Origin of the sequence: Pseudarthrobacter sp. J1763, from assembly GCF_050490295.1 — a bacterium.
GTDB lineage: Bacteria > Actinomycetota > Actinomycetes > Actinomycetales > Micrococcaceae > JBNPEO01.
Window position 1 is genome coordinate 1 of sequence record NZ_JBNPEN010000004.1, and the last position, 226172, is coordinate 226172.

A 226172-nucleotide genomic window follows, 5' to 3' on the forward strand; every position below is an offset into this window, starting at 1 on the left:
TGGGACAATTCCGTGGCCGAGTCTGTCTTTTCGTCACTGAAGAACGAGTTCTACCACCACTACAGCTTCCCCACCCGGCAAGACGCACGGCGGGCAACGATGCGTTACATCGAGGTCTTCTACAATCGGCACAGACCCCACACCCACAATGACGGCTTGCCACCAGCTGCGGCCATGGCCAAATTCATGACCCAAAACCAGCAGCTACCCGCTGCTGCCTAACCAAAAAGAAACTAACGAACTGTCCCGGATCCTTGACACACCTCAGTCCCGAGGGCGCGGATCAAGACGCCGATGCTTAGCTGGGCGGTCATACAGTCCATGTGCGCGGATGAAGAGGGTCACATGCCAAGGCCACCGCCGTGGTGAATCGTCGAAGGTAGGCATCATTTCGCTGCCTTGACTGACGTAATGGAATTCCTAGAGAAACCATTACGCCTATGCATAATGATTACCCAAGGGATACCATTTAGTCATGGCCGAAGATTGGATGACCACTGAAGAAGCTGGGGAGTTGCTTGGCGTCACCCGCCCCATGGTCCGCAAACTTTTAAAGGACGGGACCCTTCTACCCGCCGGGACTGCTGGCCGGGCCCTCTTGGTTGACCGAGCGTCTGTCCTGCGTCATAGCAACAGGCGCAAACTGAGCGGTCGAAGCTGGAATGCAGAAACGGCATGGGCTGCCCTGGACCTCATCACCGGCGGAACACCACGCTGGATCGACGCGACTGCTCGATTCCGCCTCAAGAAACGACTCATGACCATGGCGCCCACGGAACTGGCTGCGGCGGTCTCCACCAAGGACGAGGTCAAGCGTTACCGTCTGGCGCCGGCCGGTGTTGTACGTGCAGCGGACTATGTCCTCCCCACAGGAACTACCGCGCTCAAAAATGGAGAACTGGCGGAGCGCTTCGGTCTCGCAGAAGTACGCACCGACGTCCTGGAGGGCTATCTAGACAAGAACACGGCACCGCTGATCGTCGATGGGTTATCGCTTGTTGAAGACCCTAAAGGAAAGGTCGTCTTGCGAATTGTCGGCGAGAAGCACAACCTCAAAACTCCCCGCACCCCGGATGTTGTCGTAGCCGTTGACTTGATGGAGTCCTCGAATTCCAGGGAGCGGGCCGCCGGTGAACACATGCTCGCAAGGATCCTCGAACAATGGAAAGCTGGCCGTAATGTCTGAGCGAGAAGTTTTGAACGTCGCTATGCCAGTCGGTGGATGGCCATCTCCTTGGCCGCAGTGTTTCGAGTTGGCAGCAGCAATCCGGTCAGAACAATGGACCCTAGTTGGCGGACTTATGGTCACCAAAATTGCTGGCAGGGAGCCGTTCCAAATCGAGGGTGGCACCCAAGCGCTTCGACGCACCGTAAATGCGCTGCTCACTTCGGCCCCGGGAGAAACAACGAAACTCAGCGTCCCCAACCTTCATGGTGCCCTCGTCCTCAAAGGTGCTGCCTACATGACCGATTCCAGGGATAAGGGTAGGCATCTTGAAGACGCGGCCGTTCTGTGCGCTTGTATCCAGGACCCATACGCAATCGTTGCTGAACTTGGTGGCAGTGATCGTCAACGGTTCGCCGCGCTATACCGGGCGCTTGAGGCACCTACCCACCAGGCCTGGACGCAGCTCGAAGACGAGAACCGTATTGCCGCCCATGACGTCCTTCGGATCTTGGCCAGCGGAAAGACCCCGACTGCCCTTCCTCCCATTGGTCATCTGGGAGAATTTTCCTGACAACCGAGGGTCGGATGCTCTTTGAGGCCCTCGCGTAGGCGGCCAAAGCCGGGCGACATTTGCGCCACGTGGCCCTCGCTCTCGGGCCCATCAGATCCACAACCCCCACCCAGCCGTGCAAGACTAAAACCATGTTGCTTGCCTTCTCCGTAGCCCCCTCCGGCTCACCCCAAGATTCCGCCCGCACCGAGTCCGCCGACGCCTCGGTCCACGACGCCGTGGCCGCCGCCGTCAAGGTAGTCCGCGAGTCCGGCCTGCCTAACCGAACCACCAGCATGTTCACCGAGATCGAGGGCGAATGGGACGAGGTTTTCGCCGTAGTCAAGGCGGCCACCGAGGCCGTTGCCCCCTTCGGTTCGCGTGTTTCCTTGGTGATCAAGGCGGACATCCGCCCCGGCTATTCGGGTGAACTAGACGCAAAGATTGAACGCCTCGAGGCAGCGATCGACGATTCCAAAAACGCCAACAAGCAGCAATAGCCTCTTTCGCCCCACGGGCTCCAGTGCCAGACTGGCACTATGCCTGAGCGTCGCAGATTTGAACACCGGTCCCAGCCCGCATGGGTGGCGATGGAGGACTTCCTCTCAGAAGTGGTGGTGAAGCCCGACGCCGCGCTGAAGCAAGCCGTGCGGTCAGCGCTCGACGCCGGGATGCCCGCCATAGAGGTAGCGCCCACGGCAGGGAAGTTACTGCAGTTACTCGTCCGCATGTCCGGCGCCCGGCGGGTCCTGGAGATCGGCACCCTCGCCGGATTTAGCACCATTTGGATGGCCCGCGGGCTGCCGCAAGACGGCACCCTGGTGACGTTGGAATACTCGCCGGACCATGCCGCCGTCGCACGCAAAAACCTTGACAACGCCGAATTGGGGGACCGGGTGGAAATCCGGGTTGGCGTGGCGCTGAATTCGCTGCCGGAGCTCGAAGGCGGCGAACCGTTCGACTTTGTATTTATTGACGCTGACAAACAAAACAACAGCCACTACCTGGACTGGGCCATCAAACTCGGCCGCCCCGGCACCACCATTGTGCTCGATAACGTGGTGTGGGAGGGCGCGCCGCTGGACACCAGTTTGGACCCGGTCAACGCCCCCGGAATTAGAAGCGCACTGGAGCTCTTGGGCTCGGATCCGCGGCTCGACGCGACTGTTATCCAAACCGTGGGCTCCAAAGGTTGGGACGGGTTCGCACTGGCACTCGTCACCTGAGGCGCATCAAGAAGTACTTAGCCCGTGATTGACTAACTGCATGGAATTTACGCTGCAACAGGCCGTCGCGTCAGACGCCGACGAGCTCGTTGCCATGCACACCGCCGCCCATGAGGAGTGCTACGCCCATGTGCTTCCACCCGAGTTTTTCGCCGAACGCCGCGCCTCACTCCCGGAGCGGATAGAACGACGCCGGGACTTCCTCGCGGGGACAGCGAACTATCACACGGGCCACGGCCGCTCCCTGCCGGGCTTAGATGATCCGCGCATTATCGCGCGCGATGGACAGGGCAAGATTGTGGGTTTTGCCGATGCAGGTCCGGGGCGTGACGCAGATAGGCCAGGGGAGCTGGAGCTCTATTCCATCTACACTCTCGCTAGCGCCTACGGGACGGGTCTTGGCGCCCAACTTCTCAACGCAGCAATTGGGGACGAGCCCGCGTACTTGTGGGTCCTCGAGGACAACCCACGGGCCATGGCATTCTATACCAAGCACGGTTTTGCGCCGGACGGAACCAAACAGGTGCTGCCCGTTGAATGGCGCAGTCTTCCCGAAATTCGTCTTGTTCGGGGTGCTAAGTAATGGCGCGCGGTGAGCGCCGCGGGCGGTTGCGGGTCAACGAATCGGCGGGCGTGATTGAGACCCAAGGTGTGGCGCAAAACGGCCCGGTTGCTGGTGTTTACTACGTGGATACTGGCGACTGCGAACTTGTTCCCGATGACGACAACCCCAACGGGTGGCTCCTGAAAATCAATGGGGTGCAAAGCTCGCACATTGACCTCGCGGACCCGCTCCAGCTCAGTTTTGAGTACATGCGCTGGATCGCAGAGTTGGTTCATCAGCAGTTCCCGCAAGAGCCTGGCGCCCGATTGAGGGCCCTCCATTTGGGTGGTGGAGCATGCTCGCTGGCACGCTATTTCCACTCCGCGTACCCAGACGCGCGCCAAGTGGTGGTGGAGTTGGACGGCAAACTGGCCAACTATGTCCGTGACTGGTTTAAGCTGCCCAAAGCCCCGCTGCTGCGCATTCGCGTGGGCGAGGCGCGCGAGGTCACCGAGACCCTCACCGACGACTCCCGGGACCTGATAATTAGGGACGTTTTCGCTGGCGCTTTCACACCGTACCTGCTCACCACCCGGGAATTTACCGAACACGCAGCACGCGTTTTGGCGCCAGGTGGACTCTACGTGGTCAATAGCGGCGACGCGCCGGACCTGAAAAATGCTCGCCAAGAAGCAGCAACCATCGCGAGCGTTTTCCCACACGCGGCGCTCATCGCAGACCCGCCCATGCTCAAAGGCCGGCGCTACGGAAACATTATTTTCGCCGGCAGCGACCGCCCCATTGAGGACGGTGCCAAGCTGCGGCGCCAACTCCTGGGCGGTGCAGTGCCAGCCCAAATCTGGAATAACGAGCAAGTTCGTGACTTTGCTCGTGGTGCAAAAGTCCGTGTAGATGATGCCCCGGCGGCGCAAAAATAAATGAGGACTAGCTAAATTAAATAAACCGGGTATGGTCCGAGGTATAACTTAGAAAGGTTTCTAAAAATGTCTAAAAATATACCTGCAGGATCTGGTGCTAAAAAAACCGGGAAATCCATCCTCGAAAAACGCGCTGATAAAAAAGCAAAAGCCGCAGCGAGTGACATTCTCTCCGTTAAGCCGCGCAAGAGCCCGCGCTAACCACCACTAGTCCAAACGCTGGCCGGCCAGTTCGTTGTGGTAAGCAGCTGTCTCTTCTCGGAGCGCTGTGGCCACCGCGGCAACGGCTGGCCTGCGCATGGAATCTGGCCGTAACACCATCCAGTACGGAAGCTTTTCGTGGAACTTTTCCGGAAGCAGCCGCACTAGATCGTGGTGCCTATCGGCCATAAAACACGGCAAAAACCCGATCCCAGCGCCAGCCCTGGTGGCCTCAACATGCACAAAAACATTTGTTGACGTCAGGCTGTCCCGCATTTCCGGAACTAAACGCCTGGGTGCGTCAAGATCATCCACCTGCAGCATAGAATCCACAAAATAAACCAATTGGTGCTCAGAAATTTCTTTGATGCTGGCAGGAATTCCATGCTCGGACAAATAATCCCGGGAAGCGTACATACCCAAAACATATTCGCCCAAGCGGATTGCTTCCGCTCGGTGCACTTGCGGTTCACCCACCACCACTTCAATGTCCAGCCCGCTGCGTTGTTGCAGCGCACGCCGGGTCACCGTCACCAGTTCCACTGACAAGCCGGGATGATTGCGGCGCAATCGAGCCACCGCCGGGGCCGCAATGTAGGCACTAAAGCCGTCCGTAGCTGTCATGCGCACCACTCCGGTGACAGGGTCCGCGGTAGTTCCGCCGCCGGCGTCGTCCCCAAGCGAGCGCACGGCGGCTTCCACCTGTTCTGCTACAGCAACGGCCGTAGCCCCGCGCTCGGTCAGCTCCCAACCACCTGCCGCGCGGGCCAGAACGCGGCCACCGAGTGACTTCTCCAAGGCTGCGATTCGCCGGGACACTGTGGTGTGGTTGAGGCCCAGGGTGCGTGCGGCTGTGGTGAACTTTCCGCTCCGGGAAACTTCAAGCAGGACCAAAAGGTCATCGGGATTCGCGTTCATATCTGCAATTTTGCACATAGAGAGTGCTGAATTGACCATTGAACCGCCGTCATTCTGCGGGAATACTCATGGGAGCTATTTGTGTCGCGGCTCACAGTGGGCCCGGACTTGTGTCAATGAGGACACCGAAGGAGTTAAACATGGGCGTCAATCAGCGCTCCAGTGCCGCTACGGCAGGCGCAACGGGACAGGTTCCCGAGTCTGGTCTTAAGAAAGTAGTCGCCGCCTCTATGGTGGGCACCGTTGTGGAATGGTACGAATTTTTCTTGTACGCCACCGCGGCAACCTTGGTTTTTGGAAAGTACTTCTTCCCGGCAACGGGCAACGAGCTGGACGGCATTATCAGCGCCTTCCTCACCTACGCCGTTGGCTTTATTGCCCGACCGCTCGGTGGCATTGTGTTCGGTCAGATCGGTGACCGGCTGGGCCGCAAACCCACCCTTCAGCTGACCATTGTGATTGTTGGTGCAGCAACCTTCCTGATGGGCTGCCTGCCCGGCTTCGCTCAGGCCGGTTACTGGGCTCCGGCCATGCTGGTGGCGCTGCGCTTTATTCAGGGCTTTGCGCTCGGCGGCGAATGGGGCGGTGCGGTTCTTCTGGTAGCCGAGCACAGCCCCAACAAGTCACGCGCGTTCTGGTCCAGCTGGCCTCAGGCTGCTGTTCCCGTAGGCAACCTCCTAGCCACCTTGGTGTTGTTCATTATGTCCACCATGCTGAGCAGCGAGGCCTTCCTCGGCTGGGGATGGCGCGTAGCATTCTGGCTTTCCGCGGTGATCGTTTTTGTGGGTTACTACATCCGCACCCACGTCACCGAGGCACCGATCTTCCTCGAGGCCAAGGCTCAGGTCGAATCGGAAAAGGCGATCAGCTACGGCGTTGGCGAAGTATTGCGTAAGTACCCCAAGGGTGTTTTCCAGGCCATGGGTCTTCGTTTTGCCGAGAACATTATGTATTACCTGGTGGTCAGCTTTGTGGTGGTTTACCTCAAGACCGTCCACAAATATGACACCTCTCAGCTCCTGCTGGCCTTGCTGATTGCCCACGTGATCCACTTCTTGGTGATCCCGCAAGTGGGCCGTCTGGCCGATTCGTGGGGCCGGAAGCCGGTGTACCTGATTGGTGCAGTCACTGGGGCTATTTGGCCGTTTATTGCCTTCCCCATGTTCGACACCAAAAATGCAGTGATCATTGTTCTTGGTGTGACGATTGGCCTAATTTTCCACGCATTTATGTACGCCGGTCAGCCAGCCATCATGTCCGAGCTCTTCCCCACCCGGATGCGTTACTCGGGCGTCTCGCTCGGCTCACAGGTCACCTCCATCTTCGCCGGTTCCTTGGCGCCACTGTTCGCAACCCAGTGGCTCAAGGACACGCACTCCTGGGTGCCCACGGCCATCTACTTGGTGATCGCCTGCATTATTACTGCAGCGGTGGTGCTCACCTTGAAGGAGACACGTGGTGTGTCTCTGCGGGACATTGACGACGCCGATGCGGAACGTCACGGGCTACCGATCCCTTCCAGCGTGGCTGGTGCGGTGGGACGTCACTCATGAGTGAAGGAGCCACTTTGGAAGGGCGCAAAGCTCTAGTTACCGGCGGGGCCAGTGGCATTGGGGCAGCATGTGCCCGTGCCCTGGCCGCGGCGGGAGCCAAGGTTGTTGTTGCCGATTTAGACGAGGCAGCGGCCACGGCCATCGCAGAGGAGATTGGCGGTACCGCTTGGGCTGTGGACTTGTTGGACACAGCCGCGTTGGAAGGGCTGGAGCTGGATTGCGACATCCTGGTCAACAACGCCGGCATCCAAAAAGTGGCACCCATTCAGGACTTTGTTCCAGAGGACTTCCGCAGAATCCACCGGTTGATGCTTGAGGCGCCGTTCCTGCTGATCCGCGCAGCGCTGCCACACATGTATGCCAAGGGATTCGGCCGGATTATCAACGTGTCATCCGTGCACGGGCTGCGTGCTTCCCCGTTCAAAAGTGCGTATGTCTCCGCCAAGCACGGCCTGGAAGGGCTGAGCAAAGCGACGGCACTGGAGGGCGGGGAACATGGGGTCACCTCAAACTGCGTGAACCCCGGGTACGTGCGCACCCCGCTGGTGGAGAAGCAGATTGTGGACCAGGCTGCGGTGCACGGGATTCCCGAGTCTGAAGTCTTGGCTCAAGTGATGCTCACTGAATCGGCCATCAAACGTTTGGTGGAGCCGGAAGAGGTGGCGGCGCTAGTTACCTGGTTGGCGAGTGATACTGCCGCGATGGTGACAGGCGCCAGTTACACGATCGACGGCGGCTGGTCAGCCAAGTAGCTAGCTGGATTTGGGGGAACCAACCGGCTGCAACTAACTGTTGGCGGCGGTGGTGTGGGCTAGTCTTGTGCAGCAATCCATGCGCACAATGAGGGACCATGACAACATCACCGCCACCCAGCACGCTCCCGGGTTCTGCAGCTGGCACCAAAACGGCAAAAACCGTAAAAGCCGCGACGAAAGTCCCAGCTGCCGAGAACACCCTGCGCATCCTCAAATTGTTGGCCTCAAGGCGCGGGCCCATGGCGGCGTCGAGCATTGCCACCACCCTGGGCATTCCGCGCTCAAGCGTCTATCACCTCTTGGCAGTGATGGAGGAAAACGGCTTTGTTCTGCACCTGCATGAGGAGCGGCGCTACGGGCTGGGGATCGGCGCTTTCGAGTTGAGCTCCGCGTATTCGCGTCAAGAGCCGCTCTCACGTTTGGGCCGGCCGCTACTGGCGGGGCTGGTGGATGGGATTGGCGAGAGCGCGCACCTTGCCGTTTTGCACGGACGGGACGTGCTTTACATCGTTGAAGAACGCGCCAAAAACCGGCCTTCGCTAGTGACCGACGTCGGCGTGCGGCTCCCCAGTCACCTCACCGCGAGCGGCCGCGCCATTCTGGCAGCCTTGCCAAAGTCGCAGGTCAGGGCGCTGTACCCAAGCGCTGAAGCGTTTACGGAACGTCACGAAGTTCCTGGCGCCATCACCAAGTACAGCGCGCTTTCCGCGCACCTAGACACTGTCCGGCAACGCGGTTACGCCACCGAACACGGCGAAGTGACACCCGGGTTTGGGTCGATTGCAGCGGTGGTCACCGATCATGTGGGATGGCCGACGGCGGCAGTGGCTGTGACGTTCCTTGAAGAAAAGTTCGCGCCGGAGTTGTGGGAGCCGGTGGCAGCTAAAGTACAAAAGGTCGCCGATGAGCTTTCGGTTCGCCTCTATGGGCGGCGCGCTTAGAGGCCTATTGTGGGGGTATGAGCACACTTTCGGGCCGGGAAAATACTGCACTTTTGGTGATCGACGTCCAGAACGGGGTGATGGACGGCTCCCATGATCGGGATGAGATCATTGGCCGTATTGCGGTGTTGGTGGACCGGGCACGCGAGGCCGGAAATCCTGTGATCTGGGTGCAGCACAGCTCCGAGGAACTGCCGCTGAACAGTCCGCAGTGGGAGTACGTTCCCGAGTTGTCTCGCCGGGATGACGAAGAGCTGGTGCACAAATTGCACGGTGATTCCTTTGAAGCCACCAACCTTGAGGACGTTTTGCGAGCCAAAGGTGTGGGGACTTTGGTGGTTTCCGGTGCGCAAACGGATGCGTGTATTCGATCAACCATTCACGGGGCGTTCACACGCGGCTATGACGTCACGCTGGTCAGTGATGCACACACCACCGAGGATCTCTCTGAATGGGGTGCGCCCAAGCCGGCGGAAGTTATTGCGCACACCAACTTGTACTGGAGTTGGCAGTCTGCGCCGGGCCGGACGGCGATGACCGTCACCGCGGATGAGCTCGAGTTTTAGCGGATCCTGAGAGGTAAGTCTGAAATACCGGACACCATGGCGTAAAACTCACTGTTACCGCAGTCACAGGCACGCTTGACTGGAAGCAACCACATTCCATTCATGCAAGGAGCCCGATCATGGCACCCGCCGATTTCACCACTGGTACCCGTCCGGTCAAGGCACCCCGCGGCACCACACTCACAGCAAAGAGCTGGCAGACCGAAGCGCCGCTGCGCATGCTGATGAACAACCTGGACCCAGAAGTTGCCGAGCGCCCCGAAGAACTTGTGGTCTACGGTGGCACCGGCCGGGCCGTCCGCTCATGGGCCGCCTTTGACGCCATCACTCGCACTCTCGAATCCATGGAAGCTGACGAGACACTTCTGGTTCAGTCCGGCAAACCCGTAGGCGTGTTCCGGACCAACGAATGGGCCCCACGTGTACTGCTGGCCAACTCCAACCTGGTGGGCGACTGGGCCAACTGGCCCGAATTCCGCCGCCTCGAAGCCGAGGGTCTGATGATGTACGGCCAGATGACAGCCGGTTCGTGGATCTACATTGGCACCCAAGGCATTTTGCAGGGCACTTACGAAACCTTTGCCGCCGTCGGACGTAAATTGCGTGAGGCCGGCCGCATCCCCACCCCAGCCGATCCCAACGCTGGTCCCTTGGCCGGAACCCTGACCCTAACCGGCGGTTGTGGCGGAATGGGTGGCGCGCAGCCGCTCGCCGTCAGCCTCAACGACGGCGCGTGCCTGATTGTGGACGTGGATGAATCCCGCCTGCGCCGCCGAGTTGGCAAGCGCTACCTGGATGAGGTTGAGACCGATCTGGACACCGCCATCGCCAAGGTCCAGGCAGCCAAAAACGAGGGCCGCGGCTGGTCCGTTGGCTACGTTGGCAACGCCGCCGAGGTGTTCCCGGAACTGCTCCGCCGCCACAAAGCCGGCGAGATCACCGTGGACATTGTGACCGACCAGACCTCCGCGCACGATCCACTCAGCTACCTCCCTGAGGGCATCACCGTTGACGAATGGCAGTCCGAGGCAGCTGCGGACCCGGAAACGTTCACCAAAAAAGCGCAAAGCTCCATGGCCCGCCACGTTGAAGCGATGGTTGATTTCCAGGACGCTGGCGCCGAAGTCTTTGACTACGGAAACTCCATCCGTGACGAAGCACGCAAGGGCGGCTACGACCGCGCCTTCGAATTCCCAGGCTTTGTCCCGGCCTACATTCGCCCCCTGTTCTGCGAAGGTTTGGGCCCGTTCCGTTGGGTGGCACTCTCCGGAGATCCTGAGGATATCGCAGTCACTGACGCGGCCATCAAAGAGCTCTTCCCGGAGAACAAACACCTCCACAAGTGGCTTGATGCCGCAGCTGAGCGCGTTGAATTTGAGGGCCTACCGGCACGTATTTGCTGGTTGGGATACGGTGAGCGCGCTAAGGCTGGCCTCATGTTCAACCAGTTAGTCAAGGACGGCAAGGTCAAAGCCCCGATTGTGATTGGCCGCGACCACTTGGACTCCGGCTCGGTAGCTTCCCCCTACCGCGAGACCGAGGCTATGACGGACGGTTCAGACGCGATCGCTGACTGGCCCATGCTCAACGCTTTACTGAACACGGCCTCGGGTGCCACCTGGGTTTCGCTGCACCACGGAGGTGGTGTGGGGATTGGCCGGTCCATCCACGCAGGACAGGTCTCGGTAGCAGATGGAACCGACCTTGCAGCCCAAAAACTTGAGCGCCTGCTCACCAATGACCCCGGAATGGGAGTCATCCGCCACGTAGACGCCGGCTATGACCGCGCCGTCGAGGTCGCCAAAGAACGTGGCGTCCGTATCCCCATGATGGAAGGCAACTAGCCATGACTGTTACCAAAAACCAACTCACCGTCACCCTCGGATCGAGCGGAGTCACGGCTGAAGATGTCCTCGCCGTTGCGCGTCACAATGCGCACATCACCATCGCTGACGAGGCTTTGAAGAATGTTGCCCGCGTCCGCGCGCACATCGACTCCCTCGCGCACAGTGACACCCCCGCCTATGGCATTTCCACCGGTTTTGGGGCACTCGCCAACCGGCACATCCCCACCGAGCAGCGCACCCAGCTGCAGAAGTCGCTGATCCGCAGCCACGCAGCGGGTATGGGCCCGGCCGTAGAGCGCGAAGTAGTGCGTGCGCTGATGTTCTTGCGCGCCAAAACTCTCGCATCCGGCCGCACGGGTGTCCGCCCGGTGGTCCTGCAAACCATGATTGACGTCCTGAACGCAGGCATCACCCCGGTAGTCCGTGAGTTCGGCTCGCTCGGTTGCTCCGGTGACCTGGCGCCGCTTTCACACTGCGCCATGGTGGTTATGGGTGAAGGTCAGGCGGAAGGGCCCGACGGCGTCACGTACGGTGGACGCGGCGAGTCACCAGTTGCTGAGCTTCTGGCAGCCCACGGTATTGAGCCGGTGACCCTCGCCGAAAAGGAAGGCCTCGCGCTCATCAACGGCACCGACGGCATGTTGGGAATGTTGTTTATGGCGCTCGCGGACATTCGTGAATTGCTCACCACCGCTGACATCACCGCCGCGTTGAGTGTTGAGGCGCTGCTGGGCACTGATCAGGTGTTTTTGCCTGAGTTGCATGCCGCACTGCGCCCGCACCCGGGCCAGGCCGCAAGTGCCGAGAACATGCTGCGCGTGCTCTCCGATTCGCCAATTGTTGCCTCACACAAGGTGGGGGATTCGCGAGTTCAGGACGCCTACTCGCTGCGTTGCGCCCCCCAAGTTGCTGGCGCCGTGCGGGACACCGTTGCCCACGCCGAGATGGTGGCTACTCGGGAACTGGCCGCAGCAATCGACAACCCTGTGGTCCTTGAAGACGGCCGGGTGTCCTCAAACGGTAATTTCCACGGCGCCCCCGTGGCCTACGTCCTAGACTTCTTGGCCATTGCCGTGGCGGACCTATCCTCAATTGCCGAGCGCCGCACCGACCGCATGCTGGACCCTGCCCGCTCGCATGGACTGCCGGCGTTCTTGGCCGGGGATCCGGGTGTGGACTCGGGCCTGATGATCGCCCAGTACACGCAGGCCGGTTTGGTCTCAGACAACAAGCGCCTCGCCGTTCCCGCGTCGGTGGACTCGATCCCCAGCTCTGCAATGCAAGAGGATCACGTGTCGATGGGTTGGCACGCTGCCCGGAAGCTTCGCCGTGCGGTGGAGAACTTGCGTCGTGTGTTGGCCATTGAGCTGGTGACGTCTACGCGTGCCATCGACATTCGCACGCAATTGTCCGACGGCGAACTCACCCCAGGCCCTGCCGGCGCGGCAGTGCTTGAGGTACTTCGCGCGTCGGTGGACGGGCCGGGCGTGGACAGGTTCCTGTCTCCGGAACTCGAAGCGGCTTACGAACTGTTGCTCACTGGTGAGGTAAAAGCGGCAGCCGAGTCCGCCGTCGGACTTCTGAACTGACCCTTCACCCCTAAACGGACAATTCCCCGCAAAATGATGGGGTGAATTGTCCGTTTAGGGGTGACGCTCTTAACGGATCAGGGTATTGACCAGCCGGGCTGCCACTTTGGCGGTCCGGCTGTCTACATCAAATTCCGGATTCAGCTCGGCCACATCAAAGTGCAGGAGCTTCCCGCTGGCCGCGACCTGCCGGCACACGGCGGAGATAATCGCTAGCGGGACGCCATGAGCGGCCGGCGCGCTCACCGCAGGGGCCACTGCGGCCGGCAAAACGTCCAGGTCAATGGTCAGATAGAGCACGTCAATTCCGGCCAAAAATGCTGCCACAAATTCTTCCGTGGCCGCAGGGCTGCAGTCTTCGTCCAGCAGGAATTTAACGTCTAATTCCTCAGCCGTCTCAAAAAGGGCGCGGGTGTTATTCGGCTCAGAAATACCGACGACGGCGTAGTTGAGTTTGCGTCCCTCGGCGGCTTCCGCGTGGGCCATCTGGAGGAACGGCGTACCCGAGCTGCGGGTCCCACCATGGGCGGGGTCGTAGCTGCGCAGATCAAAGTGCGCGTCAAGGTTCAAAACACCAAGGCGTAGACCATCCTGAACCGCGTGGCTTTGAGCAACGCCAAGGTAGCTGGCAAAAGCGGTCTCATGCCCGCCGCCCAGCACCCCGGTGAGGGCGCCCGCATCAATCAACGGCGTAACGGCCGAGCCAAGGCGCTCCTGACCGGGTTCCAGCTTGTCACCCTCAACGGTGACGTCACCGGCATCGAAAACCATCCGGTCTAAGTGGAAGGCGAGTGGCCCCAACGCGGTGCGAATGGCGGCCGGTCCCTTCGCGGCACCCACGCGGCCCTTGTTCCTGGCCACACCGGCGTCGGACGCAAAGCCCAAGAGCACGGCGGGGCGGCCCGGCGCGTTATCTACTGCAGAAGCCAGCGGCTCAACGGCCTGCCACCAGCGGCGATGCTCGGGGGTGTCGCCGTCGAAGCGGCCAGTCCATGGCTGCGGGGGAGTGTCTACTGTGGGCGCGGAAAGTTCCATACTTCTAGCTCAGCGCAGAGCCCCGTCAAAAGCTAGAGTCTGGGTTCGCTGCCTGTCCGGAATTCCGGACAGGCAGCGAATGACAGTCCGCCGTGATTAGCGCTCCGCGACGAAGCGGCGGCTCACGGCGATGTCCTGATCGCCCAGCCCGGACGCCACGATCTCATCAAACGCCGCGCGCAGGGTGGGCAGCAGGGCCGTGTTGGTGCCCGTGGCCTCGGCAATCTCGGCCGCGGAGGCGAGGTCTTTGACCATGTATTTGGCCATGCCGGACGGCGAATCGTCACCGCTGACCAGTTTGTCCTTGCGGGAGTCCAAGAGGCGCGAGCCCGCGTAGCCGCCAGAGAGCAGGTCCCACATTTTTTCGAGGTCAATCCCGGAGCGGTCGGCCAGAACCGTGGCTTCACCCAGAGCCAGGATCGTTGCCGAGACCACCATTTGATTGCAAGCTTTGGCTACTTGCCCGGCGCCGAGTGGGCCTAGGTGGACCGGGTTTCCGCATGGTGCAAGCAGCGTGGCGGCAAGGTCGGCGTCGTCCTTTTCTCCGCCGACCATCACCGAAAGGGTTCCGGCGTTAGCCCCATCTTCGCCGCCGGAAACTGGACAGTCCACCACACGAACCAAGCCGTTGCTCTCCGTAGCGAGGCGCTCGGCAAGTTCCCGGACGCCAGTGGCGGAGCTTGTGGAGCCGATCATCAACAACAGTCCGGTGTCTCTTACGCCAGCCAATAAGCCCTGTTCTCCGGACAGCACTTCCTCGAGCTGGGGGAGATCTGGCAACATAAGCAGTACTGCGTCAACGTTGGCGGCAAGTTCGCGTGCGGTGTTGACCCAGGTGGCGCCGGAGTTCACGAGTTCCGGCTGCGGGCGTCGTCCGGTGATGGTCAGGGTCCCGTGCTTTGCGAGCAGGTGGTGGGCCATGGGGGCACCCATTGCGCCCAAGCCGATCATTCCAAGTGCTGAATTGGTCATATAACCAGACTAGATCAAAGACAATATTTGGAACAGTGTTCAATATATTGAATTCCGGCTAGGCTTGGAGAAGTTGCTCAACTTCGTTTTGGCTGCAGCGCAACAGCGTGCAGTTCCGAAGGTGGGCCCAAGACAGCCGCAAAGAAGGGGAACCCATGTCTGCCAAAGCACGCGCCGTCGTCGCAGTACCGCTCACCGAAGAGCTCTGCCAAATCATTGAAACTTTGGAACCGCGCCTGGAAGTCATCCGCGATCACAGCCTCTACCACCCTATGCGTGGGGCGGCGGACTGGTCCGGCGATCCTGAACATCACCGGACGCCTCAACAGCAGGAAACCTTCGAGTCCTTGGTTGACTCGGCAGACTTCCTTTTTGGCATCCCCGACGTTGAACCTGCTGCCCTCGCCCGCACCGTTGCTGCGAATCCTAAGCTCCGCTGGGTCCACACCACGGCTGCGGGTGGTGGCGGTCAAGTAAAGGCGGCCGGGCTGGGCGCTGAAGCGCTAGAGCGCGTGGCGTTTACGACGTCGGCCGGTGTCCATGGTGGGACGCTCGCCGAATTCGCCCTTTTCGGCGTCCTCGCTGGCGCTAAGTCTCTGCCACGTCTCCTGGCACAGCAGCGCGCCAAGGAATGGACCGACCGCTGGGAAATGAAACAGCTCGATGAGATGACAGTCCTGGTGGTTGGCCTCGGCGGAATCGGTGCTGAGTGTGCCCGCCGCTTCAAAGCGCTTGGTGCCACGGTGTGGGGAACCACGCGCAGTGGTGAGCCGGTGGAAGGTGTTGACCGGCTGATTCCGGTTGAGGAGCTGGCCACGGCTGCTGCTGAAGCCGATGCGCTGGTGGTGACCCTACCTGGGACCGAGCAGACGCATCACCTGGTGGGCGCAGAGGTGCTTGGCAACATCAAACCAGGCGCGATTGTGGCAAATGTTGGCCGTGGCACGGTGATCGACGAAGAGGCGCTGCTCGTGGCCCTGGACAGCGGCCGGGTGTCCTTTGCCGCTCTTGATGTTTTTGAAGTTGAGCCACTGCCTGCCGAGTCGCCCCTGTGGAGCCGGGATGATGTATTGGTCAGCCCGCACACCGCCGCGCTTAGTTCCAAAGAAGAAGAACGTATTGCTCGGCTCTTCGCTGACAACGCTGGCCGTCTGCTGGATGGCAAACCATTGCGTAATGTGGTCAACACTGTGGAGTTCTACTAAGACCCCGCAGTCAATGAGCATAAAGCGAGGGAGAGCGTCCATGCCTGAGTCCACGGGAGCCGACGTCGAAGAGCGCACCACGCGCGATCCGGCACCGGCAGTGAGCCGAAGCCTCAAAATTTTAGGCATTCTGGCAGCCGCAGCTGGCCCGCTGACACTAACGGAAATTGCGACGGCGTTAGGGCTCGCCAAGTCCTCAACCATGAATCTGTGCCTTGCGCTTGAAGAGGGCAGTATGATCCAGCGGGTGCCTACCGGGTACCAACTGGGCCGCCGGAACGCGGAACTTGGCGGAGCTTACGCGGCGCAGTTCAACCAGATCCGCGAGTTCTACTCGGTGTGCGAGGCTTCACCTGTGCTGCGGCATGAGGTGGTGCAGGTTGCCATGCTGGACGATCACGACGCGCTGTACTTAGCACGTCACGAGGGTTCCCGCACGGTGCGCTTTGGTACGCCGCTAGGCTCCCGCATTCACGCGGCCTTCAGTGCCACGGGCAACGCGCTGCTGATGATGCTTGACGATGCGCAAGTGACTGAAATTATGGCCAACCAGGTTCCGTTCCCGCGCACCTCCCCGCACGGTGTGAAGGACCTGCCGGAGCTGTTGGGGCGGCTTGCTGTGGCGCGCGAACGCGGGTGGACCTTGGATCCTGGCGAAGGCATGCAGGGTCTTGTTGGTGTTGCCGTGCCGCTGGAAGCCTGGGCTCCCGGGGATCCGCAACTGGCGCTGGGCGTGGCCATCCAAGAGGCACGTGCCACCAAGGAACACGTTCACCGCGTTGCTTCGGCGCTGCTCGAGGCGGCGCGCTTGCTGACCAACCCGCTGGGGGCTACCGCGCGCAAGTAGTTCTACTCACAAAGGACGTGATGCCGATTCACCGGCATCGCGTCCTTTCTTGTTGCGTCCGCCCATTTCGCTCCGGCCCAGTAGCGCCGCCGAGTTGGCAGTTAACGCGGATGTTTTCGAGAAACACCCGCGTTAACTGCCAGCTCGGCGGCGGGGGCTCGTATTACCCTTCGCGCCAGAAATAATCTGTTCAAAGTATTGAACAGAGTTCAAAGGGTTGATAGTGTCGCTTCAGAGTCGGAGCAGAGCACTGCGCCGGCAACGCTGTTCCAGCCAATCAAAGGAGATTGCAGTGACCAAGAAGGAACCGGTCCAGAACCCAGGCGCCTCCGACCCGGACTACGCCAAAAATCTGCAGCGCGCCACCCTCGCCTCGAGCATCGGCAGCGCCCTCGAATACTTCGACTTCGCCCTCTATGGGCTCTCTACAGCACTGATTTTTAACCTGCTGTTTTTCCCTCAGGGGGACCCCGCTATGGCAACCGTTGGCGCCTTCGCCACGTACGGCGTCGGATTTTTGGCACGGCCCTTTGGCGGGTTGGTTTTTGGCCGCCTCGGTGACAGGCTCGGCCGCAAATGGGTTCTGGTCATCACTATCCTGCTGATGGGTGGCGCCTCCACCGCGATCGGCTTCCTGCCCACCTACGACGCGGTAGGTCTTTGGGCCCCCGTCCTCTTGGTCACCCTTCGCCTACTCCAGGGCTTCGGTGCAGGTGCTGAGCAGGCCGGTTCCACTGTATTGATGGCCGAATACGCGCCGGTCAAACGCCGCGGATTCTTCGCAGCCCTGCCGTTTATTGGTATCCAGGCCGGCACATTGCTGGCAGGTTTGGTGTTCAGCCTCATCTCCCTGCTCCCCAAGGATCAGCTGCTGAGCTGGGGCTGGCGTGTTCCGTTTATGCTCTCCTTTGTGCTGATCATTGTGGCGCTCGTGATCCGCTCCAAACTCCGTGAAACGCCCACCTTTGTGGCCCTCGAAAAGAGCGAACAGATCCAAGACCGCCCGGTGAAGGAAATCTTCACCAAGGGATTACCGGGCGTTGTTGTTGGCATCGGTCTGCGGATGGCCGAAAACGGCGGCTCCTACATGTTCCAGACTCTCTCACTCGCATTCTTCGTTTCCGTAGTAGGTAAGGACGCGGACAAGGGCTTGCTGGCTTGGGGAGTGAGCCTCGGTTCTCTTATTGGCGTGTTCACGGTGCCACTCGCCGGAGCTATTTCAGACCGCGTAGGCCGCCGCACGGTGTACCGCGCCGGAGCCGTTTTTATGCTCCTGTACTCCTTCCCGGCTTGGTGGCTCTTGTCCTTGGGTAACCACATTGTGGCTGTCATTGTGATTGCAGTGGGCATCGGCATCGCCGTGAACACCATGCTCGGCCCGCAGTGCGCCATGATCCCGGAAATGTTCGGCAACAAGCACCGCTACCTGGGTGTGGCCATGGCCCGCGAAATCTCAGCAGTCCTAGCCGGTGGCCTAGCCGGCGTCCTCGGCTCCTACATCATCGCTGTCAGCCACGGTAACTGGATCCTCTTGGCCGTATACATGGCAACACTCGCCATCATCACCACCTGCTCCACGTTCTTGGTGCCGGAAACATTGCGCCGCGATCTGTGCCGTACCGATGATGCAGTCAAGGTCTCCCGCAATGAAACGGGGGACGGCGTAGAAGCCTCAACCCAACAACTGATCAAGGTCGACGCATGAGCAGTATCCCTGGAATCAACGCCTTCAGCCTGGCCGGCCAGGTTGCACTGGTCACCGGCTCGAGCCAGGGCATTGGACGCACTCTCGCCGAGGGGCTCGCCGCCGCCGGCGCCACAGTGATCGTTCACGGGCGCGACGCCGGCAAGGCAGCTAAGGCGGCTGCTGACATTGAGCAGGCCACCGGTTCGCCCGCGCACAGTGTCACGTTCGATGTCACCGATCCTGCCGCCGTCGACTCCGGTATTGCTGCTATTGAAGCCGAGCACGGTGCCCTGAACATCTTGGTGAACAACGCTGGGATCCAACGCCGGGCCGAGATTGGTGAGTTCACCAACCAGGATTGGGATGACCTTCTGGCCACTAACCTCTCGAGCGCGTTCTACCTTTCCCGGCGCGTCAGCCGCGGAATGGTGGAGCGTGGCAGCGGGAAGATCATCCAGATTGGCAGTGTTCAAAGCCAGCTTGCCAGACCCGGAATCGCGCCGTACTCGGCCACCAAGGGTGCCATCGTGATGCTGACCAAGGGGCTCTGCGCGGATCTGGCCCCGCACGGCATCCAGGCAAATGCTATTGCCCCCGGCTACTTTGCCACCGAGCTGACCAAGGCGTTGGTGGCAGATGAAGAGTTTTCCGAGTGGGTCCGTGGCCGCACACCAGCTGCCCGCTGGGGAGACACCAAGGACTTGGTGGGTGCCTTGGTTTTCTTGGCCAGCTCGGCCAGTGACTTCGTCAACGGGCAAACATTGTTCGTTGACGGGGGCATGACGGCTGTTGTCTAAGTCCGGAATTCAACACGGTGAAGGGAAGCATTCGAGCATGAGTCAGAACCTAGGTGTGGTGGCCCACGCGGCAGGGGATTTGCGGGTTGAGCAGCTGCCCGAGCCCGTCCCCGCGGCGAATGAAGCGGTGGTGAAGATCGCCTTTGGTGGGGTGTGCGGCTCCGACTTGCACTACTGGAAACACGGTGCCGCGGGGGACTCGATACTGCGCGAACCCATGATTCTGGGCCATGAAATCTCCGGTACGGTGCTGCAGGCTGCAACGGATGGATCCGGCCCAGCGGTTGGCACGCGCGTTGCGGCTCACCCACTCACAGCGTGCGGAGACGGGGTCACTCCCTACCCGGAGGACCGCCCCAACTTGGCACCAGCCTCAACGTACTTGGGTTCGGCCATGCACTTGCCGCACACCCAGGGTGCCTTCGCGCAGCGGGTTGCCCTGCCGGCAAGGATGCTCCATGTGGTACCGGAGGGCGTTTCTTTGGAAGCGGCCGCGCTCGCCGAACCGGCCGCCGTCGCGTGGCATGGCCTTGAGCGCGCAGGGGATATTCGTGGCAAGCGCGTTGCAGTCATTGGTGCAGGTCCCATTGGGCAGTTGGTGATCGCCGCTGCACTTCAACACGGTGCTGCTGAGGTTATTGCCACGGATCTTTTTGATGTGCCGCGCGGTATTGCCGAAAAGCTCGGGGCTAGGACTCTAGACGCTCGCGACGGTGACTCGATCGCCGCCCTCTTTGCCGACGTCGTCATTGAATCCAGCGGTACTGTGCCGGGACTGACGGCCGCGATCTCCGCGGCAGTGCGAGGCGGGACTGTGGTGATGTTGGGGTTGCAGCGGGCCGGAAACATTGAGGTCCCCATGGCTACGGCCATTACGCGGGAGCTTACGCTCACTGGCTCGTTCCGGTTTGCGGGGGAGTTCAATGCGGTGCTCGATGCGCTGGGTGACGGTTCGCTTCGCACGGACGGGATCGTCACGCATGTGGTTCCCGCCGCCGATGCTGTGGAGGCGTTCACCGTCGCGGCGGACGCTTCGGTGTCCTCAAAGGTGCTGCTGGCCTTTTAAACGCGTCGAGTTGGCACTTCGCGTGGATGTTTCGGTGAAACACCCACGCGAAGTGCCAACTCGACGGAGGGAAATTAGTTGATGCCCAGCATTTGCTCGATCGGGCCAATTCCAAAGAAGATCAAGAACGCGGCAGCCACGGTCCACATCAATGGGTGAATTTCGCGTGCGCGGCCCTGGAACGTGCGGATCAGCACAAAGGCGATGAAACCGGCACCCAGACCGTTAGCGATCGAGTAGGTGAACGGCATCAGGGTGAAGGTCAGGAACGCCGGAATGGCTATGCCCCAGTCGCTCCAGTCGATGCGTCCCACCTGGGAAACCATCATAAAACCAACGACGACGAGCGCCGGCGCCACAGCCTCGAACGGCACCAAGTTGATCAGCGGGGTAAAGAACATAGCCACAAGGAACAACAGGCCGGTGACCACAGAGGCCAAACCGGTACGTGCACCTTCGCCAATGCCGGCGCCGGATTCGACATAGATCTGGTTGGAGGACACCGAAGCGCCACCACCAACGATTGCGCCCAAAGCGTCAATCTGGAGTACCCGATCAACGTTGGGGATGTTGCCATCCTTATCAATGGTGCCAGCCTCGGTAGCCAGGCCAACCATGGTTCCCATGGCGTCAAAGAAAATCGACAACAGGATCACAAACGCCAGCAGTGCTGCTGCAACAAAACCGAGGTGCTCAAAGGCGCCGAAGGGGTTGGCCTTACCAATCAGACTCAAGTCCGGTGCGGTCCAAGCTGTGAACTTGGGGGCCACTAGGGACCAGCCCTGAGGGTTGGTGGTCTTGCCGTCGAAGCTGGGACCGATGTGCAGGGTGAATTCGAGGATCACGGACAGAACAGTGGAGGCGATGATACCGATCAGGATTGCGCCCTTAACCTTGCGAACCACCAAAGCGATGGTCAGGATTAGGCCAAAGACGAAGACCAACGTGGGCCAGCCCATCAGCTTGCCGTCAAAACCCAAACCAACCGGAACGGTGGTGCCAGCAACGTCAGGGATACGCCGAACAAAGCCAGCGTTCACCAAGCCGATCAAAGCGATAAACAGACCAATGCCCACAACAATTGCGGTCTTGAGTCCCTCAGGTACGGCCTTGAAAACTGCGGTGCGGAAACCGGTCAGAACCAGAATCAGCATGGTCACACCGGAGAGGACAACGAGGCCCATCATGTCCGGCCAGGTCAGGCCGGGGTGGGTTGATACAGTGACCGCTACAAAAGCGTTCACGCCCAAGCCGGTAGCCAAAGCGAAGGGGTGTTTGGCCCATGCGCCCATCAGAATGGTCAAAACACCGGCCACCAGTGCGGTGACAGCCGCTACGGCGGTGAAGCCCAAAACCTGACCGCTCGAGTCTTTGCCCGCGAGGATCAGGGGGTTCAGCACCACGATGTAGCTCATGGCGAAGAACGTTGCGAAACCACCACGGATTTCGCGTGAAAAATTGGAGCCGCGCTCCGAAATCTTGAAGTATCGGTCCAGTGCCGATCCCTGCTTGAGCATGCTTGTGCCTCCGGGAACTAGGGGTGATGAGTCAAATCATATTCGCTTCGGCGCTGGGCTGAGTCCAAAAGAGCTTAGTGTGTAACTAAGGCAACACCCGTAAATACAAGGAGATCTAGCGTGATGAGTGCCCGACGGCTGCCATTTTTACCTTCGAGCAGGGTGGTGATGCGCTGGCTTGGGGCCTTGTTGCTAGTGGCCGGTTTGGGATCCTTGGGTGTTGCTGCTGCCTCGGCCCACGACTCGGTGGTGGGAACATCTCCCAGTAAAGATTCCACCGTGGCCGTGGTTCCTTCCCAGGTCACCGTCACCTATAGCGAAAATCCCCAAGGCATCAATCCCATCGTTCAGGTGAAAGATGCGAGCGGAACCAACTGGTCTGACGGTGCTCCCACAATCGTGGACAACGTGGTCACACAGAAACTCAAGGCCGGTGCCCCCGCCGGTAAGTACACGGTCCTTGCGGACATTGTCAGCTCAGACGCTCACCGGACTCAGGAAAATTTCACGTTCACGGCAAAGGCCGGCTCACCAGCGGCAGATGGTTCAGGTACGACGGCGGCTACCGCACCTAGTGGCGACGGCGCCGTTGCTGGGACTGCTGCACCGGGTTCTCCAGGACCTGAGACAGCCACGGATGACGCCTCCGAACCGTTCCCTTGGAGCATTGTGGCGTTTGCGCTAGTGGCTGTGGGTTTGCTGGTTGCGTTGGCCCTGATGGCTCGCCGCCGTATTGGTGCTGACTCCACAGGATCGGCTGCAAACGCATCTGATGACGAATTAGATGATGACGACGATGACGATTTCGATCAGGAAGACGGCGTCACTCAGGACCGGATCGTTTAGGTCAGTTCGTTGATGTCCATCAGCTAGCTAGGTAAGAGGTAGCTAGGTAAGTGGTAGCTCGGCCAGAGATTGCTAGGCCAGCCGGACGCCGGCGTAGCCGATGGCGCGCTGCCCGGCTGATGGCCGGGAAATAGTTGCCGCCCCGGCGGTTGCCCCAGAGATGACCTGACCTACGAGCTTGGCTTTGCGTAGAACTTCTTTGTGGCCCGGGGTGACAAGTTCGCCGATGCCCACCAGATAGATGCCAAGTTTTCGCATGGCAGCAATAACGTCCCGGGTCAGTGACATGCCCAGCTCGGCAAGCATGCGACGCAGCTGGTTTTGTGCGCAGTAGGTTAGAACAATGCTGTCTGCCAACAGCACGCCGTCTTCGGTATGGATGGCCCATCGCTGCTTGGGAGCAGGGACAATGGCCTCGGCGCCGTTGGTGTTGCTCTTGGCAGGTGCGTTATCAATTGGTCTCAGGTGGATGGCGTGGGTGCCCTTGCGAATATCTAAGCCGTGGCTATTGGCATAATTCCGTAGGTGACGCATGATTTCGGTGCGTTCCCTATGCGAAGCGGCATCAGCGTCGTGAATGCGGGGGAGCTGTCCGGTGGTTACAGGTGGATCCGCGCGCAAAGTATGGCTGGGGAGAGGGATATCAAGGCCATCCACAATAATCGCTGCAATGCCTTGGCGGCTCAGTTCACTGGCCACCGCTAGACCGGGAAGGCCCGAGCCAATGACCACGGTGGTAGTTTCCTCGGCCGCGCCTTCGGGGAAATGTGGTGTGCGCTTCATACCAGCAGGTCTCCTCGGAAAGGTAGCGGACCGCATAAAAATACGGTCCGACGGTGCGGATTATCCCCCGAATGGTGGTAACACTCGGGCAAGATATTCGTTATTAAAAACGTGTCCCGGATCAACAACGTCTCGAACACTACAGAACTTTTCCATGCTTGGATAGAGCCCGCCGAGGACCTGGTAGTCCAAGAAATGGACCTTGCCCCAATGCGGCCTTCCTCCATGCGCTAGGAAGATCTCCTCCGCGGCCCGGAAGTACTCAGTAAATTCGGTCTGAACATAGGCATGAACGGCCACGTAGCCGGTCAGGCGGCCATTGGCAGTGGAAAGTGGAATGGAATCAGCGGCGGCACAGCGAACCTCAACGGGGAATGGCACGTTCAACTTTTTCCGGGCGATCATTGCTTCGAGTTCCCGCACAACCTCCGGAACCTGTTCCAAAGGCAAGGCATATTCCATCTCACGGAACTTGATGGTTCTAGGGGTGGCGAACACCAGATGAGACCGGTCCGAGTACTCGCGGTTTCCCGTCAAATGGGTAACCACGCGGTTGGTGCGTGGCACGGCAGCCGGGAAGCGATGCAAAACCCTGTTGAGACCATCGAACAAAATATTGGACACAACTGTCTCGTCCACAAATTTGCCGATGGGATTAAGCCGTCCTGGGACCGAGGTGTTCTGGTGGTATTCCGGTCCAGTGCCAGCGGGCAACCTAGTGTTGCTTTTGCTCAGCGCGGTGTTGGTATGCGGAAACCAAAAGAATTCAAAGTGATCAACACTTGCTGCTCGCTCAGTGAACGATTCCAGCACACCAGCCAGAGGTTCCCGCCGTTCCTGAGCGTGGAGGATAAAAGCGTCCACACACTGAATGGTGACCTCGACGATGATGCCGATGGCGCCCAAACCCAGCCGTGCAGCAGAGAACACTTCCGGGTTGTTCTCTTCAGAGCAGCTGATGAGAGCTCCCGTGCCCGTGACGATCTTCAACGCCTTGACCTGGGTGGGCAGCACACCAAACTTCAATCCGGTCCCGTGGGTGCCTGTGGAGATGGCTCCGGCGATGGTTTGTTGATCAATGTCGCCCAGATTTTCTAAGGCCAGCCCATACGGCTCCAAAAGTGCTGACGCACGGTGCAGGGTAGTGCCGCCAAGGAACGTGGCTTCTTTGCGCTCGCGGTCTACGTGCAGCAGACCGGAGAGCCCATGAGTGCGGAGTTGAACGCCTGCGCTCAAGGCAATTGAGCTGAAGCTGTGTCCGGAGCCAACGGCTTTGATGGGGGTGCCGTCTTGGACAGCCTGGGTGACTATCGAGGCCACTTCTTCAGCAGTGGTGGGGGTGTGCCAATCGCTAGGTTGGCACCGCTGGGTTCCTGCCCAGTTACTCCACTCAACGCCTAGCTTGTGTGCATTGAACATTTTGAACCCGCTCATCAAAAAATTCTGCCCCTCGATGCAATCTGCTGCGGCTATTACAAGTGACACTCTTTCACGTCGTTAGCACTGTTCCAGCACTGGGTAGTCATAAGTGGACAACTCTTGCAAGATAGCTCCAACTCGTCCTCCACAGGCTTGAATACCGGATGCCAAAGGGCAATAGTTGGGGCAAGAGTTCTTGATAGTGCAGGCACAACCGTAAGGAGGCGGTCCGGTTGGTTCAGGACGGTACAGGGGTCAACGGTACAGAAGTAACGGGCCAAGAAAGCCGGGCCGCAGCAAGGGTCCCCGAGCCAGGCGCCTCTGGCGGCATTGTGGTGGGCGTGGATGGCTCTGAACACGGCCAGTGCGCGCTGATTTGGGCCGCGAAAGAAGCGCAGCGTCGGAACAAGCCGCTGCACATTGTGACCGCATACTCCATTCCAATTTTTGCGGCTTCAGGGCTCGACGGCGGCTACGCCACCATTGACGACGGGGTCATCCGGGATGGCGCTGAAGCAATCTTGAAGCAGGCACTGGCCAAGGTTGCCGAGTACAACATTGACGTTGACGCCACCGTTGAAAATGGCGACGCCTCCGGTGTGCTGCTTGAGCTGAGCGAAGAGGCTGAGCTCTTGGTGGTTGGTACGCGCGGCCGGGGCGGATTTGTGGGCCGCTTGCTGGGCTCCGTGAGTTCCGCCCTGCCGGCACACGCCAAGTGCATCACTGTGACTGTTCCACTTCGTTGCGCTCCGCGCTTGGGTGAGACCACAGAGGATCGCCATGTTCAGGCAGAGATCCGCAAGGATCAGGACATTGCTGTTGCCAACCGCGTAGTGGTGGGCGTTGACGGTTCCGAGCAGGCCCGTGTGGCCGTTCTGGAGGCTGCGGCGCAAGCGGAGCGGATGGGTGCCGAGCTGCAAATCGTCTGTGCCGTGCCGCAGTACAGTGGGACGCTTGCATGGGTCCCGGCAGCACTGGACCGCGAAGCAATTTTCAAGGACATTCAGACGCAACTTGATGCAGGGATCGCCTGGTTGAAGAGCCATTTCCCCAATCTCAAAGCAAGCACACTCTTGAAAGATGGTTCGCCGGTTGAAGTCATGGTCGAGGCCAGTCGCGAGGCTGAACTCGTAGTGCTGGGCACACGTGGCCGCGGCGGATTCGCCGGAATGATGCTGGGCTCCACCTCGGACGGCGTATTGCACCACTCCAAGGGGCCGGTCATGGTTGTTCCGGACCGCGAAGATCCGCGCTTGGCTGACAGGTCCAACTTTGGTCCCATGCTTGGCACCGTCTAAATAGCGCGGCGTCTAGAACACGCGGATTTAGAGCACGTGCTTCTCTGCCATGCCTTGGGAAGATCGCAGGTCTAAGCGGGGACCTTTGTGGTTAGCGCCGTGTTGAGCGGAGCGTTGGGTGGCACGTTTAGTACCGGGCAGCGTAACCGTAGAGCTGCATCCCGGACATCCAGGACAACTGGGTGACGGCGATTCCGTCTTGGTAGTTCAGTGCCTGCACAACTTTGCCGCCACCGATGTAGATGGCCACATGGTAGAAACTTGGTCCTGAGCCGAAGAGGAGCAGGTCGCCGGGCTGAATTTGGCTAATCGGGATGTGGTTCGGTGCAGCCCAGTACTGGTCAGTCGCGGTGCGCGGAGTGTTCACACCTGCTGCTGCGAACGCTGCATGAACCAAGCCTGAGCAGTCGTAACCAACCGGACCATTACCGCCCCACACATAGGGACCGCCAACCTTTGACATCGCAAAGTTGATGGCCGTTTGTGCAGCGGAACTTGCCGGGGCGGGCGCAGGTGCTGGGGCGGGAGCCGGTGCTGCAACAACAGGCGCAGGTGCCGGAGCCGCAACAACGGGTGCGGGAGCCGGAGCGGCAACAACAGGCGCAGGAGCCGGTGCTGCAACAACGGGTGCGGGTGCCGGAGTGATGGGCGTGGGAGCAGCTGGCGCGGCTGGCACCAAGGCTGGTGCCGACGTCGTTGGAGCCTTTGTCACGGGTGCCGCGACTGCTGGTGCTGCCACAACGGGAATTGAGGTGCCGGTGTTCGAGGACCCGCCGCTAGAAGAGCCCGAGGCAGAATTTGTAGAAGGCGCTGCGGGTGCCGGCTGACGTGCTGCTGCAGCGGCAATAGCTGCCAGGCGCTCGGCTTCACGCTGTTGTTCCAGGCCCTGCACGCGCTTGGTTTCTAGCGCAACGGTGGTGTTGCGGAGTGTGGCGAGCTGGCTGATCAAGAGAGTTTTGTCAGCAGTTGCGCTGGCTACTGCTTCAACGCGAGCCTGGTTGGTTTCCTCAGCCGTGGCTTTCGTGGACTCAGCAGTTTTGGCTGCTTCTGCTGCTGCGCGGGAGGTTTCATCTGCCGTCGCTTGGAGCGAATCGGCCACGGACTTGGCGGTCTCGGCGGTGGTGACGGTGCGTGCTTGCGAGGCGGTGATCGCGTCGAGGGTAGCGGCTCGATTGAGCAAGTCAGTGCCGGAGGTGTCCTGCATCAGAGTGCTCAGGCTGGGAGTCAGTCCGCCGTTTTTGTAAATGTTAGCGGCCAAGTTTCCCAGATCTTTATGGCTCTTTTGCGCTGCAGTTTTGGCGGCTTTTGCTTTGCTTTGGGCTAGAGCTGCTGCGTCTTGACGGTCTTTGAGGGCTAGCAGGGCGGTGGTGTAGGCGTCATTGGCCTTCATGCTTTCCACAAAGCTGGCTTGCTGGTCATCGCTGGTCTGTTCAATCAGCTTCTCTACCCGGCTCACGGCCTCCGCGGCGGAGCTCGCGTGGGCTTTGGCGTCGGCAATTTCTTGCGGGGTAGGGATGTCCCGACTGGTGCCAACGTGCGGAGCGAGAGGTGCGGAAACAGTTTGTGGCTGGGCAGATGCGGTGCCAACAAAACCGGTCATCAACAGTGCTGCTGTGCTCAACGCTGCTACGTAGCGTCCACTTCGGTTCAAACTCATCAAAAAAACCTCGTAGGTCTCAGGGCTTGAACGAGTGAGGGTTGGGGTGGTTGGCGCCATTGGCGCGCGGGGAGTGCCCCTCTGCGGATCGTCCAGCTTTACGAGGTTATGTGATCAATTGTCACTTTGGCAACATTCGTCTCATTATCAACATAAACAACAATGGTGTCATTTAGGGGCATTTGTTGCGGCGTGTCGGGACAGTGTGAAGCCGTAAAGGAGACGCAGTGGAGATGCAAAGGACACGCACGACGACGGCTCTCGCCTTATGCGTGCTGGTGATCTTCGTGGGCGGAATGGTCAGCCGGTTCCAGCTGAAAAGTGCAGTGCTCGGTATCAAAATGTGTGCCTAAACAGCCGCTAAGTTGATCCAGAATTCCGTCGGCGCCACGGGCTGTGAGGAGTTCGTCAGCCACCACAACGTGCGCCGAGAATACCGGCACACCTGAGGTGATGGTCCAGATGTGAATGTCGTGAACGTCCACCACACCTTCCACGGCAAGGATGTGTTCGCGGATCATTTGCACGTCCACACCTTTGGGGGTTGCCTCTAAGAGGACGTCTACTACGTCACGCAGCAGGCTCCAGGCTCGGGGCAGGATCATCAGCGCGATCACCACGGAGGCTATGGTGTCCGCCGCGGCGAAGCCGGTGGTCATAATGACGATCGCTGCCACAATCACGGCGATGGATCCCAGGAGATCGCCCAGCACTTCAAGGTAGGCGCCGCGAACGTTGAGGCTTTCCTGTTGCCCGCCACGCAGAATCAGTAGCGACACTAGGTTGGCCACGGCGCCGAGGATGGCCGCGAACAGCATGACGTCGGTATGAACTTCAGGGGTAGTGCCAAAGCGACGGATCGCTTCGATCAGGATCACCACTGAAATCACCAGCAGGATCAACGCGTTAGCCAGAGCAGCCAAGACTTCGGCCCGCGCGAAGCCGTACGTGCGCTGGTCGCTAGCCGGACGAGTAGCAATCCATGCCGCGGTGAGTGCAATAAAAACTCCGGCCGCATCCGAAAGCATGTGCCCGGCGTCTGCAAATAGCGCGAGTGAGCCAGAAATGATGGCGCCCACTACTTGGATCCCCACCACCGCCAGGGTGATGACTAGTACAGCAAGGAGGCGCTTCCGGTGTTTACCGGTTGCGGTGAGTGCGTGCGAATGCCCGTGGTCGTGGCCCATACGTCAAGGCTAATGCTGCTTGCGGCTTGTCAGTGCCACGCCAATCAAACAGACCACACCACCAACCCAGCCCCACGGGCCTGGAACCTCACTGAGCAGGAACCAGGAAATCAGAATCGTTGCCCCGGGGACCAGATAAGTGGTTGCGGCGAGGCCGCCCGCGCTGATCTGCGAGAGTGCGTAGCCCCATGTTGTGAACGCGATGGCGGTGGGGAAAACGCCGAGGTATATCAGCCCGAGTGTTGACGGCAAGGGTGCAGTGCTCAGCTCGCTGATCAGCTGCCCAGAGAATGGCAAGCAGCAAATGGCGCCCACCATAATCCCGAACCAGGTGGCTTGAGGGGCGGTAAAACTTCGCAGGACTGGCTTCTGAATGATGACGCTAACTGAGGCGAGTACAGCGGAAAGGAGGCACAACAGGACTCCGGCAACATCCGCCGTCGTCCGTGTTCCCGAACCTAGTGCGATCATTGCCACCCCGCCGAACGCAACAATCGAGCCGATGATCAGCCAGCGCGGAAAGCCTTCTGAACCTCGTTTTGGCTTTTCGGCGATCAGCACATATAGTTTTATAGTCCACTTCAGCGGGGATCGGGTATGCCCGAAAATCGCGAAAAGTGCGTTCTGGCCCCCATCGTCTAGCGGCCTAGGACACCGCCCTTTCACGGCGGCGGCACGGGTTCGAATCCCGTTGGGGGTACTCAGGGAATGGTCAGAAACCAGTAGAAATACTGGTAGGATTATTGCTTGTGAAATGCGGGGAGCCGCAAAAAACACTGTTGTAAAAAGTATGGCCCTGTAGCGCAGTTGGTTAGCGCGCCGCCCTGTCACGGCGGAGGTCGCGGGTTCGAGTCCCGTCAGGGTCGCTCTGATTGCTAGGAAGTTTCCCGGCGGTCATGGTGACATGTCACCTAGGCTCTGTAGCTCAGTTGGTAGAGCGTTCGACTGAAAATCGAAAGGTCACCGGATCGACGCCGGTCGGAGCCACCAGCTAGAACCCCGCAGTTCCCAGTGTTTACACGGGAGCGGCGGGGTTTTTTCTTTTCCGCTGTCCTCTTTGGCCGTGATGCAGTGGCTATAGTCGTGCCATGGAACAACGCGTATTAGGTACAACAGGCCGCTCCGTTTCTGTGGTTGGACTCGGCACATGGCAACTTGGTGCCGATTGGGGCGAGGTAGATCCCAAGGAAGCAGCGAAGGTGCTGGACGCCGCTGTTGAATCCGGTGTGACGTTTTTTGATACAGCTGATGTCTATGGGGACGGGCAGAGCGAAAAAACCATTGGCGCGTTCTTGGCTGCCAACCCAGAGCTAGACATCACAGTGGCCACCAAAATGGGCCGCCGCCTAGAACAAATTCCTGAGAACTACTCCTTGGAAAACTTCCGGCAATGGGTAGACCGTTCGCGCAAAAACCTCGGGACGGACAGTCTGGACCTAGTCCAGTTGCACTGCCCACCAACCGCCGTCTACAGCCGCCCGGAAGTTTACGATGCTCTAGAAACATTGGTTAGCGAAGGTGCAATCAAAAACTATGGCGTCAGTGTTGAGCGGACTGATGAAGCGCTAGAAGCCATCAAACACGGTGTAGCCACAGTGCAGATTATTCTTAATGCGTTCCGGCTTAAGCCCTTGGATGAGGTCCTCCCTGCAGCCAAAAAAGCTGACGTTGGCATCATTGCCCGGGTTCCATTGGCATCCGGTCTGCTGTCAGGCAAGTACACGGCGGAAACTGTCTTCGCGGAGAACGACCACCGGAACTACAACCGCAATGGTGAAGCTTTTGATGTGGGCGAGACGTTCTCTGGTGTGGACTTTGAACAGGGACTCAAAGCCGTAGAAGCCTTCAAAAACCTTGTTCCAGCCGGCGCAACAACCGCCCAAGCTGCCATTGCATGGATTACCACCCAAGACGGGGTCAGCTCGGTAATCCCAGGGGCTAGGAACCCGGAACAAGCCCGCTCCAACGCAGCAGCCCCGGAAGTCTTGGAGCAACTGGGGGCGGACTTCGAGGCCAACGTTAAGAAGATCTACAGCACCTATTTCCGCGAGTCCATCCATTCACGCTGGTAGAACCACCAAGGAGTTTTGATGAAAGTTGCTGTAACAGGCGGAAGCGGCAAGCTAGGTCGCAGCGTGGTCAAACGCTTGACTGAGGACGGCCACAACGTGACCAACCTGGACCGTGCGGGCGAGCGTGCCGCGGGATTCACACAGGTGGATCTACGCAATTACGGGCAAGTAGTTGACGTCATCCTTGGCTTGGATGACCGGCACCAAGGCTTCGACGCAATCGTGCACCTCGGCGCCATCCCGGCGCCCGGTTTGGCCCCGGACGCTGCCACTTTCGAGAACAACATGCAGTCCACCTATAACGTCTTTCAGGCTGCCCGCAGGGCTGGCATTAAGAAGATTGTTTACGCCTCCAGCGAGACGGTGCTGGGGCTGCCGTTCGACGTCGACCCTCCCTATATTCCGGTAGACGAGGAATACCCTGCCCGCCCGGAAAGCACCTACTCTCTGGTCAAGCACCTCGAAGAGCAGATGGCCATCCAGCTGACGCGCTGGGATCCGGAACTGAGCATCAGTGCGTTGCGATTCTCCAACGTGATGGACCCGGAGGATTACGCGCACTTCCCGGCCTTCGACCAGGACGCAACGCTGCGGAAATGGAACCTCTGGGGCTACATTGACGGACGCGACGGAGCACAGGCTGTGGCGCGGGCGTTGGACTACAAAACGCCCGGCTTTGAAGCTTTTATCGTCGCCAATGAAGACACCGTGATGAGCCGTTCCAGTGCGAGTCTGGCCGCTGAAGTTTTCCCCAACGTCAAGGTGGTCAAAGAACTCGGCGAGCACGAAACCATGCTCTCCATCGACAAAGCCAAGCGGCTCCTGGGGTTCGCGCCTGAGCACTCGTGGCGGTCCCAAAGCTCAAGAGGTTAGTAACATGCCACCCAACTTTTTAGCTAACCCCGGGCGCACAGGCGTTAGGGTGGAAATAACGGAAGGGGAGCACATCATGGACTATCAGGACCAGACTGCGCTGCACGCTGAGACCGGTGCGAATGGACGCACCATCATCTCCGAATCGGCGGTTGCCAAGGTGGCAGGCATTGCTGCACGTGCCGTGCCAGGAGTGCATTCTCTAGGCAGCGGCTCCTCGCGAGCGCTCGGCGCAATCCGTGACGCCGTGGGCAGCTCCGATCACTCGGCTGGGGTTCGCGCCGAGGTGGGCGAAACCCAGGTGGCCGTGGACATTAATCTTGTAGCGATCTACGGCCACCCTCTCCGCCAAGTAGCCAACGAGGTCCGCGCCGCCGTATACAACGCGGTTGAGCAGCTGGTGGGTTTGCAGGTTATTGAAGTGAACATCGAAATTAACGACGTTTACCTCGGCCAGCCCGCCAAACCCGCCACTCCTGCTGGAAGCGGTGCGGGAGCCGCGTCAGTCCAAGCACCCGGTGAACCAATTGGCCGCGAGGTTCTGCGATGAATCTGACGGTCGTTGGAATTGGTGTTGGCGCTTTTGTAGCGTTTATGGCGCTCCAATTTGGCCTCTGGGGTTTCCTGATCGCCATCGTATTTATGGCCGTCGGCGCACTTTTGGGCCGTGCAGCTGAGGGCAAACTGGACCTTCGTAGCGTTTTGGACGCCGTCACAGGCCGCCGCTCGTCCTCATGAGGGCAGACGCAATAAGCGCCGACGCTAGGACTCAGTCCGCTAGCGCCTTGGCTGGCCACACTCGCATCAGCAGCCAAGCGCTGAGCAGTTTAGCGCGTGCCGCGGCAGCCTCGGCCTTGGGCGTGCCGGCAACGGAGGTGCGGGTGACATTAAACGACGACGACGGCCTGCTGGCTTTGGCGATCAGCGCACCCATCAACGTCCCTCCGCTCTCAGCCGTGCTTCGTGATCCGTCCCGAGTGCAGACTGGCGGCGGTTCAGTGCTGGAACGTGCCAGACGCGCCAAAGAGGACATCATTAAGGACGTGACTCGGATGAGTGGCTCGCACGTGAGCCGGGTTGATATTCGCCTCTCTGGTGCACGAATTAAGGATGCAGGGAGGGTTAGATGAGTACCGAAAATGATTCCTTGATGCGCAACATCGTCACCCGCGAGAGCTTCTCCTCCCGGGCCGGTGCAGCAAGCATTGCGGCGGTGCTGGTCATTGTGGTCTGCCTCTACGCACTCTTGGAAACAACCCTCAAAGCTATTGGTCAGCCCGCTTGGTTGGCTGATCCCCAAAAGATTCTGACCCATCTTGCGGCCTTACCTCAAGGCGTTTCCCCGACTTTGCTGGGAGCTGGTGGAGCCGTGATTGCCTTCCTCGGTTTGCTGTTTTTGGGGCAGTCAGTTTTCCCTGGACGCCGGGCCCGCCACGTGATCGCCAATGACCGCACCGGTGTGGTGATCGACGACGAAGTCATCGCCTCGGCTTTGGCTCGCCGCGCGCGTTTGGCTGCGGGAGTCTCTCAGGCCCAAGTTCTGGTTACCGTCTCCCGCGCTCAGGTCCTAGTCAATGTTCGGCCCACTTCTGGTGTCCCGGTTCGTGAAGAGACCATTGCTGCCGCCGTTCAAGAAGAGCTGAACAACATGGCCCCACAACCAATGCCTACAGTCCGTGTTAACCTCGCTTCGACGGGAGTGATTGGCGCATGAATGAAACACCCCGCGTGACCAACCGCGTCCTGCTAGCCATCATCGGACTGCTCCTCCTTGCGGTGGGAGCCACTGGTATCGCACTAGCCGTATCCCCACAGTTTGTTAATTGGTGGACCGCCACGGCGGGTAGCTGGAAGCAATCGCTGGATGACGGCGTGGAACGTACGCTCATTCCCGGCAGCTCCGGAAGCTGGATTTGGGCTGTTGTGGCGGTGATCCTGGTGGTGGTTATTATTCTTGCTGGCAGCTGGCTGGCCCAGCAGGGCAAGGGCCGGGGGGACGAACTGCTCCTAGACGAGGATGGCGGAGAAACTCCCGGCGACGTCCGTATTGGAGGCGGTGTGGCCGAGCAGGCCATGCGAGCTGCGCTCGCCGAACGCACCGACTTGGTGGGTGCGAGTGTCACAACGTACCGGATCAAGGGCACCCCGGCGCTCAAAGTACGGTTGAGTCCGCGCCAAGGCGTTGCGCCCCAGCGTCTGGCGGCAGAAGTGTCCCAGCTGGCTACGGCCCTAGATGCGGTGGTGGGGCATAAGACCCCGGTTTTGATCCACATTGGTTCGGGCACACGAGCCCGCTTCACCCGGGCTGAACGTGTTCGCTAGTCCGTAACACCCCGCCAGCTGCCCAGAAATTGTCCACTCTTTGGCGATTCGCGCCCGTGAGTCTTGCATACGGGCTCCCTGTGCACTTAGCTTGGTGATCAGAGGGGATTTTCCCCTGTACTTCTGTGCGTCCGGGCCGTCGATTGTGGCAAGCGGGACGCCAGTGGAATCACCGGATACAAGGAGATACACCATGAGCGATAACTTGCCTGAAGATGTCAAGGCTGGCGCCGCTGACGCTGCAGAGAACGTCAAGGAGTTTGCAGCAGACGCTGTAGAGAACACCAAAGAGTTCGCTGCTGACGCTGCAGAGAACGTTAAAGAATTCGCCGAAGACGCTGCTGAAAACGTCAAGGAATTCGCTGCTGACGCTCTCGAGAACGCCAAGGGCTTGGGCTCCAAGATCGCCGGTATGTTTAAGGGCGACAAGTAGAACGTAGTTCTATCTAGGGATTAAACAGCTGAGGGCCGGTCGCCAACTTTTGTTGGGTGACCGGCCCTCAGCTGTTGTGTTCTAGCATTCTGCCTTAGCTCTTGGGGAGCAGCCAGACAGCGGCGTTGGGATTGAGCACTGTCCCGCTTACTGCCGCGCTGTCGCTGGGCAAAAACACCGTAAATTCGGCCGGTAGCTCAACCGCGGTTGAGCCCAGATTCGCGAGCACCAAGAGCTTCCCGTTGGTAAAAGAAACCACCCCCGCCGTAGGCGCATGCAAAGGCGACCACACCAAAATGCCCTTACCCAAAGCCCATTCCTGGCGCGCCTTGAGCGCCGCACGGTACATCTCCAGCGTGGAACCTACGACGCCGGACTGCAGCTGCGCGGCGTACTTGCGGAAGGTCTCTGGCTGGGGTAGCCATGGCTCGGCAGGTGCAGCGGACTGGGCGGGTGCCGCCGTCGTAGTTGTAGCGGTTGCAGCACCATCGGTGCCCGGTGTTGGAAGGCTAAAACCGTAGCCGGGTTCATCCGGCGACCAGGGCAGCGGGACGCGGCAACCGTCCCGGCCTGTTTCTTTTCCCTTGGTCCGGAAAAACGAGGGGTCCTGACGGAACTCTGCCGGGAGCGTGGTGTGCTCGGGCAGGCCGAGTTCTTCGCCCTGGTAGATATATGCCGAGCCGGGCAAGGCGAACATCAACAAGCTTGCTGCGCGGCCGCGGTGCAGGCCCAGCGCTTCATCCGGTTGTTCCTCTTGGGCGGAAATACCGCGCGGATACGTGGTGGGGTCCTTCAGGCCAAAGCGGGATGTATGGCGCACCGAATCGTGGTTGGAAAGCACCCACGTGGTGGGTCGTTCAACCGTGGCGCTGGCGGCCAAAGATTCATCGATGCTTTTGCTCAGGCGCAGGGCGTCCCAGCCGGCAGTGAGATAGCCGAAGTTGAAGGCCTGTTGCATTTCGTTATGACGCACGTAGCGCATCAGACGGGCCACAGGCTCTACCCATGCTTCGGCAACAAGCAGGCGGTCGCCGTCGTATTCGGCCAAAACCTTGTGCCACTGGCGGTAGATCTCGTGGACACCGTCCTGATCGAAGTACGGCGGCGCTTCTGGGGATTCCGGTGCTTCTTCTGCCGGGGCTGTTTCAGTTTTGCTGCCTTCCACCATGGCCACTTTGGCAGACCAATTGGGTAACCCGTCTGCCTTGATGAGCCCGTGAGCGACGTCTACGCGGAATCCGTCCACACCCTTGTCCAGCCAGAAGCGCAAAATGGCTTCGAATTCGGTGCGAACCTCGGGGTTGTGCCAATTGAGATCGGGCTGTTGGGAGGCAAAAATGTGGAGGTACCACTCACCGGGGGTACCGTCGGGCTCCACCACACGCGTCCAAGCAGGCCCGCCAAAGATGGACTGCCAATCGTTCGGCGGCAGGGCGCCGTCGCCCTTTACCTTCCCATCCAGGCCAGGGCGGAACATGTAGCGTTCGCGCGCGGGGGAACCGGGCGCGGCAGCGAGTGCCTCCTGGAACCATACGTGCTGGTCAGAGGTGTGGTTCGGGACCAGATCCACGATCACGCGCAGACCCAGTTCGCGGGCGCGGGTGCGCAAAGCGTCGAAGTCGTCGATCGTCCCGAAGAGCGGGTCCACCTGGCGGTAGTCTGCAACGTCATAGCCGGCGTCGGCCTGAGGGGAGCGGTAGAACGGGCTCAACCACACGGCGTCAACACCTAGCTCAGCGAGGTGGTCTAGGCGCGCAGTGATGCCGGGAAGGTCACCCATACCGTCCCCGTTGGCGTCAGAATATGAGCGCGGGTAGACCTGATAAATGACGGCGTCGTACCACCAGGGCTTTGCGGACGCGGATGCTATTGGCATGGCTGACCTTTCTGTCGCTGACCTCGCGCCCAGCCTATCCCGCCAGCCTTAAACGGCCCTTGGAGTTTGCAGTGGGCGCGTCACAAAAGCGCTGAGCTGTTGCACTTAGTTCTGGGCAGGCTTGCTGAAGTCCGGGGCATCACGTTGGTCCTTGGCGAGTTCCGCGTAAACATTGAAGATCTCATTGACGGAGGAGTGTGTGACGGGTTTGGGGCCCTGAGTCACAGCGTCATTTTCGGCTTTGACGATTGCCGCATCAACCGGCGGCTGGTACTTAGCTAGCCACTCTTTGGCTTGTTGGTCGCTGAGCTTGGAATCGCTGTTCACGCCCCCGGCCGGTTCTACAACATCAACACCTAAGGAGTGCCCCAGCGAGGCTGTAATGACCATTCGGAGATGAAGCTCTTGACGCTGAAGATTTGCGTTCGAGGCGGCTTTAGCATCGTCAGCATGGTGGGCCAACAAGGCGCTGATCCAATTGGGCTTACCGTGAACGCCTGCCGAGTTCAGGCCCAACCAGCTCACTTGCTGTTCTGGTGTCCGGGCCACAACAAAGCTCAGCAGCTTGCCCATCGGGATGTAACCCACGGCAGTTTTGACCACTACACCAGTGGCGGTAATTTGTTGGTCCTCAACCTCGGCCTGGTTGATGGGTTTGTCCTGGCTGGCGGCATCAACGATGGTCCACAGCTGAACGCTTCGCTTGGCTGCTTCGATTTTGTCGCTAATGTTCATTGTTGATGACGCGTCTGCTGTAGAAGACGCATATTCGTCAGCAAGGCTTCGCATCAGACGTTCGCCGCGATCATGGTGCATAACGATTTTCACTAACCGGGTGAGCTCCTCACGTTCCACTCGTGGGGTGGTTCGTTGGGTGGCATCGAACATTTGTCCGCTCACTGTTGTTCCGTTGGCGGACTTGTTCAGGGCGCTGAGTGTGGTTGCTGCAAGGCCGGGCACTTCAATGGCTACGGCGTTGGCCATAATTTCCCCTGCCTCGGGGGAATGCCCATCGATGACCGATGGATTGGCCAAAAGCGTCTGGATGATGTGGAAGGACATAACGGCCGTATTTTCACGTATCTGGCCTTTATAGTTATTCGCAGAAACGGCCTGTTCGATCGACTGCCACAAGAGCGCGACCGAGACGAACTCATCTATGTTGCTGAAGTCTTGGGCAAACCAATATTTGATTCGCTCTGCACCGATGTCACCGGATAGAAACTCCAGCGCGAGGTCCTTGGTTGTGGCAACCCGGGTCAACAACGGTGCCATACCTTTAAGGATTTGGGTGTGGAGTGCCGCGCCATCCGTTCCGCTCCGTTGCCGGGCAAATTTGTCCAAGATTTCCGAAGCCACCATGACGGCCGAAGCGCCCATTGGCATGGTGCCAGTAAACAGCGCACCGAGCCCTGCCGGGCTGGCAGTTAGGCTCAGGCGGCCCTTGGATTCGCCGGTGATTGAGGAGAAGTACTTGCGTGCTGTTGCACTATCCCAGCTCTGAGTTCCCACTGCCAGGCCGTTCAACAGTACGGGCACCAAAGCCGAACCAAATTCCGTCCCGGCTTGGGAGTACTGAGCCAAAAGCGTTTTTAGGTCCAAGGTCTTTTTGGCCCCAAGTGACTCATAAAACGCGGACATGGTTTCAGGATCATCCGCATACGGCAAGAGCATGCCAACCAACTGTTCACCATAGGATTCGAAGTCCCCAGGCTGTTTCAGGAAGGCCTGTGCAGCAGTGGCTAAGGTGGTTCCTCTGGCTTGTGGGCTCAAGCCTTCAGGGTCGGCAATCCCAGCGTTAAGGAAAGCCTGACGGCGGCCCACATAAGGGTGGATGGCGTGTTGCACCAGTGCCTGCTCCAAGCGTTCGTCAGCTTCGAACCGGCGTTGGCGCATGACGTCGAGGGAGCGCTCGCATTCCCACAGCTCGGTTTGTTTTTCTTCGTGCAGTGCCAAATCTGCAGATTTTGGTAGCGAAATGGAGTCCAAAAAGGCAATTGGAGGGGTGGCCGGGTTTGCCAGCAGCCAATTATTGGCCCCTTGTCTGTGGTCCAACAAGGTGCGGGATTCCACTTGGATCTTCTTCAATTCCTCGCCATAGCTGCGCAAAGCACTTTGCTGCTGGCTCACGGCCTCGGCAGCGGCACCCAACAACCCAGCCATGCGTTCCATTACTATGGACCATGCCGTGGCAGAGCGCCCCTCCCAGATTGCTTGCACCTCCACAGGGAGTGCCCTGCAATTGCGTTGCGCCTGCTCAAGCGCTCCAACCCGGGCGTGGAGCGAAACCAGTGAACTTTCAATCTCGGCCGGGTTGTGGTCTCCCGGATTCTCAGCGGAAACAAGAACCGGCGCCATTAGGACATTGCCTGAACTTGGCCCAGCCCGCTTCTCGCTGCAGGCAATGAGTAGGAAGCATCCCCAGACGCAGGGCCTTCAGTGGACGCGTAGCTGACCGCCGCTTCCCGGACATCGCGCGCGATCGAGATAAACTCGTCGCCGAAGTTCTTCAGGGTTGTGTCCGTGAGCTCTCCGGAAGTGCGGACGGAATTGGCGATTGAGAGCGACCTTGACTCGTCAAGCGTGAAAGGCAGGAAGCAGCCCAACAACATGGCAATGGACTCGATCTGCCCTGCCTTGGCGCTGAGAGAGCGGTAATCAACCGTGAATGATGTCCCCATAAAAGTTATGGTGCCAGCCGCCGAGCCTGTGGTGAAGTCGAAAATCGTCGCCTGTGGATAACTCGCTGCTATTAGCCCAAGGTTTCACTTTGGTAACTAGTTGTTAACTTGATGCAGGAACCTCTTGCGTTGCAGCTACGTAAGCGCTTACGCTGGCCAATACTAAGGCTCGGTTCAGCGGTCTTGCAGTCTGCACTCAGGAAGTAGTGCAAGGGATCCGCTAGCCAGCACTAATGACAAAGGAGTCAGCCCCGATGAAATTCAGAACCAAACCCACCATGATGCTTCCCCTGGCCGCCGTCGGAGCGCTTGCTTTGGCAGTCAGTGGATGTAGTGGTGATACCACAAGCAGCGGTTCCAGCGCCGGTAGTGATGATTGCTCGGCATACAGCAGCTACGGCAAGCACGACGGAAAAACCGTTTCCGTTTACTCCACCATCGTGGACGTAGAAGCCACCAACCTCGAAGAGTCTTGGTCACAGTTTGAGAAGTGCACCGGAATCACCATCAAGTATGAAGGTTCCAAAGAATTTGAAACCCAGATCGGTGTTCGTGCCAAAGCTGGCACTGCTCCGGACGTTGCAATCTTCCCGCAGCCCGGGTTGATGGCAGATCAAGCCAAGGCCGGCTACCTCAAGCCTGCACCTCAGGCAGTCTCTGACTTGGTAGACAAGAACTGGTCCGCAGACTGGAAGAAGTACGGCACTGTTGACGGAACCTTCTACACCGCACCCATGCTTGCTAACGTCAAGGGCTACGTCTGGTACTCACCCAAGACTTTCAAGGACAACGGCTGGGAAATCCCCAAGACCTGGGATGACATGGTCTCCTTGACCAAAAAGATTGCTGACGAAGGCAAAATGAAGCCTTGGTGCGTTGGCTTCGAGTCCGGTGAAGCAACCGGCTGGCCGGGCACCGACTGGGTTGAGGACGCTGTTCTGCGCGAATCCGGCCCCGAGGTTTACGACCAGTGGGTATCTCACGAGATCCCGTTCAACGACCCCAAGATTGTTTCAGCCTTTGACAAGGTTGGTTCCATCATCCTGGACCCGAAGAACGTTAACGGTGGCTTTGGTGACGTCCGTTCAATCTTGACCACAGGCTTCGCTCAGGCGGGCCAGCCGGTTCTGGATGGCACTTGCGCCATGCACCACCAAGCAAACTTCCAGGCATCCAACTGGCCGGAAGGCACCAAGGTTGCTGAAGACGGCGACGTCTGGGCATTCATGGCACCGCCAATGGACGAGTCCAAGGGCCAAGCCATCACCGGTGGTGGCGAAATGGTTGGCGCGTACAAAGACACTGAAGAAGTTAAGTCCTTCTTGGCTTACATGGCCAGCGCAGACTTCGCTAATAACCGCGTTAAGCTCGGCGGCGTGATCAGCGCAAACAAGGGCTTGGACGCCAACAACGCTCAGACCGCATTGGACAAGGCATCTATCAAGCTGCTCCAGGACCCTAAGACGGTCTTCCGCTTCGACGCATCTGACCTGATGCCCGGTGCAGTTGGTTCCAACTCGTTCTGGAAGGGCATTGTCTCCTGGGTCAATGGCACCCCCACCAGCAAGGTCGTTGACCAGATTGAGTCCAGCTGGCCTAAGAAGTAGCTGTTCGGTCAATTCTTTGAGGCCCGGGGTCTAGTACCCCGGGCCTCGCCCCTACCTCAGGAGCTGTAGTTATGGGCATCGTTTTTGACAAACTTTTCCAAGTCCTTCTGGCGCTGGTGATCTTCGCGGCAGTAATCGTAGTGATCGTTTTAGCCGTTGGTGTGCTTCCCAAACGCATCCGCGAAAAGGGATTTATCGTAGCGTTTTTGGGCCCAGCACTTCTGCTGTTGGCCGTAGGCCTGATCTGGCCAGCCATCCAAACTGCGTACCTCTCTTTGACCAACTCCAGCGGAAAAGTAGTTGGTTTAGACAACTTCGTATGGATTTTCACCCAGCCTGAAGCGCTGGTCACTCTACGCAACACCCTCATCTGGACAGTTATTGTCCCCCTTTTCTCCACCGGAATTGGCCTCGCCTACGCAGTCTTTATTGACAAGGCTCGCGGCGAAAAAATCCTCAAAGCACTCGTCTTTATGCCGATGGCCATCTCCTTCGTGGGCGCCGGTATCATTTGGAAGCTCGTTTACGACTACCGCGGCGAGGGCATTGCTCAGACTGGTCTTTTGAACCAGTTGCGCAGCCTAGTTGGTGCCAAGCCATTGCAGTTCCTGCTGGACGCGCCAGGCAACACCTTTTTCCTCATTGCAGTGATGGTGTGGATCCAGACAGGATTCGCCATGGTGGTACTTTCCGCCGCCATTAAGGGCATCCCCGCGGACCTCGTGGAAGCTTCACGCTTGGACGGCGCCAACGCCCTGCAGCAGTTCCGCAACATCACCATTCCCGGCATTCGTGGGTCCTTGGTGGTGGTGGTCACCACCATCACCATTGGCACGCTGAAAGTGTTCGACATTGTCCGCACCATGACGGCCGGTAACTACGAAACCTCTGTGGTGGCCAACGAGATGTACACCCAGGCGTTCCGTGCCGGAGAACCAGGACGCGGTGCGGCGCTAGCCCTAGTGCTGTTCCTCTTGGTCTTGCCAGTGGTCATTTACAACGCGCGAGTTCTGCGCAAGCAGAGGGAGATCCGATGAGCACCGTCACTGAAGAACCGCAGGTGATGCGCCGTGTGCGCAACCGGCTTACCTCCCGTTGGGCCACCGTTGCTGCAGTACTGATCGCCGCTGTATGGACCATTCCAACCTTCGGGTTGTTCGTTTCATCCTTTAGGCCCGCGGCCATGCAACAAGGCCCGCGCTCTAATGGTTGGTGGAATGCCTTCACCGATTGGCAGTTCACGTTCAAGAACTACGCTGACGTTTTGTCCTCTGCCAGCTCGCAGTCGCCTAACCTGGGTCAGTACTTCTTGAACTCTCTAGCCATTGTTATTCCGGCAACGATTTTCCCGCTGGTGCTCGCTGCAATGGCCGCGTACATGTTCTGCTGGGGCAAGTTCAAGGGCAAGGACACACTGTTCATTTTGGTCTTCGCCTTGCAAATTGTGCCCTTGCAGATGGCTTTGATTCCGTTGCTTCAGCTCTTCACACAAGTGTTGAAGTTGCCGGGTGGGTCATACCTGCAGTTGTGGATTGCGCACACCATCTTTGCCCTTCCACTGGCTACCTTCCTACTTCACAACTTCATCTCAGAGATTCCCGGCGAAGTTATTGAAGCTGCACGTGTTGATGGTGCCGGTCACGCCACGATCTTCTTCCGTGTGATCCTTCCGCTCTCCGTTCCGGCACTTGCATCCTTTGGTATTTTCCAGTTCCTATGGGTCTGGAATGACCTGCTTGTGGCCTTGGTGTTCTCCGGAGGAACCTCAGACGTTGCGCCCATAACGCAGCGTTTGGCTGAGCTTTCCGGTACCCGAGGCAACAAGGATTACCTGCTGCCAGCGGCGGCGTTCACCTCAATCATTGTTCCGCTGTTGGTCTTCTTCGGCTTGCAGCGTTACTTTGTTCGTGGGCTACTGGCAGGTGGCCTCAAGGGGTGATGTGCCATGTCCGGAATTGAGGACGTGGCGCGTGCCTTAGGGGTTTCCACGGCCACGGTATCCCGTTCCATTCGCGGCTTACCTGGGGTTTCTGAAAAAACGCGACGGCGCGTTATGGCGACCGTCGACGAGCTTGGTTACGTCCCGTCGTCGTCCGCTTCAGGGCTGGCGACGGGGCGGACCCGCACCATCGGTGTGCTGGAACCTTTTGTAAACCGCTGGTTTTTTGCCAAAGCGATTGAAGGCGCTGACAAACAGCTCCAAGCCCACGGCTACAACCTGATGCTCTTCAACTTGGGCGGTCAAGGCAGCGACAGGTCTCGGCTATTCAACAAAGCCATGGTTCAGAAGCAGATCGACGCCCTTTTGGTGCTGTGTATGGCGCTAAACCCAGAAGAGCTAGAGCATATGCGCGACATTGACCTGCCCATGGTGGTGGTGGGTGGTTTTGCCGAGCACTGCCCTTACATAGGTATCGACGATTACGCGGCGGCCTCGGTTGCTGTGAATCACTTGGTGGATTTGGGCCACCAGCGAATCGCCTTCCTGCACGGTCAAGATGAGCGAGAGTTCAACTTCACTGTGGCCAGGGCACGCGGTCAGGCCTTTGAAGACGTGATGGTTCGTCACGATTTGGAGATCAGGCCTGAGTGGGACGAAACCGGCGACTACACCATGCAAAGCGGCTGGAAAGCTTTCGAGCGGTTGTGGGCCAGGCCCGGCGAAAAACCCACCGCCATTTTTTGTACCTCGGACGAGATGGCCATGGGAGTGATGTTCGCTGCAGCCCGGGCCGGGATTTTGGTACCTGGCCAGTTGTCGGTGATCGGTATGGACAATCACGAATTCGCTGAAGCTCTGGGCCTGAGCACTGTGGAGCAACGCCCGGAAGTACAAGGCGAGATGGCCACGAAAATGGTCCTTGCAGAGCTGGCTGGCCACACTGGGAGCATCAAAACAGTGATAGCCCCGCACCGGCTTCTAGCAAGAAGTACGACGGCGCCTCCCGGACTTTAGTTCGCAGCGTTACGGTTCGGCTTCGCGCGGGCGGGTGCGGTTAGCTCGCGCGGGCCAGCTGCCGGATGGGGATCCACCGGGAGGCCAAGCGACGGTATGCGGCAGCGGCCCCGGTGACGTCCCCTTCGGCGAGGCATTCGATGCCCAACCGCACGTCCATGGGGGACTCATCGGGGAAGACCCGGTCTGCCACAGAACCGTAATCAAGTTCCACCCGGGCGTTTGGGTCAAACTCTTCGAGCCACAGAATGATGTCTGCGACTTCTTCGAGCATGTCCAAGTCTGGTGCGGCGAGGGCTAGGTTGGCCACCGTGTACCGTGCGCGCTCTAGGGCCTCGCGTAGTTCTGCCTGGACCCGGACTGTGGCAATTTTTCCGTCCACCTCAACTACTTCGGTGGGGTCGGATTCTTGGAACAGTGCGAACCAGCTAAACGGGATGCCCCACGTGGAGGAGCGGGTGTGTACCCGGCCGCTGGAGTCTTCCACCACAAACGCTTCTTGGGTGCGTTCGCGGTGCGTTTCGCGCTGTTCCTCAATCAGCAGCAGTTCAGCCAGACCCGAGTTTGGCCCAACTGCCAAAGCGTCAGCGGCTAAACCGGCCCGAATCATCAGTTGGCTGGGGCAGTAAAGGTTCGTGGCGTCGTCGGGCGTTGAAGTTTTGGCCGCGGCCATGATCCGGAACGTTTCGGTGCGCACAAGCGGGTACGGATTGGCAGCTGGCCGGGTGATGCGTTGGAGCGCTTCAGTCATTTCGCGTTCTTCAACGTCGTCCCGGGTCTCGCCGCGTTCCTGAGCGGCGATAATAAGGCGCTGCTGTGCGGGGCTAAACGCCGAGAGTGGCTCGTAGACGCGCAGCATTGAGGTAAACGGTAGGCCGGATCGACCCCGGTAGATTCCCATTTATGCGCGCCGTGCTGTGGGCAAAAGCATCAGGACGCCAGCTCCACGATCACGGGTGCGTGGTCGGATGCACCTTTACCTTTGCGTTCTTCGCGGTCAATTGCTGCACCCGTGACGCGGGCAGCAAGCGCGGGGGAGGCCATCACAAAGTCAATACGCATACCTTCCTTTTTGGGGAAGCGCAGCTGGGTGTAATCCCAATACGTGTAGACGCCCGGGCCGGGAGTGTGAGGGCGCACCACGTCGCTGAATCCGGCTTCTTCAAAGGCGCGGAAGGCTGCACGCTCGGGTTCGCTCACGTGAGTGAGGCCTTCGGAGACGAAGTAGTCGATGTCCCAGACGTCCTCGTCGGTGGGGGCGATGTTCCAGTCGCCCATCAGCGCCACTTGGGCCTCGGGGTTCTCCGTGATCCAGCCACTGGCCTGGTTCTTCAGGACATCCAGCCAGTTGAGTTTGTACGGCATGTGCTCATCATTGAGGGCACGGCCGTTGGGGACGTAAAGGCTCCAAACGCGGACGCCATTGCATGTCGCAGCGATAGCGCGGGCCTCCTGAACAGGGTCCTTGCCGCCCTTGCCGAACTCGGGCTGACCGGGGAAGGTACGCTCAACGTCGTCGAGCCCCACACGGGAGGCGATCGCCACGCCGTTCCACTGGCTCAGGCCGAAGTGGGCCACCTCGTAGCCCATCCGTTCGAAGAGCTCCCACGGGAAATTCTCGTCCTTGCACTTGGTTTCTTGGATGGCCAGGACGTCACAGTCACTGCGCTGAAGCCAAGCCTCAACACGGTCGGCGCGGGCACGGAGGGAGTTCACGTTCCAAGTTGCAATCTTCACAGTCACTAACCTACCGAACTTGGCTTGGGTGTGTCCCTTTGGTGGCTGAAGGAATGCGGGCCGATCCGCAATGCCGGGCCTTCTGGAATACTCGGCCGGGCTCGCCGGTTGCCCACGAATGTGAGCACACTATTTTCTCCCGTCGTACTGTCCGCCCCCGCTGGCCAACTTGAACTGCGAAACCGGACCATGTTGGCGCCGATGTGTATGTACTCGGTGGAAGCGCACGACGGCGTCCCCACCCCGTGGCATCTGGTTCATCTTGGGGCCCGTGCCGCTGGCGGTTTTGGCATGGTGATCGCCGAGGCCACCGCTGTGGTGCCGGACGGGCGGATCTCGCCAGAGGATTTGGGTCTATGGAATGACGAACAGGTGGCAGCTTTTAAGCCGATTGTTGAGTTCATCAAGAACCAAGGCGCTGCGGTCGGTGTCCAACTGGCACACGCTGGCGGTAAGGCCTCCACGTACGGGAACGTTCCGCGGTTCACCGCCCGCGACTTGAAGGGTTCAATCCCAGTGTCCGACGGCGGATGGGTCACCGTGGCTCCGTCCGTCACCACGGTGCACGGGCTGGCAGAGTCCCACGAACTTACTGAGGCGGAGATCGCCGAGTCTGTACTGGCGTGGGCCGATGCCGCACGGCGTGCCGATGAGGCTGGTTTTGACTTCATCCAGATTCACGCCGCCCACGGATACCTGATTCACCAGTTCCTGTCACCGCTAAGCAACACCCGCACGGACGGTTACGGCGGCTCCTTCGAAGGACGGACGCGGTACCTTCGCGAAGTGGTCGCCGCTGTCCGTGCCGTGTGGCCGGACTCCAAGCCGCTGGGTGTGCGCTTCTCTGGTTCTGATTGGGTTGAGGCTGGCTGGACCATTGAGGAAACCTCGCGTTTGGCTGTTGAACTGAGCTTGCTCGGCGTGAGTGTGTTTGACCTTTCCAGTGGTGGAATTGGCGCATATCACGGCCCCACCGGACCGGGGTATCAAGTGGAGTTGGCCCACGCAGTGAAGAGTGCGCTGGCTGCTGATGCTGCCGAGCGGGGCGTAGAAAATACTTCGTTCGTGTCGGCCGTGGGCATGATCACTACGGCTGAGCAGGCCGAACAGGTCCTGGTTGATGGGCAGGCCGATGGAGTGTCCATAGCCCGGGCCGCCCTGAAGGAACCGAACTGGGCGGCGCTCGCAGCCCGCGAACTCGGCGAATCCGTGGAGGTTACCCCGTTTGCGCCCCAGTACTGGCGCGCGCACTGGTGACGGGGTCCCGGTAGGTTCCAGCCGCCGTCGTACATCCTGCCCATCACCTCTGGAAAATAGTAGGAAGTCCGAGTATATTCGGGACCAGAGAGACCTGGATCACACTGGGTCGCACGCCTTTCGGTTGTATGCAAGGGAGCATTCACATGACCGCAGGAACCCCGCGCCAGCTTTCGCATTACCTTGACGGGAAGCCTCAGGGTGGCACGTTCGGCCGTTTCGGTGACGTCTATAACCCGTGTACGGGGCAGGTTCAGGCTCAGGTTCCGCTGGCTTCCCGCGAAGAGGTGGATGCCGCGGTGGCCAGTGCGGCCAAGGCTCAAAAGGTGTGGGCGGCCATGAACCCACAACGACGCGGCCGGATCCTGCTCAAGTTCGTGGACCTGGTCAACCAGAATATGGACGAGCTCGCCACGCTCCTCTCCAACGAACACGGCAAAACTTTCCCGGACGCCAAGGGTGATATTCAGCGCGGTATTGAAGTGGTGGAGTTCGCCGCCGGCGCCCCGCATTTGCTCAAGGGCGAATTCAGTACCGAGGCAGGCACTGGAATTGACGTCCACTCCCTGCGCCAACCGCTCGGTGTGGTCGCGGGAATTACTCCGTTCAACTTCCCGGCCATGATCCCGCTCTGGAAAGCAGGGCCAGCGCTCGCCGCCGGTAACGCCTTTATCCTCAAACCATCGGAGCGTGACCCATCCGTGCCGCTGCGTCTGGCCGAATTGCTCACCGAAGCTGGCCTGCCGGATGGTGTGTTCAATGTGGTCAACGGTGACAAGGACGCCGTGGACGCACTGCTTGAACACCCCGACGTCCAGGCAATCGGCTTTGTGGGTTCCACTCCGATTGCTCAGTACATTTACGCCACGGCCGCCGCTCACGGTAAGCGCGCACAGTGCTTTGGTGGCGCCAAGAACCACATGGTGATTATGCCCGACGCCGATATGGACTTGGCAGTCGACGCCCTGATCGGTGCCGGCTACGGGTCTGCCGGGGAGCGTTGTATGGCCATCTCGGTCGCCGTCCCCGTAGGCAAAGAAACCGCGGACCGCCTCGTGGCAGCCCTGGCCGAACGGGTCAAGAATCTCAAGGTGGGCCCCAGCCTCGAGGCCTCCTCGGACTTCGGGCCGGTGGTTGCGGCCAGCGCCAAGGAAAGGATCGAAGGCTACATTCAGGCCGGCGTAGACGAAGGCGCAACGCTGATCGCCGACGGCCGAGGCCTAAAAGTTGACGGGCATCCCGACGGTTTCTGGGTGGGCCCCACCCTCTTCGACAACGTCACCAAGGACATGAAGATCTACCGTGAGGAGATCTTCGGCCCGGTCTTGAGCGTGCTGCGCGCGGCTGACTATGAGGAAGCGCTACGGCTCTGCTCCGAGCACGAGTTCGGCAACGGCGTCGCAATTTTCACCCGCGACGGTGACTCCGCCCGCGACTTCTCTACCCGCGTCAACGTGGGCATGGTGGGCGTCAACGTCCCCATCCCCGTGCCGATCGCGTACTACACCTTCGGCGGCTGGAAGGCCTCCGGATTTGGAGACCTCAACCAACACGGCGCTGACGCCTTCCGTTTCTACACCAAGACCAAAACGGTCACCACCCGCTGGACAGCCGGGGTGCGTGAAGGTGCCAGCTTTGTCATGCCGGAAGGAAGCTGATGACCGCTGTGACTAACGAACCCGGGGTCATCGTTGAGCCCGCGGTTATTTCGGAGCAGCGCGGCCAGCTGGGCATTCTGACGCTCAACCGCCCCAAGGCCGTCAACGCACTCAACTCCACCATGGTTGATGCCATGCTGGCCCAGCTTGAGGCGTGGGCCACTGACGATTCCGTCAAAACCGTGCTGGTGCGCGGCGCGGGGGAGCGCGGGCTGTGCGCTGGCGGTGACATTGTGGCGATCTACCAGGACATGTTGGGCAGCGAAGCCGGGAACGCTACCGCCGCGTTTTGGCAGGAGGAGTACCGGCTCAATCTGCTGATTAGCGAGTACCCCAAGCCGTACGTGGCGCTAATGGATGGGCTCGTTTTGGGCGGCGGGGTGGGCATTTCGGCGCACGGCTCGCACCGTGTAGTCACCGAGCGGACCCGCACCGGAATGCCGGAAACCACCATCGGTTTTGTGCCCGACGTCGGAGGGACCCTTTTGCTTTCCAGCTCACCCGGGCAGACGGGCACCCACGCGGCACTCACCGCAGCGCACCTCAACGGTGCCGACGCCATCTACCTGGGGCTTGCAGATCACTTTGTTGAGTCCAAGGATCTTGCCGCGCTCACTGCCGCGCTGGAAAGCGAAGACGCGGATGCCGCCGTCGGGCGTTTTAGTTCTACCGCCCCGGAATCTGCGTTGGAACGGCAGCGTGAGTGGTTGGATGCCTGTTATTCCGCTGGCAGCATCGAAGAAATTCTGGCCGCGCTGCGGGCGGCCGGTGCGGCCGGAAATGCTGACGCGGCTGGGGCAGCGGAGACCATTGCGGCGAAGTCGCCCACGGCCGTGAAGGTGACGCTGGAGTCGTTGCGGCGGGTGACGGGAAAGTCTTTGGCGGATGCGCTTGCACAGGAATTCCGGGTGGGTTTGCGGTGTGTTGAGGGTCCCGATTTTCGTGAAGGAATCCGGGCGCAGGTGGTGGATAAGGACCGTAACCCTCAGTGGAACCCGGCCACCCTCGCCGAGGTTGATGCGGCAACAGTTGAGGGATATTTTGCCCCGTTGGGTCAGCGTGAACTGGTGTTGGAACGCGTAGAAATCAAGGAGTCAGGCCATGAATAGCACTTCAGCTTTGCCGCGTGTGGCGTTTTTGGGGCTCGGGCACATGGGCGGTCCCATGGCTGCGAATCTGGTGGCGGCCGGGTATCAAGTGACCGGCTTTGATCCGGTCCCGGCGGCGCGTGAAGCCGCGGCTGGCAACGGCGTCAGCCTCGCGAATAGTGGGGTTGAGGCCGCCACTGGAGCGGACATTATCCTCACGATGTTCCCCAGTGGTCAGCACGTTCTTGCGGCGTACCGGGGCGACGGCGATGATGCCGGTTTGCTCGAAGTGGCGCCGGCGGGATCGTTCTTTTTGGACTGTTCCACTATCAATGTGGACGAGGCCCGTCTGGCCGCCGAGCTCGCCACAGCGGCGGGGCACCATGCCTTGGACGCGCCCGTTTCCGGCGGTGTGGTGGGTGCCGAGGCTGGCACTCTGACCTTTATGGTGGGTGCCACGGATGCCGACTTTGAGACGGTACGCCCGCTATTGGAGGTTATGGGCAAACGCGTGGTTCACTGCGGCGGATCCGGGCTGGGGCAGGCCGCGAAGGTCTGTAACAACATGATCCTGGGTGTATCGATGATCGCCGTGAGTGAGGCGTTTGTACTGGGTGAAAAGCTCGGGCTCAGCAACCAGGCGCTCTTTGATGTGGCGTCCACGGCGTCTGGCCAGTGCTGGGCATTGACCACCAATTGCCCCGTCCCCGGGCCGGTTCCGGGCAGCCCGGCCAACTGCGACTATCAGCCCGGGTTCGCCGGGGCTTTGATGGCCAAGGACCTAGGTCTTGCGCTCAACGCATTGACGAGCACCGGCGTCGCGGCTCAAATGGGGCCGTTGGCTGCACAAATCTATGCTGACTTCGCGGCGGGTGAGGGAGCGGGCCGGGACTTCTCTGGCATCATCACGGAGATTCGGGACAAATCAGGCCAGTAACGTGATGCGTGGCAGTACTTTTTTCAACCGACTTTGAACCTTCGGTAAGGGGCATGTTTTGACGCAGCAATTTGAGAACATCCTGGTTGAGCAGCACGGACGTGTGCTTTTGGTGACGCTCAACCGGCCTAAGGCGCTCAACGCGCTCAACCATGCCACCATGGGCGAAGTTGTGGCGGCAGTTTCCGCTGCAGACCTTGACCCTGGTGTGGGCGCCGTGGTGCTGACCGGCTCGGAGAAGGCTTTCGCGGCTGGAGCTGACATCAAGGAAATGGCGTCTAAGGGCTACGCCGAGATGTACGCGTCGGACTGGTTCCGTCACTGGGAGGATCTCACGCGTTTGAGGATCCCGGTGGTCGCGGCTGTGTCCGGGTTCGCCCTGGGCGGTGGCTGCGAACTAGCCATGATGTGCGACTTCATCATTGCTGGCGACAACGCCAAGTTCGGGCAGCCGGAGATCAACCTCGGCGTGATCCCGGGTATGGGTGGCTCTCAGCGGCTGACCCGTGCCGTGGGTAAGGCCAAAGCGATGGACATGATCCTGACCGGGCGTTTTATTGGCGCGGAAGAGGCCGAACGTGCCGGTCTTGTGGCACGGGTGGTCCCGGCGTCGGACGTTGTGGCGGAGGCACTCAAGGCGGCCGAAGTGATCGCGAGTAAGTCCAAGCCGGCGGCAATGCTGGCGAAGGAAGCAGTAAACGCGGCATTTGAAACCGGGCTGGCCCAGGGTGTGGTGTTCGAACGGCGCCTCTTCCACTCGCTCTTCGCCACCGAGGATCAAAAAGAAGGCATGGCAGCGTTCACCGAAAAGCGCGACCCCGACTTCAAACACCGCTAACCCTCCATGCCTCTCCCGCCGAATGGGTAGATAACGTCCCTTTGAGAGGGTTCTAAACGACGTTTTCTACCCGTTCGGCGAAGAAGGGCATCGAAGAAGGGTAGCGGGGAGAGGTGAAGGGAGAATGCGGGAGGGGAGTTAACCTTCGAAGTCTCCGGCCTGTTTGCGGAAGTCAGCCAAGATTCTGATCAACGGGCCTAGGTCCTTTTGCGGGAATCCCGAGTCTGCGAACACCTCGGTATTAAGCGTCTCCGTCGCCTTGCGGACCAGCGAACTCCCCGCAGACGTCAGCCGAACCAGTGTGGTCCGTCCATCTGTTGGGTGCGGTTCGCGCGTTACTAGGCCAGCCTGTTCCAAGCGGTCGACGGCGTTCGTCACCGAAGTGGGATGCACCTGCAACAGGGCGCTCGCCTTATTCATGGGCAGCTCGTGTTTGCGCGAAAAGTTGAGCAAGGCCAGCAACTCGTACCGCGCAAAGGTCAACCCAAAGGGCTTCAGTGCCGATTCGGCCCGCGCCATCAGGATCTGTTGGGCCCGCATGATCGCGGTGATCGCCGCCATGGGTTCGGCCACGTTACCCCAGCCGTGCTTGGCCCAGTTCTCTTGGGCATCCGCAATGGGGTCCCGGGGCAGGGGTGCAGCCACGGCTACCCTCGCAGACCGGGGAAGTCGTCTTCCGAATATTCCACGCCAAACCCGGCAGAATCAGCAGCACCAGCGGAACCGTCAAGTGGATGCCGAGCCTGTTCTTGCGCCCGCAGCTCGACCCGCCGGATCTTGCCTGAAACAGTCTTAGGCAATTCGGAGAACTCCAGCCGACGAATCCGCTTAAACGGCGCCAAGTGTTCCCGGCAGTACCGCAAGATGTCCTCGGCCAACTCGGGCCCAGGTTCCCGCCCGCCCGCCAAGACTACATAGGCCTTGGGCACGGAGAGTTTGATGGCGTCCGGTGACGGGACCACGGCGGCCTCGGCCACGGCGGGGTGCTCGATCAACACACTCTCCAGTTCAAAGGGGGAAAGGCGGTAGTCGGAGGACTTAAACACGTCGTCCCCGCGCCCCACATAGGTGATCACACCACGCGAATCCCGGCTCGCCATATCGCCCGTGTGGTAATAACCGCCACGGAAGGCTTCGGCTGTTTTCTGCGGATCTTGGTAGTAGGACTTCATAAGCCCCACGGGCCGGGGATCCAAGCGCAAGCAAATTTCGCCGTCGTCCGCTTCTTCACCCGTGGCGGGGTCTACCAACACCACGTCATAACCGGGAAGTGGCAAGCCCATGGCGCCGATCGTCATGCGCTGACCGGGCGTGTTAGCCACTTGAACCGTGGTCTCGGTCTGGCCAAAACCGTCCCGAATCGTCTGGCCCCAAGCCCTATTCACTTGGTCAATAACCTCGGCATTGAGCGGCTCACCTGCTGAAACAACCTTGGTGGGCGGGTTCTTCAGCTGTGTCAGGTCGGCCTGAATGAGCATGCGCCACACGGTGGGTGGTGCGCAGAAGCTCGTAACACCTTCGGCATCCATCTGGGCCATCAGGACCGAAGCGTCGAAGCGGTTGTAGTTGTAAATAAACACGGTGGCCCCGGCAATCCACGGGGTAAACACATTCGACCACGCGTGCTTGGCCCAACCCGGCGAGGCCACATTCAGGTGCACGTCGCCCGGTTCCAGCCCAATCCAAAACATTGTGGACAGGTGCCCCACGGGATAGGAGGTGTGAGTGTGTTCCACGAGTTTCGCCTTGGACGTGGTGCCCGAGGTGAAATACAGCAGCAATGTCTCGTCAGCCTTTGTTGGTGAGTCGGGTGCAAAAGACTCGGACGCCGCAGCAGAGTCTGCGTAACTAAGTGCAGAGTTACCGCTGATGACGGGCCCGACGCCGGTGCTGCCGCCGTCGTTGATTTCGATCAGGCGGTAGGTGCCTGGCACGTCGGCAAACTTGCCAATGTTTGAACTGCCTACGGCAACCCACGATGCCCCGCCGCGCTCCACGCGATCCCGCAGATCCGCTGGCCCCATAAGCGTGGTGGTGGGGATCATCACGATGCCGAGCTTGATGCCAGCGAGCATAAGTTCCCAGAGCTCCAGCTGGTTCCCCAACATGATGATCATGTGGTCCCCGCGTTGCACACCTTCCCCACGAAGCCAGTTGGCCACTTGGGCGGAACGGCGGCTCAGTTGTGCGAAGCTGCGGCGGGTGGAGCTGCCGTCTTGCTCAACAATGACCAGGGCCTGCTGATCGGCGGTGGCAGGATCGGCGCCAAGGTGATCAAACCAGTCCAACGCGAAATTGAACTCTTCGAAGCGGGGCCATTGGAAACCGTCCCTGGCCGCTTGGTAATTCTCGCGCAGGGAAAGGAGGTGGTCGCGTGCCGCACGGAAGTCGTCGGTGACTGTCATGGGGGCCTCTCAGCTATCGAAACTAGTGATCTGCATCACTTGGCAATATACTAGGACATCCAATGGTTTGAAAGAGCAAAGGAGCTCCGCATGCCACAAGCAGCATTGCCTCCCTATCCTGATGCCGACCTTTTCCACGTTGTGGACATGCTGCCGGTACACGAAAAAGAGCGTTACCAACGCACTCGCGAGTTCTTACAAGAACGCATTCGGGAACAGAGCATCGAGTACTGGAACCGTGACGAATTTGCCTTTGGGCTGCTGGCCGAAATGGCCAAATTTGGGCTCGGCGAACTGCAGCTAGACGGCTCATCGAAGCTGTTTAAGGGTCTGATGTACGTAGAAATTGCCCGTGCAGACGTCTCGCTTTCCGCACTTGCGGGCATTCACAATGAGCTGATTGTGGGCATGATCCACGAGCTTGGATCCGCTGAACAGCAGGAACGCTGGCTCCCTGCCTTGCGCACATTTGATGCGATTGGCGCTTTTGCGCTGACCGAACCGGAGCACGGTTCGGACATTGCTGGCGGGCTCGCCACCACAGCAAGGCGCGACGGCGATAGCTGGGTGATCAACGGCGCTAAACGCTGGATTGGGGCGGCAACGCTCGCGGACTTCGCACTGGTCTGGGCCAGGGACGAGGCCGATGGCGAGGTCAAAGGGTTCATTGTTGAGTCCGATAGGCCCGGCTATAAGGCCACTAAGATCGAGCACAAAATCGGCTTACGCATTATGCAAAATGCGGACATCACCCTTGATGAGGTGCGCATCCCGGCAGGCAATCTACTCCCCGGGGCGACTGACTTTTCCCAAGCCAACTCGCTTCTGCGCGATTCCCGCGCCTGGGTGGGCTGGCAAGCGGCAGGAATCCAGTTGGGGGCCTTTGATATTGCCCGGGCATACTCGCTGGAGCGGCAACAATTCGGCAAGCCGCTGGCCAAGTTCCAGCTGGTACAGCAGCAGCTCGCAGAAATGTTGGGAAATGCGCACTGCTCCCTTGCGCTGATGGTTGAGCTAGCCCGCGTCCAGGAGGCCGGAAAACTGGAGATGGTCCAAGCCGCTCTGGCGAAGTCCACCACCACCAGGCTCGCTAGGCAATCCGTAGCAATGGGGCGGGCTCTCTTGGGCGGCAATGGAGTCACCACGGACTTTGAGATGGCCAAGCTTTTTTGCGACGCCGAGATCCTGTACACCTATGAGGGCAGCTACGAGATCAATTCGTTGATTGTGGCCCGCGCCGTCACCGGAGTGTCCGCGTTCGTCTAAGGCACCCTGCACAGATAATCGAGGGACATACTCCCGGCTAGGACGCGAGGTACCCGCACACATGACTGACTTCCAGCCGGACTTCACACCTGACAACCTCGCAGCTGCTGGTCGTTTGGGGTATGCGGAGGATCGAGGGTACGAGTGGCCCACGGACCCGCGCACCCTCACGGCTCTGGAGCACTGGCGTTCGCTGAAGTTCGGCGTGATTATGCACTGGGGTTTGTACGCGACCATTGGACAGGACGGCAGTTGGTCCTTGTGCCGGGAGAACATTGGCGCCTTTATGGAACCGCCCGCCAGTTGGTCCGGAACTGAGGACGAATACGAGGCCTTCTACAAGGAGCTGCGCAAGAACTTCACGGGTGAGGATTACCGGCCGGAAGAGTGGGCGGCCATGTGTGCCAAGGCCGGGATGAAGTACCTGGTTTTTACCAGCAAGCACCATGACGGATTCGCCATGTATAACACCGCGGAATCGGACTACAAGGTCACGGCCGCGGACGTTCCATTGGGCCGGGACATCCTGCGCGAAACTTTTGACGCGTTCCGTGCCGAGGGGCTTGAAACCGGGGTGTATTTCTCCAAGGCGGACTGGGCCCACCCGGGGTATTGGAAGGCTGGCGGGAACACAGTGAACCGTCTGCACAACTACAACATCGACGAGGACCCGCAAGCGTGGGACGGTTTTGTTCAGTTCACCCAGCGCCAGATCGAGGAACTCCTCACCAATTACGGCGACATCAGCGTCCTGTGGCTAGACGCCGGCTGGGTGAACGAACCGGATGAGCCAATTGGCATTGACCACATTGCCCAGCGGGCACGGGAGCTTCAGCCGGACATTCTGGTGGTGGACCGTGAGGTCCACGGCCCCAACGAGAACTACCGCACCCCCGAACAGGAAATCCCCTCGGAGACCCTGGATTACCCCTGGGAATCGTGCATCACGCTCACCCCGGGGTGGTGCAGCATGCGCCCGGACGATGCCACGCGCCCAGCCCATGAGGTGATCGCCACGCTAGCCAGGATCGTCAGCCGCGGCGGCAACTACCTGCTGGGCATCGGCCCGGACGCAACGGGCGCCATCTCCCGCAACATCGTGACCACCTTGGAGCAGGTGGGTGGGTGGATGGACGTTAACGGCGAGGCGATCTACGGCACCGTTCCGGGCGGAGAAGACGCAGACCTGCTCGACGACGGCGGGTCCGGCTACGAGTGGCACTTCACCCGGACGGATTCCACCATTTTTGCGCTCGCCTTAATTGGCGACGCCGACGGCACCGCCGGTTTTGACCTTAAGGTCAGCACCACAACGCCGGTCCGCAGCGCGCGCGTGCTGGGCACCGACGTCGTGATTCCCGTGGAAAACAACGACGGCGAGATCACGGTTGCGGTTCCGCGCACTACCGCCCGCCTGGCACTAGTGCTCGCCTTGGAACTGGCTACGGAACCAGTAACACTTTGATGGCGCGGCGTTCGTCCATGGCTTTGTAAGCCTCGGCAGCTTCCTCAAGCGGCATCTCCACGTCAAAGACCAAGCCCGGATTGATGGCGCCGGAGAGGACATCCTCGAGTAGTTCGGGGATGTACGTGCGGGCCGGTGCCATTCCGCCAGCTACGTGAATGTTGGAGTCGAAGAGGTAGCGCAAAGGGATCTCGGCGCCGCCGGTGGGAACACCAACAAACCCGAGTGAGCCGCCGGGCCGGACCGAGTGCAGTGCCTGTTCCATGGATTCCTTGGTTCCCACGCATTCCAGCACCGAGTCGGCCAGAACTCCGCCCAAAAGTTCACGAACCTTGGCCACACCTTCTTCGCCGCGTTCGGACACAATGTCCGTGGCGCCGAATTCGGTGGCAACCTTTTGGCGGTCCTCGTGTCGAGACATGGCAATGATTCGGCTGGCGCCCAAACGCTTAGCTGCCAAAACACCGCAAAGGCCCACAGCGCCGTCGCCCACTACCACCACGGTTTTCCCAGCGGTGACGCCGGCGCTCAAGGCGGCGTGGTGGCCCGTGGCCATCACATCCGAGAGGGTCAGCAGTGATTTGCGGAGCGCAGAATCCGGCTCTGTGACGCCGGGAACCTTGACCAGTGTGGAGTCCGCCAAAGGCACACGAACAGCCTGGCCCTGGCCGCCGTCCACTGGCAAGCCGGTGCTGTCCTTGCCGCCCCAACCGGCCAAAAGCTCACAGGCCACCGTCACACCATCAAGGCACGGCGGGCACTTGCCGCAGCTGATCACAAAGGGTGCAATCACAAAATCGCCAGCCGTCAGGGTAGTGACTTCGGTGCCAACACTCTCCACCACACCAATAAATTCGTGGCCAATCGCGGATGGCTTGTGCACGGGTTTTACACCGCGGTACGGCCACAAATCCGAGCCGCACACGCACGCCGCGGTCACTTTAACCACTACATCTGTGGGTTGCTGGACCGTGGGGTAGTCGCGGTCTTCAACCCGAATATCGCCGGGCGCATGGATGATGGTGGCGCGCATAGTGGCTCCTAAATTTTTGGTGACTGCTGGGCTTCGCGGGCGGCGGATTCAATCCGGGCCGCGAGCTCACTGAACTGCTCTTGGTTGTAGAAGGACACGTTGGGATCTCCAGGGCCTTGCCCCACAACCCCATCCATGTTTTCACGAATAATGTCCGCGTGACCAAGGTGCTGGGCAACCTCGGAGAGCATGTGGACCAGAATCTGGCCGAGAGTCACGTTCCGCTTTTCCGGCCCCCACCACGGCACTTCGCCGGGTGCGTCCAACTCGAGTGCGTTGATGGTTTGGTCAGCGTACTCAGCTGCAAAGTGGTGCAGCTCGATGATCTCTTGTGAGGATTGCTCAGCCGGCACCCACATGTCCGCGTCCGGGGCGGCGTCCTCGTTATACCAAGGCAGTTCGCGGCCACTGGGGCGGTTGAAGGTCTCGCCAAAATAGCCCAGCTCAACGCTGGCGACGTGTTTAACCAGGCCCAAAAGGTTAGTCCCCGTGCCGGTCATGGGCCGGCGCATGTGGTACTCGTCAAGGCCGTCCAGTTTGCCGAGTAACTCTGCCCGGCGTTTTTGGAAGTAGCTGTGGAGGGCTACCTTCGTGTCCATCTATTTCCACCACGTATCAAAAATGGTGACCGGGACGGTGCGCTTGTGGCGGGTGCGGAGGTACTTCTGTTCGATGGATTCGGCTACCTCGTCCGGAACCTCGTGGCCCTCAAGGTAGGCGTCAATCTGGTCGTAGCTCAAGCCGAGTTCGTCTTCATCCGTGCGGCCAGGCTTGCCGTCCAACAGATCCGCGGTGGGGACCTTCTTCCACACGCGCTCGGGGGCGCTAAGTTCAGCTAACAACGCCCGGTTCTGACCCTTGTTCAGGCCAAAGAGTGGGAGGATATCTGCGCCGCCGTCGCCGAACTTGGTGAAGAACCCGGTGACTGACTCGGCGCCGTGGTCGGTGCCAATCACCAGGTAGTTGTGTTCGCCAGCCAGAGCGTACTGGGCCACCATTCGGGCGCGCGCTTTGACGTTGCCCTTGTTGAAGTCTGAGATCGGTGCGCCAGTGGTGGCTTTGAACTCTTCTTCAAAACCGTTGACCGCGGGGGCGATATTGAAGGTCCACTCGGTTTTGGCCTTGATGAAGTCCAAAGCAGCCTGGGCGTCTTCTTCATCCTTTTGGACGTTGAACGGCAGACGAACAGCCACAAAGTTGGCGTCGATGCCCTCGGTAGCGAGCTGCTCGACAGCCAGCTGCGCTAGGCGTCCAGCCAAGGAGGAATCAAGGCCACCAGAGATGCCCAGAACAAATCCCTTGGTGCGTGTTGCCTTGAGGTATTCGCACAAGAAGTCCACGCGCGCTCGTACCTCAGCGGCTGGATCGATGGAGGGCTTAACGCCCATTTCTTCAATAATTGTGGCCTGAAGTTCTCGCATGTTCCCAGAGTACTAGTTGCTGTTCCTTATGGTGTTGCCGGGTGGTTCCGTGGCCGTTGTAGGGTCGTGGCTACCCGGGGGAGGCGGGTATGGCTTTGTTGCTGTGGCCGGACGATTCAGGTCGCGACGGCTTCGAAGGATTGGCCGCCCGCTGCCCCGCGATGACCCGACCGCTGATTGAGAGACGCGACTTGAATCGCCGGATAAGGACACGACGGCGCGGTTATCTGCCGGGTTCGACCCGTACGACAGAACTGGAGGCTGTTTTGGCGAAATTGTGGGCCGGTATCGATGCCGGCAAAGCCCATCATCACTGCGTCGTGATCGACGCCGACGGAAACCGTCTGCTCTCGCAGAAAATCCCCAACGACGAACCAGCCCTGCTTGAGCTCCTCGGCGCCGTCCTCAAACTCGGGGACGGGGATGAGGTTATCTGGGCGACGGACCTGAACCATGGCGGGCCGGCGCTGCTGATCGCCCTGCTCGTCGGCCACGGCCAGAACATCCTCTATATCCCGGGCCGGGTCGTCCACCACGCCTCCAAGCTTTACCGCGGAGAGGGCAAAACGGACGCGAAAGACGCCGCCGTCATAGCGGATCAGGCCAGGATGCGCCGCGATCTGCAGCCGCTGCGGGCAGGGGATGAGATCAGTACCGGGCTGCGGATCCTCACTGCCCGGCGGGCCGATAAATCCGCGGACCGGGTCCGGGCGATCAACCGCCTCCAGGCCCAGTTACTCGAATACTTCCCCGCACTGGAGCGTGCCTTTGACTACAGCCGCTCCAAGGCGGCCCTGTTGCTGCTGACCAAACACCGTACCCCGGACGGGATCCGCCGAACCGGCCAGGCGCGGCTGCACGCCTGGCTGAAGAAACACGGCACCCGCTCCTCCGCCGCGGTCGCCCAGACCGCCGTAGAGGCGGCGAAATCCCAGCACACCACCGTCCCGGCCCAACACCTCGGGGAACTAATCGTCGCCGCCCTCGCCCGGGAAATCATCACCCTGGACAAGGAACTGGCCGAACTCGATGCGCTGATCAGTGAGAAGGTCACCGAACACCGGCACACCCGGACCCTGCTCAGCATGCCCGGCTTCGGACCCGTCCTCGCCGCCGAATTCCTCGGCGCCACCGGCGGAGACCTCACCGTCTTTCAAACCGCCGACCGGTTCGCCGGCGTCGCCGGGCTCGCCCCCGCACCCCGGGACTCCGGCAGGATCACCGGCAACCACCACCGGCCCCGCCGCTACGACAGACGGCTGCTGCGCGTCTTCTACCTCTCCGGGCTCTCGGCCCTGAAATCCTGCCCGGCCTCCCGGACCTACTACGACCGCAAACGCACCGAAGGCAAAACCCACATCCAAGCCATGCTTTCCCTGGCCCGTCGCCGACTGAATGTCCTCTGGGCCATGCTGCGCGACGGCACCACCTACACCCCGGTGCCGGCTCAGGCAGCCCGCCTGGCTGCCTGAGCTGCCCAGGTCCCGCGACCCCTGGGGGCCGAATCCGGGTACGTCGCTGGCGGTAGGACCTTGAATTCCGCCGATTTCGTTCCCTCTCAGCAAAGTCAGTGCGGTCGGAGTGGCTGGTCCATCACCGTCACGGCCCGAGGGGCTTGGAATGACAGGAGCCGGATCCAGCCTGGATTCACGTCCCGGAGCTGTATTCGCGAAAGTGCCGCGGCGGTTTCCTGGACAATGATGGCGGCCTCGAGTTCTGCGAGTTTGGCACCGAGGCAGCGGTGGATGCCCGAGCCAAAAACCAGGCCGTATGTGGTGGGTGGTTTGTGCTGGGCCTCTTGCGTTCGGGGCGAGGAACCTCGGGTTTCGGCTGGTCTCGTGACGTGGTTGCCGCTCAGTTCGAGGAGGATTTCGGTGCCTGCGGGGATCGGGGCTCCCTCAAGGTTCGTGGCGTGGGCTGCCACGCGGCGCCAGGTGGGGACTGATGATTCGGTGGCGAGCACGTGTCGGACCGCGCTCCTGGAGCCTTCTTCGGATGCGGCGTCCTTCCAGTCCACTGGGTTGGATCCTTCCAAGAGCCGGAACAGGGTGGTGCTGATCAGCTGGGTGGTTGTTTCCTGTCCTGCAATGAGCAGAAAATAGCCGAGCGAGCAGATTTCGGGGGTTGACAGGCCGTGTTCGGCCAGTGATTTGAAGAGGTTGCGTCCCGGTGCCGTCATGGATTCTGCGACGAGTTTGCGCAGCCAGACGTAGAATTCGGCCGCGCTGTGGGCGAGTTCGAGTTGCCGGGCTTCGTCGGGCCAGCCCCAGAACAGCTCCATGGAGTCAAGACTCCAGCGTTTGAGGTCTGCAAGGTCCCGTACGGGCAGCCCGAGGAGTTCGAGCATGACGATTGCCGGGGGAAACGCCGCCACCGTCTGGACGAGGTCCACCTGGCCGGACCTCACGAGCTGGCCCGCGGCGTTCCTTGCCGCTTCCTGTGCCAGTTCCCGGATCCGCGGCTCCATGGCCGCGACCGTGGCGGGCGTGAAAAACCCTGCCACGATCTTACGGATCCCGGCGTGCGTGTCGGTGTCGTTGCTGGCCAGCACGGGAGGCAACGCAAAGCGAACACGCTGCAGCACGCGCAGGGCAGGCCCAGCCAGGGGCGTGACCGCGACGAGGGCGTTCGCGGGGCTGAAAACATCCGGTCGGTGCAGCACTTCGCGGACCATGTCAGGGTCACGTACCACGAGGTACGGGCAGCGCGGCTGCTCAGGGGTCTGCCACTGTCCCGGGCTTTCTGCCAGCGGCTGCGCGGGTCCCGTGGTCGTTTGGGTCGGGTTCATGCGGGTAGACCGTTCAGCCATGCAACTGCTTCGGTACGGAAAGCGGCCGGGGACAGTTCGGAGGCGTGCCCGGGGAGGGCGCCGAGCAAGGGCACCGACAGCGATCCGAGCACCTGTCGGTTGCTGTGGTGTACGACGTCGGGGTTGCCTGGCCAGCTTCCCAGCACTACGCCGAGGACCTGAAGGTCCCGTGTTTGCAGCGCTTCGAGAGTCAGAGCGGTGTGGTTCAGGGTGCCAAGGTCCGGCCTGGCGACGACCACGAATGCCGCTGCCAGGAGTGAGCCGAGGTCCGCGAGGGTGCAGCCGTCGGAATCCAGCTCCACCAGCAGGCCGCCTGCGCCCTCCACCAGGACGTGGTCGTGGGAGGCGGCGAGCTCGCGGACCCTCCCGGCGTGCGCAGCCACCCGGGGCAGGGGTGTTTTATCGATGGCGGCTGCCGCGACGGGCGCCAATGGCTCCTGGAGAACCACCCCGGTTTCTGCTGTCACGTCGCCAGCGAGCCGGATGATTTCGGCTGTGTCGGAATCGCCGACGGCAGCTCCTGACTGGCAGGGCTTGTAGACCGCGACGCTGCGCCCTTTTTCGTGGAGGGCGGCGGCGAGGGCCGCCGTTGTGATGGTCTTGCCGACGCCGGTGTCCGTTCCGGTGATCATGATGACATCGGGCAGGTTCATGGAAGTTCCTCCAAAATGCTGCGCAGTACGGCGCAGCTGTCTTCGATTTCCTTAGGTGTAAGGGTGGCCCGGGCGGTGAGCCGCAGCCGGGAAATCCCGTCCGGAACGGACGGGGGGCGGAAGCAGCCGATCCGAACGCCGGCGGTGCGCGCGGCCCCGGTGGCTGCCAGGGCCGATTCGGCCGACGGCATGGCGATGGACTGGACCGCCCCCGCCCCGTGCTCGACCTCAGCGCCGCGGGCTGCAAGGGCCGGCCCCAGTCCGGCGGCCAGCGCCGCAGCATTGCTTCGGACGGATCCGGCCCGCCAAGGTTCATCCCGGATGATCCGCACCGCGGCGAGGGCCGCCGCTGCAGAGGCCGGCGCCAGGCCGGTGTCAAAGATGAAGCTTCGGGCCCGGTTGACGAGGTGTTCCCGCAGCAACGCGGATCCCAGGACTGCCCCGCCCTGGCTGCCCAGGGCCTTGGACAGTGTCGCGGTCACGATCACGTTCGGATGCCCGGCAAGGGCCGTCCCGGCCACCGAGCCGCGGCCCTGAAAGTCACCGGCGCCGGTGACACCGAGACTATGGGCCTCGTCGATCAGCAGCACCGCGTCGTGCTGCTCGGCCAGGGCCAGCAGGTCAGCGAGCGGCGCTTCGTCGCCAAGGACGCTGTAGAGGGATTCGACGGCGATGAGGGCGCGTGGTTCGGGCCGGTCCGCGAGCAGCCGGCCGGCGTCCTCCACGCTGTTGTGGGTGAACGATTCGGTGCGGGAGCGGCTGAGCCGGAATCCGTCGATCATCGAGGCGTGGCAGTGTTCATCCGCGACGATCAGGGTCCCGGGGCCACCCAGCGCGGTGATCACGCCGATGTTTGCCAGATAGCCGGAGGAGAACACCAGCGCCGTCTCCATCCCGGCCAGGCGGGCCAGTTCCTGCTCGAGGTCCAGGTGCAGCCGGGTGGTTCCGGCGACCAGCCGCGAGGACGTGGCTCCCGTGCCCCACGATGAAACGGCTGCCGCGGCGGCCTCGGCAAGCCGCGGATCCGTTGCGAGGCCCAGATAGTCGTTGCTGGCCAGCTCGATGAGCTGTTCGTCCGCGTTGCGGGGGAGCGGGCGGCGGACCAAACCACGGCGGTCCCGGACAATGGCTTGTCGCTTGAGCCATTGAGTCATCGAGGTGCTCATGCAGCACCTCCTGACCGGGCCGGGCGGCGTTCGTGGACGTCGGCGACGGCCGCCGTCATGCCCGCGGTGATCTGTTCGATGTCCGCCGCGGTGCTGATGTACGGGGGCATCGTGTAGACGAGGTTCCGGAAGGGGCGCACCCAGACCCCGTGCCGGATGGCCGCGGCGGTGATGGCGGGGACGTCGACGGGGTCGTGGAGCTCAATGACGCCGACGGCCCCGAGGGTGCGGACATCCGCCACGGATTCAAGTCCCCGGGCGGGGGCCAGCCCGGTCTCCAGTCCCGCGCCGATCCGGGCGACGTCGGCCTGCCAGCCGCCGTCGTCGATGATGCTCAGGCTGGCGTTGGCTACCGCACACGCCAGCGGGTTGCCCATGAAGGTCGGGCCGTGCAGGAGTGCCCCTGCCTGCCCGCCGGAAACCGTTGACGCAATCTCGTCCGTGCAGAGCATCGCGGCGAGGGTGAGGTACCCGCCGGTCAGGGCCTTGCCCACGCACATGATGTCCGGGACCACACCGGCATGACCGGCGGCGAACAGCTCGCCGGTGCGGCCGAACCCGGTCGCGATCTCGTCAAAAATGAGCAGCAGCCCGTACCGGTCCGCCACCTGCCGCAACGCGGTGAGGCACTCGGCCGGGTAGGGGTACATGCCACCTGCGCCCTGGAGGACCGGCTCGACGATGATCGCGGCCAGCTCCCCGGAATGCGCAGCCGCGGTGGCCTGGAGTTCGGCTGCCCACGCCTGCACCGTTTCCGGGGTTGCGGACGCCGCGGCCGGGGGGCGGGGAGCAAACACGTTGCCGGCCAGCAGACCGGGGAAAGCGGCGTGCATCCCGTCCACGGGGTCACAAACCCCCATGGCCGCAAAGGTGTCACCGTGATATCCGCCGCGGATGCTCAGGAACCGTTGCCGCTCAGGGTGGCCGGACGCGGTCTGGAATTGCACCGCCAGCTTCAGTGCAACCTCCACCGATACCGAACCCGAGTCCGCGAGGAACACCCGGTCCAACCGTGACCGTCCTGGTGCGGAAGGGGCCATATCCACCAGCCGCTCGGCCAGTTCCACCGCCGGGGCATGGGTGAGTCCGCCGAACATCACATGGCTGAAATCATCGAGTTGCCGCTTCGCGGCCGCGTCCAGTACAGGGTGGCGGTAGCCATGGATCGCCGACCACCAGGAGGACATGGCATCAACGACCTCATGGCGTGTGCCGTCTTCGCTGCGGAGCCGCAACCGCACACCGTCGGCCGCCTCGACCTCCCACAACGGGAGGCTGGGGGACGCGGGGGCGTACGGGTGCCACAGGCGTGCGCGGTCCCGCTGGATCAGGCTCATCGGAGCCGACACCTGTGTCATCGGATGAGCACCCCGTGGCGGGAACATTCTGCGCTCCAGCCGGCCGGCGTGACCTGGACCTTCATCCGTCTCCTGCAGTGGGCGCAGTAGCGTGGCGGTTCCAGCGTCAGTAGTTCGACGCAGCGCTGGTGCTCGTCCGACGCGGGGAGGCCGCCGCCGTCGGGGCCCCCGCAGTGTCCGCAGAATGGGCCGTTGCTCGAGCCGGTCGGGCCCCCGGCAGCCGGGACCGTGTTCATAGTGATTTCTGGAATTCCTTGATGGGCATGTTCAGCTCGACCAGCAGGTTCAGGTCCGCGTCGGCGGGCCGGCCCAGGGTGGTCAGGTAGTTCCCGACGATGACGGCGTTGATGCCGCCGAGCAGGCCATCCCTGGTTCCGAGGTCACCGAGGGTCAGTTCGCGGCCGCCGGCGTAGCGGAGCACGGTCCGGGGCATGGCCAGCCGGAACGCAGCAATGGCGCGGAGGGCGTCTTTGCCGTCCATGATCCCCTGGTTTTCCAGGGGAGTCCCGGGGCGGGGGTTCAGGAAGTTCAGCGGGACCTCGTGGGGTTCGAGGGCGGCGAGCTGGGCAGCAAGTTCGGCACGCTGCTCCAGGGATTCGCCCATGCCGATCAGGGCGCCGCAGCAGAGCTCCATGCCGGCGGCCTTGACCATGTTGCAGGTCTCGAGACGCTCCTCGTAGCTGTGCGTGGTGACCACCTCGGAAAAGTAGCTGCGGGCTGTTTCCAGGTTGTGGTTGTAGCGGTGCACCCCCCAGGCGGCGAGCTGGTCCACCTGGTGCTGGGTGAGCATGCCCAGGGAGCAGGCGATGTTGATGTCCACGGCTTCGTTGATGCGGTCGATCGCGAACTTGATCTGGTTCATCAGTTTGATGTCTGGTCCGCGGACGGCGGCGACGATGCAGAATTCGGTGGCGCCGGTTGCCGCCGTTTCCTTTGCTGCCTTGACGAGTTCGGGAATGTCCAGCCACACGCCCCGGACGGGGGAATCGAAGAGCCCCGACTGGCTGCAGAAGTGGCAGTCCTCCGGGCACCCGCCGGTCTTGATGGAGATGATGCCTTCGACCTCGACGTCCGCACCGCAGTGCCTGAGCCGGACCTCGTGGGCCAGCTGCAGCGCCGCCGGAAGGGCTTCATCGGGCAGGCGGAGCACCTCCAGCAGTTGGCCCTGCGTGAGTCCGCGTCCTTCCTCGAGGACCTGCTGGCGGGCGGTTTCGAGAATCCCGTACAGGGTAGGTGCCGGATCTGCCTGAATCGTCATTGATCGTCCTTTGCGCTGCCTGGTTGCTGGTTTGCCGTAGAACTGAGGCTAGTTTCCTGATGAGGACAGGATTTTGTTGGGTATCTACAAGCGGGCGGTTGAGGCTTTGGCCCGGCCCGCACTTCCACGTGACCTGCACCCCGGTCCCTGGTCCCCGCGCCGAAAGCCCTCAGGCTGCGTGAATCGCTCGACTCCAACCCCCTACGGAGACATCGGACGCTGGGCGGCGGCGGGGAGGAAAACGGCCTCGCTGCGCTCGGGCAGTAGAAGCGTTTTTCTTTTCTTTTTTGCTGCTGTCCGTTGGATCCTACGTGCCCGCTCCACCGGCGCAACCGTCCTGCGGACAGCCGCGCACCGGATGCCTTGGGTCGGCGCTGCGCTTATTTCCTCCCACAATCCATCCGCTGCTTGCCCTTCGGGTTGCCCCGGCTCCATCGGGCACAGCTCCGCGATGCTCCGCCAGCAGGCAAAAAACATGGTGGGGGAGAGGGAAGCCGGTACTTTCGGCACCCGCCCCGCCCGAGCGAAACGGAGAGCTTCATGAGCGCAGAAATCATGACCCGCACGGCCACAGCCGATAGCGCCGAACCGGTCACCGCCCCGGCCCTTCCCGCCGACGACCGGGCAGGAGACGGGTACGACTGGATGGACACCCTCGAGGGCACCGCCTGGTCGGTGCTGCCGAACTGGGGCAGCGAGGGCTGGGACGCCGGTTCCTGGCCCTACATCATCTTCGCCGTCGCCCGCATGCGCGACGTGAGCGGGGAACTGTTCGGCTACGGCACCTGCGTCGAAGGCGACAACGCCACACACTGGTTCCGGTCCCAGGAACGGTGCTTCGAAGCCATCACCGCCGAAGTCTTCTTCCACTGGGCCTCCGGCCAGTCCCACGGCCCGGACCACCTCCCCACCACAGCCGCGGAACTCCCGGACCGGGACCGGAAGCCTTACCCCGGCTGGACGGCCTAGAACTCCTGAGGTGTCTCGGCCGCGGACCGGCCGGGACACCCGAACGGCACGCCAACATCCGTTGACAACATCATTGAGATTCCTCCGTGACCTTTCCTTCAAGCTCGAGTGGCGTGATTCGGAGCGAAGAAGTCCGTTGACAATGGACCCCCGCGGCGATGTAATCGGCATGACACTTTGTGGGCTTAGATCCACTTCGGTGCAGCGGGTAATTCGCCCTCTGTCACCCCGAAAGTCGCCCCTTTCTGCTCTATAGTTACGCCAGCGCTACCCCGGCCGGCCGCCCATTGGGTGACGGCGGCTAGGGGGCCGGAGAGCACGGTTGGGTGGCTGGCAGTGGTGTCGCCCACGGTCAAGCCACCGTCCACTTTCACCACGAGTCCAGCGTCAGTCCCGCGGGCGTGCCAAGCCCCAGTAATATCCGCAAGGAGCCTCGCCAGGACCGGCTGGGGGACGTCCCCAAACGTTGCGCCGTTGTCTAGGTCAATGGCATGGATCCACACTTCGCGGGTACGCATCCAAACAGTTTCCGAGGCCGGCACCGTCCGGCCTTGTGCTGTTTTGACCTCATGGCGCCATGCGTCCTCACGAAGATCCCGCCACTCGACGTTTAAGTGGACGGCCGAGTGGTCGAATAGGTGCCTTAGAGCGATCGGAGGCAGAGTGGCGCCGAAGTCAATCTCATGATTCCTCGCCCCAGGGGAGGAGTACATAGCTGTTTCGACCCCGGTGGCTGCCCACTCTATAAGCCGCGCAATAGCCCGCGCGTTGTAGCCCACATGGGCCACAACGTGGCGTCGCGTCCACCCCGGCAATAGCGAGTCGCCGTCGAGGTCTGAATCGGTGAGTTCGTTGAGTTTTCGTGCGAAGAATGCCGTGCCGCGACGGGCTTGGAGAAGCCCGTCCAGCAGCGCCGCATCCGTCGTCTGATCGTGACGGGCAACCATCAAGCTTCCTTGACCACGCGGTTGGTCAGTTGCCCCAGTCCCTCAATGGTGGTGACCAAGACCTGTCCTTCTTGGAGGTAACGCTTGGGGTCCTGGGCATGGCCCACACCGCCGGGGGTTCCGGTAGCGATCACGTCACCCGGGTTCAGCGTGATGATGGTCGAAATATAGGAGACCAGGAATTCCGGCGTGAACACGAGGTCCGAGGTGGGCGTGGACTGTTGAACCTCCCCGTCCACTGCTGAAGTCATCAGCGGGCCGGGCGTGAATTCATCCTGAGTAACCAGCGCAGGACCGAACGGTGTGGAATTTTCCCAGGTCTTGCCCTGAAGCCATTGGATGGTGCGGAACTGGTAGTCACGCATAGAAACGTCATTCAGCACCGCATAGCCTGCAATGTGCTCTGCCGCTTGCCCTTCAGGGATACGGCGCCCGGTTTTCCCAATAACAACAGCCAATTCGGCTTCCCAGTCCACGGTGTCGGATTCTTGCGGCAGCGCCAAATCATCGTTGGGGCCGATCAAAGACTCCTGATATTTGGCAAACAGTGTGGGATGGGCGGGGACTTCCCGGCCCATTTCTTTGATGTGGTTGCGGTAGTTGTGGCCAACGCAAATGATTTTGCCCGGTGAAGGTACGACGGCGGCAAGATCGGCGCCCTCTGCAGGGTACGTTGCGCCGCTAGCCGCCTGGGCGATGGTCGCCCAATGGGCGTCCTTCAGAAGGGCGCCGACGTCGGAGAACCCGTCGATCTGGGTGAGGGTGTCGCCATCCTGGCGTACCGCCGTCGTGCCGGTACCGTTTTCGAGGCGGAGGGTGAGTAGTCTCATGCGTTTTTGCGTCCTTCGGAGTAGCTGCGGTTGAAGTGCAGGCGTTCAAAAATGGGGGCGTCGCTGAAGCGGAACAAATCAAACTCGGTGTCGGCGTGGAGCGACCAAGAAGCCCAAGAAGGAACCACAAAGAGATCGCCCTTAGCCAGGGTGCGGGTTTCGCCGTTCAGAATGACAGAGCCGGAACCCTCAAAAACTTGCCACACGCTCGAACCGACTTCGTGGAGCGGCTCCGTCTGGGCGCCAGCGCGCAAACGGTGGAACTCGGCGCGGATGGTAGGCATAACGTCCCGGCCGGTGGTGGGGTTGGTGTAGCGGACGGCAGCATGACCTTGGGAAACTGTGGCCGGGTGGCCCTCATCTTCAAGGAGTAGTTGTTCTCTTAGTGCGCGGTCCGTGTATTCCCAGCGGTAGGCCGCGATAGGAGAGCTGGTGGTGTCCTCGAGCCCGGAGAGCGGACGAAGTCCAGGGTGTGCCCAGAGGCGTTCGGAGCGGGAGATGTCGGGCGTGGCCTCGTCAGTGACACGTTCAGTGCCAAATTCGAAGAACCCTGCATCCGCGTAGTGAACGAACGGAATGTCTAGACCGTCGATCCATGCCATGGGTTCGTCAGTGTCATTGTGGTGGCCGTGAAAATTCCAGCCCGGCGTCAGTAAAAAGTCACCACGAGACATACGAACCGGATCGCCATTAACCACTGTCCACACGCCTTCACCCTCAACGACAAAACGGAAAGCGTTCTGTGAATGGCGGTGTTCGGGGGCGGTCTCACGGCCACCGAGGTACTGGATTGCGGCCCAGAGGGTAGGGGTTGCGTAGGGTGTGCCGCCCAGGCCGGGGTTGGCTAGGGCAATAGCGCGGCGCTCACCGCCGCGGCCAACGGGAACCAAATCGCCGGCACGGGCGGCAAGCGGATAGAGGTCGCTCCACCGCCATACGTGAGCCTCGGCCTTAGGGGATGGAACCATCGGCATCAAGTCGGCAATCTCGGTCCACAGTGGGATCAGATTTTCTTTCTCAAAATCCCGGTAAAGCTCCTCCAACGCAGCGGCCTCTTCAGGCGTTGGCTCAGGCGCAGCGTGTTCCGCCGCTACTGATTCGTGGGTCGTGTTCTCGGCGCTGATGGACACGGAAACCTCCTAGAGGGGTGAAGAACTCTTGTTGTGTAGTTCGACCCTACGGAGGACCATATGTGATCTCCACCATATTCTGTCAAGCAGAATTTTCTCGAGTTATTTCACTGATTTCGGAACCTATTCCGGCCCTGCCGGGTTGGCGGCGATGTCGATCTCCAGCTGGCGGCACGTTTCCCGGAGGGCGGTGACCAGTCCGTCGTCGAACAAGCGCCGGAACCTTGTTGCGGGCGTGGCCACACTGAGCGCCCCAACGGCGTTCCCATGCCTATTGTGTAAGACTGCGCCCATGGCGCTGACGCCTTCCTCAGTGCCCTCGAAGTTCGCAGCGAAGCCGTTGTCTCGAATGGTTTCCAGTTCACGCAAAAATGCTGGATATTCGGCGTCGGAAATGTTGTCTCCACCAATCTCGGCGTTGTTGCTTCGAAAGAGTTGCTCGAGCATGGCGGGCTCCAACTCGGCGAGCAACGCCTTGCCGCCTGACGTTTTATTGGCTGGCAGCACAACGCCTTGACGGTCGCCAATCCGCAGCACGTTACCGCCTTCGACGGTCGACAGGAACCGCACTTTGGTACCAACGCGGACCATCAGATTCACCGTTTCGTTGAGTCGCGCTGACAAGAGCTCCATGTGTGGCTGGGCGACACTGCGGAGCAGTCGAGTCCACGCGAGGCCGGCCGGCCCTATGCCCATGGCTGGACCTGGAACGTAGCGCCGATGTTCGTCTTGTACGGCAAATCCCCGGTAGATAAGCATCGCTAATAGCCGGTGGGCCGTAGAGGGTGCGACGCCGAGCTCCGTGGCGGCATCCTTGAGACGCAGCGCGCCACCGTCGCGCAGTAACTGCAGCAACTGCAAAGCGTTGTCCACGGCGTCGATGGAGTAAGTGGGCCGCTTCTGCATCGGCTTCCGCAGAGAGGTTGGTGGCGGCGAGATCGAGTCGAATTTATTCTGCACATCAGAATTGTATTGCAGATCACGTTGCTCCACCACGACAGTAGTGGCATGAATCACATGCAACCTGCTGCAGCGTCGCAGCAGTCTCCACTGCCAAAGCGCAGCCGTGCCGCCGGTGACGAACCCGCCGCACAAAGTTTCTCCAAAGCGTCCGCCATGGCCGTCCTAGTTTGTTGGCTTTTGGTGGTTTTTGATGGATACGACCTCATTGTCTACGGGACAGTCCAGTCGTCCCTTATCAACGGAACAGGATGGGGCCTGACCAAGGCGACCGCTGGAACCGTTGGATCGATGGCGTTCCTTGGCATGATGATCGGTGCAGTATTCGCTGGCCGTATGTCAGATACCTGGGGCCGCCGGCGCACCATCATCGGTTGTGCCATAGTCTTTTCCGTCTTCACTATTCTGTGCGCACTCTCACCTAATGCGATCGTGTTTGGTGGGCTGCGTCTGCTTGCTGGTATTGGCCTTGGCGGGCTGGTTCCCTCGGCCAACGCACTCGTGGCTGAGCTGGTGCCGGCGAAGTGGCGGTCCACTATTGCAACGCTTATGATGTCGGGTGTTCCGATTGGTGGTTCCTTGGCGGCGGTGGTGGGTATTCCGCTGATTCCAGCTTTTGGCTGGCAAGCCATGTTCTTGGTGGCAGTTCTTGCCTTGATGATTGTTATCCCGTTGGGCTTGCGCTATTTGCCTGAAACGTTGGGGCAGCGCGGGAACGGTGTGCACCAAGGCGATGCTGTTTCTTTAGGCGGCGAACCGCGTCAGCGTCCCGGCTTTGGCGCCTTGCTCAGGGCACCGTTTCTGGGGCTCAGTGTGCTTTACGCCGTTGCTACGTTAGCCACTCTCTTTGCTTGGTACGGGCTTGGAACGTGGCTGCCTAACCTGATGCAGCTTGCTGGCTATAACCTCGGTTCGGCTCTTACCTTTGCGCTTGCGCTGAACTTGGGTGCAGTAGCTGGCTCGGTAATTACGGCATGGGCAGGGACCCGCTTTGGACCCATCCCGACGGCTATCGCGGCCGCGGGCGTCGCAGCAGTGGCTCTCGTAGTGCTTGTGTCCGGGCCTTCGGTCGGCGTCGTTTATCTGATGCTCGTGTTGGCAGGCGTCGGAACGCATGGCACACAGTGCCTGATTATTGCGGCAGTTGCTAACCACTACCCGGCGCATTTGCGCGGGACAGCTCTTGGTTGGGCACTCGGCGTCGGGCGCATTGGCGCCGTAGTCGCTCCCCAGGTAGGTGGCCTATTGCTGGCTGCCGGGCTGGGCGTCAACTCAAACTTCTTGGCTTTTGCAGGCGCGGCGGCCGTTGCTGCAGTGCTCCTGGGGGCCATTTCCCTCAAGAACAAATCCACACTCAAAGTCTCTCAAGGAGTCAGCCATGTCTGATGTGAAATCCACTACTGATGTTCTAGTAATTGGCGGAGGAATGGCCGGTTTGGCTGGCGCGCTCGCTCTGCGTGAGAGCGGTGCGAATGTCACCTTGGTTGAACGTGCACCGGAGTTTGGCGAAGTAGGAGCGGGTCTGCAGATGGCGCCCAACGCTTCACGGGTACTCAAGCGTTGGGGCTTGCTGGAGAAGGCGCTTGAGATTGGTGTTCAGCCTAAGCATCTGGTCTTCCGCGACGCCATCACGGGCGAGGAGCTAACTCGGCAGACCCTCGGCGGTGAGTTCGAAGAGCGTTATGGTGCGCCCTATGTGGTGATTCACCGTAGCGACCTCCACCGAGTCTTGTTGGAGGGTTGCCAAGCCGCAGGCGTCACGCTCGTCAACGATGTAACAGTCCAGAGCGTTGAGACGATCAATGGGCGCGGGATTGCGCACACTGTTGCGGGCGTGGATTATGAGGCGGACGTTGTCATTGGTGCGGATGGTTTGAAGTCCACCTTGCGGCCTCTAGTCGCTAACGATGAGCCCGTCTCTTCGGCTTATGTGGCTTACCGTGGCACGGTTCCGATCACGGAGGAAACACCTCAAGCAGATCTTGAAGACGTCATCGTCTATCTTGGGCCGAACTGCCACTTGGTGCAGTACCCGCTTCGGAAGGGCGAGCTGCTGAATACTGTTGCAGTATTCAAATCTCCCTCGTTTGAACGTGGTGAAGAACAGTACGGCGGTGTAGATGAGCTGGAGGCGGCCTACAAGGATTGTGTTCCCGCTGTGCAAGAGGCCTTGAAAAACCTGGGTACCGCGATGCGCTGGCCGATGTATGACCGTGACCCGATCCAAAACTGGGTTGCTGGCCGGATGGTGTTGATGGGCGACGCCGCCCACCCCATGTTGCAGTACCTTGCGCAAGGAGCCTGCCAAGCGCTGGAAGATGCCGCAGTTCTGCAAGATGTCTGTGAAGGAACGGTTTTTACTGACGACGGCGCCAACCCTGAGGCTTGGGACGCGGCGATGCGGGAATTCAACTCGCTCCGCGCCGAGCGGACTGCTCGGGTTCAACGTACGGCTCGCGTCTGGGGTGAGTCTTGGCACGTGTCCGGACTGGCACGTACGCTCCGCAACTTGTTGTTCAAGAGCCGCGCCGACGGCAATTTCCAGTACAACGATTGGTTGTACGGCCAAGATAACGACGGCGTGCCGGCCCGCTCCACTGCGCGGTCGCTCGCGTCCGCGCAGGTTGTCTAAGGGTCAGCTGTTTCAGGGCGCGGGTAACGCAGTGGCGTGGAAGTCTTACGTAGAATAGGAACCATGACTTCCACGGTTGACACTGCAACTGCCCGCGCTCGCCTGCTTGAGCTCATCAAGGAATTGGCGGTGGTGCGTGGCAAGGTGATCCTGTCCAGTGGTGCCGAGGCTGATTACTACATTGATCTGCGCCGCATCACCTTGCACCACGAGGCATCCAAGTTGGTGGGCCAGGTGATGCTGGAGCTCATTGATGCTGCGGGAATCGAATATGAGTGCGCCGGCGGTCTGACCATGGGTGCCGATCCTGTGGGCACCGCCGTCATGCATGCTGCTGTGGATGCGGGCCGGCCCGTAGATGCGTTTGTGGTGCGCAAGGCGCAGAAGTCTTACGGTATGGGCCGTCAGGTTGAAGGCCCCTCGGTTGAGGGCCGCAATGTGGTGGTTCTTGAGGACACATCCACCACAGGCGGCTCCGCGCTGACTGCTGTTGAGGGTGTGCGTAAGGCCGGCGGAAACGTGGTTGCAGTGGCAGTGATTGTGGACCGCGACACTGGCGCCAAGGAAAAAATTGAGGCCGAAACCGGTGTCCCGTACCTCTTCGCTTTTGGCAAGGACGAGCTGGGTCTGAACTAGGTTCCCTTGCCTGAAACCTCCGCGGGGGAGGAGATGAACCGGGGTCAGAACACTACGACGGCGGAGTGGGCCAGCGCGCTTAAAACCGCCACCGGGATGCACCGGTTTTCTCGGCGTGCCTTTGTGATTGGCGCCGGTTCAGCGTCCATATTGGCCGCGGACATGGCCTTCACTCGTGCCGTGGCGGAGCAGCGACGACGGACCCAAATTTTGACCGTGAAGGACAGCTACGCGGAAGCGTATTTCCCGGATGCTGCGTGGATTCTTTTTCCCGGGTTCAAAACGGGTTGGGAGGAATCTCAGGTCATCCTCTTGGCCCTGCGTGATGCTTTGAACCAGCGAGGCCAGCTGGCCGCCGTCGGATACTCAAATTTGGGTTTGCGCGTTGAAGACGTGGTGGCCGCTGTCCTAGATTTTGTGCAGAGTCGCCGGCTGAAAACCCTGTACTTTTATGGCCACAGTTTTGGTGGGATGTTAGCTACCCAAGTGGCGGCGATCCTCCGCAGGCTCTACAACATTCGGGTGCGGCTGATTCTTTTGGATTCGAGCCCTGCGAGCCGTCAAGACGTCTTGGACGGTAGTTGGTTTGACGATGTGGTGTTCCTGTATGAACGCGGTGTGCGGGTTCCGAGCCTGCTGCGTGGAGGCTATGAACTTGGTGAGCGGGTGGCCAACAAGAACGAGCGTAGTTGGAAGCAAGTCTTTGAGCAGTCCATGGCTGAGCTTTCACCGTTGGCGCCGTCGAGTCTTTTGGTTCAAACCGAATCGGCGTACATCTATCACTTTGAAATCGCCGACTATCACGGGCTGATCAGCGACACCAAGATGATCTACATCGGGAGTCCGGCCGACCGAACGGTTGACTATTTTTCAGCACGGGAGCGTTGGCGCAGTAACTACAGGTCCAATATGGTCTCGGCGGATCAGCAGACTAGGGGCGCAGCCCCGGCACACGCGAGCCCGCAGTGGAGTGCACTCGTGTACCGCCCGCTCATCACAGAGCTGCTGGACAAGTATGACCCGCTGCCCTCGATGGAGCGGAATATTGACCCCCGCGATTGGCCTACCCAGCGTTAACCAGTAGCTAAATCTGCTTCATCAGATCGGCCACGGAGTTCAGGACCTGGTTGGGCCGGAACGGGTAGGCTGCGATGTCCTCAGGCTGGGTGATGCCGCTGAGAACCAACACGGTGTGCAGTCCAGCTTCCATGCCAGCGATGATGTCCGTGTCCATGCGGTCACCGATCATGGCCGTGGTCTCCGAGTGTGCATCGATCTGGTTCATGGCTGAGCGAAACATCATGGGGTTCGGTTTGCCCACCACGTAAGGTTCGCGCTCGGTGGCCTTGGTGATCATTGCGGCAATCGCGCCAGTTGCCGGCATGGGGCCGTCCTTGGACGGGCCTGTGGCGTCGGGATTGGTGGAGATAAACCGGGCGCCGTCCAGAATCAACCGGATCGCGGTAGTGATCGCTTCAAAAGAGTAAGTGCGAGTTTCGCCGAGCACCACAAAGTCTGGGTTTTGGTCGGTGAGGATAAAACCGGCCTCGTGGAGCGCCGTCGTAAGTCCTGCCTCACCAATGGTGTAGGCGCGGTTTCCGCTGCCTGAACCGCTCACCTGCTCCTTCAAAAACTGGGCAGTGGCCAGTGCGGAGGTCCAGATGTTCTCTTCTGGCACTTCCAAGCCGGAGGAGCGCAAACGAGCGGCAAGATCACGCGGGGTGTAAATGGAGTTGTTGGTCAGCACCAAAAAGCGCTTCGACGTATCAACCCAGCGCTGAATGAGTTCCGCTGCTCCAGGGATGGCGTGGTTTTCGTGAACCAGCACACCGTCCATATCCGTAAGCCAGCATTCGATTTCTTGGCCACTACGGTACTTGCTGGTCTGGAAAGTGGGGTTCGAGTCGGAGCTGTTCTCAGTCATGCTTACAGTCTTTCATTCTTCGGCGATGGATACAGCTACCCATCGAATTTTGACTCAAGCCGCGAGACCCTGTTTTAGGCTGAGGGAGGCAACTTGGCTGCGAATCCGCGCCGAGCGTCACAATCCAGGGGGAATCCACGTGAGCAACAATTTTGGCCCGCCGCCACCGCCAAACCAACAGCCCGTGCCGTACGACGGCGGGACACCGCCTCAGCCGGTAATGCCGCCTTATGGAGCAGCGCCGCCTTTTAGCGCTCACCCGGATGACGCAGCAGATCAGACAGTGCTGCGTTACCAACCCGAACCGGTGAACCAAGGTGTTCCGGAAGCGGTCTCGCCGCGAACTAGGAGCGGCAAAAACCTCGCGATCATTCTTGGAAGCGCCACGGCCGTGCTGGCACTAGTCATCGTGGCCATTTTTGTGTGGGTAGTGCCGGCGGTGAACGCTCTGTACACGCCAGCACCGGCCAAAACAGTGCCGGTTGCCGAGTCTCCTGCGCCAACCACCACTGCCGCAACCACCAGCGCCACCCCGGAAGCGCAGCCCTCCTCAATCCCGGCCGGGGCAACACCACTTCCGGCGGTTTGGGCCGCTTTGGCTGGCCCTAGCAACGTTCCTGCCGACGGCGACCCCAAGTTTGGAAAGTTTGTCACCGGGGAATCCTCCTTCCAGTATTTGAAAGAGTGGAGCAACGATTCGACCTTTGGTGTGAGCCGGGATCCTCTAACAGGAACCGCCATGCAGCAGCAGGCCTACGGTACGGAAACTAAGGACGCTGACGGCATTTCCACGGCTTTCGCGTTCTTCGCTGAGTCCCAGGAAGGCAAGCACACCGCCGAGGTACCCAAAGTTCAGGCGGCTCTGAAGCAGTTGGAAGCCAAACTTGTTGCGCTCCCAGCCGCTGATCTGCCCAAGACCTTGGTGGGCCACAAATGTGCCAGCGACTTCCGTTCATCCAAGCCTCAACTGCGCGAGTTCCGCCGGGGCATCGGAGTTGTGGTGATGTTCGAATGCAAAACGGGTGCTGGGGACCAGATCCAGGGTGTGAACATTTTTGCCATCACACCCTGGGGGACTCCACAACGTGTGGGCGTTTCAGGGCATAAAGACTATTGGGATGCCCACCCGGGCCTGATGCAGCAATTGGGCAACAGCTACCGCATCAACAAGTGGAAGCAAGGCTAATGTTGAGGGGTGAATGAGTACCCAGAATCCCCGGCCCCCGCTGTCGAACCAATAACAGCGGATTCAACTTCAGAGCACCAAATCCCCGCTCATCAGGTTGGTCTTGGCCCGTGGGAGGGTGAATGGCCGGAAGGTGATCACTGGGATCACGAGCTGCTGGCCAATGGGGACCGCCGGAATGTGGTGGACAAGTACCGTTACTGGTTGCACGAGTCGATCGTTGCTGACTTGGACCAGCACCGTCACAATTTTCATGTGGCCATTGAAAACTGGCAGCACGATCTGAACATTGGCACGGTGGTGCGCACTGCTAACGCTTTTTTGGCCAAAGAAGTACACATTATTGGACGACGCCGGTGGAACCGCCGCGGCGCCATGGTCACCGACCGCTACCAGCATGTTCGTCATCACGCCACGGTTGAAGAGTTTGTTGAGTGGGCACACGGCGAAGGCTTGGCCGTGATTGGCATCGACATTTTTCCGGACTCGGTGCCGTTGGAAACGTACACTTTGCCTCGGGATTGTGTACTGGTCTTTGGCCAAGAGGGCCCTGGTCTGAGCCCGGAAGTTCACGCAGCCGCGGAGGCAACGCTCTCCATTGAGCAGTTTGGTTCTACCCGCTCCATCAATGCAGCCTCGGCCGCGGCCATTGCGATGCACGCCTGGATCCGCCAACACCACTTCGGTCAGAGTATCTAACCCCCCGACCTGTTTCCTCCCGCCCTGTTTCCTCCCGCCCTCGCACCTTCTCCCGCTCCCGTTCTCGAGCGTGCCTGTTTTCTCCCGCCGAGTTGGCACTTCGCGCGGGTGTTTCGCGGAAACATGCGCGCTAAGTGCCAACTCGGCAGGGGAGGAACGCCTCAAGCTGTGGATAACTCTGCGGCGGTGGGCCGAATTGGGCAAGAATTGGCCCATGCGCAAGTCCCAACTTCCCGAACACCTCCAAGGCGTGTCCTTTGCCTTGCGGGCCTCGGACAAGTCGGGCGTGAGTCGCGGCCGAACTCGAGCGAAGGACCTTATGGTGGTCTCGCGCGGAATTCGGCTCCCGACGCAGACGCAGCCCCGTGGTGCAGCAGCCGTTCGTGCCTACACCGAGCTGGACGAGTCCTCAATCCTCAGCCATGTATCAGCTGCTCGTCTCTGGGAAATGCCCCTACCGGCGAGTTTGAGCGGAGATTGGCGCCTCCATATTGCCCGCAGGGCGGTGCACTCTGTTCCGCGCCGAGCCAACACCGTCGGCCACCTTTTAACGCTCGCGGCAGGTGAAGATACAGAGGTCGACGGCGTCCGCCTCACCTCTGCGCCGCGAACCTGGCTGGACATGGCGTCGACGCAAACCACCATGGAAGACCTTGTTGTCATGGGAGATCACTTGGTGTGCAGCCATGGCCCTGAGTTCCCGGCTCCACGTGAGGCGGTGTGTTCTATAGATGACCTTCGGCAGGTTGTGGACGCGCATCCGGGAGCACGTGGAATTCGCAAAGCGCGCGAGGCCCTGAATCTGGTCCGAGTGGGGGCCGACTCCGCTCCTGAGAGCCGGATGCGACTTGCTTTGGTTCAGGCTGGTTTGCCGGAACCGGCTCTAAACCTGGTGGTGTTTGACGATTTTGGCAGGCCGATTGTTTGGCCGGACGCGGCATATCTGGAGCATCGGGTTGCTCTTCAGTACGACGGCGGGCATCACGGTGACGAGGTGCAGTACCTGCGCGACATCCGCAGGGCAGAAGCGTCCGCCGCGCACGGCTGGCTTGAGGTTCGCGTCTCGCAACATGACCTCACGGGTGAGCGGCCCGGCGTCGTACTTAAAGTGCGGCGGGCGCTCGAATCCCGTGCCGAGTTGGCACTTCGCGCGGGTGTTTCGCTCAAACATGCACGCTAAGTGCCAACTCGGCGGGAGGGGAGAGGTGGGAGGCGGGAGGGGCAGACAGAAGTGGTTACTCTCCGGTAACTTGTGACGTGTAACACGCTCAATGATGAGCCTGTACGTCCCTTGGAGGTTCAATGAAGCACCCTTCCACTCGCATCGGCGCAGCCGCTGTACTCATCGCAGCCCTCAGCCTCACGGCCGTTGGCGCGGCCAACGCAACTACCGTTTCCAGCGCGGAGTCCAGCACCGCGGTTGTAGATTCCACGACAACGGATTTCTACTCAACCCCCAGCGTGCTGCCTGCCAACAATGGGGACATTATTCGGACGCAACCATCCGTCTTCTATCTTGACCCGCTCAAAACCATCAAGGCCCAAGCCTCGGTCACCCGCATTATGTACCGAAGCACAGGCAGTCACGGCGAAGCCACTGCTGTCACCGGAACCGTTTTGGTTCCAACGGCCGCATGGCTGGGCAAAGGCCCCCGCCCGCTGGTGAGCTACGCGGCAGGAACCCAAGGACTCAACGATTCATGCGCCCCGTCGCGGCAAATGGCGGTGGGTGGAGAGTATGAAGGAACGTTCATCGCCGGCCTCCTGACGCGCGGATACAGCGTTGTTGTCACCGATTATCAGGGCCTTGGAACCGATGGAATGCACAACTACATGTCCCGCGCGTCACAGGGGCACGCAGTTTTGGATGCTGCGCGCGCGGCCAAACGCTTAGGCAGTGCGAACATTCTTCCCACGGCGCCCGTGGCGATCGCTGGATATTCGCAAGGTGGTGGTGCCTCAGCCTCAGCAGCTGAACTCGCCCCCGAGTACGCTCCAGAAATTAACCTGAAAGGCGCCTACGCCGGTGCCGTGCCAGCAGAGTTGAGTGCTGTAGCAAAGAACCTCGACGGCGGCGCTTACGGAGCGTTTTTGGGTTACGCACTGATTGGGCTCAGCGCCGACTACGGGGTGAATTTCAACAATTACCTCAACCAAGCGGGCAAGGACCGGATGGCAGCCATCGCCACCCAGTGCACCATCGCTGCTGTGGCAAACAATGCCTTTATGAACACAGCCACCATGACGGTTAGTGGGCAAAAGGTCAGCAGCCTGGTGGGGCAAGCGGAATTCAGCAGCATCATCACCGAACAAACTATTGGCAACCGGCGTGTGCCGCGTGTGCCAGTGTTGCTCTCGCACAGCGTGTTGGATGACGTGATCCCGTACAAGGTAGGTGTTGATCTTGCCAAGCGGTGGTGTGCTCAAGGGGCCAACTTGTACTTCGACACCACCGGAGGCCCGACTCACATCGGTGGCTACGTGGCGGCCGCCCCAGCAGCGTTTGCCTTCCTTGAGCAGCGCTTCGCGGGAACCCCGACCGTGAGTAACTGCTGGTTGTACTAGCGGCGACTGTACCTCTCACCCCTGATCGAGTTGGCACTTCACGCCCATCCCAAGCGGGAACGTGGGCGTGAGGTACCAACTCGGCGGAAGGAGGGGGCGTCCAAATGACGGTAACTTTCCGGTGATGTCCGCGGAAATGGCTAGGATGGGTTCTAACCGCACAGGTCTACTCCGCAAGGTCCTCTGGACCTGCTTCGCGAACATTCACAAGGAGTCAGTATGCCCATCGCAACACCGGAAATTTATGCAGAGATGATTGACCGCGCAAAGGCGGGCGGATTCGCTCTCCCGGCCGTGAACGTGACATCTTCTCAGACCCTCAACGCCACCCTGCGTGGTTTTGCCGAAGCCGAATCTGACGGCATCATCCAGGTTTCCACCGGCGGTGGCGCCTACTGGTCCGGTGCGTCTACCAAGGACATGGTTGCCGGTTCTTTGGGCTTCGCTGCTTTCGCTCGCGAAGTTGCTAAGAACTACAACGTCAACGTTGCGCTGCACACTGACCACTGCCCCAAGGACAAGCTGGACGGATTCGTTCTGCCCCTGCTCGCTGCCTCGGAAGAAGCAGTGAAGGCCGGCAAGGACCCCATCTTCAACTCTCACATGTGGGACGGTTCCGCTGAGACTTTGCAGGAGAACCTGCGCATTGGCCGCGAACTCCTGGAGCGCGCTGCTGCTGCCAAGATCATCCTCGAAGTTGAGATTGGTGCTGTTGGTGGCGAGGAAGATGGTGTGGAGAACGCCATCAATGACAAGCTTTACTCCACCGTCGAGGACGCCCTGGCAACTGTTGAAGCACTGGGTTCAGGTGAATTTGGCCGTTACATCACTGCTCTGACCTTCGGCAACGTCCACGGTGTGTACAAGCCCGGTGGCGTGAAGCTGCGCCCGGAGATCCTCAAGGACATCCAGGACCAGATTGGTGCCAAGCTTGGCAAGGATCGCCCCTTTGACCTCGTGTTCCACGGTGGTTCGGGCTCCTCGGAGAAGGAGATCGCTGATGCTGTTTCCTACGGTGTTATCAAGATGAACATCGACACTGACACCCAATACGCCTACACCCGCCCAGTAGTGGATCACATGCTCCGCAACTACGACGGCGTGCTCAAGGTAGACGGCGAAGTCGGCAACAAGAAGCTTTACGATCCCCGCGTTTGGGGCGCTTCGGCTGAGGCTGGCTTGGCTGCACGTGTGGTGGAAGCTGCTGCGCAGCTGGGCTCCACGGGCAAGACCTTCTCCTAATGTCTGACGAATTCCGTAAGCAGCTGATTGGTCCTGAACCCACCCTTCTGCCGGCTGAATCAGAGATCTACCAGCACCTAGCCTTGGGCCAGGAAGCTGTGGATCTGGTGGCTCAGTACCCTACGTCTTCGCTGCTCTGGGCCATTTTGGCTGAGGAAGCATGGGCTGAAGGGCGGACGGTGGATTCTTACGCGTACTCGCGTGTGGGGTACCACCGTGGGCTGGATTCCTTGCGCCGCAATGGTTGGCGTGGAGTGGGTCCGGTTCCGTGGTCACACGAGCCGAACCGCGGCTTCCTGCGCGCACTCTACGCGCTAGGCCGTGCCGCGGCAGCCATTGGCGAAGCTGAGGAACCGGAGCGTATTGAGAAGTTCCTCAACGATTCGGACCCGGCAGCGAAAGCAGCCATCGAGGCGCACTAAGTGATTTAATAACGACGGCGGTACTGGCCCCCAAAGGCCGGGCCGCCGTCGTTATTTCACGAGTTTTTATGGCTGCGAAAGGTTCCTTTTGGCCAAGCTTTATTTCCGTTACGGTGCCATGAACTCCGGCAAGTCCACGGGTTTGCTGCAAGCGGCGTTCAACTATGAAGAGCGCGGCCAGCGCGTCTTGCTCGCCAAGCCCGGAGTGGACACCAAGGGCGAGGACCAGATTGTGTCCCGTCTGGGTGTGACCCGGACAGTGGATTTTGTGATCCCTCAGGGCGCGGATGTGCGGGAACTGTTTGCGGCGAAGGCTGCTGGCGATGATCCGGATGCACTGCTTGAACACGTTGATGCTCCGCGCGTGGCTTGCCTGCTGGTGGATGAGGCTCAATTTTTGGATCCGGAACAAGTGGATGATCTGTTCCGAATTGCCGTGCTGGACGGCGTGCCGGTGTTGGCGTACGGAATCCGCTCAGATTTTTTGACTCGCGCGTTCCCTGGTTCGGCCCGGCTGATGGAAGTTTCGCACTCCCTTGAGGAGCTGAAAACCATCTGCCGCTGTGGCCGGAAGGCGGTATTTAATACGCGCCGGGTGGGGGACCGTTTTGTGTTCGACGGCGATCAGGTCGCCATTGATGGGGCGGAAGTTCGGTACGAGTCGCTGTGCGGGTCCTGTTACTTGCGCGAATCAGGCGGCAAGCTAGGACCCGCCAAAAACGACTAGCGAGTAACGGGGTTCAGTCCCGTGCGGGCCATGGCGTCGGCGTAAACGGAACGCATTTCTTCGAGATACTGCTCCTGACGAGCGGGGGTACCAGCGAAGGAGCGGCCACCCAAAGCACGGACCTTGTATGTTTTCAGGCCGCGGCGCCAGATGAGCTGGTTCTCGGTTTTGAGTAACAAGCCAGCCAGGCGGTTGGCTTCGGTGCCGTGAGCCACAATGACGGAGGCTCGGGGGATCAGGACCAGCAAACGCAGGAGCGGTTTGAGGCCGGCCTGGATTTGTTCGGGAGTGAGCTTGCTCTGAGGTTCGCCCGGTGTAAACCACGGGTGTACGTTCCACGGCATCACGAATTCGGGGCGCAAACCAAGCTGCCACTGCAACCCCAACATGCGGGCCACTGCGGCGTCGTCGCCGGGGGTGATGAACCCACCATCCGGGGTTTCACCGGTGCTGGAGAAAAGGCTGACAATTCGGCACTCATTGACATCGTGAATCGGGTCCACGTAGGACACTTCACTGCCGGGCTTTAGCTCGCGCAAGGAATCGGCGAGCTCGTTGACAACAGCTACATTGGGTTCGTAACGACGGTTCATTAGCTGCTCACGAATGGAGTCAAGGGCCTGGGCTGTCATATTAAGGTAGTGCCTCCAGAGGGGAAATTGGGGCACGAACGAGCTGCCAGATGGCAGGTCCCGGTCCGGGCCCCTGCCTGATCGATCACTCCAGTCTACCAACGCAAAAGGACGCCACGCCCGGGAATGCCGTGAACTCCGCTCTTGAGTGCGGAGATTCACACGATGGAGGATGATTCTTCCCATGGAAAAGAGAGAACCTTCCGCCGCTGCGCTTGAAGCATTTGACGCGATAGTTACCGAGTTAGCGGCCTCGGGGGCGGTTCTGGGCAACACCTTCGGGGCCAAGGCGATCATGCTAAACAAGAAAGCCACCGCATGCCTGAATGGCGATGCAATGTCTTTCAAATTGGGTAGGGATTCGGCCGAACATGCCTCCGCGCTGGCTTTGGAGGGGGCTTTACTGTTTGACCCCTCGGGAATGGGGCGGCCCTTTAAGGACTGGGTTGAGGTTCCGCTGGCGCACAGTGAGCAGTGGGGTGAGCTGGCTCAGTCCGCGATTGAGTTCGCCGCCGGGGCTGCCTAGCTGAGGGCTCCTGCCGGGCACTCGTCGATGCCTTTACTCCGGAGGGCTATAAGAGACGTGGCCTGGACCATCGTTGTACCGGTATCCAACCGAGAAACGAGTATAAATAACCCCGTTCACGAACTGGTCCCGGATCTCTTCGGCAAAATCAGACGCCTCAACCTGGGTTGCGAACGCTCCAAGGACAGTATTGTGCGGTGAATCGTCCTGCAACACAATCCATACACCGCCCACTGCCGCCGGCCTCTCGGTAGTTTTTCGCCTTCTCCACAGCGACATTAATTCTCCTCGGTCTTCATTCCAAAATCTGTAAAAGGCCCAGCCAAATCCGGACAACCCGCTCTATAAGTCCGCGCTTGCAAACGGTCCCGACGGCGTTACGTTGCCACAAGCCATCATTCACCTTGCCAGTTCCTTGCGAAACACCGGCGAGCCAGCTGCCGCCGTCGAACTTTTGGAAAAACACCCCAGCAATACCGTCGCGGAGAAAGCGGTCAAAAAAGTAAACAGTGGGCATCCGGAAGCGTTGCACTACCTTGTAGCGCCGTCGGAGTTTCATCTGGCCCATCGCCATCAGATCCGCGATTCCTGCAAGTAGACGGCATCTGGCGTGTGGAACGACTTTTTGATGCGAGCTTCAGGAATCATTGAACAGCATGCTCTTGGGCTCTTGGGCTCTTGGGCTCTTGGGCTCTTGGGCGGTTGGACGGTTGGACGAAAGATGGACTGTTTCGGCGACGGTTTTCAATAGCCCGAAGGCCGACCTCGGCGGCAAGAGCAGCCGAGTTCCGGATTAGCTTGTCGGATTGTCTACATAGATATTTCTCTTTAACGAAAAACTTACAGATTGAGTAATATTGCTTGACACGCCTGTCGACCCTTCGTAGGGTTACATCGTGCCATTCGGCGCGATGCCGATCAGAAGGGGTTCCCATGAAGAAATTTATTGGCAATTTGAAGGTACGTTTCGCCAAAGATGTCACCACCAGCGGCCGCTGGAACAAATACATCGTCAAGCCATAACCAAAACTAGTGACCTCAGCCCCGTTCGGAGCTCAACTAAAGTCATTCATCCATGAACTCAGGGGTGAAGGGCATTTGCTGCCGACAAAGGCGGGGCGACTGATTGTGGTCGACGCGGGCCTTGCCGCGGAAATTCTTCAGGTGAGGCCCGCGTTCCCAGCCGAGCGCACTGTATTCAAACCAGTTCCCGGCCATGACCTTCCGATTGAGACCATGAAGCGGCTCGCAAGCTTCTATTCGCTTGAACGACTGACTGAATCTTTCGGCAGGGAAGTGATGGAATTACGAAGCCCTCGCCGGGCCTTGTCGAGTGCCGCAACCATGAAGCAGCTGCTTTCGCCCGTGCTGACAGGGATAGAAGTCCGGTATGCAGCCGACATGTCCCTTGACCGGGGGGAAGCCGCGTTTATTCAAAGGCTGCGAACTGCCATCCTGGAAACAACGACGGCGGTTGTGTCTAGTGCCCTTTGGTTTTTGCAGAAGTCCGGAGGATCACTCGCGTCGAGCGACACAGTCGTTCTAGAAACGCTTCGCCTCGTTCCACCGGCATGGCTAATTCCCCGACGCCTTAGCGCAGATCATGTGGGGCTGGTCGATGAGGAACTGATTGGCCAGGAAGTGTTCATTAGCCCCTTGATAATTCACTACAGATCTTCAACGTTTGCCGACCCGGCCGAGTTCAATCCTGGGAATTGGGTTCTGACGAATCGCCGTTCCTGGCCAAGCGACTATTGCCCCTTTGGATTCGGGCGGTCTGGCTGTTGGTTCTGGAGAGAAGTACTCCTGATTGCTTCAACTATGGTCGAGTTCCTACGGCACAACTCTTCGGTGATGCTCCCGCGGTTCAAGAGCGCGGTCATTCCGGTTTCTCCCGTCCTCGCCGTCGCGGGTGTCCGCTTTCTTGGCGCATCAGCTTAGTTGAACGGTTCAATTGAAAGGAGTGCGGTCCTCAATGCGCTATGTGGCATGGTCTGAAATTGACCCATTGCGAGCATTGCAATTCTCGGCAGACGGGTTCAACGAAGCCGTAGGAGGTGGCCCCAACATCGACCAGCAGCTTGCGTCGGTGGATCTCCAAGCAAGCCTGGCTGCAATGGAGGGAAACGAAATCGTGGCAGTCACTCAGTGTGGGCGAGCCACCCAAATGTTCGCCGGAGAAACTCGAACGGTTCTTTGCAACACCGGCACGGCGGTTCGAGATGACTACCGTGGCCAAGGGGTAGGGAAGCGCCTGCTAAGCATCTTGACTTCATCTATGGACGCCCACGACGCGAAGGCAGTGTATGCGTGGGGCAAAAATGCAGGACTTTCAGGGCCGCTGTGGACGGCAGGTCCGAGTCTAATGCACCGTAAAATTGAACCCCGTTTCGAGGATGTCTCAGATTCGCAGCATCGTGTCCGGGAGTCCGATGCGGATCTGTTCTGCGATCTGCAGAATCATTTCGCCGCGCGTGTGCAAGGTGCGTTGATGCTTGATCCATTGACCTATAACTCGCTCTGTTATGCTCCCGGTTCTCGAGTCACTAACTTCTCTCTGGAAGATGAACGCGGCTACGTCGCAGTTGGATGGGGCGTCGAACATGAGGTTCTGAAGCACCTCGTGATCAGCGACGTGTTCATGGCACCTGGCCAGGACATCCAGCAAGTTGTTTCTTCCGTAGCGAAGGAACGCGGCTACGAGAGTGTGAGTGTTTTGGACTCCGGTAACTGGCCACAAGCAGCATTCGCTGGAGAGATAGGAACCTTCGTCTCCACCCTGTACAGCTACGGAACCGTTTCGGATGCAGGCCCGGACAATAATCCAGTTAGAACTCCATTTTATTTCTAAACCTGAGGAACCTCTCCGACTAAGGCGCGGGTTCCTCGACTCCGCGCGTAGTGTCTGTGCCATCGTGGCGAGGTTTCTGTTGAATTAATTCACTCGCTTCCATCACCCAGGGGACCAAAATTGCGACTAACTACCAGCTTCAGATCGTTCTTCTCAGCACGTGCAGCTCGGCGCGCGAGCCGCGCCGAAGACAAGTTTGTGATGCCATCAAACTTCAAGCGTTTGTTCCACTCCACCATCGGCGACGGTATTGGTGACGATCTTGTTCAGAACATCTTGCCGATTGTCGCTGTGGGGTTGCTGGGTGCGAGTGCATTCCAAACGAGCGTCCTCAACGCTTTAGGGCTGGCCGCTTTTCTGCTACTCGGTGTGCCCATCGGCGTGCTCGTGGACCGGTGGTCGAAGCGAAACACTCTTGTGCTGGCCAACGTTGTCCGAGCGGTGGCAGCGGTGTCCGTCCCGGTTGCCGCGTGGGGAAATGTGCTCAGCATCTGGCACCTCTTCATCGTCGCGGCGATCATCAGCACCGCGGACGTGTTTTTCACGACCGCGCAATCAGCCTTTATGCCCACATTTTTAAGTGGGAAAGATCTTGGCTTCGGATACGCGCGGATTCAAGGGATGCAGAGTGGGTTAGCGATCGTCACACCTGGACTATCCGGATTGGCGATCAGGGTCATCTCCGCGCCGGCCATGCTGGTGATAGCAGCGGTTGCTTACCTATTTTCAGCCTTTACCACCTGGCGTTTGCCACACGATCAACCCAGCCGTGACGCCGAGCCAGACAAGTTTTGGTCTGAAGCCCGGGCCGGAATGAGCTTCACACTCAAGCACCACTTGGTGCGCAGTTTGATGGTCTCCATTGCACTCGTTAACGCCGCGAGCATGTTCGGGCTGTCAGCCAAGATCGTCTATTCGCTACAAGTCCTGCACATCTCGATGCCTCAATTCATCTTCCTTGGGAGCTTCTCTGCCCTCGGCGGTCTGATCGCGGCACTAACGGCGGCCAAAGTCACTCGCGCATGCGGCGCGGGAATCACTAAAATCGCAGCCAGCCTCCTGTGCGGCCTCGCCGTCGTCGTACTCCCGTTGACACCACAACTGGGCCTAAGTCCTGTGATCTGGGTGGGAGTTTCCGGCTTCGCGTGGTCCTACTTTGTCATTCTGACCAGCTTGGCTGGAGCGGGAATCATCACGAGGCTTGTACCCACGGAGCTGATGGGCAGGGTAATGTCCACGTTTCGGCTATTCACACTGGGCATCATGCCCATCGCCAGCATCGCCGGTGGTGCCATGGCCGTTTGGACAGGCGTTACCTCTGTGTTGTGGGGTTGGGCCGTCATCGCTGCGGCGTCCGCTCTGCCAATTATTTTCTCCCCCATTCGGAACTGGAAAGAGTTCCCAGAGGAGCTCGACGTCCACGAAAAAGCGTCCCAGCTTGGCCCGGAACAGGAATCTGTTACCTCGACGTAACAGCGAGGTGACGCCCCTGACTCGTGGCCTCGATACGTTCGTTTGGAAATGTCTTGCGCGCTGCTTGGTGCTCAAGCCGATCACCCGGCCGCTGCACGTTCAAGCGGAGTTCCGCAACGAAAGTGGGAAACATGTCAGACGACAATCAGGACATCAGGCCTCCTCACCCCACTGAGGCTGGCCACACCGGAACTGCAACCCTTGAACGGGACGCAAAGCGGGACGCAGGGAAAGGCGCGCAGCCCGACCGTGGCGCCCTGAGCGCCACCAAGGAAAGCCTCGAGGACTACACCCTCCGCTTCGCCCCACGTTCTTACCGCAAGTGGGCACCCGGGATTGTGGCCACCAGCGCACTCGGTGGCATCGCGTACCTAGCCGACTTCTCCATCGGAGCCAACATCGGCATGGCTTACGGCACCACCAACGCCCTGCTGGGAATTCTGGTGGCCGCCGTCATCATCTTTGTCACCGGTTTCCCCTTGGCCTACTACGCGGCCCGCTACAACATTGACTTAGATCTCATCACCCGAGGCTCCGGCTTCGGGTATTACGGTTCGATCGTTTCCAACGTCATTTTTGCCACTTTCACCTTCATCTTCTTCGCACTTGAAGGCTCCATCATGGCCCAGGGCCTCGAGCTAGGACTGGGTGTTCCCAAGGCCCTGGGCTACGCCGTTTCAACGATCATCGTTATCCCGTTGGTGATCTACGGAATGAAGACCTTGTCCAAGCTGCAGGTCTGGACCACCCCACTGTGGCTACTGCTGATGGTTGTCCCGCTGGTCTACTTGATGGTCACCAACCCCGGCTCAGTGGAACAGTTCTTCAACTATGGCGGGACCAGTGGCAACGGTGAAGCCAACAGCGCCTCGATCATGCTCGCCGCAGGTGTGTGCCTGTCCCTAATGGCGCAGATCGCAGAACAAATTGACTACCTGCGCTTTATGCCCCCTAAGACTGCAGCCAACAGCCGTTCATGGTGGCGCGCAGTGATCATCGCCGGACCAGGCTGGGTGATCTTCGGTGCCATCAAACAAGCAATTGGCCTCTTTATTGCCGTCTACCTGATTTCCAAATTGGACCCAGCCGCTTCGGCCACAGCCAACGAACCGGTCCACCAGTTCTTGGGTGTGTACAGCGAAATGATGCCCGCATGGCTGGCCATGACCCTCGCGGTGGTTTTGGTGGTCATCTCACAAATCAAGATCAACGTCACCAACGCCTACTCCGGCTCCCTCGCCTGGACCAACAGCTTTACCCGAGTCACCAAAACCTACCCGGGCCGGATGGTTTTTGTGGTGGTCAACCTAGTGATCGCTTTGGTGCTGATGGAAGCGAACATGTTCAGCTTCCTCAACACCATTCTGGGGTTCTACGCTAACTGCGCCATGGCCTGGGTGGTCACAGTGGCCACTGACATTGCCATCAACAAGTACGTCCTCAAACTCTCGCCCAAACACCCCGAGTTCCGCCGGGGAATGCTCTACGCCGTGAACCCGGTGGGTTTTGTCTCCATGCTCCTCTCAGCCGGAATTTCCATTGCCATCTTCTTTGGCGCCTTCGGTTCAGCGGTACAGCCTTACTCGCCGATCTTCGCAGTGGGAATTGCGCTCATTGCCACCCCGGCCCTAGCCCTCATCACCAAGGGCCGCTACTACCTCCGCCGCACGGATGACGGCATAGACCTGCCAATGCTCGACGCCGATGGGAACCCCAGCGACGTCAAGCTCCTTTGCCACGTGACTGGGATAGAATTCGAGCGCCCGGACATGATGCTCTCCGCCGAACGTGGTCCGGACGGGGAGAAGCAATACATCTCCTCACTGTCCCTGTCCACAGACAAAACGCGGCGCTACGTCCTTCCAGCCCAGAAGTAGGATCCATGCATTTACTTCCCCGCGAGCAAGAGAAGCTCATGATTGTGGTTGCCGCAGATCTGGCCCGCCGGCGCCAAGCCCGCGGTCTGAAGCTGAACTTCCCGGAGTCGGTGGCGATCATCAGTTACGAGCTGATTGAAGGTGCCCGTGACGGCCGGACAGTGGCCGAGCTGATGAGCTGGGGCACCACCATTCTGACCCGCGAGGACGTAATGGAAGGCGTCCCGGAGATGATCCACGACGTCCAGATCGAAGCTACATTCCCGGACGGCACCAAGCTCGTCACCGTCCACGATCCCATTCGATAGGGCTGGCCATGATCCCAGGTGAATACATTCTCAAGTCCCAACCGATCTCAGTGAACGCGGGGCGGCAGGCGCGCGACGTCATCGTTATTAACACCGGTGACCGGCCCGTTCAAGTGGGTTCTCACTTCCACTTTGCCGAGGCGAACGCGGCGTTGTCCTTTGACCGCGAGGCCGCTCACGGCTGCCGGCTGGATATTCCGGCAGGAACTGCGGCACGCTTTGAACCGGGGGACAGCCGAACCGTCAGGCTTATTGAACTCGCCGGCAAGCGGGAAGTTCACGGCCTCAGCAATGCGGTCAACGGCCCGCTCGACGCCGGAACCGTCACCGCACGCCAGGAGGACGCCCAGTGAGTTTTGAGATTCCACGCCAGCAATACGCGGAGCTTTATGGCCCGACGGCGGGCGACTCCATCCGTCTGGCGGACACGGATTTGTTCCTCGAAATTGAGCAGGACCTTACTGTGTACGGCGAGGAAGTGGTGTTCGGCGGTGGGAAGGTCATTCGCGACGGTATGGGTCAAAACGGGCAGGTAACCCGTGATGAAGACGTCCCGGACACCGTGATCACCAACGCAGTGATCCTTGACTACACAGGCATCTACAAAGCGGACGTTGCGCTGCGGGATGGGCACATTTTCAAAATCGGTAAGGCCGGGAACCCACAGATCACTGACGGCGTGGACATTGTCATCGGTGCGAGCACTGAGATCATCGCCGGGGAGCGGAAAATTCTCACCGCCGGTGGCATCGACACGCACATTCACTTCATCTCTCCAGACCAAGTCCCCACTGCGCTGACCAGTGGTGTGACCACCATGGTGGGCGGTGGAACTGGGCCTGCCGAGGGCACCAAAGCCACCACTGTCACACCCGGAAAGTGGCACATTCAGCGAATGCTGCAAGCCGCCGAAGGGTTGCCCATCAACATCGGGCTATTCGGAAAAGGTCATGCCTCCGCGCGGGAGCCGCTTGCCGAGCAAATCCGCGCTGGGGCCATTGGGCTCAAGGTCCACGAGGATTGGGGATCCACCACCTCCTCCATTGACATATCCCTCAAAGTGGCTGACGAGTTTGACGTTCAAGTGGCCATCCATACAGACACTCTCAACGAGTGCGGATTCGTTGAAGACACCATCAACGCCATCAACGGTCGCGTCATCCACACCTTTCACACTGAGGGAGCCGGTGGCGGGCACGCCCCGGACATTATCAAAATCGCCGGGCTGCCCAACGTCCTGCCGGCCTCCACCAACCCCACTTTGCCGTACACGCGCAACACCATCGAAGAGCATCTAGACATGCTGATGGTCTGCCACCACTTGAGCCCCAACATCCCTGAGGACGTGGCGTTTGCGGACTCCCGCATCCGCGCCGAAACCATCGCCGCAGAGGACGTCCTCCAAGATCTGGGTATCTTCTCCATCACCTCCTCAGACTCCCAAGCCATGGGCCGGGTGGGCGAAGTGATCACCCGTACTTGGCAAGTTGCTGACAAGATGAAGAAGCAACGGGGAGTGTTGAAGGACCCGGAAGGCACCCAGCACGGCAGTGAAGGAAGCGACAATTTCCGGCTCAAACGCTACGTAGCGAAGTACACCATCAACGCCGCGCTGGCCCAGGGAATGGCCGATTCCATCGGTTCAGTCGAGGAAGGAAAGTTCGCTGACTTGGTGCTCTGGGACCCAGCCTTCTTTGGAGTGAAACCGGAACTAGTGATCAAGGGTGGTCAGATCGCGTACGCTCTGATGGGCGATGCGAACGCCTCCATCCCCACCCCGCAACCGCGAACCATGCGCCCCATGTTCGCCACCTTTGGCAAGGCGCTTCAAAAGTCCTCCATCACCTTCCTGTCAAAGGCCGCAATCGAGGCTGGAGTGCCTGAGGAACTAGGTCTGGAAAAAGTTATCCGGCCAGTATCCGGCATCCGGTCCCTAAGTAAAGCGGACTTGAAGTACAACAACGCCACCCCGGACATCCAAGTAGACCCGGAAACCTACAAAGTGTCAGTGGACGGTGAGGACGTCACCTGCGAACCCTCCGATGTACTGCCCATGGCGCAGCGGTACTTCCTCTTCTAACCACCACCGGAGTCTGACGTGATCATCGAGAAAATACTGGGCAATGTGCACGATCTGCCGCCCGAACAAGTTGCCAGCTACGCTGGGCTGCACCGCGAAAAGGTGGTGCTTCCCAGCAACCAGCTGGTCAAACGCATTCAACGTGTCACCACCGATCACGGCAAGGAGATTGGTATTCGCTTGCCCTCCGGCTCCGGAGATCTGCGCGATGGCGACATCTTGCACGTCGCCGAGTCCAATCTGATTGTGGTCTCAGTTCTGCCTACCGACGTTCTGGTGATCGCGCCACGGACCATTCACGAAATGGGCGTTGTGGCCCACTCCCTGGGTAACCGGCACCTCCAAGCCCAGTTCTTCGACGCTTCCTCCGAATACGGAGCAGAGGTGATGGTGTGCGCCTACGACCACACTGTGGAGGACTATCTTAAGCACGTTGAGGTGCCTTACAACCGTCAAGAACGCGTGATGCCCGTACCGTTCCGCCATGCAGAACACAGCCACTAGCTATCAGCTGGCGTTCCAGCAGCTGACAGATTCGGCCTTGCCAACGGGGGCGTTTGCGCACTCGCTGGGGTTCGAGGGGTACGTCGAGCGCGAACTAATCAGCGACGAACGCTCCTTTAGGGTGTGGCTTTCCGCCTTTATTTCGCAGCAGCTGAGCTATTCTGACGGCCTGGCTATTCGGTTGTTCTACCAGGGGACGGCGGTGGAAGAGCTGGATACTCTGCTCAGCGCGTCCCTGTTGCCCCGCCAGATTCGCCAAGCCAGTATCAAAATGGGAACCCGTCTGTTGGAGATCGGCGCCGAAGTATTCGCGTCGGCCGAGCTGGCACGGTACCGAAACCTAGTGACCACCGGCCGCGCCGCAGGGCACCAACCCTTGGCGTTCGCCGTCGTCGCCCGTTCCCTCGGTGTCCCACTTGCCGAAGCGCTAGCCGCTTACCTTTTTGCCGCAGTGACGTCGCTGACCCAGAACGCCGTCCGCGCCATTCCGCTGGGGCAAAACGCAGGGCAGCGGCTACTCCGGTCCGCGTCCGACGACGTTGCTACCGCCGTCGAGAAGGTTATGCACCTGACGCTGGACGACTTCGGCGCGGTCAGCCCCGGCCTGGAAATTTCGCAAATGAGGCACGAATTTCAACGTGCTCGAATGTTTATGAGTTAGTAGGAGACCATCATGAGTGAGCCCATCAAAATCGGCATTGGCGGCCCCGTAGGCGCCGGAAAAACCCAGCTTGTGGAGCGCCTCACCCGGCACATGAGCGGGGAAATTTCCATGGCGGCCATTACCAACGACATCTACACCATTGAGGATGCCAAGATTCTGGCCGCCAACGGCATTCTTCCCGAGGACCGAATCATTGGGGTGGAAACCGGCGGCTGCCCGCACACTGCCATCCGCGAGGACACCTCCATGAACACGGCGGCTATCGAAGAACTCAAAGCCCGACACCCGGACCTTCAGGTGATTTTTGTGGAATCCGGCGGGGACAACCTCTCCGCCACGTTTAGCCCCGAACTGGTGGATTTCTCTATCTACATCATTGACGTGGCGCAGGGGGAGAAAATCCCTCGCAAAGCTGGCCAAGGAATGATCAAGTCGGATCTGTTTATCATCAACAAAACGGACCTCGCACCACACGTTGGCGCAGACCTTTCAGTCATGGAACGGGACTCGCGTGAATTCCGTGGAGCTAAGCCGTTCTGCTTCACCAACCTCAAAACTGACGAGGGCCTTGACGCGGTGATCGAATGGGTGCGTCGGGATGTGCTGATGCTTGACCTCGCATCTTGACGGTGGTTGCGCCTCGGGGTGAGCTTGAGCTTGTGATCAGTGAACGGAGCGGGAAATCCGTCGCTTCTCGGCAATTTCACAAGGGTGCGCTTCGGATTTTACGGCCGCATTACTTGGATGGTTCGGGGCAGGTTTGTTATGTGATGGTCAACCCTGGCGGGGCCTATTTGGGGGCTGACCTTTACGTGATTGACGTGGAGGTGGAGGGCGGCGCTGATTTACTGTTGACCACACAATCGGCCACAAAAATTTACCGGACGCCGGATTCCTTTGCCGAGCAGCGAATGCGAATTCAGCTCGGTGAGCGCGCCAAACTGGAGCTGATGCCGGACCAGCTTATTGCGTATCGGGAGGCCAGCTACCGGCAGGATACGCACATTACTGTCCGGCCGTCGTCGTGCCTGGTGATGGCCGAAATCGTCACGCCAGGGTGGTCGCCGGATGGCGCCACGTTCCGTTATGAGGAGCTGCGGCTCCGCACCGAAATCTATGTTGAAACCGAGGCCGGCAGCGATCTTCTGGCCCTCGACAACCTGCTGATCCGGCCCCCATTGGCTGACGTTACAGGCCTTGGATTTATGGAGGGGTTCAGCCATGTGGGCTCGCTGTTAGTGGTGGACTCGCGCGTGGATCAGGCGCTCGCCGATGAGCTGCACACGCTGGCCTCAGCACACCAGGCCCACACCGGCCTTTCCCTGACTCGAACTATTGCCGGCAGCACCGGATTAGTGATGCGTGCGCTCTCCAATAGCACCGAGGAACTTCAGCGATTATTAGGGGATTGCAGCGCTCTTCTTCGCAATCGATGGTCTGGCCAAGGGCCGGTGAACTTGCGGAAATACTGAACGGTACTTGGCGCCCCGCTACTCCAGGCCCATGGCTCGGCGGACTTCTGAGACCACCTCGTGCATGGCTTCTTCGGCCTTGTTGGTGTCCCCGGAGGCGATGGCTGACGCAACGTCCTCGTGCGCTTGGAGCGCCGTCTCACGAGGATGAAACGGCATCAGGCCTTGCCGGGTTCGGCTGGTGAGGACTTCTTCCACCATCTGATCTAGAGCAGCGAACATTTCGTTACCGCTGGCTCGCAGCAACAGCCGGTGAAATGCGACGTCGGCACCCAGAAATGCTTCAAGGTCACCTGCTTCGCCGAGGCGCCGCAGCTCTGCTGCCAGCGCTGAAAGGTCGCCGCGTTGGGAATGTGAGGCGCGGCGTGCGGCGGCTGCCGCGGCAATGGGTTCAACGGCGATCCGCAGCTCTGTCAGTGAGGCGTATTGTGCTTCGCGACGGCTCGATGCGAGCCGCCAGTGTACGAGTTTGGGGTCAAAAACGTTCCACTGCTCAGGGGACTGAACCACAATGCCCACACGCCGGCGAGAGTAGACCAGATTCATCGATTCCAGAACGTGGGTGGTGTCCCGGGCGATGGTGCGGGAAACACCAAATTCTTGCTGAAGATCATCCAGCGTGAGTCGGGTCCCCGGGGCTAGTTGGCCTGAGGCAATGGACTCGCCCAAGGTGTCCAGCATGCGTTGATGAAGGCCGCTGCCCTCTGGTGTTGTCGCCTCTGGTGTTGCCGTCGTCATTGATGCCCCTACCGCCCCTGATTTCCTTCAGTAGTCTAGGCCAAAATCATCAAAAGTATGACTAAAGCCACATAAAGTACTACCAATTCGGCTCTAATGGTGCTATCTTTTTGTTTCGGACCTCTTGCATCCCGCTTCAGGTCTGAGCTTCGTGAGAAGCCAACGACGTCTTCCTGCGGAGGTAGGGCAATGAAGTCATCTGCAATCCATGTGGTCGTTATGGGCGTTGCCGGCGCAGGCAAGTCAACGATCGCTGAAGCGCTTTCCCAAGAATTGGGCTGGGACATGGCCGAGGCCGATCAGTTCCACCCCGCTGAGAACATCAACAAGATGGAATCCGGCACCCCACTGACAGACGAGGACCGCTGGCCGTGGCTGCGTAGCATTCGTGACTGGATGAGCACCGAGGCGAAGGCCGGGAAAAATACCGTCCTGACCTGCTCTGCCTTGAAGCACACCTACCGAGAATTGCTCTCTGAAGCCGAAGGCACAGTGGTGTTTGTTCACCTCGACGGTTCACCAGAGCTGCTGCGCGAACGGATGGGTGGGCGTGAAGGTCACTTTATGCCGCCCACACTTCTGCCAAGCCAATTGGCCACCCTCGAACCGCTCACCGAGGCCGAACTGGCCCAAGGCAGTGTCCGTCTGGACATCTCCCAGAAGCCGGAAGCGATCGTCAGTGCCGTCGTCGAACGTCTGAATCTTTCCGCGGCCTAAAGCCGCTTTGCATCACCCACGAATCTGTTTCAAAGGAGAATCATGACCATCGAAGGATGGACTCAAACCCTGGGCGCTGGACCCTTGATGCTGATCGCTGCGGCGGCCATCATCGTCTTGCTGGTCCTCATCATCCGTTTCCGGGTGCACGCACTACTTGCTCTTATTACCGTCAGCCTTGGCACGGCGTTCGCTACCGGAATCCCAGCGGACAAAGTTGTCAGTGTTCTAGTCAGCGGCTTCGGAACCACACTGGGTACTGTTGCCCTGCTGGTGGGTCTTGGCGTGATGCTGGGCCGGATTGTTGAAACCTCTGGCGGCGCCAAAGTTCTGGCCGACTACCTTATTGGTGTGTTCGGTGAAAAGCGGGCGCCCTTCGCTTTGGGTCTTGCCTCGCTGATCTTCGGCTTCCCCATCTTCTTCGACGCCGGGTTGGTAGTGATGCTCCCCGTGGTCTTCGCTGTGGCTCATCGCCTTGGGGGCGGTGTGCTCCGCTACGGCTTGCCCGCCGTTGGTGCTTTTTCCGTGATGCACGTGTTTTTGCCGCCGCACCCGGGGCCCGTTTCTGCCTCCGCAATTCTGGGCGCCAACGTTGGACTGGTAGTTATTGTGGGCCTGATCGCCGCGATTCCCACCTGGTACCTAACCTGCTACTTGTACGGTCTGTGGACCGGGCGCCGTTTGGTGCTGCCCGTTCCGGAAATTCTGGGACAGGCATCTGAAGAAGCCGAATCCAACCCTCCGCGCTTCAGCACCGTGGTGAGTGTCCTGCTGTTGCCTTTGGTTTTGATCTTCCTCAACACCGGGCTGAACACCTTGGCGTCCTCCCACGTTCTGCCTGATTCGGTCAAAGGCCAGGAATGGTTTCAGATCCTCCGCGCACTAGGTGACACCCCGGTTGCCTTGCTGATCTCGGTTTTTGTCGCTGTGCTGGTTCTTGGTGTTCGCCGCGGTTTGCACGGTGAGCGGCTCGAGCGCCTCTTGGAATCCTCATTGGGCCCGGTCTGCTCGGTTATTTTGATTACCGGTGCCGGTGGAATGTTCGGTGCTGTTCTGCGTACTTCCGGTATTGGCCAGGCTCTGGCTGATGTCCTTGGTGATGCTGGTATTCCGCTGATTTTGGCCGGTTTCCTGATCTCCTCGATCCTGCGTATTGCACAGGGTTCGGCAACCGTTGCATTAACTACCACCGCTGGTTTGATTGCCCCGGCAGTTGCTACCGCCGGATTCGATGGCATGCAGCTGGCCGCCCTGGTTATTGCTGTTGCCGCCGGATCTGTTGTTGCGTCACACGTGAACGACGCCGGCTTCTGGATGGTTGGCCGCTTCTTTGGAATGGACGTCAAAACCACACTGAAGACGTGGACTGTAATGGAAACCCTGATCGGTGTGATGGGCTTCGCCATTGCAGCTTTGGTGTTTGTTCTTGCAGGTCTGGGCGGATAAGCACCTGGCGCGACTGCCTTGAACGGATAGGGCCCGCTAAGGTGATGTGGGCCCTATCCGCTAAACTTGCTAGGTAAGAGCCCCTAGCCTCTTGCATCGGTACACGCAGCAGCGTGAGCGCCGGCGGACATGGGGGCGTTTTTATGTACGGCGCTGATCTGCAGCCAGCTGACTGTGGTTCGGCCCGTGAATCTGGGGGAGGATCCCATGCCAGCTATCGTGATCGTTGGAGCCCAATGGGGCGACGAAGGAAAAGGCAAGGCTACTGACCTGCTCGGCGGCCGTGTTGACTACGTGGTCAAACCAAACGGTGGAAACAACGCCGGGCATACCGTCGTCGTAGGCGGCGAGAAGTACGAGCTCAAGCTCCTTCCTGCCGGTATCCTCAGCCCCAACGCGGTGCCCATCATTGGCAACGGTTGTGTAGTGAACCTCGAGGCGCTCTTTGAAGAAATCGATGGGCTGCAGGCCCGTGGCGCTGACACTTCTAAGCTGCGCGTCTCGGCTAACGCCCACTTGGTTGCTCCGTACCACCAGACGCTGGACAAGGTGACCGAACGCTTCCTCGGCAAGCGCGCCATCGGCACCACGGGCCGTGGCATTGGCCCCGCCTACATGGACAAGGTGGCCCGCTTGGGTATCCGTGTTCAGGACGTTTTTGACGAGTCCATCCTGCGCCAAAAGGTTGAAGGCTCTCTCAAGCAAAAGAACGAACTCCTGGTCAAGGTGTACAACCGCCGGGACATTGATGTCGAAGAGATTGTGGAATACTTCCTCAGCTTCGCGGACCGACTGCGCCCCTTGGTCATTGACAGCACCTATGTACTCAACAAGGCACTGGACGAGGGCAAGGTTGTGTTGATGGAAGGCGGGCAGGCCACATTCCTGGACGTTGACCACGGCACCTACCCGTTCGTCACCTCCTCGAACCCCACCGCCGGTGGCGCGTCGGTTGGCTCGGGCATCGGCCCCACCCGCATCTCCCGCTCGATCGGCATCATCAAGGCTTACACCACTCGTGTTGGCGCCGGCCCGTTCCCCACGGAGCTATTTGACGAGATGGGCTTGTACCTGCAGAAGACCGGTGGCGAATTCGGTGTGAACACCGGCCGCCCGCGCCGCTGTGGTTGGTACGACGCCGTGCTGGCGCGCCACGCGTCGCGCGTGAACGGTTTCACGGACTACTTCGTGACCAAGCTGGACGTGCTCACCGGTATTAAGCAGATCCCCGTGTGCGTGGCCTACGACGTTGACGGTGTGCGCCACGACGAAATGCCGATGACGCAGACCGAGTTCCACCATGCCAAGCCGATCTTTGAATACTTTGATGGCTGGACCGAGGACATTACGGGGGCCCGCACTCTCGAGGATCTACCCGAGAATGCTCGCAACTATGTGCTGGCTCTCGAGAAGCTCTCCGGAACCCGCTTCTCCGCAATCGGTGTGGGACCGGACCGCGACCAGACCATTGTGGTTCACGACCTCATCAACGACTAGCACAGACCCTTATCAAACCTTCTGTAGCCACTTGGCTGCGGAGGGTTTGACGTAGACGTGGTGGAATACTCCCTAGTGGCTCGCTGTTTGACCAGCTATGAAGGCAATTACTTACAGCAAATACGGAAACCCTGACGTTCTTGAACTCACAGAGCAGCCACTTCCCAAAGTTGGGCCTGGAATGGTTCTGGTAAAGGTCAAAGCCGCCTCGGTCAACCCAGTGGACTGGAAGATCATGGCCGGATACCTTGACCCGCTGATGGACATCCAGTTCCCTGCAATCCCCGGCTGGGACGTGGCAGGCGTGGTGGAATCGGTAGGTATTGACGCCCCCAACTTCAAGCCCGGCCAGGAAGTAATCTCCTATGGACGCAAGGACTTTGTCCAAGGCGGTAGCTTTGCCGAATACATTGCCTTGCCCGAGCGGCTCCTTGCCCCCAAGCCCACAACTCTGGACTGGAACGAATCCGCCGGCCTCCCACTTGCAGGGCTAACCGCCTTCCAAGTCCTTCGCCGATTAGGTTTGAAATCCGGAGAAACCTTACTGATTCATGGCGGCGCGGGTGGCGTTGGATCGCTCGGCATCCAAATTGCCAAGGCCATGGGCGCCCACGTGATTGCAACCGCGTCGGAAAAGAACCACGGCTACCTGCGCGAACTCGGTGCCGAGCCTGTCACTTACGGTGAAGGCCTCGCCGAACGTGTGCGTGCACTCAGCCCCAACGGCGCCGACGTTGTTGCGGACTTCGCTGGTGGAAACCTCGAAGCGACGCTCGCCGTGTTGGTCCAGGGTGGACGCCATGCCTCGATTGCCGATGCCGAGGTGGAAGCCCACGGCGGCACCTGGATGTGGGTCAATCCGGTGGGCTCAGATCTGGAGGAACTCGTCACGATGGTTGATGAACTCGGGCTACGCCTAGAAGTAGCCAAGTCCTTCCCGCTCGATCAGGCAGCAGACGCTTTTCGACTGAACATGGACGGTCACACTCGGGGCAAGATCATTCTGACTGTCGACGCCGAATAGGACCGCACCGTAGGACTCCAGTACGCGCGGCGCCGGTAACTGCCCCACGTGGGTGAGGAACCGGCGTCGTGCTGTGCTTGTTGAAGCACTAGCGCCAAAACCGTCAGATCATGGAGGTAGCCTTTCCCTATGGCACATCAAAATGACCCAGCAGTTATCCAACGGCTTATGCGCACCAAGGGGCGTTGGGCAATCGTTGGGTTGAGCAACAACGAATGGCGGGCGGCATACGACGTCTCCTTAACTGTGCGGGACAAGCTGGGCATGGACATCATTCCCATCAACCAGGCAGGCGTAGACGTTCACGGGGAGAAGGGTTACAAAGCCCTCGCTGACATTCCCGCTGACCAGCAACCCATCGACGTCGTTGAGTGTTTTGTGAACTCCCAACGAGTGGGAGCTGTGGTGGACCAAGCAATCGCCGTGGGTGCAAAAGCAGTTTGGTTGCAGCTCGGTGTTATTGATGAGGACGCAGCCCAGCGAGCCAAGGACGCCGGTCTGGACGTAGTGATGGACGAATGCCCGGATAGGGTTATCCACCGCACTGGCCTCTAGGAACAGTCTATGGACGCTGCCGCGCTCCGAGCCTTCTGCCTGACTCTGCCGGGCGCTTTTGAGGACTACCCCTTTGGGCCAGAGACTGCCGTATATAAGGTGGGCGCCGCCGTTGACGGGGACAAGCACCCGCCAAAAGTTTTTGCCCTCAGCGCGTTGCGGGCCTCACCGTTGAGTGTGAGCCTCAAATGCGAACCCGTGCTTGCGCAGCAATTGCGGCAAGCTCATCCGCAGATCACCGGCGCGTTCCACCTGAACAAAAAACACTGGAATGGTGTGATCTTAGACGGTCTCCCGGACGCCATGATTCGGGACATGGTAGAAGATTCTTATGACTTGGTGGTGGCGTCTCTACCACGCCGCCAGCGTGAACAACTCGGCTGGAGCCGTTTGAGCCGTTAGATTGGCATTGACCGGTATTGAATTGACCCACATCTCAACTGACCACGGCCACAAGCTGAGCGGGAGCGATCATGTTGAACCAAAAAACCCTTGACGATCTTTGGAATTTTTCCGATCCGGCCGCCTCCGAGGAACACTTCCGGCAGGCGCTCACAAGCACAGAATACGACGACGGCGAGCGGGCCGAGCTTGCTACGCAGCTAGGGCGCGCCATCGGGTTGCAAGGCCGCTACGAAGAAGCGGACATGTACCTGGACTCAATCGAGGGCGCCGAGGAAGATCCGACGATCGGCGTGCGGATCTTGCTGGAACGGGGCAGGGTTCTGAACTCCTCCGGTCAGGCCGCAATGGCAGTTCCCTTGTTTGAACAGGCTGCCGAACTGGGCGATCACCTCGGCGAAGAATTCTTGGCCGTGGACGCGCTCCATATGCTCGCGATTGCCGATGCCGAGCACTGCGAGTTGTGGACCCGCAGTGCCATTGAGTACGCCTCCACTGTGACTGACCAGCAGACCAAGCGCTGGCTGATTGTTTTGCACAACAACCTTGGCTGGCATCTTAGCGACGGCAAAGAGTTCACCAAGGCGCTCGTGGAATTTCAGCTTGCAGAGCAATGGGCACAACGGCTCGGCACACCCAAACAGCAAGAGCTGGCCGCTGCGGCAGTGGCACAGTGTGCGGAGGCGGTAGATCACGCCTAGACCGCTGGTGGTCTTACCCGGTTTTGGGATGCGTTTGGGCCAACGACTGTTAGGCCAGTAGTGCAGCTACCTCTGCCAACTCTTCGCGAGATGAGACGTCCAATTTGATAAACAAGCGATAGAGGTGCCCTTCTACGGTGCGCAAGGAGACGTTCAGGAGGTCTGCGATATCCCGGTTTCCATGACCGGCGCGGACCAGATCGGTGATTTGTTTCTCGCGTGCAGTAAGTTTCGGGATGTCGGTGTTGGTAAACCACGGAGAATCGACGTCTGGGATTTCGTTGCGCATGGCCACAAGGCGCTGAGTTGCACGGCGAGCCCGTTCTGATCGTTTGGCTGCGTCAAATGCTGAAATGGCCATGGACTGGAGTTCTGCTGCTAGCAAGACGTAGCCACGTTCGTGGGCGTGCACGGCAGCCTCCTCCAAATTCGTGCCGCTTTTGCTGGCAACAGCGGAGGCGAAGGTCCGGAAGAGGCTCGCTCGCCGTCCTTCCATGGATTCAGCTAATTCCACAAAGCGCGGCAGCGATTCCGTGTGACGCAGCCGAATTAGAAGTTCGTGAATGGTTAGTTCAACGCTGCGCAAACCTAGTTCGCGTGACCGTTTGGCCAGTGTTTGTAGTTGTAGCGAGGCATCAAATGTGGATGTCAGAAGGCTCTCCGCGGCCACTGACATCGCTTGGGCTTCGAGTTCGCGCACCACACCAGAGCGACGGTGGTACTGCTCCAGTTCATCAAGGTGGGAGCGTGCAGCTTCATGTTGACCGCTCGCAGCCTGTGAGTAGGCTAGGTGGCTCAGAGCGGTGCCAAGCATCTGCTAGGGATCGTAACCCCTTAAGGAAGCGGCAGCTGCGGTCAGCTCTTCAGCTGCTTCAGCGAGTCGTCCCTCGTGGATAAACGCAATACCAATTCCTAGGTGCTTGAGACCACCGATTGGTAGCTCGATGCTGTAATTTTCGGGTTCTTCCCTATGAAGCAAGTGCCGCGCAGAGGCAAAATCACCCTCATTGAGGAAATTCACGGCTGATCTAGTGAGTATGTAGATCGCAGTGTGGGGACTTACGTGCCTTTGGCGCCCGATCGCCGCTAAAGCCGCTCTGGCCATGCCTGAGGCCGCAAGGACGTCTCCGGTTTCGGAGAGAATTTCGGACAAACTCACGGAGGCCATAGCCTCAGCCACTGGACTAAGGTCGGCCGGGGCAGCCAGAAGCTTCTCGAACGATTCTCTGGCTGCGTCTAGGTGGCCAAGGCTAAGATGAGCCATCGCCAGAACAATGCGCGATGCTTGGGCTATACCTGAGTTTGACTCTGCAGCCTCCGGGAAGCGGTCAAAATACAGGCGTTCTACGCGTTCAAGTTTCTCCTCGCCGTCTTTGGACGGTAATTGGGCGTGCAAGGTAGCGGTCAACGCGCGCAGACCATCAACGGCACTTGTAGCGATCTCAAGGGCGGCTATGCCCAACTGCTCTGCCTGGAGATAATCGTTGTGGTAGACCAACGCCTGTGCCTGTTCGGCGAGGGCCGCAGCCCTCAGCGGACCGTCTACCGCAGCCGTGGCAATGCGTAACGCATCGTCGCTGTACAACTCATGGTTGGCCATTCTGGCGGCGATGATGAGTTTTTGGTCGGATGGGAGTATGCCGCAGTCGAGCCCCCATGTGACGTCGCGAATTTTGCCCTTGAAATCTTTGGTTTTCCATGGATCGTAAACTTGGGCGAGTTCGTGACGGTAGCTCTGCGAGCGTCCAATCGGGACTAGCTGGCGAATCATGCCACTGTGTGCCCTATTCGCCATTTGGACGATGGGTTCCCCCGAAGCATCGATCTTTAATTGCCCAGATTCTTGAAGTGCGTCTAATGCTGCGCTGTTGACCAACTTGTTGAGGTCGCACAAGCGGACGCGGCCAGCAAGGGCAACCAGTTCAATGATTTTGCGTTCAGCCGGATTCATTGCGGCCAGGTCCGCATTAATGATTTCCGTTAGTTCCCCGCCGTAGCGTCCGGTTGGATGATCTAGAACCCACCAGCCGTCGTCACAACGTAGCGATCCCTCCTCAAGCGCGCCGGCAACCAGGCCACTCAGAGCCATTGCGCTTCCACCGGCTCGGCGCAGTAAGTAGTTCCCAGCACCGTGAGAGAGCCGCCCCCCAGTCATGCTCAGAATGAGATCGAAACCCTCATTCTGAGTCAGTGGGCCTACTTGGAAACGAGTGAGCAGACCATCGCGCCATAGCTGGGTCAGAGCTGTTTCTCGACTGAGGTTTCGTTGAGCCATGATCACTTGGCAATTGCCAGCCAGTACGGCCTGGGCGATGACTGCGCTGCTCTCTTGGTCGACGAGAGATGCGTTATCAATGACGATCAGAGTGCGACGGCCTTGGTGGGCTGTTTCCCGGATCCTGCCCATGATCGTGGCTAAGGCTTCGTGGAACGTTATGGCGCTGCCTTCTCCGTGACCAATGATTGCAGCGACGGTCCCAAATGGTAGGGGAGTCAATGATCGGCTGGGGAAGAGCTGAATGACTTCGTACTCGGCAGCCAGAATAGTCCGTAGCGCGTTGAGTACACGAGTCTTTCCAAAGCCGGTGTCGCCAACCAGTAAAGCGCCGTAGGTTTTGCCCGCGCGCACATGGCTGAGAAGTTCACCTACCAAGGCACTTCTAGTCACCGAGACCCCCAAGTCTTCTAGCTATCAACCATAGGGAGTCCGCGACGGAAACGTCAGGAAATAGAACTGGCTATGTGATATCTAGAGGCATTTTACGGCACGCAGATGGGAGGCAGAGCAAACGGTTGACGGTAGGCCTCGTTTGAGTGTCGGTTGAGGTTTTCCTCTGGCAATTGACCGGGGAAAAGACCATGATGACAATCGGCATGTGATGCCCGTTACATGTTGTTAATGAAAGAATGTGATTGAAACTCCCTTGAAATGTTGCGTTTCGAGCATTCTTGGTGTTGTATATCACACAGGCGGTGGCGTCGTTTTGACTCCCCAAATGCGAGGGCGGACCGTTCTTACGCCCCCAAAAGCTCTCATCAGTCATCGGAAGGTAACGATATGAAAATCCAGAGTCAGCCGGTTGCACGGCGTGGATTCCTTCGCGGCGCACTAGCCACCGCAGCTTTGATCCCGGTAGGAGGTGCACTCGCATCTTGCGCTGGTGGAGGAGGCACCACCACAAGCGGCCCTACGGGTGCCGTATCCGATACCAACCCCTTTGGTATGGCAGACAAGTCCACCGTTGATGCAGTCATCTTCAAGGGTGGCTACGGTATTGACTACGTAGACTTTGCAGGCAAGGGCCTCGAGAAGGCTCAGGCCGGTTCCACGGCAAAGATCTCCCCCTCAACGGACATCTCCCAGGAACTGCAGCCGCGTTTTGCCGGTGGAAACCCGCCGGACTTGATCGATAACTCCGGTGCAAAGTCCATTGGGTTCAACACGATCCTGCCGCAGCTCGAAGACTTGACCAGCGTTATTGAGGCCAAGAACCTTGAAGGCACGGTCATCAAGGACACCCTTTACGACGGCGTTTTGGCTCCGGGAACCTTCGACGGCAAGCTCGCTGCCATCAACTACGTGTTGACCGTATACGCAGTGTGGTACTCCTCATCCTTGTTTGAAGCTAACGGTTGGACCCCGCCCAAGACGTGGGACGAGGCCTTCGAGCTCGGCGAAAAGGCTAAGGCCAAGGGCAAGTACTTGTTCGTCTGGGGTAAGGAAGCTGCCACGTACTACCAGGAAATGGCTATTGCCTCCGCTATCAAGGAAGGCGGCGACGAAGTTCGTCTCGCCTTGGACAACTTGAAGGAAGGCTGCTGGTCCCTCCCGGCAGTTCAGTCCGTATTCACAGCACTGGAAAAGCACGTTAAGGCCGGTCACTTCAAGCCCGGTGGCTCGGGTACCGCTTTCACCGCAGCCCAGGCACAGTGGAGCAACGCTCAGGAAGCTCTGCTCTACCCGTCCGGTTCGTGGATTGAAAACGAGATGAAGGACCAGACCAAGGCTGGCTTCAAGATGATGGGTATGCCGGCACCTTCGGTCTCCGCTAACGGCAAGCTTTCTCAGGCTGGTTTGCACTCGACCGCTGGTGAGCCATTCGTGGTTCCGTCCCAGGGTAAGAACGTTGCCGGTGGTAAGGAACTGCTGCGTGTGATGCTCTCCAAGGATGCAGCCACCAACTTCGCCAAGACCAAACTGGCCCCAACCATTGTCAAGGACACCGTTCCGGCTGATGGCTTCGGTTCCACTGCCCTGGTCTCCCAGACCACGCTTCTTGACGAAGCGGGCAAGGACATCTTTACGTGGGGCTTTGTTGACCTTTACGGCACCAACAAGGACCAACTGGTTGTCTGGAACACGTTCCTCGACGGTAAGTCTGACGTTGCTACCTTGACCAAGGCTCTGCAGTCCATCACGGACAAGGTTCGTAACGACAGCTCGGTGACAAAGATTGAAGTGAAGTGACACTACCCGCATTAAAGACGCAGTTGGACGGTGGCAGCACGCCTGCCGCCGTCCGGCCGCGCCGGAAGAAACTCACTTGGGACCGCGTGAGCTTTATGGCCGTCTTCCTTGGCGTGCCGCTAGTGATTTACCTGGTCTTTGTGATCTCTCCGTTCGTTCAGGCTTTCTACTATTCGTTGACAGACTGGTCCGGCTTCTCGCCCAAAAGCAACTTTGTAGGGCTTGAGAACTATCGCCGAATATTCAGCGACGACATCTTTATGAAGGCGCTGGGCAACAACCTTCTCCTGCTTTTGGTTTTGCCAATCGTCACGATCGTTTTGAGCCTCGTTTTCGCCACACTTGTAACAGTGGGCGGCAGCAGCAAAGGGCAAGTCAAAGGCCTCAAAGGATCTAGCTTTTACCGTGTGGTCTCGTTCTTCCCCTACACAATCCCGGCAATCGCCATCGGTATTATGTGGGGCCAGATCTATGATCCCTCAGGCGGTCTCCTTAACGGCATCTTGACCTCCCTGGGCATGGGTGGATTCAAGGACTTTGCCTGGCTGGGTAACCCTGAAACCGCCATGGGTGCCTCCATGTTTGTGATTGTATGGGGATTTGTTGGCTTCTACATGGTGTTGTTTATTGCTGGTATCAAGGGCATCCCCGCTGAGCTATTTGAAGCGGCCCGCATTGATGGTGCAGGGCGGTTCCGCACCGCGGTTTCCATCACCATCCCGATGATCCGAGACAACATCCAGACGGCCTACATATACATGGGCATCTTGGCTTTGGATGCGTTCGTTTACATGGCAGCGTTGTTCCCCAATGCTGGCGGTCCGGATAACACCACCTTGGTGATGGCACAGCAATTGTTCTTCACGGCCTTTAACAAGGGCCAGTTCGGTCTTGCCACTGCCATGGGTGTAGTTCTCGCAATTGCCACCCTGATCTTCTCCGCGATCGTGTTCCTTGTGAACCGGTTGACGGGCGGTACTGAGGACGTGTCTTCATGACAATGACTAAAACTTCTGGACGCCGTAGCGCTCCGGCAAACTTTGAACACCGCAAGGTTGAATCCACCCCGGGGGACAAAGCTGTTGCTTCTGTTTCCCACGTAGTGTTGGTCATTTGGTCAGCGATCGTGATTCTGCCGCTCTTGTGGACCATCATGTCCTCGTTCAAGAGCTCCTCGGAGATCTTTGCCTCACCGTTCTCACTGCCAACAGTGTGGCGGTTCGATAACTACGCGAAGGCGTGGACTGAGGCCGGAATCGGCAGCTACTTCCTGAACTCAGTGATCGTGGTTGGTTCGGCATTGGTTTTGGTGATGCTGCTCGGAGCCATGTGTGCCTACGTTTTGGCTCGCTTTGTGTTCCCGGGCAGCCGCGCCATCTACTACTTGATGCTTGCTGGCCTGACCTTCCCGCCGTTCCTAGCCATGGTGCCGTTGTTCGGTATTTTGCGCAGCATGGGATTGTTGAACAACTTGTTCGGTTTGATCCTCACCTATGTGGGCTTCGCTTTGCCGTTCACCGTGTTTTTCTTGTTCTCCTTCTTCAAGTCCTTGCCGCACGAGATCACCGAAGCAGCATCTTTGGATGGTGCAGGTGACTGGCGGACGTTCTTCCAAATCATGTTGCCCATGGCTAAGCCTGGCTTGGCGTCTGTGGCGATCTTCAATTTCTTGGGTTTGTGGAACCAGTTCCTCATTCCGGTTGCTTTGAACGCCGGTGGCCCCAAGGTGCTTTCGCAAGGCCTCGCGTCCTTCGCAAGCCAGATGGGTTACGCGGTGGACTTTGGTGCGTTGTTCGCGGCAGTGACAGTAACTGTCCTCCCGGTACTGGTTGTTTACGTGATCTTCCAGCGCCAATTGCAGGGTTCCGTATCGCAAGGAACATTGAAGTAGTACTAGCCTTTACAAGGTACGACGGCGGGGTCCCCACTGAGTGGGGACCCCGCCGTCGTACCTTGTTTTCGAGTGGGCAGCCATAGAATTTGTGCATGGGTAATGCAGTATCGCGCGCTGCGAGTTCCGCAGACGACGCAGTCGATGACATCAAAGACAGCAAGGTTGTCAGAGTCCTTGCCCGTTCAGGCTATGCCGCCATTGGACTGGTTCACGTGCTGATTGGTGTCACTGCTTTGCGCTTGGCTTTGGGGGAAAAGGGCGACGCCGATCAGAGCGGTGCGGTAAGTCAGTTGGCTTCAAACCCGTTCTCGCTGGCGTTGCTGTGGGCCGGGTTTATTGTGTGCGCTGTGTTGGCACTGTACTTGGCAAGCGAGGCGTTGATGGGTTGGCGTTTTGGAGCGTCAAAGCACCAAGTCAAGAACAGACTCAAGGCTGGCGGGCAGGCGGTTGTTTTGGCTGCGACGGCCGTAGTTTTTGGCAACTTTGCGCTCGGAAAACACAGCGATAGCGGTCAGAGCTCCCAAAAACTCAGTGCCGATCTGATGAGTAGCACACCCGGCACGGTACTTCTGGCGGCGATTGGGGCCGGCCTCATGGTGGCAGGGGTAGTTTTTGTGGTGATTGGTGTCCGGAGAGGTTTCGAAAAGCATCTGCGTGGGCAACCGAGCGGCACAGCTGGCACAGCATTTATCTGGCTCGGCGTGGCTGGCTACTGCGCCAAGGGGGTGGCGCTCGCCGCAGTTGGGCTGCTGATTGTGGTGGCCACGGTCAAACACGATCCGTCCAAGTCGGGTGGCCTGGATGAGGCGCTCAAAGCATTTTTGGCGCAGAGTTTTGGGGTGTGGATTGTTGCCCTTATCGGCATCGGGTTGATTGCCTACGGGCTTTTCTCCGTGCTGCGCTCCCGTTACCAGCGGCTCTAAACCAGAGCTTAAAGCAAACTCGTGCACGGGAGCTCAACTTTCGCAACCGCCCAAAACAGCATTCCCCGGAAATTAGCGGATCTTCGCCGGACCGGCTGAGCCTTGGCTTGGAAAACTGAGCTGTCGTGCACGCCTTCGGGCGTCACGGCCCATAAAAGTACGACGGCGGGGTCCCCACTCAAGTGGGGACCCCGCCGTCGTTATGTGGCTCAGTTATTTAGCTGAAACTACCCGAAGTACTTCGGCAGTGTGCCTTCGTGGGCTTCGCGCAGTGCGTCGAGGGGGAGTGTGTCCACGCCGCCGATCTCGAGTGCTTTGCCTTCGGCGTCCACCACACCGATGCGGGTGTGGGCGAAGCCGCGGGCCGTGCACATGTCCTTGAAACGGATTTCTTCAGAGCGCGGTACAGACACGATTGCGCGGGCCTGAGACTCGGAGAACAGTGCAGTGAACAGGTCAACGCCGTCGCGCTCCATCACCTCGTCCAAGGAGATCCGGGCGCCTACGCCGTAGCGCAGCGAGGACTCCACCAGAGCAGCCGCGAGGCCGCCCTCAGAGAGGTCGTGTGCGGCGTCGATCATGCCGTCGCGGGAAGCGTTGATCAGCAGTTCACCCAGCAGGCGCTCGGCAGCCAAATCAACCTTGGGAGGTTGGCCGCCCAAGTGTCCGCGCAAGTTGGACCATTCGGAACCGTCTAGCTCGGCGCCCGTGGCGCCCAAAAGGTAAATGGCCTGGCCATCTTCCTTCCAGCCGGAGGGCGTCCGGCGGGCGACGTCGTCGAGCTTGCCCAAAACCGCAACCACCGGCGAGGGGTGAATCGGAGTGGTACCGGTCTGGTTGTAGAGCGAAACGTTGCCGCCGGTGACCGGAATGCCCAACACCATGCACGCGTCCGAAAGACCACGAATAGCCTCGGCGAGCTGCCACATCACGTCCGGGTCCTCAGGAGAGCCGAAGTTCAAGCAGTCGCTCACGGCCATGGGGATAGCACCAGCGGTGGCCACGTTGCGGTACGCCTCGGCCAAGGCCAACTGTGCACCATGGTACGGATCCAAGTACGTGTAACGGCCGTTGGCGTCGGTTGCGAGGGCAACACCCAAACCGGTTTCTTCATCCACACGAACCACACCAGCATCATCCGGGAACGCCATGGCAGTGTTGCCACCCACGTAACGGTCGTACTGGTTGGTGATCCAGGCCTTGGAGCACATGTTCGGCGAGGCAACCAGCTCGGTCACAGCAGCCGCGAGCTCTGACGGTGCTGCCGGGCGGCCGGCATCCTGAACGGAACCGGTGAACGTGTCAGCCTGCAGCGAGTCCTGCCACGAGGGGCGGGCGAACGGGCGATCGTAAACGGGGCCGTCGTGGGCAACGGTGCGCGGGTCAACATCAACAATGACCTCGCCTTCCCACGTGATGATGAGCCGGCCAGTGTCAGTAACTTCACCCAACCACGAGTACTCAACAGCCCACTTGTCCATCACAGCTTCGAACGCTGCAACGTTCTCCGGGGTGACAACAGCCATCATGCGCTCTTGGGACTCTGACATCAGGATTTCGCCCGGGGTCAGGGTGGGGTCACGCAACAGTACGGAGGTCAGCTCAACTTCCATACCGCCGTCGCCGTTGGAAGCTAGTTCCGAGGTGGCACAAGAAATACCTGCGGCGCCCAGGTCCTGAATACCCTCAACCAGGGATCCCTTGAACAGTTCTAGGCAGCATTCGATCAGGACCTTCTCAGCGAAGGGGTCACCCACCTGAACGGCGGGGCGCTTGGAGGGCTTGGTGGAGTCGAAGGACTCAGAGGCCAGCACGGATGCGCCGCCAATGCCGTCGCCGCCGGTGCGTGCACCGAACAGGACCACCTTATTGCCCTTGCCCGAGGCGTTAGCCAGGCGAATGTCCTCGTGACGCATCACGCCAACAGCCAGTGCGTTGACCAGTGGGTTTCCCTGGTAGACGGAGTCAAACACCATTTCGCCACCGATGTTCGGCAGGCCCAAGGAGTTTCCATAGCCACCGATGCCGGCAACAGCACCGTGCATCACGCGGGCAGTGTCCGGGTGATCAATCGCGCCGAAACGCAGTGGATCCATGACGGCTACCGGGCGGGCACCCATGGAAATAATGTCGCGGACAATACCGCCAATGCCCGTGGCAGCACCCTGGTACGGTTCCACGAACGACGGCGAGTTGTGGCTTTCAATCTTGAAGGTCACGGCCCAGCCGTCCCCAAGGTTGGTCACACCGGCGTTTTCACCGATGCCCACGAGCATGTCCTTTTTCATTTCCTCCGTGACCTTGTCGCCGAATTGGCGCAAGTGGTTTTTGGAGGACTTGTAGGAGCAGTGCTCGCTCCACATCACGGAGTACATGGCCAGTTCCGCGCCGGTGGGGCGGCGGCCAAGGACCTTAACGATCTCGTCGAATTCGTTTTGCTTCAGGCCGAGTTCGGCCCAGGGCAGTTCCGTGTTTGGGGTTTCCGCGGCGTTCTCAACGGTGTCGATATTGAACTTTTTCTGGCCAGCAGTAGTGGTCTCGGTGCTCACTTGGTTCCTCCCACGAGCTGGTTCAGTACGGACGTGAAGAAGCCCAAGCCATCAGTCCCGGCGTTGGAATCGTCAGCCGATTCCGGGCCAAAGCCTGGCTCCACGGCGTGCTCGGGGTGCGGCATGAGGCCCACCACGTTGCCCGCGGCGTTGGTGATCCCGGCAATGTCCCGGCGGGAACCGTTCGGGTTGAAACCGACGTAGCGGAATGCGACGCGGCCTTCGGCTTCCAATGCGTCCAAGGTCTTCTCGTCCGCGATGTACTGGCCGTCTTGGTTCTTCAACGGGACAGTAATTTCTTGGCCGGTCTCATAGTCAGAGGTCCACGCGGTGGTGTTGTTCTCCACTCGGAGGATCTGGTTGCGGCAGATGAACTTCAAGTGATCATTTTTGATCATCGATCCCGGGAGTAGGTGGGATTCGGTGAGGATCTGGAAGCCGTTGCAAATACCCAACACGGGCAGTTTGGCGTCCGAGTTGGCGGCGTCCACGATCTTGCCCATCAACGGGGCAAAGCGGGAGATGGCACCGGCGCGGAGGTAGTCTCCGTAGGAGAAACCACCGGGGATTACGACGGCGTCCACGTCACCAAGGGTGGTGTCGGCGTGCCAGAGTGGCACAGCAGTGGCGCCGGCCAAGCGGACAGCACGGGCGGCGTCGCGGTCATCAAGTGTTCCGGGAAAGGTTACGACGCCGATTCGGGCGCCGGCGAGGCGCGAGTCAGCGGCGACGGCGATTGCCTCGCCGATCAAGGGAAGGGTAGTCATGCTTAGGCCTCGACTACCTCGACGTTAACAACGTCCTCGATCACCGGGTTGGACAAGAGAGTCTCTGCGGCTTCGCGGGCCTGGGCCAAGATTTCCTCGGTGACCTCACCATCCACGGTCAGTTCGAAGCGCTTTCCCTGGCGCACGGCGCTGAAGGAAGTGAATCCGAGCCGGGGGAGTGCTCCCACGATCGCCTTACCCTGCGGGTCAAGAATTTCGGGCTTAAGCATGACATCAACAACGATCCGGGGCATCCGGCAACTCCTGTGCGTGAGCGGTGGGTGAACCTTAAAAGGGCTGCCACGGAGAGTTGCCGTCTCACGCGCTTCGAGTACTTCAGGGATTGGGGCCACATGGGGTGGTTTTCAATTCCGGGAAGCAACATAAAGCGGCGCTCCGCGAGCTTGCGCTTCCATTCTACCGGCCCGCGTGAGCGTTGCAGAGCAACGTATGTTGCAGTCTTGTTGTTTGCTAGATTAGCGGCCGGGGCCACGTAATCTGGTGGCATGAAACCCCTCGCAGACGCTGATCGTTGCCCGTGTAATAGCGGCGACATTTTTGCCGAGTGCTGTGGCCGTTTTTTGCATGGAACCCAATCTGCGCCAACGGCTCAAGCGCTGATGCGATCGCGTTATACCGCTTTCGCTTGTGGTCACGTGGAGTACCTGATGAAGTCTTGGCACCCCAGCACCCGTCCGGATGAGCTGGAGCTGGAAGCCGGGATGATCTGGCGCCGCTTAGTGATTGAAGACGCTTCTGCTGGTGGGCCGTTTGATACACAAGGAACTGTGACTTTCAGTGCCTACTACCTCCTTGACGGTCAGAAGGGTGTGCAGCAAGAGTTGAGCCGCTTTGTCCGGGAGGACGGTCAGTGGTTTTATCTCGACGGCGTGGAGCCAAGGCAGTGATCTTCGTTTAGGCTGAGCCCATGGCTGAGAATGGAAAATCCTTTGTATTGCCCGTCGTTATTGCTGCCGTAGCCGCTGGTTTGGGCAGGATGGTGTTGCAGAAGCTCAAGGCAGACCGCAACACCAAGAAAAACTTCGCGAGCCAATTCGCCGACGGCCTACCGGGTGCTGATGCGACCCTCAAGCCGGAGGTCCAAGACCAAATCAGCGAGGCCATGCGCGGCAAATAGGGCCGCCACATCAAACCCTTCCCTGATGACCGCAGTCGGCGGTCATCAGAAAGGACCTAGATGTGAAGTCTTCCTCGATCACTCGTCCCCTCATAAAATCCCTGTGTCGTACAGCTGCAGTCGGCGCCCTTGGGCTAACCATGCTCGTCTCGGCAAGCGCCCTCTCCCTAGCAGCACCGATTCCGTCGACCGACCCTACGGCAGCACCAGGTCAATTCTCTGAACAGAACCTAGGCGCTGACCGCACCTCAGAAAACTTCTATTACCGAATTCCTGCCCTTGCCTACTTGGGAAACAATGTGGTTCTCTCAGCATGGGACGCCCGCCCGGGCAGCAGCGCCGATGCACCCAACCCCAACTCGATTGCGATGCGACGTAGTACCGATGGTGGCCAGACATGGAGCAGCATTTCGTTTATTGCCCGCGGTCATGTTGCCGATGCAAGCGGGCCCAAATATGGCTACAGCGACCCATCATTTGTCTATGACGCTCAGGCCAGCAAAGTCTTCGCGTTTTTTGTTTACTCCAAAGACGCTGGCTTTGCTTCGAGCGAATACGGCAATGACGATGCTGATCGGAACGTCATCTCCTCAGCCGTAGTTGAATCCTCAGACGGTGGTCTCACGTGGAGCGCGCCACGCTTGATCACGAACGTGACCAAGCCTGGAAGCAAAACAAATCCCCAGCCAGGGGACGTTCGGACTAACTTCGCATCCTCCGGCGAAGGCATTCAACTCAAATACGGGCAATATGCAGGCCGCCTTATCCAGCAGTACGCCGGATATGTCCGCCAGAGTAACGGCAGTGAAGTGATTCAGGCCTACAGTGTGTACTCAGATGATCACGGCGCAACCTGGCAGAAAGGCCAGCCGGTGGGCGCGGCGATGGATGAGAACAAGGTTGTTGAGCTCTCCGATGGTCGCGTGATGCTCAACTCCCGCGATAGCTCAAACGGCCACTACCGGAAAGTGGCGATTTCCACGGACGGTGGCCAAAGCTACGGTCCGGTTACTGTGGATACAGAGTTGCCTGATCCAACCAACAACGGTTCCATAACGCGTTTGTTTCCCGCTGCTGCCCAAGGTTCCGCTGACGCCAAAAAGCTGATGTTCACCAACTCGAACTCACAAGTAAACCGAGAGAACGTCTCCGCCAGGGTTTCGTGTGATGACGGTGCCACGTGGCCCGGTGTGCGCAGTATTCACCAGGGCTTCTCCGCTTACTCCACGGCCACACGTTTGGAAGATGGAAAGCTTGGCGTCTTTTACGAGGGTAACTACACGGACAGTATGGTCTTCGCAAAGTTCGACGACGAGTGGCTGAATTACGTTTGTGCGCCATTGAATATCCCGGCCCAGACCGTTGTACCTGGCGTTGCGCAGCAGGTTCCGGTCACTGTCACCAACCAAGAAGCAGTGACGCTCAGCGGTGCGAGCGCCACCATTTACACCCCAGCAGGCTGGAGCGCGACCACGGTCCCGGTCCCGGACTTGGCTCCCGGCGCATCGGTGACGGTCAACGTCACCCTCACCTCGCCGTCGTCCGCTACAGGTAGCACGCAGCTCAACTCAGCGTTTATCACCGCAGAAGGCAAGGTCTCGCAAGGTACGTTCTCCGCCAATGCCCCGGTGAACAATCAAGTGGGGATGACCATTAGCGGATCCGCACCGGCCCGTGACGTTGTGGCAAACCCTTACGTTGCCGGTGAGGTGCTCAGCTACAACTTGACGGTCAAAAATACCTCCAACGTGACGGCCAATGCAGTGCCCACCTCGGGAAGTTTCGATTCAGGTTTCTTGCCACCAACAGCACCGAATTGCCGCTACAACAACCTTGCCGCGGGTGCCAGCTACACGTGTACCACCGCCAAGCACACCGTGACGGCGGCTGAAGTGACTCAGGGCTACTTCAGCCCGACGGCAACCTTTAGCGTGACGTCTAGTGCGCACTCTACACTCACCAAAAACGTCACCTTTACCGGCGCAAACGTTGCACTTCGAGACGGCGTCCTCTCGGCCGCGATCGTGGGCAACCGGACGGATTCGTCTAGAGACCTGAGCGCGAATCCATACACGGCAGGAGAGCAGGTTCCCTACAACTTCACGGTCACCAACACCAGCCCCATTACTGCTGATTTGGTGCCAACGGCAGGTAATTTCAGCCCACTGGTTCCTGAAGGTGCGGGCAATTGCCGCTGGCGTTCACTCGCTGCCGGAGCAAGCTACAACTGTGGCACACCACGGCATACGGTAACCGCAGAAGAAGTAGCTCAAGGCTATTTTGTTCCGTCCTCTACATGGACGGTGGTGGCGACTGGCCAGAGCACCAAAACGATCACCGTTACAGGAGATCCGGTAGTTCTCAGCGTTAAACCAGCTCAGCCCACGAGCGACCCGGTACTTTCTAGTACCAAACTCAAAGAGTCAGCCCCGGTAGATCTGATGGTGAACCCGGCTGGCTACTTGCCCGGGCAGGACGTGACTTTGCAAAATGTCCCAGACGGGCAGTGGTACTTCGTGTACCTCGAGAAAAAGCAGCAGAAATTGGGCTGGTTCTATGCCGAGCCAGGGGCAGCGCTGACTGCCACCTTGCCGGCTGACGCGAAGAGCGGGGCCAATAATGTGGTGGTGCTGGACCAGGCGGGCCAGTTGTTGAGCTGGGATCAAATCAGCATCATTGGCTAGCGGTGGCTCAAACACCGTCACCGTTGTGGAGCTTCATGAACATGAGAGCTCGCGAGCTGTGCATCACAGCTCAACTTTGAAACTCGACCTAGGGAATCTGCCTGCCAGTTCCGTTTTGTTCCGGCAGCTCCCGTTTTCAGGTCCGTGAAAGTTGAGCCCCGGTGCACGAGGTTCGCGGGTTTTGTGGCGGCGGGTGGAATAGAGAGAGCACACACCTTGATGGTGCGGGCGGTGCGGAGTGAAAACTCGGCTCCGCCCGCAGCGTTTTTAAGGACCTCCACCCGCACCACATTTAGGGAGTTCTGTCGAGTCACATGGGCCTAGCTGGAAATAATAAAAACAAATGATTGTGAAGTATGTCATAACGGCCTGTTGCTCTGTACGCTGGGGAAGTGTTGCGTGTGACAAGCGTTACAAACGCTGTCATGTGGCACGTTACCCGGCTGATGTGCCGGGAACACACCCGTGAAAGGTTCAATCACTCGTGAAATCATCAGGAAATAGCTTCCTTCGAAGCGGGGGAATGAGGAAGGTAGCGGCTCTGACCGTTGGTCTTCCTCTTCTGCTCTCGACGGTTGCGCTCACTCCCGCCCAAGCCACTCCCCAGGCCCCAGCAGTCACCGTTGCCCACCAGAAAATCAATCCCGCCGATTACCCGGCTGGCCGATACATTGTTGTTCTCGCTGAAAAGCCGGCCGCAACGTACACCGGTGGCACGGCAGGCTTGCCAGCCACGGCACCCACCAAGGGTAAAAAGCTGGACGCTAAGCGCCCCGAAGTTCAGAAGTACCAAGCTCACTTGGAACAAAAGCAGAACAGTGTTGCCAAAGCTGAGAACATTCAGATCAAGCGCCAATTCACTGCGGCCTTGAATGGTTTCTCCGCGGACCTTACGGCAGACCAGGCAGTAAGCCTCGCCAAGGACCCCACTGTTTTGGTGGTTGCTCCGGACACCGAGCACGCACCGGATTACTCCACCACTGACTTCTTGAAACTCAGCGGAGCACAAGGCACATGGAACACCCAGTATGGTGGTACGGCGAACGCTGGTAAGGGCGTTGTGGTTGGTGTGATTGACTCCGGTTACACTCCCTCCAGCGCCTTCTTTGCTGGTGATGACGTCAAGCCGCTCACCGGTGATGCCAAAGTTGGCGAGCCGTACCGCACAGCAGATGGCAAAATCGCCATGCTGAAAGCCGACGGCGACACTTTCGTGGGCGAATGCCAGACTGGTCAGGACTTTGACGGCTCAGCCTGTAACACCAAGGTGCTCAGTGCCCGCTACTTCGCTGATGATTACGTCAAATACGTTGCACCCGAACACCGCGCACCTGAAGAGCTCCTCTCTCCGGTGGATGTAGGAAGCCACGGCACACACACGGCCAGCACCGCAGCAGGTAACGCCAACGTGCGCGCCAACTTGGGCGCCCGCGATATGGGAATCACCGGTGGTATTGCCCCGGCTGCGAAGCTCTCCGTTTACAAGGTTTGCTGGGAAGACGATGACCCGGCAACGGGTGGTTGCTACAGCTCAGCATCAGTGGCAGCCATCAACCAAGCCATCCTGGATGGTGTTGACGTACTGAACTACTCGATCTCTGGTAGCACCAACACCACCACCGATCCGGTTTCTTTGGCGTTCCTCTCCGCCACCTCCGCCGGTATTTTCGTAGCGGCCTCGGCCGGTAACTCCGGTCCCACGGCGAGCACAGTGAATCACGGGGCACCGTGGCTGACAACGGTGGCTGCAAGTTCCTTCACCTCGGAACTTCAGGGCACCGTTGAATTCGAAGACGGCACTAAGTTCCGTGGTGCTAGCCTCATGGCGCACAACGTCCCGGCGAGCAACCTCGTTTTGGCCGCTAACGCAGCCGCAGCCGGTGCAGCAAGCCCCGCGCTGTGTGGTCCCAACACACTTGACCCGGCCAAAGTCACCGGCAAGATTGTGGTTTGTGATCGTGGCGTAGTGGACCGTGTTGCCAAGAGCGCCGAAGTAAAGCGCACCGGCGGTGTGGGCATGATCTTGGTCAACCTGACCACCTCCTCCGAGGATGTTGACGAACACTCAGTACCCACCGTGCACGTCAACCCGCCGGCCACCGAAGCCATCAAAGCCAAGCTCGCGGCCAACCCCAACATCAAGGCTGCCCTGGTCAACAAGGACACCACCGGTCTTCCTGCAGAACCGCAGCCACAGATTGCTGGATTCTCATCACGCGGACCGCTCTCAGCCTCCAACGGTGATTTGCTCAAGCCCGACGTCGCTGCTCCCGGTGTTGCAGTTCTTGCAGGTGTTTCTCCGATCGGCTCCAACGGTGCCAGCTTCGGCATGATGTCCGGTACGTCCATGGCGTCACCGCACGTTGCCGGCTTTGGTGCTTTGATCCTGTCCAAAAACCCACTCTGGTCCCCGGCCACGGTGAAGTCCGCAATGATGACCACTGCTGGTGATCTAAAGAAGGCTGATGGCACCAAGGATGGCGACTTGTTCGCTACCGGTGCTGGCGAAGTTGATCCTGCCAAGGTGCTCAACCCCGGCTTGGTTTACGACGCTAACGATGAGGACTACCTCAAGTTCATCCAGGGCACCGGCGTGGACTTGGGTATCCCAGGTTTGGGCAGCACCGCAGCTCGTGACATGAACTTGCCGTCCTTTGCACTGGGTAACCTCAACGGCAAAATTGAGGTCACGCGAACCGTGACGGCTCTGACCCCAGGTTTGTACCGCGCCACGGTTAACGTTCCGGGTATCAAGGTGAAGGTCACCCCGTCTGTGCTGAACTTCAATCAAGCTGGCGAGAAGCGCACCTTCAAGGTCAGCTTTGAGAACAACGGTGCAGCCTTTGGCAAGTACGCCATGGGTCAGTTGGTTTGGCAGGGTGCTGGTAAGAACGTGACTAGCCCTATCGCCATCCAGCCTCAGGCAGTCTCGGCTCCTGAGAACGTTTCGTTCTCCTCCACCGGTGGCACTGGTTCCGGCACTATCCCGGTAACTTCTGGTTCCAACTCTCCGATCGCCATCACCTTGGACGGTTTGTCCAAGGCTGACTCCTCGGCCACGGAATTGGTTCCGGGCCCGCTGGCACTTGAGACGAACGCTTCCAACTTTGCTAAGGAAGTTACCGTTCCGGCTGGCTCTCCGTTGGCCAAGTTCTCTGTGTTCTCCTCGGATGACACGGCCGACTTTGATCTGGTGGTTTTTGACCCGTCCGGTCAGCCGCTGCTGGCTCAAACGGCCTCGGCTAGCGAGTCGCTCTCGGTGGCAAACCCCAGGCCGGGAACGTACACCATGTTTGTGAACCTCTATGCAAGCCCCAATGGCCAGCCCACCAAGGCTTCTGTTGATGCTGCAGTATTGGGTGCCAACGTTGGCAACGCAACAGTGACGCCGAACCCGCTCTCGCTCAAAAACGGTAAGAGCAGCAACCTGACCTTGTCGTGGAAGAACTTGGCAGCTGGTTCTTACATTGGGCGGCTCACCTATGCCGGGTCGGCAGTTGAGACCTTTGTGAGTGTTGTGGTGACTCCGGGCGGAACTGCTGTTGTTCCGTCTGATGAAGAGTCAGGCACCACGCCCGCTCAGAAAGACAAAGCAGACAAAGTGAAGAAGGAAAAGAAGAAGCGTCAGTCTGAGGAAGTCAACAACGGACCGAGCCTGCTCAACTAGTAACCGTCTAGTCCCTGCAGTCCCCGCACTCTAGGGCAGAGACAAAGGGTCCAAAGGAACATTGTTCCTTTGGACCCTTTGTGTTCCTTGACAAACTTTGCCAAGTACCGCCGATGCCTTACAGCTAGCTGTTTCCGCCCGACTGCAGCAGCGGGGCAAGAGCCTTCCAACGGGCAATCTCACAACCGTCGGTTCGGGTGAAGGTTGAGTTGACGTCTCGGCCGTTAAAGCTGCCCGTTACGGTGGCTACGGCGGGACCGCCGTACTGCTGCGTGCACAGCTTCGGCGGACCAGGCTGCGGAAAAAAGATCTCATCGCCAAAACGTACGACGGCGTTAAGCGCCGCGGGCGGGTCGCTCACCGTGCACTCCGGTGCCGGAGCGCCGTCGGCCGTTGTGAGAAGCCGGAAAACGTACTCCGGTGCGCCGGGCGCCTCAACGAGGGTCACCGTCAGGTCAATGCTGGGGGATTCGTGTGGCACCGGAACTCCTAGTTGCTGGGGACGGAGCTGCTGGGTTCGAGCCTACGCGCGAAGGGTTCAAGCGCGGCCAAAAGTTTTGCCCGCAGCTGGGCGGATTCCTCGGCGAAGCCACGTTGCAAGGCCACATAGCTGGCTTTTCCTTCCGCCGTTTCAATCCGGATGGGCGGGTAGCCCCAGTCTTGGAGGTCGTAGGGGGAGGCTTGCATGTCCATGGCTCGGATGCGCCAAGAGAGCTCAAAACAATCCATCACCAATTCGCTCGGGAGCAAGGGCGCAAGTTTGTAGGCCCACTTGTACAGGTCCATGTTGGCGTGGAGGCAGCCGGGTTGTTCCATGGTGCGCTGGTTCTCACGGCTGGGTGTGAGCTCGTTGCGGGGGATCGCGTCTGGTGTATAAAAACGGTAGGCGTCAAAGTGTGTGCAACGGATTTTGTTCTCTTTAATCACCTGATCTGTGCCGGTGCTGCCCAGACGAAGGTTGAGGTATTCGTGGCGGAGATCGAACTTGTCTTGCCGGTACACCATGGCCCATTCGTGCAGGCCAAAGCACCCAAATTGGGCCGGCCGTGCAGCGGTACCGGCGAGGATAATCAGCGCAAAGGCCACGGCCTCGCGACGGTCCTTCAGGAACTTGTCCACATCCACAGTGACACCTTCAACAGCCGCACCTTCACTAGCCATCTCGCGGAGTTCCTCTGCTGTGGCTGGGCGGTAATACTTCCACGCTAGACGCTCTTGCGCTTGCGGCCCGGTGAGCACCACACCAGCACCGGGGTGCCACCGCGAGAGTTGGCCCGGTTTCTGTGTGTAATACGTAAAGAGAAAGTCCTCAACAGGGTGCTTTTGCCCGGCGGAACGGCGCGCAAGGTACGGCTTGGCGTACCGGTCCACGCGGTCTTGGTGTGCTTGTTCAGCCGCAAGCCAGTCGTGTGGGGACATTACTTCGCCAGATTTCAAAAGGTTATTCTGCACTACACCGCTCCGCCTCGGCCGAGGAGAGGTTCCATGGCTTTCCACGCAGAAATACCGCAGCCGTCCTTGCGGTTGTAGGACAGATTAACTTCGGTTCCGTTGACAGTGCCTGTGATAGTTGCGGTCTCGGGACCCGAAATATTCTGCGTGCAGGCAACGTTTTTTGACGTGATCCGTGGCACGAAGTAATTGGCATGGTCCTTGACCAAGGTGCACGCGCTCGCAGGGTTGGAAACCGTTGACGGTTTTGAGCTGGACACCGCGCCGGCAGAGCATTCAAGAGTACTAACCACCGCAGTGGCATTAGCTTGGGGCACAAGGGTGATAGTCAATGATGCATCGCCAGGACCACTCGGCGGAGTGGCCACAGCCCCGGTAGGGGGAGTGCTTTGAGAGATTGAACTTCCAGGGGTGGACGGGTTGGAGGTACCACTTGCCGAGCTGGTGGCGCTGGGCGCGGGAGTCGTCGTTGTACTGGCTGTGGGTTGGCTAGTACCGGGAGTTGCGCAAGCGGAAACAGTGGTCAAGAGCAACACTGCAGTGAGCGTCGTTGCGGCGCGCAATTTACGGGTCATGGCTCCGGGCTCCCTTCAGGTGTAGTTCTAGTTTAGTCGCGGTGCCAAAGTAAGCTGGAGGGAGTCAATTACTCGAGGAGAGAAGCGATGGAAAAGGAAAATTTTGCTCGGCGTTTTATGCGCAGCACGGACAAGCTACGCCTCATTTTTGGGCCTGCCAACCGCAGTTCCTTGGACCACGAGATGACTGAGGAAAACAAACGTCTCCTCAAGCAGCGCGAAGCCGAAACCCAGCAGTGGGAAACCATCACACGTCCTGACGGCAGCACTTATGTTGTGCCCAAGAATCCCGGGGACCAATCTCTCCGCTAGCAAACGGTCAGCGAGTGACTCGCAAATGCTAAGTGACCCACAAGGGCTTCGGAGAATCTATTCTCCGAAGCCCTTGTGTTTTTAGAAGTAGGGTTTAGCGTCCAAAGAGTTTGGCAAAGAAGCCCTTATTGGTGGACTTCTCGTTTTCGTGGCCACGGCAGCGCTGAGATGCCGGTACGCCCTTCATCACCTGGTCAACGTGCTGACCGCAGCCCGCCCAGGTTGTTTTGTTGCACTTCTTGCAAGTTACTGCACGGCACATTTGATGGCTCCTTAGATGTCTTTGGGAAGTTCCTTGGTTATTCCAAGGGGACTGGTTTTTTGGTGAAAGGGTTAGAGTGATTGCTGCCAAGCGGACCAGCCGGCATAACTGCCGTCTAGTTCGGTGACGTTGTATCCGGCCCGGCGCAATGCGCTTGCCGCAACGGAATTCCGGACCCCGCTCTGGCAGTACGTGACGATAGTTCCCTCGCGAGGAAGTTCGTCCAAGTGCCACATCACGCGACCACCGCTGAGCTGGTAGGCGCCGGGGATATGGCCAGCGGCGAATTCAGTGCGATTGCGGACGTCCAAAACCACGGCGGAATTGAAACTCCCCAGCTCTTCAGGACGAAGCAGCGGCGGGATGCTTTGCGGCAAGCCCTCAAGGTTTGTCACAAAACCACCAACATTATCGATCCCGACTCGGACTAAGTGATCCCACATTTCCTGAGCCACCGTTTGGCTGGAGGCCAACAGCACTAGCGGGTTTTTATCCGTTTCGGGATTCACTACCCAAGCGCCGAAGCTCGCTGTGGACTTTCCGGCCGGGATGTTCAGGGAATTGGTAACGGTGCCTTTGTGGACCTCGTTGTTAGCGCGAGTGTCCACAAAAATGATGTTCCCCGCGGCAAGATCCGCTGAGACGTCGGCAGCAGAAAGCTCGGGCAGTGGCGCGCGTTCGCCCATAACGGCCGGGCCCTCGCGATTTTCACGTTTCATCCGAGCGAAGTAAGCGTGGGCATCAGGCTGCCCGTCGAGAAGCTCATTGATAAAACCCTGCTCGTCATTGTTCTCGAGGTAAGGGCCCCACCATGCGTAGAGGCGTTCGTATCCAACGGTCGACGACGGGATGGCGCCTAGAGCTTTACCGCAAGCGCTTCCCGCGCCGTGGCCTGGGTGGACCTGGACGTGGTCGGGCAAGGTGAGGAATTTGTCCCGCAGACTAGTAAAAAGCTGCTTGGCACCTTCAAAGCGTGTGTCCACGCCGCCGGCAGCTTCGTCCAAAAGGTCAGGCCGGCCTAGGTCTCCGGAGAAAACAAAGTCTCCCGAGAGCAGGTAGCCGGGGTGATTAGCGAACGCGCCATCGGTGACCAGGAAGGACAAATGCTCAGGGGTGTGGCCGGGGGTGTGTACAGCCTTGATGATGATGTTTCCCAAGGGGATTTCGTCGTCGTTATTGAGGCGTTCGGCCTCGAAGCCGTACTGCCAATCGACGCCACCCTCGCCCGAAACGTAGGCGGTGGCCCCGGTGGCTGCGGCAAGTTCTCGGGTGCCGGAGAGGAAGTCCGCGTGGATGTGCGTTTCAGTCACGGCAGTGATTTTCATACCGTTTTTGGCCGCGAGGTCTTGGTAGACGGCGATGTCGCGGCGGGGGTCCACCACGAGGGCTTCGCCCTTCGCCTGGCAGCCGATGAAGTAGCTCGCTTGGGCGAGGTCTTCGTCGTAGATGCGCTCGAGCAACATATCGCTCTCCTTTGTTTGGTTCCCGGGTTTGGCGGTTGAGATGTGTCCGCCAAGGTGGGGTCTCTACGTCAAATAATAATACCCTAGGGGGTATCGAGCAAATGCAGTTTTGTGACGAAGCGAAGGCGGTCATGGAGTCGCCGATAATACCGGCAGGGGTATAGGCTTAATGTTAGAACACCGCCACTTTGGGAGATCCTATGGAACTTGATGCAACAGACCTGACCCCCGTGATTAACCGCCTCAAGCGCGCTCAAGGGCAGCTTGCTGGGGTGACTCGCATGCTGGAAGAGGGCCGTGACTGCAAGGACATCGTCACTCAGCTCGCCGCTGTATCCAAGGCTCTGGACCGCGCAGGATTTGCGATCATCGCCAGCGGTCTGGAGCAATGCCTGCTCCGCGGCGACGAAAGTATGAACACCAAGGACTTGGAAAAGCTCTTCCTCTCGCTCGCATAGCGCTCGTGGTGAGCGGAAGGCGACCCTTAACTAATCGGGCCCCGAGACAAAGTGTCTCGGGGCCCGAATTCGTTTGGGATGTCAGCTCAGTGAGCCTTAGCGGCCGGTGCCGCCATAAACCGTAGCTTCGGATTCGCCGTCGAGGTCAAATGCCTTGTGGATGGAGCGCACTGCGGCATCAAGGAGGTCGGCCTGGGTTACCACTGAAATGCGAATTTCCGAGGTGGAGATCATGTCGATGTTGATGCCCGAGGTGGACAGCGCCTCAAAGAACTTGGCCGAAACACCAGGGTGGGAACGCATGCCAGCACCGATCAGTGACAACTTGCCGATCTGATCGTTGTAATCGATGCTCTCGAACCCAATTTCCGGCTGGGCCGCGCGCAGAGCGTCTAGGGCGTCGGCACCCTCAACCATGGGCAGAGTGAAGGAAATATCGGTGTGACCTGTGCCCTTGGTGGAGACGTTCTGCACAATCATGTCGATGTTGGAGTGAGCCTTGGCAATGACCTGGAAGATTGCAGCAGCCTTGCCAGGAATGTCCGGAACACCCACAACGGTGACCTTAGCTTCGGAGCGATCATGGGCAACTCCGGAGATGATGGGCTGTTCCAAAGCGACTCCCTCTTCCATGGTGATTTTGTCCTCGGGACTGGGCAGAACCCAAGTTCCCTCAAGTTGGCTAAATGAGGAGCGAACGTGCAGCGGCACACCAAAACGGCGGGCATACTCCACACAACGCAAGTGTAGGATTTTGGCGCCAGAGGCCGCCAATTCGAGCATCTCTTCACTCGAGATGCGCTCAATCTTCTGGGCGCTGGCCACCACGCGCGGATCCGCTGTGTAAACGCCGTCCACATCGGTATAGATCTCACACACGTCTGCATCGAGGGCGGCGGCAAGTGCCACAGCTGTGGTGTCCGATCCGCCGCGACCCAGTGTGGTGATCTCATTCGTGACGCGGCTAACACCTTGGAACCCTGCAACAATCGCCACGTGACCCTTATCCAAAGAGGTACGAACGCGGTGTGGATCAACGTGAATAATGCGTGCTTTACCGTGAATGCCGTCCGTGACCATACCGGCCTGAGAGCCGGTGAACGACTGGGCGGTAGCGCCAAAGTGGTTGATGGCCATGGCGAGCAAAGACATGGAGATACGCTCACCGGCGGAGAGGAGCATGTCCATCTCCCGGGCCGGGGCGTGGTCAGTTACCTGAGCAGCAAGATCAAGCAGTTCATCGGTGGTGTCACCCATAGCCGAAACCACCACAACTACCTCGTGGCCAGCGTTGTGAGCATCAACCACTCGGCGTGCCACTCGCTTGATACCTTCAGCGTCAGCCACCGAAGAACCGCCGAATTTCTGCACAATCAACTGCTTCTCCGGCATTCCTTCAGGCGCGCCGGACTTTGGGCGCAACTGTTGGGAAAGATCGGAACTGGGCAGACTCATGCGTGCACCCTCACTGGTTGGTTGGGGAAAATTCGATAGCCCGGCGGCTTCGCTGACGCGGACGGTTTTTCTGGTGCCAGTTTATCGCCGGGGAGCTGGGGTACGGAATTGTGACCACATGGCAGGACGCATTGGTGACGAGGGCTGTTCTAACGAAGCAAGATCAGCGCCAGAATGGCCATCACTACTGACGCAAGCAAACCCACCACAAGGGCTTTCCAGTTTTGGTAAAACAGCGATTGGACCCTGACTCTGGTCCCCAACGCGAACAATGCCATTGAAAGCAGCACTAGCTGCGCCGTGTCCACGCCATTGGCTAGGGATTGGGGCAATGGTGCAAATGTTTGGATCACCACCGCAGCAAGGAAAGCCGGGACAAACCATGGCATCACCGTGGCGAGTGACCTGTGCGTGCTCGCGCCTCGGTTGGCACGCCATTCGGCCAAGCCCACGAGCGAAATGAGCGGGACGAGCATCAGCACACGGATGAGCTTGATTAGCACCGCAGTCGCCAACGCGGCCGCACCGGCAACATTTGCCGCGGCTACAACCTGTCCGACGTCGTGAACGCTCGCCCCCACCCAGCGTCCGAACCCGGCGCTACTAAGTCCCAGCGGATGCCACAGCAACGGGAGAACGGCCATAGCAGCCGTACCGCAGAGGGTGACAATCGCGATGGGCGGTGCGACGTCGTCGTCGTTGGCTTTGGACACGTGTGCCACGGCGCCGATCGCTGACGCACCGCAGATCGAGAACCCTGCCGCCATAAGTAGCGGCTGTTTGCCGGGGAGCCGGAGCAGCTTGCCGAGTGACCACGTGAGTAGAAACGTCACGCAGAGGATCGAGAGTACGGCCTGCCAGACGGGCCAACCGAGTGCAGCGATGGTGTGCAGGTTCAGTTTAAATCCCAAGAGTACGACGCCGATCCGCATGAAAGTGCTTGCGGCCAGTTCTGTTCCGGGAGCGAGAGTCCGAGTCAGGGCCCGGCGTGTGACTGGGATTTGAGCAAGCAGAATCCCGACGGCGATGACCGCGGTGAGCGCCGGAAGCGCTGGGAAGATTTTGTGCAGCAAGGCGGCGCCGAGCGCGGCGCTTAGTGCAGCCAGGACGCCAGGGGTGACGCTGCGCGCACGGACCCTCATTTGAGGAAAGCTCATATATTGATGCTTCCCGAACTCGTTACTCGCCGGTAGAGGGCCTACCCTTGGGAGGGTACAAGCAATTCTTGTGGGAGGTTTCCGTGTTAGGTCCGCAGGTGCCGAGTCTGGCTGCTCTGGAAACGCTTGTGACAGTGGGTGAATTAGGGAGCCTGTCCCGAGTTGCTGAGCTTTTTGGGGTGTCCCAGCAGGCTGTTTCCTCGCAAGTTCGTTCGATGGAGAAAGTTGTGGGCGCGGAACTGATTGTGCGCTCGCCGCGAGGTTCAGAATTGACCACTTCGGGCGCCATGGTTGCTGCGTGGGCACAGGAAGTGCTCTCTGCCGCGGCCCGGTTGGAAGCCGGGATCGATTCGATCAAGCACCGCGCAGTCCAGCGCCTTGACGTGGCTGCGAGCCTGACGATTGCCGAATATCTTTTGCCTCGCTGGTTGGTAGCCCTTCGCGAGTGGCAAGAAGAACTGGCCGGAGAAGTCACTCAGGTGGGCCTCAAAGCCGTGAATAGTGAGGCTGTTATTTCTTTGGTGCGGGGCGGTGAAGTTCGTTTGGGTTTTCTTGAAACACCGGATCTCCCCACAGATTTGCACACCGAAGTGCTGGGTCACGATTCGCTAGTTATTGCTGTGGCTCCGCGTCATCCGTGGGCTATGCGCAGAACGCCCGTGACGGTTGCTGAATTGGCCCAGACTGGCCTCATCACGCGGGAAGAAGGCTCCGGGACACGCAAGGTCTTGGAGCAGATGTTTGTGAAGGCTGGTTTCTTGGCCGAGGCGGTTGTGCCTCCTCGGCAAGTGCACGCGAGCACTGCAGCCGTGCGGACTGCCATTGCAGCCGGCGTTGCGCCGGGGGTGCTGAGTTCTTTGGCCGTTGAGGACGACCTCACCCTTGGCCGGCTGGTGGTGGTTGAAGTGGCCGGCGTGGACCTCCGGCGCCAGCTCACGGCTGTATGGCGTGGGGGAGCCCGCCCGGTGGAAGCGCCCGTGAGGGATCTGATGCGGTTGGCACGCAGATCCCTTGTGGGGTCCGCCGGTGGAGCGGCTGACTAGCTAACGCCTGCTAATTCAGTGCGTTGCGGCGGCCTTCGAAGGCCCTGCCCAAAGTTACCTCGTCGGCGTATTCGAGGTCTCCGCCCACGGGAAGACCAGAGGCCAAACGCGTAACGGTGATCCCAATGGTTTTGAGCATACGTGCCAAGTACGTCGCCGTGGCTTCGCCTTCGAGATTGGGGTCGGTGGCGATGATGATTTCCTGGATGGAGCTGTCATTGAGCCGGGTCAGAAGTTCACGGATTCGAAGTTGCTCCGGGCCAACCCCGGCGATCGGGTTAATGGCCCCGCCGAGCACGTGATACCTGCCGCGGAAGGAACGGGTACGTTCCACCGCCAGCACATCCTTGGACTCTTCAACCACACAAATGACGCTGGGATCCCGGCGCGGGTCCCGGCAAATGTTGCACAGTTCTTGCTCGGTGACGTTGCCACACACCGTGCAAAACTTCACCCGTTCCTTAACGGTGGTGATCGCCGCAACAAGGCGTTTAGTGTCCTCCGGGTCCGCCTCGAGAATGTGGAACGCCAGGCGCTGCGCTGATTTTGGGCCAACGCCAGGGAGACGTCCAAGCTCGTCAATCAGCTCTTGAACTGCGCCTTCGTACACAATTTCCTCATTCTTCGGGTGGATAGTTCAGCGGGGGAGCTACTAGCGCGGAATAACTGGGCTGCCGTCAAGATTCAGCTGCGCTACAAGGGTTCCGCCCAGAATACGCTCCACAGCGGCCCGGCCAAACAGGCCAGACTCCTCAATAGTGACGTCATCCGCGCTGGTGTATTCGTCTACTAGGCCTTGAGGGGCCGACGCCGTCCGGTTGGGTGCCGCTTGTAGGCGCGCCGCCTGCGCCTCAGGACTGTTGGACAGACGTTGGTAGAGGCTTGGGCGGGGACCCGGGTTACCTGACTCAGGGGTTGGCTCCACAGGCGTTGGCGCCGCCGTGCTTGACGGCGTTGGCGCTGGTGCTGCAGGGGTTGGGTACTGTGCTGTGGCAGGAGCGTAGTTGGTTGTGGCGAGCGGAATTGGTTCCGCGGCGTTTGCTACAGCTTGGGTTCCGACGTTGCTTTCAGTCCCAACTATCCACACGCCGGGCGATTGTTCGCGCGCGCGTTCCCAAGGATCGTCCTTGTTGGGCACGCCTGAGCCGGGGTTGCCCGATTCTTCAAGCTTGGCCTTGGCAGCGGCCAGTTTTGACACGGGCTTGGTGGTTGCCTGCTTAGCCGGTGCAGGTTCAGATGCAGGTTCAGATGCCGGCACCGTTGCTGCCGCTTGGCTGGTGGCGAGTGAGCGCGGAGCCGGGGGAGTCCAGCCCTCGGGCGGAAGATCGTCTTCGTTGGGAGGTTCCTCGTCCGCATACGGAACGTCATCGTAGGGGGTTGATGCCCACGATGCTGCTACCTGCGGTTCATCGTCGTCGGCCGCGGATTCTTCGCGTGACAGGGTGCCATGAGGAGCAGTGGTTTCTGCCGGGCGCTCAACAGCTGCTGCCACTGGCAGCCCCCAATCGTCGAGGACAATCTCGACGGCGGGCGCAGGGTTTGCTGCAGAAAATTCCGGGGAAGGGACTTCTGGAGCAACCGAAGCTGGCTCCACCAGATTCTGTTGAACCGGAGCTGCCGCAACGTTTAGCGGTGCCGCGTCCGCCGGAGCTTCCCGGCTAGCGGGTGCTTTTGGGTTTGGCTCAGAGCTCGATCCGCCGTTGGTAGCCCCGGCGATGGGCGTAATTTGGCAGTCGACTCCAACAACCTGGGAGATGGCTCTTCTCAGGTTCTCTGAATGATCCCCTCGGCTAAAAGCGCCAGCGAGCCCGGAGGTGGTGAACGCTAGCTGCAGCACTTCACCATCGAAGCCACCAACCTGTGCGTTCGGAGCCACCAAGGCCCACGTACTGCGCTTGATCTTGGACAAGGTGTCCAGAACTTCTGGCCAAGCACGACGCATCATCTCAACTTGACCCGAGCCGCCTGCCTGACTGCTGGCAGGAGCCTGAGCGGGTGCTTGAGCAGGTGGCTGAGCGGGTGCCAACTGGGGTTTGTTAGCGGATGCCGCCTGAGCGGAAACCTGAGCAGGAACATGATCCGCGGCCGGGGCAGCCGGCTCTTGAACAACAGGTTTTGCCTCGGCTGCTACTGGTTCTACAACCGCGTGCGCCTGGGCCGACTGCGCAGCTGGAACGTTGGTCTCAGTAGCAGCGTGCGCCTGGACCTCAGCAACTGCGGGACGCTGCACTTCCCGCACTGCCGGGCCCTGACCACCGGACGTTGCTGGCGCTTGTGGTGCCGGAGAAGTGGTGGCGGTTCCGGCGTCGTTCCCGGAAAAAGCCAAACGCCGCTCCAGGCGATCAATCCGCGCAACGGATCCACGTTCACTCTGGTCCGCTCCTGGCAAGAGGATGCGGGCGCAAAGCAGCTCAAGGTGCAAACGCGGTGAGGTGGCGCCGGTCATGTCCGTGAGCGCCGTGTTAGTGACATCTGCCGCGCGGGAAAGCTCAGCCGCGCCAAGATTCTGCGCCTGAGTACGCATACGGGCGATCTGATCCGCAGGCATTCCGCGCAAAATCGCGGCAGCGCTCTCCGGCATAGCCTGAACAATGATCAGGTCGCGGAAGCGCTCCAGCAGGTCCTCAACAAAGCGTCGCGGATCGTGACCGGTCTGAATAACACGGTCAACGGCGCGGAAAACCGTTCCTGAATCGCCCGCAGCAACAGCATCCACCACGTCATCCAACAATGAGGCGTGCGTGTAGCCAAGAAGCGCGACGGCCAGCTCATAGTTAAGCCCGTCCTCTCCTGCGCCAGCCATCAACTGGTCCAAAACGGAGAGTGAGTCACGCACTGAACCGCCACCGGCTCGGACCACAAGAGAAAGCACGCCCGGGGCAACCGGTACGTTTTCCTGCTGGCACAGCAACTCCAAGTAGGCCATCAGCGGCTCGGGCGGCACCAAACGGAAGGGGTAGTGGTGCGTGCGGGAGCGGATGGTGCCAATGACCTTGTCCGGCTCCGTGGTGGCGAAGATGAACTTGATGTGTTCCGGCGGCTCTTCAACGATTTTCAGCAGAGCATTGAAGCCCTGCGGTGTGACCATGTGGGCCTCGTCGATGATAAAGATTTTGTAGCGGTCCCGCACTGGGGCGAAGGTGGCGCGCTCACGCAGATCACGGGCGTCATCCACACCACCGTGGCTGGCGGCGTCGATCTCAATAACATCTAGGGAGCCTGAACCGCCGCGGGCTAATTCAACGCAGCTGGGGCACTTTCCGCAAGGGGTGTCGGTGGGGCCTTCAGCGCAGTTGAGGCAGCGGGCTAGGATGCGGGCCGAGGTGGTTTTTCCGCAACCGCGAGGGCCGGAGAAGAGGTAGGCGTGATTAACGCGGTTCTTGCGCAATGCCGTCATAAGCGGCTCCGTGACATGCTCTTGCCCGATCACGTCCGCGAAAGAATCCGGGCGGTACCGGCGGTAAAGAGCAGTAGTAACAGTCACAGAGAAAACCCTATCAATCGGCACCGACAGTTTTATAGGGAACTAAAAGACCCCTCATGCACCCGCCAGAGCCCATTTACCCTTGCTACCTTCCGGTCCTGGGGGAGTTCAACAGGATGACGCCACATGAGGGGCCGTCGTCAAGTTTAGCCCAAGATCGGCGGTGGCTCGAATCGTCCGGCCATCCGGCGCCACTCGGGGGAGTGTGTCTCACGGCGCAACGGGGAAGTCCTCCCCATTGCGCTTCAGCTGACACCCTGTCACTATAAATATATCCACCGATTGGGTTTCTGAAACCGGCATAAGCATTTGCCGGGCTGGCCGCGCACTCCTCAAGCGGCCTGGTTGGTGGCGGCACTTGGGGAAAATGGGCGCATTGGGGGCGCCCATTTTGCTGAGATTTTGCTGGGAGTGGCTCATGGAGTCCGGCGCATCAGCGGCTTCAGAGTGTATGCGCAGCTGCTGAATTGGGAAGTGCTGGCAAGTTCCGGTAGTCTAGTATCTGCTTTTGATTCAGAAGCAACTGGAGAATTCGCCTAGCGGCCTATGGCGCACGCCTGGAACGCGTGTTGGGTTCACGCCCTCGGGGGTTCAAATCCCCCATTCTCCGCCAAATGAGGAGCCCCGGACTATGGTTCGGGGCTCCTTTTTGTTTGCCCAATTGCCACAATCCCTTGCATGCTGACGTGAGTCTCGCCACACTGGAAGGGGTGGTTTATCGGCCCCAAGTTGTCAACGTTGGGAAGTCAGCCTTGAGAGGCAAGCACGGGCCAAATGCGGGATTCGTCCGCAAATGGCCCAAAGTCATGGCTAGGTCACTAGGTTCGGTGCTGGCTACCGCATTGCTCTTTGGCGCCCTTGGTTCCGAATCCCCGGCACTCAGTACAAAACCGTCAAGCCTTCAAGCGGTCAACGACGCCGCAACGGTTCCGGTGGCAGCGGGGCCCTATGCGCTGGTCGCTTTTGATCGGTCCTCTATTCAATCGGTCAGTGCCTCTGGGAAGCGCCAACTCAACGTAGCTTCCAAACAACTTCGCCGCCCACCGGTAGGTTCATTCTCAGCCCCGCTCGAAGCTCTGGTTCCAAGTTCTCCGTTCGGCAGCCGGATTAGTCCCATTACGGGTGACCCCACCGAATTCCACTGGGGCCAGGACTATGCTGCGGCCTGCGGAACTCGGGTTTATGCGGCCGACGCCGGTGTGGTGCGGGCGGTTGGTTGGCACTTGTGGGGCGGCGGCAACCGTGTGGAGATTGACCACGGCAATGGGCTGATCACCACGTATAACCATCTTCAAGGGATTGCCGTTCACAAAGGCGATTCGGTGGATGTGGGGCAGGTCATCGCAAAAGTTGGCACCACTGGATCTTCCACGGGTTGCCACTTGCACTTTGAAGTCATCAAAAATGGCAAGCATGGTGACCCGCTCGGCTACAAAATGATCGCCATCAAACAAGTGGACCGCCTTGGCAATATCCCCATGACTGACTACTCGCCAGGAGCCGGGAAGAAACCTGACGCGACTCCCGCTTGGGCGGTCCCGGTCCTAGAGCCGGTGGTGAAACCCAGTACCCCTGGGGTCATCAAAGATGACGACGCCCACCCGAGCGTCCCGCCGAAGACGCCTACAACTGCGCCCACCAATTCGTCCACAGCGTCACCAAGCACCGCATCACCGACTACAAAACCAACCACGACGCCGAGTGCCTCACCGTCCGCTTCGCCCCCCGCCTCACCAACGGCGACATTACCCGGTACTGTCACACCATCAGCAGAACCCACGGACATGCCGTCCGCTACGCCCTCCACATCGCCGAGCACGTCACCCAGCGCATCACCCACGGTTTCGCTGACAGCATCCCCAGTGGATTCACCCACCACGGCACCTAGCGAGTCGACGAGCTCGTTAGAGAGCGCTACGGCTATTGCAACCACACCCACGAAGTAATTCCCAGCTAAAAGTGTTTGGCTTAGGTGAGTAGCTCCATCGACCGTGAGGAAAACCATGACTTCCCTGTACAGCACACCCTTGACTATGAGCGACGGCACCGAGACCACATTCGGACGCTTCGAAGGCAAAGCCGTTCTGGTAGTCAACGTCGCATCTAAATGTGGCTTCACTCCGCAATACGAGGGACTTCAGAAGCTGTACACCACTTACAAGGACCAAGGCCTGGACATCCTTGGAGTGCCTTGCAACCAGTTCGCTGGACAAGAACCGGGCACCGATGAGGAGATCGCAGAGTTCTGCCAGGTCAACTTCGGTGTGACGTTCCCCTTAACTCAAAAAGCCAACGTGCGTGGCAAGGACCAGCACCCGCTCTACGCTGAGCTCACTAAGTTCAAAAACGGCATCCTGCCGGGGCTCATCAAATGGAACTTTGAAAAGTTTCTTGTCAGCCGCGACGGCAAGATCCTGGCCCGGTTCGGCTCAAAGGTGGAGCCGGATGCACCCGAGTTGATCGCCGCCGTCGAAAGCGCCTTGGCATAGAGCCCTAAGGCGAGAATCAATTCGTGCCCCTTTCCGCAACATGCCGGGAAAACTTTGCATGTTGTTTGCCTTTTGTCTGGTTTGATAAGGGTTACTGGGGGTACAGAGGAGACGCCGTCTCTTCACGAGTGCTAAGGGCAGCAATGGAGCTCATCGAGGCCGAACATCCACGGCCACGCCATGTTTTAGTTCACCTCAGCGACACCCACCTGGTGGGCGGTCCGGAAGCTCTTTACGGAGCGGTGGACGCCGAGGGCCGGTTACGGCAGCTGATGGGCGAGTTTCTTGCCTCAGGAGTCCGGCCAGAAGCCATCATTCTTACCGGCGATCTGACGGACAAGGGAGAACCGGCTGCCTACCGGAAATTGCGCGGAATCCTTGATCCCGTGTGCCAAGAGTCCGGCGCCCGTCTGATTTTGGCCATGGGCAACCATGACGATCGGGCGAATTTCCGTACTGAGCTCCTGGATGAACTCGGCCACAGTGGCCCGGTGGACGCCGTCTATTCAGTCAACGGCCTGCGGGTGATCACTTTGGACACCACAGTTCCGGGCTTTCACCACGGCGAAATTAGTACCGAGCAGCTTCAGTGGTTGGCCCACGAGTTGGAAACTCCAGCCCCGGACGGCACCATTTTGGCCATGCACCACCCGCCGGTGCCGAGTGTTTTGGACCTTGCAGTTTTGGTGGAGCTGCGCGGCCAGGCAGCCCTTGCAGAGGTGTTGCGGAACTCGGATGTCCGCACCATTTTGGCTGGTCACCTGCATTATTCGACGACGGCGAGCTTCGCCGGCATTCCGGTTTCAGTGGCCTCGGCCAGTTGTTACACCCAAGACCTGACTGTTGCTGTGGGCGGTACACGCGGGCAGGATGGTGCGCAGGCGTTCAACTTGGTACACGTTTACGAGCACACTGTGGTCCACTCAGTGGTGCCACTGGGAAGCAGTGTCACGGTGGGCGAGTATGTGGATGCTGCCGAAACTCAGCGCAGGCTGGCCGCGGCAGGAATTCGGATTCCTGAACGAGCAGCCCAAACTGGCATGATGCGGACGGTTTCTCCCGGGACTAGTTCTCCCAGGGTGCTTTGATCGGGAAGTAGCGTTCCAAGAATTCAACAACCTTTTCTTCGCGTTCATCGGCTGGGACCTCGGGGAAACTGCCGTCATTCAGGCAGAAGAAATCCATGTTCCGCTTGGCTAAGAGCTTGGGCAGATATTTCAGGCCGGAACGCATGGTGGTGTCTACGTACCGAACCTTGGCGTTGGTTTGTGTCACTGCACGCCCGGTGAGCAAGGCGAAGTAGTGGTAGAACGAGTTGGTCACGGAGATGTTGTCAGCTGCACGGAAACGGCTGGCCGCAGTTTTGCGGAACTCTTCGGGGAATTCCTTCTCGATCTGCTCCACGACGCTGCGGCGCAGTGGTGCAGCGGAGTGTTCTAAGTGGCGTGTGGTGATCCGGCCGAAGCGGTTCCAGAGGAGTTTCCGGTTAACCCGGGCCGCGTTTTCAAAGCCGCTGCGCTCGGTGTCGCTCTCACCCAGCCCGATCCGGGTTTCTGCTTCGATGAACTTAGTGATGCCGCCCGGGGTGAAAAACATGTCTGGGTTGATGGGCCGGCCAAAAAACATGTCGTCATTGGAGTACAAGAAGTGCTCTGATAGACCGTCAATTCGGTGAAGCTGGGATTCCACAGCTTGTGAGTTGTGAGTGGGTAGCACCGAGGTGTCTGCGAAGAATTCTTCGCTACGCACAATGGTTACGCCGGGGTGTTCGGCCAGCCAGTGCGGGGCGGGGGAGTCTGTGGCGATGAAGATCCGGCGCACCCAAGGGGCGAACATGTACACCGAGCGGAGCGCGTATTTCAGCTCGTCAATCTGGCGGAAGCGCGCCTCATGATCGTCGCCTTCGCCCACCACTACATCCGTCATCCGTGCTTTGCGTGCGGCTATGTACTCGGGTGAGGAGCCGTCTACCCAAGAGAACACCATATCCACGTCGAAGCGGATGTCGCTCGCGTGATCGGCGAACATATTTTCAATGGTGGGCCAAGAGTGGCCGTAGCGGTCCACGGTGCCGCGAACTGCATCTTGAGCCAGCATGGTGCGCCGGGTCAGGGAGTTTTCTATAGGCAACACCAGTTGCTCGCCTTCAAAGCTCCACAATTCCAGCTGCACACCAAGGGCCGCGCCGTACCGCAGCCCGCCCTTGGGTTCGATGCTGGGCCGGTAGAGGCGGAAGATCCGTGCCTTGGGGTTGGTGGAGAGCTTTCCATCCGCAACGAGCAGTGAGCTTTTTTGTTTGGCATCAACCGTCATCGAGTAGAACGGCTCATTGAGGCAGGCAGCAACCAGCGCAGCACGCATCTTTTTGCGGCTCTTCCAGTCCACTGCGATCACCGGGCGGTCACTGTTGCCACGCACCAAAAGGTACGGCAGATCGGCGTCGGCCAGTACCTTACGAATAAACAGCAGGTCCTCCACCATCGCCTGGTACGGGGTGCGGTCTTGGTTCAGGAGCGAGTAACGCCCCGCGTCTAGAACCACGTCAGTTCGGTTTTTGAGACGGGCACCCGCAGCAGCTGAAATGGGACGGACAAGGTTAGTTTCCTCGTCGGAGGCAGGTCCACCGTAGTGGATTTCTTGCTGCTGCGTGGGCGCGTTAGTGATGGTAAATCTCCAGAAAAGTTGGGGGAGTGTGCTCTTTGAATGATAACCCGCCCCCCTAATCCGCCCACGGGCACGGGGGAACCCCGCGAGACTCTGTGAAACCCCGTTGTCGGCGTGACCTTCCTGCCCAGTTGCTGCGTTGGTGCAAGATTATTTGGCAGCAAATTCCCCTAGATTTCAAGGGTTTGGCCCGCCTGCGGAAAGGGTATTTGGGCAGGAAGGCGAGCAACTGGGCTGGAAGGCCTAGAGGAGGGAGTCCCTAAGGGCCTCGACGCGGGCTTTGATGTCGTCCCTCACAAGGCGCATCCGTTCCATCCCTTCGATCCCGCGCACAGAGGGTTCGTCCGTTTCCCAGACCTCTAAACGCTTGCCTTGGGGCACGTCCAGCTTGGCTTCCGTTCCCAAAATGATTACGGTATCCACTGCGCTGAGAACCTCGTCCGTAACGGCTTTGGGATACTCGCCCGTGATGTCGACGCCGAGCTCTGTCAAGGCTTCCACGGACTGAGTGTTCAGGGATGCGCCGGGTTTTGTTCCAGCCGAATAGACCTTCACCGCGTCACCGGCGAGCTGGCGCATCAGTCCGGCAGCGAGTTGGGACTTGCCGCCGTTTTTGCTGCAGACAAAGAGGACTGAGGGCTGTTCGGCGGTCATGAGGCTGCCTTTTCTGTGGTCAGTGACGCCACGAGGGCTTTGACTCTTTCGTGGATCTGATCCCGGATTTCCCGGATCGTTTCGAGGGACTGCCCTGCCGGATCGGTGAGCTCCCAGTCTTCATAGCGTTTGCCAGGGTAGATCGGGCAAGAATCGCCACAGCCCATGGTGACAACTACTTCGGAGGCGCGTACCACGTCGTCTGTCAGGGGCTTGGGGTATTCCTTGCTCAGATCTAGGCCCATCTCGGCCATGACTGTCAGGATGTTTTGATCCACTTGTGCGGCGGGCATGGACCCGGCGGAGCGAACATGGATTTTGCCTTTGGCTTCGACCGTGAGGAGCGCGGCGGCCATTTGGGAGCGTCCGGCGTTCTGAACGCAAACAAACAACACCTCTGGGGTGTCTGAGGCAACGGCACCCTTTGACTTGGCAAGAGCCAGGAGGCGGTCGTTGGCGAATCGCTCAGTGATGCTTGGGAGGTGTGCGCCAACCTTTGCGGTTCTGGCGAGGGCGGTGTAGGACTCGAAAACGTATCGTTCCACAGTTTCGGCCGCGAAGGTTCCCGCATACCGGTCAGCCAGTCGGGCACTGATCCGCTGGAGAACGTCAGTGTTGTCCTGTAATCCGAGGGGGATTTCTTGACGATCAGTCATGGCAATACTTCCTGTGAGTGGATCGAATTGAATAACTAGGAGTGGCGGGCTTAGAAGTTCTATGCCTGTCGGCCGTGGGCCAAACCCGTGGGGATGCCAAGGAAGGCCGGTTCCGGTGCGGTGCAGCAGCTGGATTCAGGTTGTTCAGCTTCTTCAGCCTGCACGGTGACGGCGGCAGGAGCGCAGCAGCTCGACGCCGGCTCTGCCGCTTCTGGTATTGCAGAGCTGGGGGCGTCGCAGCTGGTTCCCGCGCCAGCAGAGCAGACACCGGTTTCCGGTAATTCAAGATGAACAGCGTCCGACGCCGCGTGGTCACCTGCCAGCGCAGCCGCCACTGAGCGGACTTGCTCGTAGCCGGTGGCCAGAAGGAAGGTTGGTGCGCGTCCGTAGGACTTCATCCCAACGATGTAAAAGTCCTTCTCGGGGTGGGCGAGCATTTTGGCGCCATGTGGTGCCACCGTGCCACACGAGTGAAACTCCGGATCAATCAGTGGACCAAGTTGAGTAGGTGCTTCCACAGCCGGGTCAAGGTCTAGGCGAAGCTCGCGCAAGATGTCCAAGTCCGGCCGGAACCCGGTGCACGGGACAACTATGTCCGCTTCCAGAGTGCGGCCGTCCACAGCGTCAATAACAACTCCGTTGTTTACGGTGTTGAGAGAGCGGATGCCAAAGCCGGTGTGCAATTCGATGGTTCCGGCCTCCACCAAGCGCCGCAGGCGTGAGCCTAGCTGGCCGCGGGCAGGTAGGCCATCAGAATCCTCGCCACCGTAAACCTTTTCAGCGGAGGGACCGCGCACTGCCCAGAGGATGGTGGTGTCCGGTTCCTCGCGGACCAGCGCGGCTAGGTTGATCAGGGTATTTGCCGCCGAGTGACCCGCGCCAACCACTAGGACACGGCGAGCAGCAAATGCAGCCCGGTCCCGTCCCACAACGTCTGGAAGGGACGCGGAAATATGCTTGGAAGCTGCGGCTTCGCCTAAGGCGGGAAGCCCCGAGGTGCCCAAGGGATTCCGGGTGGACCAGGTGCCGGAGGCGTCAATGACAGCTGCCACAACATGGTCACGAACACTACCGTCTTGGTCTTCCACCCGGACCACAAATGGTGTGGTCTCCCGGTTGCGGGAGTGTGTTTTGTCCAGCCCCTGACGGGTTACCGCAATCACTTTGGCGCCAGTGTTCAGGCGCGAGGCGATCTCTGGAGTGTTGGCCAGTGGTGTGAGGTAGTTCTCGATCAATTCCCCGCCGTAGGGGAGCGCCGTGGGGCGTGGAGACTCCCAGCCGGTTCCCTCCAAAAGTCGGACGGCAGCAGCGTCAAGGTTGAACCGCCACGGCGAGAACAAACGAATGTGTCGCCATTGTTCAATGGCTGCACCCGCCGTCGAGCCGGCTTCGAAGACAATAGGGTCCAGGCCGCGTTCCAGCAAATGAGCGGCGGCTGCGAGCCCTACTGGACCTGCTCCGATGACGGCGATGGGAACCTGGTTGGCTGACTCCATGATGGTGCCGATTCTTTCTTATGGGGTTGTGTAAAGAAGTGCTGTGTATAGAGGTGGTAGGTACAGAAGGGAGTGGCTAGGCGAGGGAGGCGATGAGGGCTTCGATGCGGGTTTTGATTTCGTCGCGGATGGGGCGAACGGACTCCACACCTTGGCCGGCCGGGTCCTCGAGCTCCCAGTCCTCGTAACGTTTGCCGGGGAAAATTGGGCAGGTATCGCCGCAGCCCATGGTGATAACGACGTCGGACTCCTTAACGGCCTCGGTGGTGAGGACCTTGGGGATTTCGGCTGACATGTCGATCCCGACCTCGGCCATGGCTTCCACGGCTGCCGGGTTGACCTGATCGGCTGGCTGCGAGCCGGCGGACCGGACTTCGATGGTGCCGGCGGAGAGAGTGGTCAGAAACGCAGCTGCCATCTGTGAGCGTCCAGCGTTGTGGACGCAGACGAACAGGACGGACGGCTTTTTGGTGGTTTCAGTAGTCATAATGTTCTCCAAGTTAGAGCTGTGATGTGGTGGGGAAATAACGTTTGCGGGCCCACAGGGCGGCGTAGACAAGGGCCACGAGCACTGGGACTTCAATCAAAGGCCCGACGACGCCGGCCAGGGCTTGGCCGGAAGCCACTCCGAAGGTGCCAATCGCCACAGCGATGGCCAGCTCGAAGTTGTTGCCGGCGGCGGTAAAGGCCAGTGTGGTGGTCTTTGCGTAGCCCAGTTTCAAGAGGCGGCCTAGGAACATACTTGCACCAAAAACCACCACAAAATAGACCAATAAGGGCAAGGCGATGCGGGCTACGTCTAGTGGTTGGGCGGTGATTCTTTGGCCCTGCAACGCGAAGAGCAAAGTGATGGTGAACAGCAGCCCGTAGAGAGCCCACGGGCCAAGTTTTGGGAGGAACGTGTCCTCATACCAGTCGCGGCCCTTAGCTTTCTCACCAAGGGTGCGGGTGAGGAATCCTGCGATCAGCGGGATGCCCAAGAAGATCAGCACCGAGGTGGTGATGGCCCAGAAAGAGAAGTCAGCGCTGGTGGTGGGTAGACCAAGAAGTGCTGGCAGCCACTGGAGGTAGAGCCACCCCAGCGCACCGAAGGCAATGACCTGGAAGATTGAGTTGATAAATACCAAAACTGCTGCTGACTCGCGATCCCCGCAGGCAAGATCGTTCCAAATCATCACCATGGCGATGCAGCGGGCCAGGCCAACAATGATCAGGCCGGTCCGGTATTCGGGGAGATCCGGGATAAAGATCCACGCCAGTGCGAACATCACCGCCGGTGCCACCAGCCAGTTGAGGATCAGTGAGGTGATCATCAACTTCCGGTCAGCTAACACGCGGTGCGTTTGATCAAAGCGGACTTTGGCGAGAACCGGGTACATCATCACCAGCAGACCCACCGCAATCGGCAGGGACACTTGGCCCATCTTGGCTGCTTCAAGTGCCGTGTTTAGCCCGGGGATGAGGTTGCCCAAGAGGAGCCCTAGGGCCATGGCCGCGATGATCCAAACGGGCAAAAACCGATCAAGTGTGGAGAGCTTGCCCACCACTGTAGCTTTGCTGTCTTGAGGTCCGCCGCGCTCACGTGGTGGCGTTTGGGTTGAGATGCTCACAAAGCTCCTGAGTGGATCGAGGTAAATTGATGAAGATCGATATAGGAAGTATCACCAGCTGTATCGATGAATGTCAATATATGTGCATAATGGGAAGCGTGAACACTGTGCAAACTCTTGAGCCTCAGGCGGCGGCTGCGTGCTGTGTGCCCACCGCAAAGCCAGCCTTGAGTGCGGAAGAGGCGCAGCAAAAGGCGCAACTTTTCAAAGCCTTGGCAGATCCCAATAGGTTGCGGCTGCTCTCAATCGTCAAAGCCGAAAGTTCAGGCGAGTCTTGCGTCTGCGACCTCACCGAACCCTTAGGACTGGGTCAGCCAACGGTTTCGCACCACCTTAAAATTCTCGTTGATGCTGGCCTCCTGCACCGCGAAAAGCGCGGAACGTGGGCCTACTACTCCATGGTTCCTGGCGCTATGGAAAGCGCTGCCGGCATACTCGCCACGCTATAAACCTGCGTTCAGCCAGCAAATTCCTCACGCCAACGCCGCAAAAAAGCCCCACCAGCGTGGTCATGAATAACCTCTGGCCCCAGGCCCAAATCCGAGGCAGTCAGCACCTGATACGGCTTCTCTGGAACGCCATCTGCCGGACGCACATCAACGTGCTTGACCTCGTGATTGTGGTGGTGAAGCCAGTCAGCCATGGCGTAGTCAGTGCGTGAATCGCCCACTGTCCGCCACGCCAGTGGCGCAATCCCGGCAGCAGTCAAAAGTTCGACGGCGCGCGAGGCGCCCAAGTCTTTACCCAAGTGCACCGACTCAATGTCGGTGGAAATAATGGTGGGGTCCAGCTGGAAGTCCGGGCCGTCGTCGGACCTTAACTCAGCCACAGAGGCACTCTTTGTGTGGTCCAAAATGGTTGCGCTGAGCCCGTGTTGGCCCATCAACTCAAGCGCTTTCTGATCAAAAGCGCCCTGAACGGCCAGATAGTCCTTGTTGCTGACGTCAGTGCGCTGCTCCACCGAAACCATGGCGTGCTTGGTGTGGTCATAAAACATGTGATCGGTGAATTCGCGCTCCACCAATTCCAGAACACTCTGAGCGTAGGCGGCCGGTACCGCCAGCTCCCGGTCCACCTGTATTTGGCTGTCCCCTTTGGAATCAAAGCTGAACCACACGGCACCCTTTTCACAAATGGCATGAATGGTGACGCCCTCCGGTATCCCCGCAGCGAGCATGGGTGTCATCACCTGTTCCTTAATAAAGGAATCGGAGCGGCCGGTGTTGAAAATAACCGGAACCCCTGCGGTGGCCAATGCAATCAGCTCGGAAATGATTTCCGGCTTCACTTGCCTCGTCTCCGGGCTAGCCACCGGACCGTCAACGTCAAGGAGCAGGGCGAGTGGCGGGCGGGCGGCGTGCGCAGCGGGAGCAGTCATACTCCCATTGTTCTCCCCGCCGAGTGGCGCGGACAAATGATCACCATTTGGCTACAAACACACCGGACACTGCGCGCGTCGTTCACAGGATGGCCGCGGGTCTCTACGCTGGATAGGTGATCTTCAAAGCCGTGGGCGACGGGCGCCCTTATCCCGACCATGGATACAACACGCCTAAAGACTGGGTGAAATTGGCGCCGCGCCCCATTCGCCTGGATGAGCTGGTCACCACCAAGCGCACCCTAGACCTAGATGCCCTCCTCGCCGAGGACTCGACGTTTTTTGGCGACTTGTTCCCCCACGTTGTTCAATACCAAGGTGTCCTCTACCTTGAGGATGGCCTGCACCGGGCAGTGCGGACGGCTCTGCATCAGCGCACGGCCATCCATGCCCGAGTTTTGGTCATCGATGGCTAAGGACCCGTCCCACCTTCACGGGCACCGGGTGATCAGCGGGAATGACCTTCGCGAGACTTTTGTCCCAGATGATGAAGCTGAGGAAAACCCGGGAAGGTACCGCCGGAGGTTGGTTCACGGGATTGTTCTGACACTATTGGTGGGCCTTGTAGTGGCCGCCATTGTTGGGGCATTAGCCATTATGAAGGGCTACATTGCGTTCCCCTCCAGCACGCCCAGCCCAACATTTAGCTCGGCTTGCCCGGCAACCAAGTTTGACTACCAGCCCAATGACAAGATCAAGGTCAACGTCTACAACTCCACGAACATCCCCGGGCTGGCCTCGAAGGTTGCAGCGGAATTGAGGGCGCGCAAGTACAAACTTGGCGAAGTGGGTAACAAGGCCATCAACTACCAAGGAACGGCGGTAGTGGTCTCCGGTGCCACGGGCCAGCTCGGTGCCTTTAATGTCCAGCGCAACACCCCTGGTTCAGACTATGTTCAGGACAACCGCACGGACGCCAGTGTTGATCTGATTGTCAGCACGAATTTCAAGGCTCTGACTAAAACGGAGTTAGTTGACCAAACCCCCGGTGCACTACAGTGCCCGCGCGAAGAGCGCAGGGTTTCCAACGGCACACCCGTTGCCACGATCCCGGCCACTCCCGCGGCGAAAAAGTAAGTCAGGCTGCTGACTCAACCACAGCTTTTTCAGCCGCAGGTTTTTCAGCCACGGCGTCAGGTGCGGCGATCACCATGGGGTTCCCCTCGGCGTCGAACATGGCACCGGCGCCGTGCTGAATAAAGCGCACGGTGGACTCAATGTGCCGCTCGAGGTCGGGGGAGCCCGGCTCGCTGGCCTTGCCGCGCGATGCGCTTGAGGCGAGGGTGCCATGAATGAGCTGCGCGGTGGCCGTGACATCAGATTCCGGCAAAAAGCCCTGGTCAATCCCATCCTGCAGGATCTCTTGCAAAAGTAAGTTCAAATCAGAAACGTGGTCCGCTAACTTCGCGAAAGAACCCGGCGAAAGTACAGCGCCCATGGCTGGTCCTGGCGGTAAATGCCTGCGCGTGAGGTCCTCCACTTGGGCGCGGATGTACACGGCCAGTTTCCCCACCGGGTTCGCCACGGCGTTGAGGTCAGCGCGCAGCTCAGTGATGAACTTTTCCGTCTCGTCCAGCGCGTAGGAGATCAGCAGCTGCTCCATGTCCGCGTAGTAGTTGTACACGGCCGTCCGGCCCACACCAGCGTGCCGTGCCACATCCGTCATAGTCAGTCCGGGGAGTCCATGCGTAAATAGGAGCTCGCCGAAGGCGGTGAGGATGCGTCGCTGAGTTTCGGCACGCTGGGCCACGTTACTCGACGCGGAAATTTTAGGCATAAAGACAGATTAGCTGTTTATGTCAGCAAAGTATGCATCGAGGGAACGACGACGGCGGCTCGCTAGATGGCGCAACCGTCCGGGCCGCAAGCCTCAGCATCCGTGGCGCCAACATTGATCAAGGGGTTGGCTTCAGCCCATGCCTGTTCCAAAGCGGAGGCGAAAACCTCGGCAGGTTGAGCTCCGGAGATCCCGTATTTACGGTCGATCACAAAAAACGGCACACCGCTCACACCCAAAGCGCGGGCTTCGGCGAAGTCGTGACGGACGTCCTCAGCGAAACGGTCCGAGTTCAACATGGCGGAAACGTCCTCCGCAACCAAACCCAAGCTGGTGCCAAGTTCCTGCAGGTACTCGGTGTTCCCGATGTCCTTGCCGTGCTCAAAGTGATCGCTCAACAGGCGCTCTTTAGCTTCGGCGCCCTTACCGGACTCCTCCGCCAAATGGATCAACCGGTGGGCGGTGAAACTATTGGCTACCACCACGGAATCGAAGTCATAGCTCAGGCCTTCGCCGGCGGCCTGCTGGGCCACATGGGCGAACATACCCTTGACCTGCTCGGGGTCCAAGCCCTTGCGCTCGCTGAGGTAGGACAGTTCGGTGCCGTCATAGTGTTCCGGGAGTGTGGGGTCCAGCTGGAAGCTGCGCCACTTCACCTCAACCTTGTCCTTGTGCGGGAATTCGGCGAGGGCGGACTCAAAACGGCGTTTGCCGATGTAGCACCACGGGCAGGCAACATCGGACCAGATCTCAATCTTCATACTGGCTCAAACCCTGACAGACAACGGAACATTCCCTCATTGCAGTGGGCGTTCCATCACAAAGTCGTTTTCCACGGAGTCGCCCAAGTGAAAGGTTTTGACTCCCACTTGGGTGAACCCTGATTTGCCGTAAAAGCGGAGTGCGCGTGGATTGTTTTGGTTGACGTTGAGCCATATTCCGGCCGGATTTCCCGCAAGCTTCCCGGCAGTGTCTAGGCTCGCCTGCATCAGCCTCGCCGCAGCACCTTGGCCGTGGAAATCGGGGTGGACGTAAAACTTGCTCAACTCCACCGAAGGCAGCAGCGTCAGGGCTGCGGCAACGTCTGGGTCAGTGGTGGGGCGGTTCACCATCAGCGAGTAAGCCCGTAGACCAACCTCGTTTTCTAGGACGGTGATGGTTACCCCAGCGTCCGCGAGGTACTCCGCGAAAGACCCCACACTCAGGGTTCGGGCAATGTGAGCGGAAATATCGGCCGGTGAGGAGGTGGGCGGGCAGGCCAGCGGAAAGGTGACGGCGGCCAGCTCAGCCAGCGCCTCGGCGTCGGACGTGGTTGCCGGGCGGATGGTGTACGTCATAAGTCAAACTTTAGTCTCGGCTTTGCCCCGCGAGGTACGTCCGGATGCTGTCCACCACCAGCTGGTGATCCTCCTCCGAGGACAGCCCAGAAACGGTTATCGCCCCAATAACTCCGGTGCCGCGGACCCGAATGGGGAAGGAGCCGCCAGCCAAGGTGTACTCCTCGGGTGCAAGCCAACCGCCGCCCAAGGGACTCCGGGCCGAAAACTGCTCAGACAACAACGCGGTGCTGTGCTCAAAGCGTAGGACCGAGGCGGACTTGCGGCGGACCCACGCCTCTTGATCCGCCGTGGCACCAGGCAGAACACAGCGGAACAGGATCACATTGTGCCGGCGAATATCGATCATCACGCCAGCATCCAGGGTAATGGCGCGGTTGGCGATCAATGACCCCAGCTCCCACGCATCACCATGGTCAAACTGGGGGAAGACTAGCTCGTCCTCTTGCCGTAGCAGTTCGGTGAAACGGGCCGAATCAGTCATTGGAACCCAACTCCTTATCAGCGTTGTACCTCAGGCCAATCTGGCGGCGAATCTCGTCCATGGCGGACATAATCTGCACACTTTCCGAGGGCGGAAGAATGGTCCCGGAGGTGGCACCTGTGCTAACCAACCGCTCCAGCTCTGCGGCTTGGAACTGCATACCCCGGCCCTTCACCGGTTGATCAAAACTCTCTAGCTCAGTGCCGTCGAGGTCAAAAACCTTAAACGGTGTTGGTACGTACCAGGTGGATTCGATGTCGATCCAGCCCTGGCTACCAATGACCACTGCTCGGTTGGGCCCGGCAGCATCTAGCTCACAATCCACCACCGCCTGCCCACCGTCCGGGTAGTCAAAGATCGCAGCAGTTTGCCCGTCCACACCGGTTTCCGTCATTGTGGCGCTGGCATGGATCTGTTCAGGGGCGCCCAGAATGTCAAAAACAAAGGAAATCGGGTAAATACCCAAGTCCAACAAAGCTCCGCCGCCCAAAGCCGGATCGTTAATCCTGTGGGCAGGATCGCGAGGCAGGCTCTGGTTGTGGCTTGCCACCACTTTCCGGACCTCGCCAATGGTCCCGGCGTTGATGATCTCGCGAATCCGGACCATGTGCGGAAGGAAGCGCGTCCACATGGCCTCGAGAATAACCAGACCATTGGACTGGGCACAGTCAACAAGTTCTTCTGCTTCACGGGCGTTCATGGTGAAGGATTTTTCCACCAGCACGTGTTTCCCAGCGCGCAGAGCCAGGAGCGCATTTGCGTGGTGGAAGGGGTGCGGCGTGGCAACGTAAATCACGTCCACATTAGGGTCTGCCACCAGATCTTCGTAGCTACCGTGAGCGGTGGGGATACCAAACTCTTCACGGAAGGCTTGAGCTGATTCGAGACTGCGGGACCCCACGGCCTGGACCGCAAAGCCGTTCTCAATCAAGTCTTTCGTTTGCAGCCCGGCAATAAAACCGGTGCCAAGGATGCCCCAGCGGATGGTTCCGTCGGAGGTGCCGGTATTAGGGATCACGTAGTTAGTCCTTTATTGAGTCAGTGAGCGGGTACGCCACAAATGCAAAATGCGCGGAGTCCGGCGACCAGCTGTTGACGTTGAGGGTACCTTGACCACCGAAAAGTGGCCATGTTTGGAGGGAAGTGGTCCAGTCCTGGGTCGAGACAAGTACGACGTCGACTGGCAAGTCAGCGGGGTGGCCCACCGTGCCACTGGGGAACTGGATGTAACTGGCGTATTGTCCGTCGGGGGAAAGATGCGGGAACCAGTCGACGGTCTTGGACTTGAGCAGCTGCTCGAATCCGCTGCCATCTGCCTGGATCCGGGCCAGTTGGGCGTGGCCGGGTTCTATGCTGAAGGATTCCGTATTCAGGTAAAGCCACTTGCCGTCCGGGGAGTATTCTGGGCCATCGCAGTGGCCCGGGCCCACGTCAACTTTGACGGTGGCACCACCATCGGCGTTGAGTCTGCGGATCACAGTGCCTCCTCAGTAGGGGTCAGTTCTTTGATGAGGATGTTCCTCCATCGGCATTGTGCGCCTCGGCCCCAGCGGGCTTCCCCGAAATACGAATCGTTGTCGTGCACTTCCAAAGCAATGTGTCCGCGTTCACCGAGTGCTTCCAAGACGTCCGCCGGGTTGTAATCCGGCGAGTCTAGGGTAGCTGTGTTCAGTTCCCCGATTTTCAGCCCGTTAACCCAGGTAGTAATGACTGGCAGTGCACCGACGCAGCGGATCCGGAGTTCGTTCCAATCATCCCAGCGCCAAACTTTGAGGAAATCGTCGACGTCCGCGGCGTAGCTGAGCCGGGAACGCTTCTCTTCCGTCACTGGCTCCACAGATGTTTCCGGATTGTCGGCGATAAGTCCGGTAGGGCGGCCGTCCGCATCGGTGTCTGCATCGACGGCGAACGGCACCGCCGAGAAACTGGCCAGGCCGTTGCCGAAGAATCCCCCGATGCCACCGGAAGGACGGTGGTCTACCAAGACCTGGAAACCCTCCCAGCTTTCCGGGCGGCGCCGGAGCATTACGCCGGTGTCCGCGGGCCAATCGGGCCGCATCTCCAAGACCAGTTCGAAGTCGTCGTAGGCCTGCTCGGTCACTAGATATCCGCCGTATCCGCTGCCGGGGGTGTCTTGCTCGCCAACCAAGACACCGTCCTGTACGAACCACCGGGCGGGGTGCTTTTCAGGGTCCACTGGGACTTCGCGGCCGTTCGCGGCGAAGATGTCCAGCACACCGGGGCCGCCGGGGTACAACGTCCCATAGATGCGGGGCACGGCCCGCCATCCGTCAAGGGTTGTGCCGTTGAATAGTGGGACGAAACCGTCGTTAGGCGCCGTGTTTTCTAGCATGCTGTGTTAGTCCTGGTGGCTGAATGCGGCGTCGAAGCTGGTTTGTGAGGGCGGGAAGTCGAATTTTTTGAGTGCTGCAAGCGCTTCGGGAGCTCCGTGGAGCCGATCCATTCGGGCGTCTTCCCATTCGATTGAGATGGGGCCGTTATAGCCGATCGCGGACAAAGCCCGGAAGGATGATTCCCATGGAACATCGCCGCGGCCTGCCGAGACAAAGTCCCAACCACGGCGCGGATCTCCCCACGGCAAATGAGACCCCATGATGGTGTTCCTGCCGGTGGGGCGCAGCTTGGTGTCTTTGCAATCCACATGATAAATCCGGTCTTTGAAGTCCCAGATGAAGGAGACCGGGTCAATGCCTTGCCACATAAAGTGGGACGGGTCCCAGTTCAGACCGAACGCCTCGCGGTGGCCAATCGCTTCAAGTGTCCGCACAGTGGTCCAGTAGTCGTAAGCGATCTCAGATGGGTGAACCTCGTGGGCAAAACGCACTCCGCACTCATCAAAGACGTCTAGGATCGGGTTCCAGCGGTCTGCGAAGTCTTGGTATCCGGCCTCGATCACTGAGGCTGGGACGGGCGGGAACATGGCAACGTATTGCCAGATCGAGGATCCGGTGAACCCGACCACGGTTTTCACACCGAGTGCCTTGGCTAGGCGTGCGGTTTGTTTCATTTCTTCTGCAGCGCGTTGGCGGACTCCTTCGGGGTCCCCGTCGCCCCAGACTTTGGATCCCACTATGGCTTGGTGGCGGAAGTCGATGGGGTCATCACACACGGCTTGGCCCTTGAGGTGATTAGAAATAGCCCAGACTTTTAGGTTGTATTTCTCTAGCACGGCCAGTTTTGACTCTACATAGCCGGGCTCATCCCAACGCCAGGCGTCTAGGTGGTCACCAGAGACAGCGATCTCGAGTCCGTCATAACCCCATTCGGAAGCGAGCTTGGCTACTTCTTCAAAGGGAAGGTCAGCCCATTGGCCGGTGAAAAGTGTGTACGGGCGGGGCATGTCAGGCTCCTTCGGTAGGGGATTCGTTGAGCTGGATGAGTGAACTTTTAGCCGCTGAACTCTCTTCGATACCAGCCAAAATACGTTGAACTTTTAGCCCGTCAAGGAACGAGGGCGTGGGGGCAGTTCCGTCCGCAACGCCCCTGAGGAAGTCGTTGAGTTGGTGCGTAAAAGCATGCTCCCACCCCAGGAAGTGGCCTTGAGGCCACCATGCTTGGATGTAAGGGTGTGCGGGTTCGCTGACCAGAATGCTCCGGAATCCCTGCTCGCGTACTGGTGCAGTGGCGTCAAGGAATTCGAGCTCGTTAAGGCGTTCAAGATCAAACTTCAGCGCGCCTTTATCCCCGTAGATCTCCACACTCAACGCGTTTTTCCGGCCCGTGGCTACCCGTGAAACATCCACTGAGGCGATAGCCCCGGAGGTAAGAGTCAGCGTGGCCCACGCGGCGTCATCGACTGTTACCTCTTCAAGGCCGTCCGGGCCAGGACGTTGAGCGGTAAAGGTGTGTAAGCGTCCGCTAACGTCGGTGACGTCCTCACCCAAGAGGTAAAGGACCTGATCAACGGCATGAGAGGCAATGTCTCCCAGGGCCCCGGAACCGGCAGTGTCCTTGCGTAAACGCCACGTCATGGGTGCCTGGGCATCGGAAAGCCAGTCCTGCAAATATGAAACCCGTGCCTGCGTGATGGTTCCTAGCCGGCCCTCGCTGATGAGCTCCCTGGCCAAGGCCAGGGCAGGGACACGCCGGTACGTGAAACCCACCATCGACTGCACGCCATTAGCCGCGGCTGCAGTTGCCGCAGTCACCATGTCCTCAGCCTCACGCACCGTGTTAGCCAAGGGCTTCTCCACCAGCACATGCTTACCTGCCTGCAGCGCCGCGATAGCAATCTCGGCATGCAAAAAACCGGGGGCACAAATGTCCACAATATGAATGTCATCGCGGGCAATGACCTCGCGCCAATCCGTGGCCGACTCCGCCCAACCATAACGCTGGGCAGCTTCCGCAACACGTTCAAGATCAGTGCCCACCAAAACTTTTTGCTCAACGGCCGGGACGTCAAAGTAGGAGGCAACATTCCGCCACGCATTCGAATGAGCCTTACCCATAAACGCGTAACCAATCATCGCCACACCTAGCGTTGAGCCGCCCGGTGAACTCCGGGAGGCCTCCGTGCTCACGACTTAGCCTCAAGGGTGGCGGCCGCTGAGTCCCAGTCCTCAGGCAGGGCCGGTGTTTGTGTGGCGGAGCTTTCCACCGCCACAAATTCGCCGTGTTGTGCTGACTCGGTGATGGACACCAAGGTGTCCACCACATGGAAAGCGAGTTCGCCCGGCGCACGGTGTGGCACACCGGCGCGCAAAGAACGCGCCATATCTAGGGCGCCCATTCCGCGTCCCACGGCTGGTCCCGTCGCCTGAATGACCTCAGGCTCGTCCACGTCAGCGCGCCACAACTGCAGTTCGCCGTCGAAATAGTTGGGGTCAGGAACCACGAGTGTGCCCTCAGTTCCGGTGATCTCCACAAACCCTGCCCGCTTGAGTGGGGATTCAAAACTGAACACACTGTGCGAGGACGCGCCGCCTTCGAACTGCAGCATCGCCGAAACGTGGGTGGGAACTTCGACGGCGAATTCCTCGCCAGCCTTGGGCCCGGAGCCAACCACGCGGGTCTCTTTGGCTTTGGAGCCAATAGCGGCCACCTTGCGGACTGAACCAAAGGCTTGGACCAGGGCCGTGACGTAGTACGGGCCCATATCGAACAACGGGCCTGCGCCGTGCTGGAACAAAAAGGCCGGGTTCGGGTGCCACGACTCAGGTCCGGGCGTTTGGAACATGGTCAATGCGGTCAGTGGTGTGCCAATGTCCCCGCGCTCAATGATCCGGCGAGCAGTTTGAATACCGGCACCCAAAAAGGTGTCCGGGGCGCAGCCCAAACGAATGCCTGCTTCTTGCGCGGTTTTGAGCAGTTCCAGCCCGGATTCACGGTCTAGCGAAAAAGGCTTTTCTGTCCAAACGTGTTTGCCGGCCTTGACTGCTGCAGTGGCCACTTCAACGTGCGCTGCCGGAATGGTCAGGTTCACAATGAGCTCAACGTCTGGGTGGTTGAGTGCCTTGTCAACGCCGCCCCATTCGGGGATGTTGTACTCCTTGGCGCGGGCTTGGGCGGCTTCCTCAAAGAGGTCAGCAATCACCAATACCTTGAGGTCTGGGAACACCGTGATGTTATCCAGATACTGCTTGCTAATGTTGCCAGCGCCAATTACAGCAACTCCAACGGGGCCTCGGCGGGCGGACGGGGTGTTTAAGTAATCCTGGCTCATGCCTCGGAACCCTTTCCTGCTGCTTCGGTCAGGTAGGCCAAGCTCTGGGCGATACCTTCAAAAATGTCTCCCGAGTAGTCGTCAAATTCCACCACACCCACTTCGAGCGACTTCGCGGCGTTGATCACGTCTAGGACGGGGATGCTGCCTTGGCCGGCGGGCTTTTGGGCCTTGGTGTCACGGTTACCGGGCCCGTCCTTGATGTGAATGAGCTTCACCCGATCACCCAAACGGGCCAACAACTCCACAGGGTCTTCGCCACCTACTGAGGCCCAATAAGTGTCTACTTCAAGGACCACTTCGGGGTCCAAGAGTCCTGCGAAGTACTCGAGCGCCGACTGGCCCTCAATCTTGGAAGAGAGCTCCCATTCGTGGTTGTGGTAGCCCACCCGGATTCCGTATTCAGCGGCTTTTTTGGCAGCTTGGTTGAGCTTCGCGGCGGTGGCCTGAATGTCCTCGGCACTTTGCCAATGCTCGGCGGGGTGGAAAGGGTCGATCACAATTGAGATGCCCAGTTCCTTGGCGGCGGCAAAGATCTCATCCTGGTCTTTGCTTAACAGGGGAGCGTGGCCGGAAGGGGCTGTGAGCCCATTTTCTTTCAGGGCTGCGCCAAGCTCCTTGGCTGTGGCAACGAAGTTGTACGGCTCCACCTTGGTGTAACCAATCTGAGCCACCTTTGCGATGGTGCCGGGAAGGTCCTCGGCGATCGCGTTGCGGAGTGTGTAGAGCTGAAGTGAGTACGTCATCGGATTCCTTTAGGGGACTAGTAGTTCAAAGAATAGGGTGTGTGGTTCTTAGCGTCCGGCCAAGGACCCGCCAATGCCACCAACGCTGAAATATTTGTTCAAGCAGGCAAAAACGATGACCGGCGGCAGCATCATCACCACGGCCAGAGCCATCACTCCACCCCAGTCGGTTTGGTTCTGCTGGAAGAAGGACTGAACACCCATCGGCAGGGTGAAAACTTCGTTGGAACGCAAAAACACAATCGCCACCAAGTAGTCATTCCACGCGAGCAAAAATGCGAAGATCGCGGTGGAAAGGATGCCAGGAAGCGAGTTCCTCAGCACCACCTTGGTGAAGGAGCCAAACACTGAACACCCGTCAATCCAAGAAGCTTCTTCGAGGCTGACTGGGATTGAATCAAAGTAAGCAGCCATCATCCACGTGGCCACCGTCATGGTGGAGGCAACGTAAACAATGGTGATGCCCATCAGGTTGTCAGCAAGGCCCATGTTGGCGAACAAAATAAACAGCGGCACCACGGAGGTGATGATGGGCAAAGACTGCATCACAAAAAGCAGCAAAGAGTAGCCAGCCACGGTTCGGCTGCGGCCCCTTGAAAGTACGTAACCGGCCGGTGCAGCCACGGCCACGGAGACCAGCACGGTGGCCATGGTGACCACCAGGCTGTTTTTGAGCCATGTTGCAGCGAGTGTTTTCTCAAACACGGCACTGAAGTTCTCCAGTGTGAATCCAATAGTGCTGCTGCTTTGGGCAGGCGTAACGGCCAAGACCACCACCACAATGATGGGGATCAAAACCACTGCGGTGATGATCAGGATGAACATAAACCGCCACCAACGCCCACGCATTCCGGCCTCGGTGAGAGCACTATGTGAAGCAGCTGGAGTTTTTGCGGTGATTCCCGTCAGCGGGGAGCTGGTTTTGCTGTGAAGAACTGTGCTCATGACTCAACGCTCGACTTTCGGATCTGGCGGTAAAGAATCGTGGAGATCACCACAAGGGTGATGGTCATCAGGAAGGCGATTGCCACACCCGGGCCCGTTTGGAAGTCCTGGAAAACCGTGCGGTACGCGAGGACCACCAGAGACGTAGTGGAGTTCACGGGGCCGCCACCGGTGAGCAGGTAAATCGTGGGGAAATCGTTGACGCAGAAGATGGTCATCAGAATCCACGAGATATAGGTGGAACGGGCAATCAGTGGAAGCGTGATCTGAGTGAACTGTTGCCACTTGCTGGCGCCGTCCACACTTGCTGCCTCGTAGACGGTGCTATCCACCGAAGCCAGGGCCGAGCTGGTCATCATCATCATAAAAGGGAAGCTGACCCAGACCTTAAAAACGCACACCATAATGGCTGCCAAGGTGGGGTCGGCTAAGAAGTACGGTGCCTCAATCCCCAAGGCTTGGAACATCATGGGAACGGGGCTAGTGGGGGTGGAAACCAACCAGTTCCACGCCGTTGATGAAACCACAACCGGCACCACCCAAGGCAGCAACAGCAACACCTTAAAGGTGCTCCCGGCCGGGATTTTGGTCCGCAAGAGTAAAGCCAAACCCATTCCGACAAGCCACGATCCAAAAACGCCAACAATCGTGAAAATGAGCGTGAACTGGGCAGCCTTCCAGAACTTTGGAGAGCTCAAAACGTTTGTGAAGTTGTCAACTCCCACAAACTTGCCCATTTCGATGAGCGATCCATCGTGGGTAGCCTGGATAGCGGCCTGCACCAACGGATAACCGTGGATGAGGACTAACAAAATCACTGAAGGAAATAGTAACCAGAAGAACGTTTTGCGGGTCTGAGAGCTGAGTTTGCTGGTGCGGTTGGCGGCAGGAGGCAGGCCCCCACCGCCGGGGCCAAGCCCTTTACGGGCCCGGGCAATGCCGGCTGTGGTCATCATAAGGAGATCCTCCGCTTAGGACTTAATGACGGACTTGAGGCCGTCTTCGAAGGTCTTGAGTGCGGTTTTGGCATCGGCCTGGCCGGAGAGGATGGTCTGGGTGAACTGGTTCAGGGCCTGTCCGCCGTCGAGCGCTGCAAGGTTCGCGTTCAAGGTGGTGCCCTGTGAAGCGAAGGTTTTGGCAATGGGCTGCCATTCCTTAACGATCTTGACGTTGTTGGCGTCGTTGGTGAATTCCGGTGTTTCGGTGATGGACTTGAACACCGGGATGGAGTTCATCAGGCCCTGCTTCCAGAGGTCCTTGATCTTGCCCAAGTAGTCCGCCAAGAAAGCGTCTGAAGATTCCTGCGACGGAGTGTTTTTGTACATCATGATGTTGTTCGGGAAAACAATGGTGGCTTTGTCACCGTGTGGGCCGGTGATGGGGTCCGCCACGAGCAAGTCGCCAGAGGTATCACCTACACGTGCCGGAACGCCCACCTGGAAGAGCCCAAAGCCAGCCTTTTTGTCCTTCCACTGTGCTGACATGTTGTCCGTGGTGTATCCCAAGCAGGCGGGGTCAATGAGCCCGGCGGAGCGCATTTCGAGCACAAATTCCATGGCCTCAACGTTGCGATCATTCATCAAGTCCAGCTGCCCGTCCTTGGTCCACACGCCACCACCGTTGTTGACCATCATCATGATCATCGTGTGGTTGCCGTAGTTGTTGCCTGAACCGGATCCGGTCATAAAACCAAAGGCCCCAATCTTCTTGAGTGCCTTGCCGGCTTCAAGCATGGTTGGCCAGTCCTTGGGCAACTCAACCCCGGCCTTCTCAAAGAGCGACTTGCGGTACCAGAACATACGCATATCAAGCTGCCACGGCACTGCCACGTAACCCTTGTCCGATTTGAATGGGTCAAGCACACCGGGCAAGAAATCGTCGAACTGGCCGTTCTTCTTCAATAGTTCAATAGCGCCATCGGCGTAAGCGATTTGGCCCTGCTGCTCGAACTGGAACGCCTGGAATCCGCCACCGGTAGAAACGGCCGGACCGGTCTTTGAGGCAATTGCGGAGGAGAAGGTTTGGTAGAAGTTGTTCCACTGAATGATCTGGTAGCTTGCCTTCGCTTTGCCCTCTGCCGGGGCATAGGAGTCAACGAGCTTTTGTGCTGCCGTGTTGTAAGCCGGGGTGCCCCACGGCATGTCCCAGAACTTGATTTCGCCCTTGCTTCCGCCGCCACCGCTTGCGGAGCCACCGCCACATGCGGCCAAGAGTGGAACTGCCGCAGCCGCCGCAGTTAGACCAAGGAAATTCCGCCTCGAGAAGTTGCTCGATGCGATTGACTTTGTATTCATGCTGGTTCCTTTCGAGGCCGTGAGCGAAGATATTCGCTCACGGTCCGGCTCTTCATTGAGTAGGTACTGCTTTGTGACTGGGTACTGCTATTGATCGGATAGTGCTCAGTGGGAAAAGAAGTTGTGTGCCAGCGCAGCGAAATCGTCAAGATCCGGGGCGGACGTCCGCTGCTGGAGATGTTGATACAGCCGCCGCCACGAGGCGCGGTGGGCAGATTCGTAAAGTGTGGGCAACAGCCGTTCGCCGTCTGAGTTGGTGATGCGAACAGTGGCAGGCGCAGCAACGGCTGGCTCTGGCAGCGAAAGCTGCACACCGCCGTCGGACGTCAAGAGGTTGACAGTGAGGACCGCGGAGCGGGCATTGGTCAGGACACCTTGCAGAGCCGCGGGGGCGCCGTTGGCCAGCTGGGCGGAGGCGCTGTACCCGTGTGAATCGGTGCGTAGTATCCGCACCTTTTGAAGCGGGCCACTAACGCGTACGACGCCGGTGACCTGCTCTGAAAATAGTTCACCGGGGTCTGTACCCACCGCTGCTGTGGCCACCGAATCCAGTAGAACTGAAGGCTCCGCATATTCGTTCAGCGCCTGAGCGGCTTCTGCAACGAGGGCAGGGTTGGAAGCCCAACGGTGGTCCAGAACAACAGTGGTTTTTCTGGCATTGGTCGCGTGTTGCAACGCAGCGGTGTCCTCAGGAACGGGGTGTACCACCACAATTCCGGGAGTGCCAAAGTTCACTTGGTCCAGAGCTCGCCGCGTCCAGCCAGCGTGTCCGCTGAGAATAACTACGTCAGGTTGCTGTTCGGTGTTGCTGGCCGTTGGTTGCGAAGCTGGGCAGAAGCTTTCCGGAAGCGAGGCGAGTGTGGCTGCTGCTATGCCTTCGATGCGGAGGTCCTGGAAACGAACCGTATATTGGGCGCTCATGATGCTGCCCCCGCAAGTTCCACAGCTGCGTCCGCAATGCTGATGGCGAAAGTGAGATCGTGGATCAGGGATTGGGCATCCGGAGCCTTTTTGCTCCCGGCAGCGATGGCAGCAAGTTCACGCCATTCGCCCTCATAGCCGTTGTAAGCGTAGGGCCCGTAGCTTCGGGTCTCTGTGCCGGAGCTGATGGTGGCCACGGCTGAGCCGGCTTGAACGTAAGAAGGGGTGAAATCGATTCTCAGTGCGGCGTCGTCGGAAATCGCCTCAAAGTTCCATTCCGGTTTCCACGTTGAGTTCATGGCTGCACGTAATTCAATGGTCCGTGTGCCAGCCTGCAAGGAAATGACATAGCCGAAGGGTTTTACACGCTTGGCCTGAAGAACTTGGATGTTTTCGAAATCGGGCGTAAAGCGCCGGACCAAGGGGAGGTCGTGAATCGCTAGGCCCATCACTCCGTCACGGAGCACTTTTTGCAGTTGGGCGAGTTCTTCAGCTGCTGCGAGCTGAGCTGTGGTGGCCTGATTGTTGGATGAATTCCCCGCCGGCCGGTCCCGGACTTCTGTGGCAAAGTCTTCAAAGCGAGGGTTGGGCGGCAAAACAATCGAGGACCGGATGGTGTGTGCATCCGTCAGCAACCCCTCCCAGTGCTCAGCACTACCCCAGGATTCGGTGGCGGCGAGCCAGCCGGGATCAAAGGTGTGCATGGCACCCACAATGATCGGCACACCGGTTTCTGCGCTGACCGCCGCGATTTTTTTGGCTTCGTCAACATTCATCGCAAAGGGCTTCTCGCACAGAATCGCTTTTTTCCCAGCCCGGCAAGCTGCTATCACTTGCTCGGCATGAAATTGGTGTGGGCTGCAGATGGCTACGATCTCTACCGCGGGGTCCGCCAAGAGCTCTTCCATGCTGGAACTGTGCGCGGCGGCTGCCCGGCTGGCGACTGACGCGGCAACAGCGGGATCTACATCCATGATGTGTTGCACCCGGAGGGTGTCAGTCAGGCGGGCCAGCGCGGGGAGATGGATGGCCTGAGTGACAGGTCCGGCGCCAAGAAACCCCACACCCAAGGGTGCAGTCGGTGCCGCTGAGCTAGTCATGATCATTTACCTCTTTGTAAGTGGCCAGGCGTGGGGGTTGCACGCTTGCCGGTCTCTTTGTGCCGGCCTGCGCGTTTGATGTGGGGGAGTCAAAATTCCGGAAGCGAACCGCTATTGGTTTCGGTGATCTGTCTCACAATCAAGCTAGAGGGGCTTTTGCCGAACGTCAAGCAAAAGTTGAGAAGTCGTCGTCATACTTTTGTGGCGTGACACGCAGAACTGGTTCGTGCTATCACTTATTTATGTCCCTTGCCTCCCCGCGCACGAGTGAACCCAGCGATCCGCACCGCGAAAACGCTGCCGACGCCAACTTGTCCCGCGCCGGAGACTTATTTCAGCTACTCAGGGACGGTAAAGCCCGCACCCGTGCGGAGCTCGCAGTCAGCACAGGTCTGGCCCGATCAACCATTGCCGCTCGCATTGATGCGCTGATGAATTCCGGTCTCGTTGGCCCGGCCGGCGAGGCGTCATCTAGTGGCGGCAGGCCGCCGTCGCGCATAGCTTTTAAACCCTCAGCTCGCGTGGTTTTGGCGGCAGATGTTGGCGCAACACACGTCAATCTGGCTCTGACGGACCTCGGTGGAACGGTGCTAGCGGAGAGCCGATTTAAGCAAGACGTGGCGCAGGGTCCAGACGTGGTCCTGGGGAAGGTTGTTGACGCTGGCTCTGCTTTGTTGCGCGATTCTGGCCGGTCTCCAAAGGAACTTGCGGGTATTGGAATCGGGCTGCCGGGTCCGGTGGAACACGCAACTGGTGTGCCAGTAAAACCGCCGATTATGCCCGGCTGGGACGGCTTTGACGTGGTCTCCTTTGTTCAACAAACCTTCCCCGTGCCGGTCCTTGTGGACAATGACGTCAACATCATGGCGCTAGGAGAGCGCAACGCATTCTGGCCCGATCACTCAAATTTTCTGTTTATCAAAGTGGCCACGGGTGTTGGTGCGGGCATCATCAGTAGTGGTGAACTCCAACGTGGTGCCAACGGAACGGCTGGCGACTTAGGCCATGTTCGGGTCCCGCGTGGGGACACAGTGCTGTGCCGTTGCGGAAACTACGGCTGCCTCGAAGCGATCGCTTCCGGCCCCGCGATCGCCAAAGCCCTCACCGAAGCTGGCGTTAGCGCGACTAACGGCGCCGACGTTCTTCGCCTAGTTGCTGAGGGAAATTTGCAGGCGATCCACGCTTTGCGGCAAGCAGGCCGGGACGTGGGGGATGTTTTGGCCACCGTGGTGAATCTGCTGAACCCCTCCATGATTGTGATAGGCGGCAGCCTTGGCCAAGTGGGCGAACACCTAATGGCCGGGGTGCGGGAAGTGGTCTATCGGCGCTCGCTACCCTTGGCTACCTCGCACTTGCGCATTGGTCTTTCGATGGCGGGGGAGCAGGCTGCAATCCTCGGGGCGAGCGCTTTGGTGACGCAATATGTCCTCTCGCCAGCTGTGATTGAGGCCTCATTGCAAGCGGCAGGGTAGCAGTCCGTGATAGCAATGAAGTGATGAAATCTTATTTATTAGTTGCCTTGCTTGGCGGACTCCGGCCCAAGCTATGAGTAATTCCGCAGTGCCCCTGCACAAAAAACCTCGAGCCTGGCTACTGGTCCTCTGCGTAGCGCTCATCGCCATGAACATGCGCGGACCGTTCGTAGCAGTAGCCCCAGTGGTCGGAGACCTGCAACGCGAACTTGGCCTCTCCGCCGTCGAACTCGGCCTGCTTACCAGTATTCCGGTGCTGTGTTTCGCCGTGGCATCGCCGTTCGCTTCTTGGTCCGGCCGGAAGTTCGGTGCAGAGTTCTCCATCCTGTTGACGCTCGCCGGTGTTCTCCTGGGTGTGGTGCTGCGTTCGGCTGCTGGCTCCGGTTTGGCGATTGTGGGCACCATCCTGATTGGTGTGGCTATCACCATCGGCAATATCGCCGTCCCGCTGATTGTGCGCCGTGATTTCTCTCCGGCCCGGCAAGGTTCCGCGATGGGCATCTACACAGCGGCGCTGAACATTGGATCCTTTATTACCTCCATGACGACGGCGCCGCTCGCCGAGTGGCTGGGCTGGCGGATCTCACTCGCGTCGTGTGGGCTGCTCGCCGTGGCAGCCTTGGTTGCATGGCTGTGGGTGATTGGCCCCCGCAGGGCTCTGATACCAGAGGCAGTGGCACTGCCAGACGGACCACCACCCACACCACACAGCGGCTCCGGAATCATCACCTTGGGCCTGACCCTCGGCTTCGCTGGCCAGGCGTTCTCCTACTACGGCGTCACCGCCTGGCTCCCGAGCTTCCTGAGCGACGAACTGGGAATGTCCCGCGCTGGCGCCGGTGCAGGCTCGTCTCTGTTTCAAATCTTGGCGATTGTGGGCGGCCTTGGCGTCCCGCTCGCCGCACGCTTTGCCAGTACGACGACGGTCGCCATCACCTTGGGTGCCTTGTGGGTGACGGTTCCCGGTGGCCTCCTGCTGGCGCCGAACCTGTGGTGGCTGTGGTCAGCGCTGGGTGGCGTGGCTCAAGGTGGCGGAATCACCATCATCTTCTTGGCCATCATCAAGTTGGCCCGGGACCAGGCTGCTGCGGGACGGATGTCTGCTGTGGTGCAAGGTAGCGGATATGCGGCCGCTGCGGTCTCGCCCCTGCTGATCGGTTTTGTTCACGATCAGAGCCATTCGTGGTTCTTGCCGCTGCTACTCTTGCTGGCCTCAACCCTGCTCTTCTTTATTGCCACGGTGCTTTCAGTACGTAAGGTCCCGCGCGGCGCCTAGCCCCTTAAACGGAGCCTTTTTAACGCGAGTTGGCACTTGACGCGGATCCTTGTGAGGAACATGCGCGTCAAGTGCCAACTCGGTGCAATGAAACCTAGGCTGCTGCCAGCTCAGCTTCAGTAGCGTTAGAACGTGCCTCGTGAACAAAGCGGCAGTACGCCGGAATGGTCAAGAAGGACGGGAACTCTTCAGCCAGGGTGACCTCTTCAAAGATGGTTCGTGCGTCTCTGAACCGGTCATCGTCAAAGCGTTCCAGCCCGGCGAACTCCTCTTCCAACAAGTCAGTCACCCATTCACGAGTGATCAATTCACCCGTGTCAGTGATGGCCTTGGCGTAAATCCATTGCCACAGCTGTGAGCGGGAGATCTCGGCTGTAGCTGCATCTTCCATGAGGTTGTGGATGGCCACAGCACCATTGCCGCGCAACCAGGATTCGATGTACCGGATACCAACTTCGATGTTGTTGCGGATACCGGCCTCGGTGATGTTGCCCTCGGTGGAGGCAATATCGATCAGAGCGCGATCGTCCGGGGTCACATCTTCGCGGCTGCGATCCAGTTGGTTCGGGCGGTCGCCGAGTACGCCGTCGAACACCTCACGGCAAACCGGAACCAGATCCGGGTGGGCAACCCAGGAACCGTCAAAACCGTCGCCGGCCTCGCGGGTTTTGTCCGCGCGAACCTTCTCGAACGCCGCGGTATTTGCGGCCTCGTCCTTACGGTTTGGAACGGCTGCAGCCATACCACCAATGGCCATAGCGCCGCGCCGGTGGCAAGCACGCACCAATTGCTCGGTGTAAGCCCGCATAAACGGCGCCGTCATGGTGATCTGGTTGCGGTCCGGCAACACGAACCGGGGGCCACGGGTGCGGAAGTTCTTGATCACGGAGAACAAGTAATCCCAACGGCCCGCGTTCAGCCCGGCTGCGTGATCGCGCAGTTCGTACAAGATCTCTTCCATCTCAAATGCTGCAGTGATGGTCTCGATCAGAACGGTGGCCCGAATGGTGCCCTGCGGGATGCCCAGCAAATCTTGTGCCTGGATAAAGGTGTCGTTCCAGAGGCGAGCCTCCAAGTGGTTCTCGATCTTCGGCAGGTAAAAGTACGGGCCCTTGCCTGCGGCGATCAGTCGGCGAGCGTTACGGAAGAAGTACAAACCAAAGTCCACAACTCCGCCGGCAATCGCTTCGCCGTCGATCAGCATGTGCTTCTCCGGCAAGTGCCAGCCGCGGGGTCGAACCACAATCGTGGGCAGTTCCTCGGCCGGACGCAGCTTGTATTCCTTGCCCTCAGGGGATGTGAAATCAATGCGGCGTTCCATAGCGTCGGTGAGGTTCAGCTGGCCCTGGATAACGTTCCGCCACGTCGGCGTTGAAGCGTCCTCCATGTCAGCGAGCCACACCTTAGCGCCCGAGTTCAAAGCGTTGATGCTCATCTTCCGGTCAACAGGTCCCGTGATCTCCACCCGGCGATCCTCGAGCCCGGGGCCAGGGGGAGCCACACGCCAGCTGTCGTCGTTGCGGATGTGCTCGGTCTCCTTGAGGAAGTGCGGGTCCTGGCCGGCGGCGATCTGGTTACGGCGCTCCCGGCGAGCCTGCAACAGCTCTTGGCGACGTTCCGCCGTCGCACGGTGCAGTTTGGCAACAAACTCCAGTGCGTCAGGGGTGAGAACCTCGTCCTGGCGGTGGATGGGCTGAGCAGTGATGGTAATGCCGTTGATAGTGAAGTTGTCCGTGAAGCTGTTCATGGCGATCTCTCCTGAATTTCCAACCCAACCAACTCGCATTTGTGGCTGTTCTCAGGGCTGAGAAGAATCACAAATGCGAGTCAGTTGGGGAAGCGGGGTTAGTGAAACTGGCCTTCTTCGGTGGATCCCACCAAGGCGAGTGTGCTGCCGTTCGGGTTCAGGGCAGTGGAGACCAGATCGAAGTAGCCTGTGCCTACTTCACGCTGGTGCTTCGTGGCGGTGTAACCGCGATCTTCAGAGGCGAATTCCTTCTCCTGGAGCTCAACGTATGCGCTCATGCCATCACGGGCGTAACCGTGAGCCAAGTCAAACATCGAGTAATTCAAGGCGTGGAATCCAGCCAAGGTAATGAACTGGAAGGTGAAGCCCATGGCGCCGAGTTCACGTTGGAACTTTGCGATGGTCTCGTCATCCAGGTGCTTGCGCCAGTTGAATGAAGGCGAGCAGTTGTAGGCGAGCATCTGGTCCGGGTGCTCTGCCTTGACCGACTCAGCGAACTTGCGTGCAAGCTCCAGATCCGGGGTTCCCGTCTCCATCCAGATGAGGTCAGAGTACGGTGCGTAAGCCTTGGCGCGAGCGATGCAGGGTTCAATACCGTTGCGCACCTTGTAGAAACCTTCAGGGGTGCGCTCGCCGGTGATGAATTCCTGATCGCGCTCGTCCACATCTGAGGTGATGAGGGTTGCTGCCTCAGCGTCCGTGCGGGCAATAATGACCGACGGCGTATTAGAGACATCCGCCGCCAGGCGGGCTGCGCTGAGTGTGCGGATGTGCTGCTGGGTAGGGATCAGCACCTTGCCACCGAGGTGACCACACTTCTTCTCCGAAGCGAGTTGGTCTTCCCAGTGAACGCCCGAGGCGCCGGCGGCAATCATGGATTTCATGAGCTCAAAAGCGTTCAACGGGCCACCGAAGCCGGCTTCGGCATCGGCAACAATCGGGACGAGCCAATCTTCAACGGTCTGCTTACCTTCGGAGTACTCGATCTGGTCGGCGCGCAGTAGTGCGTTGTTGATCCGGCGAACAACTGTGGGCACCGAGTTCACGGGGTAGAGCGACTGGTCCGGGTAGGTGTTGCCTGAGGTGTTGGCGTCAGCAGCAACCTGCCAGCCGGAGAGGTAAATGGCGCGCAGGCCGGCTTTGACCTGCTGTACTGCCTGGTTTCCGGTCAGCGCACCAAGAGCGTTGGTGTAACCGCCGTTAGTCTTCTCCGCAGTGAGTTGCTTCCAGAGCTTTTCCGAACCGCGGCGGGCCAAGGTGTATTCCTCGGAGACTCGTCCTCGCAGCTTGATGACATCGGCTGAGGAGTAGTCGCGGTGGACGCCTTCCCAGCGCGGGTTGGCAGCCCACTCGAGCTCCATTGCCTGTGCAGCCTGTTCGGGTGTCTGCTGTGCTGGCTCAAATGATGCAGTCATTTCAATCTCCTTGGTGAATCGCTCGTCGGTGAGCTTTTCTTGCTGTGAAATCAACTTTTCACTACTTGCAAGGGGGTGAATAGAGGTTTTTGATGGAAAGAAACGCATTTCTTCGCGTATGCTCAAGAAATGCCTAGTGTGAGCTGGAATACTCAAGTCAACGTCCCGCCGTCGTCCGATCAATCAGGGGGACTGGACGCGATTAGTCTTGGCCGCCGTCTGCGGCACCTGCGTAAAACCGCGGGGCTGACTCTTGACGATCTCGGTGCCGCTGTTGGTACCGCGCCGAGCCAGCTGAGCCTGATGGAAAACGGTAAGCGAGAACCAAAGCTGAGCATGCTCCAACAACTGGCCAAGGTGCTGGGTGTGAGCATCGATGAGCTGTTGGGTTCTGAGCCGCCGAGCCGGCGCGCGGCACTGGAAATAGAGCTGGAACGGTATCAGCGAGGGCCGCTGTATGAGTCGCTAAATCTGCCCAAAATCCGCATCAGCTCGCGGCTTCCGGTAGACGTCCTGGAGGCGCAAGTGGGGCTGCTTCATGAGCTTGAACGCAAACTCAATGAGCAGACTGCTACGCCCGAGGAAGCCCGCCGGGCCAACGGCGAATTGCGGGCCATGATGCGAGAGCGAGGCAACTACTTTCCAGAGTATGAAGCCGAGGCGCAAAAGATACTGGCGCTGGTGGGCTACACCTCAGGTCCGCTCAGTCAGCACGTGATTGCAGACATCGCTGGGAAACTTGGATTTACCCTGCAGCACGTGAATGATTTGCCCCATTCCACCCGCTCTGTGACGGACCTGAAGAATCGCAGAATTTACCTCACGCAGAGCCAGCGCACTGATCACGACCCCCGATCGGTGCTCCTGCAAGCTCTGGGGCACTACGTTATGGGCCACCAGACGCCCACTAACTACGGCGACTTCTTGATGCAACGCGTGGCTACGAATTACTTTGCAGCAGCGCTTTTGCTTCCTGAACAGGCCACCGTGGAGTTCTTGCAGCGGGCCAAGGCGGCCAAGGAAATTGCTGTGGAGGACATTCGTGATGCTTTCGCCGTCTCCTACGAGACGGCTGCGCACCGTTTCACTAACCTCGCCACACAGCACTTGGGGCTCACCACGCACTTCCAGAAAACGCACAAGAGCGGGATTATTTACAAGGCTTATGAGAACGACGGCGTGACGTTCCCGATGGATCACACCGGCGCCATTGAGGGACAACCTTCGTGCAAGTCCTGGACATCGCGGGCGGTTTTTGATGTGGCGGATAAGTTCAGTGCCTACAGTCAGTACACCGATACGCCGTCGGGCACTTTCTGGTGCACGGCACGCACTGAACGATCTGCTTCGGGGGAGTTTTCACTCTCAATTGGTGTGCCGTATCAGCATGTGAAGTGGTTCCGCGGCCGCGAGACCACGGCCCGCGAAAAGTCCACTTGCCCGGATCCGAGCTGCTGCAAACGCCCACCCGTGGAGTTGGCGCAAGAGTGGTCCGGGCATGCGTGGCCCTCGGCTCGAGCTCATTCGCACTTGTTGGCCGCCATGCCGCCGGGTGCATTCCCCGGCGTGGACGAGACCGAGGTGTACTCCTTCCTGCAAGCTCACTCAGGTTCCTAGCTCCTCCAATCCGCGAGGTCGGTGCATAGCTCCGTTCGCCCAGGAAAATTACGGGGCAAACGACGCTATGCACCGACCTCGGCAGGACGGGGATGCAGAATAGCTACTTCACGGAAACGGCGTTCCATGCCGAGGCGACTGCTGCGGCCTCGGGGGAAGTGGTTCCGTAGAGGTCCCCTGCAGCCTTAATGGTGGCGGTGCGTGCGCCAGAGTAGTTGGTGCTAGAAGTCATGTAGACGGTCAATGCGCGGTACCAAACCTGCTCGGCCTTGTCGCGGCCAATGCCAGTGACTACCGAACCATCACAGGTGGGGGAGCTGTGCGCCTTGGCACCAATGGTCTTTGCACCAGAGCCTTCGGCCAGCAGATAGTAGAAGTGGTTTCCCACGCCTGAGCTGTAGTGAACATCCAACTGGCCAACGCTCGAGCTCCAGCAGTTCGCTGAAGAACCGTCAGAAGCCGGGTTGTCCATTCGACGTAAACCGAGGTGGTTCTTCAGGTCGAATTGCTCGCCAATGTAGTAGTCGCCTTGGTCGGTGGTGTTGTTCGCATGGAACTCGACCATGGTGCCGAAGATGTCAGAAGTTGCTTCATTCAAGCCGCCGCTCTCGCCACTGTAGGTGAGGTTGGCTGTGGAACCGGTGACGCCGTGGCTCATCTCGTGACCAGCCACGTCCAGTGAAGTCAGTGCGCCATAGCTCACGCCATCGCCGTCGCCGTAGGTCATCTTGCTGCCGTCCCAGAAAGCGTTGACGTAGTTCACGCCATAGTGGACGCGGTTCCACGAGCCCTTACCGGTGTTCCAAACGCCTGCCCGCTGGTGAGTCTGTTGGTAGTAGTCCCAGGTCTTAGCCACTCCGTACTGAGCGTCCACTGCTGCAGAAGCGCGGTCAGCCTTAGTGCCCGTGCCCCAAGTGTTGTCGGCGTCGGACATCGGCGACAAGGTGACACAGCCGCTGCCGGTGTTCTGGCAGCGGGTGGAGTCCTTGCCGTTGTTCATGTCGCCGGTGTAGTTCCCGGCGCGGCTTGGGTCCTCGAGGAGGAATTTGCCGCTTGCAGACGTGGTGGTGAGTGCCACGGAACCTGCGTAGAGGCTGTTGCCGGTGCCGGTGTAGCTGCCCGTTCCAAAGGCAGTTTGTGTGGGGTTGGTCGGCGTCTTAGTGGGGGCTGCGGTGGTATTTGGTGCAACAGCGTTGACAGTGGTGATCGTTTCGGCGGTCGCTACAACTTTTCCGCTGTTCGCATCTACGTAGCTGTGGAGTCGACTCGGCGTCTGGCCGTCGGCCTGGTAACCGGTGGTGGTCACATCCCATACCAAGCGGGGCTGCGCAGTTGTTGCATCAACCGTGAGCACTGGCGAGCCCGCTGCGACGCGGCCCTTCGTGGCTACTGCGTTGGTGGCTGCTGCACTGCCAACAGTCGGCTTGGTTGACACGGAAATGGGGGTCAGCTGGGTCAGGTCCTGCCCGGTTGCTTGGCCTTTGGCATCCAAGTGCAGAACGAAGTCGCCGCCCCGGACCGGTAGACCTTGGTAAGTGCGGTTCATTCGAACGTGGGTGTCACCGTTGTTGTCCTGCAAGGCGGCCACAGCTTTTGCTGCGAGCCCGGGATCCTTCAAAAGGCCGCGGTTGGCCGTGAGAGCTGCTTGAGCCTTGGGCGCCACGGTTGCGACGTCCACGGCGTGGGTGCCGAGATTGTTCGACGGCGGGGCGGCGGTGGCTGCCCCCGAAATCGGCCACAGCATGGCACAGGTGAGTGCGGTCACCGCTGCGCCGTGAAGGATGGATTTTGCTGTCATTCCTGACTCCTCGATAAGAGTGATCCTGCCCACGAGAACGAGGCATTGATGACAGTATGAGTCAAGCTACTGCAAAACGGAAGAAGGCTTGTGACTTAATTGTCACAAGCTTGTTGACGGACGGCGCGCTCTCTACCGGCCCAGCCAAACTGCCGAAGCGCCAGAATGTCCAGTCAGAATCGTGTCGTAGATCAGGAAAGCCCCGGCAGCAACGCCAAGGACGGACGTAACGGGCCCCACCCAGCGAATTTCGAGCACCCGTTGTATGCCGCGCAAGGCATCCCAGCGCTGCAAAACGCTTGGGAATGCTGCCAAGATCTGTGCCACCACCACTAGGAAGAAGATGAACACCACCACGCGGAAAGCACTTCCTTGGGCAGCGTGAATCCGAACAGCCTCAGAGGCGCCCAAGGCGTGCTCAAGCTGTTCCCCAGCCTCAGCCGTGATCACAGCCAGCGGCACCAGAATCACCGACAGCACACCCAAGGGCCACGCAAGGTACTTCCGGGAACGCCGCCAAAATGCGAATACCACGGCGCCTACGCCCGCCAAAAGGGCAAAAATGAGCACTGCATGGATCAGCAGAATGTGTGCGGGTAAGCCACCGATTTCGATCACAAGAAGCTCCTCAAAGGGCTGGACTAACAAAGCGGATGAGATGGGTCCTAAACAATGCCTGTGGTGCCCAGAAGCAGCCCCACAGCATAGGTGAAGGCCATGGCAAGGGCGCCACCAATAACCAAACGAATTGATGCTTTGCGCTTTGAGCTTCCACCCACCCGGGCACTGATGGCACCGGTGAGTGCTAGGGCCAGAATCACGGCAACGAAGGTAAACGGAATACGGATCGACGCCGGCAGAAGCACCGCCGTCAAGAGCGGCAGGATGGCGCCAACGGTGAAGGCAACGGCTGAGGCGAGGGCTGCGTGCCAAGGGCTCGCAACTTCTTCTTCGTCAATGTTCAGCTCGGCTGATAAGTGCGCTTTGAGTGCGTCGTGCTCGGTGAGCTCAACAGCCACCTGACGCGCCGTTGCTTCGCTCATGCCCTTGGCCTGGTAAATCTCGGCCAGTTCGGCAAGTTCGCCTTCGGGGTCCTCGGCGAGTTCACGGCGCTCCAATTCGATGAGCGCACGCTGGCTGTCGCTCTGGCTACTGACCGAAACGTACTCGCCCAAGGCCATGGACACTGCGCCACCCACAACGGCAGCGGTTCCAGCAATCAGGATGGGAGTGAGATCGTTCGTGACACCAGCAACACCCACAACGGTGGCGGCAACGGAGACGATGCCGTCGTTGGCGCCTAGGACGCCAGCGCGCAACCAGTTCAACCGGGCAGCGATGCTGCTGTCGTGCGGTTCACGGGCGGGATTTTGCATTGTTTCGGTCATAGTGGCAGTAAATCAGCTGATTCCACACCGCGCTAGAGAGGATAGCATAGCCTATGTTCCGAATACTGGATTGTATTGCAGGCCTGTAACCAAACTAAGCCGGTTGATCCCACGATCAACCAATTGGTTGATGCTCTGTCCCCAAACCGCACGTAGCGTCAAACTATACGTACGAGCGAAAGGGCATTTATGTCTCGGCAGGCAGTAGAGCCAGCACAGGATCCGCACCAAAAAGGTGCGGATGTAGCACGTCGATCAGACGCACACGGAGGCGGAAAAGCACCTCGGGGAACCAAAAAATCCCGTCCACCAAAGTGGTTGCGAATCCTGATCCCCGCCGTCCTGATTGTGGTGTGGCTGGCTGTATTCGGTATGGGCGGAAAGTCCTTTGGCGAGGTTAATAAGGTTGCCGTGAATGATCAGGCCCAACAGCTGCCGGCCAGCGCGGATGCCACGGCGGTGCTGAAGGCCCAGGCAAACTTCCGGGATCAGAACATTGTCCCGGCCACTCTGGTGTTCGCGAAGGATTCTGCACTCACCGCCGAGGACAAAACGGCCCTGAACGATCAGCTCAAGTCCATCCAAGGACTTGAAGGTGTGGTCCCAGACTCGATCTCGCCGCTCGTGTACAGCCAGGACGGCAAGGCCGCCGAGGCTTTTGTTCCCCTCGACAAGACCGTCAAAATCGCCACCACCGTGAAGTCGATCCGAGCCGAAATTCAGGACCACGCGCCGTCGGGCATTAACGCTCACGTGACGGGTCCCGCGGGACTCACGGCAGACATCTCCGGCGCGTTCAGCGGACTGGACGGTCTGCTACTTTTGGTGGCGCTCGCCGTCGTACTGGTGATTTTGGTGATCGTTTACCGCTCGCCGTTGCTGCCGTTTATTGTCCTGGGAACGTCCATGGTGGCGCTGACCGCAGCGATTTTCACTGTGGTGGCGCTCGCGAAAGCCAACGTGTTGGTGCTCAGCGGACAGACGCAGGGCATTCTGATGATCTTGGTGATCGGCGCGGCAACCGACTACTCGCTCCTGTACGTTTCGCGTTACCGCGAGGAATTGCGGGACCGCGAAAGCAAATGGGATGCCACGTTGGCCACGCTCAAGGGTGCTTTTGAACCGATTGCTGCCTCTGCCGGAACCGTGATCGCTGGCCTGCTCTGCCTGTTGCTGAGCGATCTGAACTCGAACAAGGCACTGGGCCCGGTGGCCGCGATCGGTATTGCGTTCGCGTTCCTCGCCTCCCTGACGCTGCTCCCAGCATTGATGCTGTGGGCTGGCCGTGTGGCATTTTGGCCGGTCAAACCCAAGTTTGGCTCCGAACACCCCAACCGTGAAGGTGCCACAAAGGGTGTGTGGCCCAAGGTTGCTCGCCTGGTTTCCGGGAAGCCGCGCACGGTGTGGGCACTTTCTTTGGTTGTCCTGCTCGCTGCGGGTGCTGGAATGCTTCAACTCAAGGCCGACGGCGTTCCCACGAGCGATTTTGTTACCGGTAAGTCCGACGCGCGGGACGGCCAGAACGTCTTGAGCGCGCACTTCCCGGGCGGATCCGGATCACCGGCGGTGATACTCGCCCCGGCGGATAGGCTCGCCGAAGCGGCCGCTGTCCTGTCCAAGAACGACGGCGTTGAGTCGGTCAGCGTGCTGGCCAAGGAAGCGCCCGGCGGCACAGCCCCGGTCACGGCTGAGGGAATTCAGGCAGTTGGACGCCCGGGTACCCCGGCTCCTGCTGCGACGGTGGTGGATGGCCAGGTCATGCTGCAGGCAACGCTCAAGGACGCCCCGGAATCTGACGCGGCTGAGAACGCTGTGAAGGAATTGCGTGAGGTCTTCGCTGGCAGCGACTGGAACCACAGTGTGCTGATCGGCGGAACCACAGCCGTGGCCATCGACACCAACGAGACCACCATTCACGACCGAAACCTCATCATTCCCGTGGTGCTGGTAGTGATCCTGCTGATCCTGATGCTGCTCTTGCGCTCCATCGTGGCGCCGTTGCTGCTGATTGGCACCGTAGTAGTGTCCTTCGCCGCAGCACTGGGTGTCTCCGCACTCGTGTTCAACCACGTGTTCAACTTCCCCGGCGCAGACGCCTCGGTTCCTTTGTTCGGCTTTGTGTTCCTTGTGGCCTTGGGGATCGACTACAACATCTTCCTGATGACCCGAGTCCGCGAAGAATCGATCAAGCACGGAACCCGTACTGGTGTGCTGCGTGGCCTCACCGCCACAGGTGGTGTGATCACCTCGGCAGGTATTGTCCTGGCCGCAACGTTCGCCGCACTAGGAGTTCTGCCGATTATGTTCCTCGCGCAGATTTCCTTCATCGTGGCTTTCGGTGTGCTGCTGGATACTTTCTTGGTCCGCACGCTCTTGGTCCCGGCGCTCTGCTACCAATTGGGTGACAAGATTTGGTGGCCAGGTGAGCTCAGCCGCCGGTCTGCGTAACCAAAACCGCCGGGTTCCAACCGCCGAGTTCCAACCGCCGAGGTCGGTGCACGGCGTCGTTTCCCTAGGAAATTACCTAGGGAAACGACGCGCAGCACCGACCTCGGCGCGTTCGTTGAAAGGATGCACCGACCTCGGCGGGTATTACTTGGCCGCGCCGCCCTGCCACAGTGCGGTGAACGGTGCGCCGGAGGTGACGCGATTCTTGATGCCTTCGGTGACAAACGCCTTAGCCGTGCGTGCAGCTTCCAGCGGGGTAGCACCCTTGGCGAGCTCCGCAGTCACGGCCGCAGCCAGCGAGCAACCCGCGCCGGACACTGCAACTTCCCCCACCTTCGGGGCACTCAGAACTTCCAGCGTGGTGCCATCAAAAAAGACGTCGACGGCGTCGCTGCCGCCCAACCTGACGCCACCCTTCGCCAAAACCGCGGCGCCACTGATGGCGTGAATCTTGCGGGCTGCTTCCTTGAGGTCTTCAACGTCCTTGATCTCCATGCCGGAGAGCGACTCGGACTCAAAGTGGTTCGGAGTGACAAACGTGGCCAGCGGCAGGATGCTCTCCTTGAGCGCTGTGTCAGTGTCCAGCGCGTGGCCGGGTTCCTGGCCCTTGCAGATCAGCACCGGGTCCAGCACCACGTTCTTGAAGGTGGTGTCTGTGAGTGCCTGGGCAACCGTGCCGATGGTGGCCGGGCTGCCCAACATACCAATCTTCACCGTGTCCAGCACCTTTGGTGCCCCGGAAGCAGGACCGTATGCCGCCGTCGTCGCTTCCAGTTGGTCTGCAATCACTTGCTGATCCACCGGGACAAAACGGTGGTTCCAGTTGTCCTTGGGGTCAAAGGAGACGATGCAGGTGAGGTTCACAATCCCAAAAACGCCGAGTTCTTGGAATGTTTTCAAGTCCGCCTGTGCGCCTGCGCCACCCGTGGCTTCGGAGCCAGCAATGGTCAGGGCAATCGCGGGGGAGTTGGTGTTGGTGGCTGAGGAGGTCATAACAACTATCCTGCCACTGTGCTTTGTGGTGGTCATATCTCAGGCAAATCTGAGCGTGAACAATATGACCAAAAAGTGACTGAGACTCGAGGTATCAGATATGGTGACCCACGGTGTGGCCACCGTCACTCCGTCCCAGGAAGGTTCACTCAATGAGCACCCAAACCCTCGAAGCAGCGCAGACCCGCCGCGCTGTGGCGAATATCCTCAAAGGCTCGGCCGGAAACTTGGTCGAGTGGTACGACGTCTACATCTACACGGCCTTCTCGGTCTACTTTGCATCGCACTTCTTCAGCTCCAAGGACCCGCTGCAGTCCAGCTTGGAATCGATGGCCGTTTTTGCCGTGACCTTCCTGATGCGGCCCATCGGATCGTGGTTCTTTGGCCGCTACGCAGACCGCTACGGCCGCCGCGCATCGCTGACCTTGAGCGTGACAATGATGTCCGCTGGCTCGTTTTTCATCGCTATTCTGCCCACCAAAGAAGTGCTGGGAGTGTGGGCGCTAGTGCTGTTGATTGCGGCACGCCTAGTCCAGGGCTTCTCCGTTGGCGGGGAATACGGCACGAGTGCCACCTACATGTCCGAGGCTGCCACCGTTAAACGCCGCGGCTTTTTCTCCTCGTTCCAATACGTGACCCTCATTGGTGGGCAAATGCTGGCCCTGCTGGTGTTGGTTGTACTGCAGCAATCCCTGGGTAAAGATGCTCTCGGTGAGTGGGGTTGGCGCATTCCCTTCGCAATCGGCGGTGTAGCAGCCCTGGTTGTTTTGTGGCTCCGCCGGTCCATGGAAGAAACTGTCACCGACGAGCAGAAAGCAGCCGCCGAAGCCCCAACCGCTGGCGAGGCTCGTCCGGGATCCATGAAATTCCTGCTGACCAAACACTGGCGTGCGCTCTTGATCTGCATTGGCGTGACTCTCGGTGGAACAGTTGCGTTCTACACGTACACCAACTTTGTTCTCACCTTTATGAACAACACCTCCGGCATCCCCAAGGAACAGACCTCCTGGATCAACTTCTGGGCCCTGCTGATTTTTATGTTCTTGCAGCCCGTCTACGGCATGATCTCAGACCGTGTTGGCCGCAAGCCACTGCTTTTGTGGTTCGGGATCCTCGGTGTGCTGTGCACATGGCCGCTTATGAGCGCGCTCGGTGGGACAAAGGATCCCGTGCTCGCGTTCTTCCTTATGATGGGTGGGCTCCTGATTGTTGGCGGATACACCTCCATCAATGCACTGGTTAAAGCTGAGCTTTTCCCCGCCTCCGTCCGCGCGCTCGGTGTTGGGCTTGGCTACGCGATCGCTAACTCACTGTTTGGCGGAACCGTGCCACTCATTGGTGCAGCGCTGCAGAAGGCCGGGCATGTTGACTACCTCTTCACCTACGTCACGGTGGCTATTGGTATCTCGCTACTGGTCTACATCTTCGCCCTGAAAAACAAGGGCCAAACGCACCTAGACCGCGAGCGAGGCCACGCATGGAAGAGCCAAGTCCCCAAGGATGCTGGCGTGACTGCCGGCAGCACTGCCAAGTGATGGGTTGTTGTGTATGGGTAGTGGTTCCCATCGACAGTGTGTGAGGGGCTGGGTAGGTTTTAGGTAATGGTTCTTCCGGAAATCGCCGGGAACCGTATATGGGGGATACCGGCAGGAAAAGTTCGGTTCCGCAGATGATGAAGGAGTGAATGTTATGGCTATTTGGGGTGCAGATATTGCTCAGCTCAAGACTCTCGGTACGAAGCTGCAGGCTGGCTCGACGGCGATCACTGAGCAGAAGACCACGTTGACTAAGATCCTTGGTTCCACCGACTGGAAGGGCCCGGACGCTGACCGTTTCCGTAACGAATGGTCCTCACACCACGTACCGTCTTTGGCTAAGGTAGCCGAGGCTCTGCGTGAAGCTGGCCAGAAGGCAACCAAGAACGCTTCCGAGCAGGAGCAAGCTTCCCACTAAGTTCCACAGTGGGCGTAGGGCCCGGACCGTCAACACGACGATCCGGGCCCTACTTTCGTTTATTCAGGATTCTTGACCGGGTGTGCTTGGGCCGCTACCTGAGGCGCCGGTCCCGCCGTCGTTATGGTTTTCTTCTGCCGTACCCGAAGCGGCTGGATACTGTGGGTCTGGATGGACTGTAACCCGGCGCCACACGGCAAAGCGTCCGAGGGCTGAAGCCGCCGCCGTGCCCAGCCCGTAGGGCCACGCGCCCGTCCCTAAGTCGCCGCCCATCAGGACCATAGTGAGGCAGCCGGTGACAAATCCCGCCGCCCCCAAGGCCAACACATGCCACCATTGGTTCCGTACGGGCCGCATTAACAAGCCGGCAACAAGGCCCAGTGGCGCGCCAATAAAGATCGCCGGCAGGATCGCGTACATGGCAAACGTACCTGCCACTACCGCCAATGCCTCAAGGGTTCTGCTTGCTATGGCGACGATGACGCCACATCCGAGGCTGAACGCTAAATAGCAGTAAAGCCAGCCGAGACCGAACGCTGCTGGGTTGTCTCGCTCTTTGCCGCCATTCGCCGTCGCTCCTTGGGTCTTGAAAACGCGCCTTTTTAACGCTCAGTGAGCAGGCAGGGCGTGGGAGAATAGTCCACGGCTCAATCTGTGTGGGCCCAGTGCTAATACAGCGGGACCGGGATGGTCTGCGCGAACCACTAGTCAAAGCGAGTTCTTCCATGAGTGAAACCACTGTGAAACCAGCCGTGCCCGGGGCCAAGTTTGCCTCGATTGGTAGCCCGTATTTCGGCATCGCCCTAGCCTTTATGGCCGTTATTGTGATCCTGTCCAACATTGGTGGATCCAAGGGTGTTCAGTTTGGCCCCATCACCACCGACGGCGGATTCTTCCTGTTTCCGTTGGCGTACATTTTGGGTGACGTGATTTCAGAGGTCTACGGGTTTAAGGTTGCCCGCAAATCCATCATCACCACCTTTGTGCTCTCCGCTTTTGCGTCGCTGAGCTACTGGATCATGATTATCCTGCCCGGCTTTACCGACGACTACGGCGTGGCCAAACAAGCTGCCATGGAAACTGCGTTGGGCCCGGTACCGCAGATTGTGCTCGCTTCGTTGTTGGGATTCTTGGCTGGGCAGACCATCAACTCCTGGATCCTTGTGAAGATGAAGGCCCGCAGTGGCGAAAAGTCACTCTGGGCACGCCTTATGAGTTCGTCCGGAGCTGGCGAATTCGTGGACACCCTTATTTTCTGCTCCATCGCGGCCCCCGTGATTGGCATTTCCGATGCTGGGACCTTTGTGAGCTACGTGGTGGTGGGCTTTGTGTACAAGACCCTCGTTGAGTTCCTCTTTGTCCCGCTCACGAGCATCGTGATCCGCTGGGTCAAAAAGCGCGAACCGAGCTACGGGCTCTAATTCTTTCGCCGTTCCTGTCCGCGAGGTCGGTGCACCGCGCCGTTTGCCTAGGGAATTTCCTAGGGATTCGACGCGATGCCCCGACTTCGGCGAAAGGCTTCAAGGATTCGCGACTTCACCTCAGCCTCTTTGAAGAGGTCGGCCCACGTGAGACGGACAAAGATCCAGCCTTCCTCCATCAGAGCTTTCTCGCGTTGACGTTCTTGGAAAATCGCCTCGTCACTGGGCTGGTAATCGAAGTATTTGGCTCGACCATCAAATTCGAGCGCGATCTTTCGGTCTCGCCACGCCATGTCCAGCCGATACAGACCAGCCCGCGTTTGGACCTCGACTTGCAGTTCCGGAGCCGGTAACTGCAGGGCATTGATGACTTCCCTGGCCAACGTTTCCCCGGCTGATTCCGAGCGCGGATCGGCATTTTCAAGCACCGCCCTCAGCGTGCGAATGCCTCGATGCCCGGCCAAGGCTGTGGATGCTTTTTCCAATTTCCCTATGGATGCACCTTTGCGGAGCGCATCGTCCATCAGAATCAGGCCGGACTTATAGGACACTGTCATACAGCAATCCACGAGTGTTCTTTCCAGCGACGTGACCCGTAATCCGTCAAGCCAAACAACATCCTCCGGCGGTAGTGGCCGAGTATGGATTCGAACGCCGGGGCCGGACTGGCGGCTGTTGGGCTTGGAAGTATTCGTGACGTGGATCAGCGAATCGACGTTCCACAAGCTCAGCCCGAAAAGGCGCGCGGCCGAGACATGGCTATAAACGAACCCCTCGTTGGTACTGCGAAGCGTCCGGAGCTGGTGGGCTCGGATCTCCAACAGCTTCTGACCGTCACGATTCAAAGACTCCCAGTGGCCACAGGAAACGTAACAGCCATGGCGGATTCGCTTGACTTGACCGTTGGAGAGCAAACGATTCAGTTGCCGCGTAGCGATGCCAAAGTCGTGAAGTTGGGCGGCGCTCCAAAGGACGCCGGGCGGTAGTGATGGGCGCGGAGGGTGCGGCGACCGAATCGGTTCGCCGGCGCCGTCGTACTGGCTCAGAGTGTTCAACGTCATGGTTTCAGCGTGGCGCTAAAAGTTCGACGGCGCTTGGCTCACGGCGCGTATGTGGAAAACTTCGGCCACAAAGTTCCCGTCCCGCGAAGTCGGTGCATGGCCGCGAACTCCCCGGAAATTTCCTAGGCCAACGGCGCGCAGCACCGACCTCGGCGGAAGTTAGGCGTAGTACTTGCCTAGGGTCTCGGCTTTGAACTCGAAGAAGTCGCCGGACTCAATGGCGAGCCGGGCGTCGTCGACCATCTTCACCACAAAGCGCTCGTTGTGAATCGACACCAACGTTGCAGCCACCATTTCCTTCGCGCGGAACAAGTGGTGGATGTACGCACGGGAGTAATTGGTGCATGCATAGCAATCGCAGCCGTCCACGAGCGGGCCGAAGTCCCGCCGGTAGCGTGCACCACTGAGGTTAAAACGCCCGTCCGGGGTGTAAAAAGCCGAGGTGCGGGCCACCCTAGTGGGGGAAACGCAGTCAAAAGTATCGGCCCCGTTTTCGATCGCCGTAAAAATGTCATCCGGCTCGGAAATGCCGAGCAAGTGCCGCGGCTTGTTCTCGGGAAGTTCCTCGGAACACCAGCGGACAATTGTGCCCAAATTTTCCTTCTCGAGTGCCCCTCCCAGCCCAAAACCGTCAAAGTTCATGGCGCCCAAGTCCCGGCAGGCCTTACGGCGCAGGTCCTCATATTGGGCGCCCTGAATGACCCCAAACAAGGCTTGATACGGCTTGCCCACGCGCTCGTCAGTGAGCCGGAAGTGCTCAGTGATGCAGCGTTCAGCCCACAAACGGGTCCGCTCAAGAGACATTTCTTGGTAGGCGCGGGAATTTTGCAAGGTGGTGAGCTCATCGAATGCGAACATAATGTCCGCGCCGATTTGATGCTGAACTTGCATGGAAATTTCGGGGGTAAAGCGGTGCTTGTCGCCATTGAGGTGGCTTTTGAACCACACGCCGTCGTCGTCAACATGCGCCAAACGTTCCTTGCCCGCAGCCACAGCATCGTCCGGACCAGACTGATCCACAAGGTCCATATTGATGACCTTTTTGAACCCAGATCCCAGACTCATCACCTGGAATCCGCCCGAATCAGTGAAGGTTGGCCCCTCCCAGTTCATAAACTTACCCAAGCCGCCAGCCTCATCCAGCAGGTCCGCTCCGGGCTGTAAATACAGGTGATAGGCGTTCGACAACAATGCCTGTGCACCCAATTCCTTCATGGCTTCGGGCAGAACGGCCTTGACAGTGGCTTTGGTTCCGACTGCGATAAAAGCTGGCGTCTGAATCTCACCGTGTGGGGTAGTGATGGTGCCCGTACGGCCCAAAAATTCGCCGCCATTGGCGGCAACATCGGCAGGCGTGTAAGGGGAGGTCTCCGCGAGGCGTTTGCCAACAGAGAAAGAGAATTCGGACTGGGAAGCAGCGGAAACAGGCACCTATCAAGTGTGCCAGAACCGGCTCAGCTATTCGGCTCACTTTCATGGAACGCGCTGGCACGCCAACTCTCCCAACGCTGCCGCAATGCTTCAAGTTGGTGCGCGCCCAGACCATAGCTGGAGATGTTGACCATCAAACCGCCATTCGGGCGGGAATCGGGCATAGGTGCCTGGGCGGAGGCGATCAACAAGCCGTCACCGTGGTCAGCATATTCGCGCACCGTGAGTCCCACTTGGTCTGGGGTTTTGTACCAAACCCGGCCTGTGATTTCCTCCCCGGTGGGGAGGTGGAGGCTGTAATTCTGGCCCTCTTCAGGTATCTGGTCAAGGCCCAGAATTTCAAGTGCCGGGCGGCCGTTTCTATCCAGTGTTGCCTGGAGAAAGGTGCTCCGCCGCGCTGCGTGTGGGTGCCGTTCAAGTGCGAATTTGAGTTGGTGCAAAAACATCACCCAACCTTCAGTGATGTCCGCTTCCCAAGCGGCCCACGGCGAATCCGGGTCCGGAGCGGCGCGGACAATACTCACACGGGTCCCTGCCGCTACGGGTTCGAGCGTGAAAACGTCTCCACCACCAAGCGAGAGCGAAAGGTGATCCGGAGCTTCGAGGACCGAGTCCTTGAAGTAAATCTCTTGGATTTCCTCCGCCAGTCCCTCAACTTCCCAACCATGCCAACGGGCAATTTCGCCCGGTTCGCGCAGCGAGGTCCAGACTTGTTGCGCATCAGCATTGATCACAACACTCAGCGGATTGCTCATGATTAAAATCTACGCCCGAATAGCCTCAAGTTCGTTGTCAATCCGCCGGTTCAATTCGCCCGCACTGATGCTCTCGGAGCCGCCGTGAGCCCGCAAATACAGCAAGCTTTCGAGCCGCAAAACACGCCACTCACGCTCGGCTTCGTGGTTGCCGTTATCGATTGAGCGGAAGATTTCTTTGTCATACAGATTGGGTTCATTGAGCGCCCGCTGACGAACCTTCGCCGCAATCCGGGCCTTAAAAGGGTCGCTCTCTTGGGCTTCGGGAGCGCGCAAGAGCCGGCGGTACAGTTCGGAACGTTCGTCCTGACCGTCCTTGGAGCACAGGAAACTGGAGAGTGAAAGGCTCGCCTCCACGGCCGACCAGCGCCCCGGATTACCATCAAAAGGCAGCACGTTTAGCAAGTCAGCAATGGCCAGCGCGGACGCTGAATCGCTGTGCTCGATGTACAGCTCGTGTGCCAGATCGCGCAGATCCGTGAGGCAGCTGCCGGACTTCAAATTGATGCCCTTGGCAAGCCTGGACGCAAGCGCCTGAACGCCAGGACGGCCAGGATATTCGGCCGCGACGCGTTCAACCACACTTTCCGGGGTGCCCTCTGGCTCAGGAATTAGCGCGAGTTCGGCCTCGTCCGGGAGTGCAATAGCGGGCGGATTCTCCGGCGCCGGTGGTAGCACTGCGGGAGTCGCGGCTGGTACTGCGGCGGCCAAACCTGCGGCCGGGACCTCGGCGGAGTCTCCACCCTCAGAAGGTACGACGACGGCACTCACCGCAGGTTCGGCGTCGGACGTTGGGGGTACTTCAGTTAGCCCGGTGGTTGCTGTGGGCTCGGTGCTGGCCTTTGCCCGGGGGAGCAGGATGTCGCTCCAACGGGACCCGGCTGGCGGCTGCACGATGTCGGCGTGTGCTACATGTGCTGAGGCGTTCGCGGCGAGTCGTAAAACGTAGCCGTCCACGAGGGTAATGACGATCAAAGCGGGATTGCCGAAGTCGTCCGACTCGGCCTCAACGAGGCTAATTTCGGCGCTTCGCTGGCCGTCCGGCAACAGGAGCCGATCCCCGCTTTGGAGAGTCCCAGCCTGTTCTTCACGGTATTGCACGGTGCTTTGGCTGCGGTTCATTGGGGTCCTTAAAGTCTCTTGCGGTCCGCCCAATAGTCTACAAAGGTGGCCTTGGAAAAGCCGGGAGGTGGGCTACTCGGCGATGCCCGCGAAGGCCAGCGCCTGGCGAATCAGGAGTCCGCGGCCGCCTTCGAATTCGTCTTGAACTTCTTGACGCAGCACCTCTTGGGGCGACATCCACGTCAACTCGAGTGCATCTTGACGGGGGTTGCATTCGCCCGTTACCGGCACCACATAGGCGAGCGCTACGGCGTGTTGGCGATCGTCAGTGAACCCGGTGTGTGAGGGCGAGGGGAAGTATTCGGCCACGGTGAACGGCACGGGGCTCAGGGGCAATTGTGGGAAAGCCATGGGGCCGAGATCTTTTTCCATGTGCCGCAAGAGGGCTGCGCGGATGGTCTCCCGGTAGAGCACCCGCCCGGACACGAGGGTGCGGACCATGCCGCCTTCTTCGTTTCCTTGCAGGAGTGTCCCAACTTCGATCACAAGTCCCAGCGGATCAAGGCGCACGGGAACTGCCTCGACGTAGACCATGGGGAGGCGGTTTCTGGCCTCGTACAGGTCTTCCTCGGAGAGCCAGCCTGGAAAAGGATCAGGGGTTCGTACACTCATGGTTAAGTTCTACCGCATCAAGACCGGGCGCGCGGGGCATGATTAGCTGGTGGCTGAATTACGGGAGCTGGATTTCCGTCACTGGGCTGCCTGCATCGAGGATCATTTGAAGGGATTGCCGTGGCCGTGGAATTAGAGGAACTACTGGTCCCCGACGCCGATGCATGGCGCGCATGGCTCGAGGCTAACCACCCTACGAGTCCAGGCGTGTGGTTGGTGTTGCATAAAAAGGGTGGTGCCACCACGGCATTGGATTATGCGGCTGCGCTGGATGAAGCGCTGTGTTATGGATGGATTGATGGCCAAGCTCGTTCGCGAGACTCTCACACCTCACTACGAAGAATGACCCCACGCACTGCCCGTAGCAAGTGGTCTCAGCGCAATGTTGGGCACGTGGCTCGCCTTGAAGATGCTGGCAAAATGTCGTTAGCTGGCCGGGCCGCCGTCGAATCTGCGAAGGCCGACGGCCGTTGGGAAGCCGCCTATTCTGGTGCCGCGAATGCCGTGTTGCCCGAGGACTTGTCTGCCGCGATTGCAGCGAATCCCTTGGCCCAAGCCACTTACAATCAGCTGAATTCGGCTAATCGCTACGCCATTATTTACCGGACCACAAGCGTCAAAACAGTGGTTGCTCGCCAGCGGAACATCACGAGGTTTGTGGAGATGTTGGCTCGCGGCGAAGCTCCTCACCCACAAAAATTCGCTCCTCATACCCCGCCGAGGTAGGTGCATCGCGCCATTCGCCTAGGTAATTTCCGGGGAGTTTGACGCTAAGCACCGACCTCGGCGAAAGTGAGGGCGGTGGGGTGAGGGATAGTGGGGTGATCAGCGTCCTTTCAGCCAACACGCAGCATCTTCACCGCTAGCGTTTAGAAATTGGTGGCAAACTACTGGGATGCCATCGCTTACTCCGCCCCGGGATGAATCTGCTTTGATGGGCTCATCGGCCTCCGCCTTCCAGCGCATCCGTATGTGGTTGAGACCCACCGCGGGACCAATTTGGTCCGCTCATGCGGCGTTTTTCACGGCTTCCGTTTTGATTGTTCTGGGCAATGTGATCTTTTGGTGGATGCTCGCGAGCGTAGCGTCGAATTCCGGTCCGGCCACGTGGGACGGGCCGTTACATTCGGCAGCTGTCGCCTCGCGAAACTCGTTGTTTACGGCCTTGATGTCAGCAGTTACCACTGTCACTTCGCCCATGGCGATGGCAGCGATCGGTAGTCTGACCGCCGTCGTCTGGTTTTTTTGGCGGCACGAATTGCGGCGTCCACTCATCCTGATGGTGGCTATGGCGGGCACTGTTGCACTATCCAGTTTTATCAAACATCAGGTGGGCCGCCCGCGTCCTTCGGCTAAAGAATTCCTGCTGGGACCGGACGACGCATTGTCATTTCCCTCGGGCCACACTCTCGGTTCTGGGGTGTTTTTTGGTGTGCTCGCCTACCTTCTGGTCTCGCGCTTAGAAAAACGTACGACGGCGTTACTCGCCGCGATTGCCGCAGTTTTGGGCACCGCTTTGGTGGGGTTGAGCCGGGTGTACTTGGGCTACCACTGGTTCACCGACGTGGTGGCTTCGGGTTCCTTGGCTCTGGTTGTGACCGGTGTGGTGATGCTGGTGGACTCGCTCTTACCCCGAACGCTCCCGGACTCAGCTACCCACTCCCGATGAGCCCACCCCCGCTGAGGTCGGTGCATCGCGTCGCTGGCCTAGGTAATTTCCGGGGAGCACGCGGCTAAGCACCGACCTCGGCGAAATAAAGTAGGAGCGGGGAAGCGGGCGGAAGGGACTATGCGTCGTGGGGGAAGGCTACTGCCTCGCCAACCACTCGTAAGCACAACTCGGTACCGGGCTGAGCGATGGCAGCGTTCCAGTGCCGGATGGCAATGATCTCGCCTCCGCCGGGGTATCGGTGAGCATTGGCTGTAGCATCACTTCGCCCGGCGGCCGAAGCTGAGACCGGCGGGGTTTGTGGCAACTGAATCCGTACCGTTGATTCTGGGCCAAAGTAATCGGTATCAACTACGCGCCCACGGATAGGCCCGTCCTCGGCGATCCGGATCTGCTCCGGGCGCAGCATCAACTGAACGCGGCCCTGGGCGGGGGGCCTGCGCACGGGAATTGCACCGAGCGAGCACGTGGCTAGGGACCCTTCCATCCACGCATCTAGAATCACGGCATCGCCCAAGAACTCGGCGGTGGCGCGATCTGCGGGGCGTGTGTAGACCACAAAGGGGTTACCGATTTGGGCCAGTTTCCCTCCGCGCATTACGGCAACCTGATCGGCGAAGGACAGCGCCTCGGCTTGGTCGTGAGTGACCAGGATGGTGGTCACTCCGGCCTTATTGAGCACTTTGGCTACGGCACGACGAGTAGCAACTCGCAAACCCGCATCGAGTGCAGAAAAGGGCTCATCCAAGAGCATCAGTTCAGGTTCGCGAGCCAGGGCCCTAGCCAGTGCCACGCGTTGCTGCTGACCTCCCGAGAGCTGGTGAGGCCGGCGCTTGATGTAGCTCGCGTCGAGGGCAACCATGTTCAGTAGCTCTTCAACGCGGGCCTTAGCGCCAGAGCGGCCACCGGGCAGAGAAATACCGAACGCGATGTTTTGACCAACGGTCAGATGAGGAAACAGGGCGCCATCCTGGGCCACGTACCCCACTTGACGTTTGTGCGCTGGCAACCAGACTCCGTCGCCCGCTACGGTTTTTCCGTTGAGCGAGATCCTGCCGGTATGCGGCCGCTCAAAACCTGCGATGAGCCGCAAAAGCGTGGTTTTCCCTGACCCGGAAGGACCCACAATGGCGGTGGTGCCTCCACGCGCAACGGAGAGATTAACGCCCTTCAGGACCGGGTGACTTCCAAAGCTTTTGGTGACGTCCACAATGCCCAAGTGGGTGTTGGTGCTGGCCGCGACGGACGCTGCAATCCGCGGTTCGGGGAGTCGTGAAGGGGATTGTTCGGTCACTGTCCGGCTGCTTTCTTGGACTGTTGGAATAGAAGATAAGTCATCGGCGCCGAGAGGACGATCATCAACAGAGCGTAAGGCGCCGCCCCTGCGTAGTCGATCTCGTTGCTCTTGGACCAGAACTCGGTGGCAAGCGTGTTCGTCCCGTTGGGGGAGAGTAACAGGGTTGCTGTCAGTTCATTCACAATGGCCAAAAACACCAGCGCTGCACCACCGGCGGCGGCAGGTGCGCTGAGCCGCAAGGTGATCCGAATAAAGGCCATCAGAGGGTTCTTCCCCAAGGACCGGGCCGCCTCATCGAGTTCCTTCGGTGCTTGGGAAAGCCCTGCACGAATGTTGACTAGCGCACGCGGAAGGTACAACAGCACGTAGGCCAACACTAGAACTAGGGAGGTCTGGTAGATGCCCGGCACCAATCGAATACTGACCGTCACAAACGCCAAGCCCACCACAATCCCGGGCATGGAACTGGTGACGTAGTTGGAGAGCTCGAGTGTTTTACTGAACCAGCCCGGGTGCCGAACCGCCAGGTAGGCGAGTGGGAAGGCGAACAACGTGGTCAAAACTGCGCCGGCTAGTCCGTAGCTGAGGGTTTGCAAGAGGGCAGGGCCAAATTCGGCCATGTTCCACACCGCGGTTCCGCCGGCGATCAGCCAGCGCAACACAAACCACAATGGCAGGCCGAAGGCCAACGCACTAAGGGCCACCAAGAACACTTGGGAGGGGAGTTGGTAACCGCCCAAAACCAGCCGGGATGGCTTGCCCTGCACGCCTGAACCCACACGGGCATAGCGTGCATTTCCGCGGCCGCGTACCTCAATGAGGAGCAAGATCAGGCAGAAGAACACCAGCACACTGGCCAGCATGTTCCCGGCTGCACCGTTAAAAGTGGACCGGAATTGCTCCATGATTGCGGTGGTGAAGGTGTCAAAGCGAATCATGGCAAAGGCGCCATATTCGGCGAGCAAGTGCAGCCCCACCAACAGCGCGCCACCGGTGATAGCAATGCGCAATTGTGGCAAAACTACCCTGAAGAAAACCCGCCAAGGTCCCAAACCCAAGGAAGCAGCGGACTGCTCAATCCCAGGATCCAAACGGCTGAGTGTGGCTGCCGCAGGGATGTAGATGAGCGGGAAATAGGACAGGACTGAAATCAGCACACCTGAGCTGACGCCTGCCAGCGAGGGGATTGCCGATACCCACGCGTAGCTGTTGACAAAGGCTGGGATGGCCAGCGGCGCTGCCAGCAGGACCGCCCAAATGCGGTGACCTCGCAGGCTGGTCCGTTCAACCAACCACGCCCCGGCCACACCAAGAATCACGCAGAGCGGGACCGTGAAAACGATCAGCAATACGGTGTTCAGTAGGAGCTCGCCAACGCGAGGGCGGAAGATCAGAGCGGCTGCGGAGGACCAGCCTATGGAGGCTGTCATAAACACCACGTAGCCCAGTGGCATCAAGGAGAACAGCGCAATGATCAGGGCAATAACTCGTAGCGCGCCTAGCCCGGAAAAGAGTCCGGAGAAGAAGTCGGCGATCTTGCGCAAGACGCCGGAAAGGAGGCCCGGGCGCTTGCCCGAACCTCCTGACTGGAGTGTGCCCACGGTGGTGGGCGAGGAATTACTCAAGGTTTAGAGGAGTCCTGCCTGAGTCATCAGCTCCGAGACCTTGGGGGAGTTCAGCTTGGCTGGGTCAACTGTGGGCGCCTGAAGGTCCTTGATAGGAGTCAGCTTGGAGTTGGCAGGAACATCGGATCCCACCGGGTACTCGAAGGACGTACCGTTCTGTAGAACTTCCTGGCCCTTTTTGCCGGTGATGAACTTCAGGAAAGCCTGAGCTGCAGCAGCGTTCTTGGCGCTCTTGAGGACACCGCCACCGGAGACGGATACGAATGCTCCCGGATCCTGGTTCTTGAAGTAGTGCAGGCCGATGTTCTTGGAGTTCTCACCGGTCTTCGCCTGATCACCGAAGTAGTAGTAGTGGTAGATCAACGCCATGTCTACCTCGCCAGCGTTCACTGCCTTCATGGCGGTGGAGTTGCCCTTGTATGCCTTGGAATTGGCCTTCATGGCCTTGAGCCAGTCGCTGGTTGCCTGCTCACCTTTGAGCTCCAACAGGGCAGAAACAATTGCCTGGAAGTCAGCGCCGGACGGTGAAGCTGCCCACTGGCCCTTGTATTCGTCCTTGGCCAAGTCCAGCATCGAGGCGGGGAGTTTGTCCTCGGTGAGTTTGGTTTTGTTGTAAACCAACACGGTGGAGCGGGCTGCGATTCCAGTCCACTTGTTGGTGGACGGGCGGTACGTCGACGGCACCTGATCCTGAGTTGCTTTGTCCACGTCGGCGAAAAGGCCAGCGTTTTCAACCTGTGTCATGGCCGGTGAGTTTTCGGTGAGGAAAACGTCTGCCGGGGAGGCTGCACCTTCTTGGATGATCTGGTTGGAAAGCTCCGAATCGTCACCGTTGCGCAGAGTCACTTTGACGTCGGTTTCCTTGGTGAATTCGTCTACCCAAGCTTGAGTGAGCGACTCGTGCTGGGCGTTGTACACGGTGATTTCGCCAGAAACGGCACCGTTGGATGCGGACGAATTTGAAGAGGGGGAGCCGCCGCAGGCGGTGAGGCCCAAGGCTGCGGTAGCCATCAAGGCAATGCCGGTCAGCGCGTTCTTACGGGTGAGGATCACGGGGAAGCTGCTTTCTGAAAGTTCACTGGACTAGGGTCCGGTAGGGCTGGAGAAGGGGATGGCCACCACTGAGACTGTAGGATAGCCAAGCCTAAGTAACCAAGTGAAAACAGGTCATTGTGAGCGAGATCACACTAATTAGGTCACTTTCTTGTCACCTAATTACTCGGTGTGCCTCTGCGGACTCGCTGCTCATGAGCCGCCGTTTAGCAGCCAATGATGGCTAAACGGTTCCCAGTGAGGCGGCGGCTTCGAAGATCATCCACGCCTGAAGTTGGGTGGAAAGTTCGACGACGGCTCCCGCAGGATACGTTTGCGCTGCGGTTTTGAGCGGGTGCGTTGAAAAGATCATGTCCGGGGCGCCTTCTCCCGCCGGGCGGCGGCCCTGCCACAGGGCTTCGGCGGTATCGCGGACCAAGGTGGCGGCAATGGATCGCGCCTCAGTAGACACAGCAGAATCATTCGCTGCGAGTGCTAAATAACGCACCAAAATCCCGGTGAAGAGGCCGCCGTCGCCCGTTCCGTCACAGCGCAAAATCCGCGCGCCGGCTCGCATCGGAACCGGCGAGTTACCTTCCGGAGCCAGGGTCAGCCGCGCGTCGATCGCGCGAATGAGAGCTTCTGCGCGTTCCAGATTCACCGGCCCGCCCAGCTCCAAAAGCGCTCCAAGAATGGGCCCTTGGTTGTACGTGTAGATGGCATTCTCAAGGAAAATCTCCCCACCGGCCCGGATTCTTAGCCCATCCAGGTACATTCCCTGTGAGGCATCAAAGAGCTTCGCATCGAGCCAATCAACCAGAGCTTGGGCCCGCTCGCGCCGCCCGGTCCGGGCAAAGTGCAGGGCAACTGGCGCGGTCGCTGGTGTGTTTTTGAAGTCGCGCTTTTTACTCCAAAACGTTCCGCCGCCAAGATCGTCAGTAGAGGCCGAATCGAATTGAAGGCTTAGAGTTTTGAGCAGCCGTGCGTTGCGCCGGCGGCCCGGATTGCGGGTCTTCTCGGCGAGCTGTTCCAACCGCCAAGACGAAAGTGCCAGCCACGCCATGTCGTCGTAATAGCTGTTCACAAAGGTCAAAAAATTCCGCAGCCGGATGGTGGTGACTAGACGCGAAGCGAGCCGTCCGGCGCTTGGCCGGGACGCGCCGTCGAACTTTACTCCGGTGGCCAATTCACGTTGCCCGGCATCTACTAGGGCGTCAACGTAATGCGCTTGCCACCAGTAATGCCACGGCGAAAAGAGCGATTTAATCCGGCGGGTGGGGCGGCGAATCGCGCCGATATGTGTCCCCGGCAGGAAGAACAACTTCTGTCCGAACTGGTGCACCACCGAACGTGCGGCGGTCTGTGCGCGATCCGTGGCCTCAAGTACTTGAGGTGTCTGCGTGCCGTAGTCCATAGTTCGAGCCTAATGCTATGGCGTGCCGAGGTTACAGCGACTAAACTCGGGGCCAGTTAATGACCATTAACGGATTGCTTTTTTTGGGGACCACATCGAGGAGGATGTATGGACATCAAGGGAGCAGTGGCTCTGGTGACTGGCGGGGCATCCGGGCTGGGTGCCGCCACGGCAAAGCGTTTGTACGACGCCGGAGCAACAGTAGTGATTGTTGACCTACCGCCGCGTGAGGGGTCGCCGTCTTTGGGGCAGCAGAGTGCCGAAGCCCTGGGCGAGCGCGCGGTGTTCATTGCCGCCGATGTGACGAATCCTGAACAAGTTCAAGCTGCTGTGGATGCAGCGGTTGGCTTGGGTCCGCTGCGCATTGTGGTGAACTGTGCCGGTGTTGCAACGCCAGGAAAGGTGCTGGGGCGCGAGGGTGTGTTGCCGCTTGAGCAATTCAGGCGAGTCATTGAGATCAACCTGATTGGTACCTTCAACGTTATTCGCCTAGCCGCTGAAGCAATGGCCGCTACCCCTGTGGTGAGCACCGAACTTGGTGGCGAGGAGCGCGGCGTCATCATCAACACGGCCTCGGTTGCCGCGTTCGACGGCCAAATTGGCCAGCCCGCCTACTCGGCCTCTAAGGGTGCAGTTGCCGCCATGACTTTGCCGATTGCCCGCGAATTGGCCCGCTCGCTGATGAGGGTAGTGACCATTGCTCCGGGCATTTTTGAGACCCCCATGCTGGCTGGGTTGCCTCAAGACGCTCAGGACTCTTTGGGACAGCAAGTGCCCCACCCGGCACGATTGGGGCGGCCGGAGGAGTACGCCAACCTTGCCGCACACATTGTAGAAAACGCCATGCTCAACGGCGAAACCATTCGTTTGGACGGGGCAATCCGGATGGGGCCCAAGTAAAGCGACAGCTACGTAGGGCTGGCCCAAAGTGTGGTCAGCCCTAAGCGGTGACGTTCACCCCTTTGTGGGGTCCTTCTCGCCAGCTTCTACGCGCACGTCCAAGCTGTTGTTTTTCACCGGCATAGGGCACGTGCCATAAGGGGTGAAGGCGCTGGGGTAGTTGATGGCCCGGTTGAAGTCCACCACCACGGTGCCGTTCGGGCGGGGCTTGGCCGTGGAGACTTTGCGCCAGTCATCGGTGGTGTCTCCGTTCGTGGCATCGTGGAAGGTGATGGTCAGGGCGCCCAGTTTTTCTTCTTCAGCTTGCAGGCGGTACTCCTGAGGTTTGCCGTCAGTTCCGGGGAGTTCAAAAACCACCTCGCCTACTGAACGGTGAACACCACCCACCAAGGGGTTGGCGGTGCCAATGGGAATCTCGCGTGGTTCGGGATAGGGCTCCCAGCGGGCAGTGATGGCCCACGTTGGGTCAAAAGCATAGGTGGGGACAGTGTTGAAGTCGGTGAAAACCGGCGAGGAGCTATCCCGTGTCCGGATGGCGAACTTGCCGCCGCGTACAGCAAGTTCCACCTGAACTTGAGAACCGTCGGTGCCGCCGTACTGGACCCAGTTCAACGATTCTTCGTCCTGAAGCTCTTGGGTGTACGTGCCGTCAACGGCCTCGCCAGTGTCCACAAAGCGCAATCCGTCCGCAGCGCTCGCGGTGAGTGTCGCCGCAGTACCGTCGGTTGACCACAATCCGGGGACCATCTCGAGGGTGCCTGGTTGCGGCGGGAGCCACTGAAACGAGGTGAGGGTGAGCCAGCCGAATTCGGTGGCAAGCGCTGTGTTGCGGGAGTGGCGGAAGCGTTCCCACCGTGCCACCTGGGGGTCTGTTTTGGCGGGTGCTGCGTTATTCATGTCTTCTCCTAGGACCGATCCTGTGGCCGATACTTCTACAACCTGACTCTGCCCCAAAAAATGCCCGCAGCCCAGCTCGGTGACCGAACGTGCGCGTTAACATCCGAGACAAATTGTGGGACCCCGGTCACGTCCCGGTAGTATCCCTGAAGTATCCGTAACTTGGCTCACAGTATCCAGCGCAGTGTACGAGCCCAGACCAAAACCACGAAAGTCGGTTCCATGTCTCCCGCTGCCCCCGTGTCCGCACCCGCAACGCCGTTCAACAAGGTTGATGAGGATCTTGCCGCCGAATTGCGTGCCGATGTCCGCCGCGTCTCCACACTCTTGGGTGAATCCTTGGTGCGTCAGCACGGCCCCGAGTTGCTGGCTTTGGTTGAACAAGTACGCCTTCTAACCAAAGAATCCAAGGAGGCTGGCCGGGGTGGCGCCGCGGCTACCGGGCCGTGGAGCGCGCACGACGTCGCCGCCCAAGTCCGCGAACTCCTCGCCTCCCTGCCGCTTGAGCAGGCTACCGATCTGGTCCGCGCTTTTGCGTTCTACTTCCACTTGGCCAATGCAGCCGAACAGGTTCACCGCGTTCGCGGCCTGCGCACCCGGGCAGAAAAAGACGGCTGGCTGGCCCAAGCCGTAGCCGAGATCATTGAAAAAGCTGGTGCAACAGTCCTGCAGGACGTGGTTAACGAACTCGACGTTCGCCCCATCTTTACGGCGCACCCCACCGAAGCTTCACGCCGCTCGGTGCTGGACAAAATCCGCAAACTCTCTGATGTTTTGGCACAGCCCACGGTTGAAGGAACCTCCGCTCGCCGCCGCCAAGACCGTGAACTCGCCGAAATCATCGATCAGATGTGGCAGACCGACGAGCTGCGACAAGTCCGGCCCACACCCATCGACGAGGCCCGTAACGCGATCTACTACCTTGGCAACATCCTTACCGACGCCATGCCGGAAGTTCTCACCGAACTCACCGAACTCCTCGACGCCCACGGTGTAACGCTGCCCGCCCAAAACGCACCGATTCGCTTCGGTTCCTGGATTGGTGGAGACCGTGACGGTAACCCCAACGTCACGGCCGACGTCACACGCGAAATTCTGCAGATCCAAAACCAGAACGCCGTACGGATCGGCATCTCGCTGCTGGACGACTTGATCTCTACACTCTCCAACTCCACGGCCCTAGCCGGTGCCGAAGAAGAGCTGCTGGAGTCCATTCGGGTGGACTTGGCCAATCTGCCGGGCCTGGACAAACGCGTCCTTGAACTCAACGCACAAGAGCCTTACCGCTTGAAGCTGACCTGCATCAAGGCCAAGCTCATCAACACGGGGCGTCGTGTTGCGGCTGGGAAGTCACACGAACCCGGACGCGACTTTGCCTCCACCGCGGAAATGGTCTCCGAGCTGGAACTGATGGAGCGTTCACTCCGCAAGCACTCGGCGTCGTTGGTTGCGGACGGTGCCTTGGCGCGCGTCCGCCGCTCATTGGCTTCTTTTGGGCTGCACCTGGCCACTTTGGACATCCGCGAGCATGCCGATCACCACCATGACGCGGTTGGCCAGCTCTTTGATCGCTTGGGTGACCTGCCCAAGCCATACGCTGAACTGTCCCGCGAAGAACGCCTCGAGCTACTCAGCGGGGAATTGTCCTCCCACCGTCCGCTCTCCGGGCACCCCATCCGTTTGGACGGTATTGCGGATAACACTTACAACGTTTTCCGTGTGATCCGGCAGTCACTGCGCACCTACGGTCCGGACGTGATCGAAACCTATATTGTCTCGATGACTCGCGGCGCCGACGACGTGCTGGCGCCAGCCGTGTTGGCACGCGAAGCAGGGCTGGTGGAGCTTCACGGCGAGACGCCGTACGCGAAGATCGGTTTTGCGCCGCTGCTGGAAACTGTTGACGAGCTGCGCGCATCGGCCGAAATTGTGGACCAGTTGCTCTCCGAGCCGGCCTACCGCGAACTAGTCCGGCTGCGTGGGAACGTGCAAGAAATTATGCTGGGCTACTCGGATTCCAACAAAGAATCCGGTGTGATGACCAGCCAGTGGGAAATCCACAAAACCCAGCGCAAACTCCGGGACGTGGCTGCCAAACATGGTGTGCGGGTCCGTATGTTCCACGGCCGCGGTGGCTCCGTGGGCCGTGGTGGCGGACCCACTTATGACGCCATCCTGGCTCAGCCCAACGGAGTACTTGAAGGCGAGATCAAGTTCACCGAACAGGGCGAGGTCATCTCTGACAAGTACTCCTTGCCTGAACTGGCACGCGAGAACCTAGAGCTTTCCTTGGCTGCCGTGATGCAAGGTTCCGCCCTGCACCGCACCCCACGCACCTCCGAGGAGGAACGCGAACGTTACGGGCACGTGATGGAAGTGATCTCTGACGCAGCCTTTGCCCAGTACCGCACCTTGATTGATGATCCCGATCTGCCCGCCTACTTCCTGGCATCCACCCCGGTGGAACAGCTAGGTGACCTTAACATTGGTTCGCGCCCGTCTAAGCGTCCCGATTCTGGCGCCGGTTTGGGTGGGCTCCGTGCCATCCCGTGGGTCTTCGGTTGGACGCAGTCTCGCCAGATTGTTCCAGGCTGGTTCGGCGTTGGTTCCGGGCTCAAGGCTGCCCGCGAGGCCGGCAATGAAGCGCAAATGAGTGAGATGTTGGAACGCTGGAACTTCTTCAGTTCGGTGCTCTCCAACGTTGAAATGACCCTCGCCAAAACGGACATGGACATTGCGGGGCACTATGTTGCTTCACTGGTTCCGGCCGAGCTGCACCATCTTTTTGACGTGATCCGTGCCGAATACGAGCTCACGGTGGCCGAGGTTCAGCACTTGACCGGTGAAAGCACTTTGCTGGACGCGCAGCCCACCCTCAAGCGCTCACTCGAAATCCGTGACCAGTACCTTGACCCGATCAGCTACCTGCAAGTGGAACTCTTGCGCCGCGTGCGCGAAGGCTCTGACAAGGTTGCCGCTGGTGCTAGCGAACGCGAGATTGACGTAACGCTTCAGCGCGCCATGCTCTTGACCATCAACGGTGTGGCAGCCGGTCTGCGCAACACCGGGTAGTTTGCGCGTTCGCTTGGTTAGGCTTGGGGGATGCCTTCCTTCCGCACCACACTGACTATTGATGGCCTGCGCCCGGGCAACGCTCCGGAATCGGTGATGGCCACTGCGGTTGAGGCGCTCGAATCCTGCCACCATGTTGAGGCGAATCAGCTGGACATTGTGCGTGGGGTTCCGCAACTGACCTTGCGTTTTCTGGTGGAGCCAACCGAGTACGACGCCGAGAATCGCCTTGCGCGAGAATCGGCGGCTTCGGTGCGGGACGCCGTCGACCGTGTTGCAGTGACGGGGCGTCAAACGGTGAGCCGCCGGGCGCGGGGTAAGTGGCTGGTGGTTTAGTCTTCAGTGCCGGGCTCTACCACCGGGGAGCGGTTGCCGCGCCGTTTGGTGATGATGAGGCCCAGCACCGCACCCACGGCTAGGCCCACCCCCACGCCAATGAGTGAGCTCGCCCAAAAGGGTAGGCGAGTGGCGGAGCCCGTGAAATAACCCAGACCCACCAGCCAGATGGCCCAGAGGACGGCGCCAATTGCTGCGCAAAAACTGAACCCCCGTGCCGTGACGTCACCGATTCCAGCGGCAGCTGAACAAGCGAGCCTTCCGCCGGGCAAGAACCGGGCACCGGTGATGGCCCCGTACGCCGAAGAACGGCCGGCCCGCTCGAGCGCCCGGTGAATTCCGCGGTGGACTCTGCGGCCCCAGCCCCAACGGTCCAAGACGCTACTGAGTTGGCGCCGGAACAGTTGAAAAACTAGAACATCGCCCAACCACGAACACAGCGCCGCGATGGCGCCCAGTAGCCACGGGTTGATTCGTCCTTCGGCCGCGAGTGCACCGCCGGTGATCACCAGCATTTCGGAGGGGATGGGCGGGAAAATGGCATCACCGAGGACCAGCGGAATACTCCACCAGTAGACTGCCGTGCCCCATGCTTCGGGGCTGCCAAAGATCATGTGGCCAAGTTACCGTACCTGAGGATGGCTATTGGCTTGCCGCGATTTTTTCTCGTGTGTGACTGAGCATGCTCACCACAGGGGCGCCCGGAATGAGCTGACCGTCGCGCACAAAGCCCTCTTCGCGGCCTACCAGGACAGTGATGAGCCGCTGCCGCCACGCAGCCACGGTGGTTTGGTGTTCGGGTTCTTTGGCGAGATTTCGCTGCTCTTGAGGGTCCTGCGCTAGGTCAAAAAACTGCTCAGTTCCCTTGCCAGAGCCCCAAATGTATTTCACCTTCCCATCGGTGAGCCAATGAATATTCTGGCCAAAATAGACGTGCTCGCCATGGAGGAATTCCCGCACAGGCGGCCGCTCCGGATCACTTGCGGCGCCCCGCAGCAGCGGGGCGAGGGATACGCCGTCGCACGTGTCCGGAACCGGCACCCCGGCGAGGTCAAGGAGCGTAGGCATCACGTCGCGCAGTTCCACAACGTCACTGACTACTGTGTGCTGCACTCGGCTGGCGGCGGCTTTCCTAGTGGCGTCCGCTGAGTCCGCGATGACCAGGGGGATTCGTGCGGAGCCTTCATAGGGGAGCGCTTTGCGGAACATGTGGTGATCGCCCATCAGCTCGCCGTGGTCACTGGTAAATGCGATAACGGTGTCCTCATCCAGGCCAAAGTCCGCTAGAGATTCACGGATCCGGTTGATCTGCAGGTCGATCTGCGTCATCAGCCCGTAGTAGCCGGCCCGGGCACGGTGAACCACCTCGTTGGGCAGGTGCCCGTAAGCCGCCTGGTAGTCGCCGTCCTTGCGGAACTCATCCCAGTCATCTTCCCAATCACCCCCCACCGCTTTGTAGTCGGGGAGATTCAGGTACTGGTTGTACGCCCACGCTGGAGGATCGTACGGCGGGTGGGGCCGGTGGAAGGACAAGTACAGGAAAAACGGTTTGCTGGGATCACGCCGGTACATCCACTCCACAGCCTGTGTGCCCACCCAGCTTGTTGGATGCAGCCGCTCGTCCTTGTCCCACGGGCGCGCCATCACGGAATTGCAGTTCACGCCGTTACCGAAGTACTCCTCATCCGGTGCCACCCCGGGCTGACGCCGCAACCACGGAACGTAATCATCAAAAAACGCGAACTGTTGTTTGAACTTCTTGCGGGCATAGTGCAGGTAGCCGTCATGCAGGACAACATCGTCAAAACCAAGCCGGGCCCGCTCCGGGTATACGTGCATTTTGCCGATGGCCTGGGTGTGATATCCGGCCTTTTTGAACTCGCCTTGAATGGTCACAGGGTGGGCGGCGTTGAAGTCCACACCCTCCTGATAGCCAACCCGGCCGTGCCGTTCCTGCGACTGCCCGGTGAAGAGGGCAACCCTAGCCGGAACACAGGTGGGCGTAGCGGAGTAGGCACGGTCAAAGCGCACACCTTCACGGGCCAGCTGGTCCAAGTGTGGCGTCTGAACGTGCGGGTGCCCGGCTGCGCCGAGGCAATCCCCACGCCATTCGTCGACACAAATGAGGATCACGTTTTTCTGCTTGGTGGGACGATTCACCCACTAACCATGGCTGGTGGGATGAGCACTCGTCAATCCTTGTCCGCGACGACGGGGATGCACCGGCCTGCGTGGGACGGACTATTTTGTAGGGGGAAACTCGCTCAACTGCAGTTCGCTCCGGTACTCCACCGGCTGCTTGCTGATCGGGTCAACAAAGTTGATCCCGCGGGCCAGGAGCTGGAGCGGTTTGGAGTAGTCGTCCGGAGCTTTGTCTAGCAAGTCAGGATAGAAAGCGTCATGCATAATTCCTAGACCCAGCGAGGCCATATGCACGCGCAGTTGGTGAGTTTTCCCGGTATGTGGCTCCAAACGGTAGAGGCCCCGCGCCGGTGGCGTCCCGTCGTCGTGCGTGTCCATCAGCTCGATGCGAGTCTCGGTATTTGGCTCCCCATCCACCACTTCGGCGAGCAGGTAGGTGCGTGACTTCACCATCCGGTTGCGGACCACCACCGGAAAATCGGGGGTGTTCAGGCCGCCGGCAGGTTTAATTGCGGCCACACACTCGTACTCTTTTTGCACCTGACGCTTCTCAAAAAGCACTTGGTACTTGCCGCGGGTATCCGGGTTTGTGGAAAACAGCAACACACCCGCCGTCATCCGATCCAGCCGGTGCATAGGGATCAGCTCGGGCAGATTCAGCAGATTCCGCAAGCGCACCAGCGCGGATTCCTGAATGTAAGTACCGCCCGGAGTTGTGGGCAAGAAATGCGGCTTATCCACCACCAGGAGGTGCTCATCCTGGTGCAAAATATTGATCTCCACCGGCATTCTGACCTCAGGCGGCAAGCTGCGGTAGTACCAAATGAAAGTGTGCGCGGTGAGCGGGGTGGTCCTGTCCAGAGGAACGCCGCCCTCGCCAACAATCTCCCCAGCATCAAAGCGGTCCGTGATTCCCTGCGGGTCAATGTGCCCCCAGCGATGCATCATGTAATCCATCGCCGTCTCCCAGGGGCCCTCATGCGGAAGACGAAGGCGGGTCGCATTCACGCCGTCGCGCACGGGAAGTGGGGATTTCATCACCGTTCAAGGGTACCCGCGCCCACCATCCGCCCATCCCACCCCACCCCACCCCACCCCACCCCACCTTTCGCCGAGGTCGGTGCTTAGCTCTGTTTTCCTAGGGAATTCACTAGGCATTCGACGCGATGCACCGACCTCGGTGAGGGGGAGCCGGAGAGAAATACGGTCTTGACAAGAAAAGTTGTCGGTTGGCATACTTTTTCTATGAAGGACATCGAAGTAATCGACAACCCAGCGGTCGCTGAAGCCTCGCTCGGGGCCATCCGCACGCGAATCCTTCAAGCGCTTGTTCAACCAGCCTCAGCCACCATGCTCGCAGGCACCTTGGAACTACCCCGCCAAAAAATCAACTACCACCTCAAAGCACTCGAATCAGTGGGGCTCGTGGAACTTGTCCAAGAGCGACGCAAAGGAAATGTCACCGAGCGAATTGTTCAAGCCTCGGCGGCGTCCTACGTCATTTCACCGGACGCGCTCGCAGCAATTTCGCCAGATCCGCACCGCTTTAGCGACAAGTTCTCGGCATTCTGGTTGCTGGCACTCGCCGCCAGGATGGTGACCGAATTAGGCAAACTCATCACGGGGGCCGCGGCCGCCAAACAGCCCCTCGCAACGTTCGCGATCGATGCCGACCTTAGCTTCAGCTCGGCCAAGGATCGGGCCGCGTTCGCCGAAGAACTAGGGGTCACCGTCACCAAGCTCGTGGACAAATATCACGACGGCGGACGCACCCCAATAGCGCGTCCGCACCGTCTCGTCGTCGCGCTTCACCCAACCCTGAAGCCCACAAGGCACCAAGTAGAAACCACCTCAAAGACCACCAAGGAGCAAATGTGAGCGAGAACCGCGAGTTTGAAATTGTTGCCGATATTCAGGTGCCAGCCACCCCCGATCGTGTGTGGGAGGCCATCACCACTGGCACGCCTGCGTGGATGTTCCCCACCGATCAGTGGCCAGCCGAGTTCCCTGTCAACGAGCGGCCGAGCCACCTGATTTCCCGCATGGACGGACCTGATGGTTGGTTCAATCAGCTGGAGCACGTTATTGAGCCGTTGCCGGATGGGAGGGCTTCTATTCACTACGTGCACAGCGGAATTTTTGCCGACAATTGGGACCAGCAATACGACGGCGCTTCAAAGCACACCGCGTTCTATCTGCACACCTTGGGCCAATATTTGGAGCACTTCGATGGCAAGCCTGTGGTGTTCACCGACATTCAGGGGCCAGCTACCTCAGCCACGCCCGAAGCGTTTGACCAGTTCAAGGGCGCATTGGGTATCGCCGGTTCCGCTGTTGGGGACAAGGTCGATGTCATGCTCGACGGCGTTGGGCAGCTTCGCGGCGACGTGGACTTTGTGAATGAAAACTTCGTGGGAATCCGAACTCAGGATGCGCTGCTGCGATTCTTTGGCCGCAACAATTTTGGCGCAGTGGTGGGGATGACAGTGCACGACTTCAGCGCGCCGTCGGATCCGGCTGCCCGCTCTGAGGAAACGGCGGTCGCCTGGAGCGCGTTCTTCGCGAGCGTCTACGGCGAGTAGCTCGCGTCCCGGGCTCCCTCACGCGTCCACCCTCACCTCACGCGTCCACCCTCACCTCACGCGTCCACCCTCACCTCACGCCGAGGTCGGTGCACCGTGCCGTTCGCCTAGGCAATTTCCTAGGAGAACGACGCTAAGCACCGACCTCGCGGGATGGGGATGGGGAAGGGGAAGTCGCGGGGAGGGCGGACTGGGCTAGGCGATTGCGGCGGGGCGCTCGGTGATGTCCTGGGTTGACGACTTGCTCAGAGAGGCTCGTAGTTTTGGTGCGGTCTCGAGTCGGGCCTGCATTTCTTTGAGGGCCAGCACGGCTTCGCGAAGCTGCTCTGCTGGCAGGGTAAATGGCAAGCGCAAGTGTCTTTCAAAGGCGCCGCCAATGCCAAATCGGGGTCCGGCGGCTAAACGAATTCCGTATTCGGGCCCAAGCACCGTCAGTGCGGTGCTGAGTTCCCCGGGCAGCGCGCACCACACTGTGAGCCCGCCGCCGGGCCGTTCGGGACGCCACGTGGGCAGGTGTTCTGCGAGTAATTCCATCAACGAATCACGGTTCCTGCGCAGCTGGTTGAGCCTTGCCGGAAGCGGCTCGCGGAGTTCGCGGACCAAGTGGGTTGCCGCAAGTTGATCCACTACCGGCCCGCCCAAGTCCATGGGGGTCCGGGCGGCGGCCAAGCGTTGAATAGTGGCACTGGAGGCCCGGATCCAGCCGACCCGGAGGCCCGCCCAATGGGACTTGCTGAGCGATCCGATGGACAACACCTCGGTACCAAAACTGGACATCGGGGCAGCGCTGACGCCGTCCAGATTCACTTCGCGTAAGGTCTCGTCAATCACCAAAACGGTCCCCGAGGCAGCGGCAGCGCGCACCACCCGTCTGCGCTGAGAATCCGTCATCAACCGTCCAGTCGGGTTGTGAAAATCAGGGACGAGATACGCCAAAGCGGGCTTGTGCTGGGCCAGCGCTTCCTCCAAGGCGGGCACGTCCCAACCCTGATTCGGGTCCTTCGCCAAGGGAACGGGTAGGGCCCGGCAGCCAGCTGCGTTGATGGCATCCAGAGCGTTCGGGTAGCTGGGGTGGTCCACCAGGACTTTGGCCCCGCGGCCCGCGAAAGTCCGCAGGATCACATTCAGAGCATGCTGCGCGCCGGACGTGATGATCAATTGCGAAGCATCGGTGGGGACGGACTGTGCCGCGTAGTAGTCCGCCACGGCTTGGCGCAGCGCCGGCAGCCCAAGAGCGTCGTAACCAAAACCAGGTAAGAGCGCCGGCAATTCCGTCAGGGCCGCCGCAAACCCGCGGTGAACCACTTCTCCGCTCGCGGGCAATGACGCGTAGGCCAGGTCAATAACTCCCTCGGGCGGAGCCAGGCCAGGGGCCCCGGAAAGTCCGACGGCGGCACTTAGGTAAGTGCCGCCGTCGCCCATTGCTCGGTGAGACTTGGCGGTAGGTGGCCGCGCATTTTGCCGTGTGGCGGAGTAGCTGGAACCCAGCGTCCCGGGCACACAGGTCCTGGCTCGGCCGCCTTGTGGGCCGGCGATGAATTCTTCTCGGCGGAGTTCTGCGTAGGCGGCGGTCACGGTGGTTCGGCTCAGGCCCAGCGTTTCTGCGAGCGAGCGTTCACTGGGTAGGGCCGTGCCCAGAGGGAGCCGGCCGTCGAGGATCAGGAGCCGGATAACCTGGGCGAGCTCACGGTACGCGGGGGAGACGCCGTGGTTCCAGATGCCAAGGAGTCGGCTGAGTGAACTTGCTGCAAGGGCGGAAGGCATAAGGCCAGTATCTCAAAGTGGCTATGGAATACAAGGCCAGTTTGCTTGGACAATAGATGCATGATGTTCCGCAGACTCCTTCAACTATTCGCCGGCTTGGCCCTTTACGGCATTTCCCTGGCGATTTTTATTCGTGCCGCCGTGGGTCTGGATCCGTGGGACGTTTTCCACCAAGGGTTGGCTAGCCGCATCCACCTGAGCATTGGCACGGTGGTGGTGATGATGAGTTTTGTGGTGCTGCTCTTGTGGATTCCGCTGCGGCAAAAGCCCGGGTTTGGAACCTTGTGCAACGCCGTTTTGGTAGGGGTTTTTGCCGATATTGGGCTCGCGATCATCCCGCAGGTCAACGGATTTGTGCTCCAACTCGCGGTGATGGTTGCCGCCGTGGTGCTCAACGCAGTGGCCACTGCTTGCTACATTGGTGCACGTTTTGGTCCCGGCCCGCGAGATGGCCTAATGACGGGGTTGGCCCGCCGATCCGGCTGGTCTGTAAGGGTTGCACGCACCAGCATCGAGGTCCTCGTTTTGGTGATCGGGTGGTTACTCGGCGGCACGGTGGGCATTGGAACTGTGGTCTACGCCTTGGCCATTGGACCACTGGTGCATTGGTTGTTGCCGAAGTTTATGGTGCATGACCCCAAAGCCATGGCACTCTCCCCGAAGTAGCCCCCTTAACATTCGCCGAGGTCGGTGCATCGGCGCGTTCTCCCCGTTAATTTCCGGGGCAAACGGAGCTATGCACCGACTTCGGCGCGAGGGGGGGCTGGCAGGCGGGGCAGAAGAATATGTTGCGCTCTTCGCCGACCCCGCCGCTCGTCAAGCCGTCGGTGCCCAGCACGTCACGGGTGCCCAGAAGCTCGCGACGCACCGGGGTTCCGCAGCGCCGGCAAGGTTGATGTTGCCGCCCGTAAACCCAGTACCCGGGCCGAACGCCAAGAGCTGCGGCTCTGGGACCAAGAGTGTTCCGGATTCCGCTGCCCCTGTTCGCTTGGAGCAATTCGTGGGCGAATCCGATCAGCTCAGCCGGATCCGGCACGGAAGCTACCGGAGTGCTCGGGTGAATGCCGGCCAGAAAACACGCCTCGCAACGGTAAATGTTCCCCACACCAGCCATCACTCGTTGGTCGAGCAGCACCACGCCAACGGGAGTCTTGGGCCACGCGAGCATTCGCCGGAGGGCTTTGTCAGAATCCCATTCCGGGCCCAGATGATCGGGCCCCAAATGGCCCAGGGTTTTCTCTTCGGCAGCTGTGGGAATGACCTCGAGTATGCCTAGTGAAAATCCGACGACGTCACTTTCGGCGGTGCGTAGAACACACCTTGCGGTGTGGCCGGGTTTACGCCACTTACCGCCGGTTGGATAAACCTGCCACGAGCCCTCCATTTTCAGGTGTGAATGAATCGTGAGTCCGCCCGGGGACCCACCAGCGGGTGGCTGAACCCGGATCAGAAGGTGTTTGCCTCGGGGGAGAGCTTCCAACACGGTCCAGCCGGCTAGGTTCAAGGTGGCGAACCGGGGTACGCGGAAGTCGCTCGAGACGAGTACGCGGCCTGCCAACGCGGAGTGAAGTTCCCGGGCCGCCCGCCAGACGGAATCGCCCTCAGGCACGGATCCGCAATCCGCGTGGTGTTGAGTACGCACCGGCGGCGGCGAGGGCGGCGGCGAGTGGGGTGTCTAGAAGATCGTGGCCGTTGACCTTTTCCATGGCGAGTTTGTCCACGGCGCCGCGCTTGACTACATCAACTAGTGTTTCCGCGGCGGGCACTAGAACTTCATCGGCGTCGGAGAAAGCCAGAAGCGTTTTGCCGCCACGCTCAACGTAGAGAACTAACGCCCCGTCAACCATCACTACTAGTGCCCCGGCTTTGCGGCCTGGGCGGTGACCGGATCCGGCGTCGGCCACGGGGGCGGGCCAGGGGAGTGCAGCGCCGTAGGGGTTCGCCGGGTCAGTGGCGGCGAGGGCGATGGTCTCGTGTGGTGCGGGATCGTTGGGGGCACGCAATTGGGTGTCTTCGCTGAAGGAACGCAGCCGGTCAACCGTGGCCGGGACGGCGAACTGTGCTGCGCCGAGGTGTTCGATGAAGTATCCGCGCCGGCAGCGTCCAGCTTCCTCGAGCCGCGCCAGAACTTTGTACATGAGCCCGAATCCGCCGGGAATCTGCTCGGCCATCACCGAACCGCGTGTGACTACCCCGTAGCGGTCCAACATCAGTTCGGCTGTGGCGTGGGCGTGGATGGTGGGGTCAAGGGCGGGGATGGGCAGCGCTGACCAGCGCCCCGCGGCCAAGGGTGGTGTGTTGGATTCTGCGCTGTAACCGGACCCGGCGAGCCCGGCACCGCGCAGTCCAGAGCCCAGACGCCCCGCCCCGCCATACGTGGGAGCCCCGCCGTACGTGGGAGCCCCGCCATACGTGGGACCCCCGCCATAGGTAGGGGCCCCTCCGTAGGAAGCAGCCCCGCCGTAGGAAGCACCAGAGGAGCCAGAAACACCCAACCTTCCAGCCCGCAATGACCGAGCCCGGGCCGGCCGGGAAGTAATTTTGTGAGCCGTTTTGCCGCCGTCCAGCAGTGCACGCACTGGCGCAAAAGTGTCTCCAGTGATCCGCCCGGCCCAGACCAGATCCCAGAGTGCCGCCACAATTTCTGAGTCACTGAGGACAGCGTCCATACCCCCGGCAATGTCTTTGAGTTGCCGGAAGAAGTAGGCTCCGCCGCCTGCTTGGAGGTGTTCCAGGACGCGTTCGGCGGCGCTTCCGGGCACGTATTCGGGGTCTGGGTTGAGTGTGAGTTGGTTGGATTCGGCGAGGTGTAGCCGGATCCAACCATCGTTTCCGGGCAAGGCTCCGGCGCCGGACCATTGGATTTCGCCGGCGGCCATGAGCTCGTCCAGCATGGCTGGGGCGTAGTCCTGCACGCGGTTGGCCAGAATGAGCGGTTCCCAGGCCGACGCCGGAATGGGCACCCCGGCGAGTTGGTCCACTGCCGTAAGAATTCCGTCCAGGCCGCGCAAGGAACTGCGTTTTCCGTAGGCGGCGGCGTGTTGCCAAATGGGTAAAAAGCGGCCATAAGCAGCGGTGTCCACAGGCTCGACTTCTGCGCGCAGCACGGCGAGGGAGCGCCGTCGTAATCGCCGCAAGACTTCCGAGTCGCACCACTCGGTGGGCGCAGCACTGGTAACAGCCCCGCTGTTCAAGGAACCGCCGGGAGCAGAGTCAGCTTCGGCAACACGGTGTGGACGGAACTCGCCCTCCACCACACGGCCCGCGCCAGCGAGTTGGCGCAAAGCCCCCTGCACCACGGCGCTGCCTAGCCCCAAACGTGCGGCGACCTCTGCGGTGGTGAACGGGGCGTGGGTGCGCGCATACCGGGAAACCAGATCGCCTAGCGGATCGGCAACTGGCTCAATAAACGCGTTCGGAATACCCATCGGCAACGGCACACCCAGGGCGTCGCGCAACCGCGCGGCATCCTCCACGGCGGCGAACCGCTCACTCCCAGCGATACTCACGCTCAAGGCGCGCTTTGCCTTGAGCAGCGCATTGACGTGTTCGACGGCGGCAATACCGAGTGCCTCACTGACCGCTGTTTCACTCGCTTCAGCCGTGGGCGCCTTTTGTGTGGCAGGTTCCAGTTCCAGCCGTGCGGCGATCTCCGCAACGCTTAGTGGCCCCAAGAGTCGGAGCAGGTCCGCAACTCCTTCTACACCGCGGGCTTTGCGGTCCGGGGCTAGGCGTTGGAGTTCCTTCTCGGTGGTCTCAATAACTGCAGCGTCGAGGAGTTCGCGTAGTTCGGCCCGGCCCAATAGTTCGTTGAGCAGAGTCGGATCCAAAGAAAGCGCAGCGGCCCGGCGTTCGGCCAGCGGTGAGTCGCCTTCATAGAGGAATTGGGCCACGTAGCCAAAGAGGAGTGACTTGGCGAAGGGCGAGGGCTGCGCGGTGGTGGTGTGGACCATCCGTAGTTCGCGCCGTTCAATCTGCGCCGCGATGTCTTTGAGCGCTGGCAGGTCGTAAACATCCTGCAGGCATTCCCGGACGGTTTCGAGGACGATCGGGAAGGTAGGGTACTTTTTGGCGACGTCTAGTAGTGCGGCGGCGCGTTGGCGTTGTTGCCAGAGGGGTTGGCGTTTGCCGGGGGTTTGACGCGGTAGCAGCAGGGCGCGGGCTGCGCATTCCCGGAAACGGGCGGCAAAGAGCGCACTTCCGCCCACCTCGGTGGTGACGATTGCTTCGAGCTCGTCCGGTTCAAAGATGAATAGTTCGGCGCCGGGTGGTTCGTCGTCCATCATGGGAACGCGCAACACAATGCCGTCGTCTGCGGCCATCGCTGAACCGTCCAGGCCGTAGCGTTCGTGTAATCGACGGCCCACCGCGAGGGCCCATGGTGCGTGCACGGGCATGCCGAACGGGCTGTGGAGGATTACTCGCCAATCGCCGAGTTCGTCGTGGAATCTTTCCACCACGAGGGTGCGGTCGTTGGGGACAACTTCGGTGGATTGGCGCTGCTCGGTGAGGTAGCTGATGAGGTTCCCGGCGGCGAAGTCATCCAGCCCGGCGGCGCTGCAACGCGCAGTGGCGGTTTCGACGTCGGACGTTGAAAGTTCCCGGATGAAGGCACCCAAGGCGCGGCCCAACTCCACGGGCCGGCCTAGGGAATCGCCCTTCCAGAACGGTAGTTTCCCGGGCTGGCCGTAGGCGGGGGAGACCAGGACGCGGTCGTGGGTGATGTCCTCGATCCGCCAGCTGGTGGCACCGAGTGCGAACACGTCGCCCACACGGGATTCGTAGACCATTTCCTCGTCCAGCTCGCCCACACGTTTGCTGGATTTGGGGTCCTGATCGCCCACCAAATACACACCAAATAGCCCGCGGTCTGGGATGGTTCCGCCGGAGACAACGGCCAAACGCTGGGCGCCGGGCCGGCCTTCGATGGTTCCGGCGTTGCGGTCCCACACAATCCGGGGACGCAGCTCGGCGAACTCGTCCGAGGGGTACCGCCCGGCGAGTAGGTCAAGGGTTGCGTTGAAGGCGGAGCGTGGGAGCCCGGCGAAGGGCGCGCTGCGGCGGACGACGTCGAACCAGTGGTCCACATCTATGGAACCCAACGCTGTGGCCGCCACGGTTTGTTGGGCCAAAATGTCCAGCGGGTTTTGCGGGATGGAGAGGCGTTCAATTTTGCCGCTGAGCATACGTTCCACCGTGACGGTGGTGTGCAGGAGGTCAGCGCGGTGTTTGGGGAAGAGGACGCCTTGGCTGATTTCGCCGACTTGGTGGCCGGCGCGCCCCACACGTTGAAGTCCGCTGGCCACCGAGGGCGGAGATTCGACCTGGATGACCAGGTCCACGGCGCCCATGTCGATGCCGAGTTCAAGCGAGGAAGTTGCTACAACGCAACGGAGCCGCCCGGATTTGAGGTCGTCTTCAATGGTGGCTCGCTGGTCTTTGGAGACTGAGCCGTGGTGAGCTCGCGCCAAGATAGGGTCGGCACCGGTGGTGGCGCCAGCTTGAGCCATCACTTGCGCGGGCGGTGCAGTTTTAGTGGCCGCGACACCCGGTGCAGCTTTACCAGGCAGCGCAGTTACATCAATATCCCAGCCGCCTTCAGCTTCCATCAATTGCCGTGCGGCGTAGATTTCGTTGAGCCGGGCTGTGAGCCGCTCGGCCAGGCGGCGTGAGTTGGCGAACACAATGGTGGACTGATTTTTCAGGACTAGGTCAACGATTTTCTCTTCCACATGCGGCCAAATGGATGCTTGTGGTTGGAGTCCGGAGGCTGGTCCAAGATCGTGTGCTGCGGCAGCGGCGGGGAGATCTGACATGTCCTCCACAGGTACGCTGACGGCCAGGTCCCAGGTCTTCGAAGCCGGTGGCGCAACAATTTTTACCGGTGCTGAGCCGGCCAAAAATTGTGCCACAAGCTCGTGTGGCTCAACCGTTGCTGAGAGGCCGATCCGCTGGACAGGTTTGTCCAACAAAGCGTCCAGGCGTTCAAGTGAAACGGCAAGGTGAGCCCCGCGTTTAGTCCCGGCCACGGCGTGAACCTCATCAATGATGACGGTGTCCACCTCAGCCAAGGTTTCACGCGCTTTGGAGGTCAGCATCAAAAAGAGCGACTCGGGTGTGGTGATCAGAATGTCTGGCGGGTTGCTCAAGAGGGTGCGGCGTTCGGCCGCGGTGCTATCTCCAGAGCGCACACCAACTGTGACGCCAGGGGCAGGGAGGCCCAGCATTTTGGCAGTTTGCGTGATCCCAATAAGCGGCGCACGGAGGTTGCGTTCCACGTCAACGCCCAGGGCCTTGAGCGGGGAAATGTAGAGGACCTTGGTTTTGCGCTTTGGCGCTCTTGGAGCTTTGGACGCCTTGGCAGCAGGGGGAGATTCGGCGCCTGTTCCAGAAGCGTCTGTTCCAGATCCGGCGGGTTCGCTTGGTGTGAGCGGGGCAGCGTCAACCATCAGCGGCAACTCTGTTTGCCCGGCAGTTTGGGCCCGCCCAATAAGCCCGTCCAAGGCCCACAAAAAAGCGGCGAGAGTTTTACCCGAACCTGTGGGGGCAACAACTAGCGCGTGGCTGCCGGAGGAGATGGCGTCCCAAGCTCCAGATTGTGCTGGGGTGGGCGCCTTAAAAGCGCCCAGGAACCATTGACTGGTTGCTGGGCTAAAACGGTCCATCACGGCGGCGGCGTGGCCGTTGTTTGATTGCCCTGCGCGCATTTTTACATCATGCCTTACCGCGCCGACACTTTAGCCAGCTTGGTAAATCCCCAAGGTCAGCAAAGCAATCTGGGTGTTGGCGCAGGCAGCCATGGGACGAGCAATAAACACGGAGCCGGTGTCCTCTGGAGGGTAGATCCGGATGCCAGCGGCCTGAACTTGTTGGCAGCCTTGGTACTTCCCGGGTTGGTTGTATTGCAGCACTGCGTGGCCGGACTGGCCTGGCTTGAGGATCACGTCAACGGGGGTTTCGGCTGTCCGGTCCGCGGGTTTGCCGATCGGTTCGCCCGTGGGGCCCGCGGTGAGGGAAACACCCGAGTACCCCTTCAGGAGGCAGTTGCTGGTGCCCTTGTTGGTGAGAATGAGCTTGATGTAATTGCTTCCGGCTGCGCCGCCACCGGTTCCGTCTGTGCTCGCGGCGAGGTTGGCGGAGACACAGCGCGGTGGAGTTCCGGCTTGAGCTGCCGCTGGGGTGGTAGCGGAAGGCTTGGTGGTAGAGCTGGGGCTGGCGCTGCTGCTGGCCGTCTGGGTGGCCGACGCCGACGCGCTTGCCGAAGCGCTGTCCGTTGAGGGTGCGGGCGAGGATGATTGGCTCGAATTACTCGATGTTGATGAAGGTGCTGGGGCCGCCGGGGCGCACCCTGCCATTGCTAGTGCGGCAATGGCCAGCGAGGTGGCGGGGATCAGGAATCGGGCCTTCAGCATGCTCATGGTCACCAATCTACTTTCCCCGTTGTCCTAGTCAACGAATTACGGGCCACCGCAGCTTATTGACGCCCGGATTGTGACGTGGTGCCGCCGTTAATGTTCGACGGCGGCACCACGTCAGGTCCGAATCTTCGCCGAGGTCGGTGCTTGGTCAGGTCCGAATCTTCGCCGAGGTCGGTGCTTGGCTCCGATTACCCCGTAAAAAGACGGGGATCTCGGCGGTCAGCACCGACCTCGCGAAGAAATGATGTCTACTTCGCTGAAGTGGCACCCGCAGCGCGGCGGCTCCGGACGGACTTGAACAGTGCCGCCCCACCCATCACAAGCCCTGCCAGCCCGGCAAGCAAGCCAGCCCAGCTGCGGCCGGAGGCACCGCCGTCGTCCGTTGAAGCAGAGCTGGTAGCCGCGGTAGCCGTTGAGTCCTGGTCGGTGCCGTGGCCGGTGCCGTGCTCTGAACTGGTGGCGCTCGCAGCAGTGATTTCAAAGGACGGTGCCGGTGCGTCCAGCGTTTCCGGATCCTGGCCTTCCTTGGCTACCTGTGACCAGTCCGTTTGGCCCTTCTCGCAGTTCTGGAGAGTGGGGAAAATCAGGGTGGTTCCGGCGGCGTCGGGGACCTTCAAGGAGAGGACTAGGGTGTCACGGTAACCGTCCGGGAGGGGTGTTTTTGCCGTGTAAACAACCTTGCTGGTGCGTTCGGTGATGCTGTTGCCGGTTGCCAGTTTTTTGGGCTGGGCCAGCTTTTCGGTCACCTTGGCCACTGTCCAGTTGGGGTTCACCGTGGGGGTTACTTGGTCGATCTGTTCAGGCAGCGTGATGGTGACTTTGGTTGTGGGCGAGCTTTCGCAACCGTGCGGGACGGCGAAGGTCAGCAGGGCGTAGGAGTTTGCTTCGGTTTTATCCGGGGTGACTCCAACGTGCGCGGATGCGGCGGTGACGCCAGCCAGCAACAGGACGGCGGTGCTGGCGGTGACGGCTGCGCCGGTGTTCATGGCGCGGCGGAATGTGGTGTGTTTCATCAGGGATGCCTTTCGGGCGCGCAGTAGTTGCGCAAAAGTGGTTGACCGCCACCGGGCCCTTGAAACGGGTTCGTACAGAATCGGGTTCTTGCAGTGGCGGGTTAGTACAGCGGGAGTAGCGCGCCGAGAGGCGGCCCGCGGTGCCTATTGCGCCGAAGGTTTCGCCAGGGAAGTTGTGCGGATGCGCGCGGTTCCGTGCGTGGCAGCGGTGCGCGTACGACGTCGGGCCCTACCGCAAGTGGCAAGGTCACCAAGGGGCGCAACCACGCCGCGAGTGCCCACAAAGCGGATTCGCCCTTGGCGAGGAGGAGCCCGGTGCAGATGGTTGCGATGGCGTGGGCCATCAACATGGTGGCTCCGGGTGCGGAGCTCAATTCTTGAGCGTGTTCAACCAGCGAATGGGCGGTGTGATCACTGACCGCAGCTAGCGCAGGAATCGAGTGATGCCCGGTTTGGACCGTTGTGGCGATGGCGCTTCCGGTCCCTTGGAACGCGCTGAACGCTTCGTGAAGCGCCAACTGGCCGGCGCTCAGTGCGGCTGTTGTGGTGACGATGTTGAGTTTGATGCGCGTCAGTAGCGTGGAGGCGAGCCCGGTCAGTGCGATCAGCGCAATAACGATGACTAGCGGGGGCAGTGTGCCGCCGGAATAAACGTGTGCGCCGGCGGAGAGGGACACTGAGGCCACGGCTAGGGTGGCGGTCCGGAGCGCGTGGAAGGGTGGGCGCTTGTGCACGCGTAACACCTTTCCTCGCCGGCTGAAACTCAGAACCGATTCTATCGGCATCCGGGATGTGGTGTGGACGCTAGGTGGCAGGGTTCGTGGCAGAACTTTTGCGCTGCTTTGAGGCGAGCCGCGAGCCGGCGATTGCCGCAGCGGCGATGGTCACGAGTGCGCCCAGAACTAGGGCGGCTGGTTCGCCAGGCTGCAGGACTCCCAGCTGATTGCCCACGGTTGCCGCGGCCACGGGGACACCTAGCTGGGTGGCGGCCAGAACGCCCAGCGGGATGCCTTGGTGCAGCAGAAAGTTGAGGCAGTGGACCAGTACCGCGCCGGCGCCTAAGGCTAGTCCTAGGGCGATCATGGTGGGGTGATCCCACAGTTCGCGGAGGTTGAGGGAAGCGCCGAGCCATACAAAAAATAGTGGGCCTAAAAAGCCGTCGGAGAGGGCAAATAGTTGGTGGGCTAGGCGGCGTGGTTCGCCAACGGCGGCCACCACCAAGCCAAAGGAGAATCCGGCCAACAAAACTGACACGTGCCCGTAAGCGGCGATTCCGGCAAGGGCGAAGAGGAGCATCAACTGGATCCGCAGTTCCAGGGCCAAGCCGTGGCGTTCGGAGAGGCGGTGCACCAGAAGTCGGGTGCCGCGCTGTTCCCAGTGGCGCAGGAGAACAAACAGGAGCGCCGAGCATGCTGCCACTACTAGGGCGCCGGCAGCGGCGCGGACAGCATTGTCCGGGTCGATGGCTAGCGGCAGGGCCACAATGCAGGCAATGTCAGCCACAGCTACTTGGGCTGTGAGGGCCAGAATGTTGGGGCCTTGGAGTTTCATCGAGTAGATGATCGGCAGGACTAACGCGGCCGAGGATGACGCCAATAGGACGATGTATAGGGGAGCGTGCCCGGTGCCGAACACGGCGGCAATGAGGACGCCGAGTGCACCGGCGCCCACTGCGGCAACGATCGCTTGGATGGCGCCCTTTTTGAGGACGCCCCGGATGTCTAGGTTTCTGAGGGGGAGGTGGCTGCCTGCGACGAACATCATGAGCGCAAAGCCGATGTCCGCGAGCCATGTGAAGGTGGGCTCTGCGGAATCCACCCAGGCCAGTCCGCTGCGGCCAATCACCAGTCCGGCCAGTAGCTGGCCGAGGACCACCGGAATGTTCCAACGTTTGGGTAGCGTCAGTAGCGGGCCCAAAAGTGCGACGGCGGAGATGAGTGCCAGCGTAAAGAACGTCACGGGCGCTACCTCCTTCGCTGTGGGACTGTTGTGCGCAGACTGTCACCTAACCGTGCCAGAAGAAGGTGATTGTGCCTATATGTGTTCGAAGAGTGGCTGATCAGGTGGGGCTCACCTCGGGGCCGCTTGCAGGTGACCCACTACACGTGACCCACTACAAGTGACACACTACAAGTGACACAGGCACGTACAAATAGGTTCAGCCGGCCAAAAGTCGATGTCAGGTTCCAGCTCGTCGAAGCGCTGCGGAATGTCCCGGGGAGGGGCGATTATTGGTGCTGGCCTGTTGAGCTTTTCCATCATCTCGTTGAAGCGTTGGCCGTCCTGCTTGTACATGGCAAGGACGGTAGCAGCGGGCTCTGACATTGGAGCTGGGGCACCGTTGACGGGCTGAGGCAGCTGCTGCCACGACTACTCGTGTTGCGTCGTTCTCTGCGGGACCGGCAACCGTGTACCCGGTTGCGACGGTCACGGTTCAAAGCTAGGCGCAGCGATTGAGTGGCCGCTGGTCGGTTCGTATTGTTGCCACCGGCGCTGTGAAAGCGAGCGCGAGCGGGCAGAGTTACGTCCGTGTGGTTCCACGCCCGACGTCGGCCCGTCCGGTGAGCAAGTTGAACTGCCCGTCATGGGTGCCCATCAAGGGGAACCAGACCAAGATTTATCACATGCCGGGTCAGGCTTTTTATAGCCGCACTACCCCGGTGGTTTGCTTCTCCACAGAGCGTGCCGCTGTTCAGGCTGGATACCGCAAGTCCAAGCGGTAAGTCTGACAGTCGTTTTGCGTTAGTAGCGGCGGGCGAAGAGACGGTCTCATTTTAGATAAAACAAAACCCCTGTTTCCCTTGTAAACAAAGGGAAACAGGGGTTTTGCATTTGGCGGTGACGGTGGGATTTGAACCCACGTTGGCTTTGACACCAAACAACATTTCGAGTGTTGCACCTTCGGCCGCTCGGACACGTCACCAAACATGAACACATTACCGGAGCTGTGGAACTTCCCCAAACTGCGCCGCCGCCTGCCGTCCCAGACACACCCGCCTGCCGCCCCAGAGACCACCACCAGAGCCTCAACCAAGGCACTACAGATCCGCCCCAGATACGCGCACAATGGACCCATGAGCAGCACCAGCGCCAACGCCACCACGGACCTGAACCCGGCACCACCAGATCCGGCCACCCTCACCCCAGAATTTCTACGCGCTTGGTTCTGGCACAAACAGGGCCTGGACGGCTCGCTGGCAGGAGCCTCCCCAGAGCAGGTCCTCGCCACCGCCGGCTGGGCGCGTTCGGTTGGCGGCGCAAACCCCTACCTCACGCTCTTCGCCAGGGCCGGAATTACCCGCGAACAAACGGACCAGGCAGTCCTAAACCTTGACATTCACGAGCTTCCCACCGCCCGCGGCTGCACCTACGTCCTCGGCAAATCCGACTTCCGCTGGGCCCTGAGACTTGGTGCCGACGCCGCCCTCGCGTCCATGAAAGTCCTCGAGCGGCTCGGCGTGGAACGCGGCGAAATCACCCTCCTGGAAGAACAAGTCCTCCATACCCTCAACGAAGAACAACAGCCCCTAGACCCCAAACAACTCCGCGAACTCTTGGGCGAATCTGTCCGCAGTCTAGGGGAGGAGGGGCGCAAAAAAGGCGCCTCCACCACACTCCCCACCGCACTGGGACTCCTCCAAGCCGACGGTCGCATCCGTCGCGTTCCCATCAACGGCCGTCTCGATCAGCAGCGCTACGCCTACACCGCCTGGCAGCTCACCCCAAACGAGAACAGCACAGCAGAAAACAGCACGGAAGAAACCAAGACAGAACTAACGGACGACGGCGTTCGGAACCTTCTGATGCAGCGTTACCTCGGCTGGACTGGCGGCGCCACGGCCAAACAATCCCAATGGTTCACCGGCTTCACCGTGGCCCAAACCAAGAAGGCCCTCGCCGCCGCAGGAGCCGAAGGGGTAACCACCGCGGCAGGTGAACAACTCTGGATGCTGCCCGACGACGTCGTACGGCTTGGCGCTTTTACGTCAGCAAAAACCGAACAGATCCAGCTCTTGGCCGGCACTGATTCACTGTTTCTGCTGCGACGAAACGCTGCAGACTATTTGGACCCCGCTGACAAGGACAAAAAAGTTCTGGACGGCACACTCGCGCTCCAAGCCGATCTCCCAGACCACCCCATCCTTGACCGTGGCCGAATCATTGGCCTGTGGCAATACGATCCGGGGCAGGAACAAATTGCCTACTGGCTCTTCGTCAAAGAAACCGCGGCCATCAAAGACCGCATCAAAGAGGTAGAAGCCTGGATCCGGGACGAGCTGGGCGACTTCAGATCCTTCAGCCTCGATTCGGCCAAATCCCGCCAGAAGCGAATCGACGCGCTCAACGCCGCGAGCTAAAAAAGTCCTGCAAGAGGGCAACGGACTCTGCCTCACGCACACCCGGATAAACCTCAACCCAATGATTGAGCCTGCGTTCGCGCAACACATCAAACACCGAACCAGCAGCCCCAGCCTTCTCATCCCACGCGCCAAAAACCACCCGAGGAATCCGCGCCAAAACAACCGCCCCAGCGCACATTGCACAGGGTTCCAGCGTCACCACCAGCGTGCAGTCCTCCAGCCGCCAACCGTCTGACGGGCCAGAAGCAGCCAGCGTCCGCGCCGCTTCCCGGATGGCCAAAACCTCGGCATGCGCCGTGGGGTCGCCACCGGCTTCGCGCTCATTCCGGCCCCTCCCCAGCACCGCACCATCGGGCCCAATCACCACTGCACCAATCGGCACATCGGCAGTATCCAGAGCCCGCCGGGCCTCATCCAAAGCCAAACCCATCCATGTATGGTGGCTGCTATTGTGCGGCACGGAGCTCGATTGGGACATGCCTCAATGATAGGTTCGGTCCGGAAAGTACAGCCCACATTCACGCACCAAGATTCCAAGGAGAACATCACGTGAAGGCGCAGGCGCAGAAGATCGCCAAATGGATTGCCAGCTCGATGGGACCGTATTCAGCCATGTGGCTGACGCTCATCATCGGAATGGGGATTGTATTGGGCTTGGCCCTTGCCGGTGCCGAAGTCTACGAAGACGTTGTTGAATCCGACGGCGTTGCCTCCCTGGATCACCCGGCCCTTGCCTACGCCAAAACGCTGCGCACCCCAGGCCTAGACTCGGCCGTCACAGCGTTCACCAACGTGGGTGGCGTCTACGGAATGCCCATTCTGGCGGTCCTTGTTGCTGCACTGCTGACCTGGAAAACACACAACTGGCGGCCAGTAATTCTGATCGTCGCAGCAGGGGCAGGATCCCTACTGGCCACGGTGGTGGGCAAAAAACTCATTGGCCGGGTTCGCCCCGCCACCGCTGACGCCGTCCCGCCCTACGAAACCTCGCCGTCCTTCCCCAGTGGCCACACACTCAACGCAACGGTGATAATCGGCGTCGTGGTGTATTTGCTGTGCCTTGAGATTAGACGTAACTGGCTCAAGGTCCTGGTGATTTTGGCGGGCGGCGCTTTTGTGATCTTTATGGGACTCAGCCGCGTCTTCCTAGGCCACCACTGGCTCACCGACGTGATGGCCGCGTGGGCTCTGGGCCTCGCGTGGCTGGCCCTAGTGATTCTGGCCCATCAACTTTTCCACGCCGTCCGCCACCGGCACAACAACATCAATAACAGTGTGAGCCCCGCCCCAGCAGAGTAAGTGGCGCCGGGTGATAACTTTGACCCATGCGCACAATCGTCGTCGATCACCCCCTCGTTGCCCACAAACTCACCGTTCTCAGGGACAAAAACACCTCATCGCCGGTATTCCGATTGCTGACTGAGGAACTTGTAACCCTGCTGGCTTACGAGGCCACCCGCGAGGTGAAAACCGAGCCCGTCACGATTGAAACCCCGGTAGCCACCACCATCGGCACCGCCTTCACCAAGCCCACCCCCTTGGTGGTCCCCATCCTGCGCGCAGGTTTGGGCATGCTCGAGGGCATGACCAAACTGGTCCCCACCGCCGAGGTTGGCTTTTTGGGTATGGCCCGGGACGAAGAAACCCTGGACATCATCACCTACGCCGAGCGCCTCCCCGAGGACCTGACCGGCCGCCAAATCTTTGTTCTGGACCCCATGCTCGCCACCGGCGGCACCCTGCGTGAGGCCATCAAATTCCTCTTCCGCCGCGGCGCCTCTGACGTGACCTGCATTTGCCTCTTGGCCGCACCCGAGGGGCTCGCCAAACTCGAAGAAGAACTCCATGACGCCAACGTCACAGTAGTGCTCGCGTCCATCGATGAGAAGCTCAACGAAAAGTCCTACATTGTGCCGGGCTTGGGCGACGCCGGCGACCGCCTCTACGGCGTGGCAGGCTAAGCACTTCCGCCCCACGCGCGCTACACGCACGCTGAACAAAAACGCTGTACCCACAAAAAACCCGGACCGGCGAACACCCCTCAATGTGTGTTCGCTAGCCCGGGTTTTTTGCTCTGGCACCGGCTACTTGATGAGTTTGTAGACGGTGGAGTTTCCTACGGTTTGCGCCGTGAAGTTAGCGGCAACCCACGAGGCAACCTCTGAGCTTCCGCCCATGCCTCCACCTGCGCCGCCGCCGGCACCGCCACCTGGACCGCCGCCCATTCCACCGGAGATGAAGTAGCCAATCTGGCCGTCCTCCACCATCTGCTGGAACTGCGCCAGTGTGGGGTACGGATCGCTACCGTTCCAGCCGCCGAGCGCAATCACGCTGGTGTCTGATGCCAGCTCCAGAGAGGCAGCCTGCGTGGCTCCCGACACAATCGCTGACCACTTGGTGTTGGTGGACTTCAACAATGCAGTCACTTCAGCATCTGCTGCACCTTCACCGCCCATTCCACCCTGCATGGCGCCGCCACCCAGACCACGGACACTAGTTGTTGAGGCCGGGCCAGAGACGGGGATAGAACCAGAATGCGGTGTAGCTGCCGTAGCAAGAGTCCACGCACCAGTGCTCAGCCCACCGGCCAGCAAACACAAAGCGATCACAGCCCCACTGAGGCTGCGCCCGCTCAGGCTGCGCCCACCCAGGTTACGCCCGGCAGCCTGACCCGCCCCGCCTTTCTTCAGCTGGATTTCATCCACCCGGAAAAGCAGCGCCAACGCGGCCAGCACCCCAAGCACTACTGTGACAATGCGCAACCAAGGCAACCACGCGGCGTCGGACATAAGGAGAATTGCGCCCCAAACCGAGGTGCCAGCCACCGCAACGGCCAGCACAATTCGCGCCGGCCAGTAGGCCCGCCCACGCCACAGCTCGGTTGCGCCGATACCCACCACGGCGGCGATCGCCGGGGCAAGAGCCACCGCATAATACGGGTGCACAATGCCGGACATAAAGCTGAAAATCCCGGCAGTGACAACCAGCCAGCCGCCCCACATCAAGAGTGCTGCGCGGGTGCGGGAGGTGCGGATAGCCTTGCGGGTAAACCACAGCCCCGCCACCAAGAGCAGCAACGCTGCAGGCAAAAGCCACGAAACCTCTGTCCCAAAACTGTTGCCAAACATTCGCAGGATTCCGGTGGCTCCACCAAAGCTTGAGTTACCGCCACCCATTCCGCCGCCGGGCATCCCACCGGACATTCCACCCGAGCCGCCGCCTTCGTTGCCGGTAATTCGGCCTAGACCGTTGTAACCGAAGGTCAGTTCCAGGAAGCTGTTGCTGCTAGAACCTGCCATGTACGGGCGGATCGAGGTGGGTGTGAGTGTAAAGAGGAGCAAATAGCTGCCCGCCACTGCAACAATTCCGGCCGCCGCACCCAGCAAGTGCAAGATTCGTTTGCCCAAGGTTGTGGGCGCAGCCCAGAGGTAGGCGAGCGCCAGCCCCGGCACAATCAGGAACCCTTGGAGCATCTTGGTCAGGAACGCCAAACCAATGATCGCGCCAGCAGCTACCAGCCATTTCCAGCCAGCCTTCTCGATGGCACGCGTGGTGAAATAAGCTGCCAGAACCAGGCACAAAGTGAGCATGGCATCCGGGTTGTTGAACCGAAACATCAGCGCAGCCACAGGGGTAAGCGCCAGGGCGCCGCCGGCAATCAGCCCCGCAGCGGGACCGGAGACACGCTTAACTGTTAGATACAAAAATCCGACGGCGGCAACCCCCATGAGCGCTTCGGGAACCAACATGCTCCACGAGTTAAAGCCGAAGATCCGTCCAGAAAGTGCCGGGATCCACAACGATGCAGGCGGTTTGTCCACCGTGATCGCATTGCCCGGGTCCAAGGAACCGAAGAGCAGTGCCGTCCAGTTTTTGGTTCCGGACTGGATGGCCGCCGCGTAAAAAGAGTTGCCGTAGCCGGTGGCACCCAAATTCCACAGGTACAACACTGATGTGGCAAGCAGCAGGAGCGCCGCGCTGGGCCGGATCCACCGATCTTGGCCGCCGTAAACGAGCTGGTTTTGGCGTTGGGTTTTGTCCAGAGCGCGTTGCTCGGCGGGGGTCTTGGGGGAGATGGTGGCAGTCATTTACTCAGCCGTTTCAGTTGAAGAGGAAGCGGAATTTCCGGAACGTGGTGCACCGGTAGTGGAATGGCGGCGCTGGCGGAAAACCCAGAGCCGGAAGAGGAGGAATTTGACCACTGTTGCGGCAAGGTTCGCTCCTGTGACAATCAGCAGTTCTACCCAGCGGGCAGGGGCCTCGGCGCCTGAATGTAGGGCCAGCAGGGCGCCGGCCGTGAGTAGCCAACCGATTCCAAAAACCAACAAGCCTTCAACGTGATGCCGAGCTGCACCGGCCCGGCCCAAAATGCCGAAGGTGAAGCGACGGTTCGCTGCGGTGTTGGCAATCGCTGTACTCAGCAGGGCAATAAAGTTTGCCAGTTGCGGGTCCATGATGTTCCGGCACAGCGCGAAGATCACCAAGTACGCGATGGTGGAGGCAATGCCGATCGTGCCAAAACGAATCAACTGACCAAACAATGAAGCTTGAGGAGTTTGTTCGGACGTGCGGGACGCTGCGGGTATGGGGCCGCGGGCTAGGGCTGCGCGCAACTCGGGGACCGGGATGCGGCCGGAGACAAGGTCGCGGCTGAGCCGGAACATACCGCGCAGATCGGCAAGTGCGGTTTGAACAATGTCCACACTCGAATCCGGATCATCGGTCCAGTCCACCGGGACCTCATGGACGCGCAAACCGGTGCGTTCTGCCAAGACCAGTAGCTCAGTGTCAAAGAACCAGCCGGTGTCCACGGTGTGGGGGAGGAGCCGTTCACCAACATCCGCGCGAATAGCTTTGAACCCACACTGCGCATCAGAAAATTTGGCGCCCATCAGCGAGTGGAGCAAGAAGTTGTAGCTGCGTGAGATGAACTCACGTTTGGGGCCGCGCACCACCACAGAGCTGCGGGAAAGTCGGCTACCAATGGCCATATCCGAGTGCCCCGAAATGAGCGGAGCCAAGAGTGGGCCCAGTGCGGCAAGATCGGTGGAGAGGTCCACATCCATGTACGCAAGAACGGGCGACGGCGAGGCCAGCCACACCTTTCGCAGCGCGTTACCCCGCCCTTTTTCGGCCAAATGAACTGCTGCTACTTCCGGAATTTCCCGGGACAACCGTTCTGCCACTTTGAGGGTGGAATCCGTGCTGGCGTTGTCCGCCACGGTGATTCGGAACGAGTGGGGAAAACTATCGCTCAGGTATGCGTAGAGGCGCCGGATGCACTCTTCAAGGTCCTTTTCCTCGTTGTAAACCGGAATGGCCACATCCAGGATCGGGACTGCGACTCGCGTGTCAACGGCGCTTCGCCGTAGGGGCAGGATCCCGCGATACCCGGGTGATGCGGCCGCGGATGCATCAACTTTTGCCTGGTCAGTGATCGTCATGTTTCAACACTGAAGGGCGGTGTTGTGCTGGCTTTAGGTCAAAGCTGTGTAGATGCTGTGCACTATGAAGGAGCGCAAAGAAAAGGTCCCGGCGTGATGCCGAGACCTTTTCTCACGAGTGAGGATTAGTGTTTAGTACCAGTTGTGGCCGAGGTGTCACGTCAGTGCCGAGCAGGGGGATCCGTACCGTTCGGAGATGTACTGCAAACCCCAGTTGATCTGGGTTTTGTAGTTGGTCTGCCAGTCCGAACCGGCGGTGCTCATCTTCTCTGCCGGGAGTGACTGCGCAATGCCGTACGCGCCAGAGTCTGCGTTGGTGGCCGTAGTGGTCCAATCAGATTCCTTGTTCCACAAAGTGGTTAGGCACTGCATCTCGCTTTGCTCCCAGCCGTGGCTTGAAAGTTGTGAGGCGGCGTAGGCCTGGGCGCCGGCGGGGTCGTTGACCGGAACTGCTGCGGCAGCTTTAGCCGCCGCCGCTTTGGCTGCTGCCGCCTTCGCGGCCGCTGCCTTTACCGCTGCGGCTTTGGCTGCTGCTGCCTTTTGGGCGGCAACCTTCGCTGCTGCAACCTTCGCGGCGGCGGCCTTGTCAGCACTTGCTGAATCGCTAGCAGTCTCGCTGCTAGACATGGCGGACAAGTTGGATGCTGAGCTTGCAGAAGCGGCTGGCTGGGAGCCTTCAGAGGATCCCTTGACGGGCGAGCCTTCAAAGCTCAGCACGGCACCGGCCGCTGCGCTCGCTGTGCCGCTACCGGGCAAGGCGGAGGCAGTGGTGGGTTCAACGGCTGCTTGGCTTACGGCCGATGCGCTAAGGAGTACCACAAAGGCGGTGCTGACTACAGCTGTGCGGTAACCGATCAGTTTCGGCAGGAACTTGGCGCTCTGCTTCAGTGATGACTCATGTTTGTGAGCTCTGCGGGAGCGGCCAGTGGCCGATTCGCGCGCCTCACGGCGGCTGGAAAAGTTTTCAGACATCAGTGGTTTGCCTCTCGTAGCGCCTGCGGAGTTAGCTGTCGGATTCGGATGAGAGACACCCGGCGCATGGCAGTGAACGAATTCTGCCGTGCGCTTCACCCCGAGGTTGCTGGTGTGAGCAGCAGGACCAAAACTTGGGTCCCCCGCCTCTGCCTCATGGAACGGAATCCGGGTAGCGGCAGAGCTTGGCGACTAGCACGGAGCGCGCCTACAACGGCGGGCGCACCCTATTTACGGTACAGGAGCTCAGAAGTTAAGTCACATTTAGGTAACGGCGGCCACATTGGTTGATAAAACCATGCCGCGGCACCACACCTCGGTGGTAGGTCTCCGCGGGAGCCGCCACCAAAGCGCTAAATAACGACGGCGGGGGCCGGCAAACGTAGCGCGAACTCGGTACGGCCGGGCCGGGACGTCACCTCTACCGAGCCGCCGTGGGCCTGCATAATCGCCTCAACAATAGATAGACCAAGCCCAGAACTTCCTTCGCGAACAGCGCCGGTGGTTGATGCGGTGTCCTGATTAACTGACCGAGACGCGTCTGCGCGGGCAAAGCGGGCAAAGATCCTGTCCTGGAACTCCGGGCTGATCCCTGGTCCGTCGTCGGTCACTGTAATCACTACGCTGCCGTCTGCAGAGTGCCCAACGCCAGCCACCACTGTGGTCCCGGCGGGTGTGTGTTTGCGAGCGTTGGCCAAAAGGTTCACCAAAACCTGGTGAAGACGGGCCGAATCTGCGCGCACCGTAACCGGCTCATCCGGGAGCTGGAGTTTCCAGTGATGGTCTGGAGCCATCACTTTCTCGTCGCTGAGCGTTTCAACCACCAGTTGGGTCACGTCCACGTTGGTGATGTTCAGCGGCCGGCCTTCATCCAGACGGGCCAAAAGAAGCAGATCCTCCACCAAAGCCGTCATTCGTTTGGATTGGCTCTCCACCCGTTTGAGTGACTGTTCACCCTGCTCACTGAAAGTCTCAGTCATCTTCATAAGCTCCGTATAACCGCGAATGGCCGTCAACGGAGTACGCAGTTCATGCGAGGCATCTGCCACAAATTGCCGAACTTTCGTTTCACTTTTTTGCCGGGCTTCCAGAGCGTTGGAGACGTTATCCAGCATCTTGTTCAGCGCGAAACCAACATTTCCCACCTCGGTGCCAGCTTGGGCCGCCTTAGCCGGAACCCGCACAGCCAAGCCCACTTCACCGGCGTCCAAGGGAAGCTGGGAGACTTTGGTGGCCACATTGGACAGCTCCTCCAAGGGCTTCATAGTGTGCCGAATGACTACTGTCCCGGCGAGGCCAATAAGAATCAACCCACCCAAAGAGACAAAGACAGTGGTCCACACTAGGGACCCGAGAGTGCCTTCCTTCTCGGTCAACGGCAATCCCGTGATGATCACATCACCAATGGGGGTTTGGACGGCAACCAGCCGGTAGTTTCCCGTTGAGAGCTTGCGGCTAACCGGCCCGGCACTCGGCTCAAGCCCCACCAGGACCTGATTGTCGGCGTCGGAAAGCGATTGTCGGGTGCCGTCGTCGGCCAGAATTCCAGCACTGCTCACGGTGCCGCCAAGAATGCGCGCGTTGAGCGTTCCGGCGCCTTGGCCACGCGCTTCGAGCGGGTCTGGCCGTCCCGAGTCGGAGCCCGACGGCGGCCGGCCGAAGTCTGCCGCGCGCTGGGACGAAGACTTGAGCTGCTCATCGAGTTGCCGGTTCAGGAACAAGTCCATCGAGGCATAACTGACCAAGCCCACGATGCCGCAAATGGCCACCAAAAGAGCCATGGCCACCAGCACCAGCCGGGTACGGAGCTGCCAGGTGCTGGGTCTCAGCCAGCTGCGCCCTAGCCGCCGAGTGGCGCCTGCAAGAGAAGACACGTTGAGCCCCCGACTATTCGGCCGGCTTGATGGTGTAACCAGCGCCGCGAATGGTGTGAATCATGGGAGGGTGACCCGATTCAATCTTTTTGCGCAAGTAGGAGATGTACAGTTCCACAATGTTCGCCTGACCGCCGAAATCGTAGTCCCATACCCGGTCCAAAATCTGCGACTTGGAAACCACACGCTTGGGGTTTTCCATCAAGTAACGCAGCAGCTCAAACTGGGTTGCCGTGAGGCTGATTTCTTCCCCAGCACGGGTGCATTCACGAGTGTCCACATTCAAGACAAGGTCTCCAACCACCAGCTCGGCTGAGTCCTGAGCAGCAATGCCAGAACGCTGAACCAAACGGTGCAGACGCAACAGGACTTCTTCCATGCTGAACGGTTTGGTGACGTAGTCGTCACCGCCGGCCGCAAGGCCCACAATCCTGTCCTCCACAGCATCCTTAGCTGTCAGAAACAGGGCAGGTACCTCAGGCGCAAATTGCCGGACCCGGTTAAGGACCTCAACGCCGTCGAACCCTGGAATCATCACATCCAAAACCAGAACGTCCGGGCGGAACTCGCGGGCAGTTTTTACAGCTGTAGGGCCGTCAGCGGCAACGGCGACTGACCAGCCAGCCATTCGGAGGCCCATGCTCATCAGCTCGGAAAGGCTCGGTTCGTCATCCACTACGAGTGCTCGGATGGGGGATCCGTCTGGGTGGCTGAGGGCGGGAAGATTATTTGTCATGGAGTGCGGTGTGGCCATGGAATAACTCTCCACTCTGTGTGTAGTTCGCCGCTGAGCCGAAGCTGTGAGCTGCCTGTGCGTCTTAGCCTACCTAGCTGGATGCACAGGCACGGCTGTCTCGGTGCACAGCCTCAACACAGGGTTTCTTTGGATGCTGGTGGAGAAGCTACCCACCCATGGCGAAGGAATCGCAGTGAGCACAGAAAATAACCGCAACGGCGAAGATCAGACCACGCAGAACCCCCAGATTAACCAAGTCCCACCAACACGTGCGGTCCCTCAGCCGGCCTATGATCCGGCTTCGGGCGGATTCGCGCCAACCCAGCCAACCCAGCAGCCGCAGGTCCAGGAGCCGCAGTATTCAGCTGACCAGTTCCAGAATGCTCAGCAGCAGTACCCGCAGGCCACGGAGCAGACCGGCCAGTATGCGCAGCAGCAGCATTCAGGCGCTCCGTACCAGAACCATCAGTACGCTGAGCCCGCCGCGTGGGGAGCACCCGCGCAAGGTGCCAAACCGGCGTCGCAATGGACGGTGAAAAAGACCGTCATCGCTGCCGGTGCTGCAGTGGTTATTGCTGGCGGTGCTGCAGCGGCTGTGGCTGTGGCTGGAAATAACTCTGCCGCCAACAACGGCACTGGTGCTAATGGAATCGCCGGTGGCCAAGGCCTTGACGGTCAAGCGCAGGACGGCCAGATGGGCCCCGGTGCGCAAGACGGCCAGATTGGTGGCGGGATGGGTGGGATGGACGGCGGTATGGCCGGTCCGGGAAATATTGCCGCTCTCAATTCCGTCCACGGCGAGTACGTTGTGTTGCGGAACCAGAAATACGTCACGGTTGGCGAACAAACCGGGACGGTCACTGAGGTCAGCAGTACGTCTGTCACCGTCAAAAGCGCCGACGGCTTTACGCGCAGCTATTCCATCGGCACTGGGGTGACAGTTTCCAGCGGCGGCTTTGGCCGGCGGCAAACCAGTACCCAAACTACGACGCCGACCATCGCCGACGTTGTTAAGGGAGCCACGGTAAGGATTTCCGCTCTCAAGAACGGCGACTCTTACGCAGCAGAATCAATTCAATTGACAACAGCTACGACGAACACCAATTAATGTGAATTGTTAACCGCTTTCTTTGGCTCTTCTGACACGGACGGGAAGCGGTGAACCTACTACTGGGCCTAGGCCGAGTAGTAGAGAGTGGTTTCCACTACCCAGTCTTGGGCGACGGCACAACGCCGCCGCCCAAGACTTTTTTCTTGCCCGCCTGTCTTCCCGGCGTCCACGGAGTGGGCGTCGGAGGACACATCGCGTCATACGATGAAATCTAGAATATTTTCCGTCATAAATCAGAGATGGCCGAATTATCTTCGGATGAGTGCGTATCCAAGCGCCACCGTGGCAAAAACAACTGTTATTCTCAGCAATCTGCCGAATTGTGATCCTCAACACAATGGACAGCTTTGTCTCATAATGCGGACTTTTTAGGGCTTTGTTACTTGCAAGTTTTCATTGTTACGTAGGACACTTCCATTGTGAACAAGTACTCAACAGCATCTGCAGCCGCAGTTATCCGTCCCAACACACCCGTTGGTCACGAGATTCGCCGTTGTCGAATGTGCGCCTGACTCTCCACCCATAAGTCATAGGTAATCGTCCACCTGCCCAGCGTCGGGCGCTCCCCATCATTCATTGCGGGAAATTTTGAGTATTCGAAGCCGCGATGACGGCTATTCACATTGAGGTAAAGACTCCCATGTCAGTTGCATCCCGATACGTCCACATCTCCGTTCGTAACGCTAACCGCGCCGTGAATTCCGGCCAGCGTGCTCAGTTCGGAACTGGCTCAGCACCCGCTCAACAGGGCCAGGGTGGCTACAACGCGCAGTACAACAATTCGCAATACAACAACGCTCCGGGTTACGTTCCCGCCAGCTACCACCAGAACAACTTCGCACTGCTGCGCTCCGTGGGTAACGACGCTGCGCCGATCACCGCGCCCACCCCAGTGATCAGCCAAGGCGGCGCTCAAACCGCAGGCGCTAACGCTGGCGGACTCCGCTCCGTTCCCAATGACAGCGTGGCACGCGGATTTGTCCTCTACATGGGCGTTGACGAAGAAACTGCTGCAGCTGCTGGTACCTCAATCGCCAAGCTTGCTCAGGAAATTCGTGCCTACGCTCAGCAGCTGGTTGCGGGAGCCGAAAGCTACGCAGCAGTGGCTATTGCCCCGGCGTCAGCCCAGGGTTCCGCCCTGGACGTGGTTCGCTCCACCTTCGGTGACCCCGCAGTTGTAGCTCGACAGCGTGCAGAGCAGGCACGTGTCCCGCAAGGACAGGAACCGCGCCCTTCCGGTGTACTGATTGACCTTGCTCGCCGCGAGGTTGCCCTCGACGGCGAGTCACTGAATCTGACCTTCAAAGAATTCGAGTTGCTCAACTACTTGGTTGAAAACGGTACTCGCACCGTGGGCCGCGAAGAATTGCTCGATGGTCTGTGGCGCAACGCTCAGGACGTCCCGAACGAGCGCACCATCGACGTTCACATTCGCCGCCTCCGCTCCAAGCTGGGACGTCTTGCCAACACGGTTCGCACCGTACGCGGCCAGGGCTACCGCTTCTATGAGCACCCCGAGGTCATCGTCTGGGCTGCCCCCGAATACTCCATCTAGTCCCGTCGGCGCCCACCGCCGTCGAACTAGTGGGCATCAAAAGCTAGGCTTGGGGCATGAATCAGCATCACATCAAGCGCCTTGTGATTTTGCGCCATGCCAAGGCCGACTGGCCTACTGGCGTTGATGATCATAACCGTCCGCTTGAAGAACGTGGACACCGTGATGCGCCCATGGCAGGGCGATGGTTGGTTGAGCACGGCGTGATCCCGGACTTTATTTTGTGTTCCTCGGCGCTACGAACCAGACAGACGTGTACTTGGGTGTGCAATGAGCTGGGCGACAAGGCGCCGACGCCCAAACTGGAAAACGGTTTGTATTCGGCCAGTGCCACCAGAATGCTCACAGTGATCAACCATGTGCCTGATACCGTAACCACGCTGATGGTGATCTCTCACATGCCCGGTGTCCAAGAGCTGGTTCTACATTTGGCCTCACGTGAGTCAGATCAGGACGCTTATATGGATCTTGCCTCGGGCTATCCCACTACCGGCTTGGCCGTTTTGGAGCTGGAGAAGTCTTGGGCCGAGCTGGACGGGGCGGATGCGAAGCTGACGCACTTCGCCGTACCGCGGGCGTAACCGGCCTCGCTCTAGTACTGCGCGGCGGAGCCACGGAACGCTTGCTAGTTGTGGGTGGCCGTTTCCGTTGCGTGGGCTTGCTACGCCGGACTGCCTTGGCGCGCCTGACCGGCCACAGGGAGCTCACGAATAGCATCCCCAGTGTGCCCAGCAAGGATGCCGCTGAAAGATAAAAGTATGCGTCAGAGTTACGCCGGCGCAACGAGCTGCCAGCGCTGGCTGCATCAGTAAAGGCAATGCCCCAAGCGCGCAAAAACGCTATGCCGAAGGCGATGAACAATATGGTTCCCACACCAGCGAGCGCAAGGAGCCGGTAGCGGCGTCGTTCAATCAACGCGTAGAGGCCCGCAAGATAACCCAAAAACGTCACGGCTAGCAGGGCGTAAAACGCAATAGTGTCCAGCGTGATGGCCAACTGGATCAGCAGAACCACCATGCCTACAGCTGCGCCAATAACAATCTTGACGCTGGTACTCAGGTGGCGCATGCCTTCCATTATCCCGTAGGAATCAGGGCAGAACGTACCCGTGGACAAAGGTCATAATGGCATCCACGCTCTGAGCGCGGGTCCGCTCCGGGTGGTACGTCTGCACATCAAGACCCACCACAAAAGACGCACCAAAAATAGCCGTTTCTAGGCTTCCGCGGGCAATCTTCGGGTTTACCGGGTACTTCAGGGCAATTCCGTCCAGCGCTTCTCCAATAACTGCCAGGAGTTTTCCGCGCAGCTCGGTGAATACCTCGTGCCACTCGCTGGGGATCTTCCAATTTTCGCTCACCCAGAGCCGGGCAAAGGATGGATATTCGGACAAAAATTGAATCGCTTGATCAATCATGTTCCGGGTGGATTCAATCGGATCTTCGGCGGCCTTGGCCTCGGCCAATTGTTCGAGCATCAGATCTACACCGTGGCGGACCAACTGGGCCACCAGGTCTGACTTGCTGCCGAAGTTGTAATACACGGTTCCCTTGGAAACCCCAGCTGCTGCAGCGATCTCATCTACCGTGACGCCAGAAGCACCTCGTTCCCCAATGAGGTGCATCGCTGCGTCAAAAAGCTTCTGGCGCGTAGCGTTGGTGCGTGCCGGGCGTAAGCGCTTGGTCTCCGCGGTGGCGGCTGAATTAGCTGCAAGCTGACTCATACTGCGATCTCCGGTTTGAAGGTTTTGAGTGTCCAGAACTTGTGTTTGCGTACCGCCAAGATGGAGAAGGTGAGGCCCAAGAGGAAGTAGCCCAGCAAACCAAGGATGGTGGGCCCAATCA

215 protein-coding genes, 5 tRNA genes, 1 other RNA gene and 1 riboswitch (1 of these 222 running past the window's edge) are annotated in these 226172 nt (G+C 59.7%); of the genes, 117 read left to right on the forward strand and 104 right to left on the reverse strand.

Annotated features, from left to right (window positions below; translation table 11 throughout):
• The 8 genes from ACQQCD_RS04900 to ACQQCD_RS04935 form a co-directional block, all read left to right on the forward strand.
• On the forward strand, window positions 1-222 hold a 222-nt coding region (locus tag ACQQCD_RS04900; RefSeq protein WP_430267299.1), incomplete at its 5' end, for an integrase core domain-containing protein.
• Between the two features lie 253 nt (window positions 223-475).
• Window positions 476-1186, forward strand: a complete 711-nt coding sequence (locus ACQQCD_RS04905) for a helix-turn-helix domain-containing protein (RefSeq protein ID WP_430267300.1) — start codon at window positions 476-478, stop codon at window positions 1184-1186.
• Between the two features lie 67 nt (window positions 1187-1253).
• Window positions 1254-1739, forward strand: a complete 486-nt coding sequence (locus ACQQCD_RS04910) for a hypothetical protein (protein WP_430267301.1) — start codon at window positions 1254-1256, stop codon at window positions 1737-1739.
• Window positions 1740-1870: 131 nt separating this feature from the next.
• On the forward strand, window positions 1871-2218 hold the full coding sequence (locus tag ACQQCD_RS04915; RefSeq protein WP_430267302.1) for a thiamine-binding protein: 348 nt from the start codon (window positions 1871-1873) through the stop codon (window positions 2216-2218).
• A 39-nt stretch (window positions 2219-2257) separates the two neighbouring features.
• Window positions 2258-2944, forward strand: coding sequence for an O-methyltransferase (locus ACQQCD_RS04920; RefSeq protein ID WP_430267303.1), 687 nt, complete (start codon window positions 2258-2260; stop codon window positions 2942-2944).
• A gap of 40 nt (window positions 2945-2984) precedes the next feature.
• On the forward strand, window positions 2985-3527 hold the full coding sequence (locus tag ACQQCD_RS04925) for an N-acetyltransferase family protein (protein ID WP_430267304.1): 543 nt from the start codon (window positions 2985-2987) through the stop codon (window positions 3525-3527).
• Window positions 3527-4426, forward strand: a complete 900-nt coding sequence (locus ACQQCD_RS04930) for a spermidine synthase (protein ID WP_430267305.1) — start codon at window positions 3527-3529, stop codon at window positions 4424-4426. Before ACQQCD_RS04925 ends, ACQQCD_RS04930 begins: the two co-directional genes overlap by 1 nt.
• A gap of 66 nt (window positions 4427-4492) precedes the next feature.
• Complete coding sequence (locus tag ACQQCD_RS04935) at window positions 4493-4627, forward strand: hypothetical protein (RefSeq protein ID WP_430267306.1); 135 nt, start codon at window positions 4493-4495, stop codon at window positions 4625-4627.
• Between the two features lie 6 nt (window positions 4628-4633).
• Here the strand turns inward: ACQQCD_RS04935 and ACQQCD_RS04940 are convergent, their stop codons facing one another.
• A complete protein-coding gene (locus tag ACQQCD_RS04940; protein ID WP_430267307.1) occupies window positions 4634-5545 on the reverse strand; it encodes a LysR family transcriptional regulator in 912 nt (303 codons plus the stop codon).
• Between the two features lie 140 nt (window positions 5546-5685).
• Between ACQQCD_RS04940 and ACQQCD_RS04945 the strand changes: the two genes are divergently transcribed.
• The 6 genes from ACQQCD_RS04945 to hutH all read left to right on the forward strand — a co-directional run bounded on the left by ACQQCD_RS04945 (window position 5686) and on the right by hutH (window position 12796).
• The gene (locus ACQQCD_RS04945) at window positions 5686-7098 is read left to right on the forward strand and encodes an MFS transporter (protein ID WP_430267308.1); all 1413 of its coding nucleotides are present in this window, start codon (window positions 5686-5688) and stop codon (window positions 7096-7098) included.
• Window positions 7095-7850, forward strand: coding sequence for a 3-hydroxybutyrate dehydrogenase (locus ACQQCD_RS04950; RefSeq protein WP_430267309.1), 756 nt, complete (start codon window positions 7095-7097; stop codon window positions 7848-7850). Before ACQQCD_RS04945 ends, ACQQCD_RS04950 begins: the two co-directional genes overlap by 4 nt.
• Before the next feature lie 98 nt (window positions 7851-7948).
• On the forward strand, window positions 7949-8794 hold the full coding sequence (locus tag ACQQCD_RS04955) for an IclR family transcriptional regulator (protein WP_430267310.1): 846 nt from the start codon (window positions 7949-7951) through the stop codon (window positions 8792-8794).
• 17 nt (window positions 8795-8811) lie between these two features.
• Window positions 8812-9360 (forward strand): cysteine hydrolase family protein, encoded by a 549-nt coding sequence (locus tag ACQQCD_RS04960; protein ID WP_430267311.1) that lies wholly within the window; start codon window positions 8812-8814, stop codon window positions 9358-9360.
• Between the two features lie 119 nt (window positions 9361-9479).
• Complete coding sequence (gene hutU / locus ACQQCD_RS04965; RefSeq protein ID WP_430267312.1) at window positions 9480-11204, forward strand: urocanate hydratase; 1725 nt, start codon at window positions 9480-9482, stop codon at window positions 11202-11204.
• A gap of 2 nt (window positions 11205-11206) precedes the next feature.
• On the forward strand, window positions 11207-12796 hold the full coding sequence (gene hutH / locus ACQQCD_RS04970; protein WP_430267313.1) for a histidine ammonia-lyase: 1590 nt from the start codon (window positions 11207-11209) through the stop codon (window positions 12794-12796).
• 69 nt (window positions 12797-12865) lie between these two features.
• On the opposite strand, the gene hutG is transcribed toward hutH, so the two are convergent.
• Both hutG and ACQQCD_RS04980 read right to left on the reverse strand, forming a co-directional pair.
• On the reverse strand, window positions 12866-13831 hold the full coding sequence (hutG, locus tag ACQQCD_RS04975) for a formimidoylglutamase (RefSeq protein ID WP_430267314.1): 966 nt from the start codon (window positions 13829-13831) through the stop codon (window positions 12866-12868).
• Window positions 13832-13927: 96 nt separating this feature from the next.
• Window positions 13928-14803 carry an NAD(P)-dependent oxidoreductase gene (locus tag ACQQCD_RS04980; protein WP_430267315.1) on the reverse strand — a complete coding sequence of 292 codons (876 nt, stop codon included), beginning with the start codon at window positions 14801-14803 and terminating at the stop codon, window positions 13928-13930.
• Between the two features lie 155 nt (window positions 14804-14958).
• Between ACQQCD_RS04980 and ACQQCD_RS04985 the strand changes: the two genes are divergently transcribed.
• From ACQQCD_RS04985 to ACQQCD_RS05005, 5 genes are all read left to right on the forward strand, one after another.
• Entirely contained in the window at window positions 14959-16008 is a 1050-nt protein-coding gene (locus ACQQCD_RS04985) for a D-2-hydroxyacid dehydrogenase (protein WP_430267316.1), read from the forward strand.
• Between the two features lie 40 nt (window positions 16009-16048).
• A complete protein-coding gene (locus ACQQCD_RS04990) occupies window positions 16049-16855 on the forward strand; it encodes an IclR family transcriptional regulator (RefSeq protein WP_430267317.1) in 807 nt (268 codons plus the stop codon).
• A gap of 292 nt (window positions 16856-17147) precedes the next feature.
• Window positions 17148-18560, forward strand: a complete 1413-nt coding sequence (locus ACQQCD_RS04995) for an MFS transporter (RefSeq protein ID WP_430267318.1) — start codon at window positions 17148-17150, stop codon at window positions 18558-18560.
• Window positions 18557-19339, forward strand: coding sequence for an SDR family oxidoreductase (locus ACQQCD_RS05000; RefSeq protein WP_430267319.1), 783 nt, complete (start codon window positions 18557-18559; stop codon window positions 19337-19339). The genes ACQQCD_RS04995 and ACQQCD_RS05000 overlap by 4 nt, the downstream gene beginning before the upstream one ends.
• A gap of 37 nt (window positions 19340-19376) precedes the next feature.
• Window positions 19377-20405, forward strand: a complete 1029-nt coding sequence (locus ACQQCD_RS05005) for an alcohol dehydrogenase catalytic domain-containing protein (protein WP_430267320.1) — start codon at window positions 19377-19379, stop codon at window positions 20403-20405.
• A 74-nt stretch (window positions 20406-20479) separates the two neighbouring features.
• Here ACQQCD_RS05005 and ACQQCD_RS05010 read toward each other — a convergent pair whose 3' ends face one another.
• The gene (locus tag ACQQCD_RS05010) at window positions 20480-21922 is read right to left on the reverse strand and encodes an NCS2 family permease (protein ID WP_430267321.1); all 1443 of its coding nucleotides are present in this window, start codon (window positions 21920-21922) and stop codon (window positions 20480-20482) included.
• 123 nt (window positions 21923-22045) lie between these two features.
• Here ACQQCD_RS05010 and ACQQCD_RS05015 point away from each other — a divergent pair, with 123 nt between their 5' ends.
• Window positions 22046-22768 (forward strand): copper resistance CopC family protein, encoded by a 723-nt coding sequence (locus tag ACQQCD_RS05015; RefSeq protein WP_430267322.1) that lies wholly within the window; start codon window positions 22046-22048, stop codon window positions 22766-22768.
• Between the two features lie 72 nt (window positions 22769-22840).
• Here the strand turns inward: ACQQCD_RS05015 and ACQQCD_RS05020 are convergent, their stop codons facing one another.
• Together ACQQCD_RS05020 and ACQQCD_RS05025 are read right to left on the reverse strand one after the other, a co-directional pair.
• Window positions 22841-23551 carry an FAD-binding protein gene (locus tag ACQQCD_RS05020; RefSeq protein WP_430267323.1) on the reverse strand — a complete coding sequence of 237 codons (711 nt, stop codon included), beginning with the start codon at window positions 23549-23551 and terminating at the stop codon, window positions 22841-22843.
• A gap of 60 nt (window positions 23552-23611) precedes the next feature.
• A complete protein-coding gene (locus tag ACQQCD_RS05025) occupies window positions 23612-24985 on the reverse strand; it encodes a D-arabinono-1,4-lactone oxidase (RefSeq protein WP_430267324.1) in 1374 nt (457 codons plus the stop codon).
• 314 nt (window positions 24986-25299) lie between these two features.
• Between ACQQCD_RS05025 and ACQQCD_RS05030 the strand changes: the two genes are divergently transcribed.
• Window positions 25300-26268 (forward strand): universal stress protein, encoded by a 969-nt coding sequence (locus ACQQCD_RS05030; protein WP_430267536.1) that lies wholly within the window; start codon window positions 25300-25302, stop codon window positions 26266-26268.
• Window positions 26269-26395: 127 nt separating this feature from the next.
• Here the strand turns inward: ACQQCD_RS05030 and ACQQCD_RS05035 are convergent, their stop codons facing one another.
• The 3 genes from ACQQCD_RS05035 to ACQQCD_RS05045 form a co-directional block, all read right to left on the reverse strand.
• Window positions 26396-27925, reverse strand: coding sequence for a C40 family peptidase (locus ACQQCD_RS05035; protein ID WP_430267325.1), 1530 nt, complete (start codon window positions 27923-27925; stop codon window positions 26396-26398).
• Window positions 27926-28191: 266 nt separating this feature from the next.
• A complete protein-coding gene (locus ACQQCD_RS05040) occupies window positions 28192-29112 on the reverse strand; it encodes a cation diffusion facilitator family transporter (protein WP_430267326.1) in 921 nt (306 codons plus the stop codon).
• A 9-nt stretch (window positions 29113-29121) separates the two neighbouring features.
• A complete protein-coding gene (locus tag ACQQCD_RS05045; protein WP_430267327.1) occupies window positions 29122-29673 on the reverse strand; it encodes a DMT family transporter in 552 nt (183 codons plus the stop codon).
• A gap of 66 nt (window positions 29674-29739) precedes the next feature.
• Here ACQQCD_RS05045 and ACQQCD_RS05050 point away from each other — a divergent pair.
• The 11 genes from ACQQCD_RS05050 (at window position 29740) to ACQQCD_RS05100 (ending at window position 34812) form a co-directional block, all read left to right on the forward strand.
• Window positions 29740-29812 (forward strand) — tRNA-Glu (locus tag ACQQCD_RS05050).
• Window positions 29813-29904: 92 nt separating this feature from the next.
• A tRNA-Asp gene (locus ACQQCD_RS05055) sits at window positions 29905-29978 on the forward strand.
• Window positions 29979-30026: 48 nt separating this feature from the next.
• Window positions 30027-30102 (forward strand) — tRNA-Phe (locus ACQQCD_RS05060).
• Between the two features lie 98 nt (window positions 30103-30200).
• Window positions 30201-31184, forward strand: a complete 984-nt coding sequence (locus ACQQCD_RS05065; RefSeq protein ID WP_430267328.1) for an aldo/keto reductase — start codon at window positions 30201-30203, stop codon at window positions 31182-31184.
• 18 nt (window positions 31185-31202) lie between these two features.
• Window positions 31203-32057 (forward strand): NAD-dependent epimerase/dehydratase family protein, encoded by an 855-nt coding sequence (locus ACQQCD_RS05070; RefSeq protein WP_430267329.1) that lies wholly within the window; start codon window positions 31203-31205, stop codon window positions 32055-32057.
• A 76-nt stretch (window positions 32058-32133) separates the two neighbouring features.
• Window positions 32134-32607, forward strand: coding sequence for an Asp23/Gls24 family envelope stress response protein (locus tag ACQQCD_RS05075; RefSeq protein WP_430267330.1), 474 nt, complete (start codon window positions 32134-32136; stop codon window positions 32605-32607).
• Complete coding sequence (locus ACQQCD_RS05080) at window positions 32604-32795, forward strand: hypothetical protein (RefSeq protein ID WP_430267331.1); 192 nt, start codon at window positions 32604-32606, stop codon at window positions 32793-32795. Before ACQQCD_RS05075 ends, ACQQCD_RS05080 begins: the two co-directional genes overlap by 4 nt.
• Window positions 32792-33187: a hypothetical protein gene (locus ACQQCD_RS05085; RefSeq protein ID WP_430267332.1), complete on the forward strand. Its 396-nt coding sequence runs from the start codon at window positions 32792-32794 to the stop codon at window positions 33185-33187. The genes ACQQCD_RS05080 and ACQQCD_RS05085 overlap by 4 nt, the downstream gene beginning before the upstream one ends.
• On the forward strand, window positions 33184-33771 hold the full coding sequence (locus ACQQCD_RS05090; RefSeq protein WP_430267333.1) for a DUF6286 domain-containing protein: 588 nt from the start codon (window positions 33184-33186) through the stop codon (window positions 33769-33771). The genes ACQQCD_RS05085 and ACQQCD_RS05090 overlap by 4 nt, the downstream gene beginning before the upstream one ends.
• Window positions 33768-34379: a hypothetical protein gene (locus ACQQCD_RS05095; protein WP_430267334.1), complete on the forward strand. Its 612-nt coding sequence runs from the start codon at window positions 33768-33770 to the stop codon at window positions 34377-34379. Before ACQQCD_RS05090 ends, ACQQCD_RS05095 begins: the two co-directional genes overlap by 4 nt.
• A 193-nt stretch (window positions 34380-34572) precedes the next feature.
• Window positions 34573-34812, forward strand: coding sequence for a CsbD family protein (locus tag ACQQCD_RS05100; protein WP_430267335.1), 240 nt, complete (start codon window positions 34573-34575; stop codon window positions 34810-34812).
• A gap of 94 nt (window positions 34813-34906) precedes the next feature.
• On the opposite strand, the gene ACQQCD_RS05105 is transcribed toward ACQQCD_RS05100, so the two are convergent.
• The 3 genes from ACQQCD_RS05105 to ACQQCD_RS05115 form a co-directional block, all read right to left on the reverse strand.
• Window positions 34907-36688 (reverse strand): glycoside hydrolase family 13 protein, encoded by a 1782-nt coding sequence (locus ACQQCD_RS05105; protein ID WP_430267336.1) that lies wholly within the window; start codon window positions 36686-36688, stop codon window positions 34907-34909.
• A gap of 105 nt (window positions 36689-36793) precedes the next feature.
• A complete protein-coding gene (locus ACQQCD_RS05110; RefSeq protein ID WP_430267337.1) occupies window positions 36794-39046 on the reverse strand; it encodes a hypothetical protein in 2253 nt (750 codons plus the stop codon).
• The gene (locus ACQQCD_RS05115) at window positions 39046-39369 is read right to left on the reverse strand and encodes a hypothetical protein (protein ID WP_430267338.1); all 324 of its coding nucleotides are present in this window, start codon (window positions 39367-39369) and stop codon (window positions 39046-39048) included. Before ACQQCD_RS05115 ends, ACQQCD_RS05110 begins: the two co-directional genes overlap by 1 nt.
• A gap of 233 nt (window positions 39370-39602) precedes the next feature.
• On the opposite strand from ACQQCD_RS05115, the gene ACQQCD_RS05120 reads away from it, so the two are divergent.
• The 4 genes from ACQQCD_RS05120 to ACQQCD_RS05135 all read left to right on the forward strand — a co-directional run bounded on the left by ACQQCD_RS05120 (window position 39603) and on the right by ACQQCD_RS05135 (window position 43932).
• Complete coding sequence (locus ACQQCD_RS05120; RefSeq protein ID WP_430267339.1) at window positions 39603-40976, forward strand: ABC transporter substrate-binding protein; 1374 nt, start codon at window positions 39603-39605, stop codon at window positions 40974-40976.
• A 71-nt stretch (window positions 40977-41047) separates the two neighbouring features.
• Window positions 41048-42013 (forward strand): carbohydrate ABC transporter permease, encoded by a 966-nt coding sequence (locus ACQQCD_RS05125; protein WP_430267340.1) that lies wholly within the window; start codon window positions 41048-41050, stop codon window positions 42011-42013.
• On the forward strand, window positions 42010-42915 hold the full coding sequence (locus ACQQCD_RS05130; RefSeq protein WP_430267341.1) for a carbohydrate ABC transporter permease: 906 nt from the start codon (window positions 42010-42012) through the stop codon (window positions 42913-42915). Before ACQQCD_RS05125 ends, ACQQCD_RS05130 begins: the two co-directional genes overlap by 4 nt.
• A gap of 6 nt (window positions 42916-42921) precedes the next feature.
• Window positions 42922-43932: a LacI family DNA-binding transcriptional regulator gene (locus tag ACQQCD_RS05135; protein WP_430267342.1), complete on the forward strand. Its 1011-nt coding sequence runs from the start codon at window positions 42922-42924 to the stop codon at window positions 43930-43932.
• 40 nt (window positions 43933-43972) lie between these two features.
• Here ACQQCD_RS05135 and ACQQCD_RS05140 read toward each other — a convergent pair whose 3' ends face one another.
• A complete protein-coding gene (locus ACQQCD_RS05140; protein WP_430267343.1) occupies window positions 43973-44791 on the reverse strand; it encodes a hypothetical protein in 819 nt (272 codons plus the stop codon).
• A 71-nt stretch (window positions 44792-44862) separates the two neighbouring features.
• Entirely contained in the window at window positions 44863-45669 is an 807-nt protein-coding gene (locus ACQQCD_RS05145) for an exodeoxyribonuclease III (RefSeq protein WP_430267344.1), read from the reverse strand.
• Between the two features lie 120 nt (window positions 45670-45789).
• Between ACQQCD_RS05145 and ACQQCD_RS05150 the strand changes: the two genes are divergently transcribed.
• The 5 genes from ACQQCD_RS05150 (at window position 45790) to ACQQCD_RS05170 (ending at window position 51447) form a co-directional block, all read left to right on the forward strand.
• On the forward strand, window positions 45790-46926 hold the full coding sequence (locus ACQQCD_RS05150; RefSeq protein ID WP_430267345.1) for an NADH:flavin oxidoreductase/NADH oxidase: 1137 nt from the start codon (window positions 45790-45792) through the stop codon (window positions 46924-46926).
• A 146-nt stretch (window positions 46927-47072) separates the two neighbouring features.
• Window positions 47073-48584, forward strand: coding sequence for a CoA-acylating methylmalonate-semialdehyde dehydrogenase (locus ACQQCD_RS05155; RefSeq protein ID WP_430267346.1), 1512 nt, complete (start codon window positions 47073-47075; stop codon window positions 48582-48584).
• Window positions 48584-49693: an enoyl-CoA hydratase/isomerase family protein gene (locus ACQQCD_RS05160; RefSeq protein WP_430267347.1), complete on the forward strand. Its 1110-nt coding sequence runs from the start codon at window positions 48584-48586 to the stop codon at window positions 49691-49693. The genes ACQQCD_RS05155 and ACQQCD_RS05160 overlap by 1 nt, the downstream gene beginning before the upstream one ends.
• Window positions 49686-50609, forward strand: coding sequence for a 3-hydroxyisobutyrate dehydrogenase (gene mmsB / locus ACQQCD_RS05165; protein WP_430267348.1), 924 nt, complete (start codon window positions 49686-49688; stop codon window positions 50607-50609). The genes ACQQCD_RS05160 and mmsB overlap by 8 nt, the downstream gene beginning before the upstream one ends.
• A 58-nt stretch (window positions 50610-50667) precedes the next feature.
• Window positions 50668-51447 carry an enoyl-CoA hydratase gene (locus ACQQCD_RS05170; protein ID WP_430267349.1) on the forward strand — a complete coding sequence of 260 codons (780 nt, stop codon included), beginning with the start codon at window positions 50668-50670 and terminating at the stop codon, window positions 51445-51447.
• Window positions 51448-51585: 138 nt separating this feature from the next.
• Here the strand turns inward: ACQQCD_RS05170 and ACQQCD_RS05175 are convergent, their stop codons facing one another.
• Together ACQQCD_RS05175 and ACQQCD_RS05180 are read right to left on the reverse strand one after the other, a co-directional pair.
• Window positions 51586-52092, reverse strand: coding sequence for a MarR family winged helix-turn-helix transcriptional regulator (locus ACQQCD_RS05175; RefSeq protein ID WP_430267350.1), 507 nt, complete (start codon window positions 52090-52092; stop codon window positions 51586-51588).
• Between the two features lie 2 nt (window positions 52093-52094).
• A complete protein-coding gene (locus tag ACQQCD_RS05180; RefSeq protein WP_430267351.1) occupies window positions 52095-53852 on the reverse strand; it encodes an AMP-binding protein in 1758 nt (585 codons plus the stop codon).
• A 90-nt stretch (window positions 53853-53942) separates the two neighbouring features.
• Here ACQQCD_RS05180 and ACQQCD_RS05185 point away from each other — a divergent pair, with 90 nt between their 5' ends.
• On the forward strand, window positions 53943-55118 hold the full coding sequence (locus ACQQCD_RS05185) for an acyl-CoA dehydrogenase family protein (RefSeq protein WP_430267352.1): 1176 nt from the start codon (window positions 53943-53945) through the stop codon (window positions 55116-55118).
• Window positions 55119-55179: 61 nt separating this feature from the next.
• Window positions 55180-56583: an alpha-L-fucosidase gene (locus tag ACQQCD_RS05190; protein ID WP_430267353.1), complete on the forward strand. Its 1404-nt coding sequence runs from the start codon at window positions 55180-55182 to the stop codon at window positions 56581-56583.
• Here ACQQCD_RS05190 and ACQQCD_RS05195 read toward each other — a convergent pair.
• From ACQQCD_RS05195 to nadE, 3 genes are read right to left on the reverse strand one after another with little or no spacing between them, the layout of a single operon-like run.
• Window positions 56561-57616 carry a zinc-dependent alcohol dehydrogenase family protein gene (locus ACQQCD_RS05195; RefSeq protein WP_430267354.1) on the reverse strand — a complete coding sequence of 352 codons (1056 nt, stop codon included), beginning with the start codon at window positions 57614-57616 and terminating at the stop codon, window positions 56561-56563. The two genes, ACQQCD_RS05190 and ACQQCD_RS05195, sit on opposite strands and share 23 nt — an antisense overlap.
• Window positions 57617-57624: 8 nt before the next feature.
• Window positions 57625-58215, reverse strand: a complete 591-nt coding sequence (locus tag ACQQCD_RS05200; RefSeq protein ID WP_430267355.1) for a DinB family protein — start codon at window positions 58213-58215, stop codon at window positions 57625-57627.
• Entirely contained in the window at window positions 58216-59037 is an 822-nt protein-coding gene (gene nadE, locus ACQQCD_RS05205; protein ID WP_430267356.1) for an ammonia-dependent NAD(+) synthetase, read from the reverse strand.
• Between the two features lie 266 nt (window positions 59038-59303).
• On the opposite strand from nadE, the gene ACQQCD_RS05210 reads away from it, so the two are divergent.
• Entirely contained in the window at window positions 59304-60509 is a 1206-nt protein-coding gene (locus ACQQCD_RS05210; protein ID WP_430267537.1) for an IS110 family transposase, read from the forward strand.
• A gap of 95 nt (window positions 60510-60604) precedes the next feature.
• On the opposite strand, the gene ACQQCD_RS05215 is transcribed toward ACQQCD_RS05210, so the two are convergent.
• From ACQQCD_RS05215 to bioB, 5 genes are all read right to left on the reverse strand, one after another.
• A complete protein-coding gene (locus ACQQCD_RS05215) occupies window positions 60605-61846 on the reverse strand; it encodes a cytochrome P450 (protein WP_430267357.1) in 1242 nt (413 codons plus the stop codon).
• The gene (gene bioD / locus ACQQCD_RS05220) at window positions 61822-62499 is read right to left on the reverse strand and encodes a dethiobiotin synthase (RefSeq protein WP_430267358.1); all 678 of its coding nucleotides are present in this window, start codon (window positions 62497-62499) and stop codon (window positions 61822-61824) included. Before bioD ends, ACQQCD_RS05215 begins: the two co-directional genes overlap by 25 nt.
• On the reverse strand, window positions 62496-63653 hold the full coding sequence (locus tag ACQQCD_RS05225; protein ID WP_430267538.1) for an 8-amino-7-oxononanoate synthase: 1158 nt from the start codon (window positions 63651-63653) through the stop codon (window positions 62496-62498). Before ACQQCD_RS05225 ends, bioD begins: the two co-directional genes overlap by 4 nt.
• A gap of 8 nt (window positions 63654-63661) precedes the next feature.
• The gene (locus ACQQCD_RS05230; RefSeq protein WP_430267359.1) at window positions 63662-65002 is read right to left on the reverse strand and encodes an adenosylmethionine--8-amino-7-oxononanoate transaminase; all 1341 of its coding nucleotides are present in this window, start codon (window positions 65000-65002) and stop codon (window positions 63662-63664) included.
• Window positions 65003-65255: 253 nt separating this feature from the next.
• A complete protein-coding gene (gene bioB / locus ACQQCD_RS05235) occupies window positions 65256-66281 on the reverse strand; it encodes a biotin synthase BioB (RefSeq protein ID WP_430267360.1) in 1026 nt (341 codons plus the stop codon).
• A 540-nt stretch (window positions 66282-66821) separates the two neighbouring features.
• On the opposite strand from bioB, the gene ACQQCD_RS05240 reads away from it, so the two are divergent.
• The gene (locus ACQQCD_RS05240; RefSeq protein WP_430267361.1) at window positions 66822-67250 is read left to right on the forward strand and encodes a hypothetical protein; all 429 of its coding nucleotides are present in this window, start codon (window positions 66822-66824) and stop codon (window positions 67248-67250) included.
• Between the two features lie 185 nt (window positions 67251-67435).
• On the opposite strand, the gene ACQQCD_RS05245 is transcribed toward ACQQCD_RS05240, so the two are convergent.
• The 4 genes from ACQQCD_RS05245 to ACQQCD_RS05260 all read right to left on the reverse strand — a co-directional run bounded on the left by ACQQCD_RS05245 (window position 67436) and on the right by ACQQCD_RS05260 (window position 71063).
• Window positions 67436-68197, reverse strand: coding sequence for a maleylpyruvate isomerase family mycothiol-dependent enzyme (locus ACQQCD_RS05245; protein WP_430267362.1), 762 nt, complete (start codon window positions 68195-68197; stop codon window positions 67436-67438).
• Window positions 68197-69027, reverse strand: coding sequence for a fumarylacetoacetate hydrolase family protein (locus ACQQCD_RS05250; protein ID WP_430267363.1), 831 nt, complete (start codon window positions 69025-69027; stop codon window positions 68197-68199). Before ACQQCD_RS05250 ends, ACQQCD_RS05245 begins: the two co-directional genes overlap by 1 nt.
• Window positions 69024-70157 (reverse strand): cupin domain-containing protein, encoded by a 1134-nt coding sequence (locus ACQQCD_RS05255; protein ID WP_430267364.1) that lies wholly within the window; start codon window positions 70155-70157, stop codon window positions 69024-69026. Before ACQQCD_RS05255 ends, ACQQCD_RS05250 begins: the two co-directional genes overlap by 4 nt.
• Window positions 70158-70280: 123 nt before the next feature.
• On the reverse strand, window positions 70281-71063 hold the full coding sequence (locus ACQQCD_RS05260; protein ID WP_430267539.1) for an IclR family transcriptional regulator: 783 nt from the start codon (window positions 71061-71063) through the stop codon (window positions 70281-70283).
• A 102-nt stretch (window positions 71064-71165) separates the two neighbouring features.
• Between ACQQCD_RS05260 and ACQQCD_RS05265 the strand changes: the two genes are divergently transcribed.
• The 4 genes from ACQQCD_RS05265 (at window position 71166) to ACQQCD_RS05280 (ending at window position 75462) form a co-directional block, all read left to right on the forward strand.
• Window positions 71166-72503: an MFS transporter gene (locus tag ACQQCD_RS05265; RefSeq protein WP_430267365.1), complete on the forward strand. Its 1338-nt coding sequence runs from the start codon at window positions 71166-71168 to the stop codon at window positions 72501-72503.
• On the forward strand, window positions 72496-73749 hold the full coding sequence (locus tag ACQQCD_RS05270) for an FAD-dependent oxidoreductase (RefSeq protein WP_430267366.1): 1254 nt from the start codon (window positions 72496-72498) through the stop codon (window positions 73747-73749). Before ACQQCD_RS05265 ends, ACQQCD_RS05270 begins: the two co-directional genes overlap by 8 nt.
• Window positions 73750-73812: 63 nt before the next feature.
• The gene (gene pyrE, locus ACQQCD_RS05275; protein ID WP_430267367.1) at window positions 73813-74385 is read left to right on the forward strand and encodes an orotate phosphoribosyltransferase; all 573 of its coding nucleotides are present in this window, start codon (window positions 73813-73815) and stop codon (window positions 74383-74385) included.
• A 6-nt stretch (window positions 74386-74391) separates the two neighbouring features.
• Complete coding sequence (locus ACQQCD_RS05280; protein WP_430267368.1) at window positions 74392-75462, forward strand: alpha/beta fold hydrolase; 1071 nt, start codon at window positions 74392-74394, stop codon at window positions 75460-75462.
• A 7-nt stretch (window positions 75463-75469) separates the two neighbouring features.
• Here ACQQCD_RS05280 and ACQQCD_RS05285 read toward each other — a convergent pair whose 3' ends face one another.
• Window positions 75470-76309 (reverse strand): HAD-IIA family hydrolase, encoded by an 840-nt coding sequence (locus tag ACQQCD_RS05285; RefSeq protein ID WP_430267369.1) that lies wholly within the window; start codon window positions 76307-76309, stop codon window positions 75470-75472.
• Window positions 76310-76448: 139 nt separating this feature from the next.
• Between ACQQCD_RS05285 and ACQQCD_RS05290 the strand changes: the two genes are divergently transcribed.
• The 7 genes from ACQQCD_RS05290 to ACQQCD_RS05320 all read left to right on the forward strand — a co-directional run bounded on the left by ACQQCD_RS05290 (window position 76449) and on the right by ACQQCD_RS05320 (window position 83150).
• Window positions 76449-77495, forward strand: coding sequence for a hypothetical protein (locus ACQQCD_RS05290; RefSeq protein WP_430267370.1), 1047 nt, complete (start codon window positions 76449-76451; stop codon window positions 77493-77495).
• Window positions 77496-77546: 51 nt separating this feature from the next.
• The gene (locus ACQQCD_RS05295; RefSeq protein ID WP_430267540.1) at window positions 77547-78194 is read left to right on the forward strand and encodes a TrmH family RNA methyltransferase; all 648 of its coding nucleotides are present in this window, start codon (window positions 77547-77549) and stop codon (window positions 78192-78194) included.
• A 214-nt stretch (window positions 78195-78408) separates the two neighbouring features.
• On the forward strand, window positions 78409-79374 hold the full coding sequence (locus ACQQCD_RS05300) for an endonuclease domain-containing protein (RefSeq protein ID WP_430267371.1): 966 nt from the start codon (window positions 78409-78411) through the stop codon (window positions 79372-79374).
• A gap of 122 nt (window positions 79375-79496) precedes the next feature.
• Window positions 79497-80759, forward strand: coding sequence for a lipase family protein (locus ACQQCD_RS05305; RefSeq protein WP_430267372.1), 1263 nt, complete (start codon window positions 79497-79499; stop codon window positions 80757-80759).
• 219 nt (window positions 80760-80978) lie between these two features.
• Window positions 80979-82001: a class II fructose-bisphosphate aldolase gene (gene fbaA / locus ACQQCD_RS05310; protein ID WP_430267373.1), complete on the forward strand. Its 1023-nt coding sequence runs from the start codon at window positions 80979-80981 to the stop codon at window positions 81999-82001.
• Window positions 82001-82423 carry a DUF3151 domain-containing protein gene (locus ACQQCD_RS05315; RefSeq protein WP_430267374.1) on the forward strand — a complete coding sequence of 141 codons (423 nt, stop codon included), beginning with the start codon at window positions 82001-82003 and terminating at the stop codon, window positions 82421-82423. Before fbaA ends, ACQQCD_RS05315 begins: the two co-directional genes overlap by 1 nt.
• An 88-nt stretch (window positions 82424-82511) precedes the next feature.
• Window positions 82512-83150, forward strand: coding sequence for a thymidine kinase (locus ACQQCD_RS05320; RefSeq protein WP_430267375.1), 639 nt, complete (start codon window positions 82512-82514; stop codon window positions 83148-83150).
• On the opposite strand, the gene ACQQCD_RS05325 is transcribed toward ACQQCD_RS05320, so the two are convergent.
• Complete coding sequence (locus ACQQCD_RS05325; RefSeq protein WP_430267376.1) at window positions 83147-83782, reverse strand: uracil-DNA glycosylase; 636 nt, start codon at window positions 83780-83782, stop codon at window positions 83147-83149. The genes ACQQCD_RS05320 and ACQQCD_RS05325 overlap by 4 nt on opposite strands.
• 184 nt (window positions 83783-83966) lie before the next feature.
• On the opposite strand from ACQQCD_RS05325, the gene ACQQCD_RS05330 reads away from it, so the two are divergent.
• From ACQQCD_RS05330 to ACQQCD_RS05390, 13 genes are all read left to right on the forward strand, one after another.
• Window positions 83967-84308: a hypothetical protein gene (locus ACQQCD_RS05330; RefSeq protein ID WP_430267377.1), complete on the forward strand. Its 342-nt coding sequence runs from the start codon at window positions 83967-83969 to the stop codon at window positions 84306-84308.
• Between the two features lie 382 nt (window positions 84309-84690).
• A complete protein-coding gene (locus tag ACQQCD_RS05335) occupies window positions 84691-84906 on the forward strand; it encodes a hypothetical protein (protein ID WP_430267378.1) in 216 nt (71 codons plus the stop codon).
• Window positions 84907-85340: 434 nt separating this feature from the next.
• A complete protein-coding gene (locus ACQQCD_RS05340; protein ID WP_430267379.1) occupies window positions 85341-86249 on the forward strand; it encodes a cytochrome P450 in 909 nt (302 codons plus the stop codon).
• 34 nt (window positions 86250-86283) lie between these two features.
• Entirely contained in the window at window positions 86284-87159 is an 876-nt protein-coding gene (locus ACQQCD_RS05345) for a GNAT family N-acetyltransferase (protein WP_430267380.1), read from the forward strand.
• Between the two features lie 120 nt (window positions 87160-87279).
• On the forward strand, window positions 87280-88632 hold the full coding sequence (locus ACQQCD_RS05350) for an MFS transporter (RefSeq protein ID WP_430267381.1): 1353 nt from the start codon (window positions 87280-87282) through the stop codon (window positions 88630-88632).
• Window positions 88633-88763: 131 nt separating this feature from the next.
• Window positions 88764-90509, forward strand: a complete 1746-nt coding sequence (locus tag ACQQCD_RS05355; RefSeq protein ID WP_430267382.1) for a purine-cytosine permease family protein — start codon at window positions 88764-88766, stop codon at window positions 90507-90509.
• Window positions 90510-90514: 5 nt separating this feature from the next.
• Window positions 90515-90817 carry an urease subunit gamma gene (locus ACQQCD_RS05360; protein WP_430267383.1) on the forward strand — a complete coding sequence of 101 codons (303 nt, stop codon included), beginning with the start codon at window positions 90515-90517 and terminating at the stop codon, window positions 90815-90817.
• Window positions 90818-90825: 8 nt separating this feature from the next.
• Window positions 90826-91170: an urease subunit beta gene (locus ACQQCD_RS05365; RefSeq protein WP_430267384.1), complete on the forward strand. Its 345-nt coding sequence runs from the start codon at window positions 90826-90828 to the stop codon at window positions 91168-91170.
• The gene (ureC, locus tag ACQQCD_RS05370; RefSeq protein WP_430267385.1) at window positions 91167-92897 is read left to right on the forward strand and encodes an urease subunit alpha; all 1731 of its coding nucleotides are present in this window, start codon (window positions 91167-91169) and stop codon (window positions 92895-92897) included. The genes ACQQCD_RS05365 and ureC overlap by 4 nt, the downstream gene beginning before the upstream one ends.
• Window positions 92898-92915: 18 nt before the next feature.
• A complete protein-coding gene (gene ureE, locus ACQQCD_RS05375; protein ID WP_430267386.1) occupies window positions 92916-93401 on the forward strand; it encodes an urease accessory protein UreE in 486 nt (161 codons plus the stop codon).
• Window positions 93382-94062, forward strand: a complete 681-nt coding sequence (locus ACQQCD_RS05380; protein ID WP_430267387.1) for an urease accessory protein UreF — start codon at window positions 93382-93384, stop codon at window positions 94060-94062. The genes ureE and ACQQCD_RS05380 overlap by 20 nt, the downstream gene beginning before the upstream one ends.
• Window positions 94063-94074: 12 nt before the next feature.
• Window positions 94075-94692, forward strand: coding sequence for an urease accessory protein UreG (gene ureG / locus ACQQCD_RS05385; RefSeq protein ID WP_430267388.1), 618 nt, complete (start codon window positions 94075-94077; stop codon window positions 94690-94692).
• The gene (locus ACQQCD_RS05390; RefSeq protein ID WP_430267541.1) at window positions 94686-95537 is read left to right on the forward strand and encodes an urease accessory protein UreD; all 852 of its coding nucleotides are present in this window, start codon (window positions 94686-94688) and stop codon (window positions 95535-95537) included. Before ureG ends, ACQQCD_RS05390 begins: the two co-directional genes overlap by 7 nt.
• Window positions 95538-95555: 18 nt before the next feature.
• On the opposite strand, the gene ACQQCD_RS05395 is transcribed toward ACQQCD_RS05390, so the two are convergent.
• A complete protein-coding gene (locus ACQQCD_RS05395; protein WP_430267389.1) occupies window positions 95556-96275 on the reverse strand; it encodes a FadR/GntR family transcriptional regulator in 720 nt (239 codons plus the stop codon).
• Between the two features lie 189 nt (window positions 96276-96464).
• Between ACQQCD_RS05395 and ACQQCD_RS05400 the strand changes: the two genes are divergently transcribed.
• The 7 genes from ACQQCD_RS05400 (at window position 96465) to ACQQCD_RS05430 (ending at window position 102617) form a co-directional block, all read left to right on the forward strand.
• Entirely contained in the window at window positions 96465-96992 is a 528-nt protein-coding gene (locus tag ACQQCD_RS05400) for a gluconokinase (RefSeq protein ID WP_430267390.1), read from the forward strand.
• Between the two features lie 42 nt (window positions 96993-97034).
• Entirely contained in the window at window positions 97035-98438 is a 1404-nt protein-coding gene (locus ACQQCD_RS05405) for a GntP family permease (RefSeq protein ID WP_430267391.1), read from the forward strand.
• A gap of 207 nt (window positions 98439-98645) precedes the next feature.
• The gene (locus ACQQCD_RS05410) at window positions 98646-99935 is read left to right on the forward strand and encodes an adenylosuccinate synthase (RefSeq protein WP_430267392.1); all 1290 of its coding nucleotides are present in this window, start codon (window positions 98646-98648) and stop codon (window positions 99933-99935) included.
• Between the two features lie 97 nt (window positions 99936-100032).
• Complete coding sequence (locus ACQQCD_RS05415; RefSeq protein WP_430267393.1) at window positions 100033-100959, forward strand: NADP-dependent oxidoreductase; 927 nt, start codon at window positions 100033-100035, stop codon at window positions 100957-100959.
• Between the two features lie 129 nt (window positions 100960-101088).
• Window positions 101089-101514: a CoA-binding protein gene (locus tag ACQQCD_RS05420; protein ID WP_430267394.1), complete on the forward strand. Its 426-nt coding sequence runs from the start codon at window positions 101089-101091 to the stop codon at window positions 101512-101514.
• Window positions 101515-101523: 9 nt separating this feature from the next.
• Complete coding sequence (locus ACQQCD_RS05425; protein WP_430267395.1) at window positions 101524-101916, forward strand: MmcQ/YjbR family DNA-binding protein; 393 nt, start codon at window positions 101524-101526, stop codon at window positions 101914-101916.
• A 71-nt stretch (window positions 101917-101987) separates the two neighbouring features.
• On the forward strand, window positions 101988-102617 hold the full coding sequence (locus tag ACQQCD_RS05430; RefSeq protein ID WP_430267396.1) for a hypothetical protein: 630 nt from the start codon (window positions 101988-101990) through the stop codon (window positions 102615-102617).
• 49 nt (window positions 102618-102666) lie between these two features.
• On the opposite strand, the gene ACQQCD_RS05435 is transcribed toward ACQQCD_RS05430, so the two are convergent.
• Both ACQQCD_RS05435 and ACQQCD_RS05440 read right to left on the reverse strand, forming a co-directional pair.
• Window positions 102667-103431 (reverse strand): response regulator transcription factor, encoded by a 765-nt coding sequence (locus ACQQCD_RS05435; protein WP_430267397.1) that lies wholly within the window; start codon window positions 103429-103431, stop codon window positions 102667-102669.
• Window positions 103432-103434: 3 nt separating this feature from the next.
• A complete protein-coding gene (locus ACQQCD_RS05440; RefSeq protein WP_430267398.1) occupies window positions 103435-105285 on the reverse strand; it encodes a hypothetical protein in 1851 nt (616 codons plus the stop codon).
• 390 nt (window positions 105286-105675) lie between these two features.
• Between ACQQCD_RS05440 and ngcE the strand changes: the two genes are divergently transcribed.
• The 4 genes from ngcE (at window position 105676) to ACQQCD_RS05460 (ending at window position 109902) form a co-directional block, all read left to right on the forward strand.
• On the forward strand, window positions 105676-107085 hold the full coding sequence (gene ngcE / locus ACQQCD_RS05445; protein ID WP_430267399.1) for an N-acetylglucosamine/diacetylchitobiose ABC transporter substrate-binding protein: 1410 nt from the start codon (window positions 105676-105678) through the stop codon (window positions 107083-107085).
• A gap of 95 nt (window positions 107086-107180) precedes the next feature.
• Window positions 107181-108083, forward strand: a complete 903-nt coding sequence (locus ACQQCD_RS05450) for a carbohydrate ABC transporter permease (RefSeq protein WP_430267542.1) — start codon at window positions 107181-107183, stop codon at window positions 108081-108083.
• Entirely contained in the window at window positions 108080-108976 is an 897-nt protein-coding gene (locus tag ACQQCD_RS05455; RefSeq protein ID WP_430267400.1) for a carbohydrate ABC transporter permease, read from the forward strand. The genes ACQQCD_RS05450 and ACQQCD_RS05455 overlap by 4 nt, the downstream gene beginning before the upstream one ends.
• A gap of 95 nt (window positions 108977-109071) precedes the next feature.
• Window positions 109072-109902, forward strand: coding sequence for a DUF1206 domain-containing protein (locus ACQQCD_RS05460; protein WP_430267401.1), 831 nt, complete (start codon window positions 109072-109074; stop codon window positions 109900-109902).
• 227 nt (window positions 109903-110129) lie between these two features.
• Here ACQQCD_RS05460 and purL read toward each other — a convergent pair whose 3' ends face one another.
• The 3 genes from purL to purS are packed head-to-tail and all read right to left on the reverse strand — an operon-like array spanning window position 110130 to window position 113472.
• The gene (gene purL / locus ACQQCD_RS05465; protein WP_430267402.1) at window positions 110130-112451 is read right to left on the reverse strand and encodes a phosphoribosylformylglycinamidine synthase subunit PurL; all 2322 of its coding nucleotides are present in this window, start codon (window positions 112449-112451) and stop codon (window positions 110130-110132) included.
• Window positions 112448-113218 (reverse strand): phosphoribosylformylglycinamidine synthase subunit PurQ, encoded by a 771-nt coding sequence (gene purQ / locus ACQQCD_RS05470; protein ID WP_430267403.1) that lies wholly within the window; start codon window positions 113216-113218, stop codon window positions 112448-112450. Before purQ ends, purL begins: the two co-directional genes overlap by 4 nt.
• 2 nt (window positions 113219-113220) lie before the next feature.
• Window positions 113221-113472 carry a phosphoribosylformylglycinamidine synthase subunit PurS gene (purS, locus tag ACQQCD_RS05475; RefSeq protein ID WP_430267404.1) on the reverse strand — a complete coding sequence of 84 codons (252 nt, stop codon included), beginning with the start codon at window positions 113470-113472 and terminating at the stop codon, window positions 113221-113223.
• Between the two features lie 252 nt (window positions 113473-113724).
• On the opposite strand from purS, the gene ACQQCD_RS05480 reads away from it, so the two are divergent.
• The 4 genes from ACQQCD_RS05480 (at window position 113725) to ACQQCD_RS05495 (ending at window position 120707) form a co-directional block, all read left to right on the forward strand.
• Window positions 113725-114126 carry a YchJ family protein gene (locus ACQQCD_RS05480; protein ID WP_430267405.1) on the forward strand — a complete coding sequence of 134 codons (402 nt, stop codon included), beginning with the start codon at window positions 113725-113727 and terminating at the stop codon, window positions 114124-114126.
• A gap of 20 nt (window positions 114127-114146) precedes the next feature.
• Complete coding sequence (locus tag ACQQCD_RS05485) at window positions 114147-114356, forward strand: hypothetical protein (RefSeq protein WP_430267406.1); 210 nt, start codon at window positions 114147-114149, stop codon at window positions 114354-114356.
• Window positions 114357-114496: 140 nt separating this feature from the next.
• Window positions 114497-117040: an exo-alpha-sialidase gene (locus tag ACQQCD_RS05490; RefSeq protein WP_430267407.1), complete on the forward strand. Its 2544-nt coding sequence runs from the start codon at window positions 114497-114499 to the stop codon at window positions 117038-117040.
• 523 nt (window positions 117041-117563) lie between these two features.
• The gene (locus ACQQCD_RS05495; protein ID WP_430267408.1) at window positions 117564-120707 is read left to right on the forward strand and encodes a S8 family serine peptidase; all 3144 of its coding nucleotides are present in this window, start codon (window positions 117564-117566) and stop codon (window positions 120705-120707) included.
• 124 nt (window positions 120708-120831) lie between these two features.
• On the opposite strand, the gene ACQQCD_RS05500 is transcribed toward ACQQCD_RS05495, so the two are convergent.
• From ACQQCD_RS05500 to ACQQCD_RS05510, 3 genes are read right to left on the reverse strand one after another with little or no spacing between them, the layout of a single operon-like run.
• The gene (locus tag ACQQCD_RS05500; RefSeq protein ID WP_430267409.1) at window positions 120832-121188 is read right to left on the reverse strand and encodes a serine protease inhibitor; all 357 of its coding nucleotides are present in this window, start codon (window positions 121186-121188) and stop codon (window positions 120832-120834) included.
• Between the two features lie 8 nt (window positions 121189-121196).
• The gene (locus ACQQCD_RS05505; RefSeq protein WP_430267543.1) at window positions 121197-122126 is read right to left on the reverse strand and encodes a 3-methyladenine DNA glycosylase; all 930 of its coding nucleotides are present in this window, start codon (window positions 122124-122126) and stop codon (window positions 121197-121199) included.
• A gap of 32 nt (window positions 122127-122158) precedes the next feature.
• Window positions 122159-122734, reverse strand: coding sequence for a hypothetical protein (locus ACQQCD_RS05510; RefSeq protein ID WP_430267410.1), 576 nt, complete (start codon window positions 122732-122734; stop codon window positions 122159-122161).
• Window positions 122735-122821: 87 nt separating this feature from the next.
• Here ACQQCD_RS05510 and ACQQCD_RS05515 point away from each other — a divergent pair, with 87 nt between their 5' ends.
• Window positions 122822-123046 carry a hypothetical protein gene (locus ACQQCD_RS05515; RefSeq protein WP_430267411.1) on the forward strand — a complete coding sequence of 75 codons (225 nt, stop codon included), beginning with the start codon at window positions 122822-122824 and terminating at the stop codon, window positions 123044-123046.
• A gap of 333 nt (window positions 123047-123379) precedes the next feature.
• On the opposite strand, the gene ACQQCD_RS05520 is transcribed toward ACQQCD_RS05515, so the two are convergent.
• Window positions 123380-124771: an MBL fold metallo-hydrolase gene (locus ACQQCD_RS05520; protein WP_430267412.1), complete on the reverse strand. Its 1392-nt coding sequence runs from the start codon at window positions 124769-124771 to the stop codon at window positions 123380-123382.
• Between the two features lie 200 nt (window positions 124772-124971).
• Between ACQQCD_RS05520 and ACQQCD_RS05525 the strand changes: the two genes are divergently transcribed.
• Window positions 124972-125229, forward strand: coding sequence for a metal-sensitive transcriptional regulator (locus tag ACQQCD_RS05525; RefSeq protein ID WP_430267413.1), 258 nt, complete (start codon window positions 124972-124974; stop codon window positions 125227-125229).
• 96 nt (window positions 125230-125325) lie between these two features.
• Here ACQQCD_RS05525 and ACQQCD_RS05530 read toward each other — a convergent pair whose 3' ends face one another.
• Together ACQQCD_RS05530 and ACQQCD_RS05535 are read right to left on the reverse strand one after the other, a co-directional pair.
• Window positions 125326-126621: an aspartate kinase gene (locus tag ACQQCD_RS05530; RefSeq protein WP_430267544.1), complete on the reverse strand. Its 1296-nt coding sequence runs from the start codon at window positions 126619-126621 to the stop codon at window positions 125326-125328.
• Window positions 126622-126833: 212 nt separating this feature from the next.
• Window positions 126834-127841 carry a YeiH family protein gene (locus ACQQCD_RS05535; RefSeq protein ID WP_430267414.1) on the reverse strand — a complete coding sequence of 336 codons (1008 nt, stop codon included), beginning with the start codon at window positions 127839-127841 and terminating at the stop codon, window positions 126834-126836.
• An 83-nt stretch (window positions 127842-127924) separates the two neighbouring features.
• Here ACQQCD_RS05535 and ACQQCD_RS05540 point away from each other — a divergent pair, with 83 nt between their 5' ends.
• Complete coding sequence (locus tag ACQQCD_RS05540; RefSeq protein ID WP_430267415.1) at window positions 127925-128884, forward strand: LysR family transcriptional regulator; 960 nt, start codon at window positions 127925-127927, stop codon at window positions 128882-128884.
• Window positions 128885-128894: 10 nt separating this feature from the next.
• Here the strand turns inward: ACQQCD_RS05540 and recR are convergent, their stop codons facing one another.
• The 3 genes from recR to ffs form a co-directional block, all read right to left on the reverse strand.
• A complete protein-coding gene (gene recR, locus ACQQCD_RS05545; RefSeq protein ID WP_430267416.1) occupies window positions 128895-129494 on the reverse strand; it encodes a recombination mediator RecR in 600 nt (199 codons plus the stop codon).
• A gap of 42 nt (window positions 129495-129536) precedes the next feature.
• Window positions 129537-132368, reverse strand: a complete 2832-nt coding sequence (locus ACQQCD_RS05550; RefSeq protein WP_430267417.1) for a DNA polymerase III subunit gamma and tau — start codon at window positions 132366-132368, stop codon at window positions 129537-129539.
• 42 nt (window positions 132369-132410) lie between these two features.
• Window positions 132411-132507: signal recognition particle sRNA small type (gene ffs, locus ACQQCD_RS05555), an RNA gene on the reverse strand.
• Between the two features lie 386 nt (window positions 132508-132893).
• Here ffs and ACQQCD_RS05560 point away from each other — a divergent pair.
• The 4 genes from ACQQCD_RS05560 to ACQQCD_RS05575 all read left to right on the forward strand — a co-directional run bounded on the left by ACQQCD_RS05560 (window position 132894) and on the right by ACQQCD_RS05575 (window position 135945).
• A tRNA-Ser gene (locus ACQQCD_RS05560) sits at window positions 132894-132981 on the forward strand.
• Window positions 132982-133174: 193 nt separating this feature from the next.
• Window positions 133175-134314: a M23 family metallopeptidase gene (locus ACQQCD_RS05565; RefSeq protein ID WP_430267418.1), complete on the forward strand. Its 1140-nt coding sequence runs from the start codon at window positions 133175-133177 to the stop codon at window positions 134312-134314.
• A gap of 57 nt (window positions 134315-134371) precedes the next feature.
• Window positions 134372-134857 carry a glutathione peroxidase gene (locus ACQQCD_RS05570; protein WP_430267419.1) on the forward strand — a complete coding sequence of 162 codons (486 nt, stop codon included), beginning with the start codon at window positions 134372-134374 and terminating at the stop codon, window positions 134855-134857.
• Window positions 134858-135000: 143 nt separating this feature from the next.
• Window positions 135001-135945 carry a phosphodiesterase gene (locus tag ACQQCD_RS05575; RefSeq protein ID WP_430267420.1) on the forward strand — a complete coding sequence of 315 codons (945 nt, stop codon included), beginning with the start codon at window positions 135001-135003 and terminating at the stop codon, window positions 135943-135945.
• Here the strand turns inward: ACQQCD_RS05575 and ACQQCD_RS05580 are convergent.
• From ACQQCD_RS05580 to arsB, 6 genes are all read right to left on the reverse strand, one after another.
• Window positions 135923-137398, reverse strand: coding sequence for a stealth family protein (locus ACQQCD_RS05580; protein WP_430267421.1), 1476 nt, complete (start codon window positions 137396-137398; stop codon window positions 135923-135925). The two genes, ACQQCD_RS05575 and ACQQCD_RS05580, sit on opposite strands and share 23 nt — an antisense overlap.
• Window positions 137399-137764: 366 nt before the next feature.
• The gene (locus ACQQCD_RS05585) at window positions 137765-138175 is read right to left on the reverse strand and encodes a low molecular weight phosphatase family protein (protein WP_430267422.1); all 411 of its coding nucleotides are present in this window, start codon (window positions 138173-138175) and stop codon (window positions 137765-137767) included.
• Complete coding sequence (locus tag ACQQCD_RS05590; RefSeq protein WP_430267423.1) at window positions 138172-138831, reverse strand: arsenate reductase ArsC; 660 nt, start codon at window positions 138829-138831, stop codon at window positions 138172-138174. Before ACQQCD_RS05590 ends, ACQQCD_RS05585 begins: the two co-directional genes overlap by 4 nt.
• 59 nt (window positions 138832-138890) lie before the next feature.
• Window positions 138891-140327: an FAD-dependent oxidoreductase gene (locus ACQQCD_RS05595; protein ID WP_430267424.1), complete on the reverse strand. Its 1437-nt coding sequence runs from the start codon at window positions 140325-140327 to the stop codon at window positions 138891-138893.
• Window positions 140328-140403: 76 nt separating this feature from the next.
• Entirely contained in the window at window positions 140404-140814 is a 411-nt protein-coding gene (locus tag ACQQCD_RS05600) for an arsenate reductase ArsC (protein WP_430267425.1), read from the reverse strand.
• 13 nt (window positions 140815-140827) lie between these two features.
• A complete protein-coding gene (arsB, locus tag ACQQCD_RS05605) occupies window positions 140828-141931 on the reverse strand; it encodes an ACR3 family arsenite efflux transporter (protein ID WP_430267545.1) in 1104 nt (367 codons plus the stop codon).
• Between the two features lie 104 nt (window positions 141932-142035).
• On the opposite strand from arsB, the gene ACQQCD_RS05610 reads away from it, so the two are divergent.
• The gene (locus tag ACQQCD_RS05610; RefSeq protein ID WP_430267426.1) at window positions 142036-142386 is read left to right on the forward strand and encodes an ArsR/SmtB family transcription factor; all 351 of its coding nucleotides are present in this window, start codon (window positions 142036-142038) and stop codon (window positions 142384-142386) included.
• 8 nt (window positions 142387-142394) lie between these two features.
• Here the strand turns inward: ACQQCD_RS05610 and ACQQCD_RS05615 are convergent, their stop codons facing one another.
• Entirely contained in the window at window positions 142395-143315 is a 921-nt protein-coding gene (locus ACQQCD_RS05615) for a hypothetical protein (RefSeq protein ID WP_430267427.1), read from the reverse strand.
• 116 nt (window positions 143316-143431) lie between these two features.
• On the opposite strand from ACQQCD_RS05615, the gene ACQQCD_RS05620 reads away from it, so the two are divergent.
• Window positions 143432-143731, forward strand: coding sequence for a type II toxin-antitoxin system VapB family antitoxin (locus ACQQCD_RS05620; RefSeq protein WP_430267428.1), 300 nt, complete (start codon window positions 143432-143434; stop codon window positions 143729-143731).
• A complete protein-coding gene (locus tag ACQQCD_RS05625) occupies window positions 143703-144392 on the forward strand; it encodes a LytR C-terminal domain-containing protein (protein ID WP_430267429.1) in 690 nt (229 codons plus the stop codon). Before ACQQCD_RS05620 ends, ACQQCD_RS05625 begins: the two co-directional genes overlap by 29 nt.
• A gap of 1 nt (window position 144393) precedes the next feature.
• Here the strand turns inward: ACQQCD_RS05625 and ACQQCD_RS05630 are convergent, their stop codons facing one another.
• From ACQQCD_RS05630 to ACQQCD_RS05705, 16 genes are all read right to left on the reverse strand, one after another.
• Entirely contained in the window at window positions 144394-145092 is a 699-nt protein-coding gene (locus tag ACQQCD_RS05630; RefSeq protein WP_430267430.1) for a TetR/AcrR family transcriptional regulator, read from the reverse strand.
• Window positions 145093-145154: 62 nt separating this feature from the next.
• Window positions 145155-145853 (reverse strand): DsbA family oxidoreductase, encoded by a 699-nt coding sequence (locus ACQQCD_RS05635; RefSeq protein WP_430267431.1) that lies wholly within the window; start codon window positions 145851-145853, stop codon window positions 145155-145157.
• 36 nt (window positions 145854-145889) lie between these two features.
• Window positions 145890-146429 (reverse strand): GNAT family N-acetyltransferase, encoded by a 540-nt coding sequence (locus ACQQCD_RS05640; RefSeq protein WP_430267432.1) that lies wholly within the window; start codon window positions 146427-146429, stop codon window positions 145890-145892.
• Window positions 146430-146439: 10 nt separating this feature from the next.
• Window positions 146440-146913 (reverse strand): heme-degrading domain-containing protein, encoded by a 474-nt coding sequence (locus tag ACQQCD_RS05645; RefSeq protein ID WP_430267433.1) that lies wholly within the window; start codon window positions 146911-146913, stop codon window positions 146440-146442.
• Complete coding sequence (locus ACQQCD_RS05650) at window positions 146906-147931, reverse strand: Gfo/Idh/MocA family protein (protein WP_430267434.1); 1026 nt, start codon at window positions 147929-147931, stop codon at window positions 146906-146908. The genes ACQQCD_RS05645 and ACQQCD_RS05650 overlap by 8 nt, the downstream gene beginning before the upstream one ends.
• A 4-nt stretch (window positions 147932-147935) precedes the next feature.
• Window positions 147936-148391: a TolB family protein gene (locus tag ACQQCD_RS05655; protein WP_430267435.1), complete on the reverse strand. Its 456-nt coding sequence runs from the start codon at window positions 148389-148391 to the stop codon at window positions 147936-147938.
• On the reverse strand, window positions 148388-149266 hold the full coding sequence (locus ACQQCD_RS05660; protein ID WP_430267436.1) for a 3-keto-disaccharide hydrolase: 879 nt from the start codon (window positions 149264-149266) through the stop codon (window positions 148388-148390). The genes ACQQCD_RS05655 and ACQQCD_RS05660 overlap by 4 nt, the downstream gene beginning before the upstream one ends.
• Before the next feature lie 6 nt (window positions 149267-149272).
• Complete coding sequence (locus ACQQCD_RS05665; protein WP_430267437.1) at window positions 149273-150274, reverse strand: sugar phosphate isomerase/epimerase family protein; 1002 nt, start codon at window positions 150272-150274, stop codon at window positions 149273-149275.
• 1 nt (window position 150275) lies between these two features.
• Entirely contained in the window at window positions 150276-151403 is a 1128-nt protein-coding gene (locus ACQQCD_RS05670; protein WP_430267546.1) for a Gfo/Idh/MocA family protein, read from the reverse strand.
• 50 nt (window positions 151404-151453) lie between these two features.
• Window positions 151454-152599, reverse strand: coding sequence for a Gfo/Idh/MocA family protein (locus tag ACQQCD_RS05675; RefSeq protein ID WP_430267438.1), 1146 nt, complete (start codon window positions 152597-152599; stop codon window positions 151454-151456).
• On the reverse strand, window positions 152596-153345 hold the full coding sequence (locus tag ACQQCD_RS05680; RefSeq protein WP_430267439.1) for a sugar phosphate isomerase/epimerase family protein: 750 nt from the start codon (window positions 153343-153345) through the stop codon (window positions 152596-152598). The genes ACQQCD_RS05675 and ACQQCD_RS05680 overlap by 4 nt, the downstream gene beginning before the upstream one ends.
• Window positions 153346-153393: 48 nt before the next feature.
• Window positions 153394-154290, reverse strand: coding sequence for a carbohydrate ABC transporter permease (locus tag ACQQCD_RS05685; RefSeq protein ID WP_430267440.1), 897 nt, complete (start codon window positions 154288-154290; stop codon window positions 153394-153396).
• Window positions 154287-155246, reverse strand: coding sequence for a carbohydrate ABC transporter permease (locus ACQQCD_RS05690; RefSeq protein ID WP_430267441.1), 960 nt, complete (start codon window positions 155244-155246; stop codon window positions 154287-154289). The genes ACQQCD_RS05685 and ACQQCD_RS05690 overlap by 4 nt, the downstream gene beginning before the upstream one ends.
• A gap of 15 nt (window positions 155247-155261) precedes the next feature.
• Window positions 155262-156584 (reverse strand): ABC transporter substrate-binding protein, encoded by a 1323-nt coding sequence (locus ACQQCD_RS05695; RefSeq protein ID WP_430267442.1) that lies wholly within the window; start codon window positions 156582-156584, stop codon window positions 155262-155264.
• A 105-nt stretch (window positions 156585-156689) separates the two neighbouring features.
• The gene (locus ACQQCD_RS05700) at window positions 156690-157505 is read right to left on the reverse strand and encodes a hypothetical protein (RefSeq protein WP_430267443.1); all 816 of its coding nucleotides are present in this window, start codon (window positions 157503-157505) and stop codon (window positions 156690-156692) included.
• Window positions 157502-158605 carry a Gfo/Idh/MocA family protein gene (locus ACQQCD_RS05705; protein WP_430267444.1) on the reverse strand — a complete coding sequence of 368 codons (1104 nt, stop codon included), beginning with the start codon at window positions 158603-158605 and terminating at the stop codon, window positions 157502-157504. Before ACQQCD_RS05705 ends, ACQQCD_RS05700 begins: the two co-directional genes overlap by 4 nt.
• A gap of 242 nt (window positions 158606-158847) precedes the next feature.
• Between ACQQCD_RS05705 and ACQQCD_RS05710 the strand changes: the two genes are divergently transcribed.
• Both ACQQCD_RS05710 and ACQQCD_RS05715 read left to right on the forward strand, forming a co-directional pair.
• Window positions 158848-160077: an ROK family transcriptional regulator gene (locus tag ACQQCD_RS05710; protein WP_430267445.1), complete on the forward strand. Its 1230-nt coding sequence runs from the start codon at window positions 158848-158850 to the stop codon at window positions 160075-160077.
• 73 nt (window positions 160078-160150) lie between these two features.
• A complete protein-coding gene (locus ACQQCD_RS05715; protein WP_430267446.1) occupies window positions 160151-161353 on the forward strand; it encodes a CynX/NimT family MFS transporter in 1203 nt (400 codons plus the stop codon).
• Between the two features lie 94 nt (window positions 161354-161447).
• Here ACQQCD_RS05715 and aceB read toward each other — a convergent pair whose 3' ends face one another.
• Both aceB and aceA read right to left on the reverse strand, forming a co-directional pair.
• On the reverse strand, window positions 161448-163100 hold the full coding sequence (gene aceB / locus ACQQCD_RS05720) for a malate synthase A (protein ID WP_430267447.1): 1653 nt from the start codon (window positions 163098-163100) through the stop codon (window positions 161448-161450).
• Between the two features lie 98 nt (window positions 163101-163198).
• The gene (gene aceA / locus ACQQCD_RS05725; RefSeq protein ID WP_430267448.1) at window positions 163199-164515 is read right to left on the reverse strand and encodes an isocitrate lyase; all 1317 of its coding nucleotides are present in this window, start codon (window positions 164513-164515) and stop codon (window positions 163199-163201) included.
• Between the two features lie 129 nt (window positions 164516-164644).
• Here aceA and ACQQCD_RS05730 point away from each other — a divergent pair, with 129 nt between their 5' ends.
• Window positions 164645-166132, forward strand: a complete 1488-nt coding sequence (locus ACQQCD_RS05730; RefSeq protein ID WP_430267449.1) for a helix-turn-helix domain-containing protein — start codon at window positions 164645-164647, stop codon at window positions 166130-166132.
• A gap of 103 nt (window positions 166133-166235) precedes the next feature.
• On the opposite strand, the gene ACQQCD_RS05735 is transcribed toward ACQQCD_RS05730, so the two are convergent.
• From ACQQCD_RS05735 to ACQQCD_RS05745, 3 genes are all read right to left on the reverse strand, one after another.
• Complete coding sequence (locus ACQQCD_RS05735) at window positions 166236-167930, reverse strand: M4 family metallopeptidase (protein ID WP_430267450.1); 1695 nt, start codon at window positions 167928-167930, stop codon at window positions 166236-166238.
• Between the two features lie 132 nt (window positions 167931-168062).
• Window positions 168063-168548, reverse strand: coding sequence for a hypothetical protein (locus tag ACQQCD_RS05740; protein WP_430267451.1), 486 nt, complete (start codon window positions 168546-168548; stop codon window positions 168063-168065).
• Between the two features lie 47 nt (window positions 168549-168595).
• Window positions 168596-169318 carry a VIT1/CCC1 transporter family protein gene (locus ACQQCD_RS05745; protein WP_430267452.1) on the reverse strand — a complete coding sequence of 241 codons (723 nt, stop codon included), beginning with the start codon at window positions 169316-169318 and terminating at the stop codon, window positions 168596-168598.
• A 189-nt stretch (window positions 169319-169507) separates the two neighbouring features.
• On the opposite strand from ACQQCD_RS05745, the gene ACQQCD_RS05750 reads away from it, so the two are divergent.
• The gene (locus ACQQCD_RS05750) at window positions 169508-171766 is read left to right on the forward strand and encodes an MMPL family transporter (protein WP_430267453.1); all 2259 of its coding nucleotides are present in this window, start codon (window positions 169508-169510) and stop codon (window positions 171764-171766) included.
• Window positions 171767-171910: 144 nt separating this feature from the next.
• On the opposite strand, the gene ACQQCD_RS05755 is transcribed toward ACQQCD_RS05750, so the two are convergent.
• Complete coding sequence (locus tag ACQQCD_RS05755; RefSeq protein ID WP_430267454.1) at window positions 171911-172759, reverse strand: hydroxymethylpyrimidine/phosphomethylpyrimidine kinase; 849 nt, start codon at window positions 172757-172759, stop codon at window positions 171911-171913.
• 152 nt (window positions 172760-172911) lie between these two features.
• On the opposite strand from ACQQCD_RS05755, the gene ACQQCD_RS05760 reads away from it, so the two are divergent.
• Window positions 172912-174294: an MFS transporter gene (locus ACQQCD_RS05760; RefSeq protein ID WP_430267455.1), complete on the forward strand. Its 1383-nt coding sequence runs from the start codon at window positions 172912-172914 to the stop codon at window positions 174292-174294.
• Window positions 174295-174448: 154 nt separating this feature from the next.
• Window positions 174449-174712, forward strand: coding sequence for a hypothetical protein (locus tag ACQQCD_RS05765; RefSeq protein ID WP_430267017.1), 264 nt, complete (start codon window positions 174449-174451; stop codon window positions 174710-174712).
• 63 nt (window positions 174713-174775) lie between these two features.
• Here the strand turns inward: ACQQCD_RS05765 and ACQQCD_RS05770 are convergent, their stop codons facing one another.
• A complete protein-coding gene (locus ACQQCD_RS05770; RefSeq protein ID WP_430267456.1) occupies window positions 174776-175150 on the reverse strand; it encodes a hypothetical protein in 375 nt (124 codons plus the stop codon).
• 287 nt (window positions 175151-175437) lie between these two features.
• Here ACQQCD_RS05770 and ACQQCD_RS05775 point away from each other — a divergent pair, with 287 nt between their 5' ends.
• Entirely contained in the window at window positions 175438-176133 is a 696-nt protein-coding gene (locus tag ACQQCD_RS05775) for a queuosine precursor transporter (protein ID WP_430267457.1), read from the forward strand.
• A 59-nt stretch (window positions 176134-176192) separates the two neighbouring features.
• Here the strand turns inward: ACQQCD_RS05775 and ACQQCD_RS05780 are convergent, their stop codons facing one another.
• Complete coding sequence (locus ACQQCD_RS05780; protein ID WP_430267458.1) at window positions 176193-176690, reverse strand: endonuclease domain-containing protein; 498 nt, start codon at window positions 176688-176690, stop codon at window positions 176193-176195.
• A gap of 84 nt (window positions 176691-176774) precedes the next feature.
• Here ACQQCD_RS05780 and ACQQCD_RS05785 point away from each other — a divergent pair, with 84 nt between their 5' ends.
• Entirely contained in the window at window positions 176775-177119 is a 345-nt protein-coding gene (locus tag ACQQCD_RS05785) for a hypothetical protein (protein ID WP_430267459.1), read from the forward strand.
• Between the two features lie 234 nt (window positions 177120-177353).
• Here the strand turns inward: ACQQCD_RS05785 and tgt are convergent, their stop codons facing one another.
• From tgt to ACQQCD_RS05805, 4 genes are all read right to left on the reverse strand, one after another.
• Window positions 177354-178625, reverse strand: coding sequence for a tRNA guanosine(34) transglycosylase Tgt (gene tgt, locus ACQQCD_RS05790; RefSeq protein ID WP_430267460.1), 1272 nt, complete (start codon window positions 178623-178625; stop codon window positions 177354-177356).
• A 23-nt stretch (window positions 178626-178648) separates the two neighbouring features.
• Window positions 178649-179380: an SRPBCC family protein gene (locus ACQQCD_RS05795; RefSeq protein WP_430267461.1), complete on the reverse strand. Its 732-nt coding sequence runs from the start codon at window positions 179378-179380 to the stop codon at window positions 178649-178651.
• A 9-nt stretch (window positions 179381-179389) separates the two neighbouring features.
• On the reverse strand, window positions 179390-180502 hold the full coding sequence (locus tag ACQQCD_RS05800; RefSeq protein ID WP_430267462.1) for a DUF6707 family protein: 1113 nt from the start codon (window positions 180500-180502) through the stop codon (window positions 179390-179392).
• A 72-nt stretch (window positions 180503-180574) separates the two neighbouring features.
• Window positions 180575-181114: an NUDIX hydrolase family protein gene (locus ACQQCD_RS05805; RefSeq protein WP_430267463.1), complete on the reverse strand. Its 540-nt coding sequence runs from the start codon at window positions 181112-181114 to the stop codon at window positions 180575-180577.
• A 120-nt stretch (window positions 181115-181234) separates the two neighbouring features.
• On the opposite strand from ACQQCD_RS05805, the gene ACQQCD_RS05810 reads away from it, so the two are divergent.
• Window positions 181235-181840 (forward strand): YdeI/OmpD-associated family protein, encoded by a 606-nt coding sequence (locus ACQQCD_RS05810; protein ID WP_430267464.1) that lies wholly within the window; start codon window positions 181235-181237, stop codon window positions 181838-181840.
• Between the two features lie 169 nt (window positions 181841-182009).
• Window positions 182010-182783: a phosphatase PAP2 family protein gene (locus ACQQCD_RS05815; RefSeq protein WP_430267465.1), complete on the forward strand. Its 774-nt coding sequence runs from the start codon at window positions 182010-182012 to the stop codon at window positions 182781-182783.
• Window positions 182784-182901: 118 nt separating this feature from the next.
• Here ACQQCD_RS05815 and ACQQCD_RS05820 read toward each other — a convergent pair whose 3' ends face one another.
• The 4 genes from ACQQCD_RS05820 to ACQQCD_RS05835 all read right to left on the reverse strand — a co-directional run bounded on the left by ACQQCD_RS05820 (window position 182902) and on the right by ACQQCD_RS05835 (window position 188151).
• The gene (locus ACQQCD_RS05820; protein ID WP_430267466.1) at window positions 182902-184077 is read right to left on the reverse strand and encodes an ABC transporter ATP-binding protein; all 1176 of its coding nucleotides are present in this window, start codon (window positions 184075-184077) and stop codon (window positions 182902-182904) included.
• A complete protein-coding gene (locus tag ACQQCD_RS05825) occupies window positions 184074-185534 on the reverse strand; it encodes an ABC transporter permease (protein WP_430267547.1) in 1461 nt (486 codons plus the stop codon). Before ACQQCD_RS05825 ends, ACQQCD_RS05820 begins: the two co-directional genes overlap by 4 nt.
• A 174-nt stretch (window positions 185535-185708) precedes the next feature.
• On the reverse strand, window positions 185709-186716 hold the full coding sequence (locus tag ACQQCD_RS05830; protein ID WP_430267548.1) for an iron ABC transporter substrate-binding protein: 1008 nt from the start codon (window positions 186714-186716) through the stop codon (window positions 185709-185711).
• A 265-nt stretch (window positions 186717-186981) separates the two neighbouring features.
• A complete protein-coding gene (locus ACQQCD_RS05835) occupies window positions 186982-188151 on the reverse strand; it encodes a glycoside hydrolase family 76 protein (RefSeq protein WP_430267467.1) in 1170 nt (389 codons plus the stop codon).
• A gap of 108 nt (window positions 188152-188259) precedes the next feature.
• Between ACQQCD_RS05835 and ACQQCD_RS05840 the strand changes: the two genes are divergently transcribed.
• A complete protein-coding gene (locus tag ACQQCD_RS05840) occupies window positions 188260-189051 on the forward strand; it encodes an SDR family NAD(P)-dependent oxidoreductase (protein WP_430267468.1) in 792 nt (263 codons plus the stop codon).
• A gap of 54 nt (window positions 189052-189105) precedes the next feature.
• On the opposite strand, the gene ACQQCD_RS05845 is transcribed toward ACQQCD_RS05840, so the two are convergent.
• A complete protein-coding gene (locus ACQQCD_RS05845) occupies window positions 189106-189948 on the reverse strand; it encodes a DUF1684 domain-containing protein (RefSeq protein ID WP_430267469.1) in 843 nt (280 codons plus the stop codon).
• A 222-nt stretch (window positions 189949-190170) separates the two neighbouring features.
• Here ACQQCD_RS05845 and ppc point away from each other — a divergent pair, with 222 nt between their 5' ends.
• The gene (ppc, locus tag ACQQCD_RS05850) at window positions 190171-193020 is read left to right on the forward strand and encodes a phosphoenolpyruvate carboxylase (protein WP_430267470.1); all 2850 of its coding nucleotides are present in this window, start codon (window positions 190171-190173) and stop codon (window positions 193018-193020) included.
• A 30-nt stretch (window positions 193021-193050) separates the two neighbouring features.
• Window positions 193051-193356, forward strand: a complete 306-nt coding sequence (locus tag ACQQCD_RS05855; protein ID WP_430267471.1) for a hypothetical protein — start codon at window positions 193051-193053, stop codon at window positions 193354-193356.
• On the opposite strand, the gene ACQQCD_RS05860 is transcribed toward ACQQCD_RS05855, so the two are convergent.
• The 3 genes from ACQQCD_RS05860 to ACQQCD_RS05870 form a co-directional block, all read right to left on the reverse strand.
• Window positions 193353-193970, reverse strand: coding sequence for a DedA family protein (locus ACQQCD_RS05860; RefSeq protein WP_430267472.1), 618 nt, complete (start codon window positions 193968-193970; stop codon window positions 193353-193355). The genes ACQQCD_RS05855 and ACQQCD_RS05860 overlap by 4 nt on opposite strands.
• 28 nt (window positions 193971-193998) lie before the next feature.
• Window positions 193999-195516, reverse strand: coding sequence for an arylsulfatase (locus ACQQCD_RS05865; RefSeq protein WP_430267473.1), 1518 nt, complete (start codon window positions 195514-195516; stop codon window positions 193999-194001).
• 81 nt (window positions 195517-195597) lie between these two features.
• Complete coding sequence (locus ACQQCD_RS05870; protein WP_430267474.1) at window positions 195598-196536, reverse strand: pseudouridine synthase; 939 nt, start codon at window positions 196534-196536, stop codon at window positions 195598-195600.
• 207 nt (window positions 196537-196743) lie between these two features.
• Between ACQQCD_RS05870 and ACQQCD_RS05875 the strand changes: the two genes are divergently transcribed.
• Together ACQQCD_RS05875 and ACQQCD_RS05880 are read left to right on the forward strand one after the other, a co-directional pair.
• Window positions 196744-197376, forward strand: a complete 633-nt coding sequence (locus ACQQCD_RS05875; RefSeq protein ID WP_430267475.1) for an ArsR/SmtB family transcription factor — start codon at window positions 196744-196746, stop codon at window positions 197374-197376.
• Window positions 197373-198080, forward strand: coding sequence for an SRPBCC domain-containing protein (locus ACQQCD_RS05880; protein ID WP_430267476.1), 708 nt, complete (start codon window positions 197373-197375; stop codon window positions 198078-198080). The genes ACQQCD_RS05875 and ACQQCD_RS05880 overlap by 4 nt, the downstream gene beginning before the upstream one ends.
• Window positions 198081-198275: 195 nt before the next feature.
• Here ACQQCD_RS05880 and ACQQCD_RS05885 read toward each other — a convergent pair whose 3' ends face one another.
• Window positions 198276-199844, reverse strand: a complete 1569-nt coding sequence (locus tag ACQQCD_RS05885; protein WP_430267477.1) for a PLP-dependent aminotransferase family protein — start codon at window positions 199842-199844, stop codon at window positions 198276-198278.
• Window positions 199845-199904: 60 nt separating this feature from the next.
• On the opposite strand from ACQQCD_RS05885, the gene ACQQCD_RS05890 reads away from it, so the two are divergent.
• Entirely contained in the window at window positions 199905-200510 is a 606-nt protein-coding gene (locus tag ACQQCD_RS05890; protein WP_430267478.1) for a YczE/YyaS/YitT family protein, read from the forward strand.
• A gap of 46 nt (window positions 200511-200556) precedes the next feature.
• Here the strand turns inward: ACQQCD_RS05890 and ACQQCD_RS05895 are convergent, their stop codons facing one another.
• The 6 genes from ACQQCD_RS05895 to ACQQCD_RS05920 all read right to left on the reverse strand — a co-directional run bounded on the left by ACQQCD_RS05895 (window position 200557) and on the right by ACQQCD_RS05920 (window position 210234).
• Window positions 200557-201453: a DNA-formamidopyrimidine glycosylase family protein gene (locus tag ACQQCD_RS05895; protein WP_430267479.1), complete on the reverse strand. Its 897-nt coding sequence runs from the start codon at window positions 201451-201453 to the stop codon at window positions 200557-200559.
• Window positions 201446-206509 carry an ATP-dependent helicase gene (locus ACQQCD_RS05900; RefSeq protein WP_430267549.1) on the reverse strand — a complete coding sequence of 1688 codons (5064 nt, stop codon included), beginning with the start codon at window positions 206507-206509 and terminating at the stop codon, window positions 201446-201448. The genes ACQQCD_RS05895 and ACQQCD_RS05900 overlap by 8 nt, the downstream gene beginning before the upstream one ends.
• A 72-nt stretch (window positions 206510-206581) precedes the next feature.
• Window positions 206582-207262 carry a DUF4232 domain-containing protein gene (locus ACQQCD_RS05905; RefSeq protein ID WP_430267480.1) on the reverse strand — a complete coding sequence of 227 codons (681 nt, stop codon included), beginning with the start codon at window positions 207260-207262 and terminating at the stop codon, window positions 206582-206584.
• 248 nt (window positions 207263-207510) lie between these two features.
• The gene (locus ACQQCD_RS05910; protein ID WP_430267481.1) at window positions 207511-208275 is read right to left on the reverse strand and encodes a YcnI family protein; all 765 of its coding nucleotides are present in this window, start codon (window positions 208273-208275) and stop codon (window positions 207511-207513) included.
• A gap of 101 nt (window positions 208276-208376) precedes the next feature.
• A complete protein-coding gene (locus ACQQCD_RS05915; protein ID WP_430267482.1) occupies window positions 208377-209009 on the reverse strand; it encodes a hypothetical protein in 633 nt (210 codons plus the stop codon).
• Between the two features lie 70 nt (window positions 209010-209079).
• A complete protein-coding gene (locus ACQQCD_RS05920; protein WP_430267483.1) occupies window positions 209080-210234 on the reverse strand; it encodes a cation:proton antiporter in 1155 nt (384 codons plus the stop codon).
• A 494-nt stretch (window positions 210235-210728) separates the two neighbouring features.
• Here ACQQCD_RS05920 and ACQQCD_RS05925 point away from each other — a divergent pair, with 494 nt between their 5' ends.
• Complete coding sequence (locus ACQQCD_RS05925) at window positions 210729-210998, forward strand: hypothetical protein (protein WP_430267484.1); 270 nt, start codon at window positions 210729-210731, stop codon at window positions 210996-210998.
• A gap of 110 nt (window positions 210999-211108) precedes the next feature.
• Here ACQQCD_RS05925 and ACQQCD_RS05930 read toward each other — a convergent pair.
• Window positions 211109-211198 (reverse strand) — tRNA-Ser (locus tag ACQQCD_RS05930).
• A gap of 151 nt (window positions 211199-211349) precedes the next feature.
• Between ACQQCD_RS05930 and ACQQCD_RS05935 the strand changes: the two genes are divergently transcribed.
• Complete coding sequence (locus tag ACQQCD_RS05935) at window positions 211350-212633, forward strand: DNA glycosylase AlkZ-like family protein (RefSeq protein WP_430267485.1); 1284 nt, start codon at window positions 211350-211352, stop codon at window positions 212631-212633.
• Here the strand turns inward: ACQQCD_RS05935 and ACQQCD_RS05940 are convergent.
• Entirely contained in the window at window positions 212617-213114 is a 498-nt protein-coding gene (locus ACQQCD_RS05940) for a nucleoside deaminase (protein WP_430267486.1), read from the reverse strand. The two genes, ACQQCD_RS05935 and ACQQCD_RS05940, sit on opposite strands and share 17 nt — an antisense overlap.
• Before the next feature lie 71 nt (window positions 213115-213185).
• On the opposite strand from ACQQCD_RS05940, the gene ACQQCD_RS05945 reads away from it, so the two are divergent.
• The gene (locus tag ACQQCD_RS05945) at window positions 213186-213935 is read left to right on the forward strand and encodes a phosphatase PAP2 family protein (RefSeq protein ID WP_430267487.1); all 750 of its coding nucleotides are present in this window, start codon (window positions 213186-213188) and stop codon (window positions 213933-213935) included.
• 26 nt (window positions 213936-213961) lie between these two features.
• The gene (gene upp / locus ACQQCD_RS05950) at window positions 213962-214597 is read left to right on the forward strand and encodes a uracil phosphoribosyltransferase (protein ID WP_430267488.1); all 636 of its coding nucleotides are present in this window, start codon (window positions 213962-213964) and stop codon (window positions 214595-214597) included.
• 123 nt (window positions 214598-214720) lie between these two features.
• Here the strand turns inward: upp and ACQQCD_RS05955 are convergent, their stop codons facing one another.
• From ACQQCD_RS05955 to ACQQCD_RS05975, 5 genes are all read right to left on the reverse strand, one after another.
• The gene (locus ACQQCD_RS05955; protein ID WP_430267489.1) at window positions 214721-216724 is read right to left on the reverse strand and encodes a glycosyltransferase family 39 protein; all 2004 of its coding nucleotides are present in this window, start codon (window positions 216722-216724) and stop codon (window positions 214721-214723) included.
• Window positions 216725-218080, reverse strand: coding sequence for a glycosyltransferase (locus ACQQCD_RS05960; protein ID WP_430267490.1), 1356 nt, complete (start codon window positions 218078-218080; stop codon window positions 216725-216727). It lies immediately after the preceding gene.
• A 156-nt stretch (window positions 218081-218236) separates the two neighbouring features.
• Complete coding sequence (locus tag ACQQCD_RS05965) at window positions 218237-219052, reverse strand: hypothetical protein (protein WP_430267491.1); 816 nt, start codon at window positions 219050-219052, stop codon at window positions 218237-218239.
• A gap of 6 nt (window positions 219053-219058) precedes the next feature.
• A riboswitch (cyclic di-AMP (ydaO/yuaA leader) is annotated at window positions 219059-219234 on the reverse strand.
• A 171-nt stretch (window positions 219235-219405) separates the two neighbouring features.
• A complete protein-coding gene (locus tag ACQQCD_RS05970; protein WP_430267492.1) occupies window positions 219406-220926 on the reverse strand; it encodes a sensor histidine kinase in 1521 nt (506 codons plus the stop codon).
• A gap of 13 nt (window positions 220927-220939) precedes the next feature.
• Window positions 220940-221680, reverse strand: a complete 741-nt coding sequence (locus ACQQCD_RS05975; protein ID WP_430267493.1) for a response regulator transcription factor — start codon at window positions 221678-221680, stop codon at window positions 220940-220942.
• A gap of 175 nt (window positions 221681-221855) precedes the next feature.
• On the opposite strand from ACQQCD_RS05975, the gene ACQQCD_RS05980 reads away from it, so the two are divergent.
• From ACQQCD_RS05980 to ACQQCD_RS05990, 3 genes are all read left to right on the forward strand, one after another.
• Window positions 221856-222770, forward strand: coding sequence for a hypothetical protein (locus ACQQCD_RS05980; protein WP_430267494.1), 915 nt, complete (start codon window positions 221856-221858; stop codon window positions 222768-222770).
• A gap of 643 nt (window positions 222771-223413) precedes the next feature.
• On the forward strand, window positions 223414-224328 hold the full coding sequence (locus tag ACQQCD_RS05985; protein ID WP_430267495.1) for a winged helix-turn-helix domain-containing protein: 915 nt from the start codon (window positions 223414-223416) through the stop codon (window positions 224326-224328).
• A 56-nt stretch (window positions 224329-224384) separates the two neighbouring features.
• Window positions 224385-224909 (forward strand): SixA phosphatase family protein, encoded by a 525-nt coding sequence (locus tag ACQQCD_RS05990; protein ID WP_430267496.1) that lies wholly within the window; start codon window positions 224385-224387, stop codon window positions 224907-224909.
• A 509-nt stretch (window positions 224910-225418) separates the two neighbouring features.
• On the opposite strand, the gene ACQQCD_RS05995 is transcribed toward ACQQCD_RS05990, so the two are convergent.
• The gene (locus ACQQCD_RS05995) at window positions 225419-226051 is read right to left on the reverse strand and encodes a TetR/AcrR family transcriptional regulator (RefSeq protein ID WP_430267497.1); all 633 of its coding nucleotides are present in this window, start codon (window positions 226049-226051) and stop codon (window positions 225419-225421) included.
• Window positions 226048-226172: the 3' end of a YhgE/Pip family protein gene (locus tag ACQQCD_RS06000; RefSeq protein WP_430267498.1), read on the reverse strand. It continues 1927 nt past the right edge of the window; the window shows 125 of its 2052 coding nt (coding positions 1928-2052); its start codon lies off the right edge, out of view; it ends in the stop codon at window positions 226048-226050. The genes ACQQCD_RS05995 and ACQQCD_RS06000 overlap by 4 nt, the downstream gene beginning before the upstream one ends.

Excerpts from the sequence above, each read along its gene's own strand:
- ACQQCD_RS04905 (WP_430267300.1), top strand. The coding sequence starts at position 476 with ATGGCCGAAGATTGGATGACCACTGAAGAAGCTGGGGAGTTGCTTGGC.
- ACQQCD_RS04915 (WP_430267302.1), top strand. The coding sequence starts at position 1,871 with ATGTTGCTTGCCTTCTCCGTAGCCCCCTCCGGCTCACCCCAAGATTCC.
- ACQQCD_RS04920 (WP_430267303.1), top strand. The coding sequence starts at position 2,258 with ATGCCTGAGCGTCGCAGATTTGAACACCGGTCCCAGCCCGCATGGGTG.
- ACQQCD_RS04925 (WP_430267304.1), top strand. The coding sequence starts at position 2,985 with ATGGAATTTACGCTGCAACAGGCCGTCGCGTCAGACGCCGACGAGCTC.
- ACQQCD_RS04930 (WP_430267305.1), top strand. The coding sequence starts at position 3,527 with ATGGCGCGCGGTGAGCGCCGCGGGCGGTTGCGGGTCAACGAATCGGCG.
- ACQQCD_RS04935 (WP_430267306.1), top strand. The coding sequence starts at position 4,493 with ATGTCTAAAAATATACCTGCAGGATCTGGTGCTAAAAAAACCGGGAAA.
- ACQQCD_RS04940 (WP_430267307.1), bottom strand. The coding sequence starts at position 5,545 with ATGAACGCGAATCCCGATGACCTTTTGGTCCTGCTTGAAGTTTCCCGG.
- ACQQCD_RS04945 (WP_430267308.1), top strand. The coding sequence starts at position 5,686 with ATGGGCGTCAATCAGCGCTCCAGTGCCGCTACGGCAGGCGCAACGGGA.
- ACQQCD_RS04950 (WP_430267309.1), top strand. The coding sequence starts at position 7,095 with ATGAGTGAAGGAGCCACTTTGGAAGGGCGCAAAGCTCTAGTTACCGGC.
- ACQQCD_RS04955 (WP_430267310.1), top strand. The coding sequence starts at position 7,949 with ATGACAACATCACCGCCACCCAGCACGCTCCCGGGTTCTGCAGCTGGC.
- ACQQCD_RS04960 (WP_430267311.1), top strand. The coding sequence starts at position 8,812 with ATGAGCACACTTTCGGGCCGGGAAAATACTGCACTTTTGGTGATCGAC.
- hutU (WP_430267312.1), top strand. The coding sequence starts at position 9,480 with ATGGCACCCGCCGATTTCACCACTGGTACCCGTCCGGTCAAGGCACCC.
- hutH (WP_430267313.1), top strand. The coding sequence starts at position 11,207 with ATGACTGTTACCAAAAACCAACTCACCGTCACCCTCGGATCGAGCGGA.
- hutG (WP_430267314.1), bottom strand. The coding sequence starts at position 13,831 with ATGGAACTTTCCGCGCCCACAGTAGACACTCCCCCGCAGCCATGGACT.
- ACQQCD_RS04980 (WP_430267315.1), bottom strand. The coding sequence starts at position 14,803 with ATGACCAATTCAGCACTTGGAATGATCGGCTTGGGCGCAATGGGTGCC.
- ACQQCD_RS04985 (WP_430267316.1), top strand. The coding sequence starts at position 14,959 with ATGTCTGCCAAAGCACGCGCCGTCGTCGCAGTACCGCTCACCGAAGAG.
- ACQQCD_RS04990 (WP_430267317.1), top strand. The coding sequence starts at position 16,049 with ATGCCTGAGTCCACGGGAGCCGACGTCGAAGAGCGCACCACGCGCGAT.
- ACQQCD_RS05000 (WP_430267319.1), top strand. The coding sequence starts at position 18,557 with ATGAGCAGTATCCCTGGAATCAACGCCTTCAGCCTGGCCGGCCAGGTT.
- ACQQCD_RS05005 (WP_430267320.1), top strand. The coding sequence starts at position 19,377 with ATGAGTCAGAACCTAGGTGTGGTGGCCCACGCGGCAGGGGATTTGCGG.
- ACQQCD_RS05010 (WP_430267321.1), bottom strand. The coding sequence starts at position 21,922 with ATGCTCAAGCAGGGATCGGCACTGGACCGATACTTCAAGATTTCGGAG.
- ACQQCD_RS05015 (WP_430267322.1), top strand. The coding sequence starts at position 22,046 with ATGAGTGCCCGACGGCTGCCATTTTTACCTTCGAGCAGGGTGGTGATG.
- ACQQCD_RS05020 (WP_430267323.1), bottom strand. The coding sequence starts at position 23,551 with ATGAAGCGCACACCACATTTCCCCGAAGGCGCGGCCGAGGAAACTACC.
- ACQQCD_RS05025 (WP_430267324.1), bottom strand. The coding sequence starts at position 24,985 with ATGAGCGGGTTCAAAATGTTCAATGCACACAAGCTAGGCGTTGAGTGG.
- ACQQCD_RS05035 (WP_430267325.1), bottom strand. The coding sequence starts at position 27,925 with ATGAGTTTGAACCGAAGTGGACGCTACGTAGCAGCGTTGAGCACAGCA.
- ACQQCD_RS05040 (WP_430267326.1), bottom strand. The coding sequence starts at position 29,112 with ATGGGCCACGACCACGGGCATTCGCACGCACTCACCGCAACCGGTAAA.
- ACQQCD_RS05065 (WP_430267328.1), top strand. The coding sequence starts at position 30,201 with ATGGAACAACGCGTATTAGGTACAACAGGCCGCTCCGTTTCTGTGGTT.
- ACQQCD_RS05070 (WP_430267329.1), top strand. The coding sequence starts at position 31,203 with ATGAAAGTTGCTGTAACAGGCGGAAGCGGCAAGCTAGGTCGCAGCGTG.
- ACQQCD_RS05075 (WP_430267330.1), top strand. The coding sequence starts at position 32,134 with ATGGACTATCAGGACCAGACTGCGCTGCACGCTGAGACCGGTGCGAAT.
- ACQQCD_RS05080 (WP_430267331.1), top strand. The coding sequence starts at position 32,604 with ATGAATCTGACGGTCGTTGGAATTGGTGTTGGCGCTTTTGTAGCGTTT.
- ACQQCD_RS05085 (WP_430267332.1), top strand. The coding sequence starts at position 32,792 with ATGAGGGCAGACGCAATAAGCGCCGACGCTAGGACTCAGTCCGCTAGC.
- ACQQCD_RS05090 (WP_430267333.1), top strand. The coding sequence starts at position 33,184 with ATGAGTACCGAAAATGATTCCTTGATGCGCAACATCGTCACCCGCGAG.
- ACQQCD_RS05095 (WP_430267334.1), top strand. The coding sequence starts at position 33,768 with ATGAATGAAACACCCCGCGTGACCAACCGCGTCCTGCTAGCCATCATC.
- ACQQCD_RS05100 (WP_430267335.1), top strand. The coding sequence starts at position 34,573 with ATGAGCGATAACTTGCCTGAAGATGTCAAGGCTGGCGCCGCTGACGCT.
- ACQQCD_RS05105 (WP_430267336.1), bottom strand. The coding sequence starts at position 36,688 with ATGCCAATAGCATCCGCGTCCGCAAAGCCCTGGTGGTACGACGCCGTC.
- ACQQCD_RS05110 (WP_430267337.1), bottom strand. The coding sequence starts at position 39,046 with ATGGCGCCGGTTCTTGTTTCCGCTGAGAATCCGGGAGACCACAACCCG.
- ACQQCD_RS05115 (WP_430267338.1), bottom strand. The coding sequence starts at position 39,369 with ATGGGGACATCATTCACGGTTGATTACCGCTCTCTCAGCGCCAAGGCA.
- ACQQCD_RS05120 (WP_430267339.1), top strand. The coding sequence starts at position 39,603 with ATGACAAAGGAGTCAGCCCCGATGAAATTCAGAACCAAACCCACCATG.
- ACQQCD_RS05125 (WP_430267340.1), top strand. The coding sequence starts at position 41,048 with ATGGGCATCGTTTTTGACAAACTTTTCCAAGTCCTTCTGGCGCTGGTG.
- ACQQCD_RS05130 (WP_430267341.1), top strand. The coding sequence starts at position 42,010 with ATGAGCACCGTCACTGAAGAACCGCAGGTGATGCGCCGTGTGCGCAAC.
- ACQQCD_RS05135 (WP_430267342.1), top strand. The coding sequence starts at position 42,922 with ATGTCCGGAATTGAGGACGTGGCGCGTGCCTTAGGGGTTTCCACGGCC.
- ACQQCD_RS05140 (WP_430267343.1), bottom strand. The coding sequence starts at position 44,791 with ATGCTGCGCGTCTACGAGCCACTCTCGGCGTTTAGCCCCGCACAGCAG.
- ACQQCD_RS05155 (WP_430267346.1), top strand. The coding sequence starts at position 47,073 with ATGACCGCAGGAACCCCGCGCCAGCTTTCGCATTACCTTGACGGGAAG.
- ACQQCD_RS05160 (WP_430267347.1), top strand. The coding sequence starts at position 48,584 with ATGACCGCTGTGACTAACGAACCCGGGGTCATCGTTGAGCCCGCGGTT.
- mmsB (WP_430267348.1), top strand. The coding sequence starts at position 49,686 with ATGAATAGCACTTCAGCTTTGCCGCGTGTGGCGTTTTTGGGGCTCGGG.
- ACQQCD_RS05180 (WP_430267351.1), bottom strand. The coding sequence starts at position 53,852 with ATGACAGTCACCGACGACTTCCGTGCGGCACGCGACCACCTCCTTTCC.
- ACQQCD_RS05185 (WP_430267352.1), top strand. The coding sequence starts at position 53,943 with ATGCCACAAGCAGCATTGCCTCCCTATCCTGATGCCGACCTTTTCCAC.
- ACQQCD_RS05190 (WP_430267353.1), top strand. The coding sequence starts at position 55,180 with ATGACTGACTTCCAGCCGGACTTCACACCTGACAACCTCGCAGCTGCT.
- ACQQCD_RS05195 (WP_430267354.1), bottom strand. The coding sequence starts at position 57,616 with ATGCGCGCCACCATCATCCATGCGCCCGGCGATATTCGGGTTGAAGAC.
- ACQQCD_RS05200 (WP_430267355.1), bottom strand. The coding sequence starts at position 58,215 with ATGGACACGAAGGTAGCCCTCCACAGCTACTTCCAAAAACGCCGGGCA.
- nadE (WP_430267356.1), bottom strand. The coding sequence starts at position 59,037 with ATGCGAGAACTTCAGGCCACAATTATTGAAGAAATGGGCGTTAAGCCC.
- ACQQCD_RS05215 (WP_430267357.1), bottom strand. The coding sequence starts at position 61,846 with ATGGCTGAACGGTCTACCCGCATGAACCCGACCCAAACGACCACGGGA.
- bioD (WP_430267358.1), bottom strand. The coding sequence starts at position 62,499 with ATGAACCTGCCCGATGTCATCATGATCACCGGAACGGACACCGGCGTC.
- ACQQCD_RS05225 (WP_430267538.1), bottom strand. The coding sequence starts at position 63,653 with ATGACTCAATGGCTCAAGCGACAAGCCATTGTCCGGGACCGCCGTGGT.
- ACQQCD_RS05230 (WP_430267359.1), bottom strand. The coding sequence starts at position 65,002 with ATGAGCCTGATCCAGCGGGACCGCGCACGCCTGTGGCACCCGTACGCC.
- bioB (WP_430267360.1), bottom strand. The coding sequence starts at position 66,281 with ATGACGATTCAGGCAGATCCGGCACCTACCCTGTACGGGATTCTCGAA.
- ACQQCD_RS05240 (WP_430267361.1), top strand. The coding sequence starts at position 66,822 with ATGAGCGCAGAAATCATGACCCGCACGGCCACAGCCGATAGCGCCGAA.
- ACQQCD_RS05245 (WP_430267362.1), bottom strand. The coding sequence starts at position 68,197 with ATGGTTGCCCGTCACGATCAGACGACGGATGCGGCGCTGCTGGACGGG.
- ACQQCD_RS05250 (WP_430267363.1), bottom strand. The coding sequence starts at position 69,027 with ATGAGACTACTCACCCTCCGCCTCGAAAACGGTACCGGCACGACGGCG.
- ACQQCD_RS05260 (WP_430267539.1), bottom strand. The coding sequence starts at position 71,063 with ATGCAGAAGCGGCCCACTTACTCCATCGACGCCGTGGACAACGCTTTG.
- ACQQCD_RS05265 (WP_430267365.1), top strand. The coding sequence starts at position 71,166 with ATGAATCACATGCAACCTGCTGCAGCGTCGCAGCAGTCTCCACTGCCA.
- ACQQCD_RS05270 (WP_430267366.1), top strand. The coding sequence starts at position 72,496 with ATGTCTGATGTGAAATCCACTACTGATGTTCTAGTAATTGGCGGAGGA.
- pyrE (WP_430267367.1), top strand. The coding sequence starts at position 73,813 with ATGACTTCCACGGTTGACACTGCAACTGCCCGCGCTCGCCTGCTTGAG.
- ACQQCD_RS05285 (WP_430267369.1), bottom strand. The coding sequence starts at position 76,309 with ATGACTGAGAACAGCTCCGACTCGAACCCCACTTTCCAGACCAGCAAG.
- ACQQCD_RS05300 (WP_430267371.1), top strand. The coding sequence starts at position 78,409 with ATGCGCAAGTCCCAACTTCCCGAACACCTCCAAGGCGTGTCCTTTGCC.
- ACQQCD_RS05305 (WP_430267372.1), top strand. The coding sequence starts at position 79,497 with ATGAAGCACCCTTCCACTCGCATCGGCGCAGCCGCTGTACTCATCGCA.
- fbaA (WP_430267373.1), top strand. The coding sequence starts at position 80,979 with ATGCCCATCGCAACACCGGAAATTTATGCAGAGATGATTGACCGCGCA.
- ACQQCD_RS05315 (WP_430267374.1), top strand. The coding sequence starts at position 82,001 with ATGTCTGACGAATTCCGTAAGCAGCTGATTGGTCCTGAACCCACCCTT.
- ACQQCD_RS05325 (WP_430267376.1), bottom strand. The coding sequence starts at position 83,782 with ATGACAGCCCAGGCCCTTGACTCCATTCGTGAGCAGCTAATGAACCGT.
- ACQQCD_RS05330 (WP_430267377.1), top strand. The coding sequence starts at position 83,967 with ATGGAAAAGAGAGAACCTTCCGCCGCTGCGCTTGAAGCATTTGACGCG.
- ACQQCD_RS05345 (WP_430267380.1), top strand. The coding sequence starts at position 86,284 with ATGCGCTATGTGGCATGGTCTGAAATTGACCCATTGCGAGCATTGCAA.
- ACQQCD_RS05355 (WP_430267382.1), top strand. The coding sequence starts at position 88,764 with ATGTCAGACGACAATCAGGACATCAGGCCTCCTCACCCCACTGAGGCT.
- ACQQCD_RS05360 (WP_430267383.1), top strand. The coding sequence starts at position 90,515 with ATGCATTTACTTCCCCGCGAGCAAGAGAAGCTCATGATTGTGGTTGCC.
- ACQQCD_RS05365 (WP_430267384.1), top strand. The coding sequence starts at position 90,826 with ATGATCCCAGGTGAATACATTCTCAAGTCCCAACCGATCTCAGTGAAC.
- ACQQCD_RS05380 (WP_430267387.1), top strand. The coding sequence starts at position 93,382 with ATGCAGAACACAGCCACTAGCTATCAGCTGGCGTTCCAGCAGCTGACA.
- ureG (WP_430267388.1), top strand. The coding sequence starts at position 94,075 with ATGAGTGAGCCCATCAAAATCGGCATTGGCGGCCCCGTAGGCGCCGGA.
- ACQQCD_RS05395 (WP_430267389.1), bottom strand. The coding sequence starts at position 96,275 with ATGACGACGGCAACACCAGAGGCGACAACACCAGAGGGCAGCGGCCTT.
- ACQQCD_RS05400 (WP_430267390.1), top strand. The coding sequence starts at position 96,465 with ATGAAGTCATCTGCAATCCATGTGGTCGTTATGGGCGTTGCCGGCGCA.
- ACQQCD_RS05405 (WP_430267391.1), top strand. The coding sequence starts at position 97,035 with ATGACCATCGAAGGATGGACTCAAACCCTGGGCGCTGGACCCTTGATG.
- ACQQCD_RS05410 (WP_430267392.1), top strand. The coding sequence starts at position 98,646 with ATGCCAGCTATCGTGATCGTTGGAGCCCAATGGGGCGACGAAGGAAAA.
- ACQQCD_RS05415 (WP_430267393.1), top strand. The coding sequence starts at position 100,033 with ATGAAGGCAATTACTTACAGCAAATACGGAAACCCTGACGTTCTTGAA.
- ACQQCD_RS05420 (WP_430267394.1), top strand. The coding sequence starts at position 101,089 with ATGGCACATCAAAATGACCCAGCAGTTATCCAACGGCTTATGCGCACC.
- ACQQCD_RS05425 (WP_430267395.1), top strand. The coding sequence starts at position 101,524 with ATGGACGCTGCCGCGCTCCGAGCCTTCTGCCTGACTCTGCCGGGCGCT.
- ACQQCD_RS05430 (WP_430267396.1), top strand. The coding sequence starts at position 101,988 with ATGTTGAACCAAAAAACCCTTGACGATCTTTGGAATTTTTCCGATCCG.
- ACQQCD_RS05435 (WP_430267397.1), bottom strand. The coding sequence starts at position 103,431 with ATGCTTGGCACCGCTCTGAGCCACCTAGCCTACTCACAGGCTGCGAGC.
- ngcE (WP_430267399.1), top strand. The coding sequence starts at position 105,676 with ATGAAAATCCAGAGTCAGCCGGTTGCACGGCGTGGATTCCTTCGCGGC.
- ACQQCD_RS05450 (WP_430267542.1), top strand. The coding sequence starts at position 107,181 with ATGGCCGTCTTCCTTGGCGTGCCGCTAGTGATTTACCTGGTCTTTGTG.
- ACQQCD_RS05455 (WP_430267400.1), top strand. The coding sequence starts at position 108,080 with ATGACAATGACTAAAACTTCTGGACGCCGTAGCGCTCCGGCAAACTTT.
- ACQQCD_RS05460 (WP_430267401.1), top strand. The coding sequence starts at position 109,072 with ATGGGTAATGCAGTATCGCGCGCTGCGAGTTCCGCAGACGACGCAGTC.
- purQ (WP_430267403.1), bottom strand. The coding sequence starts at position 113,218 with ATGACTACCCTTCCCTTGATCGGCGAGGCAATCGCCGTCGCCGCTGAC.
- purS (WP_430267404.1), bottom strand. The coding sequence starts at position 113,472 with ATGCCCCGGATCGTTGTTGATGTCATGCTTAAGCCCGAAATTCTTGAC.
- ACQQCD_RS05480 (WP_430267405.1), top strand. The coding sequence starts at position 113,725 with ATGAAACCCCTCGCAGACGCTGATCGTTGCCCGTGTAATAGCGGCGAC.
- ACQQCD_RS05485 (WP_430267406.1), top strand. The coding sequence starts at position 114,147 with ATGGCTGAGAATGGAAAATCCTTTGTATTGCCCGTCGTTATTGCTGCC.
- ACQQCD_RS05490 (WP_430267407.1), top strand. The coding sequence starts at position 114,497 with ATGCTCGTCTCGGCAAGCGCCCTCTCCCTAGCAGCACCGATTCCGTCG.
- ACQQCD_RS05495 (WP_430267408.1), top strand. The coding sequence starts at position 117,564 with ATGAGGAAGGTAGCGGCTCTGACCGTTGGTCTTCCTCTTCTGCTCTCG.
- ACQQCD_RS05505 (WP_430267543.1), bottom strand. The coding sequence starts at position 122,126 with ATGTCCCCACACGACTGGCTTGCGGCTGAACAAGCACACCAAGACCGC.
- ACQQCD_RS05510 (WP_430267410.1), bottom strand. The coding sequence starts at position 122,734 with ATGACCCGTAAATTGCGCGCCGCAACGACGCTCACTGCAGTGTTGCTC.
- ACQQCD_RS05515 (WP_430267411.1), top strand. The coding sequence starts at position 122,822 with ATGGAAAAGGAAAATTTTGCTCGGCGTTTTATGCGCAGCACGGACAAG.
- ACQQCD_RS05520 (WP_430267412.1), bottom strand. The coding sequence starts at position 124,771 with ATGTTGCTCGAGCGCATCTACGACGAAGACCTCGCCCAAGCGAGCTAC.
- ACQQCD_RS05525 (WP_430267413.1), top strand. The coding sequence starts at position 124,972 with ATGGAACTTGATGCAACAGACCTGACCCCCGTGATTAACCGCCTCAAG.
- ACQQCD_RS05530 (WP_430267544.1), bottom strand. The coding sequence starts at position 126,621 with ATGCCGGAGAAGCAGTTGATTGTGCAGAAATTCGGCGGTTCTTCGGTG.
- ACQQCD_RS05535 (WP_430267414.1), bottom strand. The coding sequence starts at position 127,841 with ATGAGCTTTCCTCAAATGAGGGTCCGTGCGCGCAGCGTCACCCCTGGC.
- ACQQCD_RS05565 (WP_430267418.1), top strand. The coding sequence starts at position 133,175 with ATGGCTAGGTCACTAGGTTCGGTGCTGGCTACCGCATTGCTCTTTGGC.
- ACQQCD_RS05570 (WP_430267419.1), top strand. The coding sequence starts at position 134,372 with ATGACTTCCCTGTACAGCACACCCTTGACTATGAGCGACGGCACCGAG.
- ACQQCD_RS05575 (WP_430267420.1), top strand. The coding sequence starts at position 135,001 with ATGGAGCTCATCGAGGCCGAACATCCACGGCCACGCCATGTTTTAGTT.
- ACQQCD_RS05585 (WP_430267422.1), bottom strand. The coding sequence starts at position 138,175 with ATGACCGCCGAACAGCCCTCAGTCCTCTTTGTCTGCAGCAAAAACGGC.
- ACQQCD_RS05590 (WP_430267423.1), bottom strand. The coding sequence starts at position 138,831 with ATGACTGATCGTCAAGAAATCCCCCTCGGATTACAGGACAACACTGAC.
- ACQQCD_RS05595 (WP_430267424.1), bottom strand. The coding sequence starts at position 140,327 with ATGGAGTCAGCCAACCAGGTTCCCATCGCCGTCATCGGAGCAGGTCCA.
- ACQQCD_RS05600 (WP_430267425.1), bottom strand. The coding sequence starts at position 140,814 with ATGACTACTGAAACCACCAAAAAGCCGTCCGTCCTGTTCGTCTGCGTC.
- ACQQCD_RS05615 (WP_430267427.1), bottom strand. The coding sequence starts at position 143,315 with ATGACTGCTCCCGCTGCGCACGCCGCCCGCCCGCCACTCGCCCTGCTC.
- ACQQCD_RS05625 (WP_430267429.1), top strand. The coding sequence starts at position 143,703 with ATGCCCGAGTTTTGGTCATCGATGGCTAAGGACCCGTCCCACCTTCAC.
- ACQQCD_RS05630 (WP_430267430.1), bottom strand. The coding sequence starts at position 145,092 with ATGCCTAAAATTTCCGCGTCGAGTAACGTGGCCCAGCGTGCCGAAACT.
- ACQQCD_RS05635 (WP_430267431.1), bottom strand. The coding sequence starts at position 145,853 with ATGAAGATTGAGATCTGGTCCGATGTTGCCTGCCCGTGGTGCTACATC.
- ACQQCD_RS05640 (WP_430267432.1), bottom strand. The coding sequence starts at position 146,429 with ATGACGTACACCATCCGCCCGGCAACCACGTCCGACGCCGAGGCGCTG.
- ACQQCD_RS05645 (WP_430267433.1), bottom strand. The coding sequence starts at position 146,913 with ATGACTGATTCGGCCCGTTTCACCGAACTGCTACGGCAAGAGGACGAG.
- ACQQCD_RS05660 (WP_430267436.1), bottom strand. The coding sequence starts at position 149,266 with ATGCTAGAAAACACGGCGCCTAACGACGGTTTCGTCCCACTATTCAAC.
- ACQQCD_RS05665 (WP_430267437.1), bottom strand. The coding sequence starts at position 150,274 with ATGCCCCGCCCGTACACACTTTTCACCGGCCAATGGGCTGACCTTCCC.
- ACQQCD_RS05670 (WP_430267546.1), bottom strand. The coding sequence starts at position 151,403 with ATGATTGGTTACGCGTTTATGGGTAAGGCTCATTCGAATGCGTGGCGG.
- ACQQCD_RS05675 (WP_430267438.1), bottom strand. The coding sequence starts at position 152,599 with ATGAGCCAGGATTACTTAAACACCCCGTCCGCCCGCCGAGGCCCCGTT.
- ACQQCD_RS05680 (WP_430267439.1), bottom strand. The coding sequence starts at position 153,345 with ATGACGTACTCACTTCAGCTCTACACACTCCGCAACGCGATCGCCGAG.
- ACQQCD_RS05685 (WP_430267440.1), bottom strand. The coding sequence starts at position 154,290 with ATGAGCACAGTTCTTCACAGCAAAACCAGCTCCCCGCTGACGGGAATC.
- ACQQCD_RS05690 (WP_430267441.1), bottom strand. The coding sequence starts at position 155,246 with ATGATGACCACAGCCGGCATTGCCCGGGCCCGTAAAGGGCTTGGCCCC.
- ACQQCD_RS05695 (WP_430267442.1), bottom strand. The coding sequence starts at position 156,584 with ATGAATACAAAGTCAATCGCATCGAGCAACTTCTCGAGGCGGAATTTC.
- ACQQCD_RS05700 (WP_430267443.1), bottom strand. The coding sequence starts at position 157,505 with ATGAGCGCCCAATATACGGTTCGTTTCCAGGACCTCCGCATCGAAGGC.
- ACQQCD_RS05705 (WP_430267444.1), bottom strand. The coding sequence starts at position 158,605 with ATGACTAGCTCAGCGGCACCGACTGCACCCTTGGGTGTGGGGTTTCTT.
- ACQQCD_RS05710 (WP_430267445.1), top strand. The coding sequence starts at position 158,848 with ATGTCCCTTGCCTCCCCGCGCACGAGTGAACCCAGCGATCCGCACCGC.
- ACQQCD_RS05715 (WP_430267446.1), top strand. The coding sequence starts at position 160,151 with ATGAGTAATTCCGCAGTGCCCCTGCACAAAAAACCTCGAGCCTGGCTA.
- aceB (WP_430267447.1), bottom strand. The coding sequence starts at position 163,100 with ATGAACAGCTTCACGGACAACTTCACTATCAACGGCATTACCATCACT.
- aceA (WP_430267448.1), bottom strand. The coding sequence starts at position 164,515 with ATGACTGCATCATTTGAGCCAGCACAGCAGACACCCGAACAGGCTGCA.
- ACQQCD_RS05730 (WP_430267449.1), top strand. The coding sequence starts at position 164,645 with ATGCCTAGTGTGAGCTGGAATACTCAAGTCAACGTCCCGCCGTCGTCC.
- ACQQCD_RS05735 (WP_430267450.1), bottom strand. The coding sequence starts at position 167,930 with ATGACAGCAAAATCCATCCTTCACGGCGCAGCGGTGACCGCACTCACC.
- ACQQCD_RS05745 (WP_430267452.1), bottom strand. The coding sequence starts at position 169,318 with ATGACCGAAACAATGCAAAATCCCGCCCGTGAACCGCACGACAGCAGC.
- ACQQCD_RS05750 (WP_430267453.1), top strand. The coding sequence starts at position 169,508 with ATGTCTCGGCAGGCAGTAGAGCCAGCACAGGATCCGCACCAAAAAGGT.
- ACQQCD_RS05755 (WP_430267454.1), bottom strand. The coding sequence starts at position 172,759 with ATGACCTCCTCAGCCACCAACACCAACTCCCCCGCGATTGCCCTGACC.
- ACQQCD_RS05760 (WP_430267455.1), top strand. The coding sequence starts at position 172,912 with ATGAGCACCCAAACCCTCGAAGCAGCGCAGACCCGCCGCGCTGTGGCG.
- ACQQCD_RS05765 (WP_430267017.1), top strand. The coding sequence starts at position 174,449 with ATGGCTATTTGGGGTGCAGATATTGCTCAGCTCAAGACTCTCGGTACG.
- ACQQCD_RS05775 (WP_430267457.1), top strand. The coding sequence starts at position 175,438 with ATGAGTGAAACCACTGTGAAACCAGCCGTGCCCGGGGCCAAGTTTGCC.
- ACQQCD_RS05780 (WP_430267458.1), bottom strand. The coding sequence starts at position 176,690 with ATGACAGTGTCCTATAAGTCCGGCCTGATTCTGATGGACGATGCGCTC.
- ACQQCD_RS05785 (WP_430267459.1), top strand. The coding sequence starts at position 176,775 with ATGGATTCGAACGCCGGGGCCGGACTGGCGGCTGTTGGGCTTGGAAGT.
- ACQQCD_RS05795 (WP_430267461.1), bottom strand. The coding sequence starts at position 179,380 with ATGAGCAATCCGCTGAGTGTTGTGATCAATGCTGATGCGCAACAAGTC.
- ACQQCD_RS05800 (WP_430267462.1), bottom strand. The coding sequence starts at position 180,502 with ATGAACCGCAGCCAAAGCACCGTGCAATACCGTGAAGAACAGGCTGGG.
- ACQQCD_RS05805 (WP_430267463.1), bottom strand. The coding sequence starts at position 181,114 with ATGAGTGTACGAACCCCTGATCCTTTTCCAGGCTGGCTCTCCGAGGAA.
- ACQQCD_RS05815 (WP_430267465.1), top strand. The coding sequence starts at position 182,010 with ATGCCATCGCTTACTCCGCCCCGGGATGAATCTGCTTTGATGGGCTCA.
- ACQQCD_RS05825 (WP_430267547.1), bottom strand. The coding sequence starts at position 185,534 with ATGCCACTGGGCTACGTGGTGTTTATGACAGCCTCCATAGGCTGGTCC.
- ACQQCD_RS05830 (WP_430267548.1), bottom strand. The coding sequence starts at position 186,716 with ATGGCTACCGCAGCCTTGGGCCTCACCGCCTGCGGCGGCTCCCCCTCT.
- ACQQCD_RS05835 (WP_430267467.1), bottom strand. The coding sequence starts at position 188,151 with ATGGACTACGGCACGCAGACACCTCAAGTACTTGAGGCCACGGATCGC.
- ACQQCD_RS05840 (WP_430267468.1), top strand. The coding sequence starts at position 188,260 with ATGGACATCAAGGGAGCAGTGGCTCTGGTGACTGGCGGGGCATCCGGG.
- ACQQCD_RS05845 (WP_430267469.1), bottom strand. The coding sequence starts at position 189,948 with ATGAATAACGCAGCACCCGCCAAAACAGACCCCCAGGTGGCACGGTGG.
- ppc (WP_430267470.1), top strand. The coding sequence starts at position 190,171 with ATGTCTCCCGCTGCCCCCGTGTCCGCACCCGCAACGCCGTTCAACAAG.
- ACQQCD_RS05855 (WP_430267471.1), top strand. The coding sequence starts at position 193,051 with ATGCCTTCCTTCCGCACCACACTGACTATTGATGGCCTGCGCCCGGGC.
- ACQQCD_RS05860 (WP_430267472.1), bottom strand. The coding sequence starts at position 193,970 with ATGATCTTTGGCAGCCCCGAAGCATGGGGCACGGCAGTCTACTGGTGG.
- ACQQCD_RS05870 (WP_430267474.1), bottom strand. The coding sequence starts at position 196,536 with ATGAAATCCCCACTTCCCGTGCGCGACGGCGTGAATGCGACCCGCCTT.
- ACQQCD_RS05875 (WP_430267475.1), top strand. The coding sequence starts at position 196,744 with ATGAAGGACATCGAAGTAATCGACAACCCAGCGGTCGCTGAAGCCTCG.
- ACQQCD_RS05885 (WP_430267477.1), bottom strand. The coding sequence starts at position 199,844 with ATGCCTTCCGCCCTTGCAGCAAGTTCACTCAGCCGACTCCTTGGCATC.
- ACQQCD_RS05890 (WP_430267478.1), top strand. The coding sequence starts at position 199,905 with ATGATGTTCCGCAGACTCCTTCAACTATTCGCCGGCTTGGCCCTTTAC.
- ACQQCD_RS05900 (WP_430267549.1), bottom strand. The coding sequence starts at position 206,509 with ATGGACCGTTTTAGCCCAGCAACCAGTCAATGGTTCCTGGGCGCTTTT.
- ACQQCD_RS05905 (WP_430267480.1), bottom strand. The coding sequence starts at position 207,262 with ATGAGCATGCTGAAGGCCCGATTCCTGATCCCCGCCACCTCGCTGGCC.
- ACQQCD_RS05910 (WP_430267481.1), bottom strand. The coding sequence starts at position 208,275 with ATGAAACACACCACATTCCGCCGCGCCATGAACACCGGCGCAGCCGTC.
- ACQQCD_RS05935 (WP_430267485.1), top strand. The coding sequence starts at position 211,350 with ATGAGCAGCACCAGCGCCAACGCCACCACGGACCTGAACCCGGCACCA.
- ACQQCD_RS05940 (WP_430267486.1), bottom strand. The coding sequence starts at position 213,114 with ATGTCCCAATCGAGCTCCGTGCCGCACAATAGCAGCCACCATACATGG.
- upp (WP_430267488.1), top strand. The coding sequence starts at position 213,962 with ATGCGCACAATCGTCGTCGATCACCCCCTCGTTGCCCACAAACTCACC.
- ACQQCD_RS05955 (WP_430267489.1), bottom strand. The coding sequence starts at position 216,724 with ATGACTGCCACCATCTCCCCCAAGACCCCCGCCGAGCAACGCGCTCTG.
- ACQQCD_RS05960 (WP_430267490.1), bottom strand. The coding sequence starts at position 218,080 with ATGACGATCACTGACCAGGCAAAAGTTGATGCATCCGCGGCCGCATCA.
- ACQQCD_RS05965 (WP_430267491.1), bottom strand. The coding sequence starts at position 219,052 with ATGTCTGAAAACTTTTCCAGCCGCCGTGAGGCGCGCGAATCGGCCACT.
- ACQQCD_RS05975 (WP_430267493.1), bottom strand. The coding sequence starts at position 221,680 with ATGGCCACACCGCACTCCATGACAAATAATCTTCCCGCCCTCAGCCAC.
- ACQQCD_RS05985 (WP_430267495.1), top strand. The coding sequence starts at position 223,414 with ATGTCAGTTGCATCCCGATACGTCCACATCTCCGTTCGTAACGCTAAC.
- ACQQCD_RS05990 (WP_430267496.1), top strand. The coding sequence starts at position 224,385 with ATGAATCAGCATCACATCAAGCGCCTTGTGATTTTGCGCCATGCCAAG.
- ACQQCD_RS05995 (WP_430267497.1), bottom strand. The coding sequence starts at position 226,051 with ATGAGTCAGCTTGCAGCTAATTCAGCCGCCACCGCGGAGACCAAGCGC.